Annotated in this window: 203 protein-coding genes, 12 tRNA genes, 3 rRNA genes, 1 other RNA gene and 1 riboswitch (2 of these 220 running past the window's edge); of the genes, 24 read left to right on the forward strand and 195 right to left on the reverse strand. The window is 26.7% G+C overall.

Annotated features, from left to right (window positions below):
• The 28 genes from alaS to AAHM77_RS01615 form a co-directional block, all read right to left on the reverse strand.
• Window positions 1-1,842, reverse strand: partial view of an alanine--tRNA ligase gene (gene alaS, locus AAHM77_RS01480; protein ID WP_342252369.1) — the 5' portion only. Its footprint begins 897 nt before the window's first position; only the first 1,842 of its 2,739 coding nucleotides appear in the window; it begins with the start codon at window positions 1,840-1,842; its stop codon lies beyond the left edge, outside the window.
• A 54-nt stretch (window positions 1,843-1,896) separates the two neighbouring features.
• The gene (scm1, locus tag AAHM77_RS01485) at window positions 1,897-3,114 is read right to left on the reverse strand and encodes a motility-associated protein Scm1 (RefSeq protein WP_342252370.1); all 1,218 of its coding nucleotides are present in this window, start codon (window positions 3,112-3,114) and stop codon (window positions 1,897-1,899) included.
• A 23-nt stretch (window positions 3,115-3,137) separates the two neighbouring features.
• Window positions 3,138-3,926: a hypothetical protein gene (locus AAHM77_RS01490; RefSeq protein WP_342252371.1), complete on the reverse strand. Its 789-nt coding sequence runs from the start codon at window positions 3,924-3,926 to the stop codon at window positions 3,138-3,140.
• Window positions 3,927-4,027: 101 nt separating this feature from the next.
• Window positions 4,028-6,250: a RelA/SpoT family protein gene (locus AAHM77_RS01495; protein WP_342252372.1), complete on the reverse strand. Its 2,223-nt coding sequence runs from the start codon at window positions 6,248-6,250 to the stop codon at window positions 4,028-4,030.
• Window positions 6,251-6,281: 31 nt separating this feature from the next.
• A complete protein-coding gene (locus AAHM77_RS01500; RefSeq protein ID WP_342252373.1) occupies window positions 6,282-6,794 on the reverse strand; it encodes an adenine phosphoribosyltransferase in 513 nt (170 codons plus the stop codon).
• A gap of 29 nt (window positions 6,795-6,823) precedes the next feature.
• A complete protein-coding gene (locus AAHM77_RS01505; RefSeq protein WP_342252374.1) occupies window positions 6,824-10,600 on the reverse strand; it encodes a hypothetical protein in 3,777 nt (1,258 codons plus the stop codon).
• Window positions 10,601-10,686: 86 nt separating this feature from the next.
• Window positions 10,687-10,926 (reverse strand): hypothetical protein, encoded by a 240-nt coding sequence (locus AAHM77_RS01510; RefSeq protein ID WP_342252375.1) that lies wholly within the window; start codon window positions 10,924-10,926, stop codon window positions 10,687-10,689.
• A 94-nt stretch (window positions 10,927-11,020) separates the two neighbouring features.
• A complete protein-coding gene (gene ruvB, locus AAHM77_RS01515) occupies window positions 11,021-11,950 on the reverse strand; it encodes a Holliday junction branch migration DNA helicase RuvB (protein WP_342252376.1) in 930 nt (309 codons plus the stop codon).
• On the reverse strand, window positions 11,950-12,501 hold the full coding sequence (gene ruvA / locus AAHM77_RS01520) for a Holliday junction branch migration protein RuvA (RefSeq protein WP_342252377.1): 552 nt from the start codon (window positions 12,499-12,501) through the stop codon (window positions 11,950-11,952). The genes ruvB and ruvA overlap by 1 nt, the downstream gene beginning before the upstream one ends.
• A gap of 58 nt (window positions 12,502-12,559) precedes the next feature.
• Window positions 12,560-13,114, reverse strand: coding sequence for a DJ-1 family glyoxalase III (locus AAHM77_RS01525; protein ID WP_342252378.1), 555 nt, complete (start codon window positions 13,112-13,114; stop codon window positions 12,560-12,562).
• 40 nt (window positions 13,115-13,154) lie between these two features.
• Window positions 13,155-17,228: an ABC transporter permease gene (locus AAHM77_RS01530; RefSeq protein WP_342252379.1), complete on the reverse strand. Its 4,074-nt coding sequence runs from the start codon at window positions 17,226-17,228 to the stop codon at window positions 13,155-13,157.
• Window positions 17,229-17,284: 56 nt separating this feature from the next.
• Window positions 17,285-17,641: a 30S ribosome-binding factor RbfA gene (gene rbfA, locus AAHM77_RS01535; protein WP_342252380.1), complete on the reverse strand. Its 357-nt coding sequence runs from the start codon at window positions 17,639-17,641 to the stop codon at window positions 17,285-17,287.
• 50 nt (window positions 17,642-17,691) lie between these two features.
• Window positions 17,692-19,359: a 1-deoxy-D-xylulose-5-phosphate synthase N-terminal domain-containing protein gene (locus AAHM77_RS01540; protein WP_342252381.1), complete on the reverse strand. Its 1,668-nt coding sequence runs from the start codon at window positions 19,357-19,359 to the stop codon at window positions 17,692-17,694.
• 2 nt (window positions 19,360-19,361) lie between these two features.
• A complete protein-coding gene (locus AAHM77_RS01545) occupies window positions 19,362-20,072 on the reverse strand; it encodes a hypothetical protein (RefSeq protein WP_342252382.1) in 711 nt (236 codons plus the stop codon).
• Window positions 20,073-20,201: 129 nt separating this feature from the next.
• Window positions 20,202-20,435: an exodeoxyribonuclease VII small subunit gene (gene xseB, locus AAHM77_RS01550; protein ID WP_342252383.1), complete on the reverse strand. Its 234-nt coding sequence runs from the start codon at window positions 20,433-20,435 to the stop codon at window positions 20,202-20,204.
• Window positions 20,436-20,445: 10 nt separating this feature from the next.
• On the reverse strand, window positions 20,446-21,876 hold the full coding sequence (gene xseA, locus AAHM77_RS01555) for an exodeoxyribonuclease VII large subunit (protein ID WP_342252384.1): 1,431 nt from the start codon (window positions 21,874-21,876) through the stop codon (window positions 20,446-20,448).
• A gap of 14 nt (window positions 21,877-21,890) precedes the next feature.
• Complete coding sequence (locus AAHM77_RS01560; RefSeq protein ID WP_342252385.1) at window positions 21,891-22,319, reverse strand: transcription antitermination factor NusB; 429 nt, start codon at window positions 22,317-22,319, stop codon at window positions 21,891-21,893.
• Window positions 22,320-22,339: 20 nt separating this feature from the next.
• Entirely contained in the window at window positions 22,340-23,026 is a 687-nt protein-coding gene (locus AAHM77_RS01565) for a hypothetical protein (RefSeq protein ID WP_342252386.1), read from the reverse strand.
• 18 nt (window positions 23,027-23,044) lie between these two features.
• Window positions 23,045-23,521 carry a MarR family winged helix-turn-helix transcriptional regulator gene (locus AAHM77_RS01570; RefSeq protein ID WP_342252387.1) on the reverse strand — a complete coding sequence of 159 codons (477 nt, stop codon included), beginning with the start codon at window positions 23,519-23,521 and terminating at the stop codon, window positions 23,045-23,047.
• 13 nt (window positions 23,522-23,534) lie between these two features.
• Entirely contained in the window at window positions 23,535-24,290 is a 756-nt protein-coding gene (locus tag AAHM77_RS01575; protein ID WP_342252388.1) for a hypothetical protein, read from the reverse strand.
• Between the two features lie 28 nt (window positions 24,291-24,318).
• Window positions 24,319-24,543: a YneF family protein gene (locus AAHM77_RS01580; protein ID WP_342252389.1), complete on the reverse strand. Its 225-nt coding sequence runs from the start codon at window positions 24,541-24,543 to the stop codon at window positions 24,319-24,321.
• A 44-nt stretch (window positions 24,544-24,587) separates the two neighbouring features.
• Window positions 24,588-26,540, reverse strand: coding sequence for a transketolase (gene tkt / locus AAHM77_RS01585; protein WP_342252390.1), 1,953 nt, complete (start codon window positions 26,538-26,540; stop codon window positions 24,588-24,590).
• A 28-nt stretch (window positions 26,541-26,568) separates the two neighbouring features.
• On the reverse strand, window positions 26,569-26,757 hold the full coding sequence (locus tag AAHM77_RS01590; protein WP_342252391.1) for a DUF896 domain-containing protein: 189 nt from the start codon (window positions 26,755-26,757) through the stop codon (window positions 26,569-26,571).
• Window positions 26,758-26,834: 77 nt separating this feature from the next.
• Window positions 26,835-27,554 carry an SDR family oxidoreductase gene (locus tag AAHM77_RS01595; protein ID WP_342252392.1) on the reverse strand — a complete coding sequence of 240 codons (720 nt, stop codon included), beginning with the start codon at window positions 27,552-27,554 and terminating at the stop codon, window positions 26,835-26,837.
• Between the two features lie 111 nt (window positions 27,555-27,665).
• On the reverse strand, window positions 27,666-28,058 hold the full coding sequence (locus AAHM77_RS01600; protein WP_342252393.1) for a hypothetical protein: 393 nt from the start codon (window positions 28,056-28,058) through the stop codon (window positions 27,666-27,668).
• A 71-nt stretch (window positions 28,059-28,129) separates the two neighbouring features.
• Complete coding sequence (locus tag AAHM77_RS01605) at window positions 28,130-31,726, reverse strand: ABC transporter permease (RefSeq protein WP_342252394.1); 3,597 nt, start codon at window positions 31,724-31,726, stop codon at window positions 28,130-28,132.
• A 182-nt stretch (window positions 31,727-31,908) separates the two neighbouring features.
• Window positions 31,909-35,655, reverse strand: a complete 3,747-nt coding sequence (locus AAHM77_RS01610) for an ABC transporter permease (protein WP_342252395.1) — start codon at window positions 35,653-35,655, stop codon at window positions 31,909-31,911.
• A 30-nt stretch (window positions 35,656-35,685) separates the two neighbouring features.
• Window positions 35,686-40,659 (reverse strand): ABC transporter permease, encoded by a 4,974-nt coding sequence (locus AAHM77_RS01615; RefSeq protein WP_342252396.1) that lies wholly within the window; start codon window positions 40,657-40,659, stop codon window positions 35,686-35,688.
• A gap of 138 nt (window positions 40,660-40,797) precedes the next feature.
• Here AAHM77_RS01615 and AAHM77_RS01620 point away from each other — a divergent pair, with 138 nt between their 5' ends.
• Window positions 40,798-42,639 carry a hypothetical protein gene (locus AAHM77_RS01620; RefSeq protein WP_342252397.1) on the forward strand — a complete coding sequence of 614 codons (1,842 nt, stop codon included), beginning with the start codon at window positions 40,798-40,800 and terminating at the stop codon, window positions 42,637-42,639.
• A 69-nt stretch (window positions 42,640-42,708) separates the two neighbouring features.
• Here the strand turns inward: AAHM77_RS01620 and AAHM77_RS01625 are convergent, their stop codons facing one another.
• From AAHM77_RS01625 to AAHM77_RS01660, 8 genes are all read right to left on the reverse strand, one after another.
• Window positions 42,709-47,667 (reverse strand): FtsX-like permease family protein, encoded by a 4,959-nt coding sequence (locus tag AAHM77_RS01625; protein WP_342252398.1) that lies wholly within the window; start codon window positions 47,665-47,667, stop codon window positions 42,709-42,711.
• A 110-nt stretch (window positions 47,668-47,777) separates the two neighbouring features.
• Window positions 47,778-47,884: ribosomal RNA gene (rrf, locus tag AAHM77_RS01630) — 5S ribosomal RNA — on the reverse strand.
• Between the two features lie 73 nt (window positions 47,885-47,957).
• Window positions 47,958-50,861, reverse strand: a 23S ribosomal RNA gene (locus AAHM77_RS01635).
• 246 nt (window positions 50,862-51,107) lie between these two features.
• A 16S ribosomal RNA gene (locus tag AAHM77_RS01640) occupies window positions 51,108-52,631 on the reverse strand.
• The 16S, 23S and 5S rRNA genes sit together here, the layout of an rRNA operon.
• Before the next feature lie 237 nt (window positions 52,632-52,868).
• Window positions 52,869-53,810: a tRNA (adenosine(37)-N6)-dimethylallyltransferase MiaA gene (gene miaA / locus AAHM77_RS01645; protein WP_342252399.1), complete on the reverse strand. Its 942-nt coding sequence runs from the start codon at window positions 53,808-53,810 to the stop codon at window positions 52,869-52,871.
• A complete protein-coding gene (gene nadE, locus AAHM77_RS01650) occupies window positions 53,797-54,591 on the reverse strand; it encodes an NAD(+) synthase (protein ID WP_342252400.1) in 795 nt (264 codons plus the stop codon). Before nadE ends, miaA begins: the two co-directional genes overlap by 14 nt.
• A complete protein-coding gene (obgE, locus tag AAHM77_RS01655) occupies window positions 54,569-55,909 on the reverse strand; it encodes a GTPase ObgE (RefSeq protein WP_342252401.1) in 1,341 nt (446 codons plus the stop codon). The genes nadE and obgE overlap by 23 nt, the downstream gene beginning before the upstream one ends.
• A gap of 65 nt (window positions 55,910-55,974) precedes the next feature.
• Window positions 55,975-56,364 carry a hypothetical protein gene (locus AAHM77_RS01660; protein ID WP_342252402.1) on the reverse strand — a complete coding sequence of 130 codons (390 nt, stop codon included), beginning with the start codon at window positions 56,362-56,364 and terminating at the stop codon, window positions 55,975-55,977.
• Between the two features lie 141 nt (window positions 56,365-56,505).
• On the opposite strand from AAHM77_RS01660, the gene AAHM77_RS01665 reads away from it, so the two are divergent.
• Window positions 56,506-57,207: a hypothetical protein gene (locus AAHM77_RS01665; RefSeq protein WP_342252403.1), complete on the forward strand. Its 702-nt coding sequence runs from the start codon at window positions 56,506-56,508 to the stop codon at window positions 57,205-57,207.
• 48 nt (window positions 57,208-57,255) lie between these two features.
• Here the strand turns inward: AAHM77_RS01665 and AAHM77_RS01670 are convergent, their stop codons facing one another.
• The 15 genes from AAHM77_RS01670 to recA form a co-directional block, all read right to left on the reverse strand.
• A complete protein-coding gene (locus tag AAHM77_RS01670; protein WP_342252404.1) occupies window positions 57,256-59,877 on the reverse strand; it encodes a DEAD/DEAH box helicase family protein in 2,622 nt (873 codons plus the stop codon).
• A gap of 117 nt (window positions 59,878-59,994) precedes the next feature.
• The gene (locus tag AAHM77_RS01675) at window positions 59,995-60,588 is read right to left on the reverse strand and encodes a hypothetical protein (RefSeq protein WP_342252405.1); all 594 of its coding nucleotides are present in this window, start codon (window positions 60,586-60,588) and stop codon (window positions 59,995-59,997) included.
• Between the two features lie 18 nt (window positions 60,589-60,606).
• On the reverse strand, window positions 60,607-61,500 hold the full coding sequence (gene tsf / locus AAHM77_RS01680; RefSeq protein WP_342252406.1) for a translation elongation factor Ts: 894 nt from the start codon (window positions 61,498-61,500) through the stop codon (window positions 60,607-60,609).
• A gap of 64 nt (window positions 61,501-61,564) precedes the next feature.
• Window positions 61,565-62,617, reverse strand: coding sequence for a 30S ribosomal protein S2 (gene rpsB, locus AAHM77_RS01685; protein WP_342252407.1), 1,053 nt, complete (start codon window positions 62,615-62,617; stop codon window positions 61,565-61,567).
• Window positions 62,618-62,713: 96 nt separating this feature from the next.
• Complete coding sequence (locus AAHM77_RS01690; RefSeq protein WP_342252408.1) at window positions 62,714-63,073, reverse strand: hypothetical protein; 360 nt, start codon at window positions 63,071-63,073, stop codon at window positions 62,714-62,716.
• 50 nt (window positions 63,074-63,123) lie between these two features.
• Window positions 63,124-65,001, reverse strand: a complete 1,878-nt coding sequence (locus AAHM77_RS01695) for a hypothetical protein (protein ID WP_342252409.1) — start codon at window positions 64,999-65,001, stop codon at window positions 63,124-63,126.
• Complete coding sequence (locus AAHM77_RS01700; protein WP_342252410.1) at window positions 64,985-66,808, reverse strand: hypothetical protein; 1,824 nt, start codon at window positions 66,806-66,808, stop codon at window positions 64,985-64,987. The genes AAHM77_RS01695 and AAHM77_RS01700 overlap by 17 nt, the downstream gene beginning before the upstream one ends.
• A gap of 27 nt (window positions 66,809-66,835) precedes the next feature.
• The gene (locus AAHM77_RS01705) at window positions 66,836-68,248 is read right to left on the reverse strand and encodes an aldehyde dehydrogenase family protein (protein ID WP_342252411.1); all 1,413 of its coding nucleotides are present in this window, start codon (window positions 68,246-68,248) and stop codon (window positions 66,836-66,838) included.
• Between the two features lie 19 nt (window positions 68,249-68,267).
• Window positions 68,268-69,134 carry a DUF1295 domain-containing protein gene (locus tag AAHM77_RS01710; protein ID WP_342252412.1) on the reverse strand — a complete coding sequence of 289 codons (867 nt, stop codon included), beginning with the start codon at window positions 69,132-69,134 and terminating at the stop codon, window positions 68,268-68,270.
• A 12-nt stretch (window positions 69,135-69,146) separates the two neighbouring features.
• The gene (gene trmFO, locus AAHM77_RS01715; RefSeq protein ID WP_342252413.1) at window positions 69,147-70,478 is read right to left on the reverse strand and encodes a methylenetetrahydrofolate--tRNA-(uracil(54)-C(5))-methyltransferase (FADH(2)-oxidizing) TrmFO; all 1,332 of its coding nucleotides are present in this window, start codon (window positions 70,476-70,478) and stop codon (window positions 69,147-69,149) included.
• 22 nt (window positions 70,479-70,500) lie between these two features.
• Window positions 70,501-71,856 carry a signal recognition particle protein gene (gene ffh, locus AAHM77_RS01720; RefSeq protein ID WP_342252414.1) on the reverse strand — a complete coding sequence of 452 codons (1,356 nt, stop codon included), beginning with the start codon at window positions 71,854-71,856 and terminating at the stop codon, window positions 70,501-70,503.
• A gap of 104 nt (window positions 71,857-71,960) precedes the next feature.
• A complete protein-coding gene (locus AAHM77_RS01725; RefSeq protein WP_342252415.1) occupies window positions 71,961-72,563 on the reverse strand; it encodes a hypothetical protein in 603 nt (200 codons plus the stop codon).
• A 33-nt stretch (window positions 72,564-72,596) separates the two neighbouring features.
• Complete coding sequence (gene rny / locus AAHM77_RS01730) at window positions 72,597-74,126, reverse strand: ribonuclease Y (protein WP_342252416.1); 1,530 nt, start codon at window positions 74,124-74,126, stop codon at window positions 72,597-72,599.
• A 522-nt stretch (window positions 74,127-74,648) separates the two neighbouring features.
• Window positions 74,649-75,236, reverse strand: a complete 588-nt coding sequence (locus tag AAHM77_RS01735; protein WP_342252417.1) for a hypothetical protein — start codon at window positions 75,234-75,236, stop codon at window positions 74,649-74,651.
• A 41-nt stretch (window positions 75,237-75,277) separates the two neighbouring features.
• Window positions 75,278-75,393, reverse strand: a riboswitch (cobalamin riboswitch).
• A gap of 88 nt (window positions 75,394-75,481) precedes the next feature.
• The gene (gene recA, locus AAHM77_RS01740; RefSeq protein WP_425288820.1) at window positions 75,482-76,453 is read right to left on the reverse strand and encodes a recombinase RecA; all 972 of its coding nucleotides are present in this window, start codon (window positions 76,451-76,453) and stop codon (window positions 75,482-75,484) included.
• Between the two features lie 230 nt (window positions 76,454-76,683).
• Between recA and pgsA the strand changes: the two genes are divergently transcribed.
• From pgsA to AAHM77_RS01755, 3 genes are read left to right on the forward strand one after another with little or no spacing between them, the layout of a single operon-like run.
• The gene (gene pgsA / locus AAHM77_RS01745; protein WP_342252419.1) at window positions 76,684-77,316 is read left to right on the forward strand and encodes a CDP-diacylglycerol--glycerol-3-phosphate 3-phosphatidyltransferase; all 633 of its coding nucleotides are present in this window, start codon (window positions 76,684-76,686) and stop codon (window positions 77,314-77,316) included.
• The gene (locus AAHM77_RS01750) at window positions 77,317-78,126 is read left to right on the forward strand and encodes an SDR family NAD(P)-dependent oxidoreductase (protein ID WP_342252420.1); all 810 of its coding nucleotides are present in this window, start codon (window positions 77,317-77,319) and stop codon (window positions 78,124-78,126) included.
• 58 nt (window positions 78,127-78,184) lie between these two features.
• Entirely contained in the window at window positions 78,185-79,018 is an 834-nt protein-coding gene (locus AAHM77_RS01755) for an SDR family NAD(P)-dependent oxidoreductase (protein WP_342252421.1), read from the forward strand.
• 24 nt (window positions 79,019-79,042) lie between these two features.
• Here AAHM77_RS01755 and rnpB read toward each other — a convergent pair.
• Together rnpB and AAHM77_RS01765 are read right to left on the reverse strand one after the other, a co-directional pair.
• Window positions 79,043-79,395: RNase P RNA component class B (rnpB, locus tag AAHM77_RS01760), an RNA gene on the reverse strand.
• A gap of 44 nt (window positions 79,396-79,439) precedes the next feature.
• Entirely contained in the window at window positions 79,440-79,769 is a 330-nt protein-coding gene (locus AAHM77_RS01765; protein ID WP_342252422.1) for a DivIVA domain-containing protein, read from the reverse strand.
• A gap of 83 nt (window positions 79,770-79,852) precedes the next feature.
• Here AAHM77_RS01765 and AAHM77_RS01770 point away from each other — a divergent pair, with 83 nt between their 5' ends.
• Window positions 79,853-80,341, forward strand: coding sequence for a Holliday junction resolvase RecU (locus AAHM77_RS01770; RefSeq protein WP_342252423.1), 489 nt, complete (start codon window positions 79,853-79,855; stop codon window positions 80,339-80,341).
• Here the strand turns inward: AAHM77_RS01770 and AAHM77_RS01775 are convergent.
• The 6 genes from AAHM77_RS01775 to AAHM77_RS01800 all read right to left on the reverse strand — a co-directional run bounded on the left by AAHM77_RS01775 (window position 80,316) and on the right by AAHM77_RS01800 (window position 85,085).
• A complete protein-coding gene (locus AAHM77_RS01775; protein WP_342252424.1) occupies window positions 80,316-80,882 on the reverse strand; it encodes a DnaD family protein in 567 nt (188 codons plus the stop codon). The genes AAHM77_RS01770 and AAHM77_RS01775 overlap by 26 nt on opposite strands.
• Before the next feature lie 17 nt (window positions 80,883-80,899).
• Window positions 80,900-81,178 (reverse strand): HU family DNA-binding protein, encoded by a 279-nt coding sequence (locus tag AAHM77_RS01780; protein ID WP_342252425.1) that lies wholly within the window; start codon window positions 81,176-81,178, stop codon window positions 80,900-80,902.
• A gap of 170 nt (window positions 81,179-81,348) precedes the next feature.
• Window positions 81,349-82,335, reverse strand: coding sequence for an NAD(P)H-dependent glycerol-3-phosphate dehydrogenase (locus tag AAHM77_RS01785; RefSeq protein WP_342252426.1), 987 nt, complete (start codon window positions 82,333-82,335; stop codon window positions 81,349-81,351).
• 6 nt (window positions 82,336-82,341) lie between these two features.
• Window positions 82,342-83,655, reverse strand: a complete 1,314-nt coding sequence (der, locus tag AAHM77_RS01790; RefSeq protein WP_342252427.1) for a ribosome biogenesis GTPase Der — start codon at window positions 83,653-83,655, stop codon at window positions 82,342-82,344.
• Between the two features lie 9 nt (window positions 83,656-83,664).
• On the reverse strand, window positions 83,665-84,336 hold the full coding sequence (cmk, locus tag AAHM77_RS01795; RefSeq protein ID WP_342252428.1) for a (d)CMP kinase: 672 nt from the start codon (window positions 84,334-84,336) through the stop codon (window positions 83,665-83,667).
• Between the two features lie 26 nt (window positions 84,337-84,362).
• On the reverse strand, window positions 84,363-85,085 hold the full coding sequence (locus AAHM77_RS01800) for a hypothetical protein (protein WP_342252429.1): 723 nt from the start codon (window positions 85,083-85,085) through the stop codon (window positions 84,363-84,365).
• Between the two features lie 117 nt (window positions 85,086-85,202).
• On the opposite strand from AAHM77_RS01800, the gene AAHM77_RS01805 reads away from it, so the two are divergent.
• Both AAHM77_RS01805 and AAHM77_RS01810 read left to right on the forward strand, forming a co-directional pair.
• Window positions 85,203-85,424, forward strand: a complete 222-nt coding sequence (locus AAHM77_RS01805; RefSeq protein ID WP_342252430.1) for a ferredoxin — start codon at window positions 85,203-85,205, stop codon at window positions 85,422-85,424.
• Window positions 85,425-85,443: 19 nt separating this feature from the next.
• Window positions 85,444-86,001: an inorganic diphosphatase gene (locus tag AAHM77_RS01810; protein ID WP_342252431.1), complete on the forward strand. Its 558-nt coding sequence runs from the start codon at window positions 85,444-85,446 to the stop codon at window positions 85,999-86,001.
• 42 nt (window positions 86,002-86,043) lie between these two features.
• Here the strand turns inward: AAHM77_RS01810 and AAHM77_RS01815 are convergent, their stop codons facing one another.
• From AAHM77_RS01815 to AAHM77_RS01855, 9 genes are all read right to left on the reverse strand, one after another.
• Window positions 86,044-86,502: a hypothetical protein gene (locus AAHM77_RS01815; RefSeq protein ID WP_342252432.1), complete on the reverse strand. Its 459-nt coding sequence runs from the start codon at window positions 86,500-86,502 to the stop codon at window positions 86,044-86,046.
• 371 nt (window positions 86,503-86,873) lie between these two features.
• Complete coding sequence (locus AAHM77_RS01820) at window positions 86,874-87,575, reverse strand: pseudouridine synthase (protein WP_342252433.1); 702 nt, start codon at window positions 87,573-87,575, stop codon at window positions 86,874-86,876.
• Window positions 87,576-87,583: 8 nt separating this feature from the next.
• A complete protein-coding gene (gene scpB, locus AAHM77_RS01825) occupies window positions 87,584-88,132 on the reverse strand; it encodes an SMC-Scp complex subunit ScpB (protein WP_342252434.1) in 549 nt (182 codons plus the stop codon).
• Window positions 88,133-88,151: 19 nt separating this feature from the next.
• The gene (locus AAHM77_RS01830; protein ID WP_342252435.1) at window positions 88,152-88,925 is read right to left on the reverse strand and encodes a segregation and condensation protein A; all 774 of its coding nucleotides are present in this window, start codon (window positions 88,923-88,925) and stop codon (window positions 88,152-88,154) included.
• 198 nt (window positions 88,926-89,123) lie between these two features.
• Window positions 89,124-89,876 (reverse strand): hypothetical protein, encoded by a 753-nt coding sequence (locus AAHM77_RS01835; RefSeq protein ID WP_342252436.1) that lies wholly within the window; start codon window positions 89,874-89,876, stop codon window positions 89,124-89,126.
• Window positions 89,866-90,765: a hypothetical protein gene (locus tag AAHM77_RS01840; RefSeq protein WP_342252437.1), complete on the reverse strand. Its 900-nt coding sequence runs from the start codon at window positions 90,763-90,765 to the stop codon at window positions 89,866-89,868. Before AAHM77_RS01840 ends, AAHM77_RS01835 begins: the two co-directional genes overlap by 11 nt.
• 38 nt (window positions 90,766-90,803) lie before the next feature.
• Window positions 90,804-92,543 carry a prolipoprotein diacylglyceryl transferase gene (locus AAHM77_RS01845; protein ID WP_342252438.1) on the reverse strand — a complete coding sequence of 580 codons (1,740 nt, stop codon included), beginning with the start codon at window positions 92,541-92,543 and terminating at the stop codon, window positions 90,804-90,806.
• 27 nt (window positions 92,544-92,570) lie between these two features.
• Window positions 92,571-92,849, reverse strand: a complete 279-nt coding sequence (locus AAHM77_RS01850; protein WP_342252439.1) for a hypothetical protein — start codon at window positions 92,847-92,849, stop codon at window positions 92,571-92,573.
• A 9-nt stretch (window positions 92,850-92,858) separates the two neighbouring features.
• Window positions 92,859-95,498, reverse strand: a complete 2,640-nt coding sequence (locus AAHM77_RS01855) for a cation-translocating P-type ATPase (protein ID WP_342252440.1) — start codon at window positions 95,496-95,498, stop codon at window positions 92,859-92,861.
• An 81-nt stretch (window positions 95,499-95,579) separates the two neighbouring features.
• Here AAHM77_RS01855 and AAHM77_RS01860 point away from each other — a divergent pair, with 81 nt between their 5' ends.
• The gene (locus tag AAHM77_RS01860; protein WP_342252441.1) at window positions 95,580-96,101 is read left to right on the forward strand and encodes a ferritin-like domain-containing protein; all 522 of its coding nucleotides are present in this window, start codon (window positions 95,580-95,582) and stop codon (window positions 96,099-96,101) included.
• 48 nt (window positions 96,102-96,149) lie between these two features.
• Here AAHM77_RS01860 and yihA read toward each other — a convergent pair whose 3' ends face one another.
• The 10 genes from yihA to AAHM77_RS01910 form a co-directional block, all read right to left on the reverse strand.
• Window positions 96,150-96,743, reverse strand: coding sequence for a ribosome biogenesis GTP-binding protein YihA/YsxC (gene yihA / locus AAHM77_RS01865; protein ID WP_342252442.1), 594 nt, complete (start codon window positions 96,741-96,743; stop codon window positions 96,150-96,152).
• Window positions 96,736-99,066, reverse strand: coding sequence for an endopeptidase La (gene lon / locus AAHM77_RS01870; protein WP_342252443.1), 2,331 nt, complete (start codon window positions 99,064-99,066; stop codon window positions 96,736-96,738). The genes yihA and lon overlap by 8 nt, the downstream gene beginning before the upstream one ends.
• 106 nt (window positions 99,067-99,172) lie before the next feature.
• Window positions 99,173-100,516 (reverse strand): trigger factor, encoded by a 1,344-nt coding sequence (tig, locus tag AAHM77_RS01875; protein WP_342252444.1) that lies wholly within the window; start codon window positions 100,514-100,516, stop codon window positions 99,173-99,175.
• A 64-nt stretch (window positions 100,517-100,580) separates the two neighbouring features.
• A complete protein-coding gene (locus AAHM77_RS01880) occupies window positions 100,581-101,354 on the reverse strand; it encodes a DUF3196 family protein (protein WP_342252445.1) in 774 nt (257 codons plus the stop codon).
• A gap of 77 nt (window positions 101,355-101,431) precedes the next feature.
• Window positions 101,432-101,508, reverse strand: a tRNA-Arg gene (locus AAHM77_RS01885).
• Window positions 101,509-101,537: 29 nt separating this feature from the next.
• On the reverse strand, window positions 101,538-103,325 hold the full coding sequence (gene uvrC, locus AAHM77_RS01890; RefSeq protein WP_342252446.1) for an excinuclease ABC subunit UvrC: 1,788 nt from the start codon (window positions 103,323-103,325) through the stop codon (window positions 101,538-101,540).
• A 127-nt stretch (window positions 103,326-103,452) separates the two neighbouring features.
• Window positions 103,453-106,311 (reverse strand): DNA translocase FtsK, encoded by a 2,859-nt coding sequence (locus AAHM77_RS01895; RefSeq protein WP_342252447.1) that lies wholly within the window; start codon window positions 106,309-106,311, stop codon window positions 103,453-103,455.
• Between the two features lie 73 nt (window positions 106,312-106,384).
• The gene (rpmG, locus tag AAHM77_RS01900; RefSeq protein WP_342252448.1) at window positions 106,385-106,534 is read right to left on the reverse strand and encodes a 50S ribosomal protein L33; all 150 of its coding nucleotides are present in this window, start codon (window positions 106,532-106,534) and stop codon (window positions 106,385-106,387) included.
• A gap of 54 nt (window positions 106,535-106,588) precedes the next feature.
• Window positions 106,589-108,259 (reverse strand): ribonuclease J, encoded by a 1,671-nt coding sequence (locus AAHM77_RS01905; protein WP_342252449.1) that lies wholly within the window; start codon window positions 108,257-108,259, stop codon window positions 106,589-106,591.
• 151 nt (window positions 108,260-108,410) lie between these two features.
• On the reverse strand, window positions 108,411-109,208 hold the full coding sequence (locus AAHM77_RS01910) for a diacylglycerol kinase catalytic domain-containing protein (RefSeq protein WP_342252450.1): 798 nt from the start codon (window positions 109,206-109,208) through the stop codon (window positions 108,411-108,413).
• Window positions 109,209-109,303: 95 nt separating this feature from the next.
• Between AAHM77_RS01910 and trpS the strand changes: the two genes are divergently transcribed.
• A complete protein-coding gene (trpS, locus tag AAHM77_RS01915; protein ID WP_342252451.1) occupies window positions 109,304-110,320 on the forward strand; it encodes a tryptophan--tRNA ligase in 1,017 nt (338 codons plus the stop codon).
• Window positions 110,321-110,322: 2 nt separating this feature from the next.
• On the opposite strand, the gene AAHM77_RS01920 is transcribed toward trpS, so the two are convergent.
• Entirely contained in the window at window positions 110,323-111,636 is a 1,314-nt protein-coding gene (locus AAHM77_RS01920; protein ID WP_342252452.1) for a hemolysin family protein, read from the reverse strand.
• Between the two features lie 160 nt (window positions 111,637-111,796).
• On the opposite strand from AAHM77_RS01920, the gene AAHM77_RS01925 reads away from it, so the two are divergent.
• A complete protein-coding gene (locus AAHM77_RS01925; protein WP_342252453.1) occupies window positions 111,797-112,426 on the forward strand; it encodes a lipoprotein in 630 nt (209 codons plus the stop codon).
• A gap of 29 nt (window positions 112,427-112,455) precedes the next feature.
• Here the strand turns inward: AAHM77_RS01925 and AAHM77_RS01930 are convergent, their stop codons facing one another.
• Both AAHM77_RS01930 and AAHM77_RS01935 read right to left on the reverse strand, forming a co-directional pair.
• Window positions 112,456-112,986, reverse strand: a complete 531-nt coding sequence (locus tag AAHM77_RS01930) for a tRNA (cytidine(34)-2'-O)-methyltransferase (RefSeq protein WP_342252454.1) — start codon at window positions 112,984-112,986, stop codon at window positions 112,456-112,458.
• Between the two features lies 1 nt (window position 112,987).
• Window positions 112,988-113,518, reverse strand: a complete 531-nt coding sequence (locus tag AAHM77_RS01935) for a cob(I)yrinic acid a,c-diamide adenosyltransferase (protein WP_342252455.1) — start codon at window positions 113,516-113,518, stop codon at window positions 112,988-112,990.
• A gap of 73 nt (window positions 113,519-113,591) precedes the next feature.
• Here AAHM77_RS01935 and AAHM77_RS01940 point away from each other — a divergent pair, with 73 nt between their 5' ends.
• On the forward strand, window positions 113,592-114,377 hold the full coding sequence (locus AAHM77_RS01940; protein ID WP_342252456.1) for a phosphotransferase: 786 nt from the start codon (window positions 113,592-113,594) through the stop codon (window positions 114,375-114,377).
• Window positions 114,378-114,390: 13 nt separating this feature from the next.
• Here AAHM77_RS01940 and AAHM77_RS01945 read toward each other — a convergent pair whose 3' ends face one another.
• From AAHM77_RS01945 to AAHM77_RS01975, 7 genes are all read right to left on the reverse strand, one after another.
• A complete protein-coding gene (locus AAHM77_RS01945) occupies window positions 114,391-114,930 on the reverse strand; it encodes a DxFTY motif-containing membrane protein (RefSeq protein WP_342252457.1) in 540 nt (179 codons plus the stop codon).
• A gap of 74 nt (window positions 114,931-115,004) precedes the next feature.
• Window positions 115,005-115,078, reverse strand: a tRNA-Gly gene (locus AAHM77_RS01950).
• Window positions 115,079-115,116: 38 nt separating this feature from the next.
• Window positions 115,117-115,203: transfer RNA gene (locus AAHM77_RS01955), tRNA-Leu, on the reverse strand.
• A gap of 3 nt (window positions 115,204-115,206) precedes the next feature.
• A tRNA-Lys gene (locus tag AAHM77_RS01960) sits at window positions 115,207-115,282 on the reverse strand.
• 2 nt (window positions 115,283-115,284) lie between these two features.
• Window positions 115,285-115,359: transfer RNA gene (locus tag AAHM77_RS01965), tRNA-Gln, on the reverse strand.
• Between the two features lie 4 nt (window positions 115,360-115,363).
• Window positions 115,364-115,447 (reverse strand) — tRNA-Tyr (locus tag AAHM77_RS01970).
• A gap of 147 nt (window positions 115,448-115,594) precedes the next feature.
• A complete protein-coding gene (locus tag AAHM77_RS01975; RefSeq protein WP_342252458.1) occupies window positions 115,595-115,852 on the reverse strand; it encodes a S1 RNA-binding domain-containing protein in 258 nt (85 codons plus the stop codon).
• A 106-nt stretch (window positions 115,853-115,958) separates the two neighbouring features.
• Here AAHM77_RS01975 and AAHM77_RS01980 point away from each other — a divergent pair, with 106 nt between their 5' ends.
• Window positions 115,959-116,189: a NifU family protein gene (locus AAHM77_RS01980; RefSeq protein WP_342252459.1), complete on the forward strand. Its 231-nt coding sequence runs from the start codon at window positions 115,959-115,961 to the stop codon at window positions 116,187-116,189.
• A 6-nt stretch (window positions 116,190-116,195) separates the two neighbouring features.
• On the opposite strand, the gene AAHM77_RS01985 is transcribed toward AAHM77_RS01980, so the two are convergent.
• Genes AAHM77_RS01985 through sufC form a run of 7 tightly spaced genes read right to left on the reverse strand, consistent with a single transcriptional unit; the run spans window position 116,196 to window position 122,550 of the window.
• Window positions 116,196-117,242 (reverse strand): energy-coupled thiamine transporter ThiT, encoded by a 1,047-nt coding sequence (locus AAHM77_RS01985; protein WP_342252460.1) that lies wholly within the window; start codon window positions 117,240-117,242, stop codon window positions 116,196-116,198.
• Window positions 117,243-117,251: 9 nt separating this feature from the next.
• Window positions 117,252-117,812: a 5-formyltetrahydrofolate cyclo-ligase gene (locus tag AAHM77_RS01990; RefSeq protein WP_342252461.1), complete on the reverse strand. Its 561-nt coding sequence runs from the start codon at window positions 117,810-117,812 to the stop codon at window positions 117,252-117,254.
• 1 nt (window position 117,813) lies between these two features.
• Entirely contained in the window at window positions 117,814-119,226 is a 1,413-nt protein-coding gene (gene sufB, locus AAHM77_RS01995; RefSeq protein WP_342252462.1) for a Fe-S cluster assembly protein SufB, read from the reverse strand.
• 27 nt (window positions 119,227-119,253) lie between these two features.
• Window positions 119,254-119,700 (reverse strand): Fe-S cluster assembly sulfur transfer protein SufU, encoded by a 447-nt coding sequence (gene sufU, locus AAHM77_RS02000; RefSeq protein WP_342252463.1) that lies wholly within the window; start codon window positions 119,698-119,700, stop codon window positions 119,254-119,256.
• 6 nt (window positions 119,701-119,706) lie between these two features.
• Complete coding sequence (locus tag AAHM77_RS02005; RefSeq protein ID WP_342252464.1) at window positions 119,707-120,918, reverse strand: aminotransferase class V-fold PLP-dependent enzyme; 1,212 nt, start codon at window positions 120,916-120,918, stop codon at window positions 119,707-119,709.
• 16 nt (window positions 120,919-120,934) lie between these two features.
• A complete protein-coding gene (locus AAHM77_RS02010) occupies window positions 120,935-121,729 on the reverse strand; it encodes a SufD family Fe-S cluster assembly protein (protein ID WP_342252465.1) in 795 nt (264 codons plus the stop codon).
• A 5-nt stretch (window positions 121,730-121,734) separates the two neighbouring features.
• Window positions 121,735-122,550, reverse strand: a complete 816-nt coding sequence (sufC, locus tag AAHM77_RS02015; protein WP_342252466.1) for a Fe-S cluster assembly ATPase SufC — start codon at window positions 122,548-122,550, stop codon at window positions 121,735-121,737.
• Window positions 122,551-122,704: 154 nt separating this feature from the next.
• Between sufC and AAHM77_RS02020 the strand changes: the two genes are divergently transcribed.
• Genes AAHM77_RS02020 through AAHM77_RS02030 form a run of 3 tightly spaced genes read left to right on the forward strand, consistent with a single transcriptional unit; the run spans window position 122,705 to window position 127,026 of the window.
• A complete protein-coding gene (locus AAHM77_RS02020; protein ID WP_342252467.1) occupies window positions 122,705-124,885 on the forward strand; it encodes a hypothetical protein in 2,181 nt (726 codons plus the stop codon).
• A gap of 10 nt (window positions 124,886-124,895) precedes the next feature.
• The gene (locus tag AAHM77_RS02025) at window positions 124,896-126,623 is read left to right on the forward strand and encodes a hypothetical protein (RefSeq protein ID WP_342252468.1); all 1,728 of its coding nucleotides are present in this window, start codon (window positions 124,896-124,898) and stop codon (window positions 126,621-126,623) included.
• Entirely contained in the window at window positions 126,616-127,026 is a 411-nt protein-coding gene (locus tag AAHM77_RS02030; RefSeq protein WP_342252469.1) for an HIT family protein, read from the forward strand. The genes AAHM77_RS02025 and AAHM77_RS02030 overlap by 8 nt, the downstream gene beginning before the upstream one ends.
• Before the next feature lie 10 nt (window positions 127,027-127,036).
• Here AAHM77_RS02030 and AAHM77_RS02035 read toward each other — a convergent pair whose 3' ends face one another.
• The 17 genes from AAHM77_RS02035 to AAHM77_RS02115 all read right to left on the reverse strand — a co-directional run bounded on the left by AAHM77_RS02035 (window position 127,037) and on the right by AAHM77_RS02115 (window position 149,042).
• Window positions 127,037-127,993 carry a 3'-5' exoribonuclease YhaM family protein gene (locus AAHM77_RS02035; RefSeq protein ID WP_342252470.1) on the reverse strand — a complete coding sequence of 319 codons (957 nt, stop codon included), beginning with the start codon at window positions 127,991-127,993 and terminating at the stop codon, window positions 127,037-127,039.
• 34 nt (window positions 127,994-128,027) lie between these two features.
• Window positions 128,028-130,301, reverse strand: coding sequence for a 2-oxo acid dehydrogenase subunit E2 (locus tag AAHM77_RS02040; protein WP_342252471.1), 2,274 nt, complete (start codon window positions 130,299-130,301; stop codon window positions 128,028-128,030).
• A gap of 80 nt (window positions 130,302-130,381) precedes the next feature.
• Window positions 130,382-132,067, reverse strand: coding sequence for a phospho-sugar mutase (locus AAHM77_RS02045; RefSeq protein ID WP_342252472.1), 1,686 nt, complete (start codon window positions 132,065-132,067; stop codon window positions 130,382-130,384).
• A gap of 46 nt (window positions 132,068-132,113) precedes the next feature.
• The gene (locus AAHM77_RS02050; protein ID WP_342252473.1) at window positions 132,114-133,382 is read right to left on the reverse strand and encodes an AAA family ATPase; all 1,269 of its coding nucleotides are present in this window, start codon (window positions 133,380-133,382) and stop codon (window positions 132,114-132,116) included.
• 18 nt (window positions 133,383-133,400) lie between these two features.
• Complete coding sequence (metK, locus tag AAHM77_RS02055; protein WP_342252474.1) at window positions 133,401-134,558, reverse strand: methionine adenosyltransferase; 1,158 nt, start codon at window positions 134,556-134,558, stop codon at window positions 133,401-133,403.
• A 35-nt stretch (window positions 134,559-134,593) separates the two neighbouring features.
• Window positions 134,594-135,499 carry a hypothetical protein gene (locus AAHM77_RS02060; RefSeq protein ID WP_342252475.1) on the reverse strand — a complete coding sequence of 302 codons (906 nt, stop codon included), beginning with the start codon at window positions 135,497-135,499 and terminating at the stop codon, window positions 134,594-134,596.
• Window positions 135,500-135,502: 3 nt separating this feature from the next.
• Window positions 135,503-136,273, reverse strand: coding sequence for a TIGR00282 family metallophosphoesterase (locus AAHM77_RS02065; RefSeq protein WP_342252476.1), 771 nt, complete (start codon window positions 136,271-136,273; stop codon window positions 135,503-135,505).
• Between the two features lie 19 nt (window positions 136,274-136,292).
• Window positions 136,293-137,261, reverse strand: a complete 969-nt coding sequence (gene ftsY, locus AAHM77_RS02070) for a signal recognition particle-docking protein FtsY (RefSeq protein ID WP_342252477.1) — start codon at window positions 137,259-137,261, stop codon at window positions 136,293-136,295.
• Window positions 137,262-137,289: 28 nt separating this feature from the next.
• Complete coding sequence (gene phoU, locus AAHM77_RS02075) at window positions 137,290-137,964, reverse strand: phosphate signaling complex protein PhoU (RefSeq protein WP_342252478.1); 675 nt, start codon at window positions 137,962-137,964, stop codon at window positions 137,290-137,292.
• Window positions 137,965-138,003: 39 nt separating this feature from the next.
• Window positions 138,004-138,804 (reverse strand): phosphate ABC transporter ATP-binding protein PstB, encoded by an 801-nt coding sequence (gene pstB, locus AAHM77_RS02080; protein WP_342252609.1) that lies wholly within the window; start codon window positions 138,802-138,804, stop codon window positions 138,004-138,006.
• Between the two features lie 255 nt (window positions 138,805-139,059).
• Window positions 139,060-141,036 carry a phosphate ABC transporter permease gene (locus AAHM77_RS02085; protein ID WP_342252479.1) on the reverse strand — a complete coding sequence of 659 codons (1,977 nt, stop codon included), beginning with the start codon at window positions 141,034-141,036 and terminating at the stop codon, window positions 139,060-139,062.
• 16 nt (window positions 141,037-141,052) lie between these two features.
• Window positions 141,053-142,309, reverse strand: a complete 1,257-nt coding sequence (gene ptsS, locus AAHM77_RS02090) for a phosphate ABC transporter substrate-binding protein (RefSeq protein WP_342252480.1) — start codon at window positions 142,307-142,309, stop codon at window positions 141,053-141,055.
• A gap of 27 nt (window positions 142,310-142,336) precedes the next feature.
• Window positions 142,337-145,261 (reverse strand): AAA family ATPase, encoded by a 2,925-nt coding sequence (locus tag AAHM77_RS02095; protein ID WP_342252481.1) that lies wholly within the window; start codon window positions 145,259-145,261, stop codon window positions 142,337-142,339.
• A 60-nt stretch (window positions 145,262-145,321) separates the two neighbouring features.
• Complete coding sequence (rnc, locus tag AAHM77_RS02100; protein ID WP_342252482.1) at window positions 145,322-146,044, reverse strand: ribonuclease III; 723 nt, start codon at window positions 146,042-146,044, stop codon at window positions 145,322-145,324.
• 11 nt (window positions 146,045-146,055) lie between these two features.
• Window positions 146,056-147,054 (reverse strand): phosphate acyltransferase PlsX, encoded by a 999-nt coding sequence (gene plsX / locus AAHM77_RS02105; protein WP_342252483.1) that lies wholly within the window; start codon window positions 147,052-147,054, stop codon window positions 146,056-146,058.
• A gap of 41 nt (window positions 147,055-147,095) precedes the next feature.
• Window positions 147,096-148,712 (reverse strand): DAK2 domain-containing protein, encoded by a 1,617-nt coding sequence (locus tag AAHM77_RS02110; RefSeq protein ID WP_342252484.1) that lies wholly within the window; start codon window positions 148,710-148,712, stop codon window positions 147,096-147,098.
• Window positions 148,713-148,730: 18 nt separating this feature from the next.
• Window positions 148,731-149,042, reverse strand: a complete 312-nt coding sequence (locus AAHM77_RS02115; RefSeq protein ID WP_342252485.1) for a hypothetical protein — start codon at window positions 149,040-149,042, stop codon at window positions 148,731-148,733.
• A 156-nt stretch (window positions 149,043-149,198) separates the two neighbouring features.
• Here AAHM77_RS02115 and AAHM77_RS02120 point away from each other — a divergent pair, with 156 nt between their 5' ends.
• Window positions 149,199-149,423 (forward strand): large ribosomal subunit protein bL28, encoded by a 225-nt coding sequence (locus AAHM77_RS02120; protein ID WP_342252486.1) that lies wholly within the window; start codon window positions 149,199-149,201, stop codon window positions 149,421-149,423.
• A 30-nt stretch (window positions 149,424-149,453) separates the two neighbouring features.
• A tRNA-Leu gene (locus AAHM77_RS02125) sits at window positions 149,454-149,539 on the forward strand.
• Window positions 149,540-149,568: 29 nt separating this feature from the next.
• Here AAHM77_RS02125 and AAHM77_RS02130 read toward each other — a convergent pair.
• From AAHM77_RS02130 to AAHM77_RS02165, 8 genes are all read right to left on the reverse strand, one after another.
• Window positions 149,569-150,243, reverse strand: coding sequence for a ribulose-phosphate 3-epimerase (locus tag AAHM77_RS02130; protein ID WP_342252487.1), 675 nt, complete (start codon window positions 150,241-150,243; stop codon window positions 149,569-149,571).
• 1 nt (window position 150,244) lies between these two features.
• Window positions 150,245-151,132 (reverse strand): ribosome small subunit-dependent GTPase A, encoded by an 888-nt coding sequence (gene rsgA, locus AAHM77_RS02135; protein ID WP_342252488.1) that lies wholly within the window; start codon window positions 151,130-151,132, stop codon window positions 150,245-150,247.
• A complete protein-coding gene (locus AAHM77_RS02140; RefSeq protein ID WP_342252489.1) occupies window positions 151,123-152,184 on the reverse strand; it encodes a serine/threonine-protein kinase in 1,062 nt (353 codons plus the stop codon). The genes rsgA and AAHM77_RS02140 overlap by 10 nt, the downstream gene beginning before the upstream one ends.
• Window positions 152,185-152,211: 27 nt before the next feature.
• Window positions 152,212-152,982 (reverse strand): PP2C family protein-serine/threonine phosphatase, encoded by a 771-nt coding sequence (locus AAHM77_RS02145; RefSeq protein ID WP_342252490.1) that lies wholly within the window; start codon window positions 152,980-152,982, stop codon window positions 152,212-152,214.
• A gap of 67 nt (window positions 152,983-153,049) precedes the next feature.
• Window positions 153,050-153,691, reverse strand: coding sequence for a nitroreductase family protein (locus AAHM77_RS02150; protein ID WP_342252491.1), 642 nt, complete (start codon window positions 153,689-153,691; stop codon window positions 153,050-153,052).
• The gene (rsmB, locus tag AAHM77_RS02155; RefSeq protein WP_342252492.1) at window positions 153,672-154,985 is read right to left on the reverse strand and encodes a 16S rRNA (cytosine(967)-C(5))-methyltransferase RsmB; all 1,314 of its coding nucleotides are present in this window, start codon (window positions 154,983-154,985) and stop codon (window positions 153,672-153,674) included. Before rsmB ends, AAHM77_RS02150 begins: the two co-directional genes overlap by 20 nt.
• Window positions 154,949-155,524 carry a guanylate kinase gene (gene gmk, locus AAHM77_RS02160; protein WP_342252493.1) on the reverse strand — a complete coding sequence of 192 codons (576 nt, stop codon included), beginning with the start codon at window positions 155,522-155,524 and terminating at the stop codon, window positions 154,949-154,951. Before gmk ends, rsmB begins: the two co-directional genes overlap by 37 nt.
• Window positions 155,511-156,086 (reverse strand): RsmD family RNA methyltransferase, encoded by a 576-nt coding sequence (locus tag AAHM77_RS02165; protein WP_342252494.1) that lies wholly within the window; start codon window positions 156,084-156,086, stop codon window positions 155,511-155,513. Before AAHM77_RS02165 ends, gmk begins: the two co-directional genes overlap by 14 nt.
• Before the next feature lie 79 nt (window positions 156,087-156,165).
• Here AAHM77_RS02165 and def point away from each other — a divergent pair, with 79 nt between their 5' ends.
• A complete protein-coding gene (def, locus tag AAHM77_RS02170; protein WP_342252495.1) occupies window positions 156,166-156,732 on the forward strand; it encodes a peptide deformylase in 567 nt (188 codons plus the stop codon).
• 6 nt (window positions 156,733-156,738) lie between these two features.
• Here def and AAHM77_RS02175 read toward each other — a convergent pair whose 3' ends face one another.
• Complete coding sequence (locus tag AAHM77_RS02175) at window positions 156,739-158,466, reverse strand: ribonuclease J (RefSeq protein WP_342252496.1); 1,728 nt, start codon at window positions 158,464-158,466, stop codon at window positions 156,739-156,741.
• A gap of 205 nt (window positions 158,467-158,671) precedes the next feature.
• On the opposite strand from AAHM77_RS02175, the gene AAHM77_RS02180 reads away from it, so the two are divergent.
• On the forward strand, window positions 158,672-159,589 hold the full coding sequence (locus AAHM77_RS02180) for a hypothetical protein (RefSeq protein ID WP_342252497.1): 918 nt from the start codon (window positions 158,672-158,674) through the stop codon (window positions 159,587-159,589).
• 71 nt (window positions 159,590-159,660) lie between these two features.
• Here AAHM77_RS02180 and AAHM77_RS02185 read toward each other — a convergent pair whose 3' ends face one another.
• The 9 genes from AAHM77_RS02185 to AAHM77_RS02225 form a co-directional block, all read right to left on the reverse strand.
• Window positions 159,661-160,875 carry a phosphoglycerate kinase gene (locus AAHM77_RS02185; protein WP_342252498.1) on the reverse strand — a complete coding sequence of 405 codons (1,215 nt, stop codon included), beginning with the start codon at window positions 160,873-160,875 and terminating at the stop codon, window positions 159,661-159,663.
• A 126-nt stretch (window positions 160,876-161,001) separates the two neighbouring features.
• Entirely contained in the window at window positions 161,002-162,012 is a 1,011-nt protein-coding gene (gene gap / locus AAHM77_RS02190) for a type I glyceraldehyde-3-phosphate dehydrogenase (protein ID WP_342252610.1), read from the reverse strand.
• A 69-nt stretch (window positions 162,013-162,081) separates the two neighbouring features.
• Entirely contained in the window at window positions 162,082-162,954 is an 873-nt protein-coding gene (locus tag AAHM77_RS02195) for a DnaA ATPase domain-containing protein (protein WP_342252499.1), read from the reverse strand.
• Between the two features lie 17 nt (window positions 162,955-162,971).
• Window positions 162,972-164,258: a DnaD domain protein gene (locus AAHM77_RS02200; protein ID WP_342252500.1), complete on the reverse strand. Its 1,287-nt coding sequence runs from the start codon at window positions 164,256-164,258 to the stop codon at window positions 162,972-162,974.
• Between the two features lie 184 nt (window positions 164,259-164,442).
• Window positions 164,443-165,273 (reverse strand): DNA-formamidopyrimidine glycosylase, encoded by an 831-nt coding sequence (mutM, locus tag AAHM77_RS02205; RefSeq protein WP_342252501.1) that lies wholly within the window; start codon window positions 165,271-165,273, stop codon window positions 164,443-164,445.
• A gap of 10 nt (window positions 165,274-165,283) precedes the next feature.
• Window positions 165,284-167,890, reverse strand: coding sequence for a DNA polymerase I (polA, locus tag AAHM77_RS02210; protein ID WP_342252502.1), 2,607 nt, complete (start codon window positions 167,888-167,890; stop codon window positions 165,284-165,286).
• 14 nt (window positions 167,891-167,904) lie between these two features.
• A complete protein-coding gene (locus AAHM77_RS02215; RefSeq protein ID WP_342252503.1) occupies window positions 167,905-170,787 on the reverse strand; it encodes an exodeoxyribonuclease VII large subunit in 2,883 nt (960 codons plus the stop codon).
• Window positions 170,788-170,808: 21 nt separating this feature from the next.
• Window positions 170,809-171,984, reverse strand: coding sequence for a tRNA uracil 4-sulfurtransferase ThiI (gene thiI / locus AAHM77_RS02220; RefSeq protein WP_342252504.1), 1,176 nt, complete (start codon window positions 171,982-171,984; stop codon window positions 170,809-170,811).
• On the reverse strand, window positions 171,984-173,747 hold the full coding sequence (locus AAHM77_RS02225; protein WP_342252505.1) for a septation ring formation regulator EzrA: 1,764 nt from the start codon (window positions 173,745-173,747) through the stop codon (window positions 171,984-171,986). The genes thiI and AAHM77_RS02225 overlap by 1 nt, the downstream gene beginning before the upstream one ends.
• 144 nt (window positions 173,748-173,891) lie before the next feature.
• On the opposite strand from AAHM77_RS02225, the gene rpsD reads away from it, so the two are divergent.
• Complete coding sequence (gene rpsD, locus AAHM77_RS02230; RefSeq protein ID WP_342252506.1) at window positions 173,892-174,506, forward strand: 30S ribosomal protein S4; 615 nt, start codon at window positions 173,892-173,894, stop codon at window positions 174,504-174,506.
• A 63-nt stretch (window positions 174,507-174,569) separates the two neighbouring features.
• On the opposite strand, the gene tyrS is transcribed toward rpsD, so the two are convergent.
• The 3 genes from tyrS to ytpR are packed head-to-tail and all read right to left on the reverse strand — an operon-like array spanning window position 174,570 to window position 177,437.
• Entirely contained in the window at window positions 174,570-175,808 is a 1,239-nt protein-coding gene (tyrS, locus tag AAHM77_RS02235; protein WP_342252507.1) for a tyrosine--tRNA ligase, read from the reverse strand.
• Window positions 175,809-175,828: 20 nt separating this feature from the next.
• Window positions 175,829-176,839 carry a nicotinate phosphoribosyltransferase gene (locus tag AAHM77_RS02240; RefSeq protein WP_342252508.1) on the reverse strand — a complete coding sequence of 337 codons (1,011 nt, stop codon included), beginning with the start codon at window positions 176,837-176,839 and terminating at the stop codon, window positions 175,829-175,831.
• Window positions 176,829-177,437, reverse strand: a complete 609-nt coding sequence (gene ytpR / locus AAHM77_RS02245; RefSeq protein WP_342252509.1) for a YtpR family tRNA-binding protein — start codon at window positions 177,435-177,437, stop codon at window positions 176,829-176,831. Before ytpR ends, AAHM77_RS02240 begins: the two co-directional genes overlap by 11 nt.
• 106 nt (window positions 177,438-177,543) lie before the next feature.
• On the opposite strand from ytpR, the gene AAHM77_RS02250 reads away from it, so the two are divergent.
• Both AAHM77_RS02250 and AAHM77_RS02255 read left to right on the forward strand, forming a co-directional pair.
• Complete coding sequence (locus AAHM77_RS02250; RefSeq protein ID WP_342252510.1) at window positions 177,544-178,389, forward strand: DegV family protein; 846 nt, start codon at window positions 177,544-177,546, stop codon at window positions 178,387-178,389.
• Between the two features lies 1 nt (window position 178,390).
• A complete protein-coding gene (locus tag AAHM77_RS02255) occupies window positions 178,391-179,227 on the forward strand; it encodes a DegV family protein (RefSeq protein WP_342252511.1) in 837 nt (278 codons plus the stop codon).
• A 145-nt stretch (window positions 179,228-179,372) separates the two neighbouring features.
• On the opposite strand, the gene AAHM77_RS02260 is transcribed toward AAHM77_RS02255, so the two are convergent.
• The 14 genes from AAHM77_RS02260 to tsaE all read right to left on the reverse strand — a co-directional run bounded on the left by AAHM77_RS02260 (window position 179,373) and on the right by tsaE (window position 187,676).
• A tRNA-Trp gene (locus tag AAHM77_RS02260) sits at window positions 179,373-179,448 on the reverse strand.
• Between the two features lie 51 nt (window positions 179,449-179,499).
• Window positions 179,500-179,575, reverse strand: a tRNA-Trp gene (locus AAHM77_RS02265).
• A gap of 47 nt (window positions 179,576-179,622) precedes the next feature.
• Window positions 179,623-180,102, reverse strand: a complete 480-nt coding sequence (locus tag AAHM77_RS02270; RefSeq protein WP_342252512.1) for a Fur family transcriptional regulator — start codon at window positions 180,100-180,102, stop codon at window positions 179,623-179,625.
• On the reverse strand, window positions 180,102-180,332 hold the full coding sequence (locus AAHM77_RS02275; RefSeq protein ID WP_342252513.1) for an acyl carrier protein: 231 nt from the start codon (window positions 180,330-180,332) through the stop codon (window positions 180,102-180,104). Before AAHM77_RS02275 ends, AAHM77_RS02270 begins: the two co-directional genes overlap by 1 nt.
• A 37-nt stretch (window positions 180,333-180,369) precedes the next feature.
• Window positions 180,370-180,786, reverse strand: coding sequence for a hypothetical protein (locus AAHM77_RS02280; RefSeq protein WP_342252514.1), 417 nt, complete (start codon window positions 180,784-180,786; stop codon window positions 180,370-180,372).
• The gene (locus AAHM77_RS02285; protein WP_342252515.1) at window positions 180,779-182,068 is read right to left on the reverse strand and encodes a hypothetical protein; all 1,290 of its coding nucleotides are present in this window, start codon (window positions 182,066-182,068) and stop codon (window positions 180,779-180,781) included. Before AAHM77_RS02285 ends, AAHM77_RS02280 begins: the two co-directional genes overlap by 8 nt.
• A 60-nt stretch (window positions 182,069-182,128) precedes the next feature.
• A complete protein-coding gene (proS, locus tag AAHM77_RS02290; RefSeq protein ID WP_342252516.1) occupies window positions 182,129-183,547 on the reverse strand; it encodes a proline--tRNA ligase in 1,419 nt (472 codons plus the stop codon).
• Between the two features lie 2 nt (window positions 183,548-183,549).
• On the reverse strand, window positions 183,550-183,915 hold the full coding sequence (locus tag AAHM77_RS02295; RefSeq protein ID WP_342252517.1) for a hypothetical protein: 366 nt from the start codon (window positions 183,913-183,915) through the stop codon (window positions 183,550-183,552).
• A complete protein-coding gene (locus tag AAHM77_RS02300) occupies window positions 183,851-184,138 on the reverse strand; it encodes a hypothetical protein (protein ID WP_342252518.1) in 288 nt (95 codons plus the stop codon). The genes AAHM77_RS02295 and AAHM77_RS02300 overlap by 65 nt, the downstream gene beginning before the upstream one ends.
• Before the next feature lie 23 nt (window positions 184,139-184,161).
• Window positions 184,162-185,697 carry a phospholipase D-like domain-containing protein gene (locus AAHM77_RS02305; protein ID WP_342252519.1) on the reverse strand — a complete coding sequence of 512 codons (1,536 nt, stop codon included), beginning with the start codon at window positions 185,695-185,697 and terminating at the stop codon, window positions 184,162-184,164.
• Between the two features lie 73 nt (window positions 185,698-185,770).
• Window positions 185,771-185,860, reverse strand: a tRNA-Ser gene (locus AAHM77_RS02310).
• Window positions 185,861-185,910: 50 nt separating this feature from the next.
• A complete protein-coding gene (locus AAHM77_RS02315; protein ID WP_342252520.1) occupies window positions 185,911-186,468 on the reverse strand; it encodes a hypothetical protein in 558 nt (185 codons plus the stop codon).
• Window positions 186,468-187,211, reverse strand: a complete 744-nt coding sequence (locus tag AAHM77_RS02320) for a type III pantothenate kinase (protein WP_342252521.1) — start codon at window positions 187,209-187,211, stop codon at window positions 186,468-186,470. The genes AAHM77_RS02315 and AAHM77_RS02320 overlap by 1 nt, the downstream gene beginning before the upstream one ends.
• Before the next feature lie 12 nt (window positions 187,212-187,223).
• Window positions 187,224-187,676, reverse strand: coding sequence for a tRNA (adenosine(37)-N6)-threonylcarbamoyltransferase complex ATPase subunit type 1 TsaE (tsaE, locus tag AAHM77_RS02325; protein ID WP_342252522.1), 453 nt, complete (start codon window positions 187,674-187,676; stop codon window positions 187,224-187,226).
• 58 nt (window positions 187,677-187,734) lie between these two features.
• Here tsaE and AAHM77_RS02330 point away from each other — a divergent pair, with 58 nt between their 5' ends.
• Window positions 187,735-188,694, forward strand: a complete 960-nt coding sequence (locus tag AAHM77_RS02330; RefSeq protein WP_342252523.1) for an NAD(P)/FAD-dependent oxidoreductase — start codon at window positions 187,735-187,737, stop codon at window positions 188,692-188,694.
• A 5-nt stretch (window positions 188,695-188,699) separates the two neighbouring features.
• Here the strand turns inward: AAHM77_RS02330 and leuS are convergent, their stop codons facing one another.
• The 48 genes from leuS to asnS all read right to left on the reverse strand — a co-directional run.
• Window positions 188,700-191,108: a leucine--tRNA ligase gene (leuS, locus tag AAHM77_RS02335; protein WP_342252524.1), complete on the reverse strand. Its 2,409-nt coding sequence runs from the start codon at window positions 191,106-191,108 to the stop codon at window positions 188,700-188,702.
• 75 nt (window positions 191,109-191,183) lie between these two features.
• A tRNA-Ala gene (locus tag AAHM77_RS02340) sits at window positions 191,184-191,259 on the reverse strand.
• Window positions 191,260-191,271: 12 nt separating this feature from the next.
• Window positions 191,272-191,348: transfer RNA gene (locus tag AAHM77_RS02345), tRNA-Ile, on the reverse strand.
• Window positions 191,349-191,394: 46 nt separating this feature from the next.
• Window positions 191,395-191,988 carry a 4Fe-4S single cluster domain-containing protein gene (locus AAHM77_RS02350; RefSeq protein WP_342252525.1) on the reverse strand — a complete coding sequence of 198 codons (594 nt, stop codon included), beginning with the start codon at window positions 191,986-191,988 and terminating at the stop codon, window positions 191,395-191,397.
• A gap of 25 nt (window positions 191,989-192,013) precedes the next feature.
• Window positions 192,014-193,831: an AAA family ATPase gene (locus AAHM77_RS02355; protein ID WP_342252526.1), complete on the reverse strand. Its 1,818-nt coding sequence runs from the start codon at window positions 193,829-193,831 to the stop codon at window positions 192,014-192,016.
• A gap of 13 nt (window positions 193,832-193,844) precedes the next feature.
• Window positions 193,845-194,570 carry a YebC/PmpR family DNA-binding transcriptional regulator gene (locus tag AAHM77_RS02360; protein WP_342252527.1) on the reverse strand — a complete coding sequence of 242 codons (726 nt, stop codon included), beginning with the start codon at window positions 194,568-194,570 and terminating at the stop codon, window positions 193,845-193,847.
• A 17-nt stretch (window positions 194,571-194,587) separates the two neighbouring features.
• On the reverse strand, window positions 194,588-195,685 hold the full coding sequence (locus AAHM77_RS02365) for a hypothetical protein (RefSeq protein WP_342252528.1): 1,098 nt from the start codon (window positions 195,683-195,685) through the stop codon (window positions 194,588-194,590).
• Window positions 195,685-198,117 (reverse strand): hypothetical protein, encoded by a 2,433-nt coding sequence (locus AAHM77_RS02370; protein ID WP_342252529.1) that lies wholly within the window; start codon window positions 198,115-198,117, stop codon window positions 195,685-195,687. The genes AAHM77_RS02365 and AAHM77_RS02370 overlap by 1 nt, the downstream gene beginning before the upstream one ends.
• Window positions 198,118-198,144: 27 nt before the next feature.
• Window positions 198,145-201,966 carry an AAA domain-containing protein gene (locus AAHM77_RS02375; protein ID WP_342252530.1) on the reverse strand — a complete coding sequence of 1,274 codons (3,822 nt, stop codon included), beginning with the start codon at window positions 201,964-201,966 and terminating at the stop codon, window positions 198,145-198,147.
• Window positions 201,967-202,012: 46 nt separating this feature from the next.
• The gene (rpsI, locus tag AAHM77_RS02380) at window positions 202,013-202,414 is read right to left on the reverse strand and encodes a 30S ribosomal protein S9 (RefSeq protein WP_342252531.1); all 402 of its coding nucleotides are present in this window, start codon (window positions 202,412-202,414) and stop codon (window positions 202,013-202,015) included.
• The gene (gene rplM / locus AAHM77_RS02385) at window positions 202,414-202,869 is read right to left on the reverse strand and encodes a 50S ribosomal protein L13 (protein ID WP_342252532.1); all 456 of its coding nucleotides are present in this window, start codon (window positions 202,867-202,869) and stop codon (window positions 202,414-202,416) included. The genes rpsI and rplM overlap by 1 nt, the downstream gene beginning before the upstream one ends.
• A 104-nt stretch (window positions 202,870-202,973) precedes the next feature.
• Window positions 202,974-203,564 (reverse strand): hypothetical protein, encoded by a 591-nt coding sequence (locus AAHM77_RS02390; RefSeq protein ID WP_342252533.1) that lies wholly within the window; start codon window positions 203,562-203,564, stop codon window positions 202,974-202,976.
• Between the two features lie 29 nt (window positions 203,565-203,593).
• Entirely contained in the window at window positions 203,594-204,346 is a 753-nt protein-coding gene (truA, locus tag AAHM77_RS02395; RefSeq protein ID WP_342252534.1) for a tRNA pseudouridine(38-40) synthase TruA, read from the reverse strand.
• Window position 204,347: 1 nt separating this feature from the next.
• Window positions 204,348-205,220 (reverse strand): energy-coupling factor transporter transmembrane component T family protein, encoded by an 873-nt coding sequence (locus AAHM77_RS02400; RefSeq protein WP_342252535.1) that lies wholly within the window; start codon window positions 205,218-205,220, stop codon window positions 204,348-204,350.
• A gap of 11 nt (window positions 205,221-205,231) precedes the next feature.
• The gene (locus tag AAHM77_RS02405; RefSeq protein WP_342252536.1) at window positions 205,232-206,128 is read right to left on the reverse strand and encodes an energy-coupling factor transporter ATPase; all 897 of its coding nucleotides are present in this window, start codon (window positions 206,126-206,128) and stop codon (window positions 205,232-205,234) included.
• Window positions 206,107-206,994 (reverse strand): energy-coupling factor transporter ATPase, encoded by an 888-nt coding sequence (locus tag AAHM77_RS02410; protein WP_342252537.1) that lies wholly within the window; start codon window positions 206,992-206,994, stop codon window positions 206,107-206,109. Before AAHM77_RS02410 ends, AAHM77_RS02405 begins: the two co-directional genes overlap by 22 nt.
• A 78-nt stretch (window positions 206,995-207,072) precedes the next feature.
• Complete coding sequence (rplQ, locus tag AAHM77_RS02415) at window positions 207,073-207,435, reverse strand: 50S ribosomal protein L17 (RefSeq protein ID WP_342252538.1); 363 nt, start codon at window positions 207,433-207,435, stop codon at window positions 207,073-207,075.
• A 27-nt stretch (window positions 207,436-207,462) separates the two neighbouring features.
• A complete protein-coding gene (locus AAHM77_RS02420; protein ID WP_342252539.1) occupies window positions 207,463-208,416 on the reverse strand; it encodes a DNA-directed RNA polymerase subunit alpha in 954 nt (317 codons plus the stop codon).
• 8 nt (window positions 208,417-208,424) lie between these two features.
• Window positions 208,425-208,814 carry a 30S ribosomal protein S11 gene (gene rpsK, locus AAHM77_RS02425; protein ID WP_342252540.1) on the reverse strand — a complete coding sequence of 130 codons (390 nt, stop codon included), beginning with the start codon at window positions 208,812-208,814 and terminating at the stop codon, window positions 208,425-208,427.
• A gap of 19 nt (window positions 208,815-208,833) precedes the next feature.
• The gene (gene rpsM / locus AAHM77_RS02430) at window positions 208,834-209,199 is read right to left on the reverse strand and encodes a 30S ribosomal protein S13 (protein WP_342252541.1); all 366 of its coding nucleotides are present in this window, start codon (window positions 209,197-209,199) and stop codon (window positions 208,834-208,836) included.
• 24 nt (window positions 209,200-209,223) lie between these two features.
• Window positions 209,224-209,337: a 50S ribosomal protein L36 gene (gene rpmJ / locus AAHM77_RS02435; RefSeq protein ID WP_342252542.1), complete on the reverse strand. Its 114-nt coding sequence runs from the start codon at window positions 209,335-209,337 to the stop codon at window positions 209,224-209,226.
• A 34-nt stretch (window positions 209,338-209,371) separates the two neighbouring features.
• Entirely contained in the window at window positions 209,372-209,590 is a 219-nt protein-coding gene (gene infA, locus AAHM77_RS02440) for a translation initiation factor IF-1 (RefSeq protein WP_342252543.1), read from the reverse strand.
• 10 nt (window positions 209,591-209,600) lie between these two features.
• On the reverse strand, window positions 209,601-210,347 hold the full coding sequence (gene map / locus AAHM77_RS02445; RefSeq protein WP_342252544.1) for a type I methionyl aminopeptidase: 747 nt from the start codon (window positions 210,345-210,347) through the stop codon (window positions 209,601-209,603).
• The gene (locus AAHM77_RS02450; RefSeq protein WP_342252545.1) at window positions 210,334-210,990 is read right to left on the reverse strand and encodes an adenylate kinase; all 657 of its coding nucleotides are present in this window, start codon (window positions 210,988-210,990) and stop codon (window positions 210,334-210,336) included. The genes map and AAHM77_RS02450 overlap by 14 nt, the downstream gene beginning before the upstream one ends.
• A 21-nt stretch (window positions 210,991-211,011) precedes the next feature.
• Window positions 211,012-212,436: a preprotein translocase subunit SecY gene (secY, locus tag AAHM77_RS02455; RefSeq protein WP_342252546.1), complete on the reverse strand. Its 1,425-nt coding sequence runs from the start codon at window positions 212,434-212,436 to the stop codon at window positions 211,012-211,014.
• Window positions 212,417-212,872, reverse strand: coding sequence for a 50S ribosomal protein L15 (gene rplO, locus AAHM77_RS02460; protein WP_342252547.1), 456 nt, complete (start codon window positions 212,870-212,872; stop codon window positions 212,417-212,419). Before rplO ends, secY begins: the two co-directional genes overlap by 20 nt.
• Window positions 212,873-212,892: 20 nt before the next feature.
• The gene (gene rpsE / locus AAHM77_RS02465; RefSeq protein ID WP_425288821.1) at window positions 212,893-213,528 is read right to left on the reverse strand and encodes a 30S ribosomal protein S5; all 636 of its coding nucleotides are present in this window, start codon (window positions 213,526-213,528) and stop codon (window positions 212,893-212,895) included.
• A 119-nt stretch (window positions 213,529-213,647) separates the two neighbouring features.
• Window positions 213,648-213,998 (reverse strand): 50S ribosomal protein L18, encoded by a 351-nt coding sequence (gene rplR, locus AAHM77_RS02470; RefSeq protein WP_342252548.1) that lies wholly within the window; start codon window positions 213,996-213,998, stop codon window positions 213,648-213,650.
• Window positions 213,999-214,014: 16 nt separating this feature from the next.
• Window positions 214,015-214,557, reverse strand: coding sequence for a 50S ribosomal protein L6 (gene rplF / locus AAHM77_RS02475; RefSeq protein ID WP_342252549.1), 543 nt, complete (start codon window positions 214,555-214,557; stop codon window positions 214,015-214,017).
• Window positions 214,558-214,587: 30 nt separating this feature from the next.
• Complete coding sequence (gene rpsH, locus AAHM77_RS02480; protein WP_342252550.1) at window positions 214,588-214,977, reverse strand: 30S ribosomal protein S8; 390 nt, start codon at window positions 214,975-214,977, stop codon at window positions 214,588-214,590.
• A 24-nt stretch (window positions 214,978-215,001) separates the two neighbouring features.
• Window positions 215,002-215,187 carry a type Z 30S ribosomal protein S14 gene (locus AAHM77_RS02485; RefSeq protein ID WP_342252551.1) on the reverse strand — a complete coding sequence of 62 codons (186 nt, stop codon included), beginning with the start codon at window positions 215,185-215,187 and terminating at the stop codon, window positions 215,002-215,004.
• Window positions 215,187-215,741: a 50S ribosomal protein L5 gene (gene rplE, locus AAHM77_RS02490; protein WP_342252552.1), complete on the reverse strand. Its 555-nt coding sequence runs from the start codon at window positions 215,739-215,741 to the stop codon at window positions 215,187-215,189. The genes AAHM77_RS02485 and rplE overlap by 1 nt, the downstream gene beginning before the upstream one ends.
• A gap of 11 nt (window positions 215,742-215,752) precedes the next feature.
• The gene (gene rplX / locus AAHM77_RS02495; protein ID WP_342252553.1) at window positions 215,753-216,073 is read right to left on the reverse strand and encodes a 50S ribosomal protein L24; all 321 of its coding nucleotides are present in this window, start codon (window positions 216,071-216,073) and stop codon (window positions 215,753-215,755) included.
• Between the two features lie 9 nt (window positions 216,074-216,082).
• Window positions 216,083-216,451 carry a 50S ribosomal protein L14 gene (gene rplN, locus AAHM77_RS02500; RefSeq protein WP_342252554.1) on the reverse strand — a complete coding sequence of 123 codons (369 nt, stop codon included), beginning with the start codon at window positions 216,449-216,451 and terminating at the stop codon, window positions 216,083-216,085.
• 15 nt (window positions 216,452-216,466) lie between these two features.
• Window positions 216,467-216,724 (reverse strand): 30S ribosomal protein S17, encoded by a 258-nt coding sequence (gene rpsQ / locus AAHM77_RS02505; protein WP_342252555.1) that lies wholly within the window; start codon window positions 216,722-216,724, stop codon window positions 216,467-216,469.
• Window positions 216,711-217,913, reverse strand: coding sequence for a 50S ribosomal protein L29 (gene rpmC / locus AAHM77_RS02510; protein ID WP_342252556.1), 1,203 nt, complete (start codon window positions 217,911-217,913; stop codon window positions 216,711-216,713). Before rpmC ends, rpsQ begins: the two co-directional genes overlap by 14 nt.
• The gene (gene rplP, locus AAHM77_RS02515) at window positions 217,913-218,326 is read right to left on the reverse strand and encodes a 50S ribosomal protein L16 (RefSeq protein ID WP_342252557.1); all 414 of its coding nucleotides are present in this window, start codon (window positions 218,324-218,326) and stop codon (window positions 217,913-217,915) included. The genes rpmC and rplP overlap by 1 nt, the downstream gene beginning before the upstream one ends.
• Window positions 218,304-219,005, reverse strand: a complete 702-nt coding sequence (gene rpsC, locus AAHM77_RS02520) for a 30S ribosomal protein S3 (protein WP_342252558.1) — start codon at window positions 219,003-219,005, stop codon at window positions 218,304-218,306. Before rpsC ends, rplP begins: the two co-directional genes overlap by 23 nt.
• The gene (rplV, locus tag AAHM77_RS02525) at window positions 219,005-219,367 is read right to left on the reverse strand and encodes a 50S ribosomal protein L22 (RefSeq protein WP_342252559.1); all 363 of its coding nucleotides are present in this window, start codon (window positions 219,365-219,367) and stop codon (window positions 219,005-219,007) included. The genes rpsC and rplV overlap by 1 nt, the downstream gene beginning before the upstream one ends.
• A 19-nt stretch (window positions 219,368-219,386) precedes the next feature.
• Entirely contained in the window at window positions 219,387-219,662 is a 276-nt protein-coding gene (gene rpsS / locus AAHM77_RS02530) for a 30S ribosomal protein S19 (protein WP_342252560.1), read from the reverse strand.
• A gap of 25 nt (window positions 219,663-219,687) precedes the next feature.
• Window positions 219,688-220,521, reverse strand: coding sequence for a 50S ribosomal protein L2 (gene rplB, locus AAHM77_RS02535; protein WP_342252561.1), 834 nt, complete (start codon window positions 220,519-220,521; stop codon window positions 219,688-219,690).
• A 20-nt stretch (window positions 220,522-220,541) separates the two neighbouring features.
• Complete coding sequence (rplW, locus tag AAHM77_RS02540) at window positions 220,542-220,829, reverse strand: 50S ribosomal protein L23 (RefSeq protein ID WP_342252562.1); 288 nt, start codon at window positions 220,827-220,829, stop codon at window positions 220,542-220,544.
• Window positions 220,829-221,452, reverse strand: coding sequence for a 50S ribosomal protein L4 (gene rplD, locus AAHM77_RS02545; protein ID WP_342252563.1), 624 nt, complete (start codon window positions 221,450-221,452; stop codon window positions 220,829-220,831). The genes rplW and rplD overlap by 1 nt, the downstream gene beginning before the upstream one ends.
• 15 nt (window positions 221,453-221,467) lie before the next feature.
• Window positions 221,468-222,175, reverse strand: a complete 708-nt coding sequence (gene rplC / locus AAHM77_RS02550; protein WP_342252564.1) for a 50S ribosomal protein L3 — start codon at window positions 222,173-222,175, stop codon at window positions 221,468-221,470.
• A gap of 27 nt (window positions 222,176-222,202) precedes the next feature.
• Window positions 222,203-222,523, reverse strand: a complete 321-nt coding sequence (gene rpsJ, locus AAHM77_RS02555) for a 30S ribosomal protein S10 (protein ID WP_342252565.1) — start codon at window positions 222,521-222,523, stop codon at window positions 222,203-222,205.
• Window positions 222,524-222,684: 161 nt separating this feature from the next.
• Window positions 222,685-226,446, reverse strand: a complete 3,762-nt coding sequence (gene rpoC / locus AAHM77_RS02560; protein ID WP_342252566.1) for a DNA-directed RNA polymerase subunit beta' — start codon at window positions 226,444-226,446, stop codon at window positions 222,685-222,687.
• Window positions 226,447-226,460: 14 nt separating this feature from the next.
• Window positions 226,461-230,285 (reverse strand): DNA-directed RNA polymerase subunit beta, encoded by a 3,825-nt coding sequence (rpoB, locus tag AAHM77_RS02565; protein ID WP_342252567.1) that lies wholly within the window; start codon window positions 230,283-230,285, stop codon window positions 226,461-226,463.
• Between the two features lie 386 nt (window positions 230,286-230,671).
• Window positions 230,672-230,686: the 3' end of an asparagine--tRNA ligase gene (gene asnS / locus AAHM77_RS02570; protein ID WP_342252568.1), read on the reverse strand. It continues 1,350 nt past the right edge of the window; only the last 15 of its 1,365 coding nucleotides appear in the window; its start codon lies off the right edge, out of view; the stop codon is at window positions 230,672-230,674.

The following is a 230,686-nucleotide window of genomic DNA, read 5'->3' on the forward strand; positions in this document are numbered from 1 at the left end:
AATCTGTTTTTCAGTTACAGCACCATTGTATGAAATATCCAATCTCAATTTTTTATAATCATTATAAGAACCGATTTGTTTTACATTATTTCCTAATATTACGCGAACAGCTGAATGTAATAAGTGAGTCCCTGAATGATTTCTCATAGATTGTTGCCTTTGTGCATAATTTATTTCAGCTTTAACACAATCTGACAATGAAATCTTACCTTCTACTCTAATTTGGTGAATATGCTCACCATTAGGTCCTTTAGTGACATTTAATATTTGAGCGACAAAATTTTTACCACTAATTGTACCATCATCATATCTTTGCCCTCCACTAGTGGCGTAAAAGGGTGTTTTATCCAATATTATAAATCCTTCTGCATTTTTAAGTTCTGATACTTTATTGTAATTTGAGTCTGCAATAAAGATGATCTTAGCTTTATCAACTATATTTATGTCATAACCAACAAAATCAGTAATTAAATTTAAATTTAAAAAAGTATCTTTTTGAATTTTTAATCCTTCAGTTTTTTTACGAGATTTACGAGCTAAATTTTTAGTATCTTCTAATAATTTTTCAAAACCTTTAATATCAACTTTTATTTTTTTAGAAGTAGCATATTCAACTATAAAATCAATCGGACAACCGTATGACTCAAACAATGTTAAAGCATTTTTTGCAGAAATTTTTTTATGTTTAATGATCATATCTTCCAACACAACCATAGCATCAGTTAGCATTTTCCAATAACTATTTTCTTCATTTTTAATAGTTTCAATTAATATCTTTTCTTCTTTTTTTAAATCAGGATAGTAATCAACCAATATTGTACAAATGGTTGGTACTAATTTAAATAATGTAGGTTCTGTAAAACCTAACTTGTTTGCGTAAAAAATAGCACGACGTATTAATTTTCTAATGACATAACCCTGATCTTTATTTCCAGGGAATACTCCGTCAGCAATAGCGAAACAAACAGCCCTAATGTGGTCGGCGATAACTTTTAAGGCGATATTATTTGGGTGTTCATTATTATCAAAATTGTATTGAACACTATTGGTTGACAACCTACAAACTTCATCGATAATAGGTAAAAATAAGTCAGTTTCAAAATTACTAAATGTATTTTGTACAATAGAAACTATTCGTTCTAATCCAGCTCCAGTATCAATGTTTTTTTGAGGCAATTTAGTGTAATTACCAAACCCATCATTATTAAATTCTGAAAATACAATATTTCAAATTTCAATATATCGATCATTTTCAATATCTTTTTTTAGTAATTCCAAACCTTGTTTTTTAGGATCAAATTTTACACCACGATCATAAAAAATTTCAGCATTAGGTCCACATGGGCCTTGGCCTATTTCTCAAAAATTTGTTTCTTTTCCACCATGAATAATATGGTCTTCAGAAATTTTTAACTGTTCTTTCAAAATTTGGTAAGTTTCTTTATCTTCTTTAAAAATTGTAAAATATAATTTTTCAATCGGTAATTCTAATCATTTTTTAGAAGTTAAGAATTCTCAAGCGTAAATTAACGCATCTTTTTTAAAATAATCACCAATAGAAAAATTACCCATCATTTCAAATAGAGTGTGATGGCGAGCTGTTTTTCCGACATTTTCGATATCATTTGTACGAAGTGCTTTTTGAACATTAACTAATTTTTTTGAGGGCGGCGTTACCACACCTTCAAAAAAAGGTTTTAAAGTCGCCACACCAGAATTAATTCACAATAATGAAGGATCGTTGACCGGAATTAGTGATGCTGAAGGTAATATAAAGTGTTCTTTTGATTTAAAAAAAGTTAATCACATATTTCTGATTTGATTAGAAGATAACTTTTTCATAAGACTCCTATATGTAAAAATACAATAGAAAAATTATAGCACAAAACCCATTAATTATCTTTTTCTAGAATAAACCAATCATGAAAATGAAATAATAGATGTTATAGAGAATAGCATTAACATAATTGAACCAAAAATCATCGGATAATTATTGATTATTCCACCATATAAAATTCATAATATAATTTGTCAAATAAAAGTTAATATAATCCAAGATAAAATTTGGATGAAAATAATTAAATTATATGCAAAAGATTTCATTTGTTTCAATTTAACAATCATATAAAAAATTGGTGTAAATGATAAAAAAAATAAAATAATAGAAAACGAAAATAAAATAATTTCGGTACGATTCATATCCGTATTTGGAACCAATGCTGGGAAAATCATTGCCACAGTAAATGATAAACCACTTATTCAAAATGCAGCATTACTAAATAAACGTTTACGCAATTCGCGAGAAGAGGCAATATCTGTAAATAATAACCAATTTTTTAACCTAGATCTTAATCCAGAATATCGACCATCATATCTTAAATTTAAATAAGAAACTAATTTAATCAAAGATGAAATTGCAAAAATGAAAAATAAAATTGGAGTTATGAAAATTAGTAGTACAGTACCTACTTTAAATAAGTTGGTGCATTCATCTGAGTTCAATAAACCATTGACCCCATCATTAAATAAAGTAGTTGTTAAAAAGTTCATAGAATTAGGCGCTACTTGTTGAGTTCCGAACAAATACTGGTCGAGTGCATTGTTGTAAACATAGACTTTATTTTTATAATCTAAAAATAAAGAACTTAAATCATTAGAATAAATAAAAATCAAACCTAAAAATAAGGACAATAATGCTAAAATCCCACCGATTAAACATAGAACAGTACTGAATTGATTTAATCTTTTGGTTTTTCATTCAGGCATTTTTTTAAAAAATAACTTAAAAGTATAATATGTTAAACAAAAAAACAATATTGTCCCTAAAATTGGAGAAATAAAATATAAACTAACGATAAAGAAATTTAATGAAACGTTACCTATCGTATTAAAAAATACGCCCACACCACAGGAAAGACCAAAAGTAACATTTAAAAATTGAAATAAATTGGTTGGGTGTATTTGAAATCCTGTTGTATAGATATTTGAAATATCAGATATTCAATTACTATTTTGAAAAGATTCGTTTAAACCCTTATATTGTGCCAAGGGGAAAATTAAAAAAAATAGAAAAATTACAAATAATCCAACTAAAAAACTTTTTTGTTTATTCATATAAAATTACACCGTTAATATTCTTAATCTTCTTGATAATATTTATTCATAAATACTCTAATATCTTCTGGAGAATAATTGGTTTTCTTCAAAGGAATATCATCTTTCATAATAGAACGCGGACGCTTCATCACTTTTTCTGGATAAACTTCTGGACCATCATCTTTTGGCAAAGAAGTAATTTCTTCATCATTAGCAAATAAAAATGGATTTATTTCTGGTTTTTTTGTACTTTTCAAAGAATTAATTTGCATTCTAACACGAGAAATATCCAATTTTCGATCTTTAAATTCTACATTTCATTGAATTGGTAAATCAGTAAATTTATCAGGTTTTCTTATAACCATTAACAATAAGTTAACAAACTGCTCGAACCCTTCAGCTTCTTTTCAATAATTAAAAATAGCGGTATTTTTAACAACACCTTTCTCAATACAAGTGTTAGAACTGTGTACTTCAACAATCTTATCGCTTCATTCATTTTCATGAATTAAGAAAAAATTAGTCTGCAAACTACAATTAAAAATATGCAAATCTTCTTTAGTGTTATACAGAGAGAAATTAAATTTATCAGTAATGATAGGGCTGATTGAAATTTCTATATCCGAAAGATCAGTTACTTTCCCCAATCATTTAAAAACACCTTGAATATATTTCCAAATAAATTTCATTTTTCCAGAAGTGAACAATAATGTTCTTCATGTTTCAAAATCAAAAATATACTCAGAATCTTCACGAGACTGTTTTAATATTTTATCTGGATTTAAAGAAACAAATTTTTCTACACCCAATTTATACAAATCCTTTTTCATTACTAACACCCTTCAGTTTGTTATAAATAACAAAATATACTTTATTTAATTATAACATATTTAACAAAATATTTTAAATCTACTGTATGCAGACTTAAAAACTAGGCATATTCCCGTTCTGCGCTAATAATATTTGACAAACTACGGAGTGATTTTAAAAGATGGTCTAGTTGTTGTTTATCATTTAATTGTGCCAACATCATGATTTTAACTCTGAATTCTTCGTTTACAACTGAAGCTTTCATTTTACGAATTTCTACATTTAAATTACTAAAGATTTTAGTAATTTCAGTTATTAATCCAGGTCGGTCTAAAGCATTAATGCCAATTAATGTTTCGTAACCAATTTTGCTACCTACATTTATATTTCAACTAACTTCAATTTTTCTTTCTTGCATCGAATCGTTGATTAAATTTTTACAATTAACTCGATGCACTTTGATCAATCCATATCTTGAGACATAACCTATTATCTGCTCATTTGGCACTGGTCGACAACAACTAGAAATTTTAGTCCGAATCCCATATTCATCCTGCACTAAAATTTTATTATCGCCCAAATTAACATTGATAGCCTCTTTGTTCAAGAAGTAATTAATTAATTTTGAATCATTTTGTGATTTATTAATGTATAACAGTTTAACCGCTTCACGTATTGAATATTTTCCGTTTTGTACATCTAATAAAAAAATATCTAAATTGTTATATCCCAAGCGATTTAAAATATTTTTTTGACGTTTTTCATCAATCATTTTATCAGGTAAATTATGCTCTGATATATATTTTGAAATCTGTTCTTTAACTAATTTGATATTTTTCAAATTATTTTTATCATCATTGATGACAATTAAATTTTGTTCTTTACGTAAATATTTTTTAATTTTATTTTTAGCACTAGAGGTTTTAGCGATTAGCATTCAAGAGTGATTAGGGTGTTGATGTGTTGCAGTTTTCACTTCTACAACATCACCTGATTTAACTACCGTCGATAATGAAGAAAAGGCACCATTTATTTTTGCACCAATTGTTTTTTCACCAATTTCAGAATGAATTTTATATGCAAAATCTAAAATTGTTGAACCCGAAGGTAGTGTCACAACTTTCCCTTCTGGTGTTAAAGCATAAACTAACGCACTAAATATATCGTTTTTAATGGCTGATTCTATTAATTCAGTCGGTTCTTTTTCATCTGCATAATATTCATTAGATGAAGTCTCTAATTCTTGAATCCCTTGGAAAATATTTAAACGTTCATCGATATCTTTTTGTTTTTTTGAAAGATCAAAAACTTCGCCTTCTTTGTATCTTCAATGTGAAGCGATTCCGTGCTCTGCAAAATCATCCATTTCTTTGGTACGAATTTGCATTTCAAAAATAATTCCAATTTCTGTAACTAATGTTGTGTGGATTGATTTATATAAATTATTTTTTGGTACTGCAATGTAATCTTTAAAACGTTTTTGCAATGGACTGAATAAAGAGTGCACAATACCTAATACCGCGTAACACTCATCTACATTATTAGTTATAATTCTGACTGCTAAAATATCATGAATATCTTCAAAGTTTTTGGCGTATTTAATAGTTTTTCTATAAATAGAGTAAATTGATTTAGTGCGTCCTAAAACTTTAAACTGCATATTTTTTTCCGATAAGGCAGTTTCAATTTTTTTAATAATACTATCTAAAACAAGATTAAATTGCTGATTTGACAATTCTAAAGAATGAATAATACGGTTGTATTCCTCTGGTTCTAAAATTTTAAAACATAAATCTTCTAATTCGTTCTTGATAGCTGTCATTCCTAAACGATGTGCGATTGCTGAATAGATTTCCAAACTTTCTTTTGCGATGATTCTTTGTTTTTCTATCGGCAAAGCTTGCAGTGTGTTAACATTGTGCAAACGATCTGCTAATTTAATAATAATTACTCTAATATCTTTAGATAATGACAGATATAATTTTCTTAAATATTGGGCTTTAATTTGAGTACGATTTTCTTTTGCAAAATACGAAACTTTAGTGACAGAATAAATCAAATTATAAACTTCTTCCCCAAATTTTTCCTTAATTTCTTTTTCTGTTGACGGTGTATCTTCTAATACATCGTGCAACATTCCGGCGATTAATGTGTTCTTACCCATGTTTCAGGATGCTAAACGATATGTTGTTCATAATGGGTGGATTATAAAGTCTTCACCAGATTTTCTCTTTTGACCTCGGTGTTGTTTTTCGGCATAAATATATGATTCTTCAATCAAATCTAATGTTGATTTATCACTAATATATTTTTTGATTTTATTAAAAACTTTTTCAAAATCCATTTATCTATTACCTATCCGATAGTTTAGTTCATTAATATTCAATTAATGTTTGAATATCATAATTTTTAATCAGCTCTTTACCTTTTAAAAATTTTAAATCAATTAAAAATGAAAAACCAACAATTTTAGAACCAGTTTTTTGAGCTAAATCAACAATCGCTTGCGCAGTACCACCGGTCGCCAAAACATCATCAACTACTAAAATTTTTGAATTTTTATCTAATGAATCTTTGTGAATCTCTAAAATAGTTTTGTTATATTCTAAATCAAATTTCACACTATATACTTCTCTTGGTAATTTATTAGGTTTACGACATGGTACAAAACCAATATTTGCCCCATAACTAACTGCTGTACCAAAAATAAAACCTCTAGCTTCTGGTGAAACAATTACATTGGCACCAACTTTTTTAGCAAAATCAATCATTTGTTCAACCACATTTTTAAATGCTGCGGCATCTTTTAATAAAGGTGTTATATCTTTAAATAAAATATCTTTTTTCGGAAAATCTTTTACATCAATAATATATTGTTTTAAATCCATTTTAATTATAACCTTCTAAGCACAATGACTTAATCATTGACTCCCTTAACTTCTTCTTCGTCAATTTTAGTTCTATTACGATCTAAATATTTATTTAATTTTACATTGTTTAAAGAACGAATTTTTTCTAACCTTACCCAGATCGGAATCCCTAAAATGAATGGTAATCAAATCGATAACAATAAACCGATCAATAAAGAGAAGAATAAAGAGAAGAAAAAGAATAATGCCATTCCGATAAATACAACTGTAAACAAAATAGAAATTCCGATATTAAATCACAATAAATTTCTAATTGTTAAATTAGCTGTTTTATACAATAAATTTTTATTTTGATCACGCACATAATATTCTTTTTTAATATTTTTAATTTTTTCTTTTTGACTTACAATAAATTCTGCCGTAATTCCTTCATTTCATTTTATTTTAATATCTTTTTTTAATTTTTTAAAATCTAACTTTGGTTTATTTTTCCATTCTGTTTTGATTTTTAATTTTAATTCTTTTCGAGACATTTCAAGAGCATACTGTTTTTTAATATTTTTAATAAATTCTTTCTTTGTTGGTTCATTATTTTTAACCATAAAATCTTTAATTCTAATTTTCAGTTCTTTTCGTTTGATTCTTTTAATAGAATTTTTTGCAGTCTTAATTTCTGTTTTATATTCATATGCATCTTTAAAAAAACTATTGTAATCTTCTTTATCAAAATTCTTTCTAAATTGATTTAACCTTGAAGAGACTAAAACAGAATAAGAAAATGAAAACAAAATCGAAGCCAAGAATGCAACAACCACACTAAATGTTATTGATAATTGTAATATCATTGATAATGAGATTGTTAAGAATAGAACAGAAATCGCTACAATAAAAATGGTGATAAAGTATGATCAATCCAATCTAAATAGAACATAAATAAAAATAATTGCCAAAGTAATTGCCAATGCAATTACAACATCAATCAAATAGTCTCATTCTAACTGCGGAGTGGTATGTAGCATGTCAACCGCATCACTCACTTGCACAACAGTGCCGACTAAAACATTTTCTTTAAAGTGCCTAGCCTCACGATTAGAACTAATATTTGTAACGATTTCATATGTATCCCCTACAGAATTACAACTAAAAATAACATGATCAAATTCATTATAATGATCCATTTGTTCTTGAATTATTTCTGGAAAATCATCAAAATCAACAGCAGGATTTGCAGTGTTTTGTGCGAAAACAAAATTAGTTCCCGGAAGTAATGAATCATCTATTTTAACAGCATTGCACGCAAACATGATACCTGCAATAGCTATTAAAAAAACAACGAGAATGGGAATTAAATTAGACATTTTGTATCAATTAAATCTAATTTTAGGTTGACCATTAGCTAATTTTTCTGTGTCATGTTCAATCATAAAATATGATTTAATTCTTAATTTTAAAGGTAATTTAGAGTTTTTTGATTTTTTGATTTTCTTTTTGGTTTCTTTTTTAGAGTTATTTTTTTGTTCATTCAATGATAATTTATGGTTTGATTCATTATCTGTTTTATTTTTTGAATCACCGTAATTCTTTTCATCTGTTTTAGTTAAAACATTTTTTTCTTCAGAATCTAAAACATCTTCATCATTGACAGGTTCAATAATTTCTAACTCTTCTTCATCTTCGATCAAACAATCTAAACTAATCTTTTTATTATCTTTGGATTTATTGCTTTTATTTTTTGGTTTTTTATTTTTTGTTTTAGAATTCTTTTTAATTTTATCTTGTTCTAAAGCTATATCCTTAGTTTCAATAATTTGTTCAATCGGAATTTGTTCTGTTTGATCTAAAGCTTTATCTAAAGAATAAATGTTTTCTGAATCCTTGGCAAAATTAAATTTCGGAATCTCTACATCATATGCTTTATTTTTGATAAATGTTTTTGAATTTCACACATCTAAAAATGAATAATTATTAAAAATATTCATTTTGTTAAATAAATAAATAAATAAAATTGTTAAGAATAAAACAAACAGAGCACCTAATAACGTTGATAATATTAAGTACACAGAAAAAATGTTGAAAATACCTTTAGAACATCAAAATAGAGCAAAACCAAATAAGGCCATAATTGCAACAGAGTCTAAAATAAAGGGTAAATTTTTCTTAACAGCGATTTTTAAAGAAATATTTGGCAACAGTGATTCGACATACCTCTCTCGTTTATATCGATTGAGTAAAAAGAGCATCCCTGTTTCAATAATGAAAAATGGAATAATGATGCTTATCAAAGAAACTAGTCCTAAAGATGAACCAATAATTGTAGCTATCAATAAAATAAATCCTAAATAAAAAAATGTTGACAAAGACAAAACTAATCCTTGTAAACGATAAAAAACAATTAAATAAATAAAATAAAACCCAAAAGCAATAATGGTAATAATTCCTAATGCTTTTGAAGTTGCTGAATTAATAACAGAAGGAACAATTTTAACTGAATCTATATTATAATTTAAATTAGCTATACCACCTAAGATCATAGAAGTTATTGATAGTGCTGTCGCCTGACTATCGACAGGAAATTGATATGCACTGTCCACATCAAAATCATCGGACATTACATCATCATAATTTAAATAGTAACTTTTAAAAAATTGAGTAGTTTCTTCATTACCGCCAAAATCATTGGTAATATCAAAAATATTTGTTAGTGGTTCAAAAAACGGTTGTAAATAGTCAGTTTCTTTATCTGGAATTAATCCATCAGTTGGATTCGCCTCTAAAATTAAATCATCAACATGATCTTCGGTATTATATTTAGCATGATTACCGGTTCATTCAAAACATTCAGGACCATATTCAAAAATTGTTTGCAGTTCACTAATAGTAAAAGTCCATAAATTACCGTTCCGAACTATAACATTTCCTTCTTTATCAGTGATGCTATATTTCAAAAATTGATTTTCTAATCAATTTTTTTGTGCAGTATTTGCCCGCGGTCAAACTGCACCATGAAAAAAATCATCAACTATTAATTCATATTCTTTATAGACATCACCAGAATAAGCATCATAACGTCAAAAATCACCACGTAACTCATTAATTAATTGACCTATGTTGGAAATAAAAAATAATTTAGTTGGTGATGAAGCTGATGAGTCATCGCCAATCACTGTATCATTCCATCCATCGCCCGGTTCTAAATAAACTGTAGGTCTTTGTTGATCATCGACAGTTGCATGCACACTTGAAAAAATACTGTTTAATCCTATTTTTGTAGTTGGTTGATCCCTTGGTATTGCACAATCATTACCATCTTGATCAAGAATTGTAACTGAACCTGAACCTGATACAGCATTTATTAAATTATGTAAATACTCATTACTTGAATAATCTACAGATAAATAAAATTCTTCAACATCATGATTTTGTCGTGTACCAGTTCTTTCTTGTATATAAATGTTCTGATTATTCAAAGGATCAATACGATTACGTAAAATATACATTTTATCATCTAGTGAAACTTCTTGTTCATCATCACTTAAATCTAATTGTGATACAGAAACCTGCATATTAATGTTAGAAGAAAATTCTTCTGTGAATTTAGTGTGTTTTATGTCGTAAGATGTTTCTAAAGAAATTCCGACCAGTAAACTACCAATTACCAAAAAAATTACCAATAATTGTAATCAAATTTTTTTCTTTTTATTTCCATAATTTTTGTCGTTTAATTTTAAATCAACTGAACCAGTAATTTTTTGTTTGGAATTATTAGATGGCTCTATATTAACTTTAAGTTTTTTTGTTTCATTATTTGTTAAATTTTTAGCCATAAATTTTCCTTTTAAGAATAACTTAAATAATTAAAAATATTTATATTCAATACATTAGATTATAGCAAAATTAAAAATAAAATATATTAATTATTATTAAAATAATTTAAAACATCTAAAGATTTAATGTTATGAATGTAGTATGCTGCTTCACTGGTATCATAAATGATTTTATCTTTTAAAACTACATTTAAAAGATATTCAGATAACTGATTGAGATTGATTTTAACATCCATCCTATATAAATTAATTAATTTTAATTCCAACATTTTGTTAATAAATAAAAATAATTCATCTTTAGTCAGCAAGCAATTATTAAAACTCATTTTTTACACCCATTGAAATTAATACTTATAAAAATATTTAACCATAAAAAATAAAAAATTAAATAAAATAATTGTTTTTTTTAAATATTTAAAATTAAATTGGATTTTTTAATAGTTTGATAGCTTTTGAAGTCAATTTACGACCCTTTGAAGTTTTTATTAAATAATTACTTCTCAACAAATAAGGTTCGATTATTTCTAAAATATTATTAACAGGCTCATTTAAATAATTAGTGATTGTGTTAAGTCCTAAAACATAATCTTTACTGTTTTGAAAAATATACTTTAAATACTGATATTCAACAACCATTAATCCGTCAGGAAAAATATTTAAAAATTTTAAGATTTGTTGAGCGCTATTAAGATTTAATTGTTTTAAATTATAAACCAAGCAATAATCTTCTAATTGTACAACCAAATTATTTGCAACTCTAGGATTGAATCTAGTATATGGCACCAAATATTTTAATGTTTCATTATCAATTGCAATATTTTTTAATTCAAATAATTGGGCAATAATTTTCAGCATGTCTTTAAATTCATAATCTTGAAAATGAAAAACACTAACAAATCTATTTAACAATGGTGTTGATAATTTATAAAGCAAGGTTGTTGCACCAATCAAAGTAAAACTTGGTAAATCAATAATAATATTTTTAGTATTATATTCTTTGCCAATAACCATGTTTAATTTATTTTCTGAGAGTACGGGATATAGAGTTTCTTCAACCTCTTTGCTTATAGCATGAATCTCATCTATAAAAAGAATAGACCTTAATTTTAATTTAGTTAATACTCCTATTATATCAGATGGTTTTTGGAGATTAGGACCGTGCAATATTTGATAATCACCTCCAATTGATTTAGCAACAAGTTCTGCAAATGTGGTTTTTCCAATTCCGCTACTCCCAGAAATTAATAAATGTGGTAACGCCTTATTTTTTAATTTTGCTGCTTCTATGGACAAAGAAACTCTTGACTTAAATAAATCCTGACCAATAAATTGCGAAAAATTATTTAACATTATTCTTTTATTCCTTGTATTACAGATTTTAAATATAAATTTAGATCGTTACTTTTTGGCAAACTGTTCATAGATTGATAAATATCTTTAGAATTAAAACCTAATTTTTTCAGACATTCTATAGTACTTTTTTGAACATTGTTATATTTAACTTTAAAATATAATTTATCTAATTTTTCAACAATCGCATGAATATCATTATTTCTTAAACCTTGGATATCTTCTAATTTATTTATTTGTTTATCACGAATAATATTCAATATTTCAAATGGTGTGTATTTATTTAAAATATTTATTGCTTTTTTTAAACCAATTCCTGGAATATCTAAAAAATGTGAAAACATCATTTTGGATTCCAAATTAAAAAAACCTAAAAATAAAAAAGAATTGTTATCTACAAAGACATTATAAATATATAAATTAACATCTTGCAAAATTGACAATTCTTGTTTAGAATCTACTACTTGAACTTCAAAACCAACATTATTAGTTCTAATAATAGCTGTTTTATTATTAATTTTTATTACTCTTCCCGATAAATAACTAATCACTTTTATCACCCCTTATAATTAATTTCAATTCAGGGTAAATAAATCCTTTTCTATAAATTTAGTCACGAATTTCTAACGATTCTCTTAAAGTTAAAATTTGATCTGTCTCTAGAGCGAAATCTGCAAGTGCTAAAGCGAAATTGAATGAAGACCCCACTGAAGCGCCCGTTACAATATGACCATCAGTTATTGCTGCTGAATTATGATCGATAGTGATTTTTTTGTCCAATTGTTCAACAACTGATGGATGTGCTACTATTTCACGTTCATCTAATATACCCATTTCTGATAATAATAATGGAGCTGCACAAATAGCGCCAATGATTTTTTGCTCTTGATTAGCGCGGGAAATTAATTCTCGAACCAACTTGTTTTTACTTAAATTTTTGACCCCATCAATTCCGCCAGGTAAAACAAAACCATCAAAATTTTCAAACTTTAAATCTGATAATTTCATAGTAGTTTTTATTTCTACTTGGTGTGCTGAAATTACTGTTGATTTATTTTCTATATTAACTAATTCAACTTCCTGATCACCGCGTTTTAAAATATCGTAAGTAATAATAGCTTCGCTTTCTTCAAATCCTGGTGCTAAAAATATTGCAAATTTCAAAATAATACTCCTTTTAAATATAAAATATTTGATATATTTTTTAATTTTCAAAATTAATATATTTGGTAACTTCTGCCTTCCTTAAGTCTAAAATTGAAAAAATTAAAGTTGCAAAAAAGATAAAACAGATAATTAAGAAGACCACAACTGGCAATCACCAACTGAAAAATAAAGGTAGAATGAAAGAACTCGATACAGCCAATTGGCCTACTACCAATTCAATTAAAAATCATGCAATAGGAAATCCAATTAAAAACATAATAATCATTATCGGCGGGTAGACGCCCATTAAAATGTCGGCAATTTCTCAATTTTTATAACCTAAAACTTTTAAAGAAATAATTTGTCGTTTATTTTCACTAATAATCAAATTGGTTGACAACATAATAATAACTACAGAAATAAATAAGGAGACTAACCCAAATACAAATAAAACAATATCAATTAATTGTGTAATTTGATTTAAAATCATTTTTTCACCATAAACCGGCATTAACGTTGTGTAACTGGACATACCATAACCAGCCTTATAAGTTAAATCTGCTTCATAATAACCATTTAAACCAGTGGCTGAATCATCTCCGAAAGGTGAGGTTGTAGATATTCCTTGTGTTATATCGACTAGTTCATCATTTTTGGACATCTTATAATTATATATCGGGAATTCTGAATGGAACATATCCAATGCTCTTACAGCCCCTGGGTCACCAGTACTTGCAGCATTAATTAAATCTGATAATTGATCATTTGTATTAATAGCGACCATCGCAGCATTATTATCTGAATCAAGATCTTTATCGGTTCAACTACTTACATCTCCGTTTAATAAACTATGACGAAAAATATCATATAAGGATTGTTGAGATTCTGAATTATCATATTTCAACAAATGATTGGCTACATCATCACTGATATATGCTGATGGTTCACCGTAAAAATCAGCAATTCCAACAACTTCAAATTGTTGTTTTTTATTTTGATTTTCTATTTTTCATGTTCCGTCAGAAAAATTATCATAAGCTTGGCTTGGATCGGCACCTGTTGTTCCAGCATTATAAATATAATTTCCATTATATTGATAATTATTTCAATCTTCAGACTGATTTAAATAATTTTCATTTACCTCAAAAGTAGGAGCGAAAGCAAAATCTGTAGGATCGATATCTTTGTCATTATCTACTGCATTTTCAACAGAATAACTTAAATCAATTTTTGAACCTTTGGTTAAACTAAATTTTTTAGCCAAAGATTGATTAATAATAATAGGATAAACATTTGCATTAGGATCTAAAGGATCTTCTAAATTTAAATTATTTTGAATGTCATTGCCCTGCTGATCTTTTAAAGTGATCATATCAAAATCAGAATCAATTCCATATGTTGAAAAATTAAAGTCTTGATATGATGTATTTAATTTTGTGCCCAAATAATCAGTATCTGGATTAAATGGATTAACTCCAAAAGAAATATTAAATTCTTTATTGTCATCATTAAAAGCAGATAAAATATTTTGTTGGACAAAATAAGGTGACCTTGAATATGTCCCCATCAATACCCCCACTCCTGCTCTAGAGTCAAAAGTATACATATATCATGCCATCATTTTAATTGATAATTCTTTTTTTTCAGATTCACTTAAATCATCAGCTGAACTAGTGATAACTTTTTGATCATCAGCGTCATCTAAGTGATGATCATCAATATCAAATTTATAATGGAACAAATCCGGATCTGAAATGCTACTTATTTTTCCTCATTTTAAATCACCACTTGAAATATCAGGATTTTTTGATTCATCAGTGTTTAAATCTGTAAATTTTTCATTAACAGACATATTTATTGTATTGCGATATTTAATGTAAAAATTACGGTATGTATCATACAAATTATTTAACTCATCACCAGATAAACCTTCAATTACAGAAACCCAGTCTTGTTTAGTATATGATCTGATCGATGGTGATGTTATGCCTTTAGTGGAACTGACATTAGTATTAAAATTTGCATAATCAGGTCAAGCCATTGATATTGTAATATAAGCAACCGCTGGTAATGTTGACATACCATCTAAACTAGATAAAAAGTCCTTTGATAAAATTTTTCACTGTAGATTTGAAATTGTACCTGGAAACAACGAATTAGCTAGAATCTTACTGTAATCAACATTTGCTGTAAAATATTGAGCAGATTGAGTTTGATCATATAAATCATTCAAAATCGATTCATTGGTCTGACGGTTTAAAATCGTATTCCAATTTGGATCTGGTTCTGGATCTGTGTTAGGATCATAAGGATGAACCACATTATCTGGATCATATGTTTTATAGTAAGTTGTTGGTATATTCCATACAGGGTCGGTGTATTCAGTTAAGGTTTTATAGTTAATTCCATCATATGATTTTGTTAAATTATCGGATAATATTTTTGGGAACACGACAGAAATTGACATCAATAACGTCCCTAATAACATAGTCACTGAAACTGCTGACATCTTACCAAGCGAACTCGAAAATACACTAACTTTAAAGCGAGTTTTGAATTTGGTCTTTACAAAAAGCCCTTTAATTTTTCTAGGAACACTACCGAAAGACACTATTTCGGCTGTTTTAATTAATTTAATTACATCTTTTTGTAAATATATGAAAACAACTAAGTTAACAAAAATATATAATAATAAAAATAATCCGAATATATCAACTAAGAAACTAATAAAATCAAAATAATAACTCCCGAAATCTAAATTAAAATAATTTGAAAAAGCATAAACTACTGGAACTTGTAAAATAGAACCAATAATATATCCAATCGTCCCAGATATTAAACTAATAATTAACGGGTACATCACAAAGGGAGCCATTAAACTTTTATTAGACACACCTAATGATTTCAAAACACCTAATTGTTTACTTTGTTTTTGAATTCGCTTTTTAATAACAATAACTAATGCAAAAATGGTAATGATTCCTAACGATAACATAAAGATCAATAATGACATAATAAAGGTGTTCATTGTTGACACAATAGTTGAAGTTCTAGAACTAAATCTATAACTAGAATCATTGACATCAAAAGCAATATCACTATTATGATTATTATTATTAGTAAAATGTTGTTTAATAGTGTTGTTTAAACCCGACAAGTCATTTGTGTAGTTAGAATCATGAAAATCAAGAGCATAACTAATTTCTTGGTTCGCTTGTGAACTGACAGTGAATATATCTTTCGCTATATCGTATTCTCAAATACCATTGCTTTGTTGTGATAACCCAAAATTTTCATATGGTGTGTATGCTACACAGTCATTTTTTTTATCCGGAATAACAGTAGTTTGATCAATTATAGGAGTAGACATATTAGCACTTACACCAAATCCACTCACCATAAAAACATTGTTTTCTTTATAATCAGATGTGTTTTTTCAATTTATAAAGTCATTGTAATTTTTAAAATTATTATCTACTGCTTTTAAATTTGAACCCTTATCATCTGGTATGATTCTGATAACATCGCCAATTTTAATATCATTATTTTTTGCAAATTCTTCATTTAAAACAATTTGATAAGTTTCTAAATTATTATTATCATCATAATATCATTGTCCTTTAGTCATTAACATTTTATCTATTTGTTGTGTCGGTGTATAAGAAAATATTTTTAATATTTTTTCATCATCACCCACAGTAAAAGTTCTTGATTCCAAACGATCAAAAGAATAATTATATGTATCTTCATATTTTAGCAAAAGCGCTTGTTCATTATCAGAATAATCTCAGTTTTCACCACTAGCATTAGCGTTATTTGAATCACTATAGACAAAATCAACTGGATTGTTTAGTGTTGTATCGTAATAGTCAACCATTACATCATGAAGATTAGAAGATTCATTTAGAGCTTTTAAAGAACCGTCAATCCTCACAGAAGTTGCTGAAAAAATAGAAAAAACAATTGTTAATAATAATGTTAATAATATTAGACCTGATAATTGAGCTTTTGAACCAGACATTGTTTTTAAATTATTTTTAGATAATAATTTAAAAAAATTACGATTGGCTTTTTGGCCTTTATTTTTAATATCACTATTATCAAATTCAGAAACTTTATTTTTATTATTCATACTTTAACACCCAATTAATATTAAACATACTAGTCTAATTATAACATATTCTAAAATTAATTTTCAGTTTTATTTTTTTCTAAAATATCTTCAATACGTTTTGCGGCATCAAAGCTTTCATCATATTTAAAAACTAAATCCGGGCATTTGCGAATTTGAATTTTACTTGCTAATTTTGCGCGAATTATTTTACGACATTTTTCTAATTCCTTTTTTATTACTTCCAAAGTATTAGAACCGTTAGTGGGCAAAAATGAAAAATAAATTTTGGCGATGCTATTGTCTCCAGATAATCTTACTTCATGCACTGTGAGCGCATTAACAATCTCATTTTTAATTTCACGTTGCATTATTAAAATAAGGTCTCTTGTTATTAATGATTGTAATCTATCATGTTTCACTGAATTATTCATATGCACACTCCTTTTTCTTTAATTATACCTAATATAAATTATTTTGAAAATTAATCACTTAGTAAAATGTTTTTTAATGACATATTATTTTGAAGCAATATAGTTTCAACATCACCGTGACAAATATGATTATTTTCAAAGGTATAAATTTCTATTTTGTGATTATGTGTTTTATTTTTTAAAAATTTAAGAAAATCGCTGCCTATTCCCACATTATTTAAAATAGGTTCATAAAAAATAACTTTTTTATAATGACTGTTAATAAGAAAATTAAATAATTTAATATTGTGATTACTAATGAACACAGCATTTATTAAATCGTATTTTAAATTATTACTTTCAATAATTTTTTTACCTTCAAGAACACTAGGACCGAAAGTAATCAAGACTTTTTTATTGGCGGTGTTCTTAATTAATAAGATAAAATCACCAATCGATTGAATCTGAGAAGTGCTGTTAAGAGGCAAATCTTCATTGTTATATCTAATTACAAAGGGATATTTTTTGTTATGCATTCCTAAAGTCATTAATTTTTTTAGTTCTAATTGAGTAGATGGTTGGCAAATGATAATTTGATTGCTAATTGATTTTAATAAGGCAACATCATAAATACCATGGTGACTCACTCCATCGTTAAAAGCTAAACCTGCTCGATCAATTAAAATTAATGGGTTTAATTGATTACGAACAATATCATGGACCAATTGGTCATAACATCTTTGCAAAAAAGTAGAATAAATTGCAATAACTACTTTTTGATTATTTAAAATTAATCCTGATGCAATTAAAAATAATCCCTCTTCATTCATTCCAGTATCGATCGCGTAATTAGGATATTTTTTATAAAAACTGGTCAAACACAACGGCGATGTCATTCCTGCATTTAAAACATAAAATTTTATGTTTTTAAAAATATCCAATAAATAACTGTTAACTAAAAAACATGGTTTTAATTCAAAGTTCTCATTTTTTAAACTCACTTTATGAAAATTAGTGGGCGACGCTTTTACATTTAAACCATTTCCTTTTATGGTTTTTAAATGAATTAATTTATTCGATACTTTCGGTAACATTCAAACTTTTTTTAAATCTAAAAAATTATGGCCGTCATAAGGACCAAAATAATTTAAATTAAAAGCTTGCGAAATTTTTTTTAAATTACCTTTTTTCTGTATAACGCTTTTAAATTGGTCTATTCCCATTTGGTTATCATTAACTACAATGGTTAAATTATTAATTGGGTTCATTGATAAATAATTCAGACTAGCTAAATTGATTGAGTTAAAAAAAGACATATCCCCTATTATCACAATTAAATTTTTAACTTGTGAATCAAAACTATAGCCAATTGCTGTGCTTAACGCTGTTCCTGAATGTCCTGCAGAAAAATAATCATATTTACTTTCATTAAACTCTGGAAAGCCGCTGATTCCATTTTGTTTCTTAATTAAATTAAACTTATCTTTTCTATCTGTTAGCATTTTATATATATATGACATATGACCGGTATCAAAAAATATTTTATTATTTTCATCTAAATCAAAGGTTTTTAATAAACTAATAGTTAACTCTAAAACACCTAAATTACTTCCAAGGTGTGCGTTATTTTCATAACAAATTTTTATTAGTTCCTTTTTAATATCTTCTGCTAACAATTTTAAATCCTGAGTTTTTAAATGAATTAAATCTTTTTGATTTTTATAATCCTTATAATTCATGGTTATCTTAATTTTTGTCTTCGATTCTTATTTAAGAAAAAATTGTTTTGGCAAACAAAGTAATTGAAATAAATATTTGTAATCTGAGAGATAGATTTTTCATAATAATCAAAAAAATTTAATTTTAATATGTACAATAATGGTTTATTATCCATATGTTTTTTATTCATTATTTTTAACAATCCGTCAATTGTTAACACAGCTGTTAAAAAATATGCATAATTATAATATTCAATTGCTTTTGGTTTGTTAAAAAAAGTATTGTAAAAAATATTGGCGATTTGCAAATATAATTCATGGTTAATAAAATTTAATTCATCCATTGGTAAATCAATCTTATTATTTTTCAATAATATTGATTCTCAATTATTTTTTTCTTTATGCTCGATTTTTTGTAAAAAATTTTTAATTTTTGTCAAAATTTCTTTTTCATCAATGATTTTATATTTTTGTTTTAAAACATTTCTATAAATAAAATCTGAATAAATTAATTTAATAAAAATAATAGATTCTCAATGATCTTTTACATTCATTTTATTTAAACGTAGTAAATAAATAAAATTATTTGATATGATGTCATATTTATCGGTTTTCTTAAATATTTTATCCATTTCAGAACTTAAATTCATTTCTGAAAGAACATCTTTTATTTTTAAAAATTTTTGTTTTTTTAAATGAGCATCTTCAAAAATTTGGTTTGAACTTGAATTCATTAACATTTACTTTCTATCTATTATTTTATCATTTGATGAATTAGTGCCTAAAATAATAAATAATAATTTTATTTTGAACATTATAACACTTCTATAATATAGATTGAATTAGAAATAATCTGCAAGATATTATTCTGTGGAAAAATCTTTCACTTTGTTTTCTTCAACTAATTTAATTACCCTACTTTTAATATCGTTGATAAAATTATCTGCTTGTTTTGTTTTTTGCATTCCTGCTTCAAATAGTTTTAAGGCTGATTCTAAAGGAATATTATCTTGTTCTAATTGTTGAATAATATCTTTAATTTCATCTACTAATGTTTGATATGAAAATTCATTAATTTCTTGTTTATTTATTGGCATTACATTACTCCTATTTTGTATTTTTAACTTCATTAATTGTAGCTATTGAATGGCCGTCGTACATCTCAATTTTTACTTTTTGATTTATGGTAACTTTTTTAATAGAATCGATTGGTTTATCATCAATATACATAATACTAAATCCGCGTTTTAGAACATTTTTATGATCTAACAATTTAAAACTATTATGTAAATTATTATTAATCTGTTGATAATATTTTAATAAATTATCCATTAACGTGCATAGTAATTTTTGTTGTTGTTTATTTGCTTTACTAATCTTTTCTAAATTTCCTTTGTAGTTATTTAAAAAATTAATTAAAAATTGTTGATACTGGCCTACCTGATTAAAGCGTTTTGACAGTTGATTTTGAATACAGGTTTTTATTGTTTTTTGATTTTGTTTATTTCAAGTTTGATCATTTTTTAGTTTAGTTTTAAAGCTGACCAATTGGTTATTTAAAAGATTTTTAAAATTACCCAATTCTTTTTCTTTTTCTTGGTAAATTCAGTCTAAATTTTTTAAATGATAATTTTCTTTAAAATTAATAATTTCATTTTTATTTTTATCAACTAAATTTTTAATTAAATTAATTATTTTTACCTGCGATTGTTTATTGGAGCGTCAGAGTTCTGATAAATCCGGAGTAATAATTTCAGCTGCTGCTGTTGGGGTGTGTGCAAAACTATCAGCAACTTCGTCAGACAATAAATGATCTATCTCATGCCCGACAGCAGAAACTACCGGGATACGTGATTCATGAATCGCCTCTAAAACAGGTAACTCATTAAATGCTCATAAATCCTCAATCGAACCTCCGCCTCGCCCAACAATTAAAACATCTAATTTTGTTTCTTTGAAATGATTTGCTATTTCAATTTGTTTAGCACAATCTTCACTCGCTCCAATGCCTTGCACTTTGCTAGGGAACAGATAAATATTTGCTAAGGGATATCTTTTTTTAGTCGTTTTTAAAATATCTTGAATAGCAGCGCCTGTCGGAGATGTTACTACACCAATATTTTTAGGAAATTTTGGTAATGGTTGTTTAAACTCTGGTTTAAACCAACCAGCTTTTTCTAGTTTAGCCTTTAACTTTTGTAATTCTAAGTATGCTTCACCTAAACCAGCTTGTTGAATTTCAATAATGCTTAAGTTATAAGTTCCTCTTTGGACATACAGATTAATTTTTCCTTTGGCAACAACTTTATCACCCACATTTGGTTTATAGTTTGAACTTTTATTATTAAATGAAAAAATAATTGCTTTAATTTCAGAAGTATTATCTTTTAATGTTAAATAGCAATGACCACTTTTATGTAATGTGAGATTACTAACTTCTCCTTGCACGGAAATATTAAGTAAATAGCTATCATTTTCTAAGTGGTTTTTAATATAAGAATTTAATTCTGTAACTGAAATGGTTGTTTGAACTGACATGCAACTTCTCGCTATTATATTTTATCTAGAACTGAATTGATATAATTATAATTATCATCTACATTGAATAATTTAATAACTTTCAAATATTCATTAATCACAATATTTTTAGTAATCTTTAAATAATTAATTTCATAACATCCTAAAATTAAAACTGACTTATCTAAATTATTCAATCGATCAAATGTTCAATTATCTCCCAATAGTTTACTTACTTTTTCTTCGTATTGTTCAATATTTTGAAATAATTCTTCATAATCACCAATTCTTTTTTCTGATAATTTAATTTGAAAATTATCTAATAATTCTTGATATGTAATTTTTCAATTATGATTTAGAACATAATGACGATACATCAAAAATGTTAAATATAAACGATTTCTCGTATTTAAAGGTAACTTTTTATAAAGAGTTTCTATATTTTCTCACAAATCTTCAATCATAACTCATCCTTCTTTTATAATTAAATACGGTGGTATAGTCCATACATTGCTAAATCTTTATCTGAATGTTTATTATACCCCGCGTGGGATGATAGAGCCTGATAAATATTTAAAATCGTTTCATCTAAAAAAATATCTTTACTTTGCGCATCTTCTTTTAACAAAGTATCAATAATCCCTTGCAAATTATTATCGTATTTTAAATCAAATAATTTAATATTTGAAGCATTTTTACGATCATATTTAACATCTAAATTTTTTGACTCACTCACTAACACCACATTTCAAGTGGCTGTCTTTAAAAATAAGCGCACGTTTAAAATATTAATTATCCTGTTAATCATAAACTGTTGTCTAACTATAGGGTTGGTAATGGTTTTGGGAGACCTAGTATTAACTTTGACATTTCAGTACTGATCGCTCAAATTCCCCTTTACCTGTGATTTTATTTGTTGATGTTTAATAAAAATTAATGATCGTCTCGTCAATAAAATTCGATCAAAAAAATATGCTAAATTATATTCCGGATCAAAAAACATAACATTTTTAAAATATCAATTATAACGAAAATCTCCAACGATATTATCAAAAATACGATCTACTTGCTTATAATCATTGGGATGACCTTCAATTTTTCAATATAACTTTGGCAAATTTAATTTTTTACGATCTTTAATAATATGGTTTTGTTGTTTATTTGAATACATAATAACCCATTAATATCTCTAAGGATTCATTTGTTTAATATCATCATCTTGTAACAGTTTGTTGCTTAACTTAAACATAATATTTGTTAATTGTTCAATCTCTTCTTGGTCTAACATCGAACTTAACAAACGTTGCAGATCACGGATAATAATTTTAATAACATGGTACAGTTTGAAACCTTTATCTGTTAATTGTAAAACTAAATTTTTATTATTAACCTTACTAATTGACTTAGTAATATATTTTTTTTCGATTAAATTATTGGCAACAACTGTTAAATTAGCTTTTGTATAGTGAAATTTACGTGCAATAGTTACCATATTTGATTCACGGTTATTTGCAATAATGCTAATTAATCAAAAATTAGCAGGTTTAAAATCATGGATATTTAAATCAAATAATCTTTTACGGATATAGTTTTCCATTAATTTACGGCATTCAAAAATAGTTTGAATTGATGAGCTTGATATAAGTGGCTTATTGTCTCGGTTCATATATTCTCCTATTCTATATCAGTAATAAACTGACTTTTTTTTGATTTTTATCAAACTTAGATTTAAATCTAATATTGCAAGAATCTAATAAAGCAACATAATTTGGATCTAAATATATTATATTTTCTGCTAAAAAACGTAATTCCCCACCATCTGCATTATCAATAGTCTTTTGAATATAGGCGCCAAAATTATCCTTTGAATAAATAGAAATAATGTTGGCTAAATATTCAATTTTATCTCTAGACATTTTTACCTTGTCATTTCTTAAACGTAATCACTCATAACGGATTAAATTAATCGCGTTATTGGAATAACAATTTAGTTCTTTTTCCAAAGAAATTGATTCTCAAATCCTTTGTTCAAAAGTTCTTTGACTTTTTTTGTTTATTTCTTCAAAAAATTCTAATTCTTTTTGGTCAACACATCACATCATATAAGAACGTGCCGTTTTAGAATTAAAAACAAATTCAAATTCTACCTCATCATCTTGGAAAAAAGATTTAGTTATTTTCACGATTTGATTTTTAATCGACTCTTTTCGATCAAAAATTTTTAAACAAACTGCTTCTGCAGATGTAAATGCAATTAATTCTTTAGTAGATGTTTTAGGTTCTAATAAAGTGAAGGAAAAAAAGTAAGGGTACGGGAATCCTCCATTATCTGCATTTTCTGAAACTAACTTTTCACGAAATAAAATGGTTACTAATAAAATGCGTTTACCTTCTAAATTAGAAAATAATTTTTTTTTGACATTATCATACAACATATTAATAACCCTCTAAAATAAAATGATATTATTTAGCCTTTTTCATTGAATTCATCACACGCTTAATGTCTGCCTCTGATGGTTTTCTTCCCATCTGGCGATACATTGCACGAATTTGGTTTTCATTAATTGGTGGATTATCACGTAATTGTTTTTTTACTATTTTCTTAGTAATAAAAAAACCTGCTATTCCGCCTAAAATTAAAGAACCGATTGCTATTAAAAGGGCTCCTCATCAAACTATTGTATCCATAGATTTTTCTCCTGGTGATATACTATTTAAAACACTTTGTCATTTTATAATTTTTTAATAATAATATCAATAATTGATTTTTTATTAAAATTGAAATGTTTCATCACATCTTTAAATGGAGCTGATTCACCAAAACTATCGATCCCAATGTTAACATCTCCATATTTTGATCAACCAAATGTTGAACCTAATTCAATAGTCACCTTTAATTTAGTTTTATTATATAAATCATTAATGTATTTTTCTTCTTGGCATTCAAACATTTCACGACAAGGCATAGAAATTACTTTGGTTGATATTTTCTTATTGTTTAACTCTTTTGCAACTTCAATCGCCAAAGACACTTCACTACCTGTAGCTGTTAAAATAACTTCAGCACTATCATCGCCATAAATTTTATAAGCACCTTTATTTACATTATCTATAGAAGAATTTTCCAATTGTTCTAAATCCTGTCTTGTTAAAATTATTGCTGAAGGTGTATGTTTTTTCTGTAAGGCACTCACATATGCACCTGCTGTTTCATTAAAATCGGCAGGACGGTAAACATTAAAATTAGGAATTGAACGCAACATTGATAATTGTTCAATGGGTTGGTGTGTTGGTCCATCTTCACCAACAGCCACAGAATCGTGGGTAAAAATATATAATGTAGGAATACGCATGATTGCACTTAAACGTAATGCAGGCTTTGAATAATCGGCAAACACTAAGAAACCAGATGCAAACGGCAATAATCCACGATGTTGATAAATGCCGTTATTAATTGCTGTCATCGCAAACTCTCTAACACCATATGCTAAGTTACGACCTGTTAAGGAATTATATTGAAAGTCGCCATCACCACCAATTGCTTTTGTGCTACCTGTTAAATCAGCACTTCCACCAATTAAATTAGGAAGTTCAATATTTAACTTTTGAATAATTTTTCCCGAAGAAACTCTAGTCGCCTCTGGTTTGTCAGGTTTTAAATCTTGTAAAATTTGGGGTTTTATTGCAAAATCACCTTGTAATGCTTTTTTAAGAATTTTTCCTTCTTCAGAATTTGTTGTTAAATATTTTGTATATTTTAAAAATCATTTTTCATATTCTTTTGTTCCACGAACTTTAACATTTAACTTAAAATCAGAATAAACTTCACTTGGTACATAAAACTCTGGTTCTTTTCAATTTAATGCTTTTCTTAAATTGACAATATCTTCTCCGATTGGTGCTCCATGTACAGCAGGAGTTCCAGCTTTAGTAGCTCCATAACCAATTTGTGTTTTAACTTCAATTAGCGATGGTTTGTTAGATGCTTTTGCTTTTTCAATTGCTTTGTTGATTTCATCAATGTCATTACCATCTTTTACTAAAATATGTTCTCAATTAGCAGCTTCGAAACGTTGTTTAATATTTTCTGATTGTGCTACGTTGACCATATTATCTAATTGAACATCATTTGAATCAAACAATACAATTAACTTATTTAACTTTCAATGTCCTGCCAATGAAAGTGATTCTTGCGTTACTCCCTCTTGTAAATCACCATCACCACACAATGCATAAGTATAATGATCAAACAAAGCAATATCTTTGGAATTGAATTGGTTGGCTAATTTAACTTCTGCTAATGCTTGACCAACGGCCATTGCAAAACCTTGACCTAATGGTCCGGTTGTGACATCTACACCAGGTGTTAAATGTGATTCTGGATGACCTGGTGTGATTGAACCTAATTGACGAAATTGTTGTAAATCATTAATACTTATTTCAAAACCAGATAAATGCAACATTGAATATAACAAAGCGCTCCCGTGACCTGCTGATAAAATAAAACGATCACGATTAATTCATTTATCAATCTTTGGATTAACTCTTAAATGCTTAGTAAATAAAGTGTACAACATTGGTGCTGCTCCCAAAACTATTCCAGGATGTCCAGAGTTAGCCTTATTTACCATTTCTGTTCCTAACATTCTAATTGTGTTAATTGATTTATTTGTTACTGATGCCATTATTTATTTTCTCCCTTTAAATAAAAAATTATTCTTTATTATCGTCAATTATTTCAATACTTTGTAATTGCGTTTCTAAATTTGTTTTTAAAAACTGTAAGAAGTTGCCCCTTAGTTGCGCTTGTTCTTTTTGTTCCTCTTTTGTTATTGTACCTTTTTTTGTTTTTTGTGCTAATTCATTAATTCGATTAATCATAAGTTCAAACTTTTCTGTCACTTTATCGACTCCTAACTATTTAAAATAAAAATCTAATGAATGATCATTAGAAAAAACAAAAATCTTTATAATTAATTTTAAATTTTTTGTTTAGTAGCAGAAACTAGTATTTCTTTAAGACTGACTTCTTGTGGTAATTCATATGTATACAACATTAAATTAGAAATATCACTTGATTTTAAACCTTTATTGATACTTTTTTTAATATTATTGTAAGAATCTAAAATATTTGCATCCTTAACTGATACTAATAAATTAGTATCAACAATTGCTGGTGCCATTATTGAGACACGGATGTTAAAATCTGCCAACTCTTTTCTTGATTGTTCACTAATAGCGTGAACTGCATATTTTGTGCCACAATAAACAGCATGATCTGAATAAGTATATCGTCCAGCACATGATGAAACATTTATTATTGTTCCGTGCTTATTTTTTTTCATCGAAGGGATTACAGCATGCATTCCATTCAATACTCCCTTAATATTAATATCTACCATCAAATGCTGGTCGCTCAACGGTTGGACATCAATGCTTTCTAAGGGCATTACACCTGCATTATTTATCAACAAATCAACTGGGCCAAACATCCCTTCTGCTTTTTCCACCGCTGTTTTAAATTTTTGTACATCTGTAACATCTACTTTAGCACAAATTGAATTAGGCAACTTCAATTCTTTCAACAAATCAATTCTTCTAGCTAATAATAATAGAGGGTACCCCGCTTTTGAAAAATCAATAGCCGCTTGTCTCCCAATTCCTGATGAGGCTCCTGTAATAACTACTAATGGTTTCATTTTAACTCCTGTATTTATTTAATGAATCTATGATAACATATTTAAAAATAAAATAAAAAAGACAAGATTTACAATTCTTGTCTTTTTTATTTTAAAAAACTAAATTACAAATTAATCATTTCAAAAGATTCAAGATAATGAACCTACTGCCATAAATATATATGGTGCTAATGATAATCATAAAGCTGGATTGGAATAATCTGGATTAGTATTTACAAAATACCCAATAAAGAATAGAACACATATTGTTGTAATAATTAATGCTCAAACAGTTGATCAAAAATCTGGTTTAACTGATAAAGGGATTAAAATAAAGGTAATTCCCATCATAATTAAAACACTTCTTGATAAATCTTTTGATCCGAAGATAGATGTATCTAGATCTCATATTCAAGAAGCTATTCCGACTCCAATAATTGCTATTGCTCCGATCATCATTAAAATTTTAGGCCATGACAATAAAGAATGTTTTTCTTCTTTTTGTCGACTTTTTTTATCACCCATTATAGTTAATTTCCTTTCAAGTTTATATTTTATTAACATATTATATATTAAAAAAACATAAATTTAAAATTTTAATTAGTATCTAATGGTAGATTATTTATTGGTGATTTTTTGATATATAGAAAACCAAAACATCCAACAGTAATTACTGATACTAAAATAAATAAACACGGAAATAATCAAATCATAGTGTTCGAAGGAATCGATAAATTCACTCCATAATCCAAATAAATTATATTGGAAAATAAACTAAATATTAGCAATGAGTTTAAAAAACCAAAAATAAATGCCAATATAATCGAGACAAAGTAAGAACCAATTATATAATTTACAACCGAAGAAATTTTATAGCCCAAAATTTTCATAGTGATAATGATATTTTTGTTTTCGTTTAAAACCTGACTAATAAAAATAATGACAATTCCCAGCATAATGAAAATGATGGCTAATAATAAAATTTGAGAAATGAAATATTCTGGAGCAAAAATATTTACAGTGTTATCAAAAATTGCGTTTTTATTTAAAATGTATCCCTGATCAACATTTGCAATATAATCAGCATTTTGAATTTTAGTTTTATCCGCACTAGCACCAGAGGGAACACCTGCTAATATTGAAATATTTTTAGAAAATATATAATCATCTGAATACGAATAAAACAAGTTATCTGTGCTAACATTTTTATTATCAGGATCATTGATTGGTAAGTTATACATTAAACTTTCTAATAAGGATTTATTTATTAAAATATCATTATTATGAAGATTGGTCAAATTATCTAAAATATAATAACCTTTTAAATCGAAATAATAAGTTTTCTTCTCCGAACTGGAAACATAGGAATTTTTAAATTGTAATTGATAATGATTGGTATTTTGTAAAAAGTCTAATTTTTCTTGATCAGTACCATTAATTGGTACATCTGTTTCTCCTTCTATTACCTGTTCTTTGATTTGATTATCCATAAAATTATCACTAAAATAAACTGGAATGTGAATGTTACCATGCTCATCTCGAATAACTTTATTTTGGTCTTCTAAAATATATTCATTAAAATTTGCTTCCTGAGTTGCCGGGATATCGATTCCGTTTATTACATTGTTATAAAATTTTTCGTCTATACCAGTTACAGCTGCTGTATAAGAACTATTAAAAAAGGGATTATTCTGTGTATCGCGCAATGATTCATCGATTCAAAATGATAAAGTAGATAAATTATTATCATAATCTTTATCATCCATAATAATTCGATTAACAAAAATATTTGGTGGGTGTTTTAAACCAAAAGCATTAGACCATTTATAAAAATCACATAAATTTGTCTCATATTTATTTGGATTTTTATTTTCTAAACAAATTTTATTATAGTTTTGATTATTATTATTGGTCATAAAATCAGTAATAGATGCACCTGAAATATAGAAATGGGATAATTGATCATAATAATTATTTTGTTGTAAATAATCTCTAACATCTGCATAATTTTGTAGATTAACTTCCATTACCCAATCTTGATCATTTGTAGAAGGTTTTTCATCCAAGGATGAAATTTTTAAATCATTAATTTGAGAATCAGAATATATTAATTGTTTATGACCTGGGACATGTTCTGGATCATGAGGATGACTGGGATCAGTATTTGAAATAAATAAATTATAAATTTTATTAGTTATTGAATCACCGCCATTATTTATGGGATGGTACTGTTTGGTCATCAATCCGGTTCTAATATCAGTTTGATATAAAGATGTTACATCGTTTACATAATTAAGTAAACTATATCGCATTTGTAAGGCGAAGATAAATATTGATGTGCCTAAACTAAAGATTAAAAAAATCACTAATGTTTTTTTAAAATTTTTCATAGCAAAGGCAGCTTTAATTCGTGATGGTGATGGTAAAAAAGAAATTGTGTTTTTAACAAAAGATGTAATTTTATAATTAATTGCATTAGAATGGTGTTTGTTAATTGTATAATGTCTTTTTAACATCAATAAAGAAGTTAAAATTCCAAAAATAACTATTAAAAAAAATAGAATTAAGGCAATTAAAAATTGAATTCAGGACAAACTATTTTTAGAAATAAATAATGATGTATCCATAAAAAGATAATCACTAGTAATATTGTTTATTCAAATAGAAATAAATAGACCTGTAAATACACCTGCGAAAATTAATAATACATTTTGTAAACTAGTTGAAAAAATAATTTTAAAATCACTAAATCCTAAAGATTTTAATTTAAAAAATAGATGTTTTTTCTTTGTTTGTACATCATAAAGAAAGAAAAAAGAAACTACTAAAAAAATAATTAAAATTAAGATGGCAATTAAATATATTATTTCAAATTTAGAGGCTGGATATTGATAAAAACCTGTGGTTTTAAATTGGTCATTTAATTGCCCTTTTTCATTTATAACGCTTCAAAAACTATTCTGACCTTCTGAATCATCGATTATGGGTGGCATGAATTTATTGATTGCAATTGCAAAGGCCTTGGTTTCATCCATATTTCAAAAATGATTAATGTATAAATAATTCGCAGCTATATCTACACTTTCATTTCTATCGTTAAATAAATTAAAAATTATATTAAAAAAATCATTTTTATTTACATTTAAAGTTAAATAATCATTTGCAAAAAAAGTTACACTATCTTTTTTTTCTAAATTATCATCTATAAAATTCCACCCATTAAAACCATAAGCAACAGATTCAAGTGAGGTATTGCCAATCATCAAATCATCGCCAATATTTATATTTTTATCTTGTGAAAAATTTTCTGAAAAAATTGCTTGTCCATCTTTCAATTCGCCTTCATATTCAATCATTTTATTTTTCTTTTTGACATAAAATGATTGATTAGATGAATCATCCAACACAAAAGAATATTCCTTACCAGTAACCAGTCCAGGATTGGAATTTCAATCAACTTGTTGATTGAAACCAGGTTGATTTATCATTGAAACAGAACCATAAAATTTCTGGAAATTATATTGAAATTCTATTGATTGGATTTGAGAAAACATTTGGAAATTATATATATTTTCATTATTGTCATAATTAGGATTGATTTTTTTAAGTTCTTCATAGCTTTTAGGTATTATTTCATTAAAAAAATAAAATTTACTAAAATTATAATCATATAAAGGTAAAACCAAGCGTAATAATGCAATATCATTCTTAATATCTTCTTGATTTAAATTAGGATGGGCGCCATCTGATAATCCTTTGTAAAAAACTTCATCAGTGATGTCTTGAGATAAATCCATTGTTCAAAATGAATACAAACCTGAATCTGTAGTTTGCCCAGCAGTAGTTTGACCAAAAAAAGCATCATAATTAATTTCTTTATCACTCCCTTTTCATTCGATTTTACCTGGTGTTGAAGGAGAAATGATATTGTTAGCTTCCAAAAAATCTATTTCTGTTTTAATTTGCGGGCTAATAATATTTACTATATCATTACCACTTGCATCTTGAATGTAATGAGAAACATTTTCATTAAAAAAATAATCAAAAGCTTCTTGAATATTAATAGGATCTAATGAACTTCAATCAGATGAATATCAAACATCACCGAACAAATCTGCTGGTTTAGAAATATCTTCTGTTTTTAATGATTTTTGCAAAGATAATCTCATTGGAAGTGATTCTGATATTTCCATAAAATTATGTCGCAAAAAATATGCACTATTCCCAAAAGAGATACATAACGAAGAACAAATAATACACATTAAAAAGAATGTGATGAAAATGGAGCTATTTTTCAAAAAACTCTTAAATTCATTTTTGAATATTAATTTCATATTGCACCTTCATGAATTTTATATGAATCTGATTGTTAAAATTAATCCTTATCAAAAGTTAAATTGTTAATTGGTGCTTTTTTAATATATATAAGACCAATCATAGTTACAATCGCTATAAATGAGAATATTGCAAGGCAAGGCAATAATCACGAACAAACATTGGTAGGCACTGATAACAATATATTAAAAGACCCATTCATTGCTTTGGAAAAAAAACTAAATATAAACAATGAATTTATATAACCAAAAATAAATGCCAATATAATCGAGACAAAGTAAGAACCAATTATATAATTTATAACAGAGCTAATGCTATAACCCAAAATCTTCATTGTAATAATGATATTTTTGTTTTCGCTTAAAACCTGACTAATAAAAACTATGACAATTGATAACATTATAAGAATAATAGAAACAAGTAAAACTTGGGAAATAATATATTCTGGACCAAAAATTTTTACAGTGTGTTCAAAAATAATTTGTTTATCTAATAAATAATTCTTCTGAACACCAATGGAAAAATCAGCATTTTGAATTTTGTCATCTGGTGGTGGTGAAGGTGACGTAGGTATTGTGGCGAATAATGGAAGATTTTTAGAAAATATATAATCTTTTGAATATGAATAAAATAAATTATCAGTGTCGATAATATCATTATCATCACTATCAATCGGTAAATTGTAAAACATTTTTTCTAATGATAATTTATTCATTAAAATATCGTTATCAGGAAAAGAATTTACTGTTGGGTTATAATAACCCTTTATTTCAAAAATATATGTTTTAGAATCTTGTTGATTATCATAATAAGGATTTTTAAATCGCAATTGATAATGATCGATATCTTGTAAATATTTTAACTTTTGTTGTTCAGTGCCATCAATCGGTACATCTGTTTCTCCTTGATTATCTTGATGTTTAATCTGATTGTTCATAAATCCAGTGCTAAAAAATACCGGGATGGTTGTTACAATCTCACCATTTTCATCCTTGGTATTTTTAATTTGGTTTTCACCATTAACAATATAACGCATAAAATCATCTTTTTGAGATTCAGAAACCCCTATATTATCAATAACTTTACTATAAAAATAATCATTTATCCCAAGAAAGCCAGCTTGTTCATAGTAGTTAGGCGGACTATTTTTTATATCTTGCATTTTTTGTTCTACAACATGAAATGATAAAGTAGACAAACTATCATTATAGTCTTTATCATCCATAATAATTCGATTAACAAAAATATTTGGTGGGTGCTTTAAATTTAATGAAGTTGATGTATCATAAAATTTACAGAAACTATTTGTGTAATCATCAGGATTAGGGTTATCAACACAAATACGATTATAATTTTGATTATTATTATTGGTCATAAAATCAGTAATAGATGCACCTGAAATATAGAAATGGGATAATTGATCATAATAATTATTTTGTTGTAAATAATCTCTAACATCAGCATAATTTTGTAGATTAACTTCCATTACCCAATCTTGATCATTTGTAGAAGGTTTTTCATCCAAGGATGATATTTTTAAATCATTAATTTGAGAGTCAGAATATATTAATTTTTCATGACCTGGAACATGTTCTGGATCATGAGAATGACCGGGATCAGTATTTGAAATAAATAAATTATAAATTCCATTCGAGATATCATTAGTTTTAGTTTCATATGCGGTTGATTTTAAACCAGTTTGAATTTTTGTATTAAATGTTGATGAAGATTGATTTGAAAAATTAATCAAACTATATCGAATTTGTAAAGCAAAGATAAAGATTGACGTTCCTAAAGTAAAGATGAAAAAAATTAATACTGTTTTTTTAAAATTTTTCATAGCAAAGGCAGCTTTAATTCGTGATGGTGATGGTAAAAAAGAAATTATCATTTTAAAATTAACCATAATTCTAAAGCCTCATCCTAAACTTGAACTTTTTATTTCAAATAATGATTTTTTAATCAATAAAAAAGATACGACTGATAAAAATATAAAAATTAATAAAAATAAGGAAATTCCAATCAAAACTTGTGTTCAACTAAAACTATTATCACTAATAAATAAACCAGTATTCATAAATAAATAATCATTAGTGATGTTTATTATTAACATAGAAAAAAATAAACTAATCAAAATCCCAATTGATAATAATATTAAAATAGGTAAACATGTCCCTATAATAATTTCTTTGTTATTAATACCTAAAGCTTTTAATTTAAAAAATAGCGTTTTTTTCTTTGTTTGTACTTCATAAATAAAAATAAAAGATACAACTAAAAATAAAATAAAAATCAAAATAACAATTATTGAAACTATATTAGTTTCCATCATTAAATCTTTATAATTAGAATTATTTTTTCAAGCATCCAAGATTTTTCCGTGTTCATCTGTATATGAATAAAAACAGGAAAAACTAGAAACGTTGGGAGCTGGTGTTCAATATGTGTTTAAGGCTTCTACAAATACTTGAGTTTGAATTGGTGTTCAATAGTGATTAATATATAAATTACAAGAATCACCCAGATTTAAATTCTGATCTTTATCGTTAAAAGCATTAATAATTATTTTTAAAAAATCAGCACGATTAACATTTAAACTTAAATAATCATCAGAATAATAACTATCCTGGTATGACGTTTGATGGTAATTGTGTATAATATCATTACCATTACTCCCGTAGACAAGAGGAGCTAATTCAACACCTTCAATCGAAAATTTAGAACCAATATCTATATTTTTATCCTGTGAAAAATTTTCCGAAAAAATGGCTTGTCCATCTTTCAAACTACTATCAAATAATAAATTTTTATTATTCTTTTTATAATAAATAGGTTTAGTTGTTGTGTCATCTAATGCAAAGGAATAATCTTTACCGATCACCACTCCATTATTACTTCCCCAATCAATTCCATTTGAAACATCAAAACCAGGTGTGCTTACAATCGATACTGCACTTACATATTTTTTAAAATTAAATTCAAAACTTAGATTTTTAAATGCAGAAAACATTTGAAAATCATAAACACTTTCATCTCCTGGGATATAAGAAGAATCTGTGATCGCCAAATTTTCATAAGCTTTTGGTATAATTTCATTAAAAAAATAAAATTTACTAAAATTATAATCATATAAAGGCAAAATTAAACGTAATAAACCTATATCATTTTTGATATATTCTTGATTTAAATTAGGATGGACATTATCCGCTAATGAATTATAAAGATCAGTGTTAGAAATATCCTGGCTTAAATCTGTGGTTCAAAAATTTTTTGAAATTGTAGAGGAATTGCCTATCATACAAATAGATTGATAATTAACATCCTGGTCGTTACCTATTCATTGAGGGACGTTGTTTTGAAAATTTTTATTTATGTAATCTATTTGTTTTGCTTCGTCAAGAATGGCTTCACTAATTCCGTTAACTACATCATTACCATTTTCATCTTTAAAGTAATGAGTTTTAGTTGTATCAAAAAAATAATTAACTGCATCATTGATGTATGTTGGCATTCCTTTGTTATCAACATATCAAGCGACTGGAACTCAAACATCTCCAAATAAATCTTCTTGCGATGTTATTGGTTCCTTATCGTCAAAAGTATTGCCTGGAGTATAGTGCATAGGTTCTTGTTTTACAACTTGACAATAATTTGACTTTAAATAATAAGCACTATAACCAAAAGAGATACAAATAGTAGAACTAACTATAGTCATAATTAAGAAGGCTAAAAAAATATGACTATTCTTAAAAAAATTTTTTAATTCATGTTTATTTATTAATTTCATGATTACCTTTTATTTTTTAAAGTTTTTAACTTATACAATTTTTGTAGTCAGTAATTCGGAAGGATTTTTTCTTAATTTAATATATGCCATTAAAAAAGCGAAACTATAGGCGACCAATATCAAGAATAATGTAATAAAAATATTATACCAGTCAAATCCGAATGGTAAAATAATTGCTGTTGTTGACAATAATAATGAGTTCATTAATCATAATGCTCCAATTGATAGCAGTGAAGAAATTAATCATGAAAGTAGTACAAATGGTGTGAAGTTATTCAACGTTAATGAAAGAATACTTTTTTTTGAATAACCTTCTGCTTTCATTTGATTCAAGAACATATAATACCTTGAAACAAATAAATTAGAAATTAATAAAATTAATAATGTTGAACATAAAACAATGAAAACAATGAAGAAAGATGTGAAACCGATAAAAATAGTTGAAATATTATTTACATAAGTTTCTTTTTGGGCCAGTAAATCCATACTAGAAATCGATGGAGAAAAAGTATTAATGCTGTGTGTTGCAATTGGGCTTGTAATTAAATTGCTACCCGAATTGACAATAGATACTATAGAACCTTGTGTGGTAAATCCCATAGGTTCTGTGACATTAGAAAAACATGAATTATATCACATATTTGATCCAGTAGAAATTTTAGAATAGTTAGTAGTAACCTCTTCTGCAAAATTATCTGAAACGTCTAAACTTAAAGAATCATCGTTAAATAAAGGAGTAGTTTGTGTAAATCCTGTAGGACTAAAGCCATAAATTAAATTTGATAATTTATTATCAATATAAAATACACTGCTTCCATAAGTGTTTGTTTGGTCTAAAATATTATATTTAATGACTACTGAGCTATTGTTAAAAATGCTAGAACTATAATTGTAGTCTAATTTTCAACCACTGTCATTTGTTGGCAATACTAATTCTTCAGTAACTGCAGTCAGTCAATTAGAAGGACCGTTGAAAAAAACACCAATCGCTGCATTAGGGTCATATACTTCACTAAAATTTAAATCATATGGTTTAACATCTACTCATTTTGAAGCGCTTGGATTAGTTTCTTTAACACAATCTGGGGGAGTTGCATTATCATCTACTACTTGACTATAATCTGTTTTTTCTGGATAAGTTGTAATATTCAATTGTCAAGCATCAGAACTAGCATCAGGGATGTATAAATGTAAATTATTAAATTCATAATATGGTCTTATGACAGTTTCATAACTTGCAGAATTATTAACTTTATAACTTTCTAATGTACCAAAAGAATTTTCGCTAATATTTTTACCATTATATTGATTTTTAAAACTAAAACTATTGTTACTTAATTCAAATGGATTTAAATAAGCTGATTGTCCATAATCAATATTTGTCGGGTTTTCGTCTTTTAAATTTATTGTTGATTTAAAATATGCTGATTTTTGTTCATCTGACAAGTCATTTTTAAAATATTCTGAGTGAAAGAAATCAGAGTCATCATAAACCCAATCAGATTTATTTAATGGTACAAAATTACCTGCTGCATCTTTATATTGTAATTCCTGACGACCAGAAATAGAAAAACTTTTATCTAGAACACCAGTAAAATCATCACTTTTACCTAAATTTAATAAGGCTTGAGGTGAAGCGAATGTCGGCAATAGTATTGTATTAGTTGTTTTATCATAAATTTTATAACCAGAACTTGTTGTAATATCACCACTTATAGAGTTACTATCTGCACTATTTAATAAAAGTTCAAGTTCGTTCATAGCATTATCGTCTACAAAAAATTCTTGTTTTTGTTTATCAGATAGGTTCAAAATACTTACATCTCGATCTAATCCATATGTTGAAACTGACTGTCCATCTGAAAAAGTATTTTCAAAATCAGTAACTAATGCCTCTTGTCCTTCTATTGAATTATAAAAATCTCAACCAAAAGTAAATTGATCTTCTCTGGATGGATCAGAATAAACATATTGTTGAATATAAGATGGATAATTACCTAAAATGATCTCTACAATTTGCTCTTGTCAAGACAAGTTGCTATCTGGTTTTACATTATTATTAAATATTTGTTGTAAAATTTGAACAATCCCAATACTCAAACTATCATTAATTGAGCTTGTTACGTTAATTGCTTTCTTCTGAGCTTCTTCTGGATTAGACTTTGCATTTAAGTAAGTATATTCATAAATCAATGACAGAATACCATCGATATCTCCGACAGAAAAACTACTGCCATTTCCTGCATAAAAATTATTACCAAAAAAATCGATTAAATTTGTATAAGTACGGCTTGGGTCATTAGCTCAACTAGATGCAGTTCATTCTGGTAAAAAAGAGTTTCCATCCGGTTGATCAAAGACAAAATATGGGATAGGTGTTGAATTACCTGAAGAATCAAATGAATAATTTAAATTATCATAACCTCCAGCAGTCTGAATCTGACCAGCATTATCGTAATATTTATAACCTTTATCAGAACTATAATCCTTTGATTTAACATTTTGTTCTGTAACTAAATTAGTTTGATACTTTGATAAAGGTGAATTATAAATGGGCGAAATAAGTGAATATTCATTTTTATAATTCATATCTTTAAAAAAGGAATCTGATAAATTAGTAAAAATTGAAGGTAACGATAAAACGATAGTCATAATAAAAGAAGCGATGAAAATTATTAAGGATAAAACTGCAACATTTTTGACAGAAGAACTTAAAACATTAACTCTAAAGTTACCATTAAATGATTTTTTAGGAACCATTTTTTTACCCCATCGAGAAATAGTTTGGTTATGTGTTCATGAGTCTTTTTTATTAATTATACTTATAACAGGTTTTTTTAAAATAAAGATAGCCGAAAAGTAAGAGGATAAAATGGAAACTAATCCTACAGCTGTTAAACATATAACAAACGATAAAAAGTTAAATGTAAATTCAGAATAATTTAAAGAGAAAAATTGATCAAAGAAACCACATAGGGGAAATTGAAATATAGTACCTAACAATCAACCTAAAGGCACTGCTACAACAGTGATAATAAATGCATATGATAAATAAGCAAAAGAAATAAAATTATTGGATGTTCCCATTGATTTTAATATGGCAATTTGTGATGAATTTTTTTCAATATTTTTTCTTATGGATACAAAAACCGATACTAAACATATTAATAAAATAACCACTGAAGAAATATAAACAATTATTTTAAAGAAACTTAAAACCTTTGGGAATATCGTTCAATTTTTAGAATATGGAGAATTAGCAAATGATGTTATATTTGAAACATACCCCAAATTGGAGATATCATTATTTTCAAACCCACTAGATGCAAATGGTATGATAAAACCATTATTTCCTAAAAAATTATTAAATAAATTGATATCTGAAACTTCACCATCTTGTTGCGTTAAAAAAACATGTGTTTCCTGAGAAGAATCGATAGATTCTTGATTGCCATTTCTAGAAAAATCTGCTGAATCTGCTTGTGGAGCAAAAATAACTCCTGAAGATGCAATATCAGGAATTAAATTGTCATTATCACTAGTTGGGATAAAAGAAAAAGGATCAGTTCCAATACCAGAAATTTGATAAGGTTTATTATTAATTGAAATTCAATCTCCTACATTTCAATGATTAGATTTTGCAAATTGCGGTGAAACGAGTAATTGACTAGGATTTTTAGGCATTACCCCTTTTATTAATGTGACATCAGGATTATTTACACCATAAATAGAATTAGCGTTATCGAAAAAAACAACTCTATAACTTAAATCATTAGAATCATCCTTTACATAACTTTCATTTCTAAAATCAACATCAAAATTACATATTTGAGCCGCCATTTTTGTATGAAAATACAAGTAGCTTTCATCGTCAATTTGCGAATCGTTAATTATTTGATCACCCTTATCAATCAATGGCAATGAAATTTTAGCATGTAAAGCAGAATCTACATAAGGAGCAAAAATATCCGAACCATCATAATTGATAGTTTGAGTTAAAGAGCCATGGAACCCTTTCTGATCAATACTATTCGCAATTTGATCAGGATCATCAACTTTTCAATTTTCCACATAAGAATTTAACGGATCACCCCCACCTGCGTCATCAGATGCCTCAGAATAAGTATATGGATGGTATGAATTGCTTTGTTTATCATATTTTAAATCACCAATTCAAGTATTTTCATTAGAAAAAACATCATTTTGAGTATTACCTAAAATATTTTGTTCTAAAAACTGAACGCGTGGAATTGTCTCTGTTGATTGTTTATAGATGCCATTAGCTCAATTATAAAATGTGCCAGCTTCATATTGTAAAAAATTATCTAGGAAAAAATAGTCAGTGATCGCTGTTTTGCTAGGATCATATATTTGTGAAAAATATTGATAAATTAAAGATTCAGAAGTCATCTGAGTTATATCATGATAATGATCTTGTCCTTGATATTCATATCCAACTTGTCCTGTAGAAACTGCAGAATACAAATTTGAAAATAAATCATTTTTTAGTTGATCTATAAAACTTGTGCTTTCCAAATTTGCATAATAGCTCAAATAATTATTATAATTACCACTAGTATTTTGAGGATCAAATATCCCATCAAATAAAGTACCTTGGCAATTATCACCGGCAAAATATAAATTATAGTTAGTATTGCTAATGTTATCATTTTTGTCAGTAGTGTATGAATAAGCATATTCTAAATCTAATAAAGGATAAATAACAGTAGGTGTTTCCATAGAACCTACTGGAGTTTCTACAGAATAATGAAAATCATAGTCAAACTGAGGGGTATTTTTAAAAATGTCTTGTTGGTTATTATCAACTCTGGAAAATGAAGTTATCCCCCCAGTTAATAACGAAATAGATAAAATTGATAAAGTAAAAATAACAATAAATTGAGTTTTAGAAGAAAAAACACCTCTTAGACCTTGTTTAAAAAGTAACCAATAATTTTTTGTATTCCCAGCATTACTATTTGTATTTTTTTTAGAATTAGACATTAATTAAAAGACCTCATTATATATAATTTTAAAAAATAATTTTATTTTTTAAAATTATATATAAAAATACAAGAAAAATAAAACATTATTAATAAATTTATTATATAATTTTAATAATTATTTTTCAGGAGCATTAAAATGAAAAAATTAGTTAGTTACTTAGGCTCAATATCAATAATAGGTAGTACACTTTGTGTTACAGCTTGTGATGTTGATAATGAGGCTTTTTTAGAATATATGTATGAAGATGTTGCAGTTATTTCTCAATTAGAATTACGACCTTACATTGCCAGTGATAACCAACAAGTAAATGGTCAAAATATTGATACAAATTATTTAGTAAATGAAATGTGAGGTTTAAGTGTCAACAATTATTTAGATGATGTTCCAAGTGATTCAACCTGAAATGTCGCTAGTTTTTCAACTATGTTTGCCAATGCTCCAATCAATGGTAGTGATATTGATATTTATAATGTTACAGATGGCACAACCCCAATTAGTGCTAGTTTTGAAAGTATTTATGAATATGTTCCAATGATTATAACGTTGTTATCTCAAGGTTTAGACTATGGTTTAGTCCAATCTTTAAAAGGTGTTATTAGTGGTTTATTGGGTTATGGTGATAATACTTCAACAGAAGAATCTGTTTACAATTTAGGTAATAGTCTGCAAAATACAGATTTTAATAGTATTTCTGCAATCTTCCAAATTAAGGATTATGACAATTATGAAGACGCTATAAAAGATGCTGGGGTATGGATCGGTTCTTACATTGACGGAACTGACAAAAATATTCAACACTTAATTCAAGGAATTATAATTATTATTGATTACATAAATGCTTTCGATTTTTCTCATAACCCTGAAAAACCGGACAATTTGTTCTCATCCACAGATGATAATAAAACATATATTAAAACTATTCTTTCTAGCAAACCGGAAAATGGTTGAAATGAATTAGATGTTACTAAATTAATTCAAAATATTCAATTTACATTATCAAATGAACCAGGAAGTTATGGTTTGAATAAATTAATATGAGTTCTTTGTGGTGAAACTGGTGGTGTTCCTAAAGGCGGGGGTACATACATATTAAAACCGATAATATTAGGATTACTAGGTATAAATATAAGTCCAATATTGGTAGAGATCGATGCAGTTCTTTCCCGATTACCAAGTCTTAATGATTTAATAGATATAAATAAATTAATTTATGACGAATCTATTAGTGAATTAATTAGTTCACTCCCTATAAATTTACCTTCATCACCCTTATTTTACTTTTTAAATCAAATGTCTGTTAATGATTTATTAAATCAAATTTACCAAAAATTAGATCCTGATAAATCTACAAGTACAGAAGATTACACATTAAACTTAAATGATCTTGCCGCTTTAATCGCTTCATTAGGAACTATTCCAAATGACAATAATTTATTATCACAAGATGATATTGATTGATTAACTGATGAATACGGTTCATTTGAACCTAAAAATGCAATTGATTTTACAAAAATGAATACTTTGACAGCTGCATTATTATTCATTGGAATTGGCAATGAAACAAATGGACCACAATCTGGTTTAGATAAGGCTTTTGATATTTTAGGCTGCGACTCATCATCATCAACTGCTGGATATCGAAAGGGTTCTACATTAGAAATTTTAAATAGTTTGTTGCAAACAAGCGAAAATTGTGCGCTTAACCAAATTATGCTTATTATAGGTGATTTAATTCAAGACATTCACAAAGGTGAAATTGCTAATGCCAATGAAAATTATCTACCTTACATTTTTGATGATAATTATTGAACATTAGCCAATCAACAAATTTACAGCACTGGTGATACAGAATTTATTGAATATGACTATGCATACAAAGATGATAATGGAACTACATATAATTATCATGTTAAACTAAACTGTGATCTTAATGATATTAACGCTAAATGAAATTGAGTTTCTGTTAAAAAAATCTAATAGACTAACTCTAAAATATAAAAAACCAGAATATTTATCTTCTGGTTTTTTATATTTTTAAAAATAGAATTATATAATTTTCACAGCAAGTGATTCTGCTGGGTTTTTACCTAATTTAATATAGGCCATCACAAATGAAAAAGAATATACAATAAATATTAAAATCAATGTTATAAAAATATTATACCAATCAAAACCAAACGGCACTACTAGACCGGCTGTGGATACTAAAATAATATTAACTACGTATAATGCTCCTACTGCTAACAACGAAGATAATGCTCAAGATATAAACACAAATGGTATGAAATTATGGAGGGTTAAAGACATTATATGTCGCTTTGAATAACCTTCAGTTTTCATCTGGTTAGAAAAAGTATAGTATTTCGAGATAAATAAGTTTGATATTAATAATACTAATAATGCCGAACATAAAACAATAAAAATTATAAAGAATGAAGTAAATGCTATAAAAACTCCAGAAATTTCATTAATGAAATTTTTCTTCTGGACTAATAAATCCATATTATTTATAGAAGCATTCATTCGGTTTAAAAATGTATTTTGACCATTAACCAAATTACAACCGATATTAATTGTAGGCGATAACTGACTCTGAGTGGTGAAACCGATTGGCTCAGCAATATTTGAAAAACTTGTGTTGTACCACATATTGGTTCCGATCAAAACTTGAGAATAAGAACTCGTGATATTATTTGCAAATGTGGCGTCATCAGAGATTGCGAGTGATTCATCATTTAAGACAGGTGTTGTTTGCACCATTTCTGATGAATCATAACCATAAATTAAATTAGATAAATTATTATCTAAGTATAATACACCAGAACCATATGTCTCTGATTGGTCAACAACATTATATTTTATATTCACTGAACTGTTATTAGCAATATTGGGATTAGAATTATATTCTAATTTCCACCCTGCATCAAGATCATTATTGACTAATTCATAAGTTAAGGCTACCAATCAATCAGAAGGTGAATTGAAGAAATTCCCGAGCGCACTGTCAGGGTCATATGCTTCACTAAAATTTAAATCATATGGTTTAACATCAACTCATTTTGAGGCATTTGGACTAGCATCTTTAACGCAATCTGGAGGAGTTGCGTTATCTTCTGTTACTTTGCTATAATCTGTTTTTTCCGTAGCTGAATTAACAAAATTTAATTTTCACACATCATCATTTGGATCAGGGATATATAAATGCATGTTTTTAAATTCATAATATGGTCTTAAGACCGTTTGGTAACTTACAGTTCCACTAGCATCGATATTACTGTATGTCATCAACTTACCATACGCATTTTCAGCAATTTTTTCAGTTTCCATACTATTATACTCATCTTTAAAACTAAAATCAGAGTTATTTAATTCAAATGGATTTAAATAAGCTGATTGTCCATAATCAGGATTTTCCTGGTCTTCGTCTTTTAAATTTATTGTTGAATTAAAATATGCTGATTTTTGTTCAACTGACAAGGTTTTAAAATATTCTGAATGAAAGAAATCAGTGTCATCGTAAATCCAATCAGATTTATTTAACGGTACAAAATTACCTGCTGCATCTTTATATTGTAATTCCTGACGACCAGAAATGTTATAATCATCGTCTAATACCCCATTATAATCTTTAGGTTTCCCTAAATCTATTAACGCTTGAGGTGAAGCGATTGTTGGAATTAAAATAGTATTGGTACTTTTATCATAAATTTTATAACCAGAATCAGTAAAAATATCTTGTGTAACATTGTCACTATTTGGACTATTCAATAACTCATTTAATTGATTAATTGTATTACTATCAACAAAACATTGGGATTTTTGTGCGCTAGTTAATTTTAAAATATTATTATTTTGATCTAATCCGTTTGTAGTAATTTTTGTATTGTTATCAAAAGTGTTGTTAAAATTGGTAACTAATGCGTCTTGTCCGTATACTGAATTATAAAAATTTCAACCAAAAACAAACTGGTCTTTTTTTGCATCCGAAGAATTAACAATATTTTTGACATAATCTGGATATTTACTTAATACTAACTGTACAATTTGGTCTTCTCAATTGTCTCCAGAAGGTAATTCTTTTATATCTAAAATTTGTTGTAATATTTGAACAATTCCGATACTCAAACTATCATTAACTTGGCTGGTTTTATTTATAGCGTATATTTTGGCATCTTCATTGGTTTTACCATCTTTTATTGCTTCATTGTAAGTATAATTATAAATTAAATTCAAAGTACCAATAATCATTCCTACAGAAAATCCATTTCCATTTCCTGAATAAAAATTATTTCCAAACATTTCAGTCAATAACGAATAAACTTGACTACTATCATGATATATAGTATCAACAGTTCATTTTGGATAATAACCAACAGCTGTATCTTTATTATTAAATAAGAAAAAAGGTATTGGTGAAGTATTAAGATCAGAATTAAAATAATTATTTAAACTATCATAACCGCCACTTTTAATAATATTTCCATTTTCATCATAATAATTATAACCTTTATTTGCAGAATAGTTATTTTCTATTACATTGGGATCTTGTATTAAATTAGTTTGAAGTTTAGTTAGTGGTGAATTATAAACAGAAGTATTAAATGCATATTCATTTTTATATTGCATATCATTAAAAAAAGAATCGGATAAATTTGTAAAAACTGACGGCAAAGATAAAACTAATGTCATTATAAATGATGATGTAAATATGACGATAGACAATATAGTGATATTTTTAACAGAAGAACTTACCACATTAACTCGAAAGTTTGCGGAAAATGATTTTTTATTAATCAATTTCTGACCTCAAAACTTAATTGTCTTATTTTGTTTTCATTCATCTTTTTGATTGATAACATCAATAACAGGTTTTCTTAAGACAAACATGGACATAAGAAATGATGTAATAAATGCAATTATCCCTACTATAGCAAAGGAAAACAACAAAGATAGTGGATTTAAAACAAAATTAGAATAATCTAAGGAAAAAAAATCATCAAAAAAACTACATAACTGTATTTGAAATATTGTACCTAATAGTCAACCTATCGGTATAGCGAAAAAAGTGATAACAAACGCATAGGACAAATACGAAAGTGAAATTAAATTATTTGAAACACCTAATGATTTTAATATTGCGATTTGTGATGAATTTTTTTCAATATTTTTTTTAATAGATATAAAAACAGAGATCAAACAAATTACTAAAATTATTGCTGAAGAAAAATATAAAATTCATTTAAATATAAATAATAATTTTGGGAATACTGTCCAATTACGAGAATAAGGTGAAGTATTAAAAGATGTTATAAACGAAGAAAGTGCTACAGAATCTTTTTGATTGTCTTCATTTTCATTATCGAACGGAATAATTGAACCACCATTTCCTAAAAAATTACTAAAATCCATTATATTAGAATTAAATCCACTTTTAGTCGTCAAAAAAATGTGTGTTTCTAGTGTTGAATCAATAGAATCAGTAGAATATTCAGGTATGAATTGTTTTTGCGCTGATTGTGAAATATAGATCACTCCTGAAGTTGAAGTGTCAGGAATGAATTGTTCATTATTGGCTGCTGGTATATAAGCGAATGGATCAGTTCCAATACCAGAAATTTGATAAGGTTTATTATTTATTGAAATTCAATCTCCTACATTTCAATGATTAGATTTTGCAAATTGTGGTGAAATAACTATTTGATTTGAATTTTTAGGCAACGCCCCTTTCATCAGTGTGACATCAGGATTATTAGTGTTATAAAGAGAATTTGGATTATCTAACAAAACTACTCTGTACTTAAAATTATTTGTTTGGTCAGAGACATATATTTCATTTCTAATATCAAAATCAAAATTACAAATTTGAGCAGCCATTTTTGTATGAAAATACATATAGTTTTCATCATTAATTTCTCAATTATTTATTTGTTGGTTTCCATCTTTCAAAGGTAAATAAAATGACATGTTACCATCATCAAATATTATTTTATCAGAAATATTAGTTCCAGTATTGAAAGCTGTAGTACTCACACACCCATGTAACCCATATTGATTGATAATTTTTCCTCGACTTAAATTATCATCAACATAAGAATTTATCGGATCACCCCCACCTGCGTCATCAGATGCCTCAGAATAAGTATATGGATGGTATGAATTAGTATTGTCATCATATTTTAAATCACCAATTCAAGTATTTTCATTAGAAAAAACAGTATTAGATTGATTATTACCTAAAATATTTTGTTCTAAAAAATTAGAACGATCAGTAGTGTTTGCATATTTTAAAAAATTATAATCAATTCAACTATAAAAAGTAGTAGATTCATATTGTAAAAAATTATCTAGAAAAAAGTAGTCAGTAATCGCTGTTTTGCTAGGATCATATATTTGTGAAAAATATTGATAAATTAAAGATTCAGAAGTCATCTGAGTTATATCATGATAATGATCTTGTCCTTGATATTTATATCCAACTTGTCCTGTAGAAACTGCAGAATACAAATTTGAAAATAAATCATTTTTTAGTTGTTCTATAAAACTTGTGCTATCCAAACTTGCATAATCGTTCAAATAATTATTATAATGACCACTAGTATTTTGAGGATCAAATATCCCATCAAATAAAGTACCTTGGCAATTATCACCGGCAAAATATAAATTATAGTTAGTTGAAATTAAATTATCGTTCAAAACGTCAGTATCATAACTATAAGCATATTCTAAATCTAATAATGGGTAGATAAGTTGTTGAACTGGAGCGACAGTATCACTTTGTCGATCATTATAATGAAAATCATAATCAAATTCTGGCGTATCATTAAAAACAACTTGTTCATTATCCATTAATCTTGAAAAAGAAGTGATTCCTGAAACCAATAGTGATACCGAAAGAATAGCTAACAACAGAATTACAATAAACTGTACTTTTGAAACTAAAACACCTTTAAAGCCTTGTTTGAAAAGAAGTCAATAATTTTTTCATTTCGGAGATTTATTAGACATAGTTTATTAAACCTTAACAGAATAAAATTTTTATATAATAAAACAATTTTATTATATACTATTTTCAAAAAAACATAAAAAAAACGAAGAATTAATTCTTCGTTTTACAAGACTGGCAACGTGCTACTTTCGCTTTTCAACTATCATCACCGCTGTAGTGCTTAACTTCTGTGTTCGGCATGGGAACAGGTGTAGCCACTACGCTATAATCACCAGACAATTTTTTTTGAGCAATCATTCGCTCAAAACTGAATATTAGACTTAATATCAAAAAGTTTTTTTGTTAATAAAATTAGAAGCTGTCGACCGATTAGTAATGGTTAGCTGAACATATCACTATGCTTACACACCCATCCTATCAACCTCATAGTATTTAAGGGGTCTTACTCCACAAGGGAGGGGAAATCTCATCTTGAAGTTTGTTTCTCGCTTAGATGCTTTCAGCGATTATCAATTCCGCACATAGCTACCCAGCTGTGCCACTGGCGTGACAACTGGAGCACCAGAGGTGCGTCCATCCCGGTCCTCTCGTACTAGGGATAGCTCTTCTCAAATTTCCTGCGCCCACAACAGATAGGGACCAAACTGTCTCACGACGTTCTGAACCCAGCTCGCGTACCGCTTTAATGGGCGAACAGCCCAACCCTTGGAACCAACTACAGCTCCAGGATGCGATGAGCCGACATCGAGGTGCCAAACCTCCCCGTCGATATGAACTCTTGGGGGAGATAAGCCTGTTATCCCCAGGGTAACTTTTATCCGTTGAGCGACGGCCCTTCCACACGGGACCGCCGGATCACTAAGCCCAGCTTTCGCTCCTGTTCGACTTGTAAGTCTCACAGTCAAGCACCCTTCTACCTTTGCGCTCTACATACGATTTCTAACCGTATTGAGGGTACCTTTGGGCGCCTCCGTTACTTTTTAGGAGGCGACCGCCCCAGTCAAACTACCCACCTGACACTGTCTCCGATCTGGCTAACAGATCAAGGTTAGATTTTCAATATAGCAAGGGTGGTATTCAAAGGACGACTCCCTTGTAACTAGCGTTACAAGATCATAGTCTCCCACCTATCCTATACATACTATATCGAAAATCAATATCAAGTTATAGTAAAGCTCCATGGGGTCTTTCCGTCTAGTTGCGGGTAACCTGCATCTTCACAGGTACTAAAATTTCACCGAGTCTATAGCCGAGACAGCGAAGGGATCATTACGCCTTTCGTGCGGGTCAGAACTTACCTGACAAGGAATTTCGCTACCTTAGGACCGTTATAGTTACGGCCGCCGTTCACCGGGGCTTCAATGCATTGCTTCGTCGAAACTAACAAATTCTCTTAACCTTCCGGCACTGGGCAGGCGTCACCCCCTATACGTCGTCTTACGACTTTGCAGAGAGCTGTGTTTTTGCTAAACAGTTGCCCCTTCCTCTTCACTGCGGCTCACTAAAAAGTGAGCATCCCTTATCGCTAACTTACGGGATGATTTTGCAGAGTTCCTTAGCTATAGTTATCTCGCTTGCCTTAGGATTCTCTCCTTGACCACGTGTGTTCGTTCTCGGTACAGGTATTATATAAATTAACGCTAGAAGCTTTTCTTGGAAGCATGGCTTCAGACACTACACTACTTACCAAAGTGTTCGTTCCCCATCACGTTTCAAGGTTAATACAACACGGATTTACCTATGTTGCCCTCTTTACGCTTGGCCTGGAATCCAATAACCAGGTTGTCTTAGCCTTCTCCGTCACTCCATCACTTTATATAATAGTACAGGAATATCAACCTGTTATCCATCGACTACGCTTTTCAGCCTCGCCTTAGGACCTGACTAACCCTGGGTGGACGAACCTTGCCCAGGAAACCTTAGTCAAACGGCATGAAGGATTCTCACCTTCAATCGTTACTTATGCCGGCATTCTCACTTCTAATAAGTCCAATAGTCCTCACGGTCTACCTTCATCCCTATTAGAACGCTCCCCTACCACCCTTTCGGATCCGTAGTTTCGGTAATATACTTTAGCCCCGTTACATTTTCGGCGCAGAATCACTTGACTAGTGAGCTGTTACGCACTCTTTAAATGATGGCTGCTTCTAAGCCAACATACTAGCTGTTTGTGCAATTCCACATCCTTACACACTTAGTATATATTTGGGGACCTTAACTGACGATCTGGGCTGTTACCCTCACGAGCATGGACCTTATCACCCATGTTCTGACTGCCAGACATGCAATAATGGCATTCGGAGTTTAATTGTAATCAGTACCGCTAGGTGCGGCCATCATACATTCAGTGCTCTACCTCCATTACGCTAATTCTGACGCTAGCCCTAAAGCTATATCGGGGAGAACCAGCTATCTCCAGGTTCGATTGGAATTTCACCCCTAGCCACAAGTCATCCGCGGTCTTTTCAACGAACGTCGGTTCGGTCCTCCATTAAGTGTTACCTTAACTTCAACCTGCTCATGGCTAGATCACCTGGTTTCGGGTCTATGACAACATACTGAACGCCCTATTAAGGCTCGCTTTCACTACGGCTCCGTATCTTCTACTTAACCTTGCATGTCATCATAACTCGCCGGCTCATTCTACAAAAGGCACGCTGTCACTCATTAACGAGCTCCAACTTCTTGTAAGTATATGGTTTCAGGAACTATTTCACTCCCCTCTCGGGGTTCTTTTCACCTTTCCCTCACGGTACTGGTTCACTATCGGTGAATAGGTAGTATTTAGCCTTACGCAGTGGTCTGCGTGGATTCCGACAAGATTTCTCGTGTCTCGCCGTACTCAGGGTACTACTTGGAGATTAAATTATTTCGTGTACAAGACTTTCACTTTCTATGGTGTTGCTTCCCAACAACTTCCACTATAATTTAACTTTGTAACTCCGTACAAGTAGCCCTACAACCCCGAATAAATTCGGTTTGGGCTGTTCCCGTTTCGCTCGCCGCTACTAAGGGAATCGCATTCGCTTTATTTTCCTCTAGGTACTAAGATGTTTCAATTCCCTAGGTATCACTTCACTACAGCTATGAATTCACTGTAGGATAATTAGCTTTAAAACTAATTGGGTTGCCCCATTCGGAAATCCCCGGATCAAAGCTTACTTCCAGCTCCCCGAGGCTTATCGCAGGTAATCGCGTCCTTCATCGTCTCCTATTCCCAAGGCATCCACCATACACTCTTATTAACTTCATAAGTTTATTATTTGTGATCAAAAATCCTTTTTGATTGAGATTTTCTATTTTGAAATTTCAGTTTACAATTTTGGAAAAATTGATAACAGAAATCATTCAAATTAATGAATTATTTGAGATGTCTAATATTCAGTTTTCAAAGAACAATTGTTGACAGAAAATGAACTCTGAAAACTAGATATAACTTTACCATATAAACAATTAAACCGAAATTTAATATAAATGTTTATACAATTATTCTCCATAGAAAGGAGGTGATCCATCCCCACGTTCCCGTAGGGATACCTTGTTACGACTTCACCCTAATTATCAATCCTGCCTTGGGCGGCTCCTTCCGAAGTTAGGATACCGACTTCTGGCATTATCAACTCTCATGGTGTGACGGGCGGTGTGTACAAGACCCGAGAACGTATTCACCGCGGCATTGCTGATCCGCGATTACTAGTGATTCCGGCTTCATGAAGTCGAGTTGCAGACTTCAATCCGAACTGAGACCGACTTTATCAGATTAGCTTCCCCCTCACGGGATTGCAACTGTTTGTATCGGCCATTGTAGCACGTGTGTAGCCCAGGACATAAGGGGCATGATGATTTGACGTCATCCCCACCTTCCTCTAGCTTACACTAGCAGTCTTGTTAGAGTATCTCAACTAAATGGAGTAACTAACAACAAGGGTTGCGCTCGTTACGGGACTTAACCCAACACCTCACGGCACGAGCTGACGACAACCATGCACCACCTGTCTCAATGTTAACCTCAGCTATATCTCTATAGCGTTGCACTGGATGTCAAGCCCTGGTAAGGTTCTTCGCGTTGCTTCGAATTAAACCACATGCTCCACCACTTGTGCGGGTCCCCGTCAATTCCTTTGAGTTTCACTCTTGCGAGCATACTACTCAGGCGGAGTACTTAATGCGTTAGCTGCGGTACCGACTTAAAAAAGCCGACACCTAGTACTCATCGTTTACGGCGTGGACTACTAGGGTATCTAATCCTATTTGCTCCCCACGCTTTCGTGCCTAAATGTCAGTAATAGGCCAGTTGACAGCCTTCGCCACTGGTGTTCCTCCGAATATCTACGCATTCCACCGCTACACTCGGAATTCCATCAACCTCTCCTACACTCTAGTGAGACAGTTTTCAAGGCGGACCAGAGTTAAGCTCTGGTTTTTAACCTCAAACTTGCCAAACCATCCGCGCACGCTTTACGCCCAATAAATCCGGATAACGCTCGCCACCTATGTATTACCGCGGCTGCTGGCACATAGTTAGCCGTGACTTTCTAATCAGATACCGTCAGAATAGCATCATTTCCTATGCTATCTATTCTTCTCTGATAACAGATCTTTACAACCCGAAGGCCTTCATCAATCACGCGGCATTGCTCCATCAGACTTTCGTCCATTGTGAAAAATTCCCTACTGCTGCCTCCCGTAGGAGTTCGGGCCGTGTCTCAGTCCCGATGTGGCCGGTCACCCTCTCAGGTCGGCTACGTATCATCGCCTTGGTGAGCCTTTACCTCACCAACAAGCTAATACGCCGCATCCTCATCTATTAGTGACGCAAACGCGTCTTTTAACTCTGATTGATGCCAATCTAAGTTTTATGCGGTATTATCAGTCATTTCTAACTGTTATCCCCCGCTAATAGGCAGATTAGATACGTGTTACTCACCCGTTCGCCACTGGAGTGCAAGCACTCCCGTTTGACTTGCATGTATTAGGCATGCCGCCAGCGTTCATCCTGAGCCAGGATCAAACTCTCATTTAAAATAAATTTAAAATTTATCTCCTGGCTTAATTGTTTATTGACAGTTATTAATCTACACTGATTAATAATGATGTCTAAAATGAATTTAATCATTTTATTTAAGTTATATCTAGTTTTCAAAGAACATTTTCATACTATGTATTTCAATTAAATTTTTAACTGAAAGTAGTACAACAATAAAAATATACATTAACTAATAATAAATACAACTAAAAAAACAAAAAAAATCATTTTTTTTTAATATTTTTTTAGTAAATTTTGAATTTGACAAATCAGTTCTTCTTTAATAACATCAAACTCCAATAACTTATATTCTACAGTTATTGTCGGGGTAATTTGGTAATTAAATCAGATCATTTGCTTACGTGCATAATGTCAGTTAGCTTTTATCATTTTCATTTTAGCTTGTTCTAAAGAGATGTTATTATCCAAAAATTCCTTAATTTCTTTGCATCCAATAGTTTTCATACTTTGTAATTCCATATTGTGATTTGTTAATTTTAAAACTTGTCTAATTTCATCGATCAAACCTTTTTTAATAAGATTATCTAACCTTATCTGAATTTTGTTATAAAGAGTGCTACGATCAGGTTTTAGATAAATGATAATTGCATTATAATTTAACTGCTTGCCATTATTTTCTTTTTTTAATTTAGTTTTATTGTTCACATCATAATATATTAAATGCGAAATCATTTGTTTACGATTATTAATATGAATCTGATCGGAAAAATTTTTATCAATATTTAACAATAAATCATACAATTCGGTGTTACTGTAATTTTGGTACTTATTTTCTAATTTTGCTTTTTTTAAATTGTCAATTGGTGAAAAATGATAATCATATATTACAGAATTAACATACAGACCAGAACCACCTACCAAGATCGGGATTTTATTTTTTTGAAACACTTCTTCAATTTTTTGCATTGCAATTGTTTGGTATTCTGCAACAGAAAAGGTTTCATCTAACTCTAAAAAAGAAAGTAGCAAATGTTGAATACCTTCTTTTTCTGATTCTGTAATTTTGTTAGTAGCCAAATCTAAATGTTTGTAAAATTGAGTAGCATCTGCATTAATACAAACACCATTCAATTTTTTAGCAACAGCGATTGATAAATCTGTTTTGCCACAAGCAGTTGGTCCTACAATGCAAATAAGTGGTTTATTGTTCTTCATTTTTTAATCGGGCAAATTTTTTATCAAATAAAAATTGATCTGGTTTGGATAAAGGATTACGTTTATGATTTGACTGTTTATGCAATGTTCTAATTTTTTTTGAAATTATTCTTCCTACTGGTTTTTTTTGTAAATAATTATCTAATTGGTCATAACTAAAACCTAATTCTGATTCATCAGTTTGACCCTTATATAAACCAGCAGTAGGCTGTCTTATTAAAATTGAATGTGGTACTTGTAAATGTCTCGCTAATAAAAAAACTTGATTCTTTAACAAATTCGCAATTGGGGCAATGTCTGAAGCGCCATCACCATGTTTGGTGAAATAACCAATGTACAATTCATCTAAATTATCAGTACCTAGTACTAAATATTTTTTGTCTTGCGCTAATGCATATAATGTTGTCATTCTTAAACGAGGTTTAATGTTTAACTGTGATAATTCTTCTGCAACTTTTTGAACCTTAATGTTTTTTAAAAAAGCACGATAAATCTTTGTTATATCAATTATTTGATAATTCATTTTAAAATGTTCTATTAATTCTAAGGCTAATTTTTTATCTTCTGCAACAGAATCACACGGCATTATCACGGTTAAATGATTTTCCGGGAATGCTAATTGACCTAATCTAGAAACTAATGCCGAATCTACACCACCTGAAACTCCAACAATAACCCCAACACAATTAGCTTCCTTAACCTTTTCTCTAATTCATTCAGTTAAATAATTAATATAATCTGTCATCAATTGATTTTTTTTATCTGTTATTTTTTGACTCATAATTTCACTGTAATTCCAATTCAAATATTTTTATTGTATCGCCTTCTTCTGCGCCTCTTTTGGTTAATTCTTCAAATAAACCAATTTTTTGTAATTTAGAATTAAACAATAATAAATTATCATGTGTAGCAATTGGATTCTTATGATAGATTTTGAAAATGTCTTCCCCTGAAACCTTTCAGGTTGTAGAATTAATTTTTTCAATTTTAAAATCAGGTTTATGATTTTCAAATTTAATATGTTTAAAATTACTATTTTCAGCGTTTGAAATAGCTGGTTCTAAATTATTATTTAATTCTCACAATGCTAATTTATCAGGAATATTTTTTAATTTATTCGCAATCAATTGTTTTAGGGCATCAATGTTTTGTTTTTTTAAACCAGAAGTTTCTAAAACAGTAATTTGAGAATTATTTAATTTATTTTTAAATTTTAACAAATTATCAGCACTATTTTCAATATCCATTTTATTAGCGACAATAATTTCTTCGCGTAAACCTAGTTTAGGATTATAGGCAATTAGCTCTTGTTTAATATTTAAATAATTTTGATAAACATCTTCTGTATTGTAATTACCTGACATATCTAAAACATGCACAATGATTCGACATCTTTCAATGTGACGCAAAAATTGCAACCCTAATCCTTTACCCTTACTAGCTTGTTCAATTAATCCTGGTAAATCAGCAACTACAAAACTATCATCATTAATTTTACAAACACCTAGTTGAGGATTAATTGTAGTGAAAGGATAATCAGCAATAGTTGGTCGTGAATTAGAGATTACAGACAGTAGAGTAGACTTACCAGCGTTAGGTTTACCAATAAACCCAACATCAGCAATTACTTTAAGTTCCAATCTAATTTTTAAACTTTCTCCAAGATCACCGCGTTCAAAAATAGTGGGCGCTTTATTTCGTGAATTTACAAAACGAGCATTCCCACGCCCGCCTTTTCCTCCGCGAGCAATTAAATATTTTTTATCTAATTCCTTCACGTCATGTAAAATTTTATTTGTATCTCCGTCATAAACAATAGTTCCTACTGGGACTTTTACAACTTTAATTTCTCCGTTTCGTCCATGACACTTTTTAGTTCCACCGTTTACACCAGCTTCCCCTATAATTTCTTTGGTAAAACGAAAGTCAACTAGTGTATTCATACCAGAATCTGCTACCAAAAAAACATCAGCGCCGTTTCCGCCGTCACCACCACTAGGTCCTCCTTTGGGTACATATAACTCACGATGAAAAGCGACAACACCGTCGCCACCATTTCCGCCTGTAATTTTTAAATTTACAACATCTACAAATTTCATTTCAAACCTTCTATAATAGGTTTGTTATACTCAATTTTTTATTTTATAAAGATAATATACAAAGATTATTTTGTTTCTGTATTTTCTGGGGTGATAACTTTATCTAATTCATACTTTACTATCAAATTATTATATTTGATTTTTTTGATTGTATTTATTACATAAAAAGTTATAAAACCACCTGCTAATAAAACAACACCAGTAATTGACATTATTAATTTAACATCATCGCTCAAGTAAAAACCAATTATCACTGTCAACAATCCTACTAGACTGACAATCCCACAAATTATAAAAATTATGAAATAAAATTTATTGAAAGATTTGGTATTTTCAATAAATTCTTCTTTAGTCATTTTTATTTTTGAAGAAATTTTGTTAGTTTCTTTTTGATTAACTAAAGTTGTGTTTTTAGAACCTGCATCTGTTGTGTTTGCAACATTATTTTTTGACATTGTTATCTCCTAAATATCTTTTTATTTTATTAAATTATATACTATATATTTTAAAATAAAAATTCAAGATATAGATATAATATGTTATTATTATATCTATAATAATATTAATAATAAATTATTTATTGAAGGAACTAAAATATGAACATTCCTATTTTCGAATTTATTTCAGAACAATTATATAATGATATTGTCGAATTAAACAAAAAATTTAAAGCTGTAGAACATTCATGAAACGTTGATGAGTTAATCGGGGAGCTAGATGTCAAACAACCCACTAATGATTCATTTAATAAAGTTTTAAAATTCTTTAAAAATAATGAAAAAATTGATCCTAAGGATCGTGTAAAGCTAAACACTGTTTTTCTATATACAAACAGTTATGTTTTTATAAATAATTCATTTGCAAAAGAAATTGAAAAAAGTCAAAAAACAAAAAAAGATATTGCGATTAACACTATTATTGTAGATATGTTTCACAATAAATACACTGAAATTAAAAAAGTGTTAGAAAAACCAGAATATAAAGATGCGTTTGCCCCTTTATTGCCAGATGTAAATAAAATTTTAAAATCAAATAATGGTCAAGAAATCGGCCAAACAGAAATTGGTATCATCAAAGAATTAATCCAAAAATCTAAAGATATGATTCAGGATAAAAAATTAACCCCTAAAGATGATGCGATAATAGCGAATTTTGTTATTGGTCAAAATATACTTTTACGTTATTTAAATAAATTGTTTGCATGATTAAAAGAACAAAAAAATAATGTGGCTGTAAAAGAAAACGATAAACGTGGTTTTTTGAATGGTTCTGCTGAAGATTACTACAAAAAAAACTAACAGCGTAAATTAAAAAACACTTCTTAATGGAGTGTTTTTTATTAGTTTTTATATCAGTTTATTCTTTTTAATTATTTTATATATATTTAATAAACTTAAAATTTTAGCTTCAAAATTTAAATTATTTAATGACTTAATTTGCACACTTTCACAAACAATCATCGATTTAGAATATTGTTTGGCCCTATTTGTACCGCCTAAATCCTTTAGTTCAAAATTATCATTAAAAACAATGTTATTTGAATTAATATATTTTAGAACATTTTGTCTATATGATTCAAAAGAGGTTTTTTTAACCTCTTTTGAATCATTTCCATGAATTATTGAAAACAATATTTTATTAGTTTTAAAACTAAAAAGAATTGCACAATAAAAACCTTTTGTTGGTGTGAATTTTATTTTTTTTCCATAATTATATATAAAAGTTAAATGATTAATTTCAGGAACATAACCACTACCTTTTGATCATTCACAATTTACATTATCAAAATGATTTGAAATAGCATTTTTCAATTTGAATAAACTTTTTTTAGCAATTAAATAATTATTATTTTTATTGTTCGTTCTAGTCAGTTGCTTATCTTGAGTCCTTTCTTTTTCCTTTAAATACAAGGCTCAATTTTTTCAGAAATTAAATAAAGCAAAATTAAATTCTTTATTAAATTCCTCTGAAGTCTTAATTGTTTTTCTAGGTTTAGGAGCGATTTCGATCTTTGAAATAACGTTAGCATGGTTCTCTAAGGCTCTTACAATAATTTTTTCAGCAACTTCGTCAAATTTAATATTACATCCTTCAGGTTCAATGAAGGATTCATTAATATCAACATTTTCAGTTATACTAAAATTAGTTTTAACACAAATATTATTAAAAATATTATTATAAAAATTTAAACTTTTAGAATCAACATAAGGAATAAAATCTAATACTCTTAAAACTTTATTGTCTACTGTTTTCCTAAACCCTCTTCCTAGTTGTTGAAGAAAAATTCTTACAGAATTTGTGGGTCTCAGTCTAATTATTAAATTAATTTCAGGAATATCTACTCCTTCATTTAGGATATCTACTACACACAAATAGTTTAAACTATTTGTGTTTCTAAATTGATTCAAAAGTCTTTCTCTTTCTGAATAACTTACTTCTGAATTCAAGATAGCAGAATTTAGATTTTGTTTATTGAGAAAATCATTTATTTTTGTGGCATGTTCAATGTTTATACAAAAAACTAATGCCTTAATGTTTGGACGATTATAGTCTGAAATATATTTTTTTAAATTATCTCAAATTAAATCATTTTTCTTTTTATCACTATTAATTTTTTTTCAAATTTCACTATTATTATTAAAATCTGCCTCAGTTAAATTTAAATTGGCATCGCCAATACAAAAGTATTGATAATTACATAACAACTTATATGTGATTGCATCAATAAGATTTAACTCATAAGTGTAATCATTATTTTCAAATCCAATCGGTTGGTTATCCATTCTTTTTGGAGTTGCTGTTAAGCCGATAATTTTACTTTTAAAACTTTTCAGCACTATTTTAAACTGTTTGGCAGCATAATGATGTGCTTCATCAAAAAAAGCAACATCAAAATGATGAGGATTTCAAATACTTTTATTGTTATCAATAAAATTTTTTAATTTAACAGTCGTTATAAAGAGTGAAGTGCCTGAAATGTATTCTTGTAAAATTTCATCATCAGTTGATGAAATTTTTTCATCAATTAATTTCATTTTATTTAAGCACTGAGCAGACGGTAAAACGCTGGCAAATGATTTATATGCCTGTTTTAATAATTCTACTTGATGAGCAACAAAAATAAATTTTTTATCACTTAAACTACTTTTAAAATTTTCTTTAATATAAAAAGCAGCCACCATTGTTTTACCTGTTCCAGTGGCCATAACAATTAAATGTTTGTTTAAATTGTTACTATTTTCAATATTAATATTATTTATCGCTTGTTCTTGATATCAATAAGGTTGCAATTTTTCTTTATGAAAACTATTTTCTGTCGATAAAACATTATAATTTAAATCATTTTCTGCAAAAGACTTTTCGATTATTTTAGACCATTTAAATTTTAAATCTTCATTCATTAAAATTATTTTTTCAATTATTGTTATGTTTTCATCATTGATTTCAATAGTGTTAGGTTCTGATCACAACTGACTAAAATATTTTGTAATTCTAAGAATTTCATGATTATGATCATGGGAATTTAACTTAATATTTATTTCATCATTATCCCTTAAACCGCCCATAGTTAAATTTGATGAACCTAAAATTACTGATTGGTGATATTTAAGTTCATTATTATACTTAACCATTCGATAAACTTTAGCGTGAATTTTTTTGCCATTTTTTATATTTGACATTTGAATTTTAATTTCTAAATTTAGATCACTTTTTTTATATTCATTATATAAATTTAATAACTCTTTCAAGTCTAGATAAATACCTTGGTTATCAAATAATGAAGTTAAAATTTTAACACGTTTTAAATTATGATTTTTATTAATAATTTCTTTTAATTTTTTAAGAAAATTACCCGATATAAATGGTGATATTAAATATGCTTCACTTGCCTCTAATAATTCTGATTCTAATTCATATAAAGAGTTACGTTCTTTTTTATCAATATTCAATAATACATTATTCAACATTTATATTTTCCTTCATTGTCCCAATGTGAAACGATTATAAACGAAGTGAAAATAAATAGCTAGTCAATGATTTTAAAGAAAAAAGACTTTATCAAATAAAGTCTTTTTTCTTTAAAATTAATTGTTCTCTTTTAAATTGGTAGTTTGGTATATTTCGTCAATGTTTAACATTTGTTTATGCTCTAGAATAAACTCTGCTACCTTTGAATTTTTTTTAAAAGATATATTTTTAACATTCTTATTCTTTTTATCTTTGTAGCATAGAAAATACTTTTTAGATAATGTATCAAATTTTAAATTAGTGATATTACTAATGCTTATTTTTTCACCTAATAAGTAAAAATTTTCTCCACTGATTCCAACAGCAATATACTGCACACCAACTAATATATATATCGTTAATGCAAATGGGAATAAAAAACCTATTATTGTCAAAACAATTAAAGTTGTTTCATATTTATAACTATCAGTAGAATTATATAAAATTCAACAAGTGGTAATAATGGCTATTATCGGTACTAATAAAAGTGAAATAAATAATACTGCCTTATTATCCATATGTTTTTTTATTAAAGTCTTATCTTTTATAAATTTAAAATAATACACAAAGAATATTAATTCTATAGTAAGTGCATAAATTGTCATAACAATTAAAGATATTAATTGAGCATTATCAGTAAAACCTGATCCAACACTTGATCATAATTGCATTATAATAACCTCTTTAAATTATACGTTTTTCATTTGCTGAGCAACTTCAGCCGCAAAATCTACTTCTTGTTTTTCAATACCTTGACCAACTTCAAATCTTGCCATCTTTAATAATTTTACTTTTTTACTATTTAAAAATTGTTCTACTGTTTGTGATTCATCTAATACAAATTTTTGACTTAATAAACATAAAGTCATAAACTGCTTATTCAAACGACCTTCAACCATACGTTCTAAAATGGCAGTTGGTTTTTTTGAGTTAACTGGGTCATTTTTAATTTCATTTAAAATGATTTCTTTTTCATTTTTCTTAAATTCATTATCAATATTATCTGTGCTAATAAACTTAGGGTCCATCGCTGTAACATGCATCGCCACATTTTTAACTGCAGTTTCATCAATTTTATTATCGAATAATAAAATTGATGCTGAACGATTATTAAAATGAGTGTAAGCACCGAATGTTTCATTCCCTGATTTAGTAAACATTTCAACTCTTCTTAGACTGATTTTTTCACCGATGGTTGCAGCAGCTTGAATTAAAGTGTCTTCCAAAGTATTTTCACCATCTTTTAATTTCAAAATAGCAGATACATCACATGTATCATTAGCAATAATTAATTTAGCAACTTTTTCTGTTAATTCAATAAATTGTTTATTTTGTGCCACAAAATCAGTTTCAGTGTTTAATTCAAATAAAGCAATTTTGTTTTTATTTTCAATTATTTTTACAATTCCTTCAGCTGCAATGCGCGCGCTTTTTTTAGCTGCCTTAGCGATCCCTTTTTCTCTTAATCATTTAAAGGCTTCATCTAAATTACCACCAGTTTCTTCTAACGCTTTTTTACAATCCATCATCCCTGAACCGGTAGTTTCTCTAAGTTGTTTTATTAATTCAATTTTAATTGCCATAATAATATCCTTTCTTATAAATAAATTGATTAGTTAAACATTTAATTTACTCAATTTATAAAAATTATTTTTCTTCAGCATTTTTAACTTCAGCAACTTTGGGTTTTGCTTCTGTTTTAGGTTTATCTTCGTCATTATTCAATTTAACAGTTTTATCAGCAGATTTTATTTTATTAAAATCATTAACATTTTCATTTGTGATAACACTAGATTTAGCTGCAGAGTAATTTGGTTGTTGTGAAATTACTGAATGACGCATATGATTAACTGGCCCTCTTCTGTCTTGTCAGTTGTTTGGACGGACAAATTCTTTTTTTGGAGGCATTGGTTTTGGTGGTTCAATTTTCATTCCCATCGCTTCAGCATAAAGATCGGCAATGTGTTGAGTGATAAAGTTAACTGAGCGGAAGTGATCATCATTCGCTGGAATTACATAGTCAATCAAATCCGGATCTACATTAGAATCACAAATTCCAATTACAGGAATATTTAATATGTGTGCTTCTTTAATAGCGATGATATCTGCTTCTACATCTGTTACAAAAAGTGCTTGAGGAATATCACGCATTTGTCTAATTCCACCCAAAAATTTTTCTAATTTATCATATTTTTTAGAAATTAATAACTGTTCTTTCTTTGTCAAGAGTGCAGTTTTACCTGATTTTTGATCTCTTTCAATTGACCATAATTTTTTAATTTGTTTATTAATAGTTTTTAGGTTGGTCAGGGTACCACCTAATCATCTTTCGTCAACATAAAAATTATCTGTTCTTTCAGCAGCTTCTCTAACTGCTTCTTTAGAAGCTTTTTTAGTTCCAACAAATAAAATTTTTCCTTTTTTAGGATTTAACGTTTTAAAAAATTCAAAAATTTCATCAAATTGTAAAATTGTTTTGTGTAAATCCATAATATGAACTTTATTTTTAACTCCATAAATATATGGTTTCATTTTTGGATTTCATCTTTTTGTTTGATGTCCGAATTGAGCACCAACTTCTCATAATTCTTCTCTAGTTAATTGTTTAGGCATATACATGTCCCTCTTTCTTTCGTTATCTTCTTCTATTAGCTTCCAACAATTACCACTTTCTACAAAGCACTCGACAATTGAATTCACCAATATGTTTTCAATAAATATGTTAAATCTTTAATAAATCAACATATGAATTATAACAATTAAATAAATTAATACAAATTAAAAAAAAGATTATCACTAATCTTTTTTTATTTTAGAATAAAGATCTATAAATTTTTTGCTGTCCTCAATTCTTACTTTAATAATTCGATAAATCATTTTCGCTTCTATAAATATCAAGTACAAAGAAACATCATGAATATTTGCCTTCGTACTTAATTCCTGAATTTTAATATCTAATTTTGCAATTTCACTTTCAAAATCTTCTAAATCTACTTTAGTGGATTTACCACCTAAAGCAATTCTTTCTTGCAATTCTGTAATATCAAAGTCTATATTATTTAATGAAGTTATTAAATTATTTAATTCATTTTCAATTACACTAAATGACATTGTTTCTAAATCATGGTTTTTATTGACAACTACATCTTTTTTCATAAATTACCGCCTACATCTTTTTTATATTATACTATAATATTTAAAAAAAATTAAGTTATTTCTCTATCGGTGATATCTCTGAAAAAATATTCTTTCTTCTTAATCCTAATAAATTTTTCTGACATCTTACGTTTTATTTGTTCTGATTCAGATTGAGAAATTTTATTAAACAAAATTTTATTATTATCATCAACGAGATGCTCAAACTTTAATTCTTTAATTACTTGAAGGGTTTTTTTATTTGAATATGTACTGAATAAACGAATTCGATGGTTTTTCCAAAAACCAAAATAACTAATACCAGCAAAGAATACTCAGAATATTGTTAAATATCCAAAGTTAATTAAAATTAAATTGGCGTACATTGATGATGATCCTAACACAGATATTCCGTATATAATGATGCTTTGACCATTTAAAGAAAATAAAAATGGTGAAAGGTAGCCAATAAAATTAAAAAAATTACTTTGTAAGACTGACGGGAAAATTCCGCCACAACTTGTAATAGAAATAACAATAATTACCATAATCGCTAGTTTGGAAAAGGTTTCATCACGTATTAAAAATCAAAAACCACAAATTAAGTTGATAAACACAAAATCAGAAAATAATGCCCAGAGATACAATAACAATAAATATGCTCCTAATTCATAAAAACCAACTGCAGTTATCCCTAAAAATAAAATAGTGACTTGTAAAAAACCAATAGTATTCATCAATACTATTTTTGCAAAATAATTTTTTCAAACACTTTTTTGATTATTGGCAAATTTTCTTGTGAATACTACCGTCATTATAAAGGCACCTACAAAAATACCGATGCAGATGAAGAATTTACCTAAACCAATACCATATTCATCGTGTTCCATTCCTTGAATATTAACGGCAATTAAATCACCTAAATCAAAAGAAGCATAGTTTAAAACTTCATCATTAAAATTTTGTTCAAAAATATTTACTTCAATACTATTTTGACCATCAAACAACGCATCAACAATCTCATCATTTTGTAAACAAGTTAACATAATTGATAAAGATGGAAAACTTAATTTAATATCAGTATTTTCTGAAATATCCTTAATTTTATTAGACTGAACCAATTGCATGTAATTGGACTTAACAATCAAATTAGAATCTTTATTATCTAATGACTGATCAATAAAGTAACTATTTAAGATTTTAGGAAAATATTGCTGTGATATCTGGTTGATCATTTCACAAAAAATATTAGTAAAATACATTGATAAAAAATTATTTTCTAATGATGCTTGAAAAACTATATTTTGATCTACATAATCACCATTCTGTGGGTTTTTAAAAATGTTTGGTTGTGGAGGTTGATTGTTCACCTTTTCTCCTGTTAAAACCTTCAAATTATCGACATAAGATCTGCGTCAGTCTTCATAAGTATGTCCAGGGGTTGCGTTAATTTCAGTAACAGATAAAATACAATTTAAAAAATTAATTATGTTGTCATTGAATTCTGGTGGTATCACTAGTTTGTCTCAATAATCATTATTATTTAATTCTGTTTTAGCCGATTCTCCTGATAAGTATTGAAAATTAGCAGATATTAAGGAAGAGCTTTCATCTTGAATTTTAATTATTCCATCGCTATCTATTAATGTTGATAGTTCGAGACTAGTCATTGTACCTCAGTAACCACCATTGCTTTCACAACTATTTTGGTCAATATCTTCTGAGTCAATGTACCCGTTTTTAACAGACAAACATGTTGGTTCTGATAGATCTAAAATAGCAGCAGGAATTTGATCAAAATTCTCTAAAGGGTTTCAAAAGGCACAAATTGTAATAAAACCATATAAAAAAGCGATAAACAATAGACCGACAACTTTAATCATTTGCTTTTTATTACGAAATACTTGCTCTTTAAATTCTTCATAAATAATATTAGAATTTTTTGTCATTTGTTTTCTCCTCTTTATCTTTCGATATTTTTTGTTGTATTAAATTTATTTGTTCATCATTCATATTTTTATAATCAATTTTACCAATAAATTTTTGTTTAATATTTAACTTGTCATCAATAATCAACTCTTCTAGGTTTTCATCTTTAATTGCTAAATAAATTTGTTGTTTTTTATAAGTTCCAAAATCCTTATAAAACATTCTTTTTTTAGAGGCAAAGACACTTATTGGCAATAACACAATTACAAATAATAACAAAATGCTTAATAAAGAAAATAAAAGTTGAGTTGCTATATTGGAGTGTCCAAAGTAAAAAACATCATACAAAATAGAGCCTTCTCCATGAATTATGTATTTAAATGGACAAATATAACTAATAAAATTAAAAAAACCACTTTGCATAAATGAAGGAAAAGTTCCTCAACCTGCACATAAATTAAAAATCATATAAATGACAGCAACAAATTTACCAATGTTTTCTTCACTAAATGTCATTCATAAACTAAAAACAATAGTACTAATTATAAATGTGGCAAACATCATTCATAAATAATATAGAAAAAAGGTGGTCCCTAGATAACTAAAACCAATACTTAAAACACCAATCATTAAAAAAGTGGTTTGTAAAAAAGACATACCTAAAAATAAGGAATATTTAGAAAAGAAACTAGCATAATAATTTAATTTATTTTTACTTAAATATTCTCGTTTAAAAATAAAAGTCTGAATTAGTGCCGAAACTCAAATTGCAATTAATAAAAAGAATTCCCCTAGACCAATACCGTAATTAGAATTTTCTACCCCTGTAATATCAACTGATATAAAACTACCTGGATTTGCCGGCAAAATGTTAATACTAATAAATTCACCCATATTCTGATTCATTTGCGCCTGAGAAATAATTTTTTCACCATTGTCTAAAATTAAAATTGGATTATTTCACAAATGAGAATCAATGCTTTTAAAATCACTAATTAAAGAATCAAAAAAATTATCTAATTCTGGATTATCTATAATGTTTTTTATACCCTCTAAAATTTGTTCTATAAGATCAATTTCAGAATCACTAGCATAATTATTATGTGGATCTAAATTATATTTTTGTATATCTTCACTCGTCAGTTTAATGCCTGAATCAAAAATAATACCAGTGACTAAATTTGGTATTAATTGAATGGCAAGTGCAGACTTTAAATTATCAAAGACAAGCATAAACTCACCATTGATAAAATTAGGTTCATAAGAAGATTGTAATGTGATCATGTGTTGTGAATAATCATAATTATCTTGCAACCCAAAATTATCTACCCCAGTTGGTAAAGTGCTTAAATTATTAAATGTTTTTCCTAATACGACTAGAATGGAATCTTTTAACACAATTTTGGTTTCTGGGACATTAGGATTAAGTAAAACTTGATCAAAAGCCTTAAAGATATTCCCTAAATCTGAAGAATATGTTTCTGGAATAATAATTTGATTCCAATAATTATCAATATCATCTTGTTGGTAATTAGTTATATATTTAGCTTTAACATCAATATCTGCATTTTTGATTTCAATAGTATTATCTATTGGATCAGTAATCAATAATTTCAATACATCGTCCACCATTTTTCCGCTATCGTTATTCACTATAGCAATTGGCAATTTATACGCATTACCAATCGGATCTCAATAAGCTAAAACACAAAAGAAACCATATAAAAAAGCAACAAGACTAATGCAGATTGCTTTTATTAATGTAAATGTTGATTTTGAAATTGTTTCAGAAAATTCTTCTTTTAAATTTTGAGAATAATTTTTCATAATTATTTAATTCTTTCGTAAATAAAATTAATAAGTAACAACTATACCCTTTGGTCTGGTTACAGATTTTAATGTATCAATAATACCTTGCACACCCTGACCAGAATCTTTAATACCTAAGAAAGGAAATAAATCTGGACCACGTTGGGTTTTTGAATTTATATGTACAGTACCGCAATCTAATTTATCGGCTAATGAAAATGCTTGATTTATATTTTCGGTAAATACAGATGCTTGTAGTGCATAAATTGAATCGTTGGCAATTTTAATCATTTCATCTGTAGTTTTTACTCTGATTATTGGTAGTATTGGAGCAAACGGCTCTATTCAAGCTAATTTAGATTTAATAGAAACCATATCAACTAAAATGGGGCTAATTAAATTTTTTGAAATATTTATGTTAGTTAATATTTTACCACCATGTTTTTTAACGTCTTCAATTAAATCTTTAACCAAATCAACAGTTGCCATATCTATCACCGGGGTGATGTCTTTATTTTCCAATGGAGAACCTACTGATAATTTTTTTACTTTTTCTAATAATTTAACAACTAGTTTATCGGCGATCGTGTCTTCTACTAAAACTCTTTTGATTGCTGTGCATCTCTGACCTGAATAACTAAAGGCCCCACCTACAATTTCATTTGCAGTTTTTTCTAAATCAGCATCAGCTAAAACAAGTGCGGGATCTTTACCACCTAATTCTAAAACTAACTCTTTTCCATTTGATAGTTTTTTTATTCTGTTACCAATAGTCGCTGAACCAGTAAAGGAAATTAAATCAATATTTTCATTAGTAACTAAAGAATCTCCAATATCTCTTCCTTTGCCAGTAATAACATTAATAACACCTTTTGGAAATTTGGCTTGATAGAATAAATCCGCTAAAAAAGTACCAGTTAAACTTCCTTGTGTAGCTGGTTTAAATACAACGGTATTACCTGTGACTAATGCTGGGGCAATTTTGCTGATAGACAAATTTACTGGATAATTAAACGGTGATATCGCCAAAATCACGCCTTTTGCCACTCTTTTAAATAAACCAAATTTATTTTCAATTGAATTATCTTTTAATGCTTTTAATTCCATTAATTTTATAGCCTGGATGGTTTCATCAATATATTGAATTGTTCTTTCGATTTCTTTCGCACTATCTTTCAATGATTTAGCTATTTCAAAAGACATCAATTCACTCAATTTCGAAGAATTTGCAATCAAAAGTATTTTAAAATTATTTAATAACTCAATTCTCTCATTCAATGAATATTTTTTTTCTCAATCTTTTTGAGCTTTCTGAGCACATTTAAAAACTTCAATAATATCCGAATCTTTCATCGCTGGAACACAACCGCATTTTTTATTATCTATAGGTGAAATAATTTCAATATTTTCTTTAGCAGTTTTTAATTCACCATTAATTAAACATTTACCTTCGTACATATTAGACCTCTATTTCTTTTTACTTATTTTTTATATCATCAATTATTTTAATTTTATTTTTAACAATTAGAATATGACCTTTTTTACCAAAATAAGGAATAACACAACTTGTATGTTTTACATAATTTTCATAATCTTTTGAACTACCATATTTTTTGTAAGTAGACTTCTCAAGTAAAGGTACACCTGATAAAAATATTAGTAGCATTTGAATATACAATGGTGATAAAAATAAAGATAATGTCCACAGTAAATCGTTTGTATTTGTTATAGACTGATTAGAAACATTTAGTAACATATTTAAAATAATCGCTGTACAAACACTATACCAAAAAATAATTTCACCAAAATAATTAGGATGGCGTGATTGTTTTCACAAACCTATATTAATAAAGTCTTTAGGATACTTATTTTTAAATTTATATTTTTGAATATCAGCAACAGTTTCGTAAATTAAACCTAGTAGCGCTATTGCTAAAGGTATCATTGAATAATAATTAAACTCATTAAAATAATCATTATTATAAGAAAAACAAAAAGCTGCTGGAATTATAATTAAAAACACCGAAGTTGCTTGAAGCAATCAAAATCCTAAAAATTTTCAAAAATGATCTCTCATATTATCAAAACGATGATCAACTTTAGTTTTCATAATTCTTATTAATAAATAACTACCTAACCTTATCGCTCACAGTGTGGTGATAATAAAAATGCTAATTTGAAATCATGAGTATGCCTGGTTTCAAATCATTAAAATTAAAGCAATTAAAATAAAAGACAATGAGTAAGTGATATCAGTAAATTTATCAGATTTAAATGTATAAGCGAAAATAAAAAATAATAAATTAATCCCTAAACTAATTAAAAATGTATAAAGAATAAACATAATAGAACCCTTCTAAATTTTATATTTAATAAAATGTTTTAAATCTGTCATAGACCTTTCGTAATATGCCTGATTTTTTTCCTGTTTACTTTTAAATTTTACCTTATTTGAAACATCAGGCAGTATGCCGAAATTAGCTTTCATTGGTTGAAAATTTTTAGCACTAGAATTAATAATATAATTCACCAAAGAACCCATGACAGATGTCTCAGGAATAAATAACATCTCTTTTTTTTCAATAAAATTAATACAATTTAAAGCACCAATTATTCCAGTGGCAGTCGACTCAACATACCCTTCAACGCCAGTGATTTGTCCAATAAAAAAAATATTTTTTTGTTTTTTTAATTGTAAATGTTTATTCAATAAAGTGGGTGAATTTATAAAATTATTTTTATGCATCACACCATATCTAACAAACTCAGCATTTTCTAAACCGGGTATCATTTTAAAAACACGGTCTTGCTCTGGTCATTTTAAATTAGTTTGGAAACCAACAATATTATAAAGTGAATTAATGGCATTATCTTGTCTTAGTTGAACTACTGCAAAATTTTTTGTTCCATTAGGTTTATCTAAACCTACCGGTTTCATGTTTCCGAAAAGTAAAGTTTTGAAATTTCTTTTAGCTGATTGTTCTACGGGCATACAACCTTCGAAAAAAATTTCTTTTTCAAATTCTTTGAGTTCAATTGTTTCAGCTGAAACTAAATTTTGGTAAAAGTTTTTAAACTGTTTTTTATCCATAGGACAATTAATATAATCATCACTATCTGATTCTTTACTATATCTAGACTTATAGTAAGCTTTTGAAAAATCGATACTTTCTTTTTTTACTATTGGAGCAACAGCGTCATAGAAATAAAAATAATCTTTTCCTAAAAAATCTTGAATATTTTTTTGTAATTTAGCAGTTGTTAGTGGACCTGTTGCGATTATTGTTGGTTCTGTTTTTAATATATTAACATCAATAAATTCTTGATTAATTAAATTAATATTACAGTGCCCTTCTATAATTTTTGTGATTTGTGCACTAAAATTTTCACGATCCACAGCTAACGAACCACCTGCCGGGACTGATGTTTGTAAGGCGACTTTAATTATTAAGGAATCAAATAATTGCATCTCTTTTTTTAATAAACCCACAGCATTTGTTATGTTGTTGCTACGTAAAGAATTTGAACAAACCAATTCAGCTAAATTATTAGTTTTCTGGACTTCATTTTTTTTAAGTCTTTTGACTTCGTATAAATTTACTTTATAACCTCGTTCGGCAAGTTGATAGGCAGCTTCACAACCACTTAAACCAGCCCCGATTACATTTACAGTTTTATTTCTTATCATTATTTAAAAGTTAAAGGTTTAATTAAAAACCTAAACCTCCTAAACCTCCCATCCCTGGAATATTCGGCATTCTACCTTGACGTAAATTTTTCACCATTAAATCTACTTGTTTTTTAGTTTTTTCAAACTGATTAATTAATTCATTATATTCCTTTAAAGTTCTGCCTGAACCTTTTATTATTCTTTCTTTTCTACTTAAATGTTTCAATAATCTAGGCTCACGACGTTCTCTCATCGTCATAGAGGTAATCAATATTTCTGCAATTCTTAATTTTTTTTCACCATCTACAATTTTGCTAGAATCTATTTTCGGTGCCCCGGGAATCATTTTTGCTATTCCACCTAGTTTCCCCATTTTTCCTATTTGACGCATTTGATTTAATAAATCTTGAAGATCAAATTGACCAGACATCATTCTTTGCATTGTGTCCTTGAATGTTCTCTCGTCTACATTTTCTTGAACTTTTTCAACCAAGGTTTTAACATCACCTAATCCCAGTAAACGGTCCGCCATTCTATCTGGGTAAAAAAATTCAATATCTTTTGTATTTTCACCAGTTCCGATAAATTTAATTGGTAATCCTGTTAAATGACGAATAGATAATACTACTCCTCCTCTTTCATCACCATCCAGTTTAGTAACCACAACACCAGATAATTTCAGCAAATCATTAAAACTTTTGGTTACATTTATAATATCTTGACCTGTCATTCCATCTACAACTAACAAAATTTCCTGAGGTTTTGTTTTAATTTGAATTTGTTTCAATTCATTCATTAATTTTTCATCAATATGTAAACGACCAGCAGTATCAAATAAAACTAAATCATGATTGTTTTTTTTAGCATATTCTACAGCTTCAACTGTTGTTTTAACTGGATCTTGAGTACCTTTTTCAAAAACCGGAATATTTAATTTATTACCTATAACTTTTAACTGTTCGATAGCAGCTGGACGATAAATGTCACACGCTACTAGCAATGGTTTTTTGCTATATTTTTTAGCAACTAAATTCGCTATTTTACCAGTAGTTGTTGTTTTACCAGAACCTTGCAGTCCTACCATCATAACTATAGAAGGATTACCGTGAAAATTAATATCAATTTTATTTTTTCCTAAAATATCAATTATTTCTTCATGAACAATTTTAATCAACATTTCAGAAGGTTTTAAGCCTTTTAAAATAAATTGGCCTTCTGCTTTTTTTCTAATATTTTTAATTAAATCTTTAACAACTTCATTATTAACGTCTGATTCTAATAAAACTAAACGAATTTCATCAATAGCTTTATCAATTGAATTATCGTTCAATGTTGATTTATTTAAATTTTTTGTAATTGATTTATTTAATCGTTTTGCTAAAAAATTACCAAACATATGTAAATATCCCTTTTATTTCATTAGTATAATTTTATAAAATTTTTCAAAAATTATTTTTAAATTATAAATTATAACAATTCAAAATATATTATACATCTTTATTATGTTTCTTGAAAAACAAAGGTTGATGTTTTCAATGAATATTTTTTTAAAAAATATTCATTGAAAATGAAAAAATATTCATGTTCTAATGTTTTTAAAAAGTTTAAAATTTTATTATATGTAAAAAATACAATAATTCCATTCGTAGTACCGTGAATGAAAATAGCAATTACATGCGTAGTTAAATAATAAACTGCGTAACTTTTACCGAATATAATTCATTTGCCAAGTGTCATTAATAAACTAAATGTATAACCCATAATTGATAAAACAAACATAAAAAAATACTTATTTTTTAATAACTGATTTTTTAAAAAATAACAAATTAGAAAATATAAATTAAAAATGAAAAAATAAATAATGCTTTCATCATTTCATCAAACAAGTAAATCTAAAAAACAATAGATGTTTATAAGAAGTAAGCTAAAACTTTTTTTAAAAACAATGGTCATTAACATCAGAATAAAAGTTGTTACTTCTAACCCAGGAATCGGTATTAATAAAAAATTAGTCAAAATTAATAATGATGATAATAATGTGGCAAATATTATTTGAAAAATTAATTCAAAATTTTTGCTTCTTGCCCCAACAAAATTACGCATAAATTTTTTAAACCTTCATTGTAAAATGCATTTTTATATCACTTTAGCTTTTACAATAGTTTCTCTTATGATCGTGATGTTAATATCACCTGGAATGTTTTTTGTTTTTTTAATTTCTTCTTCCAATTTACCAGACAGCAATAATAATTTGTTTTCGCTGACCATCTTAGGATCAACAATCACTTGAATTTGATGCCCTGACTTAAATACATAAGCTTTTTTTACACCAGAAAATTTTAAACAAGTATCTTCAAGTTCTTTCATTCTTGTGAAAAATTTTTCAATACTATTATTACGAGAACCCGGTTTAGACGCTGACAATGTATCTGCAATTACAACTAATCTAGAATAAACATTGTTCGGTTTAACTTCACCATGGTGTGAATGTATCGCGTTAATTATTATGTCACTTTCATTATTTCTCTTAGCAATTTCAATCCCTAAGGTAACATGTGAACCGATTTCTTCAGAATCAACTGCTTTACCGATATCGTGCAATAAACCAGCACGTTTCCCAATCTCAGAAGATAAACCCAATTCAGCAGCAATGGTTCCCGTTAATTTTGCAACTTCAACAGAATGCATCAAAACATTTTGACCAAAACTTGTACGGTATTTTAATTTACCTAAATTTTCAATTATTTCTATATTGAAATCAGTTATACCCAAACTATTTGCAATATCTTTACCAGTTTCCAAAATAACATTATCGATATCTTCTTGAATAACTTTTGCAGTTTCTTCGATGCTGATTGGTTGAATATTTCCATTTTCAATTAATTTCTCTAAAGTTAATTTGGCAATTTCTCTTCTGATAGGATTAAAACAAGAAATTTTCACCACTTCTTTATCTTCATCGACAATTAAGTCTACACCTGTAATTTTTTGAAATGATTTAATATTTCTACCTTCACGACCTATGATACGAGATTTTAAATCATCATTAGGCAATTTAATAATAGAAATTGTGTTTTCTAAAATGATTTCTGGAGTATATCTTTCCATAGATTGAACTAAAATATTTGTAGACATTTTTTTAGATTCAGATCGCAATTTAACTTCATACTCTTTTAAATATTTATTTAATTCTAATTGAGTTTTATTCTTAATTTCATTAATTAAAAAAGACTTAGCTTCTGCTTTGGAAAAAGTAGCAATTTTTTCTAAATGCATTATCACTTCATCTCTTTTTAAACTATATTTTTCAATTTCTTGTTTTAATTCGTTTTTTTTAAAAATTAATTCCTTGTCTTTATGATCCATGTCTTTTTCACGCTCATTAAGATTTTTTAATTTTGTTTCATAATATTTATCAGTTTTTTCTCATTCTAAATATTTTAAAGATAATTTAGTTTCAAAATCAGTCATTTCTTTTGAAGTAAACAATTTAGCATCTGCAATAGCTGTGTTAACAATTGCTTGTGCTTTTTGTTTTGATTCTTCAATTTTATTATTAAATTTATTTATTTGACTTTTTTTAAAATAAAAATAACTTAAAAAACCAATGGCAAAACTGACCATAATTGCTAATAATAATATTGTTATTCATATATAATTATTCATTCGGAACCTCTCTTTATTCTAAAAGAAAGGAATTAATTTTTTAATTAAAAAATACAATTTTAGTATACTTTTATTTAAATTTTATTCCAACAATTTATTACAGTTTCATTCAATATAAACAAATAAAAACCACTTTTAAAAAGTGGTTTTTATTTGTTTTATTAAAATTTACTTAATAATCTATAAATTTTTCTAACATTATCTTATGTTTTTTCATAGTAAAAATTTAATTATTAAAATATGCACTATGAAAAAGATTTTACAACTATTTACCATATAACGATTGAAACACAACAATAGCTATTTGTTTATTTATATTTTTTAACAGACAATATTCAGCAACAATTATTTTTTGTGTTTTTACTAATGTTTCATTTTTCATTATTAAATAATGCAATATATTAAATTCTTATTATGTCATTTAAATCTTTAAGCAGTTTGTTTAAAGATTTTAAACAAACTGCTTATTAAAAGTTTAATTTTACTTAAAATAAAACCTTAATTAAGACAATTTGTTTAGTATTATATAACATATTTTGGCTTATATTTTTTTGTAAAATTTTTATTAAAAATAAAAAAATACTCTTGTTCGATATTACTAAATAATTTTAATACTTTATCATACAATACAAAACTGATCAAAGAGTTAGCTGTTCCATGAATTAGATCAAAAATTAATCCATTAAATCAATAAGAAATAGCAAATGTTTTTCCATATAAACATCATTTTTCTAATGCAAACCATGAACCAAAAGAATAACCAAAAATAGCGACAATTAAAATAAAGTAAAATTTATTATTTATTAAAAAATTTTTTAATAAATACATAATAGCAGCATATAAATTGAAGACGACAAAATACATTAGGTTGTCATCATTAGTTCCGTAAAATATTAGATTTAATAAGCAATAAACATTAACGATTCCAAAAGAAACTCTTTTTTTAAACGAGATTGCACATATCATCATTAATGTAGTCCCTAATTCCACATTAGGAATTCATGCAATTGTAAAATTTAAGATAAATAATAATGCGGAAAACAGTGCAATAAAAGCAACTTCAAAAATATGTTTAAAACCCGAGGTTTTAACACCAACAAAATTTTTCATAAAAACACCAGTTAAGAAAAATCAAAAAAGAAATATAGTATGTTTCCTGACTTAGATTCTATTTACTCACTAACCTTCCCAAAAATAATTTCAGTGGTTTTTTAGCTTTCATCATCTTTACAGTTGCTGGAGCAGTTTAAGCTATTATCTTAATTCCATACCTATAAATTTTGAATTTAATTTATTTAATATAATAGTTGTATTATATTTTTTATTACAAAAAAAAGAAACCACTAATGAGAAAATTAATTTTTTTTATATAATTCTAAATTTATTTTGTCTTCTATTTTTTTAAATATAAGCGGATTTTCTTGTAAGAATATTTTAACTTTATCTTTACCCTGTCCTATTTGCTTTTCTTCATAAGAATATCATGGTCCTGACTTTTTAATTAAATCCATTTCTACTGCCAGTGATATTAATTCAGAAATTTTATCAATACCGATGTCATATTTAATTTCAATATTCACAACATTAAATGGAGGGGCGACTTTATTTTTAACAATCTTTACTTTTACTTTATTTGAAATCGCTTGCCCATTAGAAGAAATTGTTTCAATTCTTCTTAAGTCTAAACGAACCGATGAATAAAATCTAAGTGCTCTTCCTCCAGCTGTAGTTTCTGGACTACCGAACATAACTCCGATTTTTTCTCGAATTTGATTAATAAAAATAACCAGACAATGAGTTCTGCTAATTATCCCATTTAATTTTCTTAAAGCTTTTGACATTAACCTTGCTTGAGCGCCAATTGTCATATCTGACATTGCACCTTCTAATTCCACCTTTGGAACTAATGCTGCAACAGAATCAACAACTACAATATCTACAATTTTTGATGAAACAAGGTGTTCTAAAATATCAAGAGCTTGCTCTCCGGAATCAGGTTGCGAAATGATTAGATCATTTAAGTTTACCCCCAACTTTTTAGCATAAGTTGGGTCCAAAGCATGTTCAGCATCAATAAAGGCTGCAACTCCTTTTTTACCCTTCTGATTTTGAGCCTGTGCAATAGCGTGCAATGCTAGTGTTGTTTTACCTGAAGACTCTGGACCAAATATTTCTACAATTCTCCCTTTGGGATAACCCCCAATTCCAATTGCTTTATCAATTAAAAAACTGCCCGATGACAATGCCTCTACATTTAAAATAGAACTTTCACCAAGACACATAATTGAACCCTTGCCATATTCTTTTTCAATATCTTTTAAAATCATTTTTAAAATATCATCATTAATTTTAAATTGTTCATTTTCTGTTTTTGCTATCAACTTTGGCTTCGAAACAATTTTATCTACTGACATTTTTACCTCCTAAAAATTATAAATGTTTTACAAAAATATATTAAATTTTTTTATGCTATCCCCTTTAAAATAAAATAAATAAAAATTTTTATATTATTTATAAATATAATATAATTAATAATAATATTATTTGAGGTGAAAAATTGGGGTTACCTAACAAAATTAGTATTTTTAGATTGTTACTAGTACCGGCAATTTTTATATTAATTGTAATTTATCCTTTTGGCGGAATTTGCTCTTGAAACATAAATTTGCCTGCTATAACAATTAGCAATTATACTTTACCCATAACTTGGTTAATAGCAGGAATTTTGTTTATCATTGCAAGTTTAACTGATTTTTTAGATGGCTACATTGCTCGTAAGTATAACCAAGTAACTACTTCTGGAAAATTTTTAGACGCTATTGCAGATAAAGTTTTGACTAATTTAACATTATTTGCGTTTGTTTGCGAAGGGATTGTACCTTTCTGATTATTGGCAATTTTTATGATACGCGACCTAATTGTGGACGCTTTACGTCAAACGTTGGCTTCAAAAAATGTAATTTGACCTGCTCAACAATTAGGGAAATGAAAAACAGCTTGCATGATGGTAGGTACAACATTGTTGTTCTTTATTAGTAGCGCTCATCTGGGAGTAAATTTATATAATTGAGAAAGCCAATTAATATTGATCCCCTTATATATTTCAGGAATACTTTCTGTTGTTTCTGGGATGCAATATTTAATAAATAATTGAAATAAAGTTTTTAATGAAAAAGAGGAGAAAAAATAAATGAATAATGGTGATACCCGTGAAAAATGAGCGTTAGTTACTGGTGCTAGCAAAGGTTTGGGTTTTTGTTATGCACAACAATTATTAAATTTAAATTATAATATTATAACTGTAGCTCGTAGTAGTGGTTATGCTGCCAATTTTAAAGTGCCTGAAGGTTTAAAAACTATTACTTATAATATGGATTTAAGTGTTTATGAAAATAATATTAAATTGTTTGAAAGAATCAAAAATGTAGATATTAATGTTTTTGTAAATAATGCAGGATTTGGATTATATGGAAAATTTGTTGATATTGATTTGAACAAAGAAATTAATTTAATAGATTTAAATGTGAAAAGCGTTCATATTTTAACAAAATTAATGGTTCAAAAAATGTCTAAACAACCAAATCAATCAAATCGAATTATTAATTTAACTAGTGAAGCGGCACATAAACCTGGACCTTTGTTTGCAACTTATGCTGCTAGTAAAAGTTATGTTCTTTCTTTAAGTCAGGCTGCAAATTTTGAATTGAAGAAAAATAAAATTAAAACTAGAGTTATTTCTATTAGTCCAGGTCCTATCGCTACTTCTTTCAATAATAGAGCGAAAGGGATTACCGATGGTACTGTCGACGATCCTATCCCTTTGAGTACAATGAAGTTTGCTGAAAAATCTATTAAAAAAGCGATTAGAACTAAACATAAAGATGAAATTGTTTGTCGCACTAAAGATAAATGAATTATTCATAGTGAAAAAATCCGAACTCATAATCATGGTTTGAACAGAACTTATAAATTTATGGCAAAAACTTATCTAAAAGATTAATACAAATAAATGGTTTAATTAACAACTCTAAAAATTTTAAAAAGAGGAGAAAAAATAAATGAATAGTGGTGATACCCGTGAAAAATGAGCATTAGTTACTGGTGCGAGCAAAGGTTTGGGTTTTTGTTATGCACAACAATTATTAAATTTAAATTATAATATTATAACTGTAGCTCGTAGTAGTGGTTATGCTGCCAATTTTAAAGTGCCTGAAGGTTTAAAAACTATTACTTATAATATGGATTTAAGTGTTTATGAAAATAATATTAAATTGTTTGAAAGAATCAAAAATGTAGATATTAATGTTTTTGTAAATAATGCAGGATTTGGATTATATGGAAAATTTGTTGATATTGATTTGAACAAAGAAATTAATTTAATAGATTTAAATGTGAAAAGCGTTCATATTTTAACAAAATTAATGGTTCAAAAAATGTCTAAACAACCAAATCAATCAAATCGAATTATTAATTTAACTAGTGTAGTTGCCCATAGTCCAACTCCTTTGCTAGCAACTTATGCTGCTAGCAAAGGTTATGTTCTTTCTTTAAGTCAGGCTGTAAATTTTGAATTAAAGAAAAATAAAATTAAAACTAGAGTTATTTCTATTAGTCCAGGACCGCTCCAAACATCTTTCAATAATAGAGCAAAAGGAATTAGCGAAGGCACTATCGACGATCCTATCCCTTTGAGTACAATGAAGTTTGCTGAAAAATCTATTAAAAAAGCGATTAGAACTAAACATAAAGATGAAATTGTTTGTCGCACTAAAGATAAATGAATTATTCATATCGGGAAATTACAAACTAAAAAACAAGCTTTAAAAATAACTTATAAATTCATATTTAAAGCATATTCTAAAGATAACCAAAAAATAAAAAAGTCCAAATAATTGGACTTTTTTATTTCGGAAAGATATCATAACCCACATTCTGTTCTAATTAAATAATTAGCACTAATCATCTGTCTATAGATATAAATCTATCCAAGATTCACTTCAATTCGCTTATCTTAGTTCCCTTACCAAAATTTAGGTTTCTCACTTGCGGGGTTTAGCAACGTTCCACTTTGACTTTTTCAAATCAAACTCGTCTCTGTGCCACTTTTATAGACTATAACACCTTATTGAAACTTAGGTGATTCATCAGCCGTAACCAAATAGTTCCCAGAATTATTTTTTCTTCTGGCGCAAACATTACAATCGTCTCAGACTGTGTGAGCGTGGAGTTTCCTCTAATAAATTAAATTTATCAGCGATTAGTTCAATCATTTCCAATAACATTCTACCAGTAAATAACTAAAAATAAAAATAATTATCTTTCGTTCATTCCTTTTTCTAATTTATTTATTCTATCTAAAACATCAGCTTGACTAAAAGCTTTTTCTTCTAATGTAGATTTAGTTTCTTCTACAATTTCCAATTTAATTTTTAATTTATCTAAATTATCGTTTAATTTATCGTTTTCTTCTCTGAGTAACTTGTTTTTTTCTTCTAAACTTTTTATATTTTCATGAAAAAATTCATAATCAGCTGCTACAAAATCTAAAAAATAATCCACTTCTTTTGCATCGTAACCCTTATAAGAAACTTTAAATTCCTTATCAATTATATCTTTTGGTTTAAAACGAATCTTATTAACCATATTCCACCTATCTTCTACAAATTTCCAAATATAAAGGATTATAACAAAAAAAAATTAAATAACATATAGAGAGGTGAATAAAAATGGATTTAAAAAATAATAAAGGGATGTTTCTAGAAAGTTTATTAAATAGAACGGCAGAAATTTACAAAGATGAAAAAAGTTGTTTATTTTATAAACGTCATACGCCTGTAGTTACTAACAATAATAGTAAAAAGTTTAACTATATTTCTAAGTCTGAATGCGATTATTATGGAATCTATAAATCAATCTATTTTGAATTTGAAGCAAAAAGCACTGTTAAAGAAAAGTTCAATTTACAAAATTTAAAACCCCACCAAATAGAGCAATTAAATAATGTCTATGCACATGGTGGGATTAGTTTTATTATTGTTTATTTTGAAGCGCTCGATAAATATTTTATGATGCATATTAACTCAATTAATAATTGAATTTTGAATAACTCATCAAAACAAATGCCAGTACAGTATTTTTTAAAAAAAGGACAAGAAATAAAAATTTCTTATCCTTTAAAATTAGATTTTATTAATTATTTGATTTCAATCAATTAAATTTAGTATAACCCTTTGGTTTCATATTGATCCTCTTATTAATAACATCTAAAAGCTTTTCAAATGTAATTTTAGAAGGAATACTATTAACTAAAGTTATTAAACTATTATCTGAAATTTTATCCTTAATCAATTTATTTAAAATAATTTTTTGTTCATTATTTAAGGATGTCTCTAGTACAAAATTGACACTATCATAAACGACGTTATTCTCTATAGACAAAATTTGATTTGATAATTTAACAGAAATTATTTGAAAAATTGGTTCAATATCCAATTTAACTCTACCTTTTGGTGAAACTTTTATTTTAATTAATTCACGCTCATCTAATTCATCGATTGCCTGATCAATATAATCTTCATCAAAATTAGATAATTCAGATATAGATTTAGCTGATACAGAACTATTTTTAATTGCAGAAATGTGCATTATTAACAAAATTAAAATTAATTCATTCTCAGATAATCCTATTTCCTTGTAATAACTTAAAAGTAAATGTTCCTTATTTATTATACCTTTATCGATTAAATCATTTAACATAAAAAATTAAAATAAAATTACTTAGAATTAAGCGCTTCTTTTAATTGTTTAGCTGGTTTAAATTTAGCAACTTTAGAAGCTGCGATTTGGATTGTTTCTCCTGTGGCAGGATTTCTACCTTCTCTAGCAGCACGACTTGATGGTTGGAATTTACCAAATCCAGGAATTGAAACTTCTTTATCTTCTAATAATTCTTTTTGGATAGCATCAAAGATAAAATCAACTGTTTTATCTGCGTCATTTTTTGGTATTTCATATTTTTCCGCTAATCCTCTAGCTAATTCTTTTTTAGTCATTTTAAATCTCCTATTCAAATTTATTATATTCAGTAATAAATACCTTGTATAATGTTACCATTATTCAAAAAAAATAAAATAATAAACGCCATAATTTTATTATATTTAATATTTAATATTTTCAATTTAGTAAAATGTAATAATTTAATAGTTAAATATTAAATTATGCACTAAGATTTTAGCAAGATATTGTTTAATGCTAAACTAGGTTTTTCATTTTCATACAATATTTTATAAACAGCAGTAATTAAAGGCAGTTCCATTTTTAATTTTTGCATAATTTTATAAACTGTTTTCGATGTTGTTACCCCTTCGGTTGTTTTAGTGTACTTACTCATAACTTTTTCTGCATTATCACTTTTCCCAATTTTATAACCTAATGAAAAATTTCGTGATTTATTAGAGTTAGCGGTAAGTAGTAAATCAGCTAAAAAAGCATAATTAATGAAAGTTTCTTTTTTAGCTCCATATTTAAGGGCTAATTCTGCCATTTCATTTAAACCCATTGTAATAATACATGCGTGCGTATTATCAGCTTTGTTAATTGCTTCACTAATCCCAGAGGCTATTGCAATCACATTTTTTAATGCCGCCCCTAATTCACAACCTACTATGTCATCTGTTTCTCTTACAACAAAATAATCAGTATCAAAAAGATCTTTTACTTGTTTTGCAATCTTAATTTTCTTTGAAGCTGCCATTAAACAGGTTGGACTTTTTTCGATAACTTCAACAGCAATTGATGGTCCATAAATAGCAGAAATTCCTTTATTCAAACTAGGTTTTATTCATTTTTCTAACATTTTAGAAAATAATTCATCTGTTTCAGGGTCCAAACCTTTTGAAGAATTAACGAAAATGGCCGGTGTTTTTAAATGTTCATTTATTTGTTCGGCAATAGATTTAATGAACTGTGTTGGTACAGAAAAAATAATATATTCTGCATCCTCTAAAGTTGTCGCTATATCATTTGATGCAGATATCGTTGGGTTTAGTTTTAAATTCCCGAAGAAACTGCTGTTAATGTTTTTTTTGTTAATATCTTTTATTTGCAAATCGTCAATTCCATACATTTTTACAGTATGATTACTATCTGCGAAAACATTTGCCAACGCTGTACCAAACGCCCCTGTTCCCATAATTGCAATTATTGCCATATTATATTATTTCCTTTCTCTGAAAATTAATTTAATTGGAACGCCTTCAAAATCGAAAGTTCCACGAATTTGATTCAACAAAAACCTTTCATAAGAAAAGTGGACATACGCCGGTTTATTTACGAAAAGTATAAATGTAGGTGGTTTGGCTTCGATTTGTGTTGCATAATAAATTTTCAACCTACCCCCATTAAAATCTGGAGGTGGATTAATCAATTGTGACTTAGTTAAAATTTCATTTAAAACACTTGTTGAAATTCTTTTTTGTAATTTTTCATTTAATTCTGAAATTAAAATTAGTAATTTATTAACTCTAATTTTCTCTTTAGCAGAAATAAACATTACTTTTGCATACTTTAAATATTTAAAGTATGCCTTTATTTCTTTAGTTTTATTATTAACTATTTCTTCGCTTTTGTTTGTGACTAGATCTCATTTATTAGCCACTATAATTACTGGTTTATTTTCTTTGAAAGCTAAACCACCAATATTAGTATCTAGATCAGATATTTTTTCTGTCGCATCTAGCACAAGTAATATTATATCACTTTTAGAAATAGATATTAATGTTCTTAGAAAACTGTATTTTTCTATATTTTCATATATTCTACTTTTTTTTCTAATCCCTGCAGTGTCCACAATCGAATACATCACATTATTATTAGTAAAATATGTGTTAATCGCATCAGTTGTAGTTCCTGGAATTTCAGAAACAATCACTCTATTTTCATTTAAAATAGCATTAGTTAATGATGATTTACCGACATTAGGACGTCCGATAATAGAAAATTTAATACTTTCTTCATCTGTTTCTTTGTTAATTTTATCTACATAAACAATTATTTTGTCTAATAAATCACCGACTCCAACACTGTGTTCAGCAGAAATTAATAATGGAATTCCAAATCCATGTTCCATATAATTGTAAATATTTACAAATTCTTCTTTTTTATCATATTTATTCAATACAAATAAAACTGGTTTTTTAGTTTTTTGCAATTTTTTAATTATCACTAAATCGTCAGAATTCAAACCATCTTTATAAGAAGACAAAAAAATGATTAAATCTGCTTCTTCGATAGCTACTTGTGTTTGAATTTTAATTTCTTCAGAAAAATTATTTTTGTCTAAAGTGATACCACCAGTATCAATTAAATTAAACTTTCTGGTCAACCATTCTCCTTGAGCATAAATTCTATCGCGGGTTACACCTGGTGTATTTTCTACAATCGAAACTTTTTCTTTAATAATTCTATTAAATAAAGTGGATTTACCGACATTAGGACGTCCAACAATTGCAATTGTGGCTTTTATGCTCATATTTACCTCTTATTTTTTAGTTAAATTATTAACTTCTTTAATTATTATATCTACTACTTCATCTAAATTCTTATCACTATTATCAATAATTAAATTACAATTTCTATTAGTTAAACAACCATCTTTTCTAAGAGTGTCATCTTTATCACGATTATTAATTTCATCTAAAACATTTTGCAAATCATGGGATACATCTTTCTTTCCAATATTTTGCGCCAATCTTCTTTTAGCTCTAACTAAAGGATCACTTGTGGTGATAAAAACTTTTAATTCTGCAGCTGGCAAAACAACGCTCGTTATATCACGTCCAACCATAATAATTCCTTTTTTAGTGGCAACACTTTTTTGAATCTTCACCATATATTCGCGCACAAGAGAAATTTTTGCATATTTTGGTGTATTTTTAGTCACTTTTTCATTAGTTAAATCTTTAACTGGAATTTTATACTCCCCTGCTTGTATATATTCTCCATTGTTTAAAAAAGAAAAATCAGATAAATACTTTTTCATTTTTTCTGTATCTTTATTATCTACATTATTTTTTAGAAAAATTCAGGTTATTGCCCGATACATTAAACCTGTATCTACAAAAATATATCCCAATTTTTCAACCAGTTTTTCAGCAGTTGAACTTTTACCACTTCCTGATGTTCCATCAATTGCAATATTTATTTGTTTCATATTCAAACCTTTTTTTATTTATTCTTTTATAAAACTAAAGCCAATATTAAAGATAAAATAATAATTCCAAAAAGGATACATGACACAATTAATTGTGCTTTTCCAATTTTTTTAAAATTTTTCATATTATCAAGATGAGCTTTTCGTTTCATGAATAAATTTTTATCAACTTCATCTAACATATCATATAAGCCACGTTTATCATTATCACGTAATTTTTTTATAATTTTTAAATCAATCTCTGCGTTTTCAAGACGAACTTTTTTTAATTTTTCATCATTATTTTTAATTCTTGACAAATATAAAGATTTATTTAAATCAATTTCTTTCAAAGCGCTCCATAATTTATCGTTAGAATCTTTTTCATAAAAATCTTCTACAGAAAGAGTTTCGGCAATATATTGATTAGCAGTCTTATTTGGATCAATGGATTTATCTAAACAATCAATTTTATAATCATTAAAATCCATTTTGTTATTCATTTGTTCAATAGTTTTTTTTATATTAAATGTTAATTCTTCGTCATAAGGTGATTGGACTGGATTCCAATCCATTCTGACCTCGACATTATCAAATTGTTTTTTTAAAACAGCAATTTTGGGAGAAAAATAATCTTTATCTATTTGTTCTAAATTTTTCTCCAAATCAATAAGTTTAGAATTAAATTTTTTATGATTCGTTTCAATATTAATTTCACGTTCAATATTATTTCTTAAACTTTTATATTTTTCTAATCTTGTGTTAACCATTTTAAAAATCCCCAATGATAAATAATATATAAAATACATAAAAATTATATATTTATATTTACAAATATACAAATTTAAATATATAATAAAATTGTTAAAATATAGTTGGTGTTAAACATGATTAATAAAGATTGTGGCAACAAGAGAACATTTGTCAAACCAGATTTATGCATATCGTGTGGAAGTTGTGTAATTGTCGATGAGACTCACACTTTTTATATGGATGATGATGGTAAAGCGAACACAAAAGATAATGATGCTGAATTAATCATCCCCCAAGCGATTTGCCCGGTTAATGCTATATTTATAAAAACATTAAACGAATATAATAAGAAATAAATATAATCTATGGAGCATTATGAAACAAAATACAATTAATATGATCGTTGAAATACCAAAAGGTTCAAGTAATAAATATGAATATGACCAAGATACAAAGAAGATTTTTTTAGACCGTGTTTTATATGGCGCTAATTTTTATCCAGGTGAATATGGTTTTATTGAAAACACATTAGACTATGATTGCGATCCTTTGGATGTAATTTCTTTAATAACTTACCCTACTGTGCCGGGTTGCCAAATTAAAGTAAGAATACTAGGTACAATTAAAATGATCGATAATGGTGAACCTGATACTAAAATTTTTGGAGTTGTAGATTCTGATCCTAGATTTAATCACATTCAAACATTAGAAGATGTTCCGCAGCATTTAAGAGATGAAATTAAAAATTTCTTTTTACAATATAAAGCTCTTCAAAAAAAACCAGTAGAAATTAATGGTTGGGGAAATTTTGAAGATGCTATTAATGAAATTAATATGTGCAAAAAATTATTCCAGGACTATAACACTACCTTAAAAGAAAAAGGCAAAGATGAAGTAGTTAAAATGTGAAAACAAAAAAAGTTAATTAAATAATTAACTTTTTTTTGTTTTTAAATATATTTTTATTAATTTTAATTAAACGACACCATAATGTTCTGATAGCATCATCATCGGTTTTTCTAATGCAACAAAAATAGTTTCTTCTACAATATATTTAATAGAAAAAACAGCTGTAAAGAATAAAAATAAATAAAATACTTTTATCCCAAAAAAATCTTCAGGTGGTATATCATCCTCTTTTGGTTCAAATATTCCTGATACCAAAAATTCATACACTGCCACTTGAACAGCCGATTCTACTACTGAACATAAAACAGTTATTGTTATAAATGCTAATATTTTTTTAATTCAATTATTTTTTGAATATTTATGATGGTGATTTTCAAAATCTTTTTCATCAGGTCCTGGCGGACAAGTTGTTTTGATTTGTGCTGAAAAAACATGATAATAAAAAATTCAAAAAATTAAGATACATAAAATATCTGTTACAGAAAAACCGATCATCGATATCGGAGAATGTGCACCGTCTATCAACAAATGCAATCAAGGGATCACACATGCCGCAAAAATTGCATAAGCAACACCAGTAATTCTAATTGCTATAAATAAAAATAATGTATCTAAAATTCTGTAATCAAATTCTTCACCTCATGGTGTATAAATTCCATGAATTTCAATTAATGAAAAACCAACAGAACAAGCTATTATTATGGCTGTTAATGTTATTTTATAAGTTTCTGATTTTGGATTAAATTTTGATGTTCCAAAAAATTCTTTTTTAAATTTATATTTAAAAGATTGAGTATTTTCAATTACTTCTTTTTTCTTCTCGTCTATTATAATATCCTCCCTTATTTATAATAATTATAAATAAGGGAGGATATTAGTCAAGTGTTTTTTTGAAATTACTTAAAACTATTCACTTCTGAAATCGTTAATTCTCGATATTCACCGGTTTTTAATTTAGGATCTAATTTTAAATCACCTATTTCTATTCTTTTTAATTCCAAAATTCTTAACCCGACTGCCTTCATCATATTTTTTACTTGATGTGTTTTTCCCTCGTGAATAACTAAATGGATTAAAGATGTGTTTTCAATTCCATCAGTTTTAATTATCTGATATTTAGCAGGCGAAGTTATAAATTCTTTAATCTTAACACCTGAAAGCAAAGGTTTTAAAGTTGAATCTTTAACTAATCCTTTGATTAAAATTTCGTATTTCTTATTTATATTATGTTTTGGATGAATTATTTTATTTGTGAAATCTCCATCGTTAGTTATAAGCAATAAACCTGATACATCAAAATCTAGACGCCCGACTGGATACACTCTGATGTCTAAATTTTGTAAATAATCCATAATAGTTTTTCTTCCTAAAGGATCAATTAAAGTAGTGATACAATTTTTTGGTTTATTAAACATTAAATAAATGTATTCTTTTTTATCAACAATTAAATTATCATCAACATAAACAACATCTAAATCATTAACCTTAAAACCCATTTTAGTTATAGTTAAATCATTAACTTTAACCTTGCCTTCAGCAATTAGTTTCTCAGCTTTTCTTCTAGAGCAATAACCACTATTTGCTATAAACTTGTGCAATCTTATATCTAACGGAATAAATCTTCACCACTCATTATTTCATTAATATCTAATTTTGGTAAATCAGATATTTTTTTGATATTAAATACTTTTAAAAAGTTTTCTGTCACTTTAAAATTAATCGGTCTTCCTGGTTCATCCGATTTACCAGCTTCTTCAACTAAGTTTCTTGCCCTTAAATTATGTAATGCTCCATCGCTATTTACACCTCTTAACTCATCAATTTTAACACGTGAAATAGGTCCTTTATAAGCTATTATTGCTAAAACTTCCATAGAGGCTTGAGTTAAACGAGTTTCGGTTTTAATTTTTTGTAATTTTAAATAAAAAGGATAATATTCTTTTTTTGTTGTTAAACGATATTTATTAGCAAATGATTTTATTAATAATCCACGATGTTCTTCAGTGTAATTATCTTGTAATTTTTTTAAAAATAGTTCAAGTTTTTCTAGATCTATTTCTAAAACTTCCATCATTTTTTCTTTGGTAATACCTTCATCGCCAACAAAATAAAGTAATCCTTCTAAGGCCGCTCTTAATTCATTATCTGAAAACATATAAACTCCTATCTGTTAATTAATTTAGTACATTACTTTTTAAATAAATTTTTCCTAATTGTTGGTTTTGAGAAATCAACAATTTTTCATGTCTGCACAAATCTAGTATTCCAACGAAACTAGCGGCCAATACTTTGTGATTTAATTCAAAGGTACTTAAAATATCTTCTAACAGTCATAATTTATTTACGTCATTAGACAAAATATTAAATATCTTTTCACTCATTTGTTCTGCTGTAACATTTGGTCTAACAATGTTTGATTCTAATGGTTTTTGATAATTAGCACGTTCCATCATCCTCATAAACACCTTTGCCAGTTCATCAATATTATCCTTTTTAGATAAAGGTAATAAATTGTTATTGCTTTTAGGTGTTTTTAAGACTGACAAATCTTTAGATAAAAATGTTTTATTATCTTTGTAAATATCTTTAAATTTAATTGCGGCATCCTTAATTTTTTTATATTCTGACAATCTCAGAATTAAATCATTTTTTATTTCTTCTTCAGATTGAACCTCTATTTCATCTTGTGAAACCGGTAATAATAATTTAACTCGAATCTCTAAAAAGTAAACTGCTGTAGTTAAATATTCTGTCGCTAAATCAATATGTTTTTTTTTGAATTCTTTTATAAATTCTAAATACTGATTGGTCAAATCAATTAAATTGATTTCTGTAATATCCATTTCTTTGTTCTTGATCATTAACAATAACAAATCCAATGGACCTTCAAATTTTTCAGAAGAAAAAATATACCTATCGATTTTTAACCCATTTTCATTTATATTCATTTACTACAACTCCATTTTAGAAAATCAGAAATTAAAATAACACATTAATAATAAACAAAAATAGTAAATAATTCAATAATAATTATCGCAATTGATTTTATTAAAATTATAATTTAATAAAAATAAACATTAATTCTTTATAACTAAACTTTATTTAGTAAAAGTTAAAAAAAGTTTGATTTATTAAACTTTTAAAAATTAAAAAGAATCAAAAAAAGGTAGTAATTTTAGGAAATTTATTTTTATTTGACCCTCTGGACCAGTGACGACACAATTTGATTCTGCTGAATCTCTTACCATCCATCTAAAATCATCGGTTAATTTATTGTATATTCATCTATCCATAATCATCGGGATACCGGGTTCGTTTTCTACAAAATATGCTTTATGAGCAATTGAATTAGCTAGTCTTAATTCAATATCGCCTTTTTGTGCTTCTATTTTTTGGATCCCTTTATTTGCCACAGGCGCAGATTGCATCATAGACATTGCTATTGAGATGGTTGGGTAAAAATCAACATTGAATTCTTTTTTACTAATTTTACTAATCGCTTTAGCTATTTTATACACAGTATGTGCCATTTCGAATAAATAATCAGAATTAAAATTTTCTTTAAATAAAAAACCTAAAGAATTTTTATCACCACGTTCAACACGTATAAAATTAGGGTATTTAGATAAGGCCTTAATAATTCTTGAATAAATTTCTTCTTCAATGTATCTAATAGAATCAATCGGTAAAAAATTTTCCATTTCCTCTTTATCTTGCAAAAAAACACCAAAACAGGTGATAAATTTAGATAATCTACTTCCTTTATATTGCCCTATTATTTTATTGAACTGATTGAAATAAGGATTTTTTATTTCAAAATTATCAACATTATTCACTTGTTTTTTTAATTCTTCTCAATGTGATTCATTTATTTCTTTTTTAACTAAATTATTCGCCATTTTGATTTGTCCCGTATTGTCCTATTTCTATTTGGTATTCGAAAATTTCAGCTTCTGCTAAAATATCTGAATTAATTTGTTTTATATGTTTTTCATAAAAATCAATAATATCTTGATTGATAACTCTGTAAGAAAAATCCTCTTGGATATAATCTAAAATTTTAATTTGATCCGAAATAGTTTTAGAGTTGTATTGATTAGTTATAAAATATTTTAAAAATTTAGAAACCATTGGGCTCAAACGGTTGTAGAACCATGAATCGAACACTAAAATAGGTCCACTTTCAATCGGGCAAAATCTAGCATATTTCAAAGCTAGACTAGCACTGTTGGTTGGTGCTAATGGTAAATCTTGAGCTACTATTGTCGAATTAACAAATTTACTTTTAGCACTTGGATCATTCGAAACTCCAAATGTAATTATAGGAAAATCTTTATTATTAAATTCTTTAATAAATTCTTTTTGAATTTTAACTCTTAATTTTAAAATGTCTGTGATTTTGAAAAAAATATGATCGTTAAAATTTTTATTTTTAGGTTCATCCTTAAAAATAGCTGTGATTTCATTATTATCTGTTTTGACTTGAATTACATTTTCTCCATCATTCAAGATGTCTACAACATCATTGGTAAAACCTTTAACTAAGATTTCAATTAAATCTGCTGGAAAAATATTTTTCAATTCTGAAATAAAGAAAAATTTAATGGCTAAAGTTGTATGTGGACCATTAATTTTATTAAGAATTTTTTCATTTTTCTTACGGTCTAACATTGGTGGTGGTTTAATAAAATCTACTTCATTTTCATATTTAAAATTATTTGATAATTCTAAATCTAGTTCAACAAATTCTTTCCCTAAGATACTGTTAATTTTTAAAGAGCGCCCCATCTTTTTACCTTCAAATTAATATAATTATATTTTAAAAATTATCTTGCTAAGAAGATAATTTTTTTATTAAATAATCCATTAATTTCTTTTATTTCAGATGTCTGAATATTTTTATCAATAGATAACATAATAATATTATAACCTTTTATATGAGTTTTAGTAACTAATTTTAAATTTAAAGATTCAAAATCTTGCCTTATAGCACCAATAACATTATGAATTTGTCCGCTATCAATATTTTGTTGATGAATAAATATATTTAATTTCTTTTGAAATTTACTTGTATTAAATAAATTAAAATCTGAAATATCAAATTTTATATTTTTTAACATTTTATTTAATGGTACAGCAATGTCAATTATGATTGAACATTCTTCATAAACTAATTTATATTTTTTTGTAATTTCTTTTTTTAATAAAAATTTAATATTATAACAATATTTATTTTTAGCTATTATTTTAATTTTTTCAAAGTCATCTTTATTAACATCTGTTTCTAAAAATTTTTGAATTTCTAATAAAAACACTTTTTCAATTTGTTTTTCATTATTTGCAACATAATTTAATTTAGACTTTATTTTTCAATCTAAATCTCAATTTTGAATATTTTTCATATTATAATAATTTTTTTCATAAATAATACCTATTCTTCTAAAATGTGGAGCTCAAAACTGACAATAAACAGCTAGAGCAAAACCTCAAAAGATGATCGAACCTAAAACCGTAAAGTCTATTATTGCGTGATTTCGAATAAAGTAAATATCTGGTTCTCTTTGTGTCTCCAAAATAATACGCACTAAATTTCAAAAGGCAAAATAAAGTCCCGCTTCTACACCGCAACGCACAATTTTTTCATTATTCGGGTTATACATTTGGTTTATTTTGGTAGCATAATCTTTTCTAGAAAAATGATCATTTTCAATTTTTAATTGTTCTTTTAATTCTGGTTTATATTCAAAATAGGATTTATTCCAAACAGCTTTGTTAGTTATACCTTTAACTTGTTGTTTTTTGTTACCAAATAAATATTTCATATTACTTTTAAAACTATAATTATATTTTTTATAAGAATTACATTTTCTAAATTTAAACATATTGGGAACAAAAAAAGTTATAACAATTCAAGCCAAAGTATTACCCATGCTTTCATATAGGAAAATTGGTTGTCGGTATTGTATTTCTAAGTTGTGACTATTTGGAATTCATTCTGGGTGATTCCCTTGAAAGGTAAAACAATTATCTCTAATAAAATGTGGTAATCAAGAAAGTGATTCATATGTTGTCGGACTTCCCAATAATTCATGATTAAAAAAATTACCTCATCTTCCTATAATCTGACCCAATAAAATGTTGGGTAAAATAGCATCCATATAAACAAACAAGGAAATGTTGCGCCTTTTTCCCACAAAATAAAAATAAATTATTCCAGCAAAAGCACCAAATAAGACACCCCCGTGAATACTCATCCCACCATTTCAAAAATAAAATCATTCATACCATTTATCATTTGAATTTTCTACACCAAATTTACCAAAAAAACTAGCTCCTAATAATGAAAGCGGAATAATAAAAATAACACTTAAATAAAGTGAATCAAGGGGAACATTTTTTCTATTCAATTTAATTATTGATGCTAAAATGGCTATAATAACCCCAAAAGTCATAGTAAAAGCATACACATGAAAAAAACCATAATCTGATTTAATATTATAAGGTGTATTATCAGGAGTTATTGATGTGGGGTCTAGCCCCAACAAACTGCTTAAAATTAGTGACATTATTTTATTTCCTTATGTTAATAATAATTATTTATTATTCTTGTCTTTATCATTAGAATTTGGTTTTAAAAATGGTGCTAATCCATTATTTATTTTTGAATTAATCAATTCTTTACTTTCTTTGGAATTTGGATGTTCATTTAAAAATTTCACAATTTCCAACCTTTGTTGCACCGTTAAATTATTTACGTCATAATTTAAAACTGTTTCATCATTTTTTTTATACTTTACAGCATTTTTATTTATTTCTTTAGCATTTTCCTTGGCATTTTTTAAAATGCTAAAAATTGATTTTTCTTCTTTCATAATAACCCTTTATTTTTTTTTGAAATTTGATATTTTTTTTTGAAAAAATTGAAAAATAATTAAAGCGAAAAATGGAATTATTGATAATGAGAATAATGTAAACAACTCAAGAAAACTTTGCACTTCTGTAACACCAAAAATTGTTCCATTAACACCTGGTGTAAAAAATATAAATATATTTAAAACAAATGCTACTCCTGGGAATAGAAACAAAAATTTATTTTTCATAAAACTCTGACCATTATACACTTTTGGTTCAAATATTAAACTAGTGAAAATAGGGGCCATAATTAATGTAAAAAACATAAATGAACTAGCTAGTTGTTCATTTTGTTCAAAACAATAATTACCTATTAGATAAGAACCGATTGCCGTTATACCAGTGATAACTCCTAAAAAAATTATTGAAGATATAATCCCTTGAAAAATATTTTCATTTTTATCTCTAGGTTTATTACCCATTAGATGGGGATTGTTAGCAGACATCGCAATAGGTATTGTTAAAATAGATTCAATAATTAAATTAAATCATAGTATGTTTGCAGCACTCTCTGCAGAACGACCATAAATTAAAATTATGGCTAATAAAGAAATTAATTGTGCTAAATTAGAAGATAGCAAGAAGGCAATCGCCTTTTTAATCTTATAATAAACATTTCTACCTTCGTCAATTCCTGAAATAATCGTTTGAAAATCATCATCTACTAAAATGACATTAGCTGCTTCTTTAGAGACGTCTGTTCCCTGAATTCCCATTGCCACTCCTACATCGGCGGCTTTTAAACTTGGAGCATCATTTATTCCATCTCCATTCATGGCAACTGTATAATTTAACTGTTGCAAACATTTAACAATTTTGACTTTATGTTCAGGATTAACTCTAGAAAAAATACAAACTCCCGCCTTTAATTTTTCAATTAATTCATCATTTGTTAAACCATCTATTTCTAAACCGTTCAAAGTCTTGTTGTCATCTTGGGTAATTTCTAATTTTTTAGCAATAGCTGTTGCAGTCACTTTATGATCACCTGTTATCATAACTATTTTAATACCAGCAGCTTTCATTTTTTGAATAGCAATTTTTGCAGATTCCTTAATTGGATCTTCCATTCCAATTGCCCCTAAAAATATTAAATTATTTTCCAAATTTTTATCATCGCCATCATATTCTTTATAAGCAAAACCTAAAACCCTCAATGCTTGTTCTGATAATTTATCAGACAACTGTAAAATTTCATCTTTCATTTGCTTGGTTAAATTTATAACTTTGCCATTAACATAAATTTGTTTACAAATATTTAATAAATTATCAATCGCCCCTTTTGAATATACAAATTTATGCTCATCAACCAGATTTACAGTTGTCATTAATTTTCTTTCAGAATCAAAGGGTACTTCATTAATTCGAGTATATTGATCTCTCAATTTTAACTCATTGAATTTTTTATATTGTAAAAATTCAATTAAACCTAATTCTGTAGGATCACCAATTTTTTTGTCTAATTTAATTTGAGCATCATTACATAAAACTTTTGAATTTAAAAAATGATCAATTTTTTCTGAATTATAATTAAAATTTTCACGATCAATAATTTTATTATTAAAAATAACTTTATCAACCTGCATTTTATTTTGAGTTAAAGTACCTGTTTTATCAGAGCAAACTATATTAACACTTCCTAAAGATTCAATCACTTTCAAATCTTTTACAATAACGTTTTTCTTAGCCATTCTATTTGAAGAAATCGCTAAGGCGACAGACACCATAACTGGTAGGGATTCTGGCATAATGCTAATTGCTAGAGTAATTGAGATTAAAATCGTTTCTGATAATTCTGAACTAGTAGTAAATTCCATTAATATAAAAACACCTATACACAAAATAACGGCTATATAAGCAAGCATCTTAGAAAAGTGGTTAATTTTACGTTGTAGATTAGTTTTTAACTGTTTTTCATTTTGTATTTGAACAGCTATTTTTCCGATTTCAGTTTGTTTCCCTATTCTAGTGACCACAGCTGTTGCTTTACCAGCGACTATTAATGTTGATGAAAATAACATATTTTTTTGATCACCCAGCATTAATTTATCATTGTTAATTTTATTTTGATTTTTTTCAACAGGTAATGATTCTCCAGTTAAATTAGATTCATTAACCTTTAAACTATTAGCACTAATAATTCTTAAATCAGCAGGAACAATATTCCCAGCTTCCAAAATTACAATGTCTCCACAAACCAATTGATCGGCCGGAATTTTTTTAACCTTCCCTTCTCTTCGTACAATGCAAAATGGTGAAGATAATTTTTTTAAAGCCTTAACACTTTTTATTGTTTTTAATTCTTGAAATAAACTAATGAAAGCATTTAATATTACTGTACCAAAAATAAAAAAAGGATCGACTAGATCTGGATTATCTGATTCTAAAATTAAAGTTGTCAATAAAGCGACTATCGCTGACAGCATTAATATCATACACAATGGATCAGTGAAGGATTTTAAAAATAAAATTATTCAATGTCGTTCCTTTTTTAATGTAATTTTATTTAGACCATCTTCCTCTATTCTTTTTTTTACTTCTTGGTCATTCAAACCATCTGTTGAAGTTTGGAAATTGTCTAAAACATATTCTATTGATTTATTAAACATTTTAAATTAAAATCCTTCTTTTAAATATTATTTATATTATAATATAAATAATATTTAAAACTAAAAAGAAAGGACTTAAATATGAAAAAAGAAATAGTTAAAGATTTAAACAAATTTTTAGATGTTCATAGTGAATATTTATACAAAAGCTATGCATTGTCAATCCGTGCTCATGAGCTAGGTTTTAATGGTTTTTATAAATTTTTTCAAATTGAAGCAGCTGATGCAATAGTACACACAAGAAGAATTATGAATTATATGCAAACTAGCAATGTAAGTTATACATTGCAAAATGTTAAAATGAATTATAATTATGAAGCTAAAACAATCCAAGAATTGGTAGAGGCTTTAATTAAAATTAAAACTAATTTTTTAAATCTAACAAATATTTTGTCTTCAAATGCACATGCATTGCAAGACCATTTAACAGTACGATTTTACGAATGATTTTTGAAAGATTTTTACGAAGAAATTGATTATGAAAATGATATATTAGATTGAATAAAAATGTCAAACGGAAATTTATTTGGTGTTGATAAAAAAGTTGGTGAAGCTGCTGAGCCTAATACACCCGTAGTAATTGATCCATTTGGAGATAACTAAATATAATATAAAAAAATAACCATTAATGGTTATTTTTTTATATTATATTTAGTTAAACATTTCACTAACATAGTCCAAACATTCGTTTAACCCTGTTTTTTTTAAAGATGAAGTCATAATCATTGGATTTTTATTTGTTTCAATGTTTAGATGTTTTATTATCATATCTTTATTTTTTTTAATTTCATTTTTTTTTAATTTATCTACTTTTGTTAAAATGTAAATAACTGAAAAATGTTTTTGATCCAAAAATGTTTTCATTAACAAATCATCTTCGTTAGGGATTCTTCTAGAATCTAATAAAAAAAACACAATTTTTAAATTTTGACGCAAAGATAGATATTCATCCATTAATTTACCAAAATCTTTTTTTTGTTTTTCGCTTATTTTAGCATATCCATATCCTGGTGCATCAACAATACGAAATTGATTTCTATTAATACTAAAAAAATTTAGCATGCGTGTCTTACCCGGAAGTGAAGCTACACGAGCCAAATTTTTTCGATTAGTAAACATATTAATGAAACTAGATTTACCAACGTTGGAACGCCCTATAAAGCAAATTTCTGGAACATTGTCATTAATTCACCCTTTTTTGTCCACTGCGCTAGTTACATAATTAGATTCAAATATTTTAAGCATTATTACCAAATACCACTTTGTAAACTTCGTGATAATCAGATACTGGAACAATTTTTAATTTGCTTTTAACTTCTTTTGGAATATCATCTAAGTCTTTTGTATTCTTAGAAGGAATTAAAATTTGTGATAATCCAGAACGATTTGCTGAAATTGATTTTTCTCTTAAACCACCAATTGGCAATACATGACCATTCAAAGTGATTTCTCCTGTCATGCCTAAATCTTTTGATACAGGTTTGCCAGTTAAGGAACTAATGATTGCAGTAGTTAAAGTTATACCTGCTGATGGTCCATCTTTGGGCACAGCACCTTCAGGGACATGAATATGGATGTCTAAATTTTCAAAAATTTCTTCATCAATTTTAAATAATTTAGCATTTGATTTTACATAATCCAAGGCAATGGATGCTGATTCTTTCATTACATCGCCTAATTTACCAGTTAAAATTAAATTACCTTTTCCTTTGAAATGATTTACTTCAATAGGTAATATATCTCCACCAAATTGAGTGTAAGCCAATCCGGTAACAACACCTACATCAGCTTTTTTTTGTTTATCTGTATGTTCATAAACTCTTTTACCTAAGAATTTATGAACAATTTTTGTGTCTACTACTAAAGTTTCAATTTCTTTTTTTAATAGTTTAACTATAAACTTACGAGCAATTGAATTTAAACAACGTTCTAAATGACGAACTCCGGCTTCTCTCGTATAATGCTTAATTAATTCATCAATACTAGATTTATCAAATTTTAATTGACCGTCAGCCAATCCATTTTGCACTAATACTTTTGGTACTAAATATTTGTTAGCAATTTTATGTTTTTCCAATTCTGTGTATGAAGATAAATTGATTATTTCCATACGATCATATAAAGCCTCTGGAATGTTCTCATAATAATTTGCAGTAGCTAAAAACATTACTTGACTTAAATCATAATTTTCTTCAATATAATGATCTGAAAAGTCTTTATTTTGCTCTGGATCAAGTACTTCTAATAAAGCTGAAGCTGGATCACCGCGGTAATCTGATGACATCTTATCTATTTCGTCTAATAAAAATAACGGATTTTTAGATTTAGCTTTTTTCATCATCTGAATGATTCGTCCAGGCATTGCTCCAATGTAGGTTTTACGATGACCACGAATTTCTGATTCATCCTTAACTCCACCTAAAGAAACCTTTACAAAATTTCGACCTGTTGCTTCTGCGATTGATTTTGCAAGAGAAGTTTTTCCAACACCTGGTGGACCTAATAAACAAATTATTGAACCTTTTTGGGATTTAGTCATTGATTGTGCTGCCAAATATTCAATAATTCTTTCCTTAACTTTTGTTAAAGCTCAATGGTGTTTGTCCAAAGTTTTTTTAGCGAAAGCAAGATTATATTTAACCTCAGTTAATTCAAATCATGGCAATGCCATCATTCAATCTATATAAGTTCTAATGATGTTAGCTTCACTTGATGACTGTGGCAATTGTTCATATCTTTTTATTTCAGACAAAACACGTTCTTTTATGTATTTAGGATATGGATTTTTTTCTAACTTTGTTTTGTATTTTTTTAAATCATTATTTTCGTCAGAAATATCACTCAACTCATCTTTTATCGCTTTTAATTTTTCACGCAAATAAAATTCTTTTTGCTGGTCGTCCACGCGTTGTTGAATTTTTTTAGCAATACGATTGTCAATGTCTTGATTTTGTTGTGTTGCTAATAAATAATCAAATACTAAATCTAAACGTTTATCAACATTCAATTCTTCTAAAATTTTTTGTCTTTTATCAATTGATAAAAATGTTTGAAATTGAGCAATTGTATCTACAATGTTTGAACCATTAACAGAATCACCTATTTGATCTAATAATTCATCAGGTAAAGAAGTTTGTTTATCAGAAATATATTCTTTTAAATTTTTAGCAACCTTATCAGATATTACTTCATCGGATTTAACTTTTGACTCTAACACTTTAATATCAGAGTAATAATAATCTTCATCTTTTAAATCTAAAATTTTAACTCTTTCTAAAGCTTTAAAATTGACAGTAAAAGAACCATCTTCTCATTCTCTTCTAATTACAAATTGAACTAATACACCCACTTTAAAAATATCATTTAGTGATACATCATCATCTAATGGATTAATTTGACTAACCAACACCATTTTTGAATCAAATTTACTGCGAGCAGTTTTAATGGCATTAACAGATTTATCTCTACCAACTTCTAAAACTTGTTCAAAACCAGGATAGATAAAACTACCTCTTGTAACTAATATTGGAATATCTTTAGTTTTTATTTGATTATCATCACGACCCATATGTTTATTTTCTACTCCTTAAAAAATAATAATTTTAATAATAAAACCTAATATTATTATATCATTTTTACTAATTTAAAATATATAAATTATTTTTAAAATAAAATTATTTTTGGTTTGGTTGTTCTAAAGGTTTTGTTGGTTTAATTGCTTTTTCAATTTTTTCCTGAGCACCATTATTTTCATATAGAAATTCAAAAACTTTATCATTAGTTACTTGAGTTTTTATTTGTTCTTCAGAAACGATACCATTTTTTAAAGTTTTAACGTCAATATTGAATTGTTTGGCTAATTGATTAAATTGATCAGCAACTTCATTTTCTGACGCTTTGATTTGCTCTTTTTGCTTAATGAACTCAACAATTGAACCATTAGCAATTCGACTTCTAGCATCAATAATTAATTCATTTTTAATATCTTCATCAGTTAATCCAGATTGCTCTTTGTAAAATTTCTTGTCAATTTGTTTAGCTTTTAACTTTTGTTCAAATTCAACTTCTAACTTATTCGCTTCTTTATTAACAATTGAACTAGGGATTATAATATTTGAATCCTGAATAATTTTTTGAAACAACTCGCCTATAAAACGGTCTGTTTCAGATTTTTTCAATTGTGTGTGAATGGAATTTTTAATAAATTTTTTAAATTCTGAAATATTGTTAACATCTGGCAAGTTAACATCTTTAACTAATTCTTCATCAATTTTGGGTAAAGTTTTACTTTTAATTTCTTTAATATTTAAGTTAAATTCTGCAGGTTGTGACTTTAAGTTTTCTACATGATAATCATCTGGAAATTTAACTGCTATTTTAGATTCACCTATTTTTAATCCGATCATTTTGTCTTCAAATCCAGGGATAAATTTATTAGAACCAATTTCCAAAGTAAAATCTACAGCATTCCCGCCAGGAAATGGTTCTCCATTAACATAACCGATAAAATCAAATTTAACCAAATCACCTTTTGAAATGGCAGTTGTTTTATCTGCATAAATAGCAAATTTTTCACGATAACTATCAATTGATTGGTTAATTTGTTTTTCTGTTACATTTACAGGTTCTTTTTTAATGTCTTTAAAACCTGTGTATTTTTTGATATTAATTTCTGGTTTAATATCAAAATTAAAATTTAATATATATTCATTCATTGAAAGTTTTTCAATTTCTATTTCAGGAGTTGTATAAGGTTCGATTTGAGACTTTTGAGTTATTGCATAATCATATGCTTTTTTTAAAACAAAATTATGGGCTTCATTTAAAAGTTTTTCCTCAGTCAAATGTTTTTTAACTAAATTTTCTGGAACTTTGCCTTTTCTAAAACCTGGTATTGATAACTTACTTTTAAAACTATTTTTAGCTTTTTCAATAAATTCTTTTCACTCTGTTCCGGTGATTATTACTTTTCATTGTCCTTGTCCTGATTCAGGTATTTTTTTAGCTTTAAATTCCATTTATTATCTCCTTAAATATAATTTCATAATTAAAATTATAGCAAATATTTTATAATTTATAACATTAATTTTCTCTTCAGTATTTCATGTTTATTAATAAATTAATATGATATTTTAATTCTTCATTTTTTAAACAATGTAATTTTACAAAATCAGCTAATTTTAATTCATCACCATTTCAAATTTTAGTTAAATATATAACTATTAAGGCAATGTTCTTTTCTTCTTTTGATTTTTCTATAAATTGTTCCTCAAATATATTATTGAAAATATAATCCTTAAGAATTATTTCAGAATAAGGGATAAGACTTGGTTCATCAATTTCCAGAAAACCAGTTATAGCAGTATTGATTTGATCATATAATTGATTTCAATGTTTTCAATCAATTTCTACAGGGTTAATCTTTCTTTTTTTCTTGTATCAACTTATTTCAAAAGTTTCATCAATTTTTTGATCATTTAAAGCTTTTAAAAGTTCAATTTTATTAATTTCCGAATCTTCTAATAAAAAATATTTTTTGCATAATTCTAAATGTTTTCGAATATTACTTTCTACCAATTGATTGATGATCATTATTTCACTTTGTGGGTCATTTGAATTCAACAAAATATTCTCTCATTGCTCAGGGGCAATGATAATGTGCTCTGAAGCATATTTTTTACCCATACTAATTAAAATTTCTTTTTTTAAATTTACAAATTTTATCTCATAATCCTCAGGGATATACGGCATACTTAATTCTTCATCTAAAATTTTATTGGCTATTTCAATGTTTTGATCTTTTATTTGTTTTTTAATTTTTTCAAGAGTTTCTTCATAATGATTAATGTTACTCATAATTTTCTCACTTTTCTAATAATATAAAAACACCTTTTCTCTTTTAAAAATAAAGAAAAAAGGTGTTAAAAATTAAATGGCGCCCACGAAGGGATTCGAACCCCTGACAACACGCTTAGAAGGCGCGTGCTCTATCCTGCTGAGCTACGAGGGCATTTAAAAATATAATACCATATTTTTTTATTATTTAAATGTTTTTAAAAATTTTTGCAAATTATCTGTAGTTGATTTATTTTTCACAATAGCATTTAATGCTTCAAAATTGGCTTGTCTCATTTTTTCAATATCACCAAATTCTTTATACAAGGAGTTAGCTTTTTGTTGTGAAATACCTCTAATTGTTTCTAATGTTGTTTTTTGTACATCCTTATTTTTATTATTTCTATAATGTGTAATTACATATTGATGAACAGTTTCTTGAAATTTAGATAATAAATAAAACATTTTACTATTTTTGTTTAGTATTACTTCACTTTTATCGCTTAATACTAATAAATTAGTTTTGTGTCGTTCATCTTTAGCTAAACCAATGTAAGGTATTTTTAAACTTAATTTGTTTAATGTATTTCCTAAAGCAGTCACTTGCGGTTTTCCGCCATCAACAATTATTAAGTCTGGTAAGGGTTTATTTTCTTTCAACATCTTTGAATAATGACGTCTAGTTGTCTCCTCCATTCTACTGTAATCATTGGTAAAACTTTCATCTAGATTATATTTACGGAAATTATTACGATTAGCAACACCATTTTTAAAAACACAACAACCACCTGTAATATGCTCTTGATAAATGTTGGCGATATCAAAAATTTCAATTTGATAAGGAATTTCTGTCAATTGTAAAGTTTGTCTTAATTCTTCTAAACTCTCTAAAGGACTAATACTATTTTTCAGTTTTTGTTTAATTAGATAATTTTCAATTAATTCATCTAAATTTTTAGTAGCCATTTCCATAACGGCATACTCATTTTTAGTTTTTGGTTTATAGATGTTTTCAAAAAATAATTCTAATTTTTCTAAATCATGATTAACATTTAAAAATATTTTATCTGGTTTGATGTTTTTCGAATAAATTTCTTGTAAATAGATATTAATCAAATCTTCTTCTTTATCATTTAAATTAATTTTTAAATGATCACTATTTTTATTTATTAATTTGCCCTCTCTAAAAAATAAAATTACTACAAAGAAATAATTATCTAAAACTTGATAGCTAATAAAATCAGCATTAATATTTTTAGTTAATTCTGTCGTTTGTGCCTCTGTTGTTCATTCGATAACTTGAATTATTTTTTTAATTTTATTTGCTTCTTCAAATTGTAAATTATCTGCCAATTTTGACATTCGTGTTTTTAGTTTTTGTGCCACTTCTTTAGTATTACTTTTGAAAAAGCGATTAATTTTATAAATCATTTTATTATAATAATCTGTTTCTATTTTTTTAAAACAAGCTCCAGAACAAAGGTTGATATGAAAATAAAAACATGGTTCAGGTTGATTTATTTTTTGGCAACGATGCAAAGGATACAAGTATTCTAATATTTCTAATATTTGCTTTGCTTTGCTTCCGTCAGGAAATGGTCCGTAACTTTTTTTATATTTTAAATTTTTTAAAGTTCTTAAATATTTATATGTAGGATTCACTTCGTTAGTAATGGCTATATAAGGATACCTTTTGTCATCAGTTAATAAAATATTATATTTTGGCTTATTTTTCTTAATTAAATTATGTTCTAAAATCAAAGCTTCTTTTTCAGTTTTCGTAATTATAAATTCCAAGTGATCAATCTCTGATACTAATTTTGTAGTTTTAAAATCTTTAGGACCGCTAAAATAACTTAAAACTCTTTTCTTTAATGCTTTGGCTTTTCCAATATATATTAATTGATTTTTGGAATTAAAATATAAGTAACAACCTGGTTCATTAGTTAAATTTTTAACTTGTTCAATTAAATCATCATTTTTATTTATCATTTTAAATCTTTCATTTCAGTTTATTATCAATAAATAATACCATTTACCATAATTTCAATAAAATAAAATAAGAAAAACCAACAAAAAATTTTGTTGGTTTTTGTTCTAAAATAGATGGTAGCGATTATTAATTATATTGTTCATAATTCGAAATATATACTTCACGTGGTTTTGTGCCATTAGCTGGTCCAATCACTCCTGTATCTTCTAAATAATCTATAATTCGTGCAGCACGGTTGTATCCAATTTGAAATTTTCTTTGTATAAATGATGTTGATGCCTTTTGAGTTTCAATAACATAACATTTGATTCTTTCAAACATAGGATCATTAAATTCATCTGTTCCATATGAACCTCCGTTTTCTTCGGAAGGAAGGTCGTTTAAATCTAAAAATTCATCTCAGTAGTCTGTTTCTTGTTGATTTTTTGTATAATTTATTAACTCTTGAATTTCACGATCGTTAATGAATGCTCCTTGAGCACGAATGAAATTATTATCATCCGAAGGAGAATATAACATATCACCTTTACCTACCAATCGTTCTGCACCTGAAGCGTCCAGAATAGTTTTAGAGTCTACAAATGAAGCAACAGAAAATGAAATTCTTGAAGGGATATTAGTTTTAATAACTCCGGTCACCACATCAGTTGAAGGACGTTGTGTTGCAACAATCAAGTGGATCCCAGCAGCTCTCGCTAACTGTGTAATACGCCTAATAGAATCTTCTACTTCTTTTCCACTAGTCATCATTAAATCTGCTAATTCATCAATAATAATAACGATATATGGCATCGCCTCTGATTTTTTAACTTTGCTGTTATATGATTTAATATCTCTAGAATTCGATTTTTTTAATATGTTATAGCGTTCCTCCATTACTAATACCATTTTTTTTAATGCATTATTAGCATGATTAGTATCAGTTACTACTGGAGCTAATAAATGAGGGATTCCATCATAAGAACTTAATTCTACTTTTTTAGGATCTATCATCAAAATCTTCACTTCTGAAGGTTTTGAACCCATTAAAAGAGAAGCGATAATTGAATTAATACATACAGATTTTCCAGAACCAGTAGAACCTGCGATTAATAAATGGGGCATTGTTTTTAGATCTGCTAACAAAGGGGTTCCATCAACTTCTTTTCCAATTGCTAAGGATAATTTAGATTTACCTTTATCATTTATAATTTGTGAGAAAAACACTTTATCGGGAACGGCATTTGCTACCTCTACACCAATGGCAGATTTTCCAGGGATTGGCGCTTCGATACGAATAAATTTTGTTTTTAAAACTACTTTAATGTTTTCTTCGATACTTTTTATTTTTCTAACGTTTACACCTGGAGCTAAAACAATTTCAAATTTAGTAATTGAAGGTCCTATAACAATATTTTTAACTTTTATATTAATATTAAATTCAGAAAATAGTGTATTTAAATCTTCCCCTTTTTTTAAAGCTTCTTTTTTATTAATTTCAATGCTCTTTGTGTTTAATTTGGGTTCATCTAAAATCGTGATTGATGGTAAACGATAATTAATATTTTTATTATTGTTTGCAAATTGATTTTTAAAATCTGGATTTGAATTATTATTTGAACGATGCATTTCTTGGTGAATAAATACATTTGGAGCAGTTTTTTTAAAATTTTCATCAACTGAATTATGATATAAAACATCTTCTTCACTATAATCATCATCTAAATAATCAAAATTATTATTTGGTTGATACATTTCTTTTGGTGATTGATTTTGAATATTTTTGAAATTATCATCAGAATTAGTTGATTCTTTTTTAGAGTTTAAAGTTCATGGATCTGTTTTACCAGCAATACCGAATGGAGTAACTGAGCTTTGTTCATAAAAATGTTCACGTGCTTTTTCTAAAGTCACATTTTTCCCATAAGCATTTTTGTATACTGGCAATCCTTTTAGTCTTTCTTTGTAATCATCAGGCAAAATAATTTTATTTTCTTCTGGCATTTGACTTTTTCTATCTCATTTTTTTGTTGATCTAGAAGGTTTAATGAAAGGTGTTTTAGCTTTTTTAGGATTGAATTGTTTGCTCTTATTATATTGTTGAAATTCTGTAGTGTAACTATCATCAGAATTAAAATTAATTATCTGGGTTTTACCTAAATCTTGTTTAGGGTTATTCCCGACACCATGCAACACATTTTCTAAAGGACTCGCAATATTAGCAATATCAATACCTGAATATTGCAAAGTTATATCTCCTTGAGTTGTTTCATGTAAAACTTGATTAGAATTAAAATCATTCAAGTAGTTAATTTGTCTTTCTTTTGAAAAGTTAGAATAATTAAATAATCTAAATAATTTTAAAGATTTTTTTGAAGGTTCTTTTTCAGTAGAGTTTAAAAAGAAATTGATAAATATAATCAAACTAAACATTATCGAAACTAACGCCGAACCATATATAGTTAAATATGAAGTAATTGAAGAGATAATTGCTCCTATGAACCCTCCTCCTGAATATGGTTTCATCCATGAACCATTAAAACCTCATAAATTCAGTTGTTCATTAGTGCCAAAAATTGAATTATTTTTTCAATTTAAAAAATATGAATGGTTTATGGTTATAAAATTATCTATTGATCACGCAGGGATTTTTTTATTATTGACACTATCGGCGATAATACTGATTGAACTGGTAGTTCATAATAAAACAACTGCAAATATAAGTGAAAATCATATGAAACTTTTGTTCAATAATATTTTTCTACCAAAAATATAAAATGTTAGAAAAATAATTGCAATACTATAAAAAATATATTTAAACCAACCAAATAAAAAATCAAATAAAACATCATCAAAAAATTGACCAACAATAGTCAAACGTCCTATTGAAATAATTAGAAATAATGTAATTAAAAATGAATTTATTATTCAGCCAATACTATCTTTATATCTTATAATCTTTGTAATATGAAAAATTGACCCTGTTTTTTTTTCATTTCGACCCATCAGTATTTACCCATTTATGTACTATTCAATTTTATTATTATTTATAAATTCAGTGATTATTATTTTGTAAAATTTATTTTTTCTCTTTATGAACAATATGAGAATTGCATTTACTGCAATATTTTTTAACTTCTACTTTATTTGTATTTTGTTTTTTATTTCTTTTAGAGATATAATTTTCATTTTTACAATCTATACAACGTAAAATAATACCTTCGCGCATTTTTGGCTCCTATTTTAAAAAATAAAACAATATATATAATATAACATAAAATAATTAAATTTCTTTAATTATTGAAAGAATAATTGGATTTTTACCGATTTGTTTTTTAGAAAAATAAGACAATTTGTTTTGCATATCAAAACGAACATTTTTTAGATCAAATTCTTTTTCTTGTTCAAATTTAAAGCGATGCTCATCAATGACACTAGTAATGATTTGTTCAATTTTTTTAAAAATTTCTTTAGTTTCGCTGATAAACATAACACCACGCATTTGGATATCAATAGTTGAAATAATTTTTTTGGTTTTTATTCCGATCGCCACACCTACAATTAAAACCCCGTCGTTTGCCAATTGTTTTCTATCATTTAACACAATCGGACCAATGTCACCAATTCCAATTCCATCAACAAATGTGTCACCACATGGGATTTTTAAAATATTATTTTTCTTAAACTCTTTATCCTTAAAGTTAAATAATTGACCATTATCCGCAATCAAAACATTTTCTTTCGAAACACCTGCTTCAATTGCTGCATTTTTAGCCCCTATGAAATCTTTGTAAAGACCACGTACAGGAATAAAATACTTTGGTTTAATTAAACTAACCATTTGCTTGATGTCTTCATAACTTGCATTCATTGTTTTAACTTTTGAAGAACTCAGTGTCACTACTTTAGCATTAGTTCTTGTTAGTTCATCTAATACTTTAGCGTGACTTAATTCATTTCCTGAAACAGGTGGGGTTGCTAAAATAATTGTGTCATCTTCTCTAATTTTCATTAAATCATCAGAGTCTTGCGCGATACGAATTAAACGATTATAAAGTTTTTGACCTGTTCCTGTAACAATAATTGCATTACGTTCTTTATTTTTTAGATTCACAAGTAATTTTAACTTAATATTGCCTATTGAATATTCTTTACCATTCTTTAAACTTAAAGCCTCTATTAAATTTTGACCATACACTCCAATTTCATCAAAATCTGAATTTTCTAATAAATTAGCCAATTCATATATTTTATGAATATCCTGATCAAAACAAAAGAAAATCACTCTTCCTTTTGACTCTTTTATATATTTTGAAATATAATTTGTTATTTTGTGATCAGGTGCTGTAAAACCAGAATTTAAAGCAGATGATGATTCTGACAAAAGTAATAATACATTTTTGTCCATCCCTATTTTTGATAAATGTTGAATATCAGTAGCAAAAATTTCGTTATTTGAATTATCAAAAATATAATCACCAGTGTAAACTATTTTTCCATCTGCAGTATGGATTACAAAACCAAAAGAATTAGGAACTCCTGTAGTAGTAGAAAAAATCTCTATTTTTACTTTGTCAAAATTTATTATTTGATGATTTTTTATTAAAACAAAATTACTGAAACGATTAAATAATTTAAATTGAGTCAAATTAAATTTTAAAACCTTCGATAACATTTGACTACCGTAAACTGGAACATTGATTTCTTTTAATAAATAAGCTATTGCATTGCAATTTTCTGCGCTCACTTTTGAAACAAATACACCTTTAATGTTTTTTTTATTTTTTTTCAAATATTCAAAATTTGGGATGACAGTGTCAATCCCTAAAGTATCACGATCTGGATTTTTAACTCCTAAATCAAATAAAAAAATATCTCCGTCTACATTTATACCATAAAGATTTTTCCCTCTTTCGTCTAAACCACCAAGAGCAAAAAAGTTAATATTTGCCATTCAAAACCTCACAATTAAATATTTATATTTTATTTAAAATTATCTCTTACAACTTAAATACAGATATAATAAAAAAGTTAACAACATTTTAAACTAAATAATTAAGAATAGCAAAAAAATAGTTAAATAATGTTTATAGTTAAATATTTAATTATTTTTTTAAATTATGTGTCAGTGTTTTTTTTAAACGACAAGTAATTGTCATTCTATTGTCGGGATTAACTAACACCTTTAAATATTTTTCTGCTATTTTAATCTGTAGTTTATCAACTTCTAATTTATATTCAAAAGTATCTATAATAATACTTTTCCCTTTTAATTTTCCTTCAAGTGAAATAATCTGATTCTTATCCATTATTATTGGACTATTAATTGTGGAAAAAACAGCATTTGACAGAGGTGCTATTTCCGCTATTTCTCAAAGTTCTAATTCACTTAAAATTATTGAACCTTGAATACTTTTAATATAACCAGTTGAGCCGGTTTTGGTAGCCATCACTATTCCACTACCAGTAAAATTTTCTATCAATTCATCATTAACAAAAATTTTTGTAGATAAGGTTTTAACATGATCAATTACTTTAATTTCGTTAATGGCATATCTTGTTTTATCTGGTAATTCAACTTCCAATAAAGACAATTTATCAATAAATTCATTTTGAATGTTTTTTAATAAATTTAAAGATTCTAAAAAATTCGTCTCATTAAAAGTACTATAAAAATTTAAAGAACCCGCTTTAATGGGTACTAAATAAAAATCATCATTAAACAATAAATGCTGAAATTTATTAATAGTTTTTAAAAATGTTCCATCTCCACCGATGATAAAAACTACCTGAGGGTTGTCGTTTGATAATTCAAAAATCTTATTTTCATCTAATGCTTTTTGCAATTTGTTTTTTAATTCAGAAGATTCTTTGTAATCATTACTAACAATATTATATTTCATTATCAAAACACCTTTTAAATAAATAATTTTAAATTTACAAATATTTTAAATTATTATATGCTAATAAAGAAACATTATTCAAGGAATATAGATAAATGATTAAACATAAAACTATTGTATCAGGTATAACTTCTACTGGAGATATTACAATTGGTAATTATATTGGAGCAATTCGTCATTTTGTAGAGTTGCAAGATAAAAATAATTTATTTATTTTTGTAGCAAATCTTCATGGAATCACAAATCCTGCTGAATTAGAACGTGAAGAACTTAAAAATAATATAAAAAACATGTTTGCACTTTATTTTGCTTGTGGTTTGGATCCTGAAAAAATAACTTTGTTTGTGCAAAGTGATGTTTTGGAGCATGCGAATTTAGCGCATATACTTTTATGTCACTCTACAATTGGCGAGTTGCAAAGAATGACACAATTTAAGGATAAATCAAAAATTAAGGGTAAAAACGGAAGTGATTATATCCCTTCTGGACTTCTAACTTATCCCACTCTAATGGCTGCCGATATTTTACTTTATGACGGAGAATTAGTGCCTGTCGGCAAGGACCAGAAACAACATATTGAATTAACTAGAAATTTAGCAATCCGTTTAAACAACAAAACTAAAACTGATTTATTCACCATTCCGGAACCATACATCGCAACTACTGGAAGTAAAATTAAAGACTTGCAAAATCCTGATAAAAAAATGTCAAAATCGAGTGAAAATCCAAAAAGTTTTATTCGAATGCTAGATGAACCAGCGGTCGTTATTAAAAAAATAAATTCAGCAGTTACTGATTCCGAAAATAAAATTTATTATGATGAAGTTAAAAAACCTGGTGTTAGTAATTTATTAACAATCTATAGTTGTCTTCGAAAAATAACAATTGAAGAGGCTGTTGTTTTTTTTGAAGGGAAAAATTATGGTGAATTTAAACAAGAAATAAGTAAAGAAATTAACATCTTGCTTTCAGACATTCAAAAAAAATACAATAATTTAATTAATTCGAAAAAATTAGATGAATTAATTATTTATGGAGCAAATAAGGCTAGAAAGGTTGCGCATAAAAAAATTGAATTAGTTTTTGATAAACTTGGATTAAATTATAAATAATATTATTTTATTAAAGTTTTATCTTCATCAGGACCTAATAATTTTTCAATTTCAAAAATAATTTTTTGTTTATTTTTGTCATATTTTTTAATTGTAAATAAATAATTTTTATAAACTAATTCTGAATTATCATTAATTTCATTTTCATTAGTAATATGAATTTGATCGGCAAATCAACTATACAATGTTTTATTTTTAAATTCTTCAGGAACTTCTATTTTTAATTTTTCTGGAAAAATTTGAGATAATAATGAATTTCCTTCAGCATGAAAAGATTGATTACCGACATCTACAACTTGACCAATATGATCTTTTTCATCATAAACTTGCCCTACTATTTCCTCGATTAAATCTTCAAATGTGATAATCCCTAGAGCTTTATTGTTTTTTGATTTTTTAGTGATAACAGATGCAATGTGCACTCTTTCAGATTGCATAACTTTTAACACTTTATCTAAGCTATCGTTAAAATCAACATAAACACATTCACTCATAATTTTAGAAGGATCAAATTCATCATCACCGATAATTAAGTTTAAAATATTTTTAACATTTACAAAACCTACAATGTTTCCATTTGATGAATCGGAAACTGGGACTCTTGAAAAATGGCTTTTATTGTAAACTTTTTTAAAATCAGCGAATGTGGAGTTAATGTCAATCGTTGAAACTTTTTTGATTGGAATCATTATATCTCCAACTTTTTTATCATCAAATTTAATTGCAGATTCAATTAAATTTTTTTCTGCACTTTCAATTACACCTTCTGACTCAATGGTTTTCAATAACTCTAAAAGTTCTTTTTCTGTCGCGCTTGGATCCTTACGGGTAATTTTGATTAAAGTAATTAATCATGTAAATGGATATAAAAAATAAATGAAAAAAATAATTGGTCTAGATAAAAACATACAAATTTTTTCTGGATTAGATTTAGCAATGGTTTTTGGTAAAACCTCACCAATAATTAAAATGCATATACCTAACCCAAAAGTAGACACTAACATCGAAATTGTAGGTTCTTGTATAAAAAAACCTATGAAAACTGCACCAATAGTTGCCAAACCTGTATTGGCCATCGTATTACCCAATAAAATTGTCATTAGTGTTCGATTATAATCTTTTACAAAACGATAAACTCGTTTCGCTTGTTTAGTTTTTTTTACTGAATAATCATTATTACTATTTTTAGCAATACTTTTAATTCTTATTAAATTAATTGAAGTTAAAGCTGTTTCTGCAAAACTAAAAAACGAAGTTAAGCAAAGCAAAACGAACATTATTGACAATAAAATTATATACATCGAACTATCCGACATTTTAAGACCTTATATAACTTTCAAAAAGAACATATACTATAATTTTACCATATTTTAAGATAATTTTTAATCTTATTTTTATAATGAAATTAATGAAAAATCTTGTAAGTTTTTTAAAAATATATTATTATTTTTACATTATATTTACTTTGAGGTTATTATGAAAAAACTGGTAAGTTTTTTAGGTTCATTGTCAATTGCAGTGGTTCCGGCAGTTAGTGTTATTTCTTGTAGTGATGATAACTTTTATAATTCTACATTTCTTCCAGAATTAGATCAAAAACGCAATGCCGTTATTTATGTAGGGGCTGATGATTGTCCTTTTTGTGAAGACTTTTACTACAATATTTGGAAAGATCATTTTGACACTCCAGAATTAGCATCAGCAAGTTGAAGTGAAATTTATAATGACCCAAGTTCTCTGCACAGATGACCTGATTATGGTAAAGAAGATTTTAAAGAAATTGATTTTCTGCACTATCAAGTTGAATCTGAAGAAAGTGCTTATGAAGATGATTCTGTAAAATCGATGAGCGACTGAATTGTTAATTGATATAAAGATTTTAATTCTAATAATGATAATTATAAAAATCTTGAGTTATCTAGAGAAGATATTGGTTTAGATGGTTTACCTTTATTTATTTTTATTCATGATGGAGAATTTTCCGGTTTTCAAGTTGGTGCTCCTGACAAATATCAAGAATTTATTGGCGGAATATTTCATTATTTAATTTATGGTGATTTCACTACAGATCCAGTACCATCACCACCTGATCCTGATGCTGAATAAAATATGTTTAACGGTATTTTTTTAAATAATTATTTTAATAAAAAATTAGGTCCTTTTTGGACTTCTTTTTTTGCCAAATTTTCAAAATTTAATTGTCTTAAAATTTCATAAGAGATGATACTCACTGAATTAGATAAATTTAAGCTACGCACATTATCTTGCATGGGTATACGCATACAATTTTCTAAATGTTGTTTCAAAATTGGTATCGGAATGCCTGTTGATTCTTTGCCAAAAATTAAAAAAAATTCTTCTTTATTTTCTTGAAAATTAAAATCAGTATAAATTTTTTGGGCGTAACGTGTGCTGAAATAAAAATTTTTATTAGGATGTTTTTGTATAAAATCATTTCAATCATCATACAATGTATAATTAACATTTTTTACATTATTTGCACTTGATCTATTTAAAGATTTTTCAAATCTTTCATCAAAGAAGAAACCGAATGGCTCAATTAAATGTAATTTAGCATTTAAAGCTGAAGCAGTTCTCATAATAGCACCAACATTAGTGTGAATTTCTGGTTCAAATAGTACAATATTTAACTTTGAATATCCCATATTATAATTCAATCCCCTTTCTAGCAAATTGCTTATGTGTGTCAAAATAATGTTTTTCTTTTTTTACATAACTGACCAAATCAAAAGCATTAATAATCACAGGGTCTACTTGATGACCGGAAACTAAAAATTCTATATTGTCTTTTTTATCTTTTAATAATTTTAATAATTCTGTTTCTGTTATTTGTTTATTAACAATACAATCCAATAATTCGTCAGCTAAAATTAAATCATAATCAGAATTAGTTAAATCTTCGTAAAGTTTACTAAATCCATCTCTCATTTCTTGTTTAAATCTTCTTCTTTCATTTTCGTTCATTTCTCAAATAAATTTATTTCCAGATTGATAAATTTTAATAAACTCGATGCCTAATTGATCAAAAATATTATCTTCACTAGATACTACATTTTTTAAAAATCTATAATATTTAATTTTTTTACCAGCACCCAATGCCCTGATCGCTGAACCATTCAAAATAGATGTTTTACCTTTACCATCTCCATAATAAAGATGACTATAACTTTTTTTCATATAGTATACCTCTAATTATATATATACAGTATATAATAATAGTAATATTATTCAGGAGCAATATAAAGGTTAAATGAAATTTCAAATTAAAACCCAATTAAATTTAGGATTGAGCAACCAAACATTTATTGATATAAATGATATTTTTATTAGATATAGCAAATCCGAAACTAATGTATTTTTTAATCGTCAAAACGAAATTAATGTGATCAAAAATATTATTCCTTTTTTTACAGAAACAATCACAATCATTGATTATGGTTTCGATGATAATAACTTTTATGTAGCTTCGAAATTTGAAAAAAAATTTAAACATCTTAATGATGTTGAGATTGATGACAAATTAATAGAGCAAGTCATTATGATAATAAAAAAATTTCATCAAATTCCAATTAAAAATAAAGTGGAACTCTTCGATTATGAAAAATATATTTATTGATTTTATAATCGAACAAAAAACTGGATTGATCGTCCCTTAGAAATTACCGAAATAGATAAATGTTTAACTAAATTACGAAATAAGCCTATGGACATTGTGCTTTGTCACCAAGATTTGGTTCCTGGAAATATTTTAATTTTTGATAACAAAATTAAAATAATAGATTTTGAATTTAGTTATTTGAATGATAAATATTTCGATTACGCAAGTTTAATAAGCGAATCTTTTCAAAACGATCAAAAATATAAAAATATAATTTTTGAAAAAATGAAATTTGATACAAAAGAAATTGAACAAGTTGAATTATGAATTCAATATCAAAATTTTTTATGAGCATTATGAAGTAATTATTTATATCAAGAAACACATAAACCTATTTATAAAACAATATATTTTGAAAAAATAAAAAACATAAAATAATATTTTATGTTTTTTATTTTTCTAATTTTTCTTCAGAATTAATTGTGTTTTTTTCTTTATTATTATTTATAATTTTTTTTGATTTACGATATTCTATTTGATTTTTCAATACCAAGGATAATGGGACTGAGACGATTACTCCTAGGAATAAAAATCCTAATGTCATCAATAATCTGTAAAAAACATTATCTCATCCATCCCAAACATAACCGCTGACATACAAACCTAATAAAACAAAAGTTAAAGACAAGTTATAAATAATCTGGTCATGATTATGGAGACCAATTACGTATGTAAATATAGTTAAACTTAAAATTATAAAAAACAAAGCGAAACAATAACCTATCGCTGCACCAGCTTGAATATTTGGTCAAACTGCAAAAGATACATCTGGTGATGTCAATAATCAAAAAGTTAAGCATAATAAAAATGACTCTAAAAATAAAAAAATCAAACTTTTATAAAAGATTGTTTTTTCTTTGTGAAATTCTAACCTTTTATTAACTTTTTCACTAACGTCTATTCCTTGTTTAGCATTTCCGATAATTACCACCTACTTTTCGCAATTATAACCCTTATATAATAAATAAAAAAATCACTTTTTTCAAAGTGATTTAACTCTTTCATTGGAGCGGGTGAAGGGAATCGAACCCTCACAGTCAGCTTGGAAGGCTGAAGTTCTACCATTAAACTACACCCGCAATAATAACAAAACTGTACAGTTTTGTTTGATTACTTTTGGTACCCGAAGCCGGACTTGAACCGGCACAGTCGTGAGACCGACGGATTTTAAGTCCGTTGCGTCTACCTATTCCGCCACTCGGGCAAATGGTGCACCGTATAGGATTTGAACCTATGACCCACTGGTTAAAAGCCAGTTGCTCTACCTGCTGAGCTAACGGTGCATTGGCTGGGCTAGCTGGATTTGAACCAGCGCATGAGGGAGTCAAAGTCCCTTGCCTTACCGCTTGGCTATAGCCCAAAACTGGTGGAGGGAGAGGGATTCGAACCCCCGAACCCGAAGGAACTGATTTACAGTCAGCCGCGTTTAGCCTCTTCGCTACCCCTCCGATAATAAACCTTTTAAATAATATATTATTAAAATGAATTTTTCAATATATAAATTATTTAAATTAAAGATTTATTTAAATATACTATTTTTTTAAAATAAAAAGAACCTTTACGGTTCTTTTTATTTATAAATTAGCTATAAATTATTAATTTTCGTCTGTTTTTAACAATTCAGATCTAATTTTTTTGTAACTTAATTTAGCTTGTTTTTTGTCTTCATCAAATGAAAGTATTTCAACTTCAACTGAATCGCCAACTTCAACAAAATCGTTGATTGATTTTACAAAGAAATCTGAAAATTCACTAATGTGAATTAATCCTGTAGCATCACCAATTTTACAAAAAGCTCCGTAAGGTGCGATATTAGTGATTTCCGCAGTTACAATATCTCCTGGTTTTAACATCCCCTAAACCCTTTCTTATAATAATAAATTTATATAATATAATGACATAACAAAGTAATTATATTATTAATATAATTATACCATAAAATAAGGGTTTAAATGAAAAATGAACAATAAATCAAAGAAAATTTATAATATTATAACAAATTTAAGACCATATATTCAACAAGATGGAGGTGATATTGAATTTATTAAGTTAGAAGATGATATTGTTTATGTTCGACTATTAGGAGCTTGTGTAGGGTGTGGTTTGATTGATATGACCATAACTAACGGAGTAGAACAAATCATTAAACAAGATTTTCCTGAAATAAAAAAGGTTATTGTTAACATGTAAAACCAACTAATAAGTAATTGAAAAATGTGAAAATTTATCATTATAAACTGTTGATAACGAACGATAAGCTATCGGGGTAACCACTTGAATTATCGGGTAACTAAAAATAAATAGATGTAAAAAATTATATGTTAATGAATAATATATTGGAGAGTAACCTTGTCAAACATCATCAGGATATAATTGATTTCAGATTAGTACCCCTGATAAGGTTTGCCAAAACAAGATTATTAATAATACAAGAAAAGTGTGTAAGAAGTAATTAATATAAGTTTTAACGTCCCTATCTTTTGTGACATCAAACTTCATTAAGCCTACTATCGCTGGTGTGACCATTGGCAATAAATAATCAAGTAGAAAACTTCATCCAGATACAATACTAGAATTAACAAATAATATACCTATCAACGAACTTATTAGACCTGTAAAAAAACCAGCTAAAAAACTATGTAGAAAAGAAATTACCATTAAAGGTATGTATTTAAGTGCTATCCCTCCTCCATTTGGGAGGTTTGGGAGTATTCCATCAACATATGCTAAAATCACTGTTAGACTTACAAAAATACCAACTAATGCAATATCAAATGTTTTTCACTTTCTTCAACCTAAAAAATACAAAAATCGATTTTTTTTATATTTTTTAGTATATTCAAAATTTTCTAGATCTTTATTTTTAAAAGCAAGTCAAATGGTCATAATAATATTAAGTATATTAAAAGAAATAATATTTATAATTAAAAATTGCACCTTAAAATTTTTCAAATTTTTATCTTTATCAAAAAGAAAAAATAATAAGGATAACGTTGATAACAAAATAATTAAAAATAAATATACAATTGCGACCATTTTAATAGAAGAATAATTGTCGGCTGTAGTGTGAATATTTAAAAAAATAACAACTTGTTCAGAACTCAAAACAGAGAAAGTTATTAAAAATGATAATCCAGCTATAATTCATAAAATAGACGACAGTGCTCCTAAGATGCTAAATCATGGAACCCTTGGTTTTTTCGCAGATTTATAAAGAAATTTATTTTGAAAAAATAGTTTCATATTTAACTATTAACCTGCAATAATGTGATCTAATCTGATGTCATTCAATGAAGGGTATATACTTTCAACTTCTAAAATTTTAAAAGCAATACCTACTTTCATTCCATTGTACATATTTAAGGTTCTATCATAGCAACCTTGTCCAAAACCTAAACGATAATTATTGATGTCATATGCTACTGTGGGCACAAAGATAATATCTAAATTTTCTAGATTTAAAGGATTTTTATTTTCTATTTTTGGTTCATAAATATTTAAATTATTATTAAATTCAACATCTGTTAAATCATCAATTTTATAAAAACTTAATGATTTATCATTTTGAATTTTAGGCAAATAAACATTTTTAGAATTATTAATTAATTCCTTGATTATAGGGATGGTATTAATCTCTTCTTCTAATGAATAATAAATTGCAATATTTTTAAAATATTTCATAATAGAGTAATTTCGAATTTCTTTAAGAACAATCTCTGACGCAATCTTGCGCTGTTCTTTTGTCAACATTTTTCTTTTGTTAATCATTTCCATTCTTAAAGTTTCTTTTTTTTCTGATTCATCTATTTTCAAATTAACCTACCGAACCTTCCATATCCATTTTTATCAATTGGTTTAATTCTACAGCATATTCTAATGGTAATTCTTTTGTAAACGGTTCTAAAAAACCCATTACAATCATTTCAATTGCTTGTTCTTCAGATATCCCTCTGCTCATTAAATAAAATAATTGCTGTTGAGATATTTTAGAAACTGTTGCTTCATGCTCAATTTGAGATTCATTATTTAAAACAGTGTTTGTCGGAATGGTATCTGAATGCGATTGATTGTCCAATATTAGCGTATCACACTCTACTCTTGCTTTTGAATTTCGAGCATTTTTACCAATTTTAACAAGACCTCTATAATTTGCTTGTCCACCTTGTAATGTAATTGATTTAGCAATTATCTTAGAACTGGTATTTTTACCCAAGTGAATCATTTTTGCACCTGAATCTTGATAAACACCTTTACTGGCAACAGCAATCGCTGTACAAACAGCTTTTGAATTGTCACCCGCTAAAATTGCAGAAGGATACTTCATATTAATTTTTGAGCCAATATTGCCATCAATTCAGTCCATTTTACCATTTTTTTCTACATATGCTCTTTTAGTAACTAAATTTAAAACATTATCACTTCAATTTTGAATTGTTGTGTACCGAACTTTAGCATTTTTTTTAACATATATTTCCACAACTGCAGCATGCAAAGAATTTTTGCTGTATACAGGTGCTGTACAACCCTCTATGTAATGTAGTTCTGAACCCTCATCTGCAATTATTATAGTTCTTTCAAACTGACCCATATTAGTATAATTAATTCTGAAATAAGATTGTAAGGGTTTTTCTAATTTAACATTTTTGGGAACATAAATAAAAGACCCTCCCGACCACACAGCACTATTTAACGCAGCATATTTATTATCATCATTTTTAACTATTTGAGCAAAATATTCCTTAAATAATTCTGGATATTTTTTTAGTGCAGTATCACAATCCAAAAAAATAACTTTTTTTTCTTCAACTTCTTTTAGCATATTGCCATAAACTAATTCACTATCATATTGAGCTTTTACTCCTGCTAAAAATTTTTGTTCAGCATCGATTAAACCTAATCTGTCAAAAGCTTTTTTAATCTTTTCCGGGACTTCACTTCAAGTGTTTTCCTGTTGCTGTGATGATTGAACATAATAATTGAAATCATTGAAATCAATAAAATTTAAATCAGGTCCTCATTTAGGATTTTCTAACTCTAAAAATTTTTGATAAGCCTCTTGACGTTGGTCAAACATTCATCGAGGTTCTTTTTTGTGTACACTAATCTCTTTAACGACGTTTTGATTAAGACCTTTTCTAATTTTAAAAACAGGTTTTACATCATCATTAAAACCATATTTATACTTTGTGATTTTTTCAATTTCTTCAGTTTGCTTTAATTTTTTCATAAAACCTCTAAATAGTTAGATGTATAACTATTTATCTTCCTTATTGTTTTTACTTTTTATCAGCTTATGATAACCATCTATCCCGATCAAGGAACAACGGATGCGATTAGGCTGTTTATACACATTTGAAAAAACAATTAATTCTTCTAATACTTTTTCATCACAAATTTTATTACTAATCATATTATTATATTGATTAATTATTTCCTTGGCCTGGGTTATTGTTTTGCTTTTTAAAATTTTAGCCATAATATTGGTTGAAGAAATTGAAATTGCACATCCTTCACCTTCGAATCGAGCTTCTTCGATTAAATCATCTTTAAATAATAATTCCACAGTAATATTGTCAATGCATGATTCACTAGATTGATTAATATACACAGCATTTTTATCTAATAAAAATTTTTTATTTTCCGGATCACTATAGTTATCAATAATAATTTGTCTGGCATTTACTAAATCTTTAAAATTCATCTTATATTACAGTCTTCCTAAAAAAACATCTTCATTAATAATTGCCGCTATTAATTTATCAATATCATCTTTTGTGTTGTAAATAGCGACAGACAGTCTAATGATAGATTTTTGTTTTATAGTATCTAACAATAGTTTTGCGCAGTTATCACCACTTCGTAAAATAATATTATTGACAGAACCCATGTGTGTTACTACATCTTGAGAAAAAACGTTTTTAACATTGAAAATGCAAATATTACTATTTGCTGCATAGATTTCTATTTTTTTTGATAAATGATTTTTCTTTACTTGATCAACAAAATAATCGATCAGCATCCGCTCGTGTTGTCTTATCTTTTCTAGTGAAATTTTAGTTAGATATTTAACCGCCTCTGAAAAACCAAATATTCCAGCACCATTTATAGTTCCTCCCTCAAAACGATGTGGAATTTTCGACAAATCATAATTTAAATTTTGAGAATTAACTCTAGTTATCATAGAACCACCATATAATAAAGGTTCTATCTTTTTTAATTCTTCTATTTTTCCTCACATAAAACCTATACCCGTAGGACCATACATTTTATGTGCTGAACCTACAATAAAATCTGCACCTCATTTTTGGACATCTGTTTTTATATGCGCTAAACTTTGTGCTGCATCTATAATTATTTTAATATCAGGATTAATTTTTTTAATTGTTTTATTAATTTTTTCTATGTCTTGAAGCATAGCTGTGGTATTAGAAATCGAAGCATAGCTAATAATCTTAGTTTTAGAAGTTATAAGTTTCTTTAAAGATTCTATATCTACTTTAAAATTAGGTAAAAAATTAATGAATTTAATTTTTAAATTTTTAATTTTTGCAATTTTAATTCACGGTATTATATTTGAAGCATGTTCATACTTATTGATTATTATTTCATCACCAGACGTTAGTTCTGTCATTCCAAAACAAATTTGATTTAATCCAAAGGTTGCACCTGAATTAAAAATTATTTCATCCTTATTAGAACAATTAATAAAATCTGCAATTTGTTTACGAATATTCTCTATAGTCTGAAAAGTTTTATAACTTAAATCGCTATCTTGGTTATGACTATTTGTCGAAAAATTTAAATAAAAATCATTAATTTTATTAATTACAGAAATTGGTTTTAAAGTGGTTCCAGCATTATCTAAATAAATAACATCAGGATTATTTTCAAAAAATTGAAATTCTCTTTTATAGTCCATATTTTAACCTTTCATATTAATTCATAATAACATTAATTTTTTCAATCAATTCTTCTTTTAACTTTTCTACAGAAATATGGTTGATAACTTTTTTTAAATAACTCATGCATATTAGTTTCTTACTCGCATTTAAATCTAATCCTCTAGATTGTAAATAAAATATTTGCAAAGGATCTAACATTCCAATTGCATTCGCATGACTTGCGATAACATCGTTTTCATTAATAATCAAAACAGGATCGCTGCTTGCGATTACTTGTTTATCAAAAATAATTATCCTTAAATCTTGATGTGTTTCAGATCCTGCCGAACCTGCTTTGATATTAGAAATACATTTAATTTTATATTTTGATTTATCTTTACAAACTGAATAAGTTTGAATTTTAGAATAAGTTTTTTTGTCATTATGTAAGAAAGATAATTCTGTATTTTTTTCATCATTATTAAAACTTAGTGATGCTGAATTATAGTTAACTGTCGCTCATTCTTTTTTTAATTCAAAAATTTTTTTATAATTCAGATTATTATCATTTGAAATATCTAAATTATGATAATCTAAATTTGATTTATAATTTAATTCAATATTAATTTTAATATTGAAATTTTTATTTTTAAAATTATCAGTATATAAGTTTAAAATTTTTACATCACTGTAATCATTCAAAATGATAGATAAATCGTGATCTGATTTTAACTTTGGTTCATTAATAATTGTTAAACTTTTTTTATTACTAAAAATAATTTGGTCATATTCATAGAAATTCAAATTTTTAAAAAGGGTCGTATCATTAATGTTTAAGATTTTTTTCATTATATCTAATTATCCTTAATAACCTTTTTAATACCACAACCTAAAGCTGAAATTCTTTTATCATTCACTCGTTCTAATATTTTTTTCTTTTCTATTCATTCATAACCGTTTTCATTAATTTTATCTACTAATTCATAACCACCATTCATCACAACATAACCGTCTATTAATATGTGAACATGCGTGGGTTTTACCAAACTATAGAAGCGATCATAATGAGAAACAATTAATGTAGCCATATTATTTTTTTTAACTAATTTGTTAATCTCTTCAGCGATTATTTTTAAAGAGTCAACATCTAAACCAGAATCAATTTCATCTATTAAAGAGATTCTAGGTTGTATTAATTTCATTTGTAATATTTCATTACGTTTTTTTTCACCACCAGAAAAACCTGTATTTAAATATCTTTTTATCATATCTGGTGACATCTTTAATTCTTTTAAATAGCCATTTATTAAATTGTAAAATTCAACTAAATTAATTTTTTCTTCTCGATGATTATTTAAAGAAGTTTTTAAAAAATCTAAATTGACAAGACCATTAATTTCTACTGGATTTTGCAAGGCTAAAAATAATCCTTTTCGACTTCTTTGATCTACACTTAATTCTAAAATAGATTGGTTATCAATCAAAATATCACCCTTAATTATTTTATAATCAGGATGACCCATGACTGTCATTAATAATGTACTCTTGCCATTACCGTTAGGACCCATCAAGGAATGGATTTCTCCTTCTTTAATAATTAAATTGACACCCTTTAAAATTAATTGATCCTCAACTTCGACAAATAAATTCTTAATTTCTAATTTATTCATTAACATCTTTCCTTTAAAAATAAAATATTTAATTTATAATAACATTTAATAAACAAAAAAAATATTTTACTTTTTTTATTTAATTATTTTTAATTGACATTAAAAATAATTAAATTATTATATATTTATATGTTTTATTACTTTTGGAGGGTTAATGAAAAAATTAATTTCACTCTTGAGCACAATGACTTTAGCTGCTGCACCAGTAATTGGTGTTGTAGGTTGTTCAAGTGACGATAAATATGATGATCAAATTTGAGCTTGATTGCCAGGGTTAGATGATGGAGAAGATATAACAAGTGCTGATGTTTGAAGAAATGTCACTCCTTTCAGTGATGATAATTTAGATTTAACAGATCCTATGTCATGGAATGCAGATATTCGTGCTGTTTATTTACACCACATAATGTTGATTTTCAATGTTTCTCTTTTGGCTACTGCCAAGGATTATGATGATAATTCTGATGATGATAGTAATGCTTGAAATAAAATGTTCAAAGCAGCAGTACCAGGTAATAAAAATTATATTAATGTTATTTCAAGACTTCAAAAAGAGTTCTCAAAAGATTGAGATAAATTAATTGAAACAGTAGATCGTGAAGTTAATGATAAAAAAGAAGAATATAAATCTGATTATGGTAATAAATGAAACAAAGAGTGAGATAGCTTTTTAGAAGATTATGATGGATCAGAAGAAAATTATAAAGCTGATTTAATGCTTGAAGGGGACTCAATTAATGCTACAACTTTAGTGAATAATGAATTAAAAAAATATAGTGATGTTGGTTATGACATTCCTGTTCCGGTTGCAAATATTCAGAGTGGATATTTAGATGCAGTAACCGATGAAAATGGTGATATAGATAATAGTGAATTCACACGAGAATATAGTCCTGATGCAAAACCAGGAGATACAAAATACTGAAGTCCTGAAGAATTAGAATTATTAAGAGAAATTGTGTTATCTGCAACTCCATATGACCCATCAGATGATTCATCTGTTGAATATCAACTTTGGGAAAAAGATAGAAATGGTAAAGCTGAATGGAAAGATTATAGGGATGCTTTTAAAGCTTTAATTTCTGGGAATGATTATGATTTAAGCGGTGATATGATGTTTGATGTGCCACCAGCTAAATTAATCGGTTCGAATTATGTAAGAACAGATTTAGATAGTGATAAATCAGTTCCGACAGAAGGCGTTATTTCAACTGCCCAGGTTTTTGAATTAAATAAGTGGTATAATAATTTTCATCCTGTAGCTTATAGTTCAGCATCATTTCCTTTCAAAGATGGCGAAAGTATTTCAAATGGAATCAGTACATCTTCTTTTAGTCAAAGTGATCAAGATAATATTAAAAAAGTTTTAGATGGGAATGGAACAGAAAATTTCTTCGTAAAGAGTCCGGATTTTTTAACACTAAACAGTATTACTGATCCTGATCCTGATCCTGATGAATCAACTAATAATAACTTAGGCACTGGGACACCGGCTTCAATTGATATTGATGCATTGAATGCAGTTTATAATTTATTATGTGACACAAATAATGAAATTCCTACTGTATCAACATATTCAGATTTGATAACTCAAGTAAGTCGTAATGTCCAAAATGATGCTGATGCTAATGGTGTTGGTTATGATTATACAACACAACATATGTTTGCAAGATGTATACCTAGTTCTAATTCTCAAACTGTTGCTTATATTGATGAAAGTGGGCTTAATTTTATAACTGTAAAGGGAACGAACTATAATGGTTCAACATCTTGAACAACTCCGAATGATACATTTGATGAAAAAGTAGCTAATGATGATTTCATTCAAACAACAAGTAAAATACCGAACGGAGATGTTTGATCACAAAATGAAATCGATGATGTAGTTAATAATTGCAATCAAGGAATTGAAAATAATTATTTAAGATATTTATTTAATTATTCATACGCTAGAGATTATAGTTGTTTTAATTCACCTATTGATAGTGCTAATGACTATTCAAATTTTGATACATCAACAGATGTTAATGATAATAGCGAATGATGGATGTTTACTTATGATTACATTGGAGAATTAGAAAAAGCAACTACAGCGAATGCAAATTGATTTAGTGATTTTATAGAAATTAATGATACTGATGAAGTGAATAATCCAAATGAAACTGCCGTTATAAATTTAATTCAAAACGATTCTTATGATATGGATCAATATTATCTTCAACAATTTTATCAAAAGATAGCAACAGCTGATGATGACTTAAAAAATAAAGGTGATAGTTATCCTGTAGAACAATACAGAAGACCTGATTTTAGCAACTACATATTTAAAGGCTAGGAGAATAAAAATGACAAACAATATTAAAAAAAGTATTAAAATTTTTAATTCAAGTTTGATTGCAGTGTCTTCATGTCTATTAGTTGTAGCCTGTACTGATGCGGCTGATAAAAGATTTGATACAGCTGGATTACCAGATGAAATCAAAGATGACATTATGTTGAATATTCAATGTAATCAAGATATTTTTGGGGATGTAACTTTTGAAGATATTTTTAGTGACCAAGATATGAGTGATATCGCTGTTCAACTATTAGACCAATCTGTTTCCAAAGCATACTTTGAGCGAACACAAACTGATACATGATCTTATTATTTGCAAAAAGCGACTAATAGTGATTCTCCTATAATGTGAAATGACGATGAAACGATGGATAATATTTTTCAAAGTTGGGTTGAAAGCTTAGCTACAGACAAACTTTATTATGATTACTTAAATGGAGTTAATAATAATAATCGTTTGGAATGAAATATGTCTAATTATTTAGTAAGTGATAAAGCTATACCTAAATTAGGTTTACAAGGAAAATATTATGTACCTACTGATTCAAATAATTTACCTAATGGTGTAGGTCAAGTTAATACTAATAATGATGTTGATACTGATACTGTTAAAGAATGATTAACTGGTGGTGGTGGAGACACTATTCCTGAAGTTAAAATTTATTTGAAAAACTGATTTTATGACTATTACATTCACGAAGAAGTTCCAGATATCTTGGACTATATTTTAACTGCAATTTATATTGATAATTCATTGATAATGAATTATCAAATGGATAATGGTAACGAAGGAATTTCTATTCAAAAAAATGGTAATTTGTTATACAATATGCAATCTTGAGAAGATATTCAAAGCAGTAGTGGTTTACAATCAAACTTTAAAATGGTCTGACAGTTAGAGGTTGATCCTAATTATACTTTAGATCCTAATTCTACAACTGCAAAAATGAATGGGTATGATTGAGACCCTCAAGTCTTCGGGGGCGCATTAAATGCTATTGATTCTGATCCTTCGTCTTACGAACAAGACACAAGCGGAGGGGATCCTATTTGAGGTATTCCACATTTCCAAGGTTTTGCCGCAATCAATAGTGATGATAATACGGTTATAAACACTGAATATTACACTGACAATACTTATTATTCAACAGAAATGATCGATGCAAATAAAGCTGGTTGATTAGTTAATGACCCTGAAAATCTTAATGATCCTTATAGTTTTAGTAATGATGATAATACAAGTAAATATTACGCATTTGTCTTGCCTATATATGGAATTGATATTTTTAATAATTTAACTCTTGGTTATAAACAAGATGCTTCTGATCCTAACAGTCCTTCTTTAGTACAGGGCATAGACTTGAAACAAGTTAACAGTTCAAATGGTAAACCTACCGATACATTGGATTGAAACATGACAAATGGATATGACAAAAATGGATATGAAGTTAGATATTTGCATGATTTAAATAATAGTGATCAAGCTGGACTAGGCACTTTAACTAATGATGGTAATGAGATTTATAATGACAATGGTGATTTTAATTCTGGAGTTGAAACAACTAAATTACAATTAATAAGATGAGCTGAATTTTCATTTGCTCAAGATTCTTCAATTTCAGAGCATGCTAAAACTAACTTATACTCATGAGCATTTGATTATAATCCTGATAATATTTGATCACAAACATTATATGATGCAATTGGTTCTTATGTAGAATCAGATTATGAATAATTGTATATTTTGTAAAATAATAAATCGAGAAATACCGGCATATATCATTTATGAAGATGATGATGTACTAGCATTTTTAGATATTGAACCTATCAGTAAGGGCCACACTTTAATAATTCCTAAAAAACATTATCAAAATTTAACTGAAACATCAGATGAATTAATAATGAAAATGGGAGTGATTAATAAAAAAATCGCATTAAATATTTTAAATAAATTAAAACCACAAGGTTTAAATTATTTAATCAATCAAGAAGCGATAGCTGGTCAAGTAATTTTCCATTATCACCAGCATATCATTCCTAAATATGATGCTAAAAATGGTTTAACTATTAACCAAAATATAATTAATAATGATTCTTATAATTTAGAAACAATAAAAAAAGAGATTTGCATTAAGTAAATCTCTTTTTTTATTTCTTTTTCCGATCATCGTAGTGATTTAGAAATCATCTAGACTCTGCTGGGAATAATCTTGGTGTTTGTTCGTTTAAATCAGCTTTCTTAACTGCCTTATCAATAAAATTAATTCTAGCATCCAAATTATCTAAAAACGATAAAATTTCAGCTTCAAGAATCCTTGGCAATACTGGAGAACCAAATTCTAGTTTTCCATGAGATGATAAAATCATGTGCTGTAGCAATGCTATTTCTTTATTGTCTTTAATCTTCAATTGTTTAGCAATACACAAAACTTCTGCATTCATTATTGAAATATGTCCTAGTAATTTCCCTTCAACAGTGAACACACCATTGTAAGGATCTGAAATTTCAATAACTTTGCCCATATCATGTAAAATAATACCGGCATACAATAATTCTCAATTAATTTTTTTATCATGGTAAACCGGTTTTAACGCAATTGCAGATTTTAGCATTGTATAACTATGTCACATCAAACCACCAATAACATTATGATGGTTTTTAAGGGCTGCTGGTCAAATTTTAAAATTATTTTTATGATCACGCATTAAATTTAACAATATATTTTTATATGTTCCATTTTTAAAATTTGTTACTACACCTAAAATTTCGTCATAAACTAAATCTAAGTCAATTGGAGCAGAAGGGACTAATTCCTTAATATCATATTCAGTATCTGTTAACACAGAATAATTATTAACTCTTAATTGAATGTCATCACGATATTTTAAAATATTACCCCTCACCTTGTAAACTTTACCGATTAACAAAGAATTAATATCTTTATCAGAAGCATTTCAAATTCTAGCTAATAGCGTTCCAGTAGAGTCTTTAAAAGTAATATTAATATACTTTTGACCTGAATCTGTAGCTCCTGTTATGGCATTTTCGCACATCACAACCAAAGTAACATTATTATTGGGTTTTAATTCATTTATTTTTAACAAATTTTATTTCCTCGAACAAAACAATAAAATATTATTATGTTAATAATACAGGATTATTCAGCAAACTTCCAATATGTCTAACAAAATTTGTTGCATCATGTAAATCAATAATTGATGAATTATAAGAAAGGATTAACAATAAATTTGAACCTTTAATATTACTTGCGAATTGGTCATCTAAATTTTCATTAAATGAAATTGCCAACGAAGCTAAATTATGATCAAGTAGTGTAAAACTTAATGGTCTAACACCCATTCTACTGTAATCTGAAATTAAAAAAGAAATTATTTTATGATCTTCAACACACTTATCACTTTCTTTTAAAGAATTTACTTTTGTCACTAACTTACTATTAATTTCTGAAATTGAATTATTTTCCATGTTTTTAACAGATGGATATTTAGTGCCATTTTTTGTCAATACACTGACTGCTATATTTTTCCTGTTTTTGATTATAATTTGGTTATTTTTTAAATTATAATATGAATTAAAAATTGGATATTTATCTAAAGCACATTGTACAGCTTTCACAAAATAACTAGCTGTATAAAATTTTTCATTTTTATCTTCATATTTTTTTACTTGTTCTTTTAGAAGCGACAATAATTTATCGATGTTAACTTGATATTCAAAAACATTTTTAGGAACATTATTAGAATTTTTACTTAAAAAAGAAATTCTTTCTTTCATATCATTATGAATGTTAATAACAACATCTTTATTTTTTAAGTATTTTACTTTTTCTTTTTTATTTAAAGAAGCAGAATTAAACACATCTTTATTATTTTTTACATTATGATCTTTATTGTTGATTTTGTTAGATTTTGTAGTGATTGGTTTTTTCTTAGAGTTTTTATAGTTGTTTTTATTTTTTAAAGATTTTTCTACAACTGGTAAATTTTGATTTTCGTTAACGCTATTAGCTGAAATCACTTTTTCTTCACTGTTAGAAAGTTCATCAGATTCAATATTTTTAAATTGTTCTCTACGGCGAATATTATGATTTAATTTACGAGTAATATCACCTAAATCTATTGTGTGATTGATCTCTTCAGTATAAGATAAACCAGCATTATTCATGATTTCGCGAACATCAGATTCAATATTTTTAATTCTTACCAAAGCATCTTCTTCATCATTTTTTTCTAATTGTAAATCTTGTTTCTTATCAAGCATAACTTCCGTATCAGAAAGTTCCCTAACAAAAATACCACCTTTAATATTGGCGTTTTTGCCTTTTAATGATTTATTGAATGATTCCAATTCTTTAATAATAAGATTTTCTTCTGAAGATGGATTTTCAATTTTTTCAACTTGTAACTTTAAATCATCAACACCTTGTAAATTTTGAAGCGTAGTTGTTATGTCAGCGGGAGGTTCTACATTATTATCTATATTATTATTCACAGACATTTCTCTAGCTAATTTACTCATTTTACTTTCCTTATTTTTTTTCGATGGTTTAATTTTACGTTTACCATCAAGAATATCTGTTACATCATCTTCTTCAATAAAAAAAGTACTATCTGGGTATTCAATAGTTTTGTCAACAAAAGCATCTATATTTTGATCAGGAACATTTAATTGTTCTAACTCATCAACGAAATTATTTTTTTTACTTTTATCTTCTTGTTGGTCAAACAAGTTAGAAATTTTGTTTTTAAAATTATCATCTTGAAAAATATTTTCTGTTTTAAAAAAAGGATTTTGCTTACGATTATAACGCTGAATTGATTGATTATTTAATATATTATATTTTTCACGAACATCATTATTTTCTAATTCATCTAAACTTTCAATATGGTTATTTTCATTACCATTAATTGATTTGTTCAATTTATCCTCAGCATCTAGACTAACCAATAAATCATTAATACGATCAACATTAATTTTTTTTGAATCATTTTCTTCTGAATTATTCATAACATCTGAATCTAATAATTTTTGAATCATTTGTTCTCTTAAAATACTTGTTTTATTTACATCAATAGCACTTGATAAATTATTATCAACTTCATAATAATTGGTATCATTATAATTAATATTATTTTGTTGATTTATTGGTATAGTTTTTTTAATAGTTTCTTGAAAATCAAAAATTTTAGTACCACTAGTAATTACTTGGTTTTCAGAAATTAAAATATTTTCAATATAACCATTAGATGGTGCAACGATTTCATAATTCATTTTTTGAGTTAGAATTACTGCTAATAATTGACCCTTTTCAACTGCTTCTCCACCTTTAATATTAATATTATCAACTAAACCATTACGATTTTTTTCAGATTTATAAAATATATCGACCATATTATTTTAATACTCCCTACAGAAATAACTATTCTTATAATGTATAAATTTAACTTAAAAGTCAACACCCCAAAACTAATTTACAGATTATTTAAAAAATTATTTTTTAAATCGTTATGCATTTTTTCTTGTTTTTCTTGCGCCTTTAAAAGTGATTCTTTGCTAACTGCTACATAATAAAATTTAATTTTTGGTTCTGTACCACTGGCACGAACTGCAACTCATGTCCCATCTTCAAAGTAGAATTTTAATAAATCCTGAGCTGGCATATCATGTAAACCGTCTAAATAATCTTCTTTTTTAATACATTTTAAATTATTTAATGTTTTTATTTTTGCCGATCTCAGTACTTTTAGCATTTTATTTATTATCATTCTACCTTCAAGACCTTCATAAATTTCGTTAACTGTAAAACAGTAATAGTAACCAAACTCTTGATAAATATCTTCTAATATATCTGTCATAGTTTTATTTTTTGAAGCAAAATAATTACATGCTTCTGCTAATACAATACTAGATTGAATTCCATCTTTATCTCTTGTCGCAGGATTTAAAACATATCCATAAGCTTCTTCGAAACCAAAAATAAAACTTAAATTTCTTTGTTTTTCTAAAGGAATTCTTGAACCAATTCATTTAAAACCAGTTAAAGTTTTAACTATTTTCACCCCTCATTTTTCTGCAACTCGGTCTGATAAATCACCTGTTACAAAAGTATTGTACATTACTGCATTAGTCGGCAATTTATCGGCAGCTTTGTGTTGAGATAATCAATATTCTAATAAAATAGGTGCTGTTTCATTACCTGTTAATAACTGATATTTACCATCAGAAGTTTTTACTCCAATGCCAATACGATCGGCGTCTGGGTCATTTAAAATAATTAAATCAGCATCATTTTTTTTAGCGTAATCAATCGCTAAATCATAATTTGATAATATTTCTGGATTAGGTTTAGGAGCATTTGTAAATTCTTCATCATATTCATATTGTTCTGCTACAATGATTACTTCATAACCTAATTCTTTTAAAATCACAGGAGTTCAATCTCTACCTGTTCCATGTAAATTTGAAAAAACAATTTTAATTGTTTTTTTCATATCTGGGTGAAATTGCATTTTTTTAATCATAATTTCATATTTATTTCTAATACTATTATCCAAAACCGTAATTAAATCTTTTTTATCATTAGAAAAATTATTAAAAACTTCACTTTGAATAACATTATAATATTTAGAAATAGCATTTGTCTCATCTGGTAAATATTGACAACCGTTTTCATCATATATTTTATAACCATTATATATTTTTGGGTTATGACTAGCTGTTATTACTATTCCACCAACACAATCTGCTGTTTTTACAGAAAAAGAAATAATTGGAGTTGGAACGAATTGATCATTAGGGAATATTTTTGTTTTAATATTAAAACTGGCAAAAATTTGAGTAATATCTTTTTGAAACGCTAGACCTCATTTTCTATTATCACAACCAATTACAATACCTTTGGTTTTTAATTGGTATTCACTAAAACGACTTTTTAAAAATTTAATAAACGCCAAAGTAGCTCTTCTCACAGTAAAAATATTCATTCTTCCAGTACCAGCTCCAAGGATACCTCTTAAACCTGCTGTACCAAACTCTAATTCTGTTGCGAATGCCTCTTTTTTTTCAGTTTCAGTTAAATTATCAAACATCGATTGTAATTCTTTACCTAATTTACTATAATTTTTTTTTCACAAATCATAATTTTTTTCGTAATTCATAATATTTTCTCCTAACTATAAATAACTTTTATTTTATTTTATAACATTATTTATCTAAATTATTGATTTTATCTTGATTATTTATAATTTTTAATTTTTTATTCATCTTTACTTCTACATTATTATCCAAATTAGGTTTATAAAATTTAGTATTTATAATTTCTGGAGGCATACAACTTTGTTTCGAGTGATAATAATTGTCTTTAAATGGGTAATCATATGCACTAGTTCCGTTTAATTTTTCAGCACTGTTGTAACTATTGTCTTTTAAATAAATTGGCATGTTTTTTAAGCCATTACTTTTGATATGTTCTATTGCTCTATCTAGCGCCATATACGCGCTGTTAGATTTAGAAGTTTTGCACATTTGAATAATAATATTTGCTAAAATTATTCTCCCTTCCGGGAACCCTATTTTACGGAAAGAATCACATGCTATTATCACTCTTGAACAAAGTTCTGGATCAGACAATCCAATGTCTTCATGTGCCATAATTACCAATCTTCTTAAAAGTGCTTCATGATCACCACTTAACAACATTGCCGAAGCGTAATATATTGCAGCATCGCAGTCACTAGCACGGACAGATTTTTGTAGTGCAGATTTTAAATCGTGATGTTGGTCACCATAAGAAGCGTTTAAGATATCTATGTTAGGAATAATTTTATTTAAAATAGATTTTGTTATTAAAACATCAGGGTAAATATTTAAAATCAATTCAAAAGTATTAATAACAAACCTAATATCTCCATTAGATTTTTTTGCTATAAAATCAATGTTTGGTATAGTGATATTTATTTGATTGTTTAATTTAGGTAATATGATATTTTGAATGGCGTCAGACATTTCTTTAACAGTTGGTTTCTTTAACTGCAAAATATTACTTCTACTACGCAGAGCTGGGTTAATAACGAAATACGGATTTTCAGTTGTGCATAGGAAAAATGTAATTTTTTTTTGTTCTGTAAAGGATAGTAAAAAGTCTTGATTAGTTTTATTCATCCTATGAACTTCATCTACTATAATAATAATTTCTTCTTGCTCGGCATATTGAATAAATTTTGTTAACATTTCTTTTTTATCTTTTGAGGCATCAAATAGAAAAAATGTTTTTTTCAAATCATTAGCTAGTGATTTAGCAAGTGATGTTTTTCCGATACCAACTGGTCCATAAAAAATTAAAGAATTTACGTAATTAAATTCAACCATTTTTTTTAGAATTCCATTTTCATTTAATAAGTGCGATTGACCAATTATTTCCGATAATGTTTTGGGTCTTAAAATTTCTGCTAAATTTGTAATTGTCTTTACCACCTTATTTTCACAAAATAATTATTTTAAATTTGAAACATATTTTTTAATTGCTTCTACCATGTCTAAATTTTCTCAGGGGAGTTGCTGTTGTTTTTCATCTTTACCAAAATGGCCATAAACTGCAGTTTGTTTGAAAATAGGTTTTTTTAACCCCAATGTTTTAATGATTTGTTTAGGCGAAAAATCAAAAAATTTATTTATAATATCATAAATTTGATCCTTAGGTATTTTTTCTGTCCCTTTTGTATCAATATAAACTGAAATAGGTTTTTCCATCCCAATCGCATAAGAAACTTGAATTTCGCATTCATCTGCAACCACTCCTGAGGCTACTAAATTTTTCATTGCATAACGGCACATATAAGCTGCTGAACGGTCTGTTTTTGTGGCATCTTTTCCACTAAATGCTCCGCCCCCATGTCGAGCTGAACCACCATAAGTATCTACAATGATTTTTCTTCCAGTTAAACCTGTGTCTGCTTTTGGTCCGCCTATCGAAAACTTACCAGTTGGATTAATTAATATTTTAAAGTCAGTGTTCATATTATATTTTTTTGCAATAGGCATAATAATATTATTTTTAATAAAAGTAAAAAATTCATTTGCATCATAATTTTCAGAATGTTGAATTGACATCAATATTGTATCTATTCTTTGAAATTTAGGATCGGTAGTATCAAGAGTGACTTGCGATTTCATATCTGGTCTAGCATATAAAAAATGATTTTCTTTTCTTAATTTAGAGGCTAAACTAACTAAGTCATGTGCCATAACAATTGCATTTGGCATATATCTATCATTTTTATTTACAGCATAACCATAAACTATTCCTTGATCTCCAGCACCATTATGATCTACACCTAAAGCTATGTCAGGTGACTGATGATTGATTAAATTGATAATTTGACAATCGCGATAATCAATTCCTCATTCAGAGTTATCATAACCAATTTCTTTTAAAATATTTCTAACTATTTGAACATAATCTAATTTTGCTTTTGTGGTAATTTCACCACCTAAAACAACTGTTTGATTACAAATAAAAGTCTCGCAAGCGACACGAGACTTTGGATCTAATTTTAAACATTCATCTAAAATGGCGTCACTTATTTGGTCGCAAATTTTATCTGGATGACCTTCAGAAACCGATTCACTAGTAAATAATATTTTTGACATAATTAGATATAAACCTTCCTAAAATAAATAAATAGTTAATTAATATTAAAAATGTTTTTAGTAATAAAATGTTTATCTTCTGATAAGACTATTTCTTTTGCGTTTAGTTTAACTATTAACTTTTTATATTTCTTTTCAGAATAGAATGGATCATTTTTTGATTGATAAACTAACACTTTTTGATTTTTATTTTTTTGAAAATGTATTAGTTTTTTATTAATTTTTTTTATATGACTCAATTCTAAAATATTGCGATAAATTTTTTTGCTATTAAAATATTTTAATAAAATTTTATCATCTGTTAATTGACGATAATCAATTTGAATATTAATATTTTTTTTATAACCAATTACAAATCCGATAGTTTTCCTAAAGAATATATAAGTATGCAATGACATAATTTTAAAATTAGAAATTGGATTTAATAAATGATATTTACTTATTAAATTCTTATTTGCTTTATTGACATAATTAATCAAACCACATGAATAACCTTCTAATAAAAGTTCAATTTCTGTATTTTTATATTTTTTATTAACCGCACTAATGAATTCATTCAAATCTTGAATATAAACACTAAAATGTTTGTTAGGTTCTATTTTATCGTATCCTCTTTGATTATAGGCTAAAATTAAAAATTTTTTTTCATCATTTATAATAGGATTGAAATCTAAATTACAACCAAAAAAATCATGAACAGCAATAATTATTTTTTTTACTTTTTTTAATTCTGTTTTATTTGTTAATAACTTATGTTGATTACTTTTGCTATCAACGTAAACATCTGTTTTACGAATTTCTGGCATTTGAATAGGTAAGGATTTACCATTAATTTTAAAATACTTAAACATATTCAATAAAATAATGATAATTAAAACAAAACCTAATATAGAAGAAGTGATAATCCCTATTCAAGCTCATATACTGAAATCTAAATACATGAATTAATCCTTCAATAAAATTCTTTCAATACTTTGTGTTCTATTATTTTTATTATCAATAGTAATGACAATGGCACTAAAGATTGATGGTCCTATTGCAGGATTAAATTTTTGCAACAATCCAGTCTTTTGATTTTTAATGACTTCTTCTGGGTTGACACCGATTATAGAATTTATAGGTCCACACATCCCTATATCAGAAATAAATGCAGTTCCTTTTGGCAAGATCCTCTCATCTGCAGTTTGAACATGAGTATGTGTTCCTGCTAGAGCATTAATTTTCCCGTCAAAATTCCATGCAAAAGCAATTTTTTCAGCAGTAGCTTCCGCATGAAAATCTACAAGATGAATATCAGCATTACTTTCTTCTAAAATTTTTTCAAACATTGGGTATGGATTATCACAATTATCCATATAAACTCTACCCATAATGTTTGTAACTTGAATTTTTTTACCTTTTTTATTTAAAATAACAGTCCCATTGCCGGGTGTGTAGCTGTTAATATTAATAGGTTTCAACAATGTTTTTTCATTGTCAATATAATCTAACACTTCATATTTTTTGAAAATGTGATTACCAGAAGTTACAACATCAACATCTAAATTTTTTAAAAATTTAAAATGATTATAACTAATTGATTTTCCATGAGAAATATTTTCGCCATTAGCAATAATAAAATCAATTTTATATTTTTCTTTAATTTTAGGTAGCATTTTTTCAAAAATTGTTCTTCCATTTTTGGCAAAAATATCACCAACCATTAATACATTCATTTTAAATCCCCTTTAAATTTTATTCTTCATCATTATTAAACCCTTGTATTAATCCTTCTAAATATAAATCAATATCAAATTCTTGCAAGTCCTCTAATTTTTCCCCTAAACCTATAAATTTTATAGGGATATTTAATTTATGTTTAATAGCTAAAGCGATACCACCTCTGGCAGTACCATCCATTTTAGTTAAAATTACCCCTGTTACTTTGGTTGAATCTAAAAAATTATCTGCCTGCGAAATTCCGTTTTGACCAGTTATAGCATCTAAAACTAACAATGTTTCATGTGGTGCTTTTGGAATTGCGCGCTGAATAATTTTGTTAATTTTTTCCAACTCTTTCATTAGATTAATTTTATTTTGCAATCTGCCTGCAGTATCAATTATAACTAAATCATAATTATCTTGCTTAGCTTTTGCCAAACCATCAAAAACTACAGAAGCTGGGTCCTGATTAGGTTTTGATGGTTTTACAATGTCGACATTTAATTTTTTAGCTCAATTATCTAGTTGTTCGATCGCACCCGCTCTAAAAGTATCTGCTGCTACCAATAATACTTTCTTATTATCCTCTAAAACTAGATTCGCCAATTTAGCAATGGAAGTTGTTTTTCCAGAACCATTAACACCTACTACAAGAATGACATTGGTGCGTCCCTCTTTTACGTTTAAGGAATTTTTTTTATCATCATTTTTATAAATGTCTCGCATTATCTGAAATAAATAATCACGTAGTTTATCAAAATCTCATTCTTTAAATTCTTTATCACTAATTTTTTTAGTAATTGATAAAACTAAGTCCATGCTCAAGTCAGATGAAATCAAAACACTTTGCAAATCTTCTATATATTCACTATTGATACTTTGATATTTTTTATTTAATTTTTTTATTTCTTTAGCGAAAGTTAAACTAGATTTATTTAAACCTTTTTCATACTTATTCTTTTTGACAGAGATTTTTTCTTTTATTTTCTTAAAAAGTCCCATTTACATTTTCCAATCATTAAAATAATAATTATTTAGGTTTCATAGATTTTTCAAATTCAAAAATTTCATCACTATTTGTTGAAACTAAAATTTCTAAAATATTAATAACATTGTCGCCAGTACGTTCAATATATTTCAATTGACTCATAGTTTTAGTTCACATTTTAATTTCTTCTGTATCCTTAGAGATTTTTATTTTTTGAATAATTTCATTATTTAAATTATGAAATAGGTCGTCAATAACATCGTCATATTTAAATAAATTTTTAATTTTTTTAATGTCTTCAGATTCTAAAACTTCACGGCATTTACTTAGCATCACAATAACTTTTTCTACAATTACATTTAAAATTTCTAATGGTTCTTTATTTGGTTGTCATTGTAAAAAATAACGACAAATGTTTTTTGCAAAATCCGCAATACGTTCAATATCCTTAATAATTATAATACGATTAATTACTATTTTTAAATCTAATGCTTTTAATTGCTGCTTAATAATTTTTCAAGTACAGATTTCAATAAAATTTCTCTCCATTCTATTAATAAGTTTATCGTTATCAATTACTTTTTGCGCTACTTCTTTATCTTGGTTTTGTAATGATTTTTGCATATCTAAATATTGATCAATAGTTAAATCCATCATTTCAATTACCCGATTTTTAATTTGTTTTAAATCATTATCAATTTGACTATGTAAATTCATATTATATTCTCCTAAAAATTATTTTTTAATATCTGTCCACTAAATTTTACCAGTTATATATTCTAACGTTTTAATATGTTCTGGTCTAGAAAATAAAATTTTTGTCATATTATATTCTATCAATTCTCCATTCAGAAAAAAAGCAGTATAGTCTGAGATTCTTGCTGCTTGTTGCATGTGATGAGTAACAATAATAATTGTAAAATCTTTTTTTAATTCTGTAATCAATTGCTCAATTTTTCCGGTCGCTATTGGGTCTAATGCACTTGTAGGCTCGTCCATTAATAAAATTTTAGGTTTCATAGCTATAGTACGAGCTATACACAATCTTTGTTGTTGACCACCTGATAAACTAAGTGCACTACTTTTTAATTTGTCTTTTACTTCATCTCATAATGCTGCTTTTTTTAATGAATCCTCAACAATTTTATTTAAAATTTTTTTATCTTTTACTCCGTGATTTCGAGGTCCAAAAGCAACATTATCATATATTGACATCAAAAATGGTTGTGGTGTTTGAAACACCATTCCAACATTAGTTCTTAATTTCATAACATCAACATCTGATCCGTAAATATTTTTACCTTTGATTTTTATTTCTCCGTCTAATTTTGCTTTATGTTCAAAATCATTCATTCTGTTAAACAGTCTTAATAATGTTGATTTACCACAACCAGAAGGTCCGATAAATGCAGTTGTGGTTTTTTCTTTTATATTAAAAGAGATATTGTTCAATATTTTCTTCTCTTCTGAATAAGAAAAAGAAACATTTTTAATCTTAATTAAAGAATCTCTTTTCTCTGAATAGTCATAATTTAAATCACGATCTAAATATTTCAAACTTGATTTTTTATTTTTAGAAAATTCAAAATCATCTTTTAAATTTTCTACATTTTTTAATTCTCTTGTTTTTTCTTTTTTTTCTTTTTTCTCTTTTTTTTCTCTTGTTTTTTCTTTTAAATTTTCTACATTTTTTAATTCTCTTGTTTTTTCTTTTTTTTCTTTTTTTTCTTTTTTCTCTTTTTTTTCTTTTAAATTTTCTACATTTTTTAATTCTCTTGTTTTTTCTTTCAATATTTTCACCATATGATTAAACTATTTTTCATCCTTTCCAAAGAAAGCACCAATCATGGGTTTTCAATAATAATCTTTTCAATCTTTGATTCTTGTTCTTAAAGATATTTTTTTATAATCTGGCAAAATTCTTTTTTGTAAGTGAGCTGCAAATAAGTTAATCGATAAAATCATAAACATCATTACAAATCCTAATTCATACATCACTCTAACCGAATTGGCATCTGTGCCAGTTTTTCACAACATTAAAATTTGAGTAGTAATGCTCGCACCAGGAGATAAAAATCCTTCGACAGGCATTCTAACTGCAGTTCCTAAAGTTAAATAAACCGGCGCTGATTCACCCAATACTCGAGAGGTAGATAGTACTACACTAGTTAAAATTGCTCCTGAAGCATTTCTTAACACAACCTTACGAATAGTCTCTGCTTTACTTAATCCCAAAGCATAAGATGAGTTTCTAACGGACTGCGGGATAAAAGATAATCCGTCTTCAATATTTCTAATCATCATCGGTAGCACTACGATTGTTAAAGTTAATGATGCTGCAAAAATAGATAAAGGAATTTTACAAAAACCAATAAAGAAAGCTAAACCAAAAGTTCCGAATACAATTGATGGCGTAGAAGAAATAACATTAATTGAAAAACGTAAACCATTAGCAAATTTATTTTGTGAACTAGCATATTCATTTAAATAAATGGCAACTCCCAAAGCAATTGGGAAAGCAAAAAATAAAGAACAGATAACCAATAAAATTGAAACCGTAGTTGAAGCCAATATCCCTGCTCCACCATTAGCCGTTGATGTAGAAATCAAGTCTGCCCACTGCATCATAAACAACCCTTGTCACAATATCGATATCACAATTGTCATAGTGAAAGATACCACCAATACAGTAGACATTATCATCAAACTTAGCAAGAAGTAATCTATCCATTTTCTTCTTTTTGTGTACTTGTGTGAATAAATTTTATATTTTTTATTTATAGTGGTTGTGTTTTCGGAATTAATTTGAAAATTATTGTTCTTTTTTGAAGAATTTATTTTGCGAATATTCGCAGATTGAATTCCTAATACAATCAAATTAATTAAGGTAACTATAATAAATAAGATTAAACCGATCGCATACAATGCAGATTCATGCAATGGACCTGAATTTTCCAGCATTTCCAAACCGATCATTGATGCCAAGGATGAAACAGAAGAAAATAAGAAGTCAATAAAACCATTTGACATATCAGGACCATTTGGATTATTTCCACATATCATCATTACAGCAGTAGTTTCACCAATAATTCTTGCGATACCCATCATTATAGCAGTAATAATTTTTAATTTTGATTGTCGATAAACTATTTTAAAAGTAGTGAATGTTTTAGAAAAGCCTAGTGACATAGTTCCATATCTAGTTGTTCTGGGAACAGATTCAATAGCATGTACCGAAAGTGAAATCATAATTGGTAATGCCATAAAAGCTAAGGTTATACAAGTTACTATCAAATTACTTGTTGTAGGTGCGCCCATATCTTGGAATAAAACACCGATTGTTGATAAAGCGAATAACCCAAAAATAATAGATGGTATTCCTGCTAACAACTGAATAACACCAATAGTTATACGCTTAGTCTTTGGTTTCAGATATTCCACAATAAATAGTGAAGAATAAATAGCTATTGGTACAGCAATCAATAGACTAATTGCCAAAATAAAGAAGGTAGAAATAATAATTTTTCAAATACCAAATTCATCAGTACTAACATTCCAAGTAGAACCTGCAATAAAGTTTATAAAACCATACTCTGAGAAAAAATAAATAGACTTAAAAATTATAAAAGAAACAAGCGTTATTAAAATCGCTATAATCAAGAACGCAGAAAATTTGATCATACTATTCATAGCAAAATCTCTGCGACCTTTTTTTGTTACTAACTTACTTTTTATATCCATTATTTTAAAATTAATTTTATTACAAACTTTATTTCATGTATTTTTCATAGAAACCTTTTTAACTTTAAATTATTTCTCCTGGAATCTCATCTTTATATATCTGCATATAATCTCATATATTTTTATTACCTGCTCCATAATCGTAATCTAAATATTTTTTGAAATAATCATCACTTTGAGAAATTGGTTTTAAACCATTTTTTAAATATCAATAACTAGCTTCATCAACAGTAGGTTGCGTTGGTAAATTTTGTGAAAAGGCCGGAGCTAACATTCAAGTTATAAATTTCATAGCCTTATCAAAATCCTTAGAACTAGTATTTACAATCCCTGTAAAAGGTCTTGTTAAAGAATAATTATCATTAAATGGATTTTGCGGGTCTATGGCTTCACCTTTATCATCTATAGTTTTATAAGGAGATATAATAGCTGAAGGATTTTTATTAGGAAATCCTAAAAAGGCAATGTGGATATCATGGTTCCCATTTTGGTAATCATAAATTATTTTATTTAAATAAGAAAACGAAACATAACCCACAGATCCAGGTGTGCTTTCTACGCTATCTAACATAGCACCATTAGAAGCTACAACACTATTGTAATTATAACTATTTTCTTCAATTACTGAACTTTCAAAAAAACTTCTTGTACCACTCCCTGATTCACGAGTATAGGTAATAGGTGGTTTTGTTGTTGTTTCATTAGATACTAACTGATCACCAAAAACATTTTTTCAAGTGTAATCACCACTATATAATTCCTGGATATTTTTAGGTCCGTCCTCATTTGCATTAGTATCATCTCAAGAACCCACTATTAAATGATCTCCTAAAAAATCGCTCTGTTCTAATGAAGACTGATTAATAGAGTCTTCGGGTAAATTATAAATTATTAATAAATAATCAATTGCAAAAGCAAATCTTAAAACATTATAATCAGAAAATAATTCATCAGCCTCATCATCTTGTAATTCATCAGATAAAAAACCAAAAGAATAAGAATTATTTTTTACACCCACTAAAGCTGCAGAACTACCTAGTGAATTATATAAAATGTCATCGCCACCTTTTTCTTCATTTCGATATTGATTAGTTAAATCTTGCAAAACAATGTCAACAGACGTAGAGCCTCCAGCAATAATTGTAGAATGAGAGCTCGCAAATGTTCATACTGTTAAAGAAAATAATAATACAAAAAGAAAAAAAGAAGCTATGTATTTAATCTTCTTTTCTTTAAAATTTTCAATAAACAAAAGAAAAGATTTTTTAAAATTTTCTCAAAATTTACTAAAATCTTTCTTTTGTTCTTTTTTTCTTGACACAAAAAACTCCTTGATTTGAAAAAAAAATTAAGCAACTATGCTTTCAGCTTCTGTCATTTTAATACCAACAATTTTTGTAATACCTTTTTGTTGCATTGTTGCACCATATAATACATCACAATATTCCATAGATTCTAATCTATGAGTTACCATAAGAAATTGAGTCACTTTACTAAATTCTTTTATATAGCGTGCAAATCTTTCGACATTCGCTGGATCCAAGGGTGCTTCTGCTTCATCTAATATTGCCATAGGTAAAGGATTCACTTTTAATATAGCAAATAAAACAGATAAAGCAACTAGTGATTTTTCACCACCAGAAAGTAGAGTTAAGTTAGTTATTTTTTTACCAGGTGGAGAAACGTTTATTATTACACCGCTTTCTAAAACATTATTCTCATCTTCAAAGATTATTTTTGAAGAACCACCACCAAATAAAATTTTAAAGGTTTCTGGTAATACTTTGTTAACATTTTTTACTAAATCAAATAATTTATTTTTCATAATTAAATCAAGTTCATTTATAACTTGCAACAAATTAGATATTGATGTTTTTAGTTCTTGTATTTCAGATTCTATATATTCATGACGTTCTTTATCTTCTAAATATTCATCAATTACATATAGCGAAACATCCCCTATTTCAGAAAGGTCATTTCTTAAACTAAAAATTTCTTCACGAATTTTTTCTTCATTATCAAACTTTGATAATTGCAAACTTTTAGCATAATCAAAAGTCATTTTATATTCACTAGCTAATCTTGTCATCGAAAGATTTAATTTATTTTCTAAAATACCTAAATCAGTATTACTTTTTGCAATTTGGTTAATTGTAGAGTTTGATAATGAATTATTTTCTTTTATTTTATCCTCTAATTTTACAATTTTTTCCAACAAAGAATCTTTTTGACTACGATATTTTTCTAATTCAGACACTAAATCATCTTTTTCTGCATTCATATTTGCTAACTTTTCAACGATAGAACTAGGAGTTATATTGTTTATGTCCGATGACACTATTAATTCTTGACCGGAAAAAATTGTGTACTCGGTTTTAATTTTTTGAATATCAATTTTTAATTTTGAAATATTTTTTTCAGTTAAAAAGATTTTTGAATTAATCTCATTTTTTGAATTAAGAATTAAAGATTTTTTATAATCTAATTCATTAATTTCTAAATTGAATGATTCTAATTTATCATAAGCTAATTTCAAATCTTTCATAACTTTTTCTAAATCTTGGTCATAATTATTAATGGCAATTTTTTTATTTTGGCCACCTTGAATAGCACCGTGAACCTTGATTAAATCACCTTCTAAAGAGACAACATTATATCTTTGGTTTGTCACTTGACTAATTTTTAAACAAGAATCGTAGTCTTTACCAACCAAGATGCGACCTAATAAATACTCTTTTATCACTTTAAATTTATTGGGAACTTTAACTAAATCACTTGCCAAACCTAAAAAACCATCAATATTTTTTGCTAAAAATAAATCATTATCATTAATAATACTTGCTGTTAATTTATCAATAGGTAAAAAAGTCACTTGACCAGAGCGATTTTTTTTCAAAAATTCTAAACAAATTTTAACATTATCTGTATTATCGATAATAATATTTTGCTGTTGTGATTTGCTTAAAACTGTATTAATTGCAACACTGTAGTTATCTTCAAAAGATAAAATATCCTGAACTAATCCTTCTATTCCTTTAAACATTTTTTTATTTTGAATTATTGTTTTTACGCCTTGGAATAAATAAGTATTATTTTCAATCTTATTTTTCAAATCTTGTTGCATATATTCAAAACGAGAAATTAATTTGTCTATATTACTGATATTTTTTTTAGCTTCATTTTCCAAAAGATCGTGTTCATTAATTTTAGAATTTATTGTAGCTAAATCTTTTTTTAATTGTTCTAAACGGTTTTCGTGAAATGCTAATTCATAATTTGAATCTTCGAATTGTTTCTTAATATCTTCAATAGAAACCTTACTTGCTTGTTCACCAGAATTAACATTTCTTTTCATTTTTTGAATTTTTAAATCACTGATTAACTCTATTAATTGCTGATGTTTTATAGAAAGTTCAGAAATCTTTCTTTCAATATTTCTCTCTTTTTCTCTAAGATCTTTTAAATTTTTTTCGTCAAAATTAATGTTATTGTTTAAATCATTTTTTTGATTTTGTAATTTTTTAGATTCACTTTTAATTTCTTTTTCTTTTTTCATAAAGAAAATAATATCTTGAACTAAAATTGATAGTTCAATTTTTTTTAAACGTTCTTTTTTTTCTTTATAAACTACAGCCTTATCATATTGTTTTTTTAATTTTGGCAATCTTCTTTGGATTTCATTCGCAATATCTTCACAACGTTCAATATTCTCCTGAACTTTTTCTAGTTTACGCATTGCTTCTAATTTTCTTTTTTTACTTTTCCCAATTCCGGCAGCTTCTTCAAAGAAAATTCTTTTCTCTTCAGGTTTTGAGTCAGCAAAAGTAGAAATATGCCCTTGCGAAATAACTGATAATGATGATTTTGTTAATCCAGTATCAAGAGCAAATTCTTGAACATCTTTTAATCTCACTCTCTGTTTATTGATAAAATATTCATTTTCTTTTGTATTTCTATAAATTTTACGAGAAATTTCAATTTCATCAAATGGAGAATTAAAAAAACGTTTAGTGTTATCGAAAACTAATTTAACCTCTGCTATATTTAATGGTTTTTTTGTTTCTGAACCATTAAAAATTACATCTTCTGATTTGCTACCACGCAATGACTTAATTGATTGTTCGCCCAACGCCCAACTGATTGCATCATTAATATTTGATTTACCAGATCCATTAGGACCCACAATACCGACCATACTATGATCAAAATTTAAACTTAAAGGTTCAGCAAATGACTTAAACCCATGTGCTTCTAACCGTTTTAAAAAAATCATATATTCCCATACTTTCTTTAATAACTTCAGTTATATTATATATAAAATAATAACACATCATTAATTTTTATTATCTTTTTTAATTAATTTATCCAAAGAAACTTTAGCAGCATTCTGCTCTGCTATTTTTTTGGTCGGACCTTTTCCTTTTCCGTAAATAACATCTTCAATAACAACTTCTACACAGTATTCAGTATCGTTTTTATTTCTTTTGGAACTAACTAATCGATAACTAAATCTTTCCCCTCCACTTTGTAAATTTTCTTGTAACAATGTTTTGTAATCTTTTACTTTTTCAAGATAATTAGTTTCTTTTACAACTTTTAATAAAGTGTCAAAAATAAAGTTATTTACTATATTTGTTTTATTTTCATGAGCATCCAAGTAAATTGCTGCCAAAAGTGACTCATAAACATCTGCCATTATTTTATCTTTTTCTTGACCATTTGATTGTTTTTCACCAACTCCTAATAAAATAAATTTATTAAGTCCAATACTTTTAGAACAAAGCGCTAGTGCTTCTTCTCTCACTAATTTACTTCTCAAATTCGTAATTTTACCTTCTGACCAATCAGGATATTCTTTAAATAAATATAAAGAAATTTGACAGGCTAATATGGAATCACCTAAAAACTCTAAACGTTGATAATTATAAGATAAATTTTTTTCATTCATATAAGAATTATGTGTCAATGCTTCTAAAAATATTCCCGGATCATTAATAACTATATTATATTTTTGAATTCAAATTTTAAATTTTTCAAAAAATTTTACATTATCCATAATTTACAAACCTATGAAATATTCTCTTTTATTTTATCTATAACATTTTTATCTAGTACATTATATGTTAACTTTAATGTGGCCATAAAAGATTTTAAATCTGATGAACCATGTGTTTTAATGACTGGTTTTTTTGCGCCCATTAAAATAGCTGCTGCATTATTTTTGTAATCAAAAATTTCACCAAATGCTTTTAAATTATTTTTAATGGGCAAAACTTTTAATTTTGTAAAAAAAGATTTAGTTAATTCAGTTTTTAATCCCTTAATTAAATTATAAGCGATCCCTTCTAAAGATTTTAAAACCATATTACCAGTGTACCCGTCGCAAACAACAATATCGATAAAACCTGATGTAATATCTCTTGGTTCAATATTTCCATGAAAATTTATTTTTTCATTACTTTTTAACAATTTATATGTTTCTTTATGAAGTTCTAAACCTTTTGTTTCTTCTGTTCCAATGTTTAATAAACCAACCAATGGTTTTTCGTTATTTAAAATTTCTTGATGATAAACAGTTGCCATTAAAGCAAATTTTAATAAATCTTCTGGCTTGTTTTCTAGATTAGCGCCTACATCAATTAAATTCATAACTTTATTTTTAATTAAAGTTGGCAAAAATGGCATGAACCCTGGTCTTGTAACGCCTTCCAGTTCACCGATTAAAAAATGAGCACCACTTAAAAAAGCGGCAGTAGAACCTGCCGAAATTACAGCATCACCTTTTTCATCTTTTAGCATTTCTAATGCTCTTGTCATCGATGAATCCTTTTTTCTACGAAATGCAGTAATTCCCTCTGACATTTCAATTACTTCGGTTGTAGATATGATTTCGTAATTATTAAATTTATATTTTTTAAGATTTTTTATATGTTTTTTTATTTGTTCTTTATCGCCCACTAAAATAAAATGAACGTCATTATTATAGGAAGAAAATTTTGCACAAGATTCAATTGCTGGTTGCGGACCTAAATCAGAACCCATAACATCAATTATAATTTTTTTCATTCGATTTTTCCTTTCACGGGAAAATAAAAATACTCAGTTTTCTATTCAACGGCTAAAATTAAAGGATATAACTTATGTTTACCATCAATTATTTCGTATTCAACATCATAATTTTCATCAATTATTTTCAATAAAAAATCTAAATCTTTTTGTTTGCAGTCTGCACCTTTATAAATTGTAATAATCTCAGAATAACGATCTACATTTTTCTTTAAAATACTTTTTAATAATTGTTGCATATTTTTATTTACAAAGGAAATTTGCTTTCTAACTATACCAATATAATCATCGATTTCAACTTGCAATCCATTAATGTGAGTTTTCTTAACAGCTTTACTGATTAATAATGTTTTAACATTTCTAATACTATGTTTTGCTTCGGCAATATTTTTCTTAGGAGTATCAACGGTATTTATAGTCATCAACGAAGACACACCTTCTGGTATTGTTTTTGATGGTATAACATACACTGATGATTTTTTTTCTAATTTAACAGCTTGTTCACAAGCTAAAATAACATTGGAATTATTAGGTAAAATATATACATGTTTTGCATCAACCTCTTCGATTTTAGCAATAATATCATCAGTCGAAGGGTTCATACCAGGTGATATGATTACATCGTTACAATTTAGTTCATCTTTAAAATAAACTGCTAATTCTGGTGTCGGCAATACAGCAATAACTGCTAATTTATTTTTTAATTCACGTTTTGTATTAATATTAACAACATGTTTTTCTGCTTGTAACATCATATTATCAATTTTTAAAGTTTGAAATTCACCATATTGTTGCAACATAGTTAATATTAACCCTGGTGTTCTTGTGTGAACATGGGTTTTGATGATACCTTCATCTTTAACTGCAACAATTGATTTACAACCACGGTTTGCTAAATTATTTCTTAAAACATTAACATAAGCATTTTTTCGATTGTCACTTAATGTAATTATTGCTTCTGTGCAATAACCAAAAGGTTCTTCTTTTTGCAAATCAAAATTTACATTATTTCCAGTATTTTTTGTTTCAATATTTTTTTTAATTAAAACTTTATTATGAGTAAAAGTATATTCTAGAGCTTCAAAAATTTTAACCAAACCAAATCCACCTGAATCGACAACACCAACTTCTTTTAATACTGGTAATAATTCTGGTGTGTTTTCTAAAGAAACATTTGATTTTTCTACAATCAATTTAAATAAATCTTGAATTGACTTATCTTCTGAAAAATTAACGATTGCTTCATAAGTTTCACGAACAACAGTAATTATAGTACCTTCAACTGGTTCCATAATAGCATCATAAGAAACTTCTTTTGCTTTCTTCAGGGCTAAGATTCAAGCATTGATGCTCAAATCTTTCTTTTCAATAAATGCTAAACTAATACCTTTAAAAATTTGGCTTAAAATAACACCACTATTTCCACGCGCTCCCATAATTAATCCTTTAGAAAAGGCGGCCGATAATTTTCCGATGTCATCAAAATTTTCATTTTCAATATAACTAATACCATTTTTCATTGTTAAGAACATATTTGTCCCTGTATCTCCATCTGGCACAGGAAAAACATTCAATTTGTCAATTTCATGATAAAAATTATAAATGTTATGGTATGCACTAATAAATGCATTTTTTAATATTTTTACATCTTTATTCATAAACTCACTTACTTAAAATTAAATTATTAAATCAGTAACATAAACATTTATCTTAAAAGGTCTATCAATGATTTTATGTTTTTCAAATTCATAATAAATTCTTATTTGAATTTCTTGGACTAATTCTTTAATTATGCATCATTCAGATAAAGCGACACCAATCTTAAAAGATAGTTCTCATTCATTCTCTTCACAATTAATAGCACTAGAAACATCATTTTTTAATATTTTATATTCTTTAGTGTTTAAATCAGTTAACCCGGCCAATCCAGGAATTGTAGTAATTGAATTTTTTATAAGTTCATTTACTTTATCAAAATCTATTTTCAAAATTATAATCACCTATTCCAAATTAAAAACTTTTTAAATTATATATACATCTAAAAATATTTTCAAGTTTAAATATAATTAACTAAAATTTTAAAAGTTGCAATTATTATTAGTATTATATATTATATAACAGTATATATTTTAAAGGTGGAAAAAATGGCAAAGAAATATACCATTAAAAGTGACAAAAAACCGGCGCCTCTGAGTGGGAATAAGAGATCTCATGCTTTAAATCATTCAAGACGTAAATGAAATTTAAATTTAAAGAAGGAAACTTTATTAATTAACGGTAAAAAGCAAACTGTTTATATTTCAGTGCGTGATTTAAGAGCTCTTAAGCATCGTCAATTAAGAAACACATCACTTTCAACTAAAAAATAATTTCATATAAATTGTATCAAATTTTATTATGCCTGCGTGATGGAATGGTAGACATGGTAGACTCAAAATCTACTGAGTTTGTTCTCGTGTCGGTTCGAGTCCGACCGCAGGTACCATGAAAACAAAATAAAAAATCAGTAATTAATTACTGATTTTTTATTTTTTTCACTTGCTTATCTACTGAGTCTTGAAATAAAAAACTGCCTACCACTAAAATATCTGCACCTTTTTCCAAACAAATTTGGGCATTATCTTCTTTAATGCCTCCATCAACTTGAATTAAGTAAGAATAATTGTTATCTTTCCGCAACTTTGATAATTCCTGAATACTTTGCAATGCCGAATTATTAAATTTTTGTCCACCAAAGCCCGGTTCTACACCCATAACTAAAATTAAATCTATTTTTTCTAAGAGATGTTGTATATCAGATACTCTTGTATTTAATTTTATTGAAATTCCTTTTTGAATTTTGTTTTTATCACAAAAACTTAAAAATTCATCAAACTGGAAATCGTCCAGCGCCTCATAATGTAGCGTTATCGAATTAGCTCCAGCATCAACGAAAGGCTTTAAATATTCTGACAATGATTGTGTCGCTTGAATTTTCACCATCATGTGACAATCAATGAAATAATCAATTTGTTCTGTGATGTCACTTAAAATTTTTGAACCAAATGAAAGATTCGGGACAAAAAAACCATCCATTACATCAAAATGAATCCAATCTATATTAGATTTTTTTAAATCTAATATATTTTTTGATAAATTTCAAAAATTAGCATTCAAAATGCTGGCAGCTATTTTGAAATTTGTGCTCATATTAACCTCTATTTGTTTTAAGTATATCTATTAATTTTACATAATCGTTATAATAAAATCTTGGTATTTTATTGTTTTCAACGCTTCATTTAATAAAACATTTATTCTCGGTTAAATGAAGACAATTAGAAAATTTACAATTAAATTCAAAATTACTTTTTTTAAAAATAAATGATGAAATAGTTGTTAAATTTAAATCATTAAAATCAAAAGAAGAAAAACCAGGTGTATCTGCAATAATTCCATTATTTAACATATATAAATTAATTGCAGTTGTTGTGTTTTTTCCTCTTTTTGATTTTCTTGATATTTCTTTAGTTTTAATAATTTCGTCATTCAATAGATTATTAATTGTTGTTGATTTTCCGGCACCAGATTGACCTGTGAATACTGAAATTTTATTATTTAAATGACTTTGAAATTCTTCTCAAGAAGGAGAATCTTTTAGTTTGTTACTAATAACAGAAACTGTAAATCCTAAATCCTTATAATCTTGAATCACACTAATTAAATTATCTGCATCCTCAATTAAATCCCTCTTAGAAAAACAAATAAGTGGTTTAAAACTATTGAATTCTAAAGATCAAATAAATTTATTTAATAAAAAAGAATTAAAATCTGGTTCTTTAAAAGGGACAATAATAACAATTTGATCAATATTGGCAATTTTAGGATGTTTCAATTCATTTTTTCTTTTGTATATTTTAGAAATAACACCTGTTTTTTGTTCATAATCTATTTGAACATCAACAAAGTCACCGACTATTACTTTATTAGCATCATCTTTTTTTAATAATCCCTTTAGACGACATAAATATTTTACTTCATCAATAAGCACAAAAAAATAATCACCACTGAGAGATATTACAAATCCTTTTTTTATAATCATATTATAATTATGGCAACTACTAAAAATAATACAATCGCCAAAGATAAAAACGTAATTAATAAACTATTTTTTAAAAATTTTGGATTAAAAAGGTATTTATCAACCATTGGTTTTAAACTATATTTCTTTGTCTTTGAAGAATAAAGTAAAATTTGATTTTTAAGAGGCTTTTTTAATATAGGTTTTTTTTCTCAAACTTTCTCTAAATCTTTATTAAATTCTTGAACACTTAAATAACGTTCTTCAGGATTTTTAGAAATTGATTTCATGATTATATATTCTAAATCTTCTGACAATTCTGGTTTAATCCTTCTAGGTAAAACAGCTTTTTCTTTTACATGTTTTACGGCGACTAAAATAGGTTTTACATCAACAAAGGGTGGAACACCTGTTGCCAATTCATACAAAACAACACCCAAAGCATAAATATCAGATAAATTAGTTGCTGGATGTGATTGTACTAATTCTGGTGCCATATATTTAGAGGTTCCAATTATTTTTTTATCTTGCTTATCTCCACTACCGTGAACAGAAACTCCAAAGTCTGTAACCCTTACTTCACCACAATAAGAAATTAATATATTTTCAGGTTTAATATCACGATGAACAATATTTTCATTGTGAATAGCCATAACCGCTTTATTAATTTGAGAAAAATAAAATTTCAATTCCTTATTGGTACATGAACCAATTTTATAAATTCAGTCTTTCAATGTGTATCCTTGCATTAACTCCAAAACAATACATTGTCTTTTTTCATATTCAAATCTTGCAAACACTTTAACTACATTTTGAGAATTGGTTAAGTGGGCGATAGCTTCGTATTCTTTATACGCTTTTTCTTCAGCCTTTACATCCTTTGATAATGTCACAGTCATTATTTTTATAGCAACTTTTCTATTCAAATATTCATCAAAAGCTTCATAAACTTCAGCCATTCCACCTTCTGCAATTTTACGAATAATGCGATATCTTTTTTCTAATAACTCACCATTTTGAATTTCTTTTATTTTTTTATCGTTTGTAGTTTTATTTTGTTCTTCTTTATTCATTATTAAACCCTATTTAATATTAATAAATTATTTTATTTCAAATAATAACGCACTTAAATTATCTGTAGAAAAATTATCTAATGCTAATTGAATAATATCTTTTAATTTGTCATCAGCTTTTTTATTAGACTTCAAAATATTATACATTTCCGATGTATCTAAAAAATCATGAATACCATCGGTAGTTAAAATATATTGACCAGGAGTATCCTTTATAATATAAGTATCAATTTTCATTTTCTTAGTAGGCCCTAAAGCACTAGTCAAAATTTTTCAAAAAGTATCTTCATTATATTTATTTTTTAAATGCGGATTTTGTAATAACTTAGTTCTTTCATCTTGAGTAGTACTGTTATAAATATTTTGATCCTCAGTAATCTGATAAATTTTGTTATTATGCAATTTGTATAATCTTGAATCTCCTACATTAGCAACAAAAATTTTTGAATTAGACATAACAGCAGTAACTAGTGTTGTCCCCATATCTCCATATTCAGGATTTTTAATTGTAAATTTTAACATATAATCTTGAATAGAATAAATAGTATCGATCAATCAATCATTGATATCACTATCAGAAGATTTAGAAAAATCCTTTTCATTAAACATTTCTATTAATCTATTTACACATAATTCAGAAGCTTTATCACCATGTTTATGACCACCCATACCATCACAAACAATAGCAATATGTTGACCATAAGCATTGGAACTATGCCCTACATAATCTTGATTACTTGTTCTGTATTGACCTACATCAGTTTTAGAACAAAAAATTATTTTTTCATTTTTTTCCAATTTTATTCACTCCATTTTATACAAAAACAATTAATAATATTATAACATAATAAAATTTTATTAATTGTTAAATTATAGTCACAAATTCATTTTTAGAAATTCTATAACTTTTTCTAAAAGATTCAGCATCGTTTGAATCGAAATACCCTAATGCCATACAGATAGAAACTCTTTGTTTATTTGAATCAATAATTTTCATATCGTTCAAAACTGAATCAATATTAGATTTAAAACCACCTAAAAAGGAAGAACCTATCTTTTTATCAGCTGCAGCAAGCATCAAGAATGATGCACTTATATAAGTTTGAAAAAAACAAAAGTAATCACCTTCTGTGTTTTTGATTTGATCAACATATTTATTAAAAAAATTCATTCTTTTCTTAAATTTATCTTTATCAATGATTAATTTACTTCATCTTTCAATTAAATATTTTTCTTTTATAATTTCATTAATTTTTAAAGAGGTGAAAATCAAAAGAGAGTCAGCAGAATTGACTAAATTATAATTTGTTTCTGAAAAAACTTCTTTAGCTAAAACTTCTTTCAGTTCTTTATTTCTTATTACTATTAATCTAGTAGGTTCCAATCCCATACTACTGGGTGCGTGTCTTGCCACCTCTAATAATTCATTTAAATCTTTTTCAGATATTTTTTTATCAATATATCTTTTTATTGTTTTTCTAAATTCACTAGCTTCTATAACGCTCATTTTTTATCATTTTCCTCATTTTGCATATAAAGAAATAATCTGAAAAATAATCAAAACCAAAATATTGCTTTTGATATATTATCTCAATATCTTTATATTTATTTTTAAATTTTATTATTTGTTCTTCGTTTTCTATTTTATTAAATGTACATGTAGAATAGACTAACTCTCCACCTTCTTCTAATAAAATATATGCTTTTTCTAATAATTTTTCTTGTAATAAAATATTCTTTTTTAAATCAAAAGGTTTATAATTTATTTTAATTTCAGGTTTTCTTTTTGTTACACCTCAACCTGAGCAAGGTGCATCCAATAAAATTTTAGAAAATTTATTTTTTTCAGATATATTTAAAGCATCCATGTTTAATATAGCAGAATTTTGAACTCCTAATCTTTGAATATTTTCTTCTATTCTTTTAATTTTATTCTTTTTCAATTCGCAAGCAATTAAAACGCCCTTGTTCCTCATTAAAGCACTTATGTGTGTGGTTTTACCGCCTGGCGCAGCACACATATCTAAAACTTTATCATCACTATTTGGATTTAAAATTTCTACAACTTTTGAACTCATTGGATCTTGAGCAATAATTAAACCTTCCTTAAATAAATCGGTATTAATTAAAGGCTTTTCTGAAATAATAGAATTTTTTGAAAAATCATTTATTTGAAAATAATATTTCTTTTCAAAATCATTAACAAATTTTTTAAAAGAAATTTTTATTGTATTAATCCGATAATTCAATTTTGACTTATTTAATGAGTCTTTCAATATTTTATCTAATTGTTCAAAATCATATTGTTTTAAAAGTTTTTCTATAATTTTTTTATTTCATGAGTAATTATAATGCAAAAAAAGTAATTGATCTTCTTGAGTGATTAAAACTTTTTCTGACTTTATAAGTTTCCTTAAAACTGCATTACACAAATTGGCAAATTTTAAATTAATACTTTTTGCAATAAATACTGCATCATTCACAACTGCGTAATCGGGTATTTTTTCTAAAAAATATATTTGAGCCAAACTCATTAACAATAGAATTTTAATTTTTTTAGGAGTCTTTTTTATATCAATAAATTGATTTATATTTTTTTCTAAAAAAAAATGATTTTTTAAAGTTAATAAAACTATGTTTCGAATTAAATTTTTATCTCTTTGTTCAAAATCACTATAATTTAATTCATTTAATAAAGTATGACTAGGAACATTATTCATTAGGATATCAATCAAAATTTCATAAGCAACTGAACGAGGAGATATTATTTTCTTATTTCTTCTAAAATTATTTTCTTGCATTCGTTTATAGTTTCTTCTAAACCATTATTTTCAACACAATATTTATATTTATTTTTCAAGTTCAATTCCATTCTAGCCTTATCTAATCTTTTTTCGATTAATTCTTTTTTCTCTGTCCCTCTTTTAATAATACGTTTTTCTAATTCTTCCAAACTAGGTGGTGTTAAAAAAATTGATATAGCATTCGGTAGTTTATCTAAGACTATATTAGCTCCTTGAACTTCAATTTCTAATAAAACATTTTTACCCTCACCTATTTTTTTTTCACAATAATTTTTTGGAGTTCCATAATAATTACCTACAAATTCTGCGTATTCAATTAATTCATTATTTTCAATTGCCTTAGCAAATTTTTCGGGAGAAACAAAAAAATAATTTATACCATCAATTTCTTTTTCTCTTTTTTTTCTAGTAGTCATTGATATTGAATAAATTAAATTTAAAGATTCATCCTTCAATAGTTCTTGGCAAATAGTTCCCTTTCCTACTCCACTTGGACCTGAAATAATAAATAATTTACCTTTTTTATTTCTTTTCATGTTTCATCTCCTCAAATCTTAAAACATATAATCACTTACTTGGATACTTCTTAATTTTCAATTCAACTAAATTATATTTTTTGAAATCTAAAGGAAACTCAGATTCACAAGCAATTATACCAAAATTATTAATAATTTTATTTTGAAAAATATAATCTAAAATTTTATAATAATAATTAATTTCTTTAAATGGTGGGTCTAAAAATAAAATATCTATATTAATATGATTTATTTTTAGATAAACTAATGCATCATAATAATCTTTTTTTAATATACATGCATTATTTTCAGCTTTACAATTCGCTACATTAGTTATTAACATTTTATTAACTAAAGGGCTTTTATCATTCAAAAAGCACTTTTTCCCTCCACGAGAAAGAAACTCTAAACCTAATTGACCTGTACCAGCAAAAATATCTAAACCAATTTTATTTTCATAAATAAAATAATTATTTAAAATATTAAATAAATCTTCTTTCACTCTAGAAGTCATCGGTCTGGTGAAATTATTTTCTGGAGTTTGTAATTTATTTTTTTTAAATTTACCGCTAATTATTCTCATTTAAATATACCTAGATTAACAATAACATAAAAAAACATTTTTTCTATGTTATAATTAATCGTATTTAAAGAGGTGTTATATGCTCCAAAATAAAAAGCCTGGACCTGAATGATTGTTTTTTGATAATACAGAGGTTATTAGAAATTCAAGCGATGATGTAAATTTACCCATTGTTCCAAATGATGAAATTATCATGAAAAAATTAATTGATTTTGTAATCTTATCACAAGATGATGTTGAAAATGCTGATGAAAAAATTAGACCTGCAGTCGGTTTAGCAGCGCCTCAAATTGGTTATAATAAAAACATGTATTACATAAGATTTAAAGATCAAAAAAATAATATTGAAGAATATGCGATGATCAACCCAAAAATTACTGGTAAATCACAACAAAAAGCCTATATATTAAATGGTGAAGGTTGTTTAAGTGTTGCACAAGATTACGAAGGGATTGTGCCTCGTAGTTATAAAATTCAAGTTGAAGGTTATGATTATTTGAAAAAACAAAATTTATCATTAACATTAAGAGGCTACAAAGCTATTGTGTTCCAACACGAACAAGATCATTTAATTGGTAAATTATATTATGACTATATAAATAAAAAAGAACCGATGGAAATCGATTCTGATTGAATGCAAGTTTAATAACAATTAATTTTTATTTAAAATTACAGGAATAATTAATGGATTCCTTTTTTTTATCTTATATATAAATGGTTTTAAAGACTGTTTGATGCAATTTTTTAAAGAATTAAAAGTCACATGTTCTGAATTTAAATTTTCTGTTACAGCTTTTTTAACAAGTGAAATAGATTCTCCGATAATGCTTCCAGAACCTTTAACATAAAAACTTCCACGAGATAAGATTACTGGATCTGACAATAATTTATTTTCTTTAGAATCAATTAATATTAAAACAGTTATTAAACCATCTCTAGATAAAACTTCACGATCACGGACCACTGATGTTGTTTTTCCGGATAAATCTTTTCCATCTACATATATAGGTTCTGCATCAATAGATTTACCTAGAACTGCCTCCTCTTTGTAGATGTTTATCTGATTTCCGTTCGCACAAATAAAAACATTATCTTTTTCAACATTAACTTCTACTGCTGTTTCACCATGTTTCTTCAACATTCTATAATCACCATGCATAGGCATAAAATATTTTGGTTTTAATAAATTAAATAATAATTTTTGTTCTTCTTGAGAAGCGTGACCAGAAGTGTGGATTCTCTTGTTAGTATCATTTTCAAAAACATAAGCACCACTTCGAATTAATTTATTAACAATTATTTCGATCGGTAATTTATTACCAGGAATTGGTGATGAAGAAAAAATTACACTATCACCTTTTTTCACATTTAATACTTTGTGTTCTCCGCGAGCTATCCTAGACAATGCTGCCATAGGTTCACCTTGTGAACCGGTACAAATTATTAAAAGTTCATGATCTTTATTTTTAAATTTTGAAATATCAGATGTTTTAACAAAAGCATTATCTTTTATTTTTAAATGACCTATTTGACGAATAATTTTAATGATTCTTTCCAAACTTCTACCAAAAACTAAAATTTTTCTTTTGTGCTTATCTGCCATTTCAATTATTTTTTGAATTCTATGAACATTAGATGCAAAAGTTGAAATAAAAATCCTTCCTTTTGCTTTTAAGAAAATTTCATCAATATTTTTAATTATATTTGACTCAGTTTCAGTATAACCTTCTACTTCAGCATTAGTTGAATCTGCCATCAATAAAGTAACGCCTTCATTCCCTAAAGAAGTCATTCTTTCTATATCTGCTCTATGCCCTAAAGGAGTTCAATCAAATTTATAATCTCCTGTAGAAACTATCAAACCATTTTCGGTATGAACAGCGATTCCAAAAGCATCAGGAATACTGTGGTTAACTCTAAAAAAAGAAACTCTATTTTTTCCAATTAAATAATCTTTACCACTTGCAACCTCTACGACATTAGTTTCTTTAGTTAATTTAAATTCCTTCAAACGATCTTTTATCAATGAAGCTGCTAATGGCGGTGCGTAAATTACTGGAATTTTTACTTGTCTAAGTAGATAAGGTATTCCTCCGATGTGGTCTTCATGTCCATGAGTTATGCATAAAGCTTTAATTTTTTTAGAATTTTCAACTAAATGTTGATAATTCGGGATAATAGCATCTACACCTAACATATCTTTTGAAGGGAATTTGACTCCGGCATCTAAAATCAAAATATCATCTTTGTTTTCAATACAATAAGTATTTTTTCCAATTTCTTCTAAACCACCTAAAGCATAAACAGACATAGAATTTTCGTTAGGTTTAGTTAGTATTCCATCTACTATTTTTTTATTAATAGAAACATTATTATTCATAATTAAAAACCTCTAATAATCATATTAAATATTCAATTTTATTATTCTCAAAAAAAATATAAAAATAATATAAACATATATTTATTAATTATACATATTTATAAATAAAAATCTATATTTTAAAATGATAATAAATGTTTAAAATTTGATTTTAATGCAATAAAAAGAATATAATAAATATTATTAATTTTAAAAGGAGTAAAAAATGAATAATAACGGATTAAAAGGGGTGAAAATGATGGTTCGAATAGCTGCGGGATTTGGAATTATCATGATGTTATTTGTCCTGATATTCTACGTTAATTTGTTGACAGGCGGTTCATCTTGAACCAATGACGGTCTTCTACGTTTTGAAACAATGGATGACTTATTTAGTTATAGGTTAGCTATTATATTGCTATTGATTTGATCTACTGTTAATACATTGATATGTAATACTGCTGTAATTATGTACTCAATGAAAGATGATGCTACATTTATTGCAAATAAATGAACATTAGCTGTTTTGTCAATTTCTATTGGCGGTATGTTTACACCATTCATCTTAATAAAATTGCCTAATACACCGACTTCAGCAACAAAAAATGCACGTGGCACAATTGTTAAAGTTTTTGGTTTAAGTTGAGCTGTCTCTTCAATAATTTCAATCGCAACTATCGGCGGAATATATGGTTCATTAAGTGACCAAACATTCGTGGGGAATCAAATGAATATATTCATAACATTAATGACTGTATTTGGTGTTTTAGCATTAGTGAATGCACTATCTTCGTCACTGTTTTTTCTAGATTATGGAAATAAACAATTAGCAGCAGGAGAAAAAGGTAATGGATTTGTAAAAGCTATCGCAGTTGTTTATACATCTATTATAACTGTTAATTTAGCGTTACAGTTCTTATCTTCTCTATTCTCTATGTTTAGTGGATTTAATAGAGGTAATAATGCCTTTGCAAATTTCTTCAATGGAATGTTCCAATTGACAAGATCTTTATTTATGATGTTCTTAATTTTCCAAGTAATCAAAGGATTATGGGTAGACCGCGGTAATCAAATGAAATTTGATACTTACAGTAAATGAAATAATAATCAGCAAAAACCTAAACAGGTTAACGCTAATTATTAAGCAAATAAAATATTAAACAAATAAAAAGCTATGTTTGAAACATAGCTTTTTATTTGTTTAATATAACATAATTATTTATTTTGAATTGAATCAATTCCTGGCAAAATTTTACCTTCCATAAATTCTAAAGAGGCTCCACCACCTGTTGAAATATGAGTAAATTTATCTTCGAACCCTAATTGGATTGCTGCTGCTGCTGAATCTCCTCCACCAATAACGGTGAACGCTCCTGCTAACTCAGAAATTGACTTACAAACAGCTTTTGTTCCTGCGGCATAATTTGAAAATTCAAAAACTCCCATTGGTCCATTTCAAACAACCGTTTTTGCACCCTCGAGTTCCTTTTTGAATAATTCAATACTTTTTGGTCCAATGTCTAGACCCATTAAATTCACGTCAATGTTTTGATCAGCAGAAAAAATAGGTTTATCATTTGCAAAAGATGCGGATGCAGCAGAATCTATTGGTAGAATGATTTTGCCGTTTGAATTTTTTAACAATTCAGTAGCTATATCAATACGATCCTTTTCTACAAGAGAGTTACCTGTCTCAATTCCTTTAGCTTTAAAGAAAGTGTATGCCATACCTCCACCGATTAAAATTTTATCTGCTACTTTTAGTAAGTTTTGAATAACATTAATTTTGTCAGAAACTTTTGCCCCGCCAATAATAGCCACAAAAGGTGATTGTGGATTATTTATGCATTTCTCTAACATCGCCACTTCTTTTTCTACTAAAAAACCTAAACATGAATTTTTGATATAAGAAGCAATACCCACATTTGAAGCATGCTCTCTATGAGCAGTTCCAAAAGCGTCATTTACGAAAATGTCTCCCAAAGATGATCAATATTTACCTAATGTTGAATCATTTTTGCTTTCTCTTTTCGCTTCTAAATTAATAGTTCCGTCTGAATTTGTAATATCTGCAAATCGAGTATTTTCGAATAAAACTACTTCTGTAGGTTTCATTTTATTAATTTTTTCTTCTAATTCATGACCTTCGATTGAATTCACAAATTTAACAGGTTTTTTTAACTTTTTAGATAACAATTCTGCAACTGGCATTAAAGAATTCTTTTTTAAATCTTCTTCTTTCTTTATTTTTCCTAAATGAGAAAATAAAACTACCTTAGCGTCATTGTCCAGCAAATACTCAATTGTTGGTAATGCTGCATTAACACGATTGTCGTTTGTTACTTTACCATCTTTCATCGGCACATTGAAATCAACACGCACTAAAACTGTTTTATTTTTAAATTTATAATCTTTTAAAGTTTTCTTCATATAAATCTCCTTAAATGAATAACAATTAAATTTTACACTAATTTAAAAAATATATATTAATTAAAAAAGACTAATTTTAAAATTAGTCTTTTTGAACAACAAATTAGTTTTTATAAAATTTGATTATTATAAAGCTGCAAAGTATATTGTTGTACGAATCATTTGTGAAACATATGACATTTCATTATCATAGAATGAAAATACTTTAACCATTTGTTTACCATCTGTTTCGATAACTTTTGTAAGTGTTGCATCAAAAATTGAACCAAATGAAGAACCATAAACATCTGTTGAAACGATTGGTTGATCATTGTATTCCATAGTTTTTGACAAATAACCTTTTGCATATTTTTCCATAGCTTGGTTAATTTCTTCAGCAGTTACATTTTTTTCTAATTCACATGTTAAATCAACAATTGAACCTGTAACAGCTGGGATTCTTAATGAGTAACCATCTAATTTACCATTCATTTCAGGCATAACTTTACCTACGGCAATTGCTGCCCCAGTATCTGTTGGTATTATGTTATTGAAAACTGAACGTCCTCTTCTTAAATCTGAATGAGGTAAATCTAAAATTCTTTGGTCATTTGTTGCGGCATGAATAGTTGTCATTAACCCTCTTTTTAAACCAAACTCTTTATTTAAAACATAAACTAAAGGAACTAAACAGTTAGTTGTACATGATGCTCCCGAAATAATTGTATCTTCTTTTGTTAATTCTTTGTGATTTACACCAAATACTATTGTTGGCATCTCTCCACTTGCTGGTGCTGAAATAACTACTTTTTTAGCTCCAGCATCAATATGCAATTGAGCTTTTTCTTTAGTTCTGAAGAAACCTGTTGATTCAATAACGATATCCACACCTAATTGTTTTCAAGGTAAATTATTTGGTTCTCTTTCAGAGCAAACAATAATTTCTTTCCCGTCAACAATCAATTTTCCTTCTTTATAAGATATTTTCCCTTTTAAGAAAAGACCTTGTGCAGTATCATGTTCTAATAAATATGCTAAAGTTTTAGCATCTGTCAAATCATTTATAGCAACAACTTCAACAGATTTTTCTTTTCATAATTTACGAAAAGCTAGACGACCAATTCGTCCAAAACCATTAATGGCAATTTTTTTCATTAATTTATAACTCCTTTAAATATATATATTTAGATTATAATAACATTTTATTAAAAAACAAATAATAAATTATTAAATTTTTCTTCAAGAATCACCTTTAATGATAAAAGGGATAGCAAGACCTCTTATTCTGTCTACGATTCTCTCGGCATTAATTTGCCCTAAGATACCACCTTCTTTATTATATTTAGTTTTTAAAATTTCTATTGGATAGTTGGAACTAAAAAAAACTATTTTATTTTTATTAATTCTAGAATTCAAAATTGGAAAAATAATTGAATCTCTACTTCAAGTGCTAATTTGTTCACCACCAAAATCATCTAAAAATAAAACATCGCAATTTTTAATATTGTTAATTAACTTTGCATAACCAGAAGAAGGATCTTCAAATGATTCTTGCGCTTTATTTATTAATGAAGGAGTATCTATGAACACAATTGTTTTATTATTTTCAGAAATTCTGTTTGCAACTAATTTTAATAGATGCGTTTTGCCCACTCCACTAGAACCACAAAGGTATATTCCTTTGTTTGAATTATTTTTTATAATTTCAGACAAAGCTTTTGTGACATTTATTCTATAGATGTCACCCGAATTAACTTTTCAGTCAACAGAATTTCTAATATTAAGTTTTAAATCTTTTTTATCAAAATCAAAATAAAGATAATTTTTTTGTATTTTATAATCTTCTTCAACTTTTTTTTGATGAGCGCAAGATAAATAAAATCCTATTATTTTATTATTTTTATATTGTAAATTATAAATCAGGCCTTTTTTAGGTTGGAGACATTCATCAGTTATAGTATTATTCTTAACGCATATTTGATTCATTAAAAAAGTATCAATTTCTTTTCTACTAATTTCTAATTCAGAATCAGAAATTTTATATTCATTAATTAATTTATTAATAAAACTATTTTTTTTTATTTTATCAATTCATTCCACTTTTGCATCACTTATTTTTAAAACATATTTTCAAAATTGACAGATTCTGAAGAACTATTGTTAATAACATCATTGTTTGTTAAATTTTCTAAAGATTGTTCATCAAATTTAGAAATTTTAGGATATTTACTAATTTTATTTTTTATTGGAGATTTTTCATTTTGTAAATTTTTAGATTCTGATTTTTTTCAATTATTTTTATTTCGATTATTGTAAGCTTTTTTGCAATATAACATTGTTTCTTCTGCTGTTTGGATGTTCAATTGACTAATTGTATTTCCATATTTTAATAAAAAGTTAGAAACAAATTTACCATTATTATTTAAAGCGCAATAATCTATCAAACAATTTATAACACCATTTTTCAATCCAAAATCAATTTGTAGTTTAGAAATACAATCAATTTCAGCTTTAGAAATATTATTTTTATCAAAAACTAATTTAATGAATTCATGTGGTGTAAAAAATTCCATTTCATTTATTTTTGAATTTTCTGGAGATAAATTATCTATTGGAGATTCTAATAAACTATTTATTAATACAGAAGATATTTCGGAAACCTTAGGATCGTTTTTTAATAATTCTTTTTTAGTGAAATCATTCAATGCATTTTCTTTTAAAATTTCAAAATCTAATTTCCCTGTTTCGTCAATTGATTCTAAAATGAAACGAAAAACTTGTTTTTCAGTTAAATTATAATTTTGGAAAATATTATTAATTTCTATTTTATACTTTGTATAAATATCAGGGTTTATTTTTTTCTCAATCAATTGTTTATCAATGTTTTCAAAAGATAAATTATTTTTAGACATAATTTTAGAAAATTTAAAAACTTCCTTAAAATCTACAAGTAGTTCGATACTTTCAGCAGGTTTTAAAAAACTAATATATTTTTGTTTAATTATATTTAAATTATTTTCACCAATTTTAGATTCAAGCAAATCAGTTCAATTTTTATTTTTGAAAAATTGATCCGGATCTTTAGGATGGGATAAAACAAAATTATATTCATTTTTAGTTTTACGGAAATAAACACGCAATAATTTAATTCCATTTAAAACATTTATACTTTCAAAAAAATCTTTTTCTTTAATTGATAATTTTTTACAAATTTCATTAATAGAATGGGATATTTGCAATGAATTAGAATCAAAATTTAAAAAATATTGATATAGCATAAATGATTGTGAGCCAATAATCGGTTGATATACATCTAATAAAAAGTTTTGATTTTTTTGTGTTCACAAACTTCAATTTGATATTACAAAACTTGGATTACTATTAACTAATTCATTTTTACCCATTGATAGGACCACCTTTTTTAAATTTATATTTTATTTGATAATTATTAATTATATTAATTTAAAAAAATCTTATAAAAAGATTTTTTTAAAAAAAAATAATTTCTTTTTATTTTTCAACAATAAAATTTAAAAAAAATGTTTTAAATAAAGGGTAAAAACAAGTTTCAACATTTACAACATTAGATTATTTTTGACAATTCGGACAAAAATATGTGCCTCTACCATTTAATTGAATTTTATTTATAACTGAATTACAAACAAAACAATTTTGTTTGATACGACCATGTACTTTTAAATTATTTTTATATTCTCCTATTTGACCATCTCCTGAATGATAACTTTTTATTGTTGTCCCGCCTTTTTTAATGGCTTCTAAGAGGATAATTTTTGAATGTTCAATCAAATCCTCTATTTGCTTTAAAGTCACTTTTTTACTTGGTGTTTCTGGTCTTATCTTTGAAGCGAAAAGAATTTCATTTGCATAAATATTTCCAATACCCGAAATAATTTTTTGATCTAAAAGAGCGGTTTTTACTGATATACTTTTATTTTTTCAAGAATTTTGCAAAAATTCAGGAGTCAACTTAGAATTAAATGGTTCATAACCAATATTAAGATATGGTTTTAAATTTTTATATTCAGATATTTTTTGCAAATTTAAAGTACCAAATTTTCTAGTGTCATGATATCTTAATTCACTTCCATCATTAAAGACAAAAGAAAACATCACATGCTTTCACTCTATATCATTATCATCATCATTTTTAGCATAAAAATATTTGCCTTCCATTCTTAAATGACTTATTAAAACATAATCATCCAAAATAAAAAATAAATATTTAGCAAGTCTATCAATTTTTAAAATTTTTTTTCCTTTTAAAATATTTAAAAATTTTTCAACTTCAGGTTCTTTAACAATTTTGTTATTAAATAAGCGGACCTCTTTAATGGTTTGATTAACAACATTTTTTTCTAAATAACGTTTTACAGTTTCTACTTCTGGTAATTCTGGCATTTTACTTCCTCTATTTTAATTTAAATCAATTCTCTCCATAGCTAAAATTCACTTTTAGTGGTACTTTAAATTTAAAGACATTTTCCATTTCATTAGCTATTAATTTAGCCATCTTCTCAACATCTGTTTTAGATACCTCGAAAATCAACTCATCATGAATTTGGGCAACTAGTTTAGGTTGATTAGGCATGGTGTTCACTTTTTCATTAATTTTAATTATTGCTAACTTTAAAATATCTGCAGCAGTGCCTTGAATTGGCATATTTTGGGCCATTCTAGCACCTTTATTAAAAATTTGGGTATTAGAACTTTTAACTTCAGGAATATATTTTTTTCTTTTAAAAATCGTTTCTACATAACCTTTATTTTTAGCATTTTCTATTGAAGATGCTAAATAATTTTTAATGGTTGGTGATTTTAAAAAATAATTTTTTAATATTGAATCTGCCTCGCCAATAGATATATTTAATTCTTCCGACAAACCAAACGAAGACATTCCATATATAATTCCGAAATTAACAACTTTAGCCTTTCTTCTTTGTTCAAAAGTCACTTCTTCAACATTAATATCAAAAATTTTAGAAGCGACAATTGCATGAATGTCTTTATCATTGTTAAATGAATCTATCAAATCAAAATCATTTGAAAAATGTGCTAAGATTCTTAATTCAATTTGTGAATAATCTAAACTAACAAATATTTTTTCATCAGAAGAAGGTATTAGGAACAAACGCATTCTCTTTTGTAAATCATTTTTTATTGAGACAGTTTGAATATTTGGTTCTACCGAGGATAAACGTCCTGTGTTTGTTTTTGTTAATTTAAAAATGGAATGAATTTTACCATCATTTAAAATATATTTTTGAAATGACAATAAGTAAGAATTTAATAATTTATTTAATATTCTATTCTCTAAAATTAGTTCTACTATTTCATGTTGATTCTTAATTTTATTTAAGACATCTACAGAAGTTGATCCTTTTGATCAATCAGATAATTTTAATTTTTTAAATAAAAGATTTTGAACTTGTTTTGGAGATTGGATGTTAATTTCTTCACCAGCAATTTTATAAATTAATTTATTTAATTTTATTAATTTATTTTGCACATTTTGAATTTGTTCTTGTAAAATTATTTCATCAATTTTTATTCCGTTTATTTCCATTTGTGCAATATAAAAACATACAGGAAAATCTATTTCCTTATACAAACTATAAACATTTTCCTTTTGTAATTTTTTAATAACTTTAGGTATTAATTTATTTACTACTAAAGTTTTTTTTATAATATGTTCAACAATTATTTCTATAAATTTTTCAGGATAATCTTTTAATTGTTTTGTGTAAACTAATTTATCTTCTTGTAAATTAATATCAGTGCCATAATATACATTTAAATAATTTAAATTTAAATCAATATAGTGAGTTAAATCATAACTTGCCAATAATAAGTCATCAACAATATTATTGATTTTTAAATTTCAATTACTAAAAATAACAATTAATTTTTTTACATCATAAGAATTTTTTAAATATTTTCCTTCTAAAAATTCCCTAAAGATTAAATCTTCTTTTGCTATTTCAGGCTTGATAAAATAAGTACCTGTTGTATTAACTAAGCCTATGCCTAAAACCTTTGAAGTAAAGTAATTATCTTCTAAAGTTTCTACAAATAGAGTGTTTTCTTTTTTATCGTCAATAAATTCTAATGAAAATTTTTTTAATATTTTGAATTTAGAATTTTCTAATTTTGTTTTAGATACATTTTTTAAAAACGAATTCATTTCATATTTAATATAAAATTGTTTTTCAGATTCTAAATCTTTATTGATATTTCTAAATTTATAATCATAATTTATACAATCAGTTTGAATTGTTGCAATTTTTTTACATTTGATTGCTTCATCTTGATCGTTTTGTACTTTAATTTTAATACTTCCTTTTAATTTATCGATTGATGAAATAATATTTTCTAGTGTTTCAAATTCTGTTAATAATTTTACAGCACTTTTTTCACCAATTCCTTTAACACCTTTATAGTTGTCAGATGCATCGCCCATAAGCCCTTTTAAATCAGGGATTTGAATAGGTTTAATATTTCATTTTTCAAAAATATAATCTTCATCAATAATCTTAAATTCTCCATTACTGCCACTTATGGGAGAAACGATATTAATTAAAGGTGAAACAATTTGATACAAATCCTTATCACCGGTCAAAATGTCAACTTTATATTTTTTGCTTTCAGCTTGCTTCGCTAAGCACCCTATGAGATCATCAGCTTCAAAATCAGTCATTTCTAAATAATCCAAATTAATTGATTTTAAAAATTCTTTAGCTATTGGAAATTGTGTTCTTAATTCATCAGGAGTTTTATCTCTGTTGCCTTTGTATTCAGGCAAAATTTTGTGACGATAATTTTTTTTGGATTTATCAAAACATACAACATAACTATCATATGCATTTTCGTTTATAAATTTATTTATTGATTTAATAAATTTATAAACGGCATTAATAGGTTGATTATCACTCGTTCTTAGAATATTAGAATTATTATATGCAGTTGCAAAATAATATCTATAAAGACTATAATTTCCGTCAATTAATAATATTTTCACATAAACTCTTTCTATTATAAATATAACATTTTAAAACTTTTCAATTTCGCTTTTAAGTTACCATTATATTTTTCTATCACTGCTTTTACAATTATAAAATTGCCATCAGAAATTTTATCTTTTAATTTGACAAACTCATCGCTAAACACTGTTACACTAATTGTACCTGTGTCGTCTTCTAAATCAAAAAAACACATTTGATTATTGTTTTTATCTGTAAAAATTTTTACTTTACTAATTGTTCCTAAAATATTTTTTATTTCACCTTCAAATAAATTAATGATTTTTGAAACTTTTGTTCCAAAATTATATTTTATAATTAACTTTTTAATTTTGTTTTCTTGAAAATAAAATCCAAATATTTTTTTTTCATCACTTTGATATACATCAGATTTATTTGATAATAAAGGAACTTCTAATAAATGAGATGATTTAATTTTAGATAAAAAATTAGAAAATTTTAAAATTCTGTTTAAATTATTCAATAATTTATTTATTGAAATATTAAAATCTTGAAAAATATTAGCTTGAATTAATATTTTTAAATCATCTTTTTCAATATTAAATTTTATGAGCAATGCTATCGTTTCATAAATATTTAATTTATTCATCTTATAATCATCACTAAATTTTTTTCAATTAATTCTATTTTTAATTTTAATAGAAGTTATTGGAATAATTATTGTATTATGATTCAAAATTTTAAATTGAAGTGTTGGGTTATTAATGTTTGGAGATAAAAAGCTAACACCAAATTCTTTTGCTTCATTTATGATGTGTTGAATCTTAGAATCATCACCGACTGAATCATTTAAAAACTCATTGTAAAAACAAACGGGATAATTAACCTTTAAATAGGACAATTGATAAGAAATATATGCATAAGAAATGGCATGTGATTTATTAAAACCATAATCAGCAAATTTAGCAATTAAATTTCAAATTTTATCAACTATCTTTAAAGAATAATTTTTATTTAAAGAATTTTCTATGAATTTAGTTTTAATTTCATCCATTTCCTTTTCGCTTTTTTTACTAATGGCACGTCTTATGATGTCCGCTTCCCCTAACGAAAACCCAGCAATCTTTTGGACTATTTGAATAATTTGTTCCTGATAAATAATAATTCCATAAGTAGAAGATAAAATAGGTTCTAAATCTAAATGCTCATATTTTCATAATTCCTGTTTGTTTTTTCTTTTCGCATAAACAGAAATATTATCCATAGGACCTGGACGATAAAGAGCTGAAACAGCGGCAATATCATCAATTGAATTTGTTTTTATTTCTTGTAAAGCATTCTTCATTCCCGTTGATTCTAATTGAAATATTCCGATTGTTTTTTTATTATTTAAAATTTTAAAAACTTCTTGGTCATCCGTTCTTATAGTATCTAAATTTAATTTATGATCACATAATTCATAAATATTGTCTAAAATATTATGAATGATTTTCAAATTATGCAAAGCTAATAAATCAAATTTTATAAAACCTATATTCTCTAAAACTTGCATTTTATATTTAGTTTTTGGAAAATTACCATAATTGTCAACAGGAATAATTTTTGAAATATCTTTATTTGAAAGTACTATTCCTGCTGCATGTATACTAGTGTTCATGGGCAAACCGGTAATTATTTTTATTACGGATAAAAAATGATTAATATTAATTGGTAAAAAATTAATTTCTTCTTTTTGGATAAACAAATTTTCTAAATCATCAAAAGTTGAAATTTTATTAGCATTAATTATTTTTACTAACTTGTTATACAAAATTTCGTCTTTTACAATATGATCAAAATATAATTTGATAGATGATTTGATGCCAAAAGACTGAAAAGTTATGATCTGAGCAAAATGATCTTTACCATAATGTTTGTTTAAATATTCAAAAATTAAATCTCTTTTATCATCTTCGAAATCAATATCAATATCTGGCAATGTTATTCTTTCTGGATTTAAAAAACGTTCAAATAACAAATCATACTTAATGGGATCTATTTTAGTTATTCCCAATAAGTATGAAACTAAACTTCCTGCAGCAGAGCCTCTGCCGGGTCCGAATAATATATTATTTTTTTTTGCAAAATCAATATAATTTCAAATAACTAAAAAATAATTATTAAAGTTCATTTTGTTAATAACTGATAATTCATAGTCTAATCGTTCTTTATACTTATAATTATTTATATTTAAGTCGTTCAACGATTGATAGCATTTATCTTTTATATTTTTATGAGAATCTAGAAATTTCATTTCTAATTCTGTAAAATTAAATTTTTTAATAACTAAATTAATATTACTTATAAATTTAACAATATTTGTTTCATTAGTATCAAATTCTTCAAATGATACATTAAAATTATTATTTATATTTTGAGCTCTAAATAAATTTAATGCATCATTTTGATTCTTCTTTAAAATATTAATAGATTGAAAATCAATTTTTTTATTTATTTCGATTTCCTCTTCATTATCGTAGGAAAAAAATCAAATATCATCATTACGTATAAAGTTATTCTGTTTAATAATTTTAAAAATTTTGTATTCAATAACTAATAAACAATTTTTAACTTTTAAATTAATAATGTCACTTAAATTTTGAGATTCTTGAATTTTATCTATTTGAATTAGTTCTAAATATCCATCATAGTTTTTAGCAAAGAAATTCAAAACAATACTTTTGTTTTGAAATAGAACTGTTTTACTTAGTCCTATAATTGGTTTTATATTATTTTCAACACAAGAATTATAAAATTCATAAGAACCAAATAAATTATCATCATTAATCGCTAAAAAATTTAAATTATTTGATTTTGCATAATCAACATATTCATTAATTCTAATTGTAGAATTTAAAAATGAATAACAGGTTTTCACATTTAAAGGTAATTTCAATTTTTAAAATTCCTTTCAAAATTATTCAACTTCTAAAACTGTAACATGTTTTTCTATTATTTGTTTTAAAATCTGTTCTCATAATTCAATTGATTTTTCGTTTTCTTCAACTTTAAATAATTTTGGTTTTGTAACTGGTTTTTCAGGCACAAAAAGAGAACAACAATCTTCAAAAGGTTCTATCGATATATCATAAGTTTTTATTTTTTTCGCTAAATTAATAATCTCTAATTTATCCATAGCTATTAAAGGTCGGAAGGTGGGCATGTCCGTTAATTTATCTACAACACTTAGTGCTTCAATAGTTTGGGACGCCACTTGTCCTAAAGCTTCTCCGGTAATTAATGCAGATAAATTATTTTCTTTCGCCAAAATTTGAGCAATTCTATAAAACATTCTGCGCATAATAATAATTCTATAATCAGAATTCTTAATATGCATAATTTCATTTTGTAAAAAAGTAAAATTAACAATGTATAATTTCTGTTTTTTCTTATCACTAAAACGATTTAATGAAGATACTAAATTTTTAATTTTTTCAATAACCTTATCGTTTGTATGGGGTGGGGTCGCGAAGTGAACATAATCCAAGGACATACCTCGCTTCATCATTTGATAACTTGCAACAGGTGAATCTATACCACCTGATAACATAACCAAACCTCGTCCTGAGGAACCGCTTGGTAATCCTGCAGAAGTTAAAATTTTGTCTTTAAAAATATAAATATAATTTTGTCTAACCTCAATAAAAATTGTTAATTCAGGATTTATAACATCTACTTTAATATTCACATTATTTAAAATAAATGGAGCTACTGTTTGCTTGATTTCTGTTGAATTTAAATGAAAACTTTTAAAATTTCTTCTACACTCTAATTTAAATGTTTTTGCCTTAGAATCCTTTGTGATTTCTGTACAAATTTTATTCAAATCATCGATAGAATGATTTATTTTAAAAACATAAGAAAATGAAAAAATACCAAAAGTATTTTTTATTATCTCAATAATTTGCTTTTCAAATTTTAAATCGTTTATTTTTAAAAATAAACGATCATACTCTTTAGTTATTTCGTAACTATCTTTATATGGAAGTAATTTTGTTTTTAAATTATTTACTAATTGGTTAATAAAATTTATTTTATTTTTCTTCTTAGTAGATAATTCACCAAAGCGAATTAAAATTAATTCTGAGGTCATTAAATCTCGCTTTCAATATTTTCTTTTTCATACATTAGTTTAATAGATTGTTCCAAAGACTCCAAGGAATTGCCTTCACCAAAACTATTTTCAATCTCTTCAATTCTATCCTCTACAGTTCCAGAATTCAATAAGTACTTTCTTACATAAAGAATTGCTTCCTGAGCCAAACTAAAAATAATGAATTCATCAGAAATTTTATAATACAAAATAATAATACTGTTTTTTAATGAATACAATTTTTCTAAAATTTTCTTTTTATCTTTATCATTATTTTTGTCTAAATTTAATTTTTTAAAAACTTCAAGATCTTCTCTAGAACTTGCAATTTGTTTTGCATATTTTGCAACTGTTCCTTCATTTAAAATTTGACTTAGTCTAGATTCAATTTGAACTAAAACTAATTCAACTTTATGTGCACTTTCTTTAATAATATTTGATTTTTTACTTTGATTTTTTATTATCCCGTCAAGCGATTGAATTAAATACTGGGCTTTTAAACAAATCTGTAATAAACTATCCGTTTCTTGACTTATGCTTTTATAATTACCTTTTTTAATTTGATATTTGACATTTTTCATTAAAACACTTCATGTTTTGGTGATTTTTTGAAAAATTTGTTTTGAAAGTTGATATGTATCTAGTTCTTCCCTATTTAATTCTGAAATAGAAGATAAAGTATTTAATTCAAAATCTGCATATTTAAATTTTTCTACAATAGTTTCTACATAATTTTCAGTTACTAAAAAAAAGGCTTTAAATGATTGAACCATTTTCTTTTTATTGTTAATTGATTTATCAAAATTATCGATTGTAGATAATAAAACTCATGTATGTTTTAATGCTGTTTTATATTGGATATTCTCCATTTTTTCTTTAATTATTTCTTTTTCTTCTTCAACAAAATCTTCTAATTCTTTTAAATTTAATTTTAATGTTGGTTTATAATCTTTATCATCATTAAATAAAATGTACTTATTTTTTAAATTAGTCATTTTTTTTGGAACAACTTTTGAGATTACCATCATAATTTGTGGAAAAGCTTGTAATAATTCGGTATATATATTTAAAACATTAGTTATATTATTTGTTGTCTGAGACAATTTTTCAAATTTACATTCATTTAATTGTTCTTCAAAATCATTAAATAATTCTTTAATTTGACCGATGAATTTCTCCATATTTTGACGACCGGTTTCAAAATTTAATTGTAATTTTTTATAATCTTTATTTAATTCATGAAACAAAGATTTATGCATCAAAATGTATTCTCTTTGAATTTTTTCTTTACCTAATAAAATGTTAAGATTATTTTCAAATTCCTTGATTTCTTTGTAAATAATTTGCAATTGTTCTCTAATTAATTTTATTTTATATCTATTTTTACGATTTCATTTAATACCAATTTCAATAGATTCTTCTTTAAATAAAGAATTTAATGAGTCTAAAATATCAAATAATTTTTTTTCATAAAAAATTTCATACTGAGTTCTCAAAATTAATAAATCATTTTCTACTTCTTTGTGAACTCATGTGTTTTGTTCAATTCTTAATAATTTTTGTTTTAAAGGTAATTTATCTAAAATCTTAATTATTTCTAATGATTTTTGTAAATCAATGAATGCTGCCTTTCAAACTGAAATTTGAACATTAATGACGAAAAGGAATATTATTCCTAATCCAGCAATACCTAAAAAAATGTAACTAAATAAGTCACCACTTAAAATTAAACCCTTTGAAAATAAACAATTAATAAAGACCATTTTATACCTCTTATTCGGATTATAACATAACAAAATAATAAATGAATATTTTTTTATTGTTTGTATTTTTTGTTTTTATTTTGTATAATCAATTATGTTATATTGATTTAAACTATATTATTTTAAATATTTAGGAGGTAATAAGTGTCAAAATTTACAGGCAGTAAATATGCTAAATCTCGTCGATTCGGTTTTTCTATTTTAGAAACTGGAGTTGAGTTTTCAAAAGGTAAGAAGAGAACTTACGGTCCTGGGCAACATGGACTAAGAAGAAAAAAAATTTCAAACTACGGTTTACAGTTAACTGAGAAACAAAAAGTTAGATTTATGTATGGTCTAACTGAGAAACAATTTAGAAATACTTTTAAAAAATCTAAAAAATTAAAAGGTGTTGCTGGTTTATCTTTCTTAATTACATTAGAATCTCGCTTAGATAATATTGTTTATAGAATGGGATTAGCAAATACTAGATCAGGTGCTAGACAATTAGTAAACCACTCACACATACTAGTTAATAATAAAAAAATAAATATTCCTTCACACTCATTAAGTGTTGGAGATAAAATCACTTTACGTGAAAAATCTAAAAAAATGCCAAGTATTCAAGAATCTATAAAAAATGGTAGTGAATTACAGGGTTTTGTAAAATTTGATAAAAAAACTTTATCAGGTGAATATGTTCGTCATCCAGAACGTAAAGAATTAAATCAAGAAATTAATGAAGCTTTAATTGTAGAATGATACAATCGTTTAGTTTAATTTAATAATGTAAATAAAAAAACCTTGCTTTATTGCAAGGTTTTTTTATTTACACCAAAAGTACTACTTAATAATTAAGAAATGTTTTTTCTTTCCTTTTTTTAAGATTAAATAATGATTATGAAAAAAAGTTAATTTATTAATTGACATTTTTTCATCTGTTATAATTTTCGAATTAACTCTAATACTATTATTGTTAATAAACTCTCGTGCCTCACGTTTAGATTGAGCGATTTTAGAATTACATAATAAATCTAAAATATTTTGTTCATCACTTAATTGATATTTTTCAATACTTTGACCTAGCAATTTAAGTTCTTCTTCTGTCAATGAATCAAATTGATCTGTAAATAGTGCTTCTGTTATTTTTTTGACTTTTAATAACTCTTTTTCATCATAAACAAATAGCAAAACAGCTTCAGCTAATTTTAATTGAGCGTGTCTTGCTTTGACATTTTTATTATGTTCGCTTAAAATATCTTCTATTTCTTCTTCTGTGTAAAAAGTTAAAAATTTCAATAATTGTTCAACTTCTGAATCTTCCTGATTTAAAAAGAATTGATAAAATTCATAACTAGAAGTTAAGTTAGGATCTAGTCAAATAGTATTGGTTCCTGTTTTTCCAAATTTTAAACCATCTTTTTTTAATAATAACTGAATAGTGACACCTGAAGAAGTATTGTTTATACCTTCTTGTTTCTTTATCAGCTCCAAACCAGAAGTAATATTACCTCATTGATCGGAACCACCTATTTGAACATCACATTCATAATTTTTATATAAATGAAAAAAATCATAAGCTTGCAATAAATTATAAGAAAATTCTGTATAAGAAATTCCAGAATCTATTCTTTTAGAAATAATATCCTTAGATAATAAATACGCAATATTAAAAGATTTACCATAGTCTCTTAAAAAGTTTAAAAATTTAAAATTTGCATATCATTCTAAATTATTTAAAATAATTATATTTTTTAAAAATTTATTTAGTTGATTATTTATAGATGAAGTAAAATTCATAATACTTTTTTCATCCAATAAAATTCTTTCTTGATTTTTTCCACTAGGATCTCCAACCATACCCGTTGCACCACCTAATAATGCAATAGGTTTAAAACCGAAATCACTAAATCTTTTTAATAACATTATTTGAATTAAATGTCCTACATGAAGTGATTGGGCTGTAGGGTCAAAACCGCAATAAATAGCTTTTTTGTTTTTCTGTGATTCTAACAATTTTCCCTTATCCGATAATTGCTTGATCAAACCCCTTCATTCTAATTCATCAATTATTGTTTTCATTAATACACCTCACTATAAAATTACTTAATCTCTAATCTTTTTCAATCTTGTTTTTTTCTGCCAAATTTCGCATTAGGTTTACCATCGATTTCAACTAAGTCACCAGTAAAATTAATAAATATCTTATTCAATGCAGATCCTACTCCGTAAATATCGACTGGAGTATTTTCTGACTCAAAATATTTAATTTTTTCTATATCAAACCCTGACGAAACAATTATTTTAATATTTTTGAAATCATTTTTAATTAATTCTTGCTTTAAAGCTTTTATTAAAAAGGGATTTACTCCGCAGATGTTTTTGCCTGTAAATTCATCCTTTTTATCGTCAAAATATTTATCAATCAAATTAGAAGCAGTATCTACTCTTAAAGCGTCTATTTCTTTTACATTTTTTAAAAGATAGATTGCGTCATGAATAACATTATTATTATAATCGATTAAAGCAGTTATAGGTTTGTCTGGAAAATATTTAATATAAGCTTTCATCGCTGATACAATATCGCCTTCAAACTGTTGAATCAAAGCGTGTGGAACTGTACCTACAACTTCTGGGTTATTTATTTTGTATTTAACTTGAGAATCAGTTACAAATTTTGTAATCCCTCCCACTTGAGCAGCATAACCATCTTTTTCTTGATTATAAAAGTAATCGCTTCTGTCATTCATATATATAACTATTTTACCATTTGCATTTTCCAAAATATTTCGAGAATTAGTTGCGATGCTACTTTGTCGCGATAAAATTCCATCTATGATGCCTTCTAAGTCGCCAAAATCTACATAGCGTCCTTCAATGACTAAAACTGGCTCATTTTTGTTTATAATATCTCCGTCTTTTAAGGCATAAATTTTCAATTTATTGCCATTCTTTCTGTATTTTAAAATTTTTACAACTTCATCTATGCCACACAATATAACATTATCAAATCTTTGAAAAAATTGCATTGCCACAATTTGAGATTTTTTTTCATTTAAAATAATTTTTTTAGTTTTTTTGAAATATAGAGCAATATACTTATTATAATCCATAATACTTTCCTCAAAAACTATCATTTAATTTATAAATTTTGTTATCCAAAATTTTAATTCCTAAATATTTTTGTTCAATGCCTAATTCACCACCTGAACAAATCATGCCATTAGATTCAATGCCTAATAACTGAGATGGTTTAATTTGTAATTCTGTGTGCAACCATGAATTTATAGTTGCAACAACAACCAATTGTTTTTCTTTTACATTAGCAGCTCCACAAACAATATTATGTTTTTTATCATTAAATTCTACTTTACAAATTTTTAATTTTGAAGATTGTGGATGTGGTTTTGTGTTCTCGATGTAACCAACAACATATTGAAAATCTAAATTAAAATCACAATTAAAATTAATTTTTTCTCTAAGTAATGGTTTTAATTCATGAAATAAAATTGAATTATCGTTATTTATTCCCTCAAAAATTTTACATTTAATTTTTTTAGAAAAATTTAATATATTAATACCTATTAATAAATTATTTTTATTATAAATTAAAATATAATCTGAATCTTTTTGATCCGATGTAAATTCTATTGAATCAAAAGTTATCATTAAAACGTCATATTTTCTATTAAAAAACAAACCTGTTTGCATAAAATTTAAAACCTTGTTATCATTTCACTATATAATTTTAAGAATAAAAATTACTTTTATTAGTATAACAAATATTAAATTAATAAGTATTATTTTGGAAGGTTATATGAATAAAACAGCATTTCTAGTCGATAGTTCGGCTGGTATAAACGAAAAAGAAATAAAAAAATACAAGGATTCCTTTTTTATACCTATTAGCATCACTGATGAAAATGGGGAAGTATACAAAGATTCTATATATACTTTATCAAATGAAAAATTTGAAAATTTAATGAAAAATAATACCTTAAAGACATCAGCGATAAATGCTGGAGAAATAAAAGGGTTTGTTGATAAATTATTAGAAAATTATGACAGAGTAATTTTTTTAGGAATTGGTAAAAAATTATCAGGTCAACATTCTGTTATAAAACCATTAGAAAAAGATAAAGAATTAGAAAATAAATTTTTTGTTTTTGACACTGATGGTGTTAGTGGAATTCTTAGAAAAATGTTCATAAAAGTTCATAATCACATTAATCAAGGTGGTGCGATTGAAGAAGTTCAAGAAATTATTAATAAAGTTAAAACACAATATAAATGCTTAATTATTCCAAAGGATATTAATTATTTAAAAAGAGGCGGAAGAATGAATGCTGCTGCTGCTGCCATTGCGACCTTAATAAAAATTATTCCTATTTTAAGTTTTAACGGCGAAATTGATGCATCGTCTAAATGCAGAACATTAAAAAAAGCATTTAGAATTAGTTTAGAAGTGATGCAAAAAGAGCAAGAAAATCACGAAGTAGAAATTTACACTTCTATAGTTGATGAAGATTTATTGCAAGATTTAAAAGATATTATAAAAGAATTAAATATTAAAATTATAGGTGAATATCATTTAGCAAATGTTTTAAGCGTTCATACTGGACCCAATACATTTGGGATGATAATGTGGAAAAAGGAAGTATAAAATGAAAATTGGAATTTTAACCGACAGTTCATCAGGTCTTACACAAGAGAAAATTAAAAATACTGATATCTATACATTGCCATTACATATTATTACAGAAGATACAGATGAATTTTTAGATACCCCAGAAAATGCTGAAAAAAAGGATTTGATTCATTTAATTAAAACTCAAATTTTAAAAACTAGTCAAATTTCTCCAGGAGAAATGAAAATGAAATTGAATGAATTATTTACAAAATATGATCATATAATTTATTTTCCAGTTTCTGAAAAATTAAGTAATCAGTATAATACAGCTTGTATGATTGCTAATGAAACTGAATTTAAAAATAAATTTTTTGTTTTTAAAACAATAATAACTGGTTTTGCGATTGAAAAATTAGTTATTATTCTTAGTGAATACATAAAAAAAGGTAAAAATGTGAAAGAATTACTGCAGATTTCACAAGAATTTCAAGATAATGTACATACTTATTTAATTCCTGAAGATTTATCTAGGTTAAATAAAAGTGGTAGAGTCCCGAAGAGTGTAATTGCTTTGATAAATGTTTTAAAAGTAAAAATTATAATAGAGTGAAATAGCAATCCAAAAAGAATTGGTATTGGTAAAAATGTTCAGAAATTGGTCAGAAAAATAGTTTCTAATTTTGAGAGTTTAAATAATAAATATGATTTCTACTTATTGACAAATTTCGGTGCTTCTCAAAAAATTATAAATTCTACCGAAGAAACTTTGAAGGAAAATAAAATTAAATATGATTTAAAAGAATTACCGAATATTTTTGCTGTACACGCCGGATTAGATACTTTAGGGTTTATATTTATTCCTAAAAAATAGAATTTAATTAATTAAAAAAGGGTTTATAACCCTTTTTTAATTTTCATGAAAGATTTATAGGAGTCCGATGTTCTATCAACTGAACTATACCCCTATGAAATAAAATAACTCAACCATATAAGAAACAGTTGAGTTCAAAATATAATGGCAGGGGTAGCAGGACTCGAACCCACGACACTCGGATTTGGAGTCCGATGTTCTACCAACTGAACTATACCCCTATGAAATAAAATAACTCAACCATATAAGAAACAGTTGAGTTCAAAATATAATGGCAGGGGTAGCAGGACTCGAACCCACGACACTCGGATTTGAAGTCCGATGTTCTACCAACTGAACTATACCCCTATGAAACATATAGATTAATTATAAATAATAAACACTCTAATTACAAATTAATCTAAATCACTTTCGAAATGATTATGTTTATCATTTTTAGAAATAATACAATTCTGACAAATACCGTGACATTCAATTTTATAATGCACAGGCTTCCAAGCTACAGAATTTAATATTGGTGCTAAGTCGTTGTTTAATTTATTTTTATTAACTTTATTTTTATCTATATGTATTATGTTTTGACAACTATCGCAAATTAAATGAATAGATGGATTATCAACTAAATTATATCACAGTTGTTTTCCGTCGAATGAATTAGTAAATACTATATGTTCAGAAATTAATAAATCTAAAGTGTTATAAACCGACATAACGTTAATATCCGCACTATTATTTTCTTTCAAAATTCTAATAATATCATTAAAATTAATATGATTATGCTCAACAAAAATATCAATTATTAATTCTCTGATGTTAGTCAATCTATAATTTTTTTTTCTAAATAAATTTAAAATTTCTTCTTTTTTTTTATTCATTATTTCTGCAACTCTTTAATTTTTTTCATTAAATCATTTACATTTTTTAAATTCATTAAATCTTCATCTGGAATATTTATGTCAAATTTTTCTTCTAATAAAATAATTAAGTCCATTAAATCTAACGAGTCTAAACCGATATCCTTGAAGGTTGTATTTTCGTTAATTTCAATTTTAACATTTTTAGCTTTTAAAATTTTTTGTAATTCTTTTAGCATTTTATCTTCCATAAAAATATTTTATTTGTTAATTATATATCAAGAAATATTATAATGACAATAATATTTTTTTTATTATATTTTCTTCATTCCAAAAAATTATATTGCTTTCTTTGGTATATGTTGAATTTAATATTTCGGAAAAATAAAATTCACAACGAACATTTTCAATTGGTAATGGTACACTTGCTATTTCTTTTGCTATATCATATTTTAAAATATTAATATCAAAATAGTAATCATTCTGATAAAAAGAAATTGAATTACTTAAATCTTTTGGGTTAATTTGAAAATGATAATCTAAAATTTCTCCATTATTTTCTTCATAAATTTTTGGAGAAGGCGATAATATTTTGAAATAAATAAATAAGAAACCATAAGCAAACGATAATAATATTGAAAAAACAAGCAGACTAAATAAATATAATTTATGTATATTTAATTGAAATTTATTTGATTTATTCATTTTGCACATCCTCTAAAAAATTTTTATATTCTTTTAAATTAAACTCTATATTGAAATAATTAACTAATTGATAAATATTTAAATATCAAGTTTCATATAAATTTAATCAATTAGTTTTATTTTCATCGGAAATTAAAATATCAGAGATATGAAAATAATTATTATTATTTATTTTTACTGTATATTTAGTAAATAAAGGTTCTATATCAAAATTAAAAATATAAGAACTAAAATCTGTCGCAGGCATTTCAATCCCTTTTTCGTTACCACTAATCTCTAATTTATTATTAAGCTTATTATATTGAGTAGAAGTATCTATGACTATCGTTCCCATGTCTTTTTGATTGTCATATTCAATATGCGCTTCAATATTTTTAAAATCCATTGGATTTATTTCTGATTCTACTTGCACATTTGTTAATTGAAAATTAGATATTAATTCAACCATACTGGTTCTAATTTTGTCAAAATAATTTCAAAATGTTTCTACATCAGCAAAAGAACCCATACTATCGATCCAAACAAAAGAAACGCTAAAATCAGCTATACTCTTAATGTAATTATTATGAAAATTGCCATTTGGTAAAATATCAATCGTTGCATAATACTCTGAATTACATTGCTGATATAAGCTATTTATTTTTACTTCTGATTCATCATAATCTAAAGGATTATTGCTGTTAATATCATAAATATTAGTATATTTTTCAATTCCTATTATTTTATTTTCATTTAAATGATTATTATATATATCATTAATAATAATTTTCCCAGATGTTTTATCTAAAAATTTATCAGAATAATTAATTTGATACGTTAAAATATTTGGTTGATCTTTGTAAATGCACTTAGAATTTATTGTATGATATGTTCAATTCCCTGGATGAAAATAATTATTATATTTATTTTTTTGAAAAATAAAATTATTGTTAGTTAAAACTAAATTAGATTCCATGCATTCTTTTCTGTTATTTACATCTAAGGCTATGTTCACTATAGGAATTTGAATATCAATATCCTCTTCAACACCTGGAAATGCTCATTCAAAAACTGAGCTTTGTTGTTCTTTTATTCTAAAATAATTATTATTATAATTTTTATTTTTATCAAATCAATTTTTAGCATTTCCGAAACTTAATTTAAAATAAAAAACAAACGCAGTTTCGCCATCGCCTTGAATGATAGGATAAGGTGATAACATTACATCTAATGCTAAATTTTGAGTTTTGTCGTTAAGAAAATATCTGCTATTTTCTTCAATAATATAATTATCATTTAACAAAATTAAAAACCTCCTCACTATTATTTAAAATAGAATATAGGAGGTTCCTTTTAATTTTAATTAATAAGCTTTAGCAAAATAAACTAATAATTTTGTTTTTGTTTTGCAATTAAAACACGGGGTTAATCGATTATCATCTTTAATTATACACCTTGAATTAGTTTGTGTTTTTTTCTTGATATCTTCTTCGCAAGATTTTCTATTGCAAAAAGGAACTAAGGCTAAAACATTGTTTTTTTCCAATGCATTAATATATTGTTCTATATTTTCAAATTTTTGAATTCTATTATCAATATTTTTTTTGTTTTTTTCAAATAAATTATCATGATAATCTTTCTTTATTGTTTTTAATTTACTTCAAATATTTTCTAATTTAACTACTAATTTTTCACCAGTATCTCTTCTCGCTACTATAACTGAATTATTTTCTAAATCACGCGGACCTATTTCAATGCGGATTGGTGTTCCTTTTACTTCTGATTCAGCAATTTTAAAACCAAAAGATTTATTGCTATCATTAATTTTTATACGATATTCACTATGCCCTTCGCTCATGATTTTCTTAGCGTATTTTAATAAAACTTCTGTTTCTTTAACTAAGATAATCTCGATTTGAATTGGAGCTAAATTAAACGGTAAAATTAATCCATTATCATCACCATGTGTCATTATAATTGCCCCAATTAACCGTGTTGATGTGCCTCAAGAGGTTTGATAACAGTTTTCCAATTTTTGATCTTTATTTTCAAATGTAATTTTATATGGTTTTGAAAAATTTTGACCTAGATAGTGCGATGTAGCACATTGCAACGATTGACCATCATGCATTAATGTTTCTATAGTAAAAGTGTCTATTGCTCCGGCGAATTTTTCCTTTTCTGTTTTTTTACCGACAATTGGATAAATAGAAAGTATATTAATCATTAGATCATTATAAATGTTTAAAATGATTGAAGTAAATTTTTGAGCTTCAATTTTGTTTGTGTGAAGTGTATGACCTTCTTGCCATAAGAATTCACTAGTTCTCAAGAAAGGTCGAGTGTTTTTTTCTCAACGCATAACATTACTCCACTGGTTATATTTCATCGGTAAATCTCGATAAGATTTGATTTCATTAGCAAAAAAATTAGAAAACAGCGTTTCTGAAGTTGGACGTATACACAGGTCTTCTTCTAATTTTTTTTCTCCAATTTTAGTTACTGTTGCTAATTCTGGTGTAAATCCTTCAAAATGCTCTTTTTCAATGTTGATTAAAGATTTAGGAATTAATAATGGGAAATAAACTTCTTCTACTCCTAACTCAATAAATTTATCATTTAAATAATTTTGAATATTTTTTCATATTGCATAACCTAGCGGTTTAAAAATGATGGTCCCTTTAACAGGTCCATATGTAAACAATTCAGCTTGAAGACAAACATCTGTGTATCATTTAACAAAATTTTCGCTTCTAGGTGTTATAGAATTATTTTTTTTCATTTTTAAGCCTCTTTTCCATTAAGAATATTTTTGATTTTTCCTTGATTTCCTTTGTATATGTTTATTTTTAAATTATGTCTATTTACATATTTATTTATAGATTCTAAATCACTACTTTTTTGCACTAAAATAGAATCTATTGTTGATGGTTCGATGTTTTCAAAAATACGAACAATATTTTTTTCATTTATTTCCAATCAATCTTGCTTAGTTAACTCAAATAACTTATTAATGTTAATTACAAAAATAGCAATATCTTGAGTATTGATTTTATTTTCAATAACTCAATTTCAAAAAATAGCTCTAGATGAGTTTTCTAATTCACAATCAATATATTGTTTTTTTTTGCAAATGACCTCAAACAACATATTGTGTCCCTTTTGGCAAGTCAATGTTATTAATAGGTCTGATACCAAATTCTAAATTAATTAGAATATTTTTTACATCAGAATAAAATAATAAATAATTAATGTTTTTAGAGTATAGTTTTTCAATTAATAAACGAGTTTTTCTTCTTTTGGCAAAAAATCCTGTATAAACAGTTGGTTGTGAACTTGATTGTTTGTCTAATTTATTTTTTTTATTTTTCATTTAAATTTCCATAGTTTTTCAATTTATAAAATTGGTAGTAAAATTGAAAATAATTTTAAAAATATTTTTCTATAAAAAAATGATTTATATAATAAAATATCTTTTTTCCATTGTGTAGAAGAGTCGAAGTAATCTTCAAAAACATCAGAAAAATGTTGTGCAATGTTTGTTGATTGAATAAATGCTAAACTTTGTTCATCGGAAAAAAAAGAACGATAATCTAAATTAGTTGTACCTATTGTTACAACATCATCATAGATACCTAGTTTACTATGAATGAAGCAATTATTTAATTCGTAAATTTTAATTCCTTCAGCAAATAAATTTGAACAATCTGCTCTAGATAAATCAAGCATAGAAGATTTGTCATTTAGTCCTGGTATTATTATTCTAACATCTAACCCTGATTTTACAGCATTTATTAATGAAATTTTTAATTCTGCTGGTAACAATAAGTAAGGTGTAGTCAACCAAACTCTTTTTCTTGCAGAACTTATTAAAGATATCAACATATCAATATGTTTTGATTTTTTAGAACCTGTTGACGGTTGATCGTCAATCATAGTCATAATATCCTTATTTTTATTTTTATTTTCATAATTACTAAATAATCTTTTTTCTTTTTCAATTAAATCTAAATTACCATTTGATGCTTTGAAAATATCTTTTGCAAATGATACTTCCATATTTAAAACAGCCGGACCATATATTTTAATTGTGGCATCCTTATAGATTCCGATTTTAGTTGATTGGTCCGTGAATAAATCACCTATATTAACACCACCTAAAAAAGCAATCCTTCCATCGACTACAACATTTTTTCTGTGATTCCTAAAATTAGCTTTTTTGCTAAATCAAGGCATAAAAAAATAACCATACTTATAAACAACTGCACCATTTTTAATTATTTTTTTTAGTTTAGAATTATCAAAACGATGCAGACTGCCGACATAATCGTATAATAAGTAAACTCTTACCTTTCTTTTCAAAGCTTCTTCAAGAAGGATCATCAAATTATCAAACAATTCACCATTTTCTAAAATGTAGTAATCTAAATAAATTGTTTCCTTCGCTTCACGAATAGCATTTAAAATATTAACCATTGTTTCAGGGCCACTCGTCATAACAGAAATATCATTCCCTTTAGAAATTAAACGATTAAGATTATTAGCCTGACGAAACATATTATAACTAATATTATTATCCAATTCTTTAATTAAAGACTTTTGGTCAACACCATATTTTTCCAAAACCCTTTTTTGAATTTTAATTTCATAATCTTGAAATTTTTTATTATTCTTATATTTTCTGCCTCAGAAAAAATAAGAACTTGGGCCGATAATTGGAAAAAATATTAAAAATACAATCCATGAAAGTCTTACTTCATCTCTTCTGTCTGAATAAAAAACTCAAAGAGACATAATAAAAGAAACTAATTCAATAGCTAAAAATGTTCATAGCAAATTTAAGCCTAATAATCCCGCAGTTACTATAACTATTATTACTGCTACAGAATAAAGAATCCCTCAAGTAATAAACACTTTTAGTCATTTACGCATTTTAAATACCTTTTTTTAACTACATATTAAAAAATGTTATCTTATTATAGATAACATTTTTATTTAATTTTACTGGCGGAGCAAGAGAGATTCGAACTCTCGCGCCGATCGCTCGACCTAACACCTTAGCAGGGTGCCCTCTTCACCACTTGAGTATTGCTCCAAAATACTATTTAATATTATAATTATTAGAAATTGGTTGCAAGTGATTAATTACAAAAATATAGGTTCTAATTTACTAATATCTTCAACTTCTTGAAAAAAACTCCTTAAAGAGTAAAAATTTTTATAATAATCAACATTTTTATAATCAACAACAATTTTATAATTTGGAAAGTCTTTTTTTATATCTTCTAATTCATTATTAAAAATCAATTTTTCATAAATGGTATTGCAATTTTGGCCATAAACTCCACAATATCATTTATTTCCTCTAGCATTAATCAATGAAATACTGTTTTCTGTAAAAGTTTGAAACTTCATAGAATTCATAGTTAATATTACAATGTTGTTATTCAAAATTTTTAATGTTTTAGCAAATGTTAAACCAACTTTTGTTCCCATATAACTACCAGGACCGTTTAATAAATAACAATTATTAAAATCTGATAATTTTAATTTATGTTTTAATAATATTTTTTTTAAATTAGGTATAAATAACTCCGATTGATTTCTACAAGCATCTAATTGTAACATTTCTAACAATGAACCATTTTTTTCTATGACAAAAACAAGATCATCATTTGTAGTGTCCAAAAATAAATTAAGCATTATTTTTTATTATCCATAACGGCAAAATTTTTAATGGCAAATAAAACATAAAATTGATTAGATAAATACTTAAATTTTAGTTTTTTATCAATTAATTCGTCAATTGGTTCTCCTATGAATAAAACTTTGGGATCTTTTTTATTTACCAACTGATATTGACTAACAATTTCATTCAGCATAGATGCTTGGTTATGATAAATACCGATTGAAATAGCTTCATTCCTGTTCTTACCCACCAATGTTTCAGAATACTCTGTTTTATCGAAATAATCTATTCTAGAAATATTTTTCACTAAAGATTTAATTTGTAAATCTGCAGATAAAAAAACTGCACAACCTTGGATTTTATTTTTTGAAAATAAAAATACACGTACCAAATTATCTATAAATACAATAATTAAATCTTCATTTCTGGGAGCGGCCATTCAAAAAGAGAGCAGTACATCTGAATCTACTAAATCTAAATCTAAATTTGAATCTAATCCTATTTTTATATTGTCTTTTGAAATTCTTTTTGCTTTTAAACCTAATTCTTTTTCAGAAAAATCTATTAAATTTGAAAAAATTGAATCAATTACTAGAGCATAAATTTGTTCTATTTTATTTTTATTTTTCATTACAAAACTTTTAAATTCAGATTCTCTAACATTGTTTAATGGATGACTGTATTTTTCTACTAATTCACCATCTTTGCACAATCCAAATTGTATCGAATCAAAACCTAAATGTATTAATAAATACATATTTATAATCCTCTAAATTTCCGAAAACTCTATTATTCTATTATTTTCATTAATTATACTAAATTTTATATTAAAAATAATATTACTTTTATCTGTTATTAAATTAGCCAATATATTTTCTGGTCATTCTATAATGTTTATACTATTATAACATAGTTCTAAAAATGATTCTAACTCATCTTTTTGACATGAATCTTGTAATCTGTAAAAATCAAAATGATTAATTAAAATTCCATTAACTTTGTATTGATGGTGAATATTAAACGTTGGAGAACTAACATTTTTATCATAATTAAATTGTTTCAACAACATTTTAGTAAAAGTTGTTTTGCCTGAACCTATTGGTCCGTTTAATAAAATAAAATATTGTTTATATTTTATTTCAGAAACATTTAATTTATTGAATACAAATTCTGCTAAAATTTCAGTATCTTGCAGATTGTTGCTTTTTATTTTTTTATTCATTATTATCACCTTACAATTATTTTATATTATATTTGTGTAAATATTTTAGGAGTTTATCATGAAAAATATATTGATTATAGGAGCTGGGCCAGTTGGTTTATACGCTTGGAACGTTGCTGGATTAATGGGTTTAACGGGTTACATAATTGATAACAATTCTCAAACAGGTGGCCAACCTGCCACATTATATCCGAATAGCGTTTTATATGACATTCCTGGTGTTGAAAAAATTACAGCTTTAAAATTGGTTCAAACTCAAAAAAAACAAGCTTTGAATAATGGTAAAAATATTGAATTATTTTTAAATACTAGAATTGAATCAATTACTAAAATTAAAAATTATTTTAAAACTACTTTGAATAATGGCCAAATTTTAAATACTGAAACTATACTATTCACTACAGGTAATGGTTCATTTGAACCAAATCGACTAAATAAAGAATGGGATTTTAAAAATGTTTTTTATTCAGAAAAAGAAATTAATAAAAAACATAAAACCATTGCAGTATTAGGAGGTGGTGATAGTGCTATTAGTTCTTGTGTTAAATTTATAAAACAAAATAAAAAAATTTATTTAATTCACCATAGAAATAGTTATAGAGCGTTGAAAGAAAATATTTTAACTCAAATTAGGGATAATAAAAATTTTAAAGAATTAAATAATTATCAAATTAAAGATATTTATGAAACGGATTCAAAATTAAGTTTAGAAATATTTAATAATGGAAATAAAGATATAATTAATGTAGATAGTATCTTAGTTCATTACGGTTCTAAAATGAAAACCAGTGAGATTCATAACTTTGGTCTTAAATTCTACAAAGATGGAAAACTATTAGTTGACAATCAAATGCAAACAAATATTGAAGGTATTTTTGCTGCAGGGAATATTGCTTATAAAGAACATAAATATTTTAATATCATGAGTGGAATCGGAGAAACTGTGAATGCATTGTATAATATTTCAAAATATTTAAATGGTGAAAAATATTATCTTAGATTTTATAGTCAGAAGTAAAAATATTATTTTACTACAAAATTAACTAATTTATTTGGGACCACAATTTCCTTGATGATTGTTTTATTTTTTAAATTATTCTCAACAATTAAGTCTTTTTTAATTAATAATAGCATTTCTTCTTTTGAAATATTATTATTAATCTCTATAACAGTTTTTAATTTTCCATTGAACTGAACAATGATTTTTATTTTTTCTTCAATTAAAAATGATTGATCATATTTTGGTCAAACTTCATTAGTTAAATCATTGTGATTCCCCAGAAATTCTCACATTTCAGAACAAATATGTGGAGTAAACACAGACATTACAATAATAAAATTTTGAATGTAAGATGATGGGATTGAATCGTTTTTTTTATAACATTCATTAATAAAAACCATCATTGTTGAAACAGCTAAATTAAATTTTTGTTCATTTAGCTGTTTAGTAACATTCATCACAAAATAATTATATTCTTTTTTTAAATTATCTTCATCTTTAACAAATTTTGTATTTTTAATTAAACGATATACACGATCTATTCATTTACGCATAGCATCCAAACCAGAAGGTTTTCAAGGTAATGAAGATTCAATTGGACCTAAAAACATTTCATAAAGTCTTAAAGAGTCTGCGCCGTGCGAGTTTATAATATCATTTGGATTAATAACATTTCCTTTAGATTTAGACATTTTTACACCATCTGAACCTAAGATCATTCCTTGATTTATTAATTTTTGGAATGGTTCTTTTACAGGAACAACTCCTAAATCATATAAGAAAAGATGTCAAAAACGTGCATATAATAAATGCAATACTGCGTGTTCTTGACCGCCGATATATAAATCAACTGGCAACCATTTGTTTAATTTTTCTTTAGCTTCAGGTGAAGTTAACTCAATCAATTTATCTTGACCAGGAATTTTTAAAATGAATCCTAAATAATATCAGCAACTACCTGCTCATTGAGGCATTGTATTGGTTTCTCTTAAACCTTTTCTTCCATTTTTTTCAACATATAATCAATCTTCAAAATTAGATAATGGTGATTGTCCATTTTTAGATAATTGAATTTTATCAGTTTTCGGTAAAATAACTGGCAAGTTTTCTTCCAAACTAATTTTCCCATCTTCTCAATGAATGATCGGTATTGGTTCTCCTCAAAATCTTTGACGAGAAAATAATCAGTCTTTCAATTTATAACAAACTTTATTTTCACCTTTTTTAATTTTTTTTAATTCCGACAATATTTTTTTTGTAGCTTGCTCAATATTTAAACCATTTATTAGGGGGGAGTTGATATGTGGACCATCTAATATGTAATGCTTAGTTTCTTTTTTAGGATTAATCGCAAATTTATAATTTATCTTATATTTATTGGCAAACATATAGTCTAATTTATCATGAGCTGGGATTGCCATTTGAGCTGCCATATCAAAATCTAAAATATAATCCACTAATCAAACCGGTATTTTTTCTTTTGTTATAGGGTTTATAGCATAAATACCTATAAAAACGCCTTTTTTTGGTCTTGATTTATCTTTACGAATTAGATCGCTGTTTTTTTTAGTTTCTTGAATAAATTTTTGAACTTTATCAATATACAACTTATCAATAAGTTCGAACACTAATGGATGATCTGCGGATAAAACTAAATATGGAACAACATATATGCAATCAACTCTAGTTGTAAACACTTTAATTTTTTTATTAGAATCTTGAACATCAAAAATAACTTCAACACCTGATGTTTTCCCTATTCAATTTGTTTGTAAATCCTTAATAGATTGTGGTCAATCTAACTCTTTCAATCCTTCTAGTAATTTTTCAGCATATTTAGTAATTTTTAAAGTTCACTGTTTCATCGGTTTTTTTATAACCGGATAATTACCACGTTCAGAAACCATCATTCCGTCTATAACTAAAGTTTCTTCGTTAGATAAAACAGTTCCTAATTCTTCGCATCAATTAACATTTGTATCTTTTAATTCTGCTAACCCTTTTTTATATAATTCAGAAAAAATTCACTGAGTTGTTTTATAATAATAAGGTTGTGAAGTAATTATTTCTTTAGAATAATCAAAACTGAAACCTAATGATTTTAATTGCTTACGAAAATTATCGATATTTTTCAAAGTAAAAATTTCTGGATTATTACCAGTTTTAAGAGCATATTGCTCTGCTGGTAAGCCAAAAGAATCGAAGCCTATAGGATGAAAAACATCGAAGCCCTCTAATCTTTTCATTCTAGCAATAACATCTGTAGCTGTATAACCTTTAGGGTGTCCTACATGTAATCCAGAACCACTTGGATATGGAAACATATCCAAAATATACATTTTGTTTTTTTTGCTTTCATTTGTTTTAAAACTATTATTTTTTTCTCAATATTTTTGCCATTTTTTTTCAATAGCTTTATGTGAAAATTCCAATGTAATTTTTCCTTTAAAAAATAAAAACCTATATAAAATAAAAAATATATGTAAATACATATATTTTGAAATCAATGGTGGACTCGAACGGGATCGAACCGTCGACCCCCTGCGTGCAAGGCAGGTGCTCTCCCAGCTGAGCTACGAGCCCATAAATAAAAAATGGTCGGACTAAGTGGACTTGAACCACCGACCTCACCCTTATCAGGGGTGCGCTCTAACCAGCTGAGCTATAGTCCGTTAACACATTATTTTTATTATAACCATAAATTATAATAAATAAAAGTTATTTTTTATAATTATCTTTAAAAATGTGTGCTCCATCACCATTAATTAAAACATTTGAATCTTGAATATCTAAATCTATTTCAACTTCTATTTCATTAGCTTCAAAATATTCTGAATTCTTATATTTATCAGTTAAATAGAATACTCTTTGGTTGGTTGACCCAACTAATCTACGTTTTTTATCTAATTTATCTATCATAAAAGGTCCATCAACTAATACATCTAAATTTTTTATAACATTTGGATATTTACGTAATAAATCTTCATAATAAAAACCGCTAAAAGCAATCACAGTTAAATTATTTTTTTGACATAAATCAAATAATTCCTCCATTGCTCTTGGCTGGATAAATGGTTCGCCACCAAATACTGTGATTCCTTCAATTTTGAATTCATTTTTAGCTTCTAAAATTTTGGCAAATAATTCTTTCACTAAAACAATATTTTTATTTATCAAAGGGATCATAGATTGATTGCAACACCCTTTGCAATTTATAACACAACCCTGAGTTCATAAAACAAAACGAGTACCTGGACCTTCAATTTCGCTGTGTGATAAAGTTCTACTAAAGTTAATTTTATTTGATTCCATATTGTGTCCTTATATCTAAGATAAATTATTTAATTTGATAAACCATTCTTGAATTTTTATAAGAACAAATAATTCTTTGCTCCGGTTGAAATATCTCTTGATTTAAAAATATAAATTCACTTAAACTGTCAATTAAAACTGTTTCAATATTATTAAGTAAATCTCTACCGCCTTTTTTAACGTCAGATGCCTTTATTACAATTTCTGAAAATTTATTTAAATCTTCCATTTCTAAATGTACCTTAAATTTTTCATAAACACTATCATTAATAGGTTTTAATTTCATTTTTACTAAGTCTTTTTTAAAGTTATTATCCTTAATAAAATTAAATGGAACAATATTATTTCCAATTCTTCCTAGAAGTTCTGGTCTTTTTAGTTCAACCCTAAAATGATTAGACACTTTATTAATAAATTCTTGGTGAATTTGTTCTTCGGTTGCAGAATCATCAACTTCTGCAGCACCTATGTTTGATGTAAAAATTATAAATGAATCTGAAAACCGCACAGTTTGCCCTTTATTGTCAGTCAATCGTCCATCCTCTAAAATTTGTAAAAATTTATCCAAAATTCTTGGATGGGCTTTTTCAATTTCATCAAATAATAATACACAAAAGGGTTTTTCCTTGATTGCATTTGTAAGTTGTCCACCTTCTTCAAAACCAACATATCCAGGGGGAGCTCCTATTAGCTTTTGGTCACTTGCTTCTTGGTTATATTCAGACATATCAAAACGAATACAATTTTTTTCATCACCAAACATAAACTTTGCTAAAGCTTTTGCCAATTCAGTTTTACCAACACCAGTAGGTCCTACAAAAAATAAAGTTCCTTTTGGTTTTGTTTTTCTAGAATTATACTGAACACCACTCAATCCTGTATAAGCTTTATAAATAATTTTTTTTACACGATCTATTGCATGATCTTGACCGACTACTCTTTTTCTTAATTCTTGGTCTATTGTTTTTAATTTTTCATGCCCTAATTCTTCTCAGGGCGATACTTGATCGCTATATTGATAAGAATGTAATAATTTATCAAATGTTAATTCTTCACCTATGTTATTAGAATACTTAATAAATTGATAAACTTCTTTTAAAGTTCACCCCTCCATAACATCAAACACTTCCTCTAATTTAGATTTATCAGTGTTTAATTTTTCTTTAATTTTAAAATATAAGACATTAGAATTGATAAACTCACTTCTTTCGACTCTGTTAGGTTTTGGTAAAGTAATTGTTGTTACATCAGGATTATTTAAATAAAAAGAAGAAGGTATTTTACCAACATTATTAGTAATTAAAATCAAAGATGAATCATAAGATGTAATTTCTGATTCATCTAATTCTTTATCTTTAAAAACTTTTGATAAAGAAATTAAATCAATTCGCTCATCAGGTGACAACGTCTGTTCATTACCGAAAAGATAATCTGAAAAATCTGCGATAAAAACTTTTTTTTCTGTATCTTCACTATTTAATAAATTTTTACGTAAAATACCAAAAAATTCTTTCGGATCTTGAGCTTTAATTTTGCCATTCGAACAATCTTTTTCATTACTATTTAGCAATTCTTTTGTGAATCCTTCATCATAAAGTTCACCCTCTTGTTTTTTGCCTTCAGTTAATTTTAATTTATTAACTTCACCTTTTAAGCCATCAATTCTATCTCAAAAAAAAGTTTGATTAAAACCTTTTTCTTTTAAAATTGTTTTTAATTTATCTTTTAAAATGACATAATGACCATTATTCTCATAATAATCGTTAACATTCCCTTCAATAATAATGCACCTTTTAATGCCAATTTGATTTTTTAATTTTTTTAAATTTGCTTTAACACTCATTTTTACTAACCTTTTAATCTAAATACTTAACATTATGATAAACTGATTGAACATCTTCGTCATTTTCTAAATCAGATAAAAATTTTTTAAAAGCTTCCAAAATTTCTTCATTTTGAATTTCAAGATAATCGTTTGGAATTACGGTTGTTTCACTTTCAATAAAATTAGTTATACCTTCTGATTGTAAAAACTTTTGAATATTGTTAAATTGTTCAAATTTTCCTATTAAAGTGATTATACCTTCTTCATGACTTTTCAAATCATTAAATTCAACATTACAATTAATTAATTTTTCCCATAATTCATTATAATTATGATATTTAAATCTAAATAAAGATATATTAGAAAAAAAATGAGAGACTGAACCCGGGATACCGATTTTAGCATCATTTTTTTTGAACACCATTTTCACATTAGCAGCAGCTCTATTTACATTATTTGTTAAAGTGTCGACAATAATCATAATCCCAGAAGAAAAGAAACCTTCAAATTTTCCAGGTAAATAGTTTTCTTCTGATCCACCTTCAGCTTTTTTTATTGCTCTAGCGATTGTTTCGGAACTCACCTTTTTAGCCTTAGCTTTATCAATCATCGATCTTAATGCTAAATTAGCATTAGGGTCAGTACCGCCTTGTTTGGCAGCCATATATATTTCTTTAGAAGCTCTGGCATTTAAAATTGACTTTTCTAATGATGTTTTTGCCATTGATTGTTTTCTAACTTCGTGCGCTCTTCCCATAATTAACCTCTATTAATTTATTTTTTAATCACATTTTGATTTTGATATTTCTTAGATTGTCCCATTTCACGATCGGGATTATCATATTTTTTCTTTACTTCTGTAGATAAAGATATATCATACATCGATAAATCATTTATGAATGCATCGTTATCTTTATCGTGTGTATGACCTTCATAACCACCGAATTCATATTTAAATCTTCCGTCAATATAAACATTAAACTGTGCTATTTCTCCAGAAGATTTTTCGGCATAAATTCGGACAATTTTTTCATTATTTTGTTCTATCATTCGAATGTTATCAGGAGGTACGATGAAACCTCTTTTTTGAATGTTTTCAACTATCACTTTTATAGATTCTTTTCTGATTGATTCATCGAGTTGTTTATTTAAAATTTTTAATTGCAGATCATTTGTTTCTATTTCTAATTGATCTTTACTTGTGAAATCTTTATTTTTAAAAATTTCTATTTCTTCTTTCAATTCTTTTTTAATAAATTTATCATCAACAATCTGTTTATTAAAATTATCTATCATATTATTTTTTATTATATTTACATTAATAAAATGATCATTAAGTAATTTCGTTAATTCTTCTTTTAAATTTTTTTCTTTTATTTTTTGTAATTCATTAGAATTATTATTGAAAAAAATATTAATTTTAGTTTTATCTGAATTATTTTCAAATTTAGATAAAATTTCTTTTTTAATTTTATCTAAATCATTATTTTTAATTTCTTTTAATGCCGTAAAACGCGCTACAGCTTCTTCTTTAATTACTTCATCTTCTAAAAATAAAGCTTTTTGTTTTACACTAGAAATATCTCTCATTTGTTTTTGTAAAAAATTGTTAACTCTTTTAGCGCTTTCTAAATCAACATGTTTCATTTCTAAAACTTTATTTATTAAATCATTATCAACGATATCTTTTTCAATTTTTTCAAGTGTTGTTTCTAAAATTTTTAATTCATTTTCTTTAACACCAGAAACATCCGTGCTTTTAATTCTGTCCATTAATTCTTTAATAATTTTTTTTACTAAATCAATATTTTTATTAAAAAATTCAATTTTCTTTTTATAATTATACATTACTGTTTCAGCAGATAAACTCATTATGTCAAAACCCTTTCTAAGGAATTATAAATTTTTAATATTAGCTCTAGTTCATTTTCGGAATTAATATTATTCCCATTATTTTCATAATTAATTTTTTTATCAATTTCCATTTTAATGTTTTTTAATTGAGAAAAAATAGATTGGATTTTTTTATTGGAATGATGTTCTAAAATATATAATTGTGCATAAAAATTATCATTATTTATCTGTAATTTTTCAACAAAATAATTATTTAATTTTATTTCTAAACTATCATACAATAAGTTTCAAGCTTTGCCAAAAGCAAATTGCCTAATCAAAACTGGAAATTCAATTTCTGGATTTACTTGTGAATTAATTCCAAATTTTTTATTTCTAAATTCTTTTTCTAAAATTGATTTTATATTTAAAATTTGAATAATTAATATTTCTTTTTTCGAAATTTTTAATTTATTAATTTTCTTTACACAATCATCAATGCTTTTGTAAAAATCTAAAATATAATCTTCTATTACATCCGCTCTTTTATTTATTCAAATTTTTTTAATTTGAATAAATTTTTTGTAAGTATTTATTAATAAATTTGTTAAAAAACCTGTTTTTTCAAAACAATTTAATTGTTCCTCTGAAATAAAATTACTATTACTAAAATTATCAAATCACAATTGAATTGAATTAAATCTATTTTCAATAAATATATTTTCAATAAATTTTACATCATTAGAATAAGTTATAATAAATTTTATAAAATCCAAGGAGTTAATTTTTTGATTTTTAAATTGATTAAAAATAATTTCATTTTTTTCGTCATCATTTAAAAATTTAATTTCTTGCAAAATTTTATAACTTTTTAACAATTCATTATTTTTATTCAATTCACTTTTCAATATTTTTTTTAATTCAGTTTCTAATATATTTTGATATTTTTTATTTTTATCCAAAAAATAAATTTGATTAATAGCATTATTGATTATTGAAAAAGTCTTAACATCATTTTTGTTATTTGCTATTTCTTTTAAATTGTCTAACAATATTAAAATATTTTTATTATTACCATGAATTGCATCTTTTAAAAAACTTAATTTTATTAAAGAATTAATTTTATTTTCTTCATTAATGAATGATTTTAAAGTTGATAGCTTATCTTCGATTTTTTTTAAAAGAATTGCATCTAATTCTAAAGCTATATTTTTTGTATATTTTTCTTCCAATTGATGAGCCAATATTAATTTATCATTATAATTTAAAAGATTAATTAAATTAAAATAATAAGATTCTCAATGTTTTTTTTCAATATACGCTACAAAAAACATATTTTCTGAAACAACTTCATAATTAGCTAATTCTATGACGGGGATATCATAAAATTTATTTAATTCTAAATTGCTATTTAATATAACTATAGTTGTTATTGATTTTATATTCTTGTATGCTTCTAAATTTTCTTTAATGTTTTTAGAGTATCGAGCATTAATAATCAGAATTTCTGGATTATTAAAACTAGACTCAACAAATAAAGGGTCTTGTCTTAATTTTGTAAAGGCAAGAGGTGAAATATTATTAATTTTGCTTACATCAATTAAACCATTAAAATATTTTTTTAAAATTTGCAAATAATTAAAAATGAATTGCTCTTGATATTTTTTATTTTTTTCAAAATATATTTTTAAATTATTATTATCATTTAAAACATTCAATCTAATTTCATTAGTGTCAGACAAATCAATTTCAACTTCGGCAGGTAAATATAAATTAAAATTTTTATTTAATAATTCAAAATTCTTGTCTTTATTATCTCAATTCAATTTTTCATTGCTAATTTGGAAATACTCAATAGATGTTTTATCGTCCATAAATTTTCGCATTCTGACATCATTATTTAAAATAGTGACCAATAATTCAAAATTATAAACATTTATTTTTGGATATTCCAAAATAATATTATCCTTATCGAAAAAAATATTTTTTTTAAATTTATTAATTTCTTCTTCTGAAACATAATCATCTAGTGCATTATCAACGTTATCATATGCTTTAATTTCGGAATTCCAATCATCAAATACAAAAGTTATATCCTTCACTTTAGTATTACGAGAATTTAATAAATATCCTTCATTGAATGAATTAATTGCTGCTTCAGAAAATTTAAAATTGTTAATTTTATAATAAATCATTTCAGATTCCACAAAATTATCATTACTATCTAAATTTACACTTATCATATTATAATCTTCTATCAAATTATTTAGGATATCATAAAAAATATTTACATCTGATAATTGTAAAAATTCTTTTAAAACTTCATAAATAGTTTTGGTTTTATCAGGAAAATTTAAAATTGTATTTAAAATTAAAAATTGAAAAAAATCTATTTTTTCAGATATCTGATACCCTAAAATAGAATCTATTTTTTGAATTTTTAAATAAACTTTAATTTTTTTTAAATGCATTTGAAATACCTTGCTTAAATTATTAATTTATTTTATATCTTTTCAGTTTAATTTTTTTCCATATTCCTCAATTAAATCTAAAATTTTTCGATAAATTTTCTCTTTTTTTATTTTAAAAGGGTTTTCAAAATCTGGGATCATCATTTCTCGATTAGCTAAAAAACCGACTGCACCAACGATTATCAACATTTTTCGCGCCCTTGAAAATGCCACATTCATTCTTTCAAAATTTTGTATAAATTCAGCATTAAAATTATTAGCATTTTTTGGATTCCTGATAATATTAACAATTACAATGTCAGCTTCCTTGCCTTGAAAATCGTCAACAGTTGATACATTTAAATTGAAATATTTAAAATTTTGTTTTTTAATATCTTTTTTTAATTTTTGAACATGTAGAGCATAGAAACTAATTACAGCTACTGAAGGTTTTTTAAAAGAATCAGAATTTTCAGATGAAAGCTTACAACTTTTGTTGATTAATTCTAATGCCCTGATTGTTTGCTTTATTTCATTACTATTAAACAAACTAGTGCTTCATTTTTCAGATTCTTCATAATGAACTTTGGATGTTTCGTCATAGAATGAATCAATTCAATAAATAGAATTGTACTCTGAAAATACAGTTTGTCCTTTTGAGTTGCTAATTTGAATTTGGTGTCTTTTTAAATTATCTTGATTGATGTCACCTATCTCTAAAGTGCCATCATAAAATAAATTCACAATTTTCATTATGGAAGAAGAAAACCTGTATTGTTTTTTTAAACTCTCTTTTATTGAATTATTAGAATTATGAACCAAAGTTTTAAAAATTGATTCTGTAATTAATTTTTTAAATTTTAAAAAATTAAAATCTCTATCAAATTCTTTATTTATTTTTTCTATTTCCTCTTTGTAATAATTAAAAATAGGAGGTAATTGACGATAATCACCTAGTAGAATTACTGATTTACCATAAATTAAAGGCATCATTATTTCCATTAATGTTAATTTACTAGACTCATCAATTATTACAACATCAAAGTTGAATTTCTTAATGTCTATTTCTCCGATTAGCAATTCTTTTGCCATATTATTTGGAGAAAAAATATTATTGGCAGTAGCAGTCATCGCAATTAAATTAACATATTTATCTAATAATTTTTGACTATATTTCTTTGTGGTTTTAATTAGATCATTATTAAAATTTTTATAATATTTATTATTTTCAATAATATTTTTTAAGTCAAAATTTTTATTCAAAAAAGATAATATACCTTTTACATAAGGTTCATATTTTTTTAATTCTTCAATTATTTTTTTATTTGAAATTTCTTTGTCAATATTTTCTTTTAATATTTTAATCGAATTTTCACTAACCTCAACCGGAATAGAAATTTTTAAATTTTTATTAAATTTTAAAATCAATGATTTTAACTTGTCGTCTAAATCTCTGATTTTCGCTTTATCAATATTCAATTCTTCTTTTAAATGTAAAATTTTCGCTATTTTAACTTTTAAATTATTTTCATGAGATAAATCTTTTAAAGATTTTTCCAAATTAGATTTTAAAGAATTCAAATCTTTTAAAAAATTTATAAATAAATTATTAAATCCATCTTTTGATTTTAATTCTTTTATGTTTTTTAAAATCTCTATTTCTTTTTCAAACACTTTTATTTCATTATTAATTTTTTCTTGCAAAATTTTTACATTGTTTTGAGCCAATATTGTTTTATTGTCAAATATTCTTTTTTCTAAAAAATTAATTGTTTCATTTAATTCGTCATTACTTGTATTTAGTTTTTCAAAAATTTTTTTATATAAACCAGAAGCAGATTCTTCTGTATCTAATAACTCTGCATCAAATAAAGTTTTATAAATATTAGAAAAATTTTTGATAAATAAAATTTTTAATTTATCAAATAAAGGTATAACAAAGTTTAAATCAACCTTATTTTTAATAGCATTTTGAAATGTTTCTAAAAAATAAATTTGTTTTTCAAGATTTATTTTTGTTTTTTTTGTAGAATGCTCATTTAATATTTCAACTTCAGAATTTAATTTATTATAATCTTTTCTTTTGATTTCTAAGTCTTTTAAAACCTCTGCATGCTTTTTGAATAAACCGTGAATCTTTTTGAATTCATTTTGATATTGTTGTAAATCATAACTATAAAAATCTATTTTTTTTATATATTTATTCAATAAAAATAAATATATAAATCTTAAATGATTATAAGTTATTCTTTCCGGATTAAAATCTGTAACTACATTTTTTCTTTTAACATTATTGTTGGTTAATCTTAATGGTAATATTTTGGGATCAGAATTGATTCTTTCCAAAACATTATCAATGGCAACATGATTTTGTGAAGACAATAAAATTTTTTTTCCACGTTCAACAAATTGATGAATTAATTCTGTTATTAATTGAGTTTTACCAGTTCCTGGGGGGCCTTGTACAATAAATAAGTCTTTTGATTTTAAAGCTTTTTTTATTGCTATTTTTTGCTCTGAATTTAAATTTTCTGTTTTTCAATCAATATTATCATTTTTAATATCTTCATTTTTAATGCTGTTTTTTAGATTTTGGATATCAAATAAATAACTTGTCAGATAAGGGTTAGTCACTTTATTTTCGCTAACTGCTTTTAAAGTTTTTTGGATTCTTTTGATCAAAACCCTACTTCCTTTATTATATGAAACCAAATAGCCTTCATTAAAATTTAATACATTTGTATCTTCTGATTCTAAATAAACATGTGAAATTTTCAAATTATTTTCTCTTAAATAATTCAAAGAAATTTTTTTATTTTTATCAAAATTATATTCATTTAAATAATGATCATTTAAAATATTGTTTTTATTTATTTGAATAATACCAAAAAGAGAATGAATTTCTTCGTTGTTAATCTTGTCAGCATCTAAATCAAAATTAAAAAAATCTAATTTTTCATCATTATTCAATTTTTTATTTAAAGATAAGGGACCTAATACAAGGTGTGGCAATTTCCTAATAACCTCTAAATCTTTTAAATCTTTATATATAAAATCACAACGAATAATTTTAATTTCATCTACTGAATTAAAAAGTTGTATATGTTCATTCGTCGGATTGTTTATATATATATCTTGTCCTTGAGAAATATTTTCCACGTATTTAATTTTATTAGCATGAATTAATTTTTCATTGTGATCATTTTTTTTAATTTTCAAAACATCAAACATTATTGGATTTTGAAATAATTGAATTTGTTTACTCTTATAGTTATTGTCTAAAATTTGGAATTCCAAAAATTCATCTCAATTTTTCTTTATATCTGAAAAAAAATCAGGAATGGGAGAAATTAATTTTAAATTTTGAGAATTAAAAACAGAGTAACTAACTGCTTCATTAAAAGAAAAACCTTTATTATCACATTTAATTCCAAAACCTTTAAAATATGTTTCATAATATTCTGGTTCTTTAGTTTTTGAAGAAATAAAAAAATCAGAAACACGAAAAATTCCTGATTCAATTTCTAAATCTCCAGTTGCAGACAAATAATTATTTTTTGGCAACAATTCATTAAATTCAGGTAAATCAACAAAACGAATTAACATTTTTTGAGTTTTAATTTCTTTTTTACCTTTTAAAAAAACCTTGTTATTAATTAAAGTTACAAAAAAATCAGAAACTATTCCCTGATTTAATTTTTCTACAAGATGTTGTTTTGTATTTATATCTTCCATGCCTAATGAATAAACATCATCATCTGTAATTTTTTCACTATTTATAAAACTGTAAGCATTTATGAAAAGAAATTGATTATCATTTTTGTTTTGAATTATATTTTTATTGTCAACTAACCCATTTTTAAATGACATTTCTATACCTCGTAAACACAGTTTTAAAATAAATAAATTACAAAAATTATCTTTTTGAAAATTGAGGTGATTTTCTAGCACCTTTAAGACCGTATTTTTTACGTTCTTTTGATCTTGAATCACGTGTTAATAAACCAACTGCTTTTAGTTGTGGACGATGGTCTTTTGAGACATTCAATAAAGCTCTTGCTATACCTAATCTAGTCGCTCCTGATTGACCTGAATATCCACCACCAGAAACTTTTACTTTTATATCGAAATCTGATTTAGTTCCTGTTATTGTTAATGGCTGTTCTAAATCTTGCACCAATGTTGCATAAGGAAAAAAATCCAATGCTTTTTTATTATTAATTAAAATTTCGCCTTTACCTGGTTTAAGCACTACTTGAGCAACAGATGATTTTCTTCTACCTGTACCTCTATAAATGACTTCAGAACTATTACTCATTAGTTATCTCCTTTTTGTGCTTCAGTTATAATAATTTTTTTAGGTTGTTGTGCTTCATGAGGGTGTTTATCATCTGAATAAACAAATAAATTTTTAAAAATTTTACGACCTAGAATCCCTTTTGGCAACATTAGTCTAACTGCTCTTTCAACTGGATAAATAGGTTTTTTTCTAAGCATATCCTTGGCTTTAGTTATTTTTAAACCACCTGGATATTGGGAGTGACTATAATATTTTTTATCATTATATTTATTACCTGACAAATTGATTTTATCTGCATTTATTATAATTACATTATCTCCACAATCTAAATGCGGTGTATAGTTTGCTTTATTTTTTCCTTTTAAAATTAAAGCAACTTTAGAAGCCATACGCCCTAATGTAAGATCTGTAGCATCAATTAAAAATCATTCTTTTTTAATTTCTTCATTTTTTAAAATTGTTGTTTGACGCATTTATTTCTCCAAATACATAATCATTATAATACATTATAAGTAATTATATTCTATATAAAATAAAATGATTTTTCAAATTTATTTTATATATTAACAATATTTAATTAGTAATAAGTATTAATGTATTTCAAAACTGGATAGCAACTTAAGTACATAAATCCATTTAGTCCAAAACTTATTAAATTAAAAGGTAAAAAAATAGGAATTACTAAGATTTTAAAACTACTAAAATCTACATTAAAATATCAAGAATATCAATCTAACAAAAAATAATAATTAGATAAACACATTATAAACGAAGATAAAATACCTGATACAATTGTGGCCAATACTGCAGCCAAAATTTTACTTTTTTTAATTTTTATTTTTAATATTATTTTTTCGGAAATAATATAAATAGATAAAAAAGATAAACCTGCTAATAATAAACTAAATATTGAAATAATATCATCATAAGTATATATAATTCTCAAAAAACAATTTAACACAATAATAAAATAAGTTCATAATCCAACTATTTTATATGATATTAAATATAAAAATGATACAAACTCTAATTTTAGAAAGCTGACTGATGGAAAAATAACTAATTGTAATTCTTTACTTAAAAAACTAAACAAGAGAAAAAGAGAGAAAAGCATTGCAACATATAATAATTTTTTTGTTGTAATTATAGGCTTATTATTAATATTCATTTTATTTAAATTCCTTAAAATTAATTAAATTAAAATCATATTTTCATTAAACATAATCCGTTCGGATCGGCACAATAATTAGCTTTTTTATTGCCGACATTCTTTTTGATTAGATTATAAGAAATGTCTTCTAAACTCATTTTACCTTCATAAACTTTTAAAGCGATTGCAATCATTATTCTTATTTGGTGTCTGATAAAAGATTTCCCAAAAATATCAATAAATATCTTATTTTTATTTTTTGATATTTTTATTTTATTAATTTTTCTTACAAGATTTATATTTTCTTTTAAAGATACATTAGAAAAAAATAAAAAATAATGTTCTCCTACAAATGTTTTCATAATTTTTGATATTTTTTTACAATTTATTTTTTTTCCATAGTTCATTTCAAAAAGATTAGTAAACGGATTTTTGTTTTCATAACAATTAATTGTATAACGATATCATTTTTGCGAAGTTTTTCTAATATTAAAATCATCTTCAATAGGTTTTATTGACGAAATGAAAATATCTTTAGGAAGAATACTATTGATTCCTTGCAAAAAAGTTTTTAAATGTGGTGAGTAATTTAATTTTAACAATACTTTTTGATCTTTCGCATGAACACCGGCGTCTGTTTTTGAAGCACCCATAGTTCAACATTGTGTTTTCGAAATTTTTTCAATCGCTTTTTCTAAACATCCTTGAACTGTTTTTTGATTATTTTGTTTTATCCACCCTTTGTAATTAAATCCATTGTATTGAAGTGTTAATAAAAAATTATTAATTGGTTCTTTCATATTAAATTTGTAAAAATTTATCTAAATATTCAATTGAAAAAGGTAAAAAATCATTGAAAGATGAAGCGATAACAGTTGAAGCGATACCTATAAAAAATAAGAATATCCCTATATCTAATATTTTAATTTTATACTGACGACTTCTAGTTCTCTTGGCTTTTGGATTATAACCTCTGGAATCCATTGCATAAGCCAAATCTTCTGCTTTACTAAATGCAGAAACTAATAACGGTATAATTAAAGAAACACTAGCTTTTATCTTTTCTTTAAATTTACCATTTTTAAAATCAATTCCCCTTGAAGATTGTGCTTTCATAATAATAGAAGCCTCCTCGATTAATGTAGGTATCATTCTTAAGGCGATAGATACAATTACAGAAAAAATATAAACAGGTATTCTAAAAATTTTTAACGGACTTAATAAATCTTCTAAAGCTAAAGTTAAATCTAATGGTTGGGTTGTTGCGGTAAGAATTGTTGTGATTGTAATCATACACAATATTCTTAGTGTTATGTATAATGCTAAATAAATTGATTGTTCTGATACTATAAATCAACTAACTCCACCATGATCTTCGCCACCACCTCAATATCATTGGTCTGTTATTGTAGGTGATACTAAAAAGAAATTAATTAAGCATAACGATATAAAAATAAATAAAATAAATTTTCAAATTCTTAATAGCATTGAAATTCTTAATTTAGACAATAAAAATAAAAATAAAACTGTTGCCAAAATAATTGCAAAACCAGTAAATCCGATTCTAAAAAAAACTGTTGCAATTAAAGTTATTAACATAAACAATTTCAATCTAGGGTCCATTCTATGGATAATTGAATCTTTTGGAATGTATCTTCCGAATGATAATCTCATACTAATTGTCCTTACTTAATTAATTGATTAATAGCTTTTGATAATTCTGGAATTGTCCTAATATTTTTATTAGTTAAATCAAGTCCCTTATTTTTCAATAAATGAATAAAATTATATATTTTTGGTAACTCAATATTTAATTTTTCTAATAATTCCTTATTGGAAAATAATTCGTCAGGATTTGTTTTTGTTATTAGTTGTCCTTTATCTAAAACAATAACTTCATCTGCTAATTCTAATACATGATCCATATTATGTGTTACCAAAACAATTGTACGTTTTTCTTTTTCATTGATTTCTTTAAATAATTTTAAAAAAGCCTTTTCTCCTTCTGGGTCTAAGCCAGCAGTTGGCTCATCTAAAATTAAAGTATTGCCTTCCATTGCCAATATACCAGCAATTGCCACTCTTCTTTTTTGACCACCAGATAAATTAAATGGCGATCTCATCAAATAGTTTCTAGATAAACCGACAATATCAATATACTTTTTAGCAATTTCTTTTGCATTATTTTTTGAAATACCTAGATTTACTGGTCCAAATATAATATCTTTTTCAATCGTTTCTTCAAATAATTGATATTCTGGAAATTGAAAAACTAAACCTATTGTCTTTCTTAAAACTTTAATATTTTTCAATTTTCTTTTTTTAGCAGAGATAACGTAATCACTAAATCAAACTTCACCACTTGTTGGGATAATTAATCCATTTATTGTTTGAATTAAAGTAGATTTTCCAGAACCAGTAGATCCAATTATTGCTGTAATTTTTTGTTTTTCAATCAAAAGATTTATATCTTTTAAAGCTTGAAATTCATATGGTGTTTTTTTGGCATATATAAAGGAAACTTCTTTAAATTTAATATCTGATTGCTCAAGGTTTTCCACTATTTTTTTATTTTTTGACATATTTGCTCCAATAAATTATTTTCACTAAGCGTAAAATTAAAATTACTTTTTTCTAAATTTAATTGACTTATTAAATTATGAATAAAAGGAATATCTAAGTGGATTGATTTTAAAAATTCTTGATCAGATAAAATGATAGTCGGTTTACCTATTTTAACCAATTTACCTTTGTTTAAAACTATAATTTTATCTGCTTGTAATAATTCATCCATATCATGAGTTATAGAAATTATAGTTTTATTTTTTTTCTTTAATTCCAACATTTTTTGTTTAATATCATTTTTACCTTTTGGATCAAGCATACTTGTTGATTCATCAAAAATCATAATGTCTGGATTTAAGGCTAAAGTACTTGCGATTGCCACTCTTTGTTTTTGACCACCAGATAACATCATAGGTTCATGGTCTAATAAATTTTCAACTCCCGCCTCTTTAGCAGCATTAGAAATTATTTCTGGCATATCCTCACTTTTTATCATCCGATTTTCTAAACCAAAAGCTATATCATCTCTTACTGTTGAACCAATAAATTGATTATCAGGATTTTGAAAAATTATGCCTAAAAAATAACGTGAAGCATAAATGTTTTTTTCATTAACTTCATTTCCATACATTAAAATTCTACCAGATTGAGGTCTCAAAACACCAACCATTATTTTTGAAATGGTTGACTTACCAGAACCGTTATGGCCAATAATACATGTATATTCACCATTTTTAATTTCAAAGGAAACTTTATCAACAGCATTTGGAGAATCTTCACGATATGTAAATTCTACATCCTCAAATTTAACAGCTATATCATTTAATTTAGGCAGAGTATTCACATTACTATCATCGATAGTTTTTTTCTTATTTTTACGCATAATTACTCCAATTTATAAAAATTATAAATAAACTTATTTCATTATACATCTTTTTTTTGATTATACAGAAAAAGTGAGTTAAAAAGTAAATTCAATAATTGACATTTCAGCATTATCGCCAAGACGGTCATAAGATTTAATAATTCTAGTATATCCGCCTTGTCTATCTTTAAATTTTACAGCAATGTCTGTAAACAATTTTTGTAAAACTGTTTGCTCCTCATTAACATTAATATTTCTTAAAAAGGCAGCAGCCTGGCGGCGAGCGTGTAGGTCTCCTCTTTTTGCCAAAGTAACTAATTTTTCTACATGAATTCTTAATTCCTTTGCTCGTTTAGAAGTTATTTCTAATCTTTCGTGGACAATTAATTCACTCGCCAGATTACGAATTAAACTTTGTCTTCAAGAAGTATTTTTACCACGTTTTTGAATATATGACATTTTCTAACCTTTCTATTCTATTTAGAATTATTCAGACTTAAAAGATAATTTGAATTGAATTAATTTATCTTGAATTTCTTGGAATGATTTTTTACCTAAATTTTTAATATTTTGAACTTCATCTTCTGTTTTTGAAGTTAAATCAGTTAATGTATGAATTTTAGCTTTTCTTAAACAATTTAAACTTCTTTGTGTGAAATCAAAATCAGTAATCAATCTATTTAATTGTTTATCTTCTTTTTTAATTTCTTCAGAAATCATTTCTTCTTTAGAGATTATTTCATTTAATCCAAAAAATAAACTTAAATGATCTGTTAAAACTTTTGCAGCTGACGCTAAAGCGTCTGCAGCTGAAATTGAACCATTTGTTTCGATTTCTAATTCTAATTTTTCTAAATCAGCGCTATTACCAACTTTTGTTAATTCAGAGTTATAAGAAATTTGTTTAACAGGTGAATAATTTGAATCAATCACAATCATATCTGCTGTTGTTTTTTCTTTTTTGTTATCTTCAAAAGAAGAATAACCTCTTGAATTTCTAGCAAATAATTCCATATTTATTTTTCCACCTTTTGAAATAGTCAAGATGTGTAGTTCTTTGGAAAGTATTTCTACTCCTGCAGGACAAATAATATCTTTTGCCAAAATTTCACCCTCTTTATCAGAAGATATTTTTAGAGTTACAGATTCACCATCTGGAATAATAGAATTATCAATTTTTAAAACTAATTCTTTAATATTTAAAACAATTTTAGCAACATGCTCATTAATCCCTTTAATAGCAGTAAATTCATGAAAAACTTTGTCAATTCTAATAGCAAAAACGGCGGCACCCATTGATGAAGATAATATGGTTCTTCTTAATGCATTACCTAATGTATGACCAAAACCTCTTTCAAGTGGTTCTAAGACAAATCGACCTTTAGTTTCATTGACTGATTTTACTGAAAATTTAATTTCCGGCTTTAAAAATTTTTTCATATATTAAATTACCCCCTTGGTTTTTTTGGTGGTCTTGCACCATTATGTGGTATTGGTGTTACATCTTTAATTGATGTTATTTCCAATCCTGCGGCTTGTAAACTTCTTACAGCGGCATCTCTACCTGGACCTGGACCTTTTACTTCAACTCTAACTTGAGTCACACCATGGTCTACAGAATTTTTTCCAACAGCATCTGATACTAATTGTGCTGCATAAGGTGTTGATTTTTTACTTCCTTTAAAACCTAATGAACCCGCAGAAGCTCAGGAAATTACATTGCCTGCTTCATCACTAATAGTTACAATAGTATTATTAAAAGTTGAATGAATATGTGCTACACCTTTAGGAATATTTTTTTTAATTTTTTTCTTTTTATTTTGTTTACTTGGTGGCATATTTAATTCCTTTCGTTAATTATTTTTTCTTATTAGCTACAGTTTTTTTAACACCTTTTCTGGTTCTCGCATTTTGCTTAGATGATTGACCACGAACTGGTAAACTCTTGCGATGTCTAATTCCGCGATAACTACCAATTTCCATCAATCTTTTGATGTTCATGGCTGTTTCTCTTCTCAAGTCACCTTCAACTTTTAATTTACTAATTTCACTTCTTATTCTTGTTAATTGCTCTTCATCTAAATCCTTAACCTTTAAATTTACATCAATTTTAGAATTAACTAAAATTTTTTCCGATTGAGAATTCCCAATACCATAAATATAAGTTAGTGCAATTACAACTCTTTTATTATTAGGTATATCTACACCTGAAATACGCGCCATTCATTCCTCCTGAATTTAAAATTATTAGCCTTGTCTTTGTTTATGTTTTGGTTGTTTACAAATAACCATAACTCTTTTTTTTCTAGTAATAATTTGACATTTTTCACAGATTTTTTTTACAGATGATCTAACTTTCATTTAAAAATCTCCTTGGTTTATAGAATTACATAAATTATTTATGTCTAAAAATAATACGCCCACGTTCTAAATCATAAGGTGAAATTTCAACAGTAACTTTGTCACCTGGTAAAATGCGAATGTAATTCATACGGATTTTACCAGAAACGTGAGCGGTAATTAATGCTTCATTTTCTAATTTCACTTTAAATATTGTATTTGGTAACACTTCTATTACTTTGCCTTGAACTTCAAGAATGTCTGTTTTTGCCATTAGTCACCTTTTACTTTGTTAATATTTCAAAACCATTTTTAGTTATTAAAATGGTTTTTTCAAAATGCGCTGTGCCTAATTTATTATTAGACATTACAGTTCAACCGTCATTTAAAACAATTGTTTTATCGGTCCCAATTTGAACCATAGGTTCGATACAAATAACCATATTTTCTTTTAACTTGAAACCTGTATCTTTTTTACCAACATTAGGGATAATAGGGTCTTCGTGCATATTTTGACCGATTCCGTGACCTGCATATGATGTGGGTAATTTAAATCCTTTTGATTCAACAAACGTTTGAATAACACTACCTATTGTACCAATTCTAACGCCAGGTTTCAAAATTTTAATCGCTTTTTCTAAAGATTCTTCAGTAGTTTCGACTAATTCTTTGTGAATTGGTTCTTTATAACTGCCCACAACTTTTGTGAAAGCTGCATCGGCGTGATATCCTTCAAAAATACAACCAGCATCAACTGATACCAAATCACCTTCTTTGAAAGCTATTGAGTTCGGTATCCCATGAATTAAATTTTCATTAACAGAAACACATATTGTGGAAGGGAATCCATAATAACCTTTGAAATTAGAACTGCAATTGTTTTCAGATATTATTTTTTCACAGATTTTATCTAAATTTTCACCTGTCATACCAACTTTTATATTATCCTTTAATGTATTTAAAATTTCTGATAAAACTTTTCCAGCTTTTCGCATTTTATCAATTTCTGAATCGTTCTTAATCGTTATCATTTTTGATGCCTTTAAATGTTTTTAACATTTGTTGAATTGATGTTGTAGAATCTATTTCAAATAACTTATTTTGTTTTTTATAGAAATCGATCAATGGTTTTGTTTTTGCTTTATATTCAGACAATCTAATTTGAATTTTTTCAGGATCATCATCACTACGTCTAATTAATTTATTTTGACAAATATCACATATTCCTAAATTTTTAGGAGGTAATAATTTAGAATTATAAATAGCATTACAATTAGGACAAAGCAATCTTAAACTAATTCTTTCAATTATGATTTCTTCTGAAACTTTTAATAATATAACAGCATTAATTTTTTGTTTTTTAAGTGTTAATAATTCATCCAATTTATAAGCTTGTTCTAGTGTCCTAGGAAATCCATCTCAAATAACGCCATTTTTAAAAGTTTTTAATCGTTCTTCAACCATCTGAATCATTAAATTATCAGATAACAGTTCGCCAGATTCTAAAACTTTATTTAATTTAATTGATAAAGGTGTTTCCTTCTTAATATAAGAACGGATTAAATCACCTGTTGATAAATGATTAAATTTAAAATGTTCAACTATTTCCTTTGATAAAGTTCCTTTACCACTACCTGGTGGCCCTAATAATATAACATTATAATTATTTTCCATTTAAAATCTTCTTTCTAATAATTATCAAATATGTGACATTTCTTTATTTTTAGTTTTTGAATTTGAAACAATTTGTTTTCTTTTGTTAATGAAGGAATGTTGAACTAAACGACCTTGAATTTGTCTCACTGTTTGAAGCGCTACAGACACCATAATAATTAAACCTGTTCCACCAATTGCTAAAGCACTTGGTAAATTTGTTAATTTGGCAATAACATAAGGTAAAATTGCTATACTTGTTAAGAATAAAGAACCTATAATACTTAATCTAAAGACTGTTGATTTTAAATATTTTTCTGTTTCTTTTCCTGGTTTAACCCCCGGTATAAATGTTCCTGACTTTTGGAAATTATCAGAGATTTTTTCAGGATTAATTTGAATTTGTGAATATAAGAAAGTAAATAAAATTGTTAATAATCCATAAACACCTATACCTCACCAGGTTGAAAATGATAAAAAGGTGTTGCAGAAGGTTACAAAACCATTATCAGGATTTGTAGTTTGAATAATTTGAGCAATTGTTACAGGTGCAGATATTAATGCTGAAGCAAAAATAACAGGAATTACACCGGCGCAGTTAATTCGTAGTGGGAGATAAGGTTTATTTTTATTATAAGAATTTGAAGCTGTTAAACTGCTCCCTGTTTGTTGAATTGGGATTTTACGTTCTGATTCATTTAAAATTACAACAAACAAAATGACCAGGACAAACATTACCATATAAACAAAAAATTTTAAAAAACCATCAAAAATTACATTTGGTTGTTCTGTTGGTGAAACTCAGAAATTAAATGTTGTAACAATGCTGTAAGGTAGTTTAGCTACAATACCACCAAAAATAATTAACGAAACACCGTTCCCTAAACCTTTAATTGATAATTGATCTGCCAATCATAACATAAACATTGTTCCCGCTAATAAAATACATGGAACTAAAATATAGTAAAAAATAGGTGGCCCTGCTCCATAATCGGCACTTGTTCATTTTGGTGTTATTGCACCATTTTGAGCAACAGTAAAAATAGTGGCAACACCTTGCGCTAAAGCAAAAGGTATTGTTAAAATTTTAGTAACATTATCTAATTTTTTACGACCTTTATCGCCAGATTTTGCTCATCTTGACATAACAGGAATTACATCTGTTGACAATAGTTGAACTATAATTGATGCTGTAATATATGGTGAAACTCCTAGGGCAAGAATTGAAAATTTACCTAGGGTTCCTCCACCAAGCATAGAAATCAAAGCAAAAAACTGATTTTCTGAAGATAAATCATTTAAATCAGTATTTACTATAATTCCGGGAACTGTCAAATAACTTCCTAAACGAATTATAAATAAAATAAATAATGTAAAAGCAACTCTTTTAATTAAATCTTTATTTTTAACAAAAAAATTATCTTCAAATTCTAAATTAGTATTTTTTTTATTTTTCAACTTTTTCATTTATTACCACAATAGTACCACCAGCTTTTTTGATTTTTTCTGCTGCTGAACCTGATATTTTATTGACTTTTAAATTAATTTTTTTTGTAATATTACCATTTCCTAAAATTTTAATTAAATTTTTCTTAGAACTGATGATTTTTTTATCAATCAAAGTTTCATGATTTATTTCAGAAATACCCATTTTTTCAATTTGATCTAAGTTTAAAATTGTATATTTTTTGGTATTAATATTAGTAAAACCAAATTTAGGAATACGTCTATAAATTGGAGTTTGTCCACCTTCAAAACCAGGTCTTGTCCCACCACCTGAACGTGCTTTTTGACCTTTTTGACCTCGTCCAGAAGTTTTACCAGTACCAGAAGAAGAACCTCGTCCTAATCTTTTTTTATTATGTCTTGATCCTTCAGTCGATTTTAGATTATGTAATTCCATTGAACTATCCCTCTCTTTGACTATTTATCAGTTTCTACAGTTGTTATATTTTCTTTGATAATTGGCATTTTAATTTCTTCATTTGATCTTAATTTAGAAACTTCATTGAACGTTCTTAAACTTGATAATCCATTAATTGTCGCTCTAATCATATTAATAGGGTTTGTTGAACCCAACGACTTTGTATAAACATCAGAAACTCCAGATAATTCCAACACTACACGCGCAGGTCCTCCAGCAATAACTCCTGTACCTTTTTTTGCCGGTTTTATTAAAACTTTACCAGCACCAAATTTTCCTATAACTTCATGAGGAATTGTTGTTCCTGTCATAGGAACTTTTATTAAAACCTTTTTAGCATCTTTAATAGCTTTTTTAATAGCATCAGGTACTTCTCTTGCTTTTCCTGTACCAAAGCCAATCTTACCTTTTTTATCACCAATAACTACAACAGCTGCAAAACGGAAGTTTCTACCACCTTTTGTAACCTTTGTAACTCTTCTGATAGCAACAACTTTTTCTTCAAATATTTTATTTTCTTTTTCAAAAGATTTTCTTTTATTAAAAGAATTTCCGCCTTTAAAATCTGATTTTCTTTTTTGAGGTGGTTTAGAAGTATTGTTTTGAACTTGTTTTCTTGGTGGTGTTGGTTTTAAATCTTTTTTTTCTATTATTTCTGGAGTATTGTTTTTTTTGATCTCGCTCACAATTAATTTCCTTTCAATATTATTCATTATAAAATAAAGTAAGATTATAGCAAATTTATTTCACTATTCTAGAATTTTATTCCTGCTTCTCTTAAAGTTTCAGCAAATAACTTAACTTTACCATGGTAAATATATCCATTTCTATCAAAAACAATTGTTTTAATTTTTTTTGCAGAAATTTTTTGAATCATGTCATCAGCTACTTTTTTTGCAGCATCCATATTATTTGCATTTTTTAAGTTTAATGATAATGATGACGACGAAACCAATGTATCACCTTTTTCATCATTTATTAACTGTGCATAAAAGTATGAATTTGACTTAAACACACACATTCTAGGAATTGAACTTGTTCCTGATATTTTACTTCTGACTCTAAAATGTCTTTTTTGTCTTTGAGTTTTTCTTGAATTAACCATAGCTTAATCTCCTAGTCTATTTACCAGCAGCTTTCCCTTCTTTTCTAATAATAATTTCATCTGAATATCTAATACCTTTACCTTTGTAAGGTTCTGGTTTTTTATAAGATCTTATTTTTGCAGCGACTTCACCAACTAATTGTTTATTGATTCCTGCAATTAAAATTTTTGTCGGCGATGGCACCGTTAAATTAATTCCTTCTGGTACTTCATAAACAACCGGGTGTGAAAAACCAAGAGCTAAATTTAATTTATTTCCTTGTAAATTACATTTATAACCAACTCCTTGAATTAACAATTCTTTTGAGAACCCTTTTGTTAATCCTTCAAACATACCATTGATCAAAGAGTTTATTGTACCATGAAGTTGTTTTGTGTGTTTAATTTCGTTAATTCTTAAAGTTTTCAATTCTTTTTCTTTAATTTCAACTTTAATAACACGTGGAATTTTTAATTTTAATTCCCCTTTAGCACTTTTAGCATAAAAGAAAGAATCTTCTCTTAAGTTAGCTTCAATACCTTCGGGTATTTTTAATATTCTATTTCCAATACGAGACATTGATTTTCCTTTTCCTTTTAAAATTGATTGTTATCAAATATATGCTACAACTTCTCCACCTAAATTTTTTCGGCGGGCTAATTCATCGGTCATAATTCCGTGTGATGTAGATATTATAGCAACACCTAAACCGTTTAAAACTTTCGGAATTTCTTTTGATTTAGTATAAACCTTTAAACCTGGTTTAGAAATTCTTTTTAAACCTGTGATGGCTCTAGTTTTTCCTTTATACTTTAAATCTAATACCAATTCTGATTTCACATCTTTATTAACTTTGAAATCATTAATATAACCTTCTTTTTTTAGAATTTCAGCAATACAAATTTTAACCTTACTAGAAGGGATAACTACACTTTTGTGAAATCTTTGATTTGCATTTCTGATTCTTGTTAACATATCTGCTACTACGTCAGTTGTCATTCAATTATACCCTACTTTCTTTAATTATCATGAAGCTTTTTTAACCCCAGGTATTTCACCTTTGTATGCTAATTCTCTAAAACATAATCTGCATAAATTAAATTTTCTAATAACAGAATGAGGTCTTCCGCACTTTCCACATCTTGTGTAATTTCTAGCTTTAAATTTCGTGTAATTGCTTTGTTTAATTTTTAGTGATTTTTTTGCCATTAATTAGTTCCCCCTTTTTCGAAAGGTATCCCTATCTTTGTCAGTAAAAATAGCGCTTCTTTTTTATCAGTTGTTGTTGTTACGATAGTTATATCAAATCCTCTAATTTTTTTGATTTTATCGTAATCAATTTCAGGGAAAATAATTTGTTCTTTGATCCCTAATGAATAATTACCTTGAGAATCAATACTTTTTTTAGATAAACCTCTAAAATCTCTAACCCTAGGTAAAGCTACGTTTATTAATTTATCTAGAAAATCATACATCTTTTTGTTTCTCAAAGTAACTTTTAAACCTATTGGCATTCCTTCTCTTAATTTAAAAGTAGCGATAGATTTTTTAGCCTTTGTAACTAAGGGTTTTTGACCAGTTATTAATGCAAGTTCTTCAGAAACATTTTCAATTGCCTTAGAATCATTTATTGCATCGTTAACTCCTGCATTTATAACCACTTTTGAAATTTTTGGAACTTGCATTATTGATTTATGTGAAAATTCTTTAAAAATTTCTTGTTTGATTTTTGAGTTATATAGTTTTTCAATATTCTCAGTCATACAAACTCCTTCTATCCTATATTATGATTAGAATTACGAGCAATTCTAATTTTTTTTCCATCTTTAAATTTATATGAAATTTTTGTAGTTGTTTTTTTATTTTTTGGATCAATTAATGCGATTTTAGAAACATTTATTTTTTTAGGGATTTCTTTTATCCCGCCTTCTTGATCTGTTTGTGAAGCTTTAACATGTTTAAAATTATTAATCCCTTCAATAGTTACACAATTATCTTTATGCAATATCTTAGTTATTGGACCTTCTTTAAATTTTATCGAATCAGAACCAGAAATAATTCTTACGTTATCACCCTTTTTGAATTTAATTTTCATAAGTTCCTCCTATAACACTTCAGAAGCTAGTGAAGCGATTTTGTTAAAACCTTTTTCTTTAATTTCTCTAGCTATAGGTCCGAATATACGTGTACCTCTTGGTGTTTTATCATCTTTGATTATAACAGCGGCATTTTCTGAAAATTTGATATGTGTACCATCTTTTCTAGAAATTCCTTTTTTAGTACGGACTATAACCGCTTTTACAACTTGACCTTTTTTTACATTCCCTGATGGAATTGCTTTTTTTACAGTACAAACGATAATATCTCCAATATTTGTAAATTTTCTAAAAGAACCACCTAAATTTTTTATAACTAAAACTTCTTTAGCTCCAGAATTATCGGCCACTTTTAACCTTGACTCTTGTTGTATCATTTAAACGCCTTCTTCCTAACTAACTGCTTTTTCTAAAATGTTTACTAATCTAAAATGTTTCTTTTTTGACATAGGTCTTGTTTCCATTATCTGAACTTTATCACCTAATTTAGCAATGTTTTGTTCATCGTGCGCTAAATATTTTTTGGAATATTTAACTCTCTTTCTATATAATGGATGATTTTTATAGGTTTCAACTAATACATTTATTGTTTTTGCAGATGTAGCAGAAATCACAACACCTACTAATTCTTTACGATTATTTCTTTCCATCTTTCTTACCTTTTTTCTCATCTTTAATTGGTTTCGTTACAGCTTGTTTTAATTCCTGTTCAATTCTATTTCTGTTTTCTTTTCAATTTGAACCATAAGTGTATTCTTTTGCATTCGTTGGTTTTTTCTTCATACCTAAATCAACTTTTTGAACAATGTGTTTCTCCTGGTTTGAACCTTTTTTATGTTGCTGTATGTAATCAGAAATATCTTTTTTTTGTTTAGAAGTTAAATTTTCAATTTTTGCTTTTGCACTTGTTATAGAGTTAACTGTAACAGTATCTTTTTGTATCGAAATAGGTTTTTTAGCTGCTTGTTTTTTAGCTGCTTGTAATTTTTCTTTTTCTAAAATTAATTTTTTCAATTTATCATTTGTTTTAATTTTAGCAGCAACTTGTGATTTTGTTATAACAGGTTTTGCTGTCACTGGTGTTTTTATTTCAGTAACAACAGGTTTTTTAACAACAGGTTTTGCTGTCACTGGTGTTTTTGTTTCAGTAACAACAGGTTTTTTAACAACAGGTTTTGCTGTCACTGGTGTTTTTGTTTCAGTAACAACAGGTTTTTTAACAACAGGTTTTGCTGTCACTGGTGTTTTTGTTTCAGTAACAACAGGTTTTGCTGTCACTGGTGTTTTTGTTTCAGTAACAACAGGTTTTTTAACAACAGGTTTTGCTGTCACTGGTGTTTTTGTTTCAGTAACAACAGGTTTTTTAACAACAGGTTTTGCTGTCACTGGTGTTTTTGTTTCAGTAACAACAGGTTTTGCTGTCACTGGTGTTTTTGTTTCAGTATCAACTATTAATTTATTTTTATCATCTAAATCTGCAGATCAAGGACTTTCAAAATTTGATTTTGGCAATTGTGAATTTTGATCATATTTTGCCATTTCATCTTCTAATTTTTCTTTTCTCTTTTTAACAAATTGTTTTGACTCTGCTTCAATTTTTTTCAGAGTTTTTTGCATATCTACATTAATTGTCGAATGAATAACTTCGCCTTTATTTTTTCGTTCTGAAAGAACTGTTAAAACACGAGCGATATCTTTCTTAATTTGCGGAATACGTTTTGGGTTTTCCAAATTTCCAACAGATGATTGAAATCTTAAAGCAAATAATTCTGCACGAAATTGTTCTTCAAGAATTCTTAAATCCTTTGTTGTTTTTTCTAACAATTGTTTTGCTTCCATTAATTTTGCCCTTTCTCCACAACTTTACATTTTATAGGCATTTTATGCATTGCTAATCTTAAAGCTTCATGAGCTACTTCCTTAGAAACTCCATCAATTTCAAACAAAATAGTTCCGTTTTTTACAACTGCTACTCATTCTTCAGGATTACCTTTACCAGAACCCATTCTAACTTCCAAAGGTTTTTTAGTTATTGCCATATGCGGGAAAATTCTAATTCAAACTTTACCTCATCTTTTCATATATCTGGTCATAGCGACACGAGCAGCCTCTATTTGTCTTGCAGTAATTCACGCACCTTCTTTAGCTTGCAAACCATATTGTCCAAAGGCGATTGTACTGTTCCCTTTCGCTTTTCCTTCATATTTAACTCTGTGAGGACGACGATATTTAGTTTTTTTTGGAGATAGCATTTTTATCATCCTTTCAAGTTTTAGAATTTAACTTATATTCATTATTTAAAATTTCGCCTTTACAGATTCACACTTTAACACCTATTTGGCCATATGTTGTTAAAGCTTCTGCAAGGGCATAATCAATGTCACTTCTTAAGGTAGCCAATGGTACACTTCCTTCAAGATAACCTTCTGTTCTCGCCATTTCAACTCCACCTAATCTTCCAGAAACAGAAGTTTTAATCCCTTTTGCTCCAGCTTTCAAAGCTTTTCTGATGGCTAGTTTTTGAACTGTTCTAAATGATGCACGATTTACTATTTGTTCAGCGATTGTATTTGCAACTAATTGAGCATCTAAGTCAGGAATTTTAATTTCAACAACATTAATTTTCACATTTAAATTTTTGTTTTTAACAGTTTTTTGAACAAGGGTAATTAATTGTTTAATATTTTTACCTTCTTGTCCCAAAACCATTCCTGGTCTAGCAGTGTGAATATAAAGAATTATTTCTTTTTTATTTCTTTCTATTTTAATTTTAGATACACCAGATTTTTGAAGTTCTTTTAACAAAACTTTTCGAATGATAATATCTTGATGCAATCATTTTACATAAACATCTTTTTCTGCATATCATTCTGAATATCAAGGTTTATTAATTCCAATTCTTAAACCAATTGGACTAACTTTTTGCCCCATTATTTTTTGCTTCCTTTATTTATTTTTTCTCTTGTATCGCTTACTTTAATTGTTACATTACTTGTTCTTTTTAAAATTTGATAAGATCTTCCGTGCGCTCTTGGTCTAAATCTTTTTAAAGTTGGTCCTTCATTTACAAAAATTTCTTTAATGAATAATTTTTCTGTATCTAAACCATTATTGTTAACAGCATTAGCGATTGAAGAATTTAGTAATTTTTTAATTGGTAATGCCGATCTTTTGTTTGTGTTTTCTAATATTTTTAATGCTTCACCAACATTTTGGTTTCTGACTGTATCTACAACTAATCTGACTTTTCGTGGTGATATTCTAATCATTTTTAAATGAGCTTGTGCATCCATTTCGAACCTCCTATCTTAATTATTTCTTTTTCTTCTTATCATCGCCATGACCAGAAAATTTTCTGGTTGGAGAAAATTCACCTAGTTTATGACCGACCATATCTTCTGAAACAAAAACTGGAATATGTTCTTTCCCATTATGAACACCAAAAGTATGTCCAATAAATTCTGGAAATATTGTTGATCTTCTTGATCAAGTTTTTATAATTGTTTTTTTCTTGTCTTTATTTAATGCCTCTACTTTTTTTAATAAATGGCCATCAACAAAAGGTCCTTTTTTTAACGAACGTGACATCGATTAATCTCCTTGTTTCAAATTATTATTTTGATCTTCTGATAATTAATTTTGAAGAATGTTTTTTCTTATTTCTTGTTTTTACACCCATAGCTTTTTTACCTCAAGGTGTCATTGGGGAACTACGACCTATTGGGGCTTTACCTTCACCACCACCGTGTGGGTGATCGATCGGGTTCATTACAGAACCTCTAACAGTTGGTCTTATCCCTTTTCAACGATTTCTACCAGCTTTACCTCAGTTTACTAAGGCATAATCTTCGTTGCTGACAACACCAATAGTTGCTCTACATTTAATTAAAATTTTTCTAACTTCACCTGAACCTAAACGGATTGTTGCATATTTTCCGTTTTCATCCTTGGCAATTAATTGAGCAGATGTTCCAGCACTTCTAGCAATTTTACCACCAGCACCAGGATTCATTTCAATATTATGGATAGTTGTTCCTTCTGGAATTGATTCCAATGGCATTGAGTTACCAACTTTAATATCAACTTTTTGACCACTCATAATTTTCATACCTGGTTCTAAACCTTTAGGGTTTAGAATGTATGATTTTTGACCATCTGCATAGTTTATTAAAGAAATAAAAGCATTACGATTTGGATCATATTCGATAGATGCTACAGTTCCAATGATGTCATCTTTTATTCTTTTAAAATCAATTTTTCTATAAAGAGTCTTATGACCTCCGCCTTTATGACGGGTAGTTATAACACCTCGATTATTTCTACCAGCATGTTTATTTAAATTTTCCAACAATGATTTTTCTGGTTTAACTTTAGTTAAAACTGAATAATCTAATGTCGTCATGTTTCGACGACCATTTGTTGTTGGATTGTATTTTTTTATCGGCATGTTTATCTCCTTTTAATAAATTAATTATCTTCATTAAATAAATCTAATTTTTCACCTGGTTTTAATTTGATTAAAGCTTTTTTAACAGCGGAAGTTTTACCTTCGTATTTTCCCATTCTTTTAGATTTTGCACTATAATTTTGAATATTAATTTTCGCTACTTTCACCTCAAATATTTTTTCAAAAGCTTCTTTAATTTGAGTTTTATGAGCTCTTTTGTCTACTTCAAAAGTGTAAACTCCATCAGAAATACCGCGGTATGATTTTTCAGTAAGAATTGGTTTTTTTAAAACATTAGTTATATGCATTATGAAAGTGCCTCCTCTATAGCTTTAACTGCAGAAAGTGTTATTAAAATATTTTGTGCATTTAGTAAATCAAATGGATTAATGTTATTTGACTGTAAAGTACTCACTTTTTGAATGTTATTGATAGATTTTTCTAAATTATTATTTTTTAGTTCAGTAACAACTAAAATTTTATTATCAACCTTTAAATTTGCAAATACATTTACAATTTCTTTTGTTGATGGTTTTTCTAAATTAAAATCTTCAATTATTTTAATTGTTTGTTTTTCATTTTTATAAGAAAGAACAGAACGCAATGCTAAATTACGAATTTTTTTATTAACATGTTTTTTGTAATTGGTTTCAGTATTTGGTCCGAATACAACTCCTCCGCCTTTTCATTGAGGAGACCTAATTGAACCTTGTCTTGCACGACCAGTTCCTTTTTGTTTCCAAGGTTTACGACCACCACCAGAAACTTCTGATCTATTCTTAACTTTATGTGTACCTTGTCTAGAATTAGCACGCTGTGTAATAATTGCATCAAAAATAGCTTGTTGATGTGGTTTGATACCTCATATCGATTCTTTTAAATCAATATCTTTTATTTTTTTTCCTTTAATATCCAAAACTTCAATTTTCATTTTTTTGCCTACTTTCTAATTTGATGCGTTTTGTTCTGCATTTTCCGAAGGTGATTCAACAGTTACTTTAGAAAAATTTAAAATTTTCTTAGGAATTGGATTTTTAGTTTTTTTAACAGCATTTTTAATTTCGATCAATTGTTTTTTAGGACCAGGGACAGCACCTTTTATGATAAGAATATTATTTTTAATATCAACATGAACAACTTCTAAATTTTGAATTGTTTTTCTCACATTCCCCATATGACCGGGCATCAATTTAGATTTCATAATTCTGTTTGGAGCAATAGGCCCCATTGAACCTACACCTCTATGATAACCAGAACCATGTGCCATTGGTCCTCTTGAATAATTATGTCTTTTAATAGAACCAGCGAAACCTTTACCTTTTGAAATAGCTGCTGCATCTATAAAATCACCAGCTTCAAAAATACTTACATCAACTTTCGCACCAAGTTCATATCCTGTCATATTTTTAAATTCTTTCATGAACCTTTTAGATGTTGTTTTTGATTTTTTGAATTGTCCTGCATCTGGTTTATTAACTAATTCTTTTCTTTTTTCCTCAAAACCTAATTTTAAAGCGTTATAACCATCTTTTTCTTTATTTTTAACTTGAACAACAATATTTGGTGTTGCTTCAATAAAAGTTACAGGTATTAAAATACCTTCTTCAGTAAATAACTGGGACATACCAATTTTTCTACCTAATATTCCTTTCATATTTTCCTCCTAAAATAAATTTAATAATTATAATTTTATCTCTACATCAACACCACTTGGTAATTGAACTCTTGTTAAACTATCCACAGTTTTAGCAGAAGGGTTTAAGATTTCTAATAGTCTTTTATGAGTTCTAATCTCAAATTGTTCTCTTGAGTCTTTATATTTATGAGTAGCTCTTAATATAGTAAAAATTTCTTTATTTGTTGGTAAAGGAATTGGTCCTCTTATTTTCGCACCTGTCGCTTGAACAGTTTCAATTATTTTTAATACTGATTTATCAATAATTTTATGATCATAACCTTTTAGTTTTATTTTTATTTTCTTAGGGTTCGTAACCTGTGCCATGCTAATTCCTTTCGTATAAAAGTTCTATTTTTATTAACAACTTTTACCAGTGTATCAATAAAAATGGTAAATACTTGTAGAGTATACAACATTTTTATTACATAATCAATAATAAAAATAATAAAATAAAAAAACGATTTTAAATCGTTTTTTTTTAAAAATTAATATTCGTAATTTTTGACATCCTCAGCTTGTTTCAATAATTTTTCAGGTGATTCAAGACCTGTTCCTGCCGGGATTAACCTTCCTAGGATAGTGTTTTCTTTAAGACCAACCAAATTATCTTCTTTACCTTTGATAATAGCTTTCACCAAAACTCTTGTTGTATCTTGGAATGATGCAGCTGATAAGAATGATTCAGATTCCAATGGAGCTTTTTTAATACCAAAAATTGTTCTTTTAACAAGAGGTGGTTTTTTGAAGTTCATAATGGCTTCTTTTGTGATTTCTTTATATTGTTTAATAGAAATAACTTCACCACATAATAAATTAGTTCCACCAGCATCAACAATTTTAACTTTTTTCAACATTTGACGGATTATAATTTCAATATATTTATCTGAAATTCCAATACCTTGTAAACGATAAACTGTTTGAACTTCTTTTAAAATATAATTTTGAACTTCTTCAACATTAGCTACTTCTAATAACTCTTTAATATCAATTGACCCATCAGTTAATCTTTGTCCTGGAACAACAGTATCACCTTTTTTTACAATTACTGGAGCGTTAAATTGAGTTTTATATTTTCTTTCATCATGAGGTGATTTAACATAAATTGTGTAAAATCCATTCTCTTCTTTTATCTTCTCTATTTTACCATTAATTTCAGAAATAATTGCTACCAATCCTTTGGGTGTTGTAACATCTAATAATTCCTTAATTCTTGGAAGACCTTGTGTAATATCTACACCACCTGCTACACCACCGGTATGGAATGTACGCATTGTCAATTGAGTACCTGGTTCACCAATAGATTGTGCTGCGATAATCCCTACAGCTTCACCTATTTTTACCAATTCACTTGTTGCTAAATCTTTTCCGTAACAATGTTGACACACACCACGATTTGATTCACAAGTTAAAACTGTTCTAATAACAATTTTATCAATTTTATTATCTATAATTTCTTGAGCTAATTCATCATTGATTAAAGTTTCAGCAGGAACTACTTTATTTTTTAATTTAATATCATAAAGATTAAAACGCCCTTTAATACGATCGAATAATGGAACGATGATATTTTTATGCTCATCATCAACAATATCAGATACTACAAATCCTTTTTTAGAATTACATTTTTTTTCAGTAACAATAACGTCTTGAGAAACGTCAACCAATCTTCTTGTTAAATATCCTGAATCTGCAGTTTTTAACGCAACATCAGCCATACCTTTACGGGCACCATGGGTTGAATTAAAAAATTCTGATACTGTTAGTCCTTCACGGAAAGAAGATTTAATTGGCAATTCAATTGTTTCTCCTTTAGGGTTGTTCATCAACCCTCTCATACCAACCAGTTGTGTAAAGTTAGAAATATTACCACGAGCCCCTGAATCTGCCATCATAAATATTGGATTTTTTGGATCCAGTTTCATATTGACTTCAATTTGTTCAGAAACCTTATTTTTAACTTCATTCCAAACCTTACATACCGCTTGTTTCTTTTCCTCACGAGTTTGAAAACCTAGTTCATAAAAACGATGAATTTGTTTAATTTTTTTATCAGCTTCTTCAAATAATATTTTTTTCTCTGTAAAAGGTCTAACATCTCCTGCTGAAATTGTAACACCTGATAATCCTGAAAATTTAAATCCTAAATTTTTCATGTTATCAAGCATTTCAGCTGTTTTATCAGAACGATACATTTTAAAATATTTATCAATAATGTTAGACAAAGTTTTCTTTTTAAATGGTTGATTTAAACTTCACTTATTATTGATATATTGATTTATATCATCACCAAAATTAATCATATTTTTTGAAGATAATTCATATAAGTTTTCAATTGAAGGTTCATTTAAATAAGGGAACGTTTCATTAAAAATGCCATTAAAAATAAGTTTACCTACAGTTGTTACTAAAATTTTATTTTGTTCTTCTTCTTTAAAAGTTTTATTTTTTAAAGAATAAACCGGTACACCTATTAATGCATTTAATGAAATTTTTTGTGTTTCGTAAGCTAAAATAGCTTCATTGGCATCTTTAAATAAATGGCCTTGACCGTTTAAATTTTTTTCTTCTTGAGTTAAGTAGTAATTACCCAACACTAAATCTTGTCCAGGAGTTACAATAGGTAATCCATCTTTTGGACCTAAAATTGAACGACTACCTAACATCAACAATCTTGCTTCAGCCACAGCTTCAGGAGAAATTGGTAAGTGCACGGCCATTTGGTCACCATCGAAGTCCGCATTAAACGCTGTAGTTACAAGCGGATGTAAATGAATGGCCTTTCCTTTAACCAAAACAGGTTCAAATGCTTGAATACCTAATCTATGTAGTGTCGGAGCACGATTCAATAATACTGGTCTTGTTTTAATCACTTGTTCTAGTGCGTCTCAGATTGGTTCTTCTTTATTTTCAATCATTATTTCAGCAACTTTAATATTAGCCGCTAATTCATTTTTAACTAAATGTTGAATAATAAAGGGTTTAAATAAAACCACAGCCATATCTCTTGGTAAACCACATTGGTACATTTTTAAATGTGGACCAATAACAATAACACTTCTACCTGAATAATCAACACGTTTACCAAGTAAATTTTGACGGAAACGTCCTTGTTTTCCTTTTAAAATACTTGTTAATGATTTTAAAGCTCTTTTATCTTTACCGGTAACTGGTCTTGGCTTTCTTTCATTATCAATTAATGCATCTACCGATTCTTGTAACATACGTTTTTCATTGTTAACAATTACACTAGGCGCACCCATTTCTTTAATTTTTTTAAGTCTTTTGTTTCTAATTATAATACGACGATATAAATCATTAATTTCACTTGAAGTAAAACGCCCACCATCTAACTGAATTATCGGTCTAATATCGGGTGGTATAACAGGAATATTTTTTAAAATCATTCATTCAGGTTTAGCGCTAGAATTATGGAAGGCGACAAGAGTTTCTAACCTTTTAATTGACTTAGCATAATCAGTTCCTACTTTTTTGCTAACTAATGTTTCTTGAATTTTGTTAATTTCCTTTTTAAAATCTAAATTCTTCAATAAAATTTCAATAGCTGCAGCACCTATACCAAATTCTGCGCCAGTGTATTTTTTGATTAAATCTGCACATTCATCCATAGAAAATGGTAGAGAAGTATCCATTAATTCATCGATCATTTCTGTGGCTCTTTGATGTGCGAAAGTATCTTCTTTTAAATCTTTTAAAATAGATTTTAAAATTTTAATTAATTTTATTCTAGTAGCCTGTGAGGTTTTAGCATTTCCTAAATCTAAAACCATAGCCTCTTTTAATCCTATGGCATGCCCAGGGTTTAAAACAACATATGAAACAAAATAAATAACTTCATCCAATTCCTTAGCCTTCATATTTAAAACTAAAGCAATTTTTGATGGCGATGCTTTAAACATTCAAATATGAGCGACTGGTTCATTTAAAGCGATATAACCCATTCTTTGACGTCGAACAATTGCTTCTGTAATTTCAACACCACATTTTTCACAAATTTTACCTTTATTGATTACTTTTTTATAACGACCACAAGAACATTCATAGTTTTTAGTGGGTCCAAAAATTCTTTCATCAAATAAACCATTTTTTTCTGGTTTTAGAGTTTTATAATTAATTGTCTCAGGTTCTGTAACTTCTTTATATTTACCAGCACACCAAGAAATAATCTCATCAGGACTAGCAAAGTTAATTTTAATTTTACTGTTGTTAGTTTTACTTTTATTTTCCATATTGTGCCGTCCTTTTATTTGTCATTGCTAGCAAAACCAAGTTCTGCAGCTCATTCGTCTAATTCTTTATTTGTTATTAAACTATTGTCTTTTTTATTATTTTTTTCTTCTAATTCAGGTTCGAATTCTTCTTCAAAGTCATTGTAATTATTATCAAATTTTTGCACATTACCTTTTTCATCAAACATTTGCATACTGAAACCTAAACCATTAATTTCTTTAATTAAAACATTGAATGATTCTGGAGTTGATGGTTCTGGTATTTTCATATTTTTTACAATAGAGCGATAAGTATTTTTACGACCTTTTATATCATCAGATTTAATTGTAAGCATTTCACGCAATGTATACGCAGCGCCATGTGCCTCTAATGCTCAAACTTCCATTTCACCAAATCTTTGACCACCATTTTGAGCTTTACCACCTAATGGTTGTTGAGTAATTAATGAATATGGTCCAACATTTCTAGCATGTAGCTTATCATCGACCATATGAGACAATTTCAACATATACATAACACCAACAGCTATTGGGTTATGAAATTCTTCACCAGTTTGACCGTCAATTAAAATTTGTTTTCCAAAATTGTCTAATTTTGCTTTTTCCATAATTTCAATTAATTCTTCATTATTCATACCGTCAAAAACTGGTGTTGCAACTTTTAAATTTAATGTTTTAGCAGCCATCCCTAAATGTAATTCAAGAATTTGACCAATGTTCATCCTACTTGGTACACCCAAAGGATTAAGCATAACATCAATAGGAGTACCATCTTTTGTGAAGGGCATATCTTCAACTGGTAAAACAATTGAAATAACACCTTTATTCCCATGGCGTCCAGCGATCTTATCACCTTGTTTAATTTTACGTTTTTGAACAATGTAAACTTTTATTATTTCTTTAACATCTTTTGGCAAATCATAGTTTTCAGAACTGAAACGTTTAACAGCTTGGACAGTCCCTTTAATACCATTTGGAACAATTAATGAATTATCTTTTACGTTTTGGAATTTTTCACCAAAAATTGCATGTAACAATTTATCTTCAGGTGATTGTTGAGATTGACCTTTTGGTGTTACTTTACCTACAAGAATGTCACCAGGTTGGACTTCAGTACCCACCATTACCAATCCGTCTTCATCTAAAAACTTACGAGAATTATCAGAAACATTCGGAATTTCTCTAGTTATTTCTTCAGAACCTTGTTTAGTTTTCACACATTGAATTGAAAATTCTTCAATATGAATAGATGTAAATATGTCATCAGAAACTAATCGTTCAGAAATAATGATAGCATCTTCATAGTTGTAGCCATTTCATGTCGTAAATGCGACAAGTAAATTTTGGCCTAAAGCTAACTCCCCATTTTCCATACTTGGTCCATCAGCTAAAATTTGACCTTTTGTTACTTTTTGACCTTTTTTCACAAGAACAGTATGTGTTAAAGAAGTACCTTGATTCGATCTAACAAAATTATCTAATCTGTATTCATGTAATTTATTACTTGAGTCTTTAATAATGATTTTCTTAGCATCAACATAATCAATAACACCAGAAACTTTTGCAATGGCCGCTAAACCTGAATCACGAGCAGCAATATGTTCAATTCCAGTTCCAACATAAGGTGCTTGTGGTTTTAATAGCGGAACAGCTTGACGTTGCATGTTAGCTCCCATCAAAGCACGGTTGGCATCATCATTTTCTAAAAATGGTATACAACTTGTGGCAACTGAAACGATTTGTTTCGGAGATACATCAACGTAATCAACCTCTGAACTTGGCACTAAAACGTTCTCACCTTGAAAACGAGCAATAACATCTTTATCTATTATTTTATTTTTATCATCTAATTGAATATTAGCTTGTGCAACGACAAATTTTTGCTCATCATTAGCTGTTAAATATTCAGATTCATTTAAAATTATCCCTTTTTCTACTTTTCTATAAGGTGTTTCAATAAAACCAAAGGGATTAACTTTTGCATAAGTTGATAAATTATTGATTAAACCAATGTTTGGTCCCTCAGGAGTTTCAATAGGACAAATTCTCCCGTAATGTGAATAATGGACGTCTCGAACTTCTAATCCAGCACGATCTCTAGATAAACCACCAGGTCCTAAAGCAGTAAGTCTTCTTTTATTTGTAAGTTCTGATAATGGGTTTGTTTGATCCATAAATTGTGACAATTGAGATAAATTAAAAAATTCACCAATTACAGCAGTCAAGGGCTTATTATTAAAAATGTTTGAGGGCTTAATTTTGAACATGTTAATTGTAGACATTTTCTCTTTAGCATTTTTTTCAATACGTAGCAATCCAATGCGGAATTGATTTTGTAGTAATTCACCAACTGTTCTTACACGTCTATTACCTAAATGATCAATATCATCAACTTGTCCCAAACCTTCTGTTAAATTTAGTAAATAAGAAAAAACAGCAATGATATCTGGCACTGTAATGTGTTCTTCATTAGAATTAGGGTCTATCCCCACTAAAACCATCGTTTCTTTTCTTTGCTCATTATCTTTATAGACTTTAATTCTTTGAATTTTTTTTGAACCCGGAATTAAACTATTAAAAGAAACTTCTTCTAAAGATGCTCCATTTTTGAAATGTTCTTTTAATTTTTTAATATCTTCTCTTTTAATTAAAGTTTCTTTTTTGAATAAAACTTTACCTTCAGCATCTTTTAGGTCCTCAGCTAAAACTTTATCAACTAGTCTATTTTCTAATAATAATTTTTGTAATAATTTAAAACGACCAGCTTTAGTTAAATCATATTTTCTTTTATCAAATAAAATATTATATAAATATCTTTTTGAACCTTCAGGTGTTGAAACTTCTCCTAACCTGATTTTTTTATAAATGTCTTGCGCCGCATTATCTTGGTCTTTTTCATCTATATCTAGTAAACTATCTAATTCATAAGTGTTTAATAAGGCTTTATGATTATCAAAAATTTCTAAAAGATTATTTTTAGAAATACCCAATGCTAACATCAAAGTTGTAACAGAAACTTTTCTTGATTTATCAATTTTAACGTGAAAAATATTTTGTGATTCATTAGAATTTATTTTTTTAGCGCTTTTTAAAATATCACTTTCAAATTCTAATCAAGTCCCTCTTGACGGAATTAAATCTGTTTTATAAATACTTGCCCCATTTTTTGGATTAAATTCAATTTTGTAATAAGCACCTGGAGATCTAACTAATTGAGAAACAACAATTTTTTCAGAACCATTAATAATAAAAGTACCTTTATCGGTCATTCAAGGTAATTCACCAAAAAACACAACACCAGAACGATTTATATTAAATGAAACATATAAACCAATTTTATCTCTATCTGTAATTTCAGCCTCAATAGTTAAAGTTTCATCCCCTATAACTTTAACATCAAAAAAGAAAGTGTCTCCGACTGTTTTTTTTAATTCAAATTTAAAATCTGCTTCAGCCTTAGCTTTGATCCATTTTTTTATTAGATATAATTCTGAAACTTTTTTTTCAGATTCAAAAGGAATTAAATTATTATCAGAAAAATAAGTTAATGATAATTCTGCGTTTATAGTTTTTTCATAAGTTTTTGATTCTTCACGAGACTCAAATTTATCTTTTTTAAAATCATTAATTCATCATTTATCTAAAGAAAGTGTTACGTTTCCTTCTTGTCCAAGAATAGGAAAAATTTCATTTAATACCTCATTAATACCCTCTTTTATTAACCAATCAAACTTTTCCGTTTGAATTTCGATTAAATTAGGTAAATCTAAATCACCTGAAACCTTCGTATAATCTAATCTTTTTGAATAATTTCCAAATAATTTAGTTTTGACTTCCATGTATAACAAATCCTCCGACATTTTTAAACTCAGTATTAAATATATATATATAAAAATATAAAGTCAATAAAACATTATACTAAAAAGTGTAATGTTTTATTGATAATATTAAAATTAATTGCTAATATGTTTTTTACATAAATAAACTTTTTTGCTTTCGATATTTGTAATAAACAATTGTTTTTTAATTTTTTTAAATAATAAAGCTGCGGCAGAATATACATGTTTACTTCTGTCAAATTCACTAACACATTTATAACATTTTGGATCGAAATCAATGAGTAAAATAAGCAACCTCCTTTATTATCAACTAAAGATATATAATAAAGTTTTTGCTAAAAAGAAAAATATAACTATATAATAAGACATTTTAAATTAAAATGCAACTAAAATTGTAAATT

The organism is Spiroplasma endosymbiont of Amphibalanus improvisus (assembly GCF_964030645.1).
Classification (GTDB): Bacteria; Bacillota_I; Bacilli_A; order Mycoplasmatales; family Mycoplasmataceae; genus CAXIPX01.